The 199,406-nt window shown below is 42.4% G+C and carries 197 protein-coding genes and 2 tRNA genes (1 of these 199 only partly in view); 96 read left to right on the top strand and 103 right to left on the bottom strand.

The annotated features are described in order from the left end of the window. The 4 genes in view from HKI82_RS11210 to HKI82_RS11225 are tightly spaced (at most 8 nt apart) and all read left to right on the top strand, a layout consistent with a single transcriptional unit that may run on beyond the window. Positions 1 to 322: the final stretch of an extracellular solute-binding protein gene (locus HKI82_RS11210; protein WP_171138051.1), read on the top strand. The gene continues 1,496 nt to the left of window position 1, outside the view; the window shows 322 of its 1,818 coding nt (coding positions 1,497–1,818); the start codon falls outside the window, past its left edge; it ends in the stop codon at positions 320 to 322. An 8-nt stretch (positions 323 to 330) separates the two neighbouring features. Next, on the top strand, positions 331 to 1,419 hold the full coding sequence (locus HKI82_RS11215; RefSeq protein WP_102941320.1) for a microcin C ABC transporter permease YejB: 1,089 nt from the start codon (positions 331 to 333) through the stop codon (positions 1,417 to 1,419). Between the two features lie 2 nt (positions 1,420 to 1,421). Continuing rightward, on the top strand, positions 1,422 to 2,483 hold the full coding sequence (locus tag HKI82_RS11220; protein WP_171138052.1) for an ABC transporter permease: 1,062 nt from the start codon (positions 1,422 to 1,424) through the stop codon (positions 2,481 to 2,483). Further along, positions 2,484 to 4,094 (top strand): ABC transporter ATP-binding protein, encoded by a 1,611-nt coding sequence (locus HKI82_RS11225; protein ID WP_171138053.1) that lies wholly within the window; start codon positions 2,484 to 2,486, stop codon positions 4,092 to 4,094. A 7-nt stretch (positions 4,095 to 4,101) separates the two neighbouring features. Here HKI82_RS11225 and HKI82_RS11230 read toward each other — a convergent pair whose 3' ends face one another. Further along, complete coding sequence (locus HKI82_RS11230) at positions 4,102 to 4,677, bottom strand: TetR/AcrR family transcriptional regulator (RefSeq protein WP_171138054.1); 576 nt, start codon at positions 4,675 to 4,677, stop codon at positions 4,102 to 4,104. Between the two features lie 107 nt (positions 4,678 to 4,784). Between HKI82_RS11230 and HKI82_RS11235 the strand changes: the two genes are divergently transcribed. The 6 genes from HKI82_RS11235 (at position 4,785) to HKI82_RS11260 (ending at position 13,577) form a co-directional block, all read left to right on the top strand. After that, a complete protein-coding gene (locus HKI82_RS11235; protein ID WP_102941324.1) occupies positions 4,785 to 5,396 on the top strand; it encodes a glutathione S-transferase family protein in 612 nt (203 codons plus the stop codon). Between the two features lie 339 nt (positions 5,397 to 5,735). After that, complete coding sequence (locus HKI82_RS11240) at positions 5,736 to 9,416, top strand: ATP-binding protein (protein ID WP_171138055.1); 3,681 nt, start codon at positions 5,736 to 5,738, stop codon at positions 9,414 to 9,416. After that, complete coding sequence (locus tag HKI82_RS11245) at positions 9,406 to 10,563, top strand: EAL domain-containing response regulator (RefSeq protein WP_102941326.1); 1,158 nt, start codon at positions 9,406 to 9,408, stop codon at positions 10,561 to 10,563. Before HKI82_RS11240 ends, HKI82_RS11245 begins: the two co-directional genes overlap by 11 nt. 14 nt (positions 10,564 to 10,577) lie before the next feature. Next, complete coding sequence (locus tag HKI82_RS11250; RefSeq protein WP_102941327.1) at positions 10,578 to 11,186, top strand: response regulator transcription factor; 609 nt, start codon at positions 10,578 to 10,580, stop codon at positions 11,184 to 11,186. A 22-nt stretch (positions 11,187 to 11,208) separates the two neighbouring features. Then, positions 11,209 to 12,552, top strand: coding sequence for a GGDEF domain-containing protein (locus HKI82_RS11255; protein ID WP_240956707.1), 1,344 nt, complete (start codon positions 11,209 to 11,211; stop codon positions 12,550 to 12,552). Positions 12,553 to 12,677: 125 nt separating this feature from the next. After that, complete coding sequence (locus HKI82_RS11260) at positions 12,678 to 13,577, top strand: LysR family transcriptional regulator (protein WP_102941328.1); 900 nt, start codon at positions 12,678 to 12,680, stop codon at positions 13,575 to 13,577. Here HKI82_RS11260 and HKI82_RS11265 read toward each other — a convergent pair. Next, entirely contained in the window at positions 13,574 to 14,167 is a 594-nt protein-coding gene (locus HKI82_RS11265) for a response regulator transcription factor (RefSeq protein ID WP_171138056.1), read from the bottom strand. The two genes, HKI82_RS11260 and HKI82_RS11265, sit on opposite strands and share 4 nt — an antisense overlap. A 121-nt stretch (positions 14,168 to 14,288) precedes the next feature. Beyond that, complete coding sequence (locus HKI82_RS11270) at positions 14,289 to 15,083, bottom strand: substrate-binding periplasmic protein (protein WP_171138057.1); 795 nt, start codon at positions 15,081 to 15,083, stop codon at positions 14,289 to 14,291. 113 nt (positions 15,084 to 15,196) lie between these two features. Here HKI82_RS11270 and HKI82_RS11275 point away from each other — a divergent pair, with 113 nt between their 5' ends. Continuing rightward, positions 15,197 to 15,706, top strand: coding sequence for an RNA-binding S4 domain-containing protein (locus HKI82_RS11275; protein ID WP_171138058.1), 510 nt, complete (start codon positions 15,197 to 15,199; stop codon positions 15,704 to 15,706). Between the two features lie 53 nt (positions 15,707 to 15,759). On the opposite strand, the gene HKI82_RS11280 is transcribed toward HKI82_RS11275, so the two are convergent. Continuing rightward, on the bottom strand, positions 15,760 to 15,948 hold the full coding sequence (locus HKI82_RS11280) for a hypothetical protein (protein ID WP_102941332.1): 189 nt from the start codon (positions 15,946 to 15,948) through the stop codon (positions 15,760 to 15,762). A gap of 272 nt (positions 15,949 to 16,220) precedes the next feature. On the opposite strand from HKI82_RS11280, the gene HKI82_RS11285 reads away from it, so the two are divergent. Continuing rightward, entirely contained in the window at positions 16,221 to 16,760 is a 540-nt protein-coding gene (locus tag HKI82_RS11285) for a DUF3332 domain-containing protein (RefSeq protein WP_171138059.1), read from the top strand. Positions 16,761 to 16,964: 204 nt separating this feature from the next. Continuing rightward, positions 16,965 to 17,038, top strand: a tRNA-Gly gene (locus HKI82_RS11290). Positions 17,039 to 17,173: 135 nt separating this feature from the next. Here HKI82_RS11290 and panF read toward each other — a convergent pair. Continuing rightward, positions 17,174 to 18,646 (bottom strand): sodium/pantothenate symporter, encoded by a 1,473-nt coding sequence (gene panF, locus HKI82_RS11295; RefSeq protein WP_171138060.1) that lies wholly within the window; start codon positions 18,644 to 18,646, stop codon positions 17,174 to 17,176. After that, on the bottom strand, positions 18,639 to 18,932 hold the full coding sequence (locus HKI82_RS11300; RefSeq protein ID WP_102941363.1) for a YhdT family protein: 294 nt from the start codon (positions 18,930 to 18,932) through the stop codon (positions 18,639 to 18,641). The genes panF and HKI82_RS11300 overlap by 8 nt, the downstream gene beginning before the upstream one ends. Before the next feature lie 566 nt (positions 18,933 to 19,498). Here HKI82_RS11300 and HKI82_RS11305 point away from each other — a divergent pair. The 11 genes from HKI82_RS11305 (at position 19,499) to HKI82_RS11355 (ending at position 34,158) form a co-directional block, all read left to right on the top strand. Then, on the top strand, positions 19,499 to 20,575 hold the full coding sequence (locus HKI82_RS11305; RefSeq protein WP_171138061.1) for an ABC transporter ATP-binding protein: 1,077 nt from the start codon (positions 19,499 to 19,501) through the stop codon (positions 20,573 to 20,575). A gap of 61 nt (positions 20,576 to 20,636) precedes the next feature. Next, on the top strand, positions 20,637 to 21,722 hold the full coding sequence (locus tag HKI82_RS11310) for an AraC family transcriptional regulator (RefSeq protein ID WP_171138062.1): 1,086 nt from the start codon (positions 20,637 to 20,639) through the stop codon (positions 21,720 to 21,722). Between the two features lie 244 nt (positions 21,723 to 21,966). Further along, entirely contained in the window at positions 21,967 to 23,025 is a 1,059-nt protein-coding gene (locus HKI82_RS11315; protein WP_102941366.1) for an ABC transporter ATP-binding protein, read from the top strand. 9 nt (positions 23,026 to 23,034) lie between these two features. Then, positions 23,035 to 24,276 (top strand): ABC transporter substrate-binding protein, encoded by a 1,242-nt coding sequence (locus tag HKI82_RS11320; protein WP_042483261.1) that lies wholly within the window; start codon positions 23,035 to 23,037, stop codon positions 24,274 to 24,276. Positions 24,277 to 24,341: 65 nt separating this feature from the next. Further along, positions 24,342 to 25,316: a carbohydrate ABC transporter permease gene (locus tag HKI82_RS11325; protein ID WP_102941368.1), complete on the top strand. Its 975-nt coding sequence runs from the start codon at positions 24,342 to 24,344 to the stop codon at positions 25,314 to 25,316. After that, the gene (locus HKI82_RS11330; RefSeq protein WP_042483264.1) at positions 25,316 to 26,146 is read left to right on the top strand and encodes a carbohydrate ABC transporter permease; all 831 of its coding nucleotides are present in this window, start codon (positions 25,316 to 25,318) and stop codon (positions 26,144 to 26,146) included. The genes HKI82_RS11325 and HKI82_RS11330 overlap by 1 nt, the downstream gene beginning before the upstream one ends. An 86-nt stretch (positions 26,147 to 26,232) precedes the next feature. Next, on the top strand, positions 26,233 to 27,309 hold the full coding sequence (locus tag HKI82_RS11335) for an endo-1,4-beta-xylanase (protein WP_171138063.1): 1,077 nt from the start codon (positions 26,233 to 26,235) through the stop codon (positions 27,307 to 27,309). Between the two features lie 88 nt (positions 27,310 to 27,397). Then, entirely contained in the window at positions 27,398 to 29,614 is a 2,217-nt protein-coding gene (locus HKI82_RS11340) for a glycoside hydrolase family 3 N-terminal domain-containing protein (protein WP_171138064.1), read from the top strand. 353 nt (positions 29,615 to 29,967) lie between these two features. Then, positions 29,968 to 32,325 (top strand): glycoside hydrolase family 3 N-terminal domain-containing protein, encoded by a 2,358-nt coding sequence (locus HKI82_RS11345; RefSeq protein WP_171138065.1) that lies wholly within the window; start codon positions 29,968 to 29,970, stop codon positions 32,323 to 32,325. A gap of 237 nt (positions 32,326 to 32,562) precedes the next feature. Beyond that, complete coding sequence (locus tag HKI82_RS11350) at positions 32,563 to 33,606, top strand: LacI family DNA-binding transcriptional regulator (protein ID WP_102941447.1); 1,044 nt, start codon at positions 32,563 to 32,565, stop codon at positions 33,604 to 33,606. Positions 33,607 to 33,654: 48 nt separating this feature from the next. Next, positions 33,655 to 34,158, top strand: a complete 504-nt coding sequence (locus HKI82_RS11355) for a GNAT family N-acetyltransferase (protein WP_171138066.1) — start codon at positions 33,655 to 33,657, stop codon at positions 34,156 to 34,158. Positions 34,159 to 34,179: 21 nt separating this feature from the next. On the opposite strand, the gene HKI82_RS11360 is transcribed toward HKI82_RS11355, so the two are convergent. Beyond that, the gene (locus tag HKI82_RS11360; protein ID WP_171138067.1) at positions 34,180 to 35,091 is read right to left on the bottom strand and encodes a LysR family transcriptional regulator; all 912 of its coding nucleotides are present in this window, start codon (positions 35,089 to 35,091) and stop codon (positions 34,180 to 34,182) included. Positions 35,092 to 35,195: 104 nt separating this feature from the next. Here HKI82_RS11360 and HKI82_RS11365 point away from each other — a divergent pair, with 104 nt between their 5' ends. Beyond that, positions 35,196 to 35,990, top strand: coding sequence for a TSUP family transporter (locus HKI82_RS11365; protein WP_171138068.1), 795 nt, complete (start codon positions 35,196 to 35,198; stop codon positions 35,988 to 35,990). A gap of 52 nt (positions 35,991 to 36,042) precedes the next feature. Here the strand turns inward: HKI82_RS11365 and HKI82_RS11370 are convergent, their stop codons facing one another. After that, on the bottom strand, positions 36,043 to 37,236 hold the full coding sequence (locus HKI82_RS11370; RefSeq protein WP_042483281.1) for a XylR family transcriptional regulator: 1,194 nt from the start codon (positions 37,234 to 37,236) through the stop codon (positions 36,043 to 36,045). 190 nt (positions 37,237 to 37,426) lie between these two features. Between HKI82_RS11370 and xylB the strand changes: the two genes are divergently transcribed. After that, the gene (gene xylB, locus HKI82_RS11375; protein WP_171138069.1) at positions 37,427 to 38,878 is read left to right on the top strand and encodes a xylulokinase; all 1,452 of its coding nucleotides are present in this window, start codon (positions 37,427 to 37,429) and stop codon (positions 38,876 to 38,878) included. Between the two features lie 194 nt (positions 38,879 to 39,072). Here xylB and xylA read toward each other — a convergent pair whose 3' ends face one another. Then, positions 39,073 to 40,413, bottom strand: a complete 1,341-nt coding sequence (gene xylA / locus HKI82_RS11380; RefSeq protein ID WP_404820082.1) for a xylose isomerase — start codon at positions 40,411 to 40,413, stop codon at positions 39,073 to 39,075. Positions 40,414 to 40,788: 375 nt separating this feature from the next. Here xylA and xylF point away from each other — a divergent pair, with 375 nt between their 5' ends. The 3 genes from xylF to HKI82_RS11395 are packed head-to-tail and all read left to right on the top strand — an operon-like array spanning position 40,789 to position 44,534. Further along, positions 40,789 to 41,781 (top strand): D-xylose ABC transporter substrate-binding protein, encoded by a 993-nt coding sequence (xylF, locus tag HKI82_RS11385; RefSeq protein ID WP_102941377.1) that lies wholly within the window; start codon positions 40,789 to 40,791, stop codon positions 41,779 to 41,781. Positions 41,782 to 41,838: 57 nt separating this feature from the next. Continuing rightward, positions 41,839 to 43,362: a xylose ABC transporter ATP-binding protein gene (locus HKI82_RS11390; RefSeq protein WP_171138071.1), complete on the top strand. Its 1,524-nt coding sequence runs from the start codon at positions 41,839 to 41,841 to the stop codon at positions 43,360 to 43,362. Continuing rightward, complete coding sequence (locus HKI82_RS11395) at positions 43,362 to 44,534, top strand: sugar ABC transporter permease (RefSeq protein WP_102941379.1); 1,173 nt, start codon at positions 43,362 to 43,364, stop codon at positions 44,532 to 44,534. The genes HKI82_RS11390 and HKI82_RS11395 overlap by 1 nt, the downstream gene beginning before the upstream one ends. Positions 44,535 to 44,713: 179 nt before the next feature. Here HKI82_RS11395 and HKI82_RS11400 read toward each other — a convergent pair whose 3' ends face one another. Beyond that, complete coding sequence (locus HKI82_RS11400) at positions 44,714 to 45,085, bottom strand: winged helix-turn-helix transcriptional regulator (RefSeq protein ID WP_171138072.1); 372 nt, start codon at positions 45,083 to 45,085, stop codon at positions 44,714 to 44,716. A gap of 154 nt (positions 45,086 to 45,239) precedes the next feature. Here HKI82_RS11400 and HKI82_RS11405 point away from each other — a divergent pair, with 154 nt between their 5' ends. Then, complete coding sequence (locus HKI82_RS11405; RefSeq protein WP_171138073.1) at positions 45,240 to 46,073, top strand: SDR family oxidoreductase; 834 nt, start codon at positions 45,240 to 45,242, stop codon at positions 46,071 to 46,073. A 65-nt stretch (positions 46,074 to 46,138) separates the two neighbouring features. Here HKI82_RS11405 and HKI82_RS11410 read toward each other — a convergent pair whose 3' ends face one another. The 3 genes from HKI82_RS11410 to HKI82_RS11420 all read right to left on the bottom strand — a co-directional run bounded on the left by HKI82_RS11410 (position 46,139) and on the right by HKI82_RS11420 (position 49,063). Beyond that, entirely contained in the window at positions 46,139 to 46,675 is a 537-nt protein-coding gene (locus HKI82_RS11410) for a DUF3750 domain-containing protein (RefSeq protein ID WP_102941382.1), read from the bottom strand. A 100-nt stretch (positions 46,676 to 46,775) separates the two neighbouring features. Beyond that, positions 46,776 to 47,945 (bottom strand): iron-containing alcohol dehydrogenase, encoded by a 1,170-nt coding sequence (locus tag HKI82_RS11415; protein ID WP_102941383.1) that lies wholly within the window; start codon positions 47,943 to 47,945, stop codon positions 46,776 to 46,778. A 200-nt stretch (positions 47,946 to 48,145) separates the two neighbouring features. Beyond that, positions 48,146 to 49,063: an AraC family transcriptional regulator gene (locus tag HKI82_RS11420; protein WP_102941384.1), complete on the bottom strand. Its 918-nt coding sequence runs from the start codon at positions 49,061 to 49,063 to the stop codon at positions 48,146 to 48,148. A 368-nt stretch (positions 49,064 to 49,431) separates the two neighbouring features. On the opposite strand from HKI82_RS11420, the gene HKI82_RS11425 reads away from it, so the two are divergent. Further along, complete coding sequence (locus HKI82_RS11425; RefSeq protein WP_171138074.1) at positions 49,432 to 49,878, top strand: cupin domain-containing protein; 447 nt, start codon at positions 49,432 to 49,434, stop codon at positions 49,876 to 49,878. Positions 49,879 to 49,926: 48 nt separating this feature from the next. On the opposite strand, the gene HKI82_RS11430 is transcribed toward HKI82_RS11425, so the two are convergent. The 9 genes from HKI82_RS11430 to HKI82_RS11470 form a co-directional block, all read right to left on the bottom strand. Next, the gene (locus HKI82_RS11430) at positions 49,927 to 51,711 is read right to left on the bottom strand and encodes an ABC transporter ATP-binding protein (protein WP_240956708.1); all 1,785 of its coding nucleotides are present in this window, start codon (positions 51,709 to 51,711) and stop codon (positions 49,927 to 49,929) included. Beyond that, positions 51,708 to 53,447: an ABC transporter ATP-binding protein gene (locus tag HKI82_RS11435; RefSeq protein WP_171138075.1), complete on the bottom strand. Its 1,740-nt coding sequence runs from the start codon at positions 53,445 to 53,447 to the stop codon at positions 51,708 to 51,710. The genes HKI82_RS11430 and HKI82_RS11435 overlap by 4 nt, the downstream gene beginning before the upstream one ends. A 235-nt stretch (positions 53,448 to 53,682) precedes the next feature. After that, positions 53,683 to 54,123: a DUF411 domain-containing protein gene (locus HKI82_RS11440; RefSeq protein WP_171138076.1), complete on the bottom strand. Its 441-nt coding sequence runs from the start codon at positions 54,121 to 54,123 to the stop codon at positions 53,683 to 53,685. Between the two features lie 25 nt (positions 54,124 to 54,148). Beyond that, positions 54,149 to 54,709, bottom strand: a complete 561-nt coding sequence (locus HKI82_RS11445) for a c-type cytochrome (RefSeq protein ID WP_171138077.1) — start codon at positions 54,707 to 54,709, stop codon at positions 54,149 to 54,151. Positions 54,710 to 54,766: 57 nt separating this feature from the next. Continuing rightward, positions 54,767 to 55,345 (bottom strand): copper-resistant cuproprotein CopI, encoded by a 579-nt coding sequence (gene copI, locus HKI82_RS11450; protein ID WP_171138078.1) that lies wholly within the window; start codon positions 55,343 to 55,345, stop codon positions 54,767 to 54,769. 29 nt (positions 55,346 to 55,374) lie between these two features. After that, positions 55,375 to 58,494, bottom strand: a complete 3,120-nt coding sequence (locus HKI82_RS11455) for an efflux RND transporter permease subunit (RefSeq protein ID WP_171138079.1) — start codon at positions 58,492 to 58,494, stop codon at positions 55,375 to 55,377. Beyond that, a complete protein-coding gene (locus HKI82_RS11460) occupies positions 58,491 to 60,215 on the bottom strand; it encodes an efflux RND transporter periplasmic adaptor subunit (protein ID WP_171138080.1) in 1,725 nt (574 codons plus the stop codon). The genes HKI82_RS11455 and HKI82_RS11460 overlap by 4 nt, the downstream gene beginning before the upstream one ends. 15 nt (positions 60,216 to 60,230) lie before the next feature. Further along, entirely contained in the window at positions 60,231 to 61,613 is a 1,383-nt protein-coding gene (locus HKI82_RS11465; RefSeq protein WP_390632469.1) for a TolC family protein, read from the bottom strand. An 84-nt stretch (positions 61,614 to 61,697) separates the two neighbouring features. Continuing rightward, the gene (locus HKI82_RS11470) at positions 61,698 to 62,021 is read right to left on the bottom strand and encodes a hypothetical protein (protein ID WP_171138081.1); all 324 of its coding nucleotides are present in this window, start codon (positions 62,019 to 62,021) and stop codon (positions 61,698 to 61,700) included. Between the two features lie 257 nt (positions 62,022 to 62,278). On the opposite strand from HKI82_RS11470, the gene HKI82_RS11475 reads away from it, so the two are divergent. Next, positions 62,279 to 62,935, top strand: a complete 657-nt coding sequence (locus tag HKI82_RS11475) for a nitroreductase family protein (RefSeq protein WP_171138082.1) — start codon at positions 62,279 to 62,281, stop codon at positions 62,933 to 62,935. A 91-nt stretch (positions 62,936 to 63,026) separates the two neighbouring features. Here the strand turns inward: HKI82_RS11475 and HKI82_RS11480 are convergent, their stop codons facing one another. Then, the gene (locus HKI82_RS11480; RefSeq protein ID WP_171138083.1) at positions 63,027 to 63,923 is read right to left on the bottom strand and encodes a LysR substrate-binding domain-containing protein; all 897 of its coding nucleotides are present in this window, start codon (positions 63,921 to 63,923) and stop codon (positions 63,027 to 63,029) included. A 294-nt stretch (positions 63,924 to 64,217) separates the two neighbouring features. Then, on the bottom strand, positions 64,218 to 65,129 hold the full coding sequence (locus HKI82_RS11485; RefSeq protein ID WP_171138084.1) for a LysR substrate-binding domain-containing protein: 912 nt from the start codon (positions 65,127 to 65,129) through the stop codon (positions 64,218 to 64,220). Positions 65,130 to 65,220: 91 nt separating this feature from the next. Here HKI82_RS11485 and HKI82_RS11490 point away from each other — a divergent pair, with 91 nt between their 5' ends. The 4 genes from HKI82_RS11490 to HKI82_RS11505 all read left to right on the top strand — a co-directional run bounded on the left by HKI82_RS11490 (position 65,221) and on the right by HKI82_RS11505 (position 67,934). Beyond that, complete coding sequence (locus HKI82_RS11490; protein ID WP_240956709.1) at positions 65,221 to 66,144, top strand: DMT family transporter; 924 nt, start codon at positions 65,221 to 65,223, stop codon at positions 66,142 to 66,144. A gap of 146 nt (positions 66,145 to 66,290) precedes the next feature. Continuing rightward, on the top strand, positions 66,291 to 66,536 hold the full coding sequence (locus HKI82_RS11495; protein WP_102941394.1) for a Rho-binding antiterminator: 246 nt from the start codon (positions 66,291 to 66,293) through the stop codon (positions 66,534 to 66,536). A gap of 48 nt (positions 66,537 to 66,584) precedes the next feature. Continuing rightward, positions 66,585 to 67,364 carry a phosphotransferase enzyme family protein gene (locus tag HKI82_RS11500; protein ID WP_171138085.1) on the top strand — a complete coding sequence of 260 codons (780 nt, stop codon included), beginning with the start codon at positions 66,585 to 66,587 and terminating at the stop codon, positions 67,362 to 67,364. A gap of 27 nt (positions 67,365 to 67,391) precedes the next feature. Then, the gene (locus tag HKI82_RS11505) at positions 67,392 to 67,934 is read left to right on the top strand and encodes a ClbS/DfsB family four-helix bundle protein (protein WP_171138086.1); all 543 of its coding nucleotides are present in this window, start codon (positions 67,392 to 67,394) and stop codon (positions 67,932 to 67,934) included. Between the two features lie 140 nt (positions 67,935 to 68,074). Here the strand turns inward: HKI82_RS11505 and HKI82_RS11510 are convergent, their stop codons facing one another. After that, a complete protein-coding gene (locus tag HKI82_RS11510; RefSeq protein WP_102941397.1) occupies positions 68,075 to 68,311 on the bottom strand; it encodes an RNA recognition motif domain-containing protein in 237 nt (78 codons plus the stop codon). 242 nt (positions 68,312 to 68,553) lie between these two features. On the opposite strand from HKI82_RS11510, the gene HKI82_RS11515 reads away from it, so the two are divergent. The 5 genes from HKI82_RS11515 (at position 68,554) to HKI82_RS11535 (ending at position 72,615) form a co-directional block, all read left to right on the top strand. Further along, a complete protein-coding gene (locus HKI82_RS11515) occupies positions 68,554 to 69,240 on the top strand; it encodes a DUF4336 domain-containing protein (RefSeq protein WP_171138087.1) in 687 nt (228 codons plus the stop codon). Positions 69,241 to 69,369: 129 nt separating this feature from the next. Further along, positions 69,370 to 69,795, top strand: a complete 426-nt coding sequence (locus tag HKI82_RS11520) for an RNA-binding protein (RefSeq protein WP_042483367.1) — start codon at positions 69,370 to 69,372, stop codon at positions 69,793 to 69,795. A 137-nt stretch (positions 69,796 to 69,932) separates the two neighbouring features. After that, complete coding sequence (locus tag HKI82_RS11525; RefSeq protein ID WP_102941399.1) at positions 69,933 to 70,814, top strand: LysR family transcriptional regulator; 882 nt, start codon at positions 69,933 to 69,935, stop codon at positions 70,812 to 70,814. A 140-nt stretch (positions 70,815 to 70,954) separates the two neighbouring features. Further along, the gene (locus tag HKI82_RS11530; RefSeq protein WP_171138088.1) at positions 70,955 to 72,058 is read left to right on the top strand and encodes an alkene reductase; all 1,104 of its coding nucleotides are present in this window, start codon (positions 70,955 to 70,957) and stop codon (positions 72,056 to 72,058) included. 113 nt (positions 72,059 to 72,171) lie between these two features. Next, positions 72,172 to 72,615, top strand: coding sequence for a GNAT family N-acetyltransferase (locus HKI82_RS11535; RefSeq protein ID WP_102941401.1), 444 nt, complete (start codon positions 72,172 to 72,174; stop codon positions 72,613 to 72,615). Between the two features lie 62 nt (positions 72,616 to 72,677). Here HKI82_RS11535 and HKI82_RS11540 read toward each other — a convergent pair whose 3' ends face one another. After that, complete coding sequence (locus HKI82_RS11540) at positions 72,678 to 73,181, bottom strand: 2,4'-dihydroxyacetophenone dioxygenase family protein (RefSeq protein ID WP_171138089.1); 504 nt, start codon at positions 73,179 to 73,181, stop codon at positions 72,678 to 72,680. A gap of 27 nt (positions 73,182 to 73,208) precedes the next feature. Beyond that, positions 73,209 to 73,970, bottom strand: a complete 762-nt coding sequence (locus tag HKI82_RS11545) for an SDR family NAD(P)-dependent oxidoreductase (protein WP_102941403.1) — start codon at positions 73,968 to 73,970, stop codon at positions 73,209 to 73,211. A 130-nt stretch (positions 73,971 to 74,100) separates the two neighbouring features. Here HKI82_RS11545 and HKI82_RS11550 point away from each other — a divergent pair, with 130 nt between their 5' ends. Continuing rightward, positions 74,101 to 75,105 carry an AraC family transcriptional regulator gene (locus tag HKI82_RS11550; RefSeq protein ID WP_171138090.1) on the top strand — a complete coding sequence of 335 codons (1,005 nt, stop codon included), beginning with the start codon at positions 74,101 to 74,103 and terminating at the stop codon, positions 75,103 to 75,105. A 42-nt stretch (positions 75,106 to 75,147) separates the two neighbouring features. Here HKI82_RS11550 and mqo read toward each other — a convergent pair whose 3' ends face one another. After that, positions 75,148 to 76,752, bottom strand: coding sequence for a malate dehydrogenase (quinone) (gene mqo, locus HKI82_RS11555; protein WP_171138091.1), 1,605 nt, complete (start codon positions 76,750 to 76,752; stop codon positions 75,148 to 75,150). 586 nt (positions 76,753 to 77,338) lie between these two features. Between mqo and HKI82_RS11560 the strand changes: the two genes are divergently transcribed. After that, positions 77,339 to 77,716, top strand: a complete 378-nt coding sequence (locus tag HKI82_RS11560; RefSeq protein ID WP_102941406.1) for a VOC family protein — start codon at positions 77,339 to 77,341, stop codon at positions 77,714 to 77,716. A 62-nt stretch (positions 77,717 to 77,778) separates the two neighbouring features. Here HKI82_RS11560 and HKI82_RS11565 read toward each other — a convergent pair whose 3' ends face one another. From HKI82_RS11565 to HKI82_RS11590, 6 genes are all read right to left on the bottom strand, one after another. After that, positions 77,779 to 78,270 carry a peptide-methionine (S)-S-oxide reductase gene (locus HKI82_RS11565; RefSeq protein WP_171138092.1) on the bottom strand — a complete coding sequence of 164 codons (492 nt, stop codon included), beginning with the start codon at positions 78,268 to 78,270 and terminating at the stop codon, positions 77,779 to 77,781. A gap of 11 nt (positions 78,271 to 78,281) precedes the next feature. Beyond that, on the bottom strand, positions 78,282 to 78,902 hold the full coding sequence (locus HKI82_RS11570) for a TorD/DmsD family molecular chaperone (protein WP_171138093.1): 621 nt from the start codon (positions 78,900 to 78,902) through the stop codon (positions 78,282 to 78,284). Positions 78,903 to 79,210: 308 nt separating this feature from the next. Beyond that, complete coding sequence (locus HKI82_RS11575; protein ID WP_171138094.1) at positions 79,211 to 79,549, bottom strand: DUF3316 domain-containing protein; 339 nt, start codon at positions 79,547 to 79,549, stop codon at positions 79,211 to 79,213. Between the two features lie 50 nt (positions 79,550 to 79,599). Beyond that, on the bottom strand, positions 79,600 to 79,938 hold the full coding sequence (locus tag HKI82_RS11580) for a DUF3316 domain-containing protein (protein ID WP_171138095.1): 339 nt from the start codon (positions 79,936 to 79,938) through the stop codon (positions 79,600 to 79,602). 319 nt (positions 79,939 to 80,257) lie between these two features. Beyond that, positions 80,258 to 81,181 carry a LysR family transcriptional regulator gene (locus tag HKI82_RS11585; RefSeq protein WP_042490351.1) on the bottom strand — a complete coding sequence of 308 codons (924 nt, stop codon included), beginning with the start codon at positions 81,179 to 81,181 and terminating at the stop codon, positions 80,258 to 80,260. Positions 81,182 to 81,286: 105 nt separating this feature from the next. Next, positions 81,287 to 82,330 (bottom strand): alkene reductase, encoded by a 1,044-nt coding sequence (locus tag HKI82_RS11590; protein ID WP_171138096.1) that lies wholly within the window; start codon positions 82,328 to 82,330, stop codon positions 81,287 to 81,289. Between the two features lie 161 nt (positions 82,331 to 82,491). Between HKI82_RS11590 and HKI82_RS11595 the strand changes: the two genes are divergently transcribed. Continuing rightward, positions 82,492 to 83,073 (top strand): TetR/AcrR family transcriptional regulator, encoded by a 582-nt coding sequence (locus tag HKI82_RS11595; RefSeq protein ID WP_171138097.1) that lies wholly within the window; start codon positions 82,492 to 82,494, stop codon positions 83,071 to 83,073. Positions 83,074 to 83,278: 205 nt separating this feature from the next. After that, positions 83,279 to 83,875: a sugar O-acetyltransferase gene (locus tag HKI82_RS11600; protein WP_102941412.1), complete on the top strand. Its 597-nt coding sequence runs from the start codon at positions 83,279 to 83,281 to the stop codon at positions 83,873 to 83,875. Positions 83,876 to 83,970: 95 nt separating this feature from the next. Here the strand turns inward: HKI82_RS11600 and HKI82_RS11605 are convergent, their stop codons facing one another. Beyond that, the gene (locus HKI82_RS11605) at positions 83,971 to 84,618 is read right to left on the bottom strand and encodes a hypothetical protein (RefSeq protein WP_102941413.1); all 648 of its coding nucleotides are present in this window, start codon (positions 84,616 to 84,618) and stop codon (positions 83,971 to 83,973) included. A gap of 100 nt (positions 84,619 to 84,718) precedes the next feature. On the opposite strand from HKI82_RS11605, the gene HKI82_RS11610 reads away from it, so the two are divergent. After that, positions 84,719 to 85,873 carry a hypothetical protein gene (locus HKI82_RS11610; RefSeq protein WP_102941414.1) on the top strand — a complete coding sequence of 385 codons (1,155 nt, stop codon included), beginning with the start codon at positions 84,719 to 84,721 and terminating at the stop codon, positions 85,871 to 85,873. A gap of 108 nt (positions 85,874 to 85,981) precedes the next feature. Here HKI82_RS11610 and HKI82_RS11615 read toward each other — a convergent pair whose 3' ends face one another. Then, complete coding sequence (locus tag HKI82_RS11615; protein ID WP_171138099.1) at positions 85,982 to 86,896, bottom strand: pseudouridine-5'-phosphate glycosidase; 915 nt, start codon at positions 86,894 to 86,896, stop codon at positions 85,982 to 85,984. Further along, a complete protein-coding gene (locus HKI82_RS11620; RefSeq protein ID WP_240956710.1) occupies positions 86,886 to 88,001 on the bottom strand; it encodes a PfkB family carbohydrate kinase in 1,116 nt (371 codons plus the stop codon). The genes HKI82_RS11615 and HKI82_RS11620 overlap by 11 nt, the downstream gene beginning before the upstream one ends. Positions 88,002 to 88,225: 224 nt before the next feature. Between HKI82_RS11620 and HKI82_RS11625 the strand changes: the two genes are divergently transcribed. After that, positions 88,226 to 88,633 carry a ribosome recycling factor family protein gene (locus HKI82_RS11625; protein WP_261881180.1) on the top strand — a complete coding sequence of 136 codons (408 nt, stop codon included), beginning with the start codon at positions 88,226 to 88,228 and terminating at the stop codon, positions 88,631 to 88,633. A 42-nt stretch (positions 88,634 to 88,675) separates the two neighbouring features. Here HKI82_RS11625 and HKI82_RS11630 read toward each other — a convergent pair whose 3' ends face one another. Further along, complete coding sequence (locus HKI82_RS11630; protein ID WP_171138100.1) at positions 88,676 to 89,482, bottom strand: Cof-type HAD-IIB family hydrolase; 807 nt, start codon at positions 89,480 to 89,482, stop codon at positions 88,676 to 88,678. Between the two features lie 166 nt (positions 89,483 to 89,648). After that, positions 89,649 to 90,494, bottom strand: a complete 846-nt coding sequence (locus HKI82_RS11635) for a CPBP family intramembrane glutamic endopeptidase (protein ID WP_171138101.1) — start codon at positions 90,492 to 90,494, stop codon at positions 89,649 to 89,651. Positions 90,495 to 90,772: 278 nt separating this feature from the next. Here HKI82_RS11635 and mtgA point away from each other — a divergent pair, with 278 nt between their 5' ends. The 3 genes from mtgA (at position 90,773) to HKI82_RS11650 (ending at position 94,776) form a co-directional block, all read left to right on the top strand. Next, the gene (mtgA, locus tag HKI82_RS11640) at positions 90,773 to 91,450 is read left to right on the top strand and encodes a monofunctional biosynthetic peptidoglycan transglycosylase (protein WP_171138173.1); all 678 of its coding nucleotides are present in this window, start codon (positions 90,773 to 90,775) and stop codon (positions 91,448 to 91,450) included. 159 nt (positions 91,451 to 91,609) lie between these two features. Further along, positions 91,610 to 92,911, top strand: a complete 1,302-nt coding sequence (locus HKI82_RS11645) for a methyl-accepting chemotaxis protein (RefSeq protein WP_171138102.1) — start codon at positions 91,610 to 91,612, stop codon at positions 92,909 to 92,911. Between the two features lie 356 nt (positions 92,912 to 93,267). After that, the gene (locus HKI82_RS11650) at positions 93,268 to 94,776 is read left to right on the top strand and encodes a PTS transporter subunit EIIC (protein WP_171138103.1); all 1,509 of its coding nucleotides are present in this window, start codon (positions 93,268 to 93,270) and stop codon (positions 94,774 to 94,776) included. A 47-nt stretch (positions 94,777 to 94,823) separates the two neighbouring features. Here HKI82_RS11650 and malI read toward each other — a convergent pair whose 3' ends face one another. Together malI and pdxR are read right to left on the bottom strand one after the other, a co-directional pair. Further along, on the bottom strand, positions 94,824 to 95,855 hold the full coding sequence (gene malI / locus HKI82_RS11655) for a Mal regulon transcriptional regulator MalI (RefSeq protein WP_171138104.1): 1,032 nt from the start codon (positions 95,853 to 95,855) through the stop codon (positions 94,824 to 94,826). 54 nt (positions 95,856 to 95,909) lie between these two features. Beyond that, the gene (gene pdxR, locus HKI82_RS11660; protein ID WP_171138105.1) at positions 95,910 to 97,346 is read right to left on the bottom strand and encodes a MocR-like pyridoxine biosynthesis transcription factor PdxR; all 1,437 of its coding nucleotides are present in this window, start codon (positions 97,344 to 97,346) and stop codon (positions 95,910 to 95,912) included. Between the two features lie 95 nt (positions 97,347 to 97,441). On the opposite strand from pdxR, the gene HKI82_RS11665 reads away from it, so the two are divergent. After that, positions 97,442 to 98,101 carry a pyridoxamine 5'-phosphate oxidase family protein gene (locus HKI82_RS11665; protein WP_102941421.1) on the top strand — a complete coding sequence of 220 codons (660 nt, stop codon included), beginning with the start codon at positions 97,442 to 97,444 and terminating at the stop codon, positions 98,099 to 98,101. A 55-nt stretch (positions 98,102 to 98,156) separates the two neighbouring features. Here HKI82_RS11665 and HKI82_RS11670 read toward each other — a convergent pair whose 3' ends face one another. Both HKI82_RS11670 and HKI82_RS11675 read right to left on the bottom strand, forming a co-directional pair. Then, entirely contained in the window at positions 98,157 to 99,356 is a 1,200-nt protein-coding gene (locus tag HKI82_RS11670) for a type III PLP-dependent enzyme (protein ID WP_171138106.1), read from the bottom strand. A gap of 307 nt (positions 99,357 to 99,663) precedes the next feature. Next, positions 99,664 to 99,981: a DMT family transporter gene (locus HKI82_RS11675; protein WP_171138107.1), complete on the bottom strand. Its 318-nt coding sequence runs from the start codon at positions 99,979 to 99,981 to the stop codon at positions 99,664 to 99,666. 94 nt (positions 99,982 to 100,075) lie between these two features. Between HKI82_RS11675 and HKI82_RS11680 the strand changes: the two genes are divergently transcribed. The 5 genes from HKI82_RS11680 to HKI82_RS11700 all read left to right on the top strand — a co-directional run bounded on the left by HKI82_RS11680 (position 100,076) and on the right by HKI82_RS11700 (position 103,759). Further along, positions 100,076 to 100,954 (top strand): LysR family transcriptional regulator, encoded by an 879-nt coding sequence (locus HKI82_RS11680; RefSeq protein ID WP_261881179.1) that lies wholly within the window; start codon positions 100,076 to 100,078, stop codon positions 100,952 to 100,954. 174 nt (positions 100,955 to 101,128) lie between these two features. Beyond that, the gene (locus HKI82_RS11685) at positions 101,129 to 101,551 is read left to right on the top strand and encodes a DoxX family protein (RefSeq protein WP_102941424.1); all 423 of its coding nucleotides are present in this window, start codon (positions 101,129 to 101,131) and stop codon (positions 101,549 to 101,551) included. A gap of 271 nt (positions 101,552 to 101,822) precedes the next feature. Beyond that, entirely contained in the window at positions 101,823 to 102,386 is a 564-nt protein-coding gene (locus HKI82_RS11690; protein ID WP_102941425.1) for a sigma-70 family RNA polymerase sigma factor, read from the top strand. 135 nt (positions 102,387 to 102,521) lie between these two features. Further along, positions 102,522 to 103,517, top strand: a complete 996-nt coding sequence (locus HKI82_RS11695; protein WP_171138109.1) for a permease — start codon at positions 102,522 to 102,524, stop codon at positions 103,515 to 103,517. Between the two features lie 11 nt (positions 103,518 to 103,528). Continuing rightward, positions 103,529 to 103,759, top strand: coding sequence for a thioredoxin family protein (locus HKI82_RS11700; protein WP_102941427.1), 231 nt, complete (start codon positions 103,529 to 103,531; stop codon positions 103,757 to 103,759). Between the two features lie 72 nt (positions 103,760 to 103,831). Here HKI82_RS11700 and HKI82_RS11705 read toward each other — a convergent pair whose 3' ends face one another. Beyond that, a complete protein-coding gene (locus HKI82_RS11705) occupies positions 103,832 to 105,292 on the bottom strand; it encodes a sensor domain-containing diguanylate cyclase (protein WP_171138110.1) in 1,461 nt (486 codons plus the stop codon). 263 nt (positions 105,293 to 105,555) lie between these two features. Between HKI82_RS11705 and HKI82_RS11710 the strand changes: the two genes are divergently transcribed. Beyond that, complete coding sequence (locus HKI82_RS11710; protein ID WP_171138174.1) at positions 105,556 to 106,515, top strand: Solitary outer membrane autotransporter beta-barrel domain; 960 nt, start codon at positions 105,556 to 105,558, stop codon at positions 106,513 to 106,515. On the opposite strand, the gene HKI82_RS11715 is transcribed toward HKI82_RS11710, so the two are convergent. Beyond that, the gene (locus HKI82_RS11715; protein ID WP_171138111.1) at positions 106,506 to 107,747 is read right to left on the bottom strand and encodes a GGDEF domain-containing protein; all 1,242 of its coding nucleotides are present in this window, start codon (positions 107,745 to 107,747) and stop codon (positions 106,506 to 106,508) included. The two genes, HKI82_RS11710 and HKI82_RS11715, sit on opposite strands and share 10 nt — an antisense overlap. A 227-nt stretch (positions 107,748 to 107,974) precedes the next feature. Between HKI82_RS11715 and HKI82_RS11720 the strand changes: the two genes are divergently transcribed. The 13 genes from HKI82_RS11720 (at position 107,975) to HKI82_RS11780 (ending at position 119,905) form a co-directional block, all read left to right on the top strand. Then, positions 107,975 to 108,352, top strand: coding sequence for a late competence development ComFB family protein (locus tag HKI82_RS11720; protein WP_102941430.1), 378 nt, complete (start codon positions 107,975 to 107,977; stop codon positions 108,350 to 108,352). A gap of 9 nt (positions 108,353 to 108,361) precedes the next feature. Then, positions 108,362 to 108,637, top strand: a complete 276-nt coding sequence (locus HKI82_RS11725) for an HlyU family transcriptional regulator (RefSeq protein WP_102941431.1) — start codon at positions 108,362 to 108,364, stop codon at positions 108,635 to 108,637. A gap of 280 nt (positions 108,638 to 108,917) precedes the next feature. Next, on the top strand, positions 108,918 to 110,465 hold the full coding sequence (locus HKI82_RS11730) for a Re/Si-specific NAD(P)(+) transhydrogenase subunit alpha (protein WP_171138112.1): 1,548 nt from the start codon (positions 108,918 to 108,920) through the stop codon (positions 110,463 to 110,465). 11 nt (positions 110,466 to 110,476) lie between these two features. Next, positions 110,477 to 111,853, top strand: coding sequence for a Re/Si-specific NAD(P)(+) transhydrogenase subunit beta (gene pntB / locus HKI82_RS11735; protein WP_171138113.1), 1,377 nt, complete (start codon positions 110,477 to 110,479; stop codon positions 111,851 to 111,853). 242 nt (positions 111,854 to 112,095) lie between these two features. Next, a complete protein-coding gene (gene vxrA / locus HKI82_RS11740) occupies positions 112,096 to 113,550 on the top strand; it encodes a sensor histidine kinase VxrA (RefSeq protein WP_171138114.1) in 1,455 nt (484 codons plus the stop codon). Beyond that, positions 113,525 to 114,184, top strand: a complete 660-nt coding sequence (gene vxrB / locus HKI82_RS11745; protein WP_102941435.1) for a response regulator transcription factor VxrB — start codon at positions 113,525 to 113,527, stop codon at positions 114,182 to 114,184. Before vxrA ends, vxrB begins: the two co-directional genes overlap by 26 nt. A 3-nt stretch (positions 114,185 to 114,187) precedes the next feature. Continuing rightward, entirely contained in the window at positions 114,188 to 115,066 is an 879-nt protein-coding gene (locus tag HKI82_RS11750; protein ID WP_171138115.1) for a DUF2861 family protein, read from the top strand. A gap of 59 nt (positions 115,067 to 115,125) precedes the next feature. Then, positions 115,126 to 116,310: a conjugal transfer protein TraF gene (locus HKI82_RS11755; RefSeq protein WP_171138116.1), complete on the top strand. Its 1,185-nt coding sequence runs from the start codon at positions 115,126 to 115,128 to the stop codon at positions 116,308 to 116,310. Positions 116,311 to 116,352: 42 nt separating this feature from the next. Then, a complete protein-coding gene (locus HKI82_RS11760) occupies positions 116,353 to 116,508 on the top strand; it encodes a YoaH family protein (protein ID WP_112404773.1) in 156 nt (51 codons plus the stop codon). 749 nt (positions 116,509 to 117,257) lie between these two features. Further along, positions 117,258 to 117,554 (top strand): single-stranded DNA-binding protein, encoded by a 297-nt coding sequence (locus tag HKI82_RS11765; RefSeq protein WP_171138175.1) that lies wholly within the window; start codon positions 117,258 to 117,260, stop codon positions 117,552 to 117,554. Positions 117,555 to 117,693: 139 nt separating this feature from the next. Next, positions 117,694 to 118,062 carry a DUF3653 domain-containing protein gene (locus HKI82_RS11770; RefSeq protein ID WP_171138117.1) on the top strand — a complete coding sequence of 123 codons (369 nt, stop codon included), beginning with the start codon at positions 117,694 to 117,696 and terminating at the stop codon, positions 118,060 to 118,062. 301 nt (positions 118,063 to 118,363) lie between these two features. Beyond that, entirely contained in the window at positions 118,364 to 119,377 is a 1,014-nt protein-coding gene (locus tag HKI82_RS11775; RefSeq protein WP_206361884.1) for a hypothetical protein, read from the top strand. A 135-nt stretch (positions 119,378 to 119,512) separates the two neighbouring features. After that, a complete protein-coding gene (locus tag HKI82_RS11780; protein WP_171138118.1) occupies positions 119,513 to 119,905 on the top strand; it encodes a cell envelope integrity TolA family protein in 393 nt (130 codons plus the stop codon). A gap of 429 nt (positions 119,906 to 120,334) precedes the next feature. On the opposite strand, the gene HKI82_RS11785 is transcribed toward HKI82_RS11780, so the two are convergent. The 8 genes from HKI82_RS11785 to HKI82_RS11820 all read right to left on the bottom strand — a co-directional run bounded on the left by HKI82_RS11785 (position 120,335) and on the right by HKI82_RS11820 (position 126,025). Then, a complete protein-coding gene (locus HKI82_RS11785; RefSeq protein WP_171138119.1) occupies positions 120,335 to 121,711 on the bottom strand; it encodes a zonular occludens toxin domain-containing protein in 1,377 nt (458 codons plus the stop codon). Positions 121,712 to 121,715: 4 nt separating this feature from the next. Then, positions 121,716 to 122,057, bottom strand: a complete 342-nt coding sequence (locus HKI82_RS11790) for a DUF2523 family protein (RefSeq protein ID WP_171138120.1) — start codon at positions 122,055 to 122,057, stop codon at positions 121,716 to 121,718. Between the two features lie 13 nt (positions 122,058 to 122,070). After that, positions 122,071 to 123,558 carry a hypothetical protein gene (locus HKI82_RS11795; RefSeq protein ID WP_171138121.1) on the bottom strand — a complete coding sequence of 496 codons (1,488 nt, stop codon included), beginning with the start codon at positions 123,556 to 123,558 and terminating at the stop codon, positions 122,071 to 122,073. A gap of 133 nt (positions 123,559 to 123,691) precedes the next feature. Next, on the bottom strand, positions 123,692 to 123,910 hold the full coding sequence (locus HKI82_RS11800) for a hypothetical protein (protein ID WP_171138122.1): 219 nt from the start codon (positions 123,908 to 123,910) through the stop codon (positions 123,692 to 123,694). Between the two features lie 27 nt (positions 123,911 to 123,937). Further along, a complete protein-coding gene (locus HKI82_RS11805; RefSeq protein ID WP_102966811.1) occupies positions 123,938 to 124,162 on the bottom strand; it encodes a hypothetical protein in 225 nt (74 codons plus the stop codon). Positions 124,163 to 124,166: 4 nt separating this feature from the next. Beyond that, positions 124,167 to 124,541 (bottom strand): DUF1293 family protein, encoded by a 375-nt coding sequence (locus HKI82_RS11810; RefSeq protein WP_171138123.1) that lies wholly within the window; start codon positions 124,539 to 124,541, stop codon positions 124,167 to 124,169. A gap of 6 nt (positions 124,542 to 124,547) precedes the next feature. Further along, entirely contained in the window at positions 124,548 to 125,831 is a 1,284-nt protein-coding gene (locus HKI82_RS11815) for a replication initiation factor domain-containing protein (RefSeq protein WP_171138124.1), read from the bottom strand. After that, entirely contained in the window at positions 125,828 to 126,025 is a 198-nt protein-coding gene (locus HKI82_RS11820; protein ID WP_112404878.1) for a hypothetical protein, read from the bottom strand. Before HKI82_RS11820 ends, HKI82_RS11815 begins: the two co-directional genes overlap by 4 nt. Positions 126,026 to 126,213: 188 nt before the next feature. On the opposite strand from HKI82_RS11820, the gene HKI82_RS11825 reads away from it, so the two are divergent. Beyond that, on the top strand, positions 126,214 to 126,570 hold the full coding sequence (locus tag HKI82_RS11825) for a DUF3693 domain-containing protein (RefSeq protein ID WP_171138125.1): 357 nt from the start codon (positions 126,214 to 126,216) through the stop codon (positions 126,568 to 126,570). Positions 126,571 to 126,804: 234 nt separating this feature from the next. On the opposite strand, the gene HKI82_RS11830 is transcribed toward HKI82_RS11825, so the two are convergent. Then, positions 126,805 to 127,698: a LysR family transcriptional regulator gene (locus tag HKI82_RS11830; protein ID WP_171138126.1), complete on the bottom strand. Its 894-nt coding sequence runs from the start codon at positions 127,696 to 127,698 to the stop codon at positions 126,805 to 126,807. 113 nt (positions 127,699 to 127,811) lie between these two features. On the opposite strand from HKI82_RS11830, the gene HKI82_RS11835 reads away from it, so the two are divergent. Then, entirely contained in the window at positions 127,812 to 128,435 is a 624-nt protein-coding gene (locus tag HKI82_RS11835; protein ID WP_171138127.1) for a DsbA family protein, read from the top strand. Positions 128,436 to 128,511: 76 nt separating this feature from the next. On the opposite strand, the gene yciH is transcribed toward HKI82_RS11835, so the two are convergent. Together yciH and HKI82_RS11845 are read right to left on the bottom strand one after the other, a co-directional pair. Further along, a complete protein-coding gene (yciH, locus tag HKI82_RS11840; protein WP_171138128.1) occupies positions 128,512 to 128,823 on the bottom strand; it encodes a stress response translation initiation inhibitor YciH in 312 nt (103 codons plus the stop codon). Position 128,824: 1 nt separating this feature from the next. After that, complete coding sequence (locus HKI82_RS11845) at positions 128,825 to 129,199, bottom strand: DUF3319 domain-containing protein (RefSeq protein WP_102942544.1); 375 nt, start codon at positions 129,197 to 129,199, stop codon at positions 128,825 to 128,827. Positions 129,200 to 129,300: 101 nt separating this feature from the next. On the opposite strand from HKI82_RS11845, the gene HKI82_RS11850 reads away from it, so the two are divergent. Then, entirely contained in the window at positions 129,301 to 130,260 is a 960-nt protein-coding gene (locus HKI82_RS11850) for a tyrosine-type recombinase/integrase (RefSeq protein WP_171138129.1), read from the top strand. Here HKI82_RS11850 and HKI82_RS11855 read toward each other — a convergent pair. Beyond that, positions 130,244 to 131,248 (bottom strand): D-alanine--D-alanine ligase, encoded by a 1,005-nt coding sequence (locus HKI82_RS11855; RefSeq protein WP_171138130.1) that lies wholly within the window; start codon positions 131,246 to 131,248, stop codon positions 130,244 to 130,246. The two genes, HKI82_RS11850 and HKI82_RS11855, sit on opposite strands and share 17 nt — an antisense overlap. A gap of 149 nt (positions 131,249 to 131,397) precedes the next feature. Next, the gene (locus HKI82_RS11860; RefSeq protein WP_102969078.1) at positions 131,398 to 131,973 is read right to left on the bottom strand and encodes an SPOR domain-containing protein; all 576 of its coding nucleotides are present in this window, start codon (positions 131,971 to 131,973) and stop codon (positions 131,398 to 131,400) included. 216 nt (positions 131,974 to 132,189) lie between these two features. On the opposite strand from HKI82_RS11860, the gene HKI82_RS11865 reads away from it, so the two are divergent. Continuing rightward, a complete protein-coding gene (locus HKI82_RS11865) occupies positions 132,190 to 134,874 on the top strand; it encodes a bifunctional acetate--CoA ligase family protein/GNAT family N-acetyltransferase (RefSeq protein ID WP_171138131.1) in 2,685 nt (894 codons plus the stop codon). A gap of 53 nt (positions 134,875 to 134,927) precedes the next feature. Here the strand turns inward: HKI82_RS11865 and HKI82_RS11870 are convergent, their stop codons facing one another. The 5 genes from HKI82_RS11870 to HKI82_RS11890 form a co-directional block, all read right to left on the bottom strand. Continuing rightward, a complete protein-coding gene (locus HKI82_RS11870) occupies positions 134,928 to 135,815 on the bottom strand; it encodes a LysR family transcriptional regulator (RefSeq protein ID WP_102942549.1) in 888 nt (295 codons plus the stop codon). Between the two features lie 515 nt (positions 135,816 to 136,330). After that, the gene (locus tag HKI82_RS11875) at positions 136,331 to 136,582 is read right to left on the bottom strand and encodes a hypothetical protein (RefSeq protein WP_171138132.1); all 252 of its coding nucleotides are present in this window, start codon (positions 136,580 to 136,582) and stop codon (positions 136,331 to 136,333) included. An 8-nt stretch (positions 136,583 to 136,590) separates the two neighbouring features. Beyond that, a complete protein-coding gene (locus HKI82_RS11880; RefSeq protein ID WP_102942551.1) occupies positions 136,591 to 138,297 on the bottom strand; it encodes an SgrR family transcriptional regulator in 1,707 nt (568 codons plus the stop codon). Positions 138,298 to 138,378: 81 nt separating this feature from the next. Further along, positions 138,379 to 138,612: a DUF3389 domain-containing protein gene (locus HKI82_RS11885; protein ID WP_171138133.1), complete on the bottom strand. Its 234-nt coding sequence runs from the start codon at positions 138,610 to 138,612 to the stop codon at positions 138,379 to 138,381. Continuing rightward, positions 138,613 to 139,065, bottom strand: a complete 453-nt coding sequence (locus tag HKI82_RS11890) for a hotdog fold thioesterase (protein WP_171138134.1) — start codon at positions 139,063 to 139,065, stop codon at positions 138,613 to 138,615. Between the two features lie 116 nt (positions 139,066 to 139,181). Between HKI82_RS11890 and HKI82_RS11895 the strand changes: the two genes are divergently transcribed. Then, positions 139,182 to 139,973 (top strand): M48 family metallopeptidase, encoded by a 792-nt coding sequence (locus tag HKI82_RS11895; RefSeq protein WP_171138135.1) that lies wholly within the window; start codon positions 139,182 to 139,184, stop codon positions 139,971 to 139,973. A 56-nt stretch (positions 139,974 to 140,029) separates the two neighbouring features. Here HKI82_RS11895 and HKI82_RS11900 read toward each other — a convergent pair whose 3' ends face one another. Then, the gene (locus HKI82_RS11900; RefSeq protein WP_171138136.1) at positions 140,030 to 141,112 is read right to left on the bottom strand and encodes a metalloprotease; all 1,083 of its coding nucleotides are present in this window, start codon (positions 141,110 to 141,112) and stop codon (positions 140,030 to 140,032) included. Positions 141,113 to 141,282: 170 nt separating this feature from the next. On the opposite strand from HKI82_RS11900, the gene HKI82_RS11905 reads away from it, so the two are divergent. Continuing rightward, complete coding sequence (locus HKI82_RS11905) at positions 141,283 to 141,849, top strand: PhnA domain-containing protein (protein ID WP_171138137.1); 567 nt, start codon at positions 141,283 to 141,285, stop codon at positions 141,847 to 141,849. A gap of 128 nt (positions 141,850 to 141,977) precedes the next feature. Here HKI82_RS11905 and HKI82_RS11910 read toward each other — a convergent pair whose 3' ends face one another. Further along, a complete protein-coding gene (locus HKI82_RS11910) occupies positions 141,978 to 142,169 on the bottom strand; it encodes a hypothetical protein (protein ID WP_171138138.1) in 192 nt (63 codons plus the stop codon). An 833-nt stretch (positions 142,170 to 143,002) separates the two neighbouring features. After that, complete coding sequence (locus HKI82_RS11915) at positions 143,003 to 144,748, bottom strand: bifunctional metallophosphatase/5'-nucleotidase (RefSeq protein WP_171138139.1); 1,746 nt, start codon at positions 144,746 to 144,748, stop codon at positions 143,003 to 143,005. Between the two features lie 249 nt (positions 144,749 to 144,997). On the opposite strand from HKI82_RS11915, the gene HKI82_RS11920 reads away from it, so the two are divergent. Further along, positions 144,998 to 146,629: an ATP-dependent endonuclease gene (locus tag HKI82_RS11920; protein ID WP_102942559.1), complete on the top strand. Its 1,632-nt coding sequence runs from the start codon at positions 144,998 to 145,000 to the stop codon at positions 146,627 to 146,629. 130 nt (positions 146,630 to 146,759) lie between these two features. On the opposite strand, the gene HKI82_RS11925 is transcribed toward HKI82_RS11920, so the two are convergent. Together HKI82_RS11925 and HKI82_RS11930 are read right to left on the bottom strand one after the other, a co-directional pair. Beyond that, complete coding sequence (locus HKI82_RS11925; RefSeq protein WP_171138140.1) at positions 146,760 to 147,254, bottom strand: DUF1097 domain-containing protein; 495 nt, start codon at positions 147,252 to 147,254, stop codon at positions 146,760 to 146,762. A 234-nt stretch (positions 147,255 to 147,488) separates the two neighbouring features. Further along, positions 147,489 to 148,394 (bottom strand): LysR substrate-binding domain-containing protein, encoded by a 906-nt coding sequence (locus HKI82_RS11930; protein ID WP_102942560.1) that lies wholly within the window; start codon positions 148,392 to 148,394, stop codon positions 147,489 to 147,491. Between the two features lie 218 nt (positions 148,395 to 148,612). Between HKI82_RS11930 and focA the strand changes: the two genes are divergently transcribed. Beyond that, positions 148,613 to 150,064, top strand: a complete 1,452-nt coding sequence (gene focA / locus HKI82_RS11935; RefSeq protein WP_102942561.1) for a formate transporter FocA — start codon at positions 148,613 to 148,615, stop codon at positions 150,062 to 150,064. A gap of 84 nt (positions 150,065 to 150,148) precedes the next feature. Here the strand turns inward: focA and HKI82_RS11940 are convergent, their stop codons facing one another. From HKI82_RS11940 to HKI82_RS11950, 3 genes are all read right to left on the bottom strand, one after another. Further along, positions 150,149 to 150,718, bottom strand: a complete 570-nt coding sequence (locus HKI82_RS11940; RefSeq protein ID WP_171138141.1) for a YceI family protein — start codon at positions 150,716 to 150,718, stop codon at positions 150,149 to 150,151. Beyond that, the gene (locus HKI82_RS11945; protein WP_171138142.1) at positions 150,718 to 151,254 is read right to left on the bottom strand and encodes a cytochrome b; all 537 of its coding nucleotides are present in this window, start codon (positions 151,252 to 151,254) and stop codon (positions 150,718 to 150,720) included. Before HKI82_RS11945 ends, HKI82_RS11940 begins: the two co-directional genes overlap by 1 nt. A 172-nt stretch (positions 151,255 to 151,426) precedes the next feature. Next, a complete protein-coding gene (locus HKI82_RS11950) occupies positions 151,427 to 151,675 on the bottom strand; it encodes a DUF2164 domain-containing protein (RefSeq protein WP_102942564.1) in 249 nt (82 codons plus the stop codon). A gap of 201 nt (positions 151,676 to 151,876) precedes the next feature. On the opposite strand from HKI82_RS11950, the gene HKI82_RS11955 reads away from it, so the two are divergent. The 3 genes from HKI82_RS11955 to HKI82_RS11965 all read left to right on the top strand — a co-directional run bounded on the left by HKI82_RS11955 (position 151,877) and on the right by HKI82_RS11965 (position 154,549). Then, positions 151,877 to 152,512 (top strand): hypothetical protein, encoded by a 636-nt coding sequence (locus HKI82_RS11955; RefSeq protein WP_102942565.1) that lies wholly within the window; start codon positions 151,877 to 151,879, stop codon positions 152,510 to 152,512. A gap of 107 nt (positions 152,513 to 152,619) precedes the next feature. Continuing rightward, positions 152,620 to 153,408, top strand: a complete 789-nt coding sequence (locus HKI82_RS11960; protein ID WP_171138143.1) for a lipase family protein — start codon at positions 152,620 to 152,622, stop codon at positions 153,406 to 153,408. 304 nt (positions 153,409 to 153,712) lie between these two features. Further along, complete coding sequence (locus tag HKI82_RS11965; protein ID WP_240956711.1) at positions 153,713 to 154,549, top strand: EAL domain-containing protein; 837 nt, start codon at positions 153,713 to 153,715, stop codon at positions 154,547 to 154,549. Positions 154,550 to 154,580: 31 nt separating this feature from the next. On the opposite strand, the gene HKI82_RS11970 is transcribed toward HKI82_RS11965, so the two are convergent. From HKI82_RS11970 to HKI82_RS11990, 5 genes are all read right to left on the bottom strand, one after another. After that, positions 154,581 to 155,159 carry a DJ-1/PfpI family protein gene (locus tag HKI82_RS11970; protein WP_171138144.1) on the bottom strand — a complete coding sequence of 193 codons (579 nt, stop codon included), beginning with the start codon at positions 155,157 to 155,159 and terminating at the stop codon, positions 154,581 to 154,583. A 28-nt stretch (positions 155,160 to 155,187) separates the two neighbouring features. Next, complete coding sequence (locus HKI82_RS11975) at positions 155,188 to 155,655, bottom strand: OsmC family protein (protein WP_102942568.1); 468 nt, start codon at positions 155,653 to 155,655, stop codon at positions 155,188 to 155,190. A gap of 104 nt (positions 155,656 to 155,759) precedes the next feature. After that, positions 155,760 to 156,161, bottom strand: a complete 402-nt coding sequence (locus HKI82_RS11980) for a MazG nucleotide pyrophosphohydrolase domain-containing protein (RefSeq protein WP_240956712.1) — start codon at positions 156,159 to 156,161, stop codon at positions 155,760 to 155,762. A 69-nt stretch (positions 156,162 to 156,230) separates the two neighbouring features. After that, a complete protein-coding gene (locus HKI82_RS11985) occupies positions 156,231 to 156,611 on the bottom strand; it encodes a SpoIIAA family protein (RefSeq protein ID WP_171138145.1) in 381 nt (126 codons plus the stop codon). Positions 156,612 to 156,846: 235 nt separating this feature from the next. After that, entirely contained in the window at positions 156,847 to 157,509 is a 663-nt protein-coding gene (locus HKI82_RS11990) for an SH3 domain-containing protein (RefSeq protein ID WP_171138146.1), read from the bottom strand. Between the two features lie 138 nt (positions 157,510 to 157,647). Here HKI82_RS11990 and HKI82_RS11995 point away from each other — a divergent pair, with 138 nt between their 5' ends. The 3 genes from HKI82_RS11995 (at position 157,648) to HKI82_RS12005 (ending at position 160,445) form a co-directional block, all read left to right on the top strand. Further along, on the top strand, positions 157,648 to 158,217 hold the full coding sequence (locus HKI82_RS11995; RefSeq protein WP_171138147.1) for a hypothetical protein: 570 nt from the start codon (positions 157,648 to 157,650) through the stop codon (positions 158,215 to 158,217). 240 nt (positions 158,218 to 158,457) lie between these two features. Next, complete coding sequence (glgC, locus tag HKI82_RS12000; protein ID WP_258004335.1) at positions 158,458 to 159,711, top strand: glucose-1-phosphate adenylyltransferase; 1,254 nt, start codon at positions 158,458 to 158,460, stop codon at positions 159,709 to 159,711. Positions 159,712 to 159,989: 278 nt separating this feature from the next. Next, on the top strand, positions 159,990 to 160,445 hold the full coding sequence (locus HKI82_RS12005) for a methylglyoxal synthase (protein ID WP_102942573.1): 456 nt from the start codon (positions 159,990 to 159,992) through the stop codon (positions 160,443 to 160,445). Positions 160,446 to 160,525: 80 nt separating this feature from the next. Here HKI82_RS12005 and pncA read toward each other — a convergent pair whose 3' ends face one another. Together pncA and helD are read right to left on the bottom strand one after the other, a co-directional pair. Beyond that, positions 160,526 to 161,143, bottom strand: a complete 618-nt coding sequence (gene pncA, locus HKI82_RS12010) for a bifunctional nicotinamidase/pyrazinamidase (protein WP_171138148.1) — start codon at positions 161,141 to 161,143, stop codon at positions 160,526 to 160,528. A gap of 11 nt (positions 161,144 to 161,154) precedes the next feature. Beyond that, entirely contained in the window at positions 161,155 to 163,218 is a 2,064-nt protein-coding gene (gene helD, locus HKI82_RS12015) for a DNA helicase IV (protein WP_171138178.1), read from the bottom strand. 186 nt (positions 163,219 to 163,404) lie between these two features. On the opposite strand from helD, the gene yccS reads away from it, so the two are divergent. From yccS to HKI82_RS12030, 3 genes are all read left to right on the top strand, one after another. Then, the gene (gene yccS, locus HKI82_RS12020) at positions 163,405 to 165,579 is read left to right on the top strand and encodes a YccS family putative transporter (protein ID WP_171138149.1); all 2,175 of its coding nucleotides are present in this window, start codon (positions 163,405 to 163,407) and stop codon (positions 165,577 to 165,579) included. Between the two features lie 203 nt (positions 165,580 to 165,782). Beyond that, a complete protein-coding gene (locus HKI82_RS12025; protein WP_167828610.1) occupies positions 165,783 to 165,944 on the top strand; it encodes a hypothetical protein in 162 nt (53 codons plus the stop codon). Between the two features lie 74 nt (positions 165,945 to 166,018). Further along, entirely contained in the window at positions 166,019 to 166,306 is a 288-nt protein-coding gene (locus HKI82_RS12030; protein ID WP_171138150.1) for a hypothetical protein, read from the top strand. 14 nt (positions 166,307 to 166,320) lie between these two features. Here the strand turns inward: HKI82_RS12030 and modC are convergent, their stop codons facing one another. From modC to HKI82_RS12050, 4 genes are read right to left on the bottom strand one after another with little or no spacing between them, the layout of a single operon-like run. Next, positions 166,321 to 167,433, bottom strand: coding sequence for a molybdenum ABC transporter ATP-binding protein ModC (gene modC, locus HKI82_RS12035; RefSeq protein ID WP_171138151.1), 1,113 nt, complete (start codon positions 167,431 to 167,433; stop codon positions 166,321 to 166,323). Further along, the gene (gene modB, locus HKI82_RS12040) at positions 167,430 to 168,122 is read right to left on the bottom strand and encodes a molybdate ABC transporter permease subunit (protein ID WP_171138179.1); all 693 of its coding nucleotides are present in this window, start codon (positions 168,120 to 168,122) and stop codon (positions 167,430 to 167,432) included. Before modB ends, modC begins: the two co-directional genes overlap by 4 nt. Positions 168,123 to 168,126: 4 nt before the next feature. Further along, positions 168,127 to 168,900: a molybdate ABC transporter substrate-binding protein gene (modA, locus tag HKI82_RS12045; protein WP_171138152.1), complete on the bottom strand. Its 774-nt coding sequence runs from the start codon at positions 168,898 to 168,900 to the stop codon at positions 168,127 to 168,129. A 1-nt stretch (position 168,901) separates the two neighbouring features. Further along, on the bottom strand, positions 168,902 to 170,383 hold the full coding sequence (locus HKI82_RS12050) for a cobyric acid synthase (RefSeq protein ID WP_171138153.1): 1,482 nt from the start codon (positions 170,381 to 170,383) through the stop codon (positions 168,902 to 168,904). A gap of 221 nt (positions 170,384 to 170,604) precedes the next feature. On the opposite strand from HKI82_RS12050, the gene HKI82_RS12055 reads away from it, so the two are divergent. Together HKI82_RS12055 and HKI82_RS12060 are read left to right on the top strand one after the other, a co-directional pair. Further along, positions 170,605 to 171,129: a hypothetical protein gene (locus HKI82_RS12055; RefSeq protein ID WP_171138154.1), complete on the top strand. Its 525-nt coding sequence runs from the start codon at positions 170,605 to 170,607 to the stop codon at positions 171,127 to 171,129. 136 nt (positions 171,130 to 171,265) lie between these two features. Continuing rightward, positions 171,266 to 171,934 (top strand): PilZ domain-containing protein, encoded by a 669-nt coding sequence (locus HKI82_RS12060; RefSeq protein ID WP_171138155.1) that lies wholly within the window; start codon positions 171,266 to 171,268, stop codon positions 171,932 to 171,934. Between the two features lie 33 nt (positions 171,935 to 171,967). Here HKI82_RS12060 and luxQ read toward each other — a convergent pair whose 3' ends face one another. From luxQ to HKI82_RS12090, 6 genes are all read right to left on the bottom strand, one after another. Continuing rightward, complete coding sequence (luxQ, locus tag HKI82_RS12065; protein ID WP_315972714.1) at positions 171,968 to 174,517, bottom strand: quorum-sensing autoinducer 2 sensor kinase/phosphatase LuxQ; 2,550 nt, start codon at positions 174,515 to 174,517, stop codon at positions 171,968 to 171,970. Positions 174,518 to 174,534: 17 nt separating this feature from the next. After that, a complete protein-coding gene (locus HKI82_RS12070; RefSeq protein ID WP_171138156.1) occupies positions 174,535 to 175,623 on the bottom strand; it encodes an autoinducer 2-binding periplasmic protein LuxP in 1,089 nt (362 codons plus the stop codon). A gap of 296 nt (positions 175,624 to 175,919) precedes the next feature. Then, positions 175,920 to 177,071, bottom strand: a complete 1,152-nt coding sequence (locus HKI82_RS12075) for a conjugal transfer protein TraF (RefSeq protein WP_102942583.1) — start codon at positions 177,069 to 177,071, stop codon at positions 175,920 to 175,922. 149 nt (positions 177,072 to 177,220) lie between these two features. Further along, a complete protein-coding gene (locus HKI82_RS12080; RefSeq protein ID WP_171138157.1) occupies positions 177,221 to 177,520 on the bottom strand; it encodes a GIY-YIG nuclease family protein in 300 nt (99 codons plus the stop codon). Further along, positions 177,520 to 178,170 carry a YceH family protein gene (locus tag HKI82_RS12085; RefSeq protein WP_102942585.1) on the bottom strand — a complete coding sequence of 217 codons (651 nt, stop codon included), beginning with the start codon at positions 178,168 to 178,170 and terminating at the stop codon, positions 177,520 to 177,522. The genes HKI82_RS12080 and HKI82_RS12085 overlap by 1 nt, the downstream gene beginning before the upstream one ends. A 46-nt stretch (positions 178,171 to 178,216) precedes the next feature. Beyond that, positions 178,217 to 178,414, bottom strand: coding sequence for a hypothetical protein (locus HKI82_RS12090; RefSeq protein WP_146027686.1), 198 nt, complete (start codon positions 178,412 to 178,414; stop codon positions 178,217 to 178,219). Between the two features lie 188 nt (positions 178,415 to 178,602). Here HKI82_RS12090 and HKI82_RS12095 point away from each other — a divergent pair, with 188 nt between their 5' ends. The 4 genes from HKI82_RS12095 (at position 178,603) to HKI82_RS12110 (ending at position 180,839) form a co-directional block, all read left to right on the top strand. Beyond that, positions 178,603 to 178,920 (top strand): DUF496 family protein, encoded by a 318-nt coding sequence (locus tag HKI82_RS12095; RefSeq protein ID WP_042487222.1) that lies wholly within the window; start codon positions 178,603 to 178,605, stop codon positions 178,918 to 178,920. Positions 178,921 to 179,171: 251 nt separating this feature from the next. Beyond that, positions 179,172 to 179,699: a DUF4823 domain-containing protein gene (locus HKI82_RS12100; protein WP_102942632.1), complete on the top strand. Its 528-nt coding sequence runs from the start codon at positions 179,172 to 179,174 to the stop codon at positions 179,697 to 179,699. Between the two features lie 116 nt (positions 179,700 to 179,815). Continuing rightward, positions 179,816 to 180,232, top strand: coding sequence for a VOC family protein (locus tag HKI82_RS12105; protein WP_171138158.1), 417 nt, complete (start codon positions 179,816 to 179,818; stop codon positions 180,230 to 180,232). A gap of 346 nt (positions 180,233 to 180,578) precedes the next feature. Next, a complete protein-coding gene (locus HKI82_RS12110) occupies positions 180,579 to 180,839 on the top strand; it encodes a YgjV family protein (protein WP_102942588.1) in 261 nt (86 codons plus the stop codon). Between the two features lie 108 nt (positions 180,840 to 180,947). Here the strand turns inward: HKI82_RS12110 and HKI82_RS12115 are convergent, their stop codons facing one another. From HKI82_RS12115 to HKI82_RS12170, 12 genes are all read right to left on the bottom strand, one after another. Then, entirely contained in the window at positions 180,948 to 182,456 is a 1,509-nt protein-coding gene (locus HKI82_RS12115; protein ID WP_102942589.1) for a DUF4832 domain-containing protein, read from the bottom strand. Between the two features lie 18 nt (positions 182,457 to 182,474). Further along, positions 182,475 to 182,879 carry a hypothetical protein gene (locus tag HKI82_RS12120; protein ID WP_102942590.1) on the bottom strand — a complete coding sequence of 135 codons (405 nt, stop codon included), beginning with the start codon at positions 182,877 to 182,879 and terminating at the stop codon, positions 182,475 to 182,477. Positions 182,880 to 182,903: 24 nt separating this feature from the next. Then, positions 182,904 to 184,007: a glycosyltransferase family 4 protein gene (locus HKI82_RS12125; protein WP_171138159.1), complete on the bottom strand. Its 1,104-nt coding sequence runs from the start codon at positions 184,005 to 184,007 to the stop codon at positions 182,904 to 182,906. A 1-nt stretch (position 184,008) separates the two neighbouring features. Then, positions 184,009 to 185,220: a glycosyltransferase family 4 protein gene (locus HKI82_RS12130; protein WP_171138160.1), complete on the bottom strand. Its 1,212-nt coding sequence runs from the start codon at positions 185,218 to 185,220 to the stop codon at positions 184,009 to 184,011. Continuing rightward, complete coding sequence (locus HKI82_RS12135) at positions 185,217 to 186,215, bottom strand: glycosyltransferase family 2 protein (protein WP_171138181.1); 999 nt, start codon at positions 186,213 to 186,215, stop codon at positions 185,217 to 185,219. The genes HKI82_RS12130 and HKI82_RS12135 overlap by 4 nt, the downstream gene beginning before the upstream one ends. Then, entirely contained in the window at positions 186,208 to 187,599 is a 1,392-nt protein-coding gene (locus HKI82_RS12140) for a capsular biosynthesis protein (RefSeq protein WP_171138161.1), read from the bottom strand. Before HKI82_RS12140 ends, HKI82_RS12135 begins: the two co-directional genes overlap by 8 nt. Beyond that, the gene (locus tag HKI82_RS12145) at positions 187,596 to 188,822 is read right to left on the bottom strand and encodes a lipopolysaccharide biosynthesis protein (RefSeq protein WP_171138162.1); all 1,227 of its coding nucleotides are present in this window, start codon (positions 188,820 to 188,822) and stop codon (positions 187,596 to 187,598) included. The genes HKI82_RS12140 and HKI82_RS12145 overlap by 4 nt, the downstream gene beginning before the upstream one ends. A 4-nt stretch (positions 188,823 to 188,826) precedes the next feature. Next, positions 188,827 to 190,995 carry a GumC family protein gene (locus tag HKI82_RS12150; protein ID WP_171138163.1) on the bottom strand — a complete coding sequence of 723 codons (2,169 nt, stop codon included), beginning with the start codon at positions 190,993 to 190,995 and terminating at the stop codon, positions 188,827 to 188,829. 1 nt (position 190,996) lies between these two features. Continuing rightward, positions 190,997 to 191,596, bottom strand: a complete 600-nt coding sequence (locus HKI82_RS12155) for a polysaccharide biosynthesis/export family protein (protein WP_102942596.1) — start codon at positions 191,594 to 191,596, stop codon at positions 190,997 to 190,999. After that, positions 191,597 to 192,895, bottom strand: coding sequence for an outer membrane beta-barrel protein (locus HKI82_RS12160; RefSeq protein WP_146027687.1), 1,299 nt, complete (start codon positions 192,893 to 192,895; stop codon positions 191,597 to 191,599). Next, a complete protein-coding gene (locus HKI82_RS12165) occupies positions 192,879 to 194,294 on the bottom strand; it encodes an undecaprenyl-phosphate glucose phosphotransferase (RefSeq protein ID WP_102942597.1) in 1,416 nt (471 codons plus the stop codon). The genes HKI82_RS12160 and HKI82_RS12165 overlap by 17 nt, the downstream gene beginning before the upstream one ends. A 450-nt stretch (positions 194,295 to 194,744) precedes the next feature. Beyond that, on the bottom strand, positions 194,745 to 195,830 hold the full coding sequence (locus HKI82_RS12170) for a ketoacyl-ACP synthase III (protein WP_102942598.1): 1,086 nt from the start codon (positions 195,828 to 195,830) through the stop codon (positions 194,745 to 194,747). 213 nt (positions 195,831 to 196,043) lie between these two features. Between HKI82_RS12170 and trxC the strand changes: the two genes are divergently transcribed. Both trxC and HKI82_RS12180 read left to right on the top strand, forming a co-directional pair. Continuing rightward, positions 196,044 to 196,478: a thioredoxin TrxC gene (gene trxC, locus HKI82_RS12175; RefSeq protein ID WP_102942599.1), complete on the top strand. Its 435-nt coding sequence runs from the start codon at positions 196,044 to 196,046 to the stop codon at positions 196,476 to 196,478. Between the two features lie 193 nt (positions 196,479 to 196,671). Further along, a complete protein-coding gene (locus tag HKI82_RS12180) occupies positions 196,672 to 197,832 on the top strand; it encodes an MFS transporter (RefSeq protein WP_171138164.1) in 1,161 nt (386 codons plus the stop codon). Between the two features lie 53 nt (positions 197,833 to 197,885). On the opposite strand, the gene HKI82_RS12185 is transcribed toward HKI82_RS12180, so the two are convergent. Next, positions 197,886 to 198,278: a nitrous oxide-stimulated promoter family protein gene (locus tag HKI82_RS12185; protein ID WP_240956713.1), complete on the bottom strand. Its 393-nt coding sequence runs from the start codon at positions 198,276 to 198,278 to the stop codon at positions 197,886 to 197,888. Positions 198,279 to 198,399: 121 nt separating this feature from the next. Here HKI82_RS12185 and HKI82_RS12190 point away from each other — a divergent pair, with 121 nt between their 5' ends. Beyond that, positions 198,400 to 198,573, top strand: a complete 174-nt coding sequence (locus tag HKI82_RS12190) for a DUF2986 domain-containing protein (RefSeq protein WP_102942602.1) — start codon at positions 198,400 to 198,402, stop codon at positions 198,571 to 198,573. Here the strand turns inward: HKI82_RS12190 and HKI82_RS12195 are convergent. Both HKI82_RS12195 and HKI82_RS12200 read right to left on the bottom strand, forming a co-directional pair. Next, on the bottom strand, positions 198,562 to 199,038 hold the full coding sequence (locus HKI82_RS12195) for a LabA-like NYN domain-containing protein (protein WP_171138166.1): 477 nt from the start codon (positions 199,036 to 199,038) through the stop codon (positions 198,562 to 198,564). The genes HKI82_RS12190 and HKI82_RS12195 overlap by 12 nt on opposite strands. A gap of 214 nt (positions 199,039 to 199,252) precedes the next feature. Beyond that, a tRNA-Cys gene (locus tag HKI82_RS12200) sits at positions 199,253 to 199,326 on the bottom strand. Positions 199,327 to 199,406: the final 80 nt, after the last annotated feature.

Here is a 199,406-nt window from a genome sequence, read left to right on the forward strand (position 1 = left end):
CCTGATGATTGTATGGAACTCAAACTACATAGATTCAACCTACAACACTGCTGGCGTGATGGATCCGGTTATTGACGATTTGACGCTGCAGATTTCTAAAAATCAGGAACAACCGAAAAAGCTGTTAAGTTTAGGCCGTGCGCTTGACCGAATTTTGCAGTGGAACTTCTACATCATTCCTCAGTGGCATTCGAGTCTTTATCGTGTAGCGATGTGGGATAAGTTTGAGCGACCAAGTGTGATGCCAAAATACGATTTAGGTTTAGATACTTGGTGGATCTCGAAAGAGAAAGCCGAAAAACTGCCTGAAAAACGTCGATAAGAGGTTATATGGCTGCCTATATTTTTCGTCGTTTGTTGCTGGTTATTCCTACGTTGTGGGCAATCATCACGATCAACTTTTTTATCATCCAAATTGCACCGGGAGGTCCTGTAGAGCAAGCTATCGCTCAGTTAGAAGGGCAAACATCCGGTGTCATGGAGCGCTTTTCTGGTGGTGGTCAGGAAGTGGATTTGTCGAGTGCAGACAACAGCAATGGCGGCGGATACAAAGGCTCTCGCGGTTTGGATCCAGAAGTGGTGGAAGCCATAAAGCGTCAGTTTGGGTTTGATAAGCCTTTACATGTGCGTTATTTCGATATGCTGAAAAACTACGTCACGTTTAACTTCGGTGAGAGTCTGTTCCGTGGCGGTAACGTGATTGATTTGATTGTCGACCGTCTGCCTGTCTCCATCTCTCTGGGATTATGGAGCACCTTAATCATCTACCTGATTTCCATCCCGTTAGGAATTATGAAGGCGATACATCATGGTTCCCGCTTTGATATTTGGTCTAGCGCGCTAGTGATTGTTGGCTACGCCATTCCCGGATTTTTGTTCGCTATCATTCTGATCATCTTGTTCGCCAGTGGTAACTACTTTAGTTGGTTCCCTTTGCGCGGTTTGGTTTCGGATAACTTCGACAGTCTTACTTGGTATCAACAGGTTATCGACTATTTCTGGCATCTCGCGTTGCCAACGTGCGCTATGGTGATTGGTGGATTCGCTACATTGAGCATGTTAACCAAGAACTCGTTTCTGGATGAGATCAACAAACAGTATGTCGTAACCGCTCGTGCAAAAGGGCTGGATGAGGGCAGTATTCTCTATAAGCATGTGTTCCGTAACGCTATGCTGATCATCATTGCAGGATTTCCTAGCGCTTTTATCAGTATTTTCTTTACGGGCTCTATGTTGATTGAAGTGATGTTTTCTCTGGAAGGGATTGGCTTATTGGGGTTTGAATCTACCATTCAAAGGGATTATCCGGTGGTCTTTAGTTCACTTTATATCATGACTCTGCTTGGGCTGTTGCTCGGTATTATTTCGGATTTAACTTATACATGGGTTGATCCGCGCATTGATTTTGAGGCGCGCTGATCGTGTTAGTAAAAAATAGGGCGCTACGAAAAAACGCAACTGCAAATCCGCTAACCAGAGCGCGTTGGCAGAGATTTAAAGCCAATCGCCGTGGTTTTTTGTCACTGTGGCTGTTTTCACTTTTGTTTATTGTCAGCCTATTTGCGGAAGTGATTGCGAACGACAAGCCACTGTTTATTTCTTACGATAATCAGTGGTTCTTCCCTGTGTCTAATGCTTATGCTGAGACACGTTTCGGCGGCGAGTTTGAAACTGAAGCGGATTATACCGACCCGTATGTTATCGAGTTGATTGAAGAAAAAGGCTATATCATTTGGCCTGTCATCCGCTTTAGTTACGACACGATCAACTTCAACAATCAAGGTTCGGTGCCATCTGCACCTGATGCAGTGAACTGGTTAGGCACGGATGACAAAGGACGAGACGTACTTGCTCGCATCATTTATGGATTTCGTATTTCCGTTTTGTTTGGATTTGTATTAACGGTTGTCTCTTCGTTCGTTGGAGTGATTGTTGGTGCAACTCAAGGATATTACGGCGGCTGGCTAGATTTGCTAGGGCAGCGCTTTATTGAAGTGTGGTCTGGTTTGCCAACGCTGTTTTTGCTCATCATTTTATCCAGCTTTGTGGAACCGAATTTTTGGTGGTTACTGGGGATCATGGTGCTGTTTAGCTGGATGAGTTTGGTTGGTGTTGTTCGTGCAGAATTTTTGCGTTGCAGAAATTTTGATTATGTTCGCGCGGCGCAAGCTATGGGAGTAAGTGACTCGCGTATTATGCTGCGTCATATGTTGCCAAACGCTATGGTGGCTTCACTGACTATGATGCCGTTTATTCTTTCTGGCTCAGTAACGACATTAACTTCTTTAGATTTCTTAGGTTTTGGCCTTCCAGCGGGTTCACCTTCTCTCGGTGAGTTACTAGCGCAGGGCAAAGCGAACTTACAAGCTCCGTGGCTCGGTATTTCTGCGTTTGTCGTGCTTTCTATGATGCTAACTCTACTTGTTTTTATTGGCGAAGCTGTGCGAGACGCCTTTGATCCAAATATGCAAAGGAGAGGATAGATGAGCGAACATTCGATAAAAATCGAAAGCCTGCTTAAAATCGAAAACCTCTCTGTGGGTTTCGGTCGTGGTGACGTTATCGAGAAAGTCACGGAACAAGTTTCTTTCTCCATCAACAAAGGCGAAACACTGGCGCTGGTGGGAGAGAGTGGCTCTGGGAAATCGGTCACTGCCAATGCAATATTAAAGTTGTTACCGAAGGGCTCTGCTCACTATCTTGAGGGTAATATCCAGTTTTCAGGCTTAGATACGCTTAGCTGTTCTGAACGACAACTGAGAGGCATTCGTGGTGGGCGCATTGGTATGATATTCCAAGAGCCTATGGTCTCGTTGAATCCTCTGCATAAGATTGGCAAGCAGTTGGTGGAAACACTGGCCATTCATCGTGGCGTCAGGCAGAAAAAAGCCGAAGAGCAGGCAATTGGCTGGTTAGCGAAAGTCGGTATTCGTCATCCCGAACAAAAGATCAATGCTTACCCTCACGAGCTTTCAGGTGGAGAGCGGCAAAGAGTAATGATAGCGATGGCGCTGATTAACGAGCCCGAGTTATTAATTGCCGATGAGCCAACCACTGCACTTGATGTCTCTGTACAGGCGCAGATTCTCGACTTGCTGAAAGCGTTACAACAAGAGCTGGGAATGGCAATGCTGTTCATTACTCATGACTTAAGTATTGTCAGACGGATTGCTGATCGTGTTGCGGTTATGCAGCACGGCAAGCTGGTGGAAATCGAAGCGTGTAAAACGCTTTTCTCCGCACCAAAACATCCATATACCAAGTTGCTAATCGAATCCGATCCGCGCGGTGTACCTGTTAACGTCGACATAAACAGTCCAAGTTTACTGGCCACTGAGCAGTTGAAAGTGTGGTTCCCGATTAGAGGCGGGCTATTAAGAAAAACCATTGCGCATATCAAAGCGGTCACTGATATGAAGTTTGATCTGAAAAAGGGACATTCGATTGGTTTAGTGGGCGAAAGTGGTTCGGGGAAATCAACCACAGGGATGGCGATATTAAAACTGGTGGATTCCGAAGGTTCTATTCGCTACCAAGGAAACGAGCTGCAGGGGCTAGACAGAAAAAGCATGCTGCCTTACCGCAGTCGAATGCAGGTGGTTTTCCAAGACCCCTTTTCGGCGTTAAACCCTCGTATGTCAGTCGCTCAAGTCATTGGCGAAGGTTTGCGAGTGCATTTTGAACATGACGAGCAAACCATTGATCAACTCATTTGTGAAGTAATGAAAGAGGTCGATCTCGACCCTGAAACTCGCCATCGCTATCCAAACGAGTTTTCCGGTGGGCAGCGGCAGCGCATTGCTATTGCGAGGGCACTAGTGTTAAAGCCTGAGTTTATATTGCTTGATGAGCCGACTTCTTCGTTAGATCGGACAGTACAAGCTCAGGTGTTGGATTTGCTCAAATCCCTTCAAGAGAAGTATGGCTTAACTTATTTGTTTATCAGTCACGACCTCAACGTAGTGAAGTCTCTGTGTCATTACACTATTGTGATGAAGCAAGGTGAAATCGTAGAGCAGGGTGAAACTCAGGCTTTATTTAGTAAGCCTTCACATCCGTATACTCAGGAGCTGGTGAACCTGTCTATTTTTTGATTCTTGGTCAGGCTTTGATCAACATAAGCAAAGTGGTCAAAGCCATCTCTAAATCCTCATTACGCTTGGCTTTTCCGAGCACTCGCATGCCTTGCATCTGTGTTAGGACAAGCTGAGCCAAGCCTCGTGGTTCATGAGATACGCGCAGCTTACTCTGGCGTTGAGCGTTGCTAATCGCTCTCGAAAATATCTCTATCAAATGGTCAAACAGAAAATGGCCTTTCTGTAATACGGTGTCATCGGTTCCTGCATGTTCCACAAGGGCGTTTTGCATAAAACAGCCACGGTTGTTCAGCCTTTGCATTTGCGCAAATTGCTTAAGAAATTGTTCCAGTTCTTCAAGCGAAGCGTCCTGGTTTTCCAATGACGACAGCGTAGGGATGGAAACGCTTGATAGGTATTTCTCTAACGCTTCGTAATACAAATTTTGCTTATCACCGAAAGAGTTATAAAGACTAAAACGGTTGATTTGTAATGAATCAATCAGGTCAGAGATCGCAGTATTGGCATAGCCTTTCTGCCAGAATAGCTCCATCGCTTGAACAAGCTTTTCGTCTCTATCAAAGTTACTTTTTCTCGCCATATCGCTGGTCTCATCTGCAATAATTAATTCTTGACTGATCGTTTAGAAAACGAATAAAGTCTAACCTAAACGATCGGTTAGTTAAAGCCAAAATACAAGGAACAACAATGAAACTATACGAATTTGCCCCGACTCCAAGTTGTCGCCGAGTTTCCATTTTCCTCAAAGAGCTAGGTGTTGATGTTGAACGAGTTCAAGTCAATGTGCGTGAAGGTGAGAACCTAGCGGATGATTTCAAGCAAAAAAGCGTAAACGGCAAAGTTCCAATGCTGGAGCTAGATTGCGGTGTCACTATTTGTGAAAGTGTTGCCATTTGTCGCTACTTCCATGAAGCAACACCAAACAGAAAAAATCTTTTCGGTGAAACACACCTAGAAACAGCTCAAGTTGAAATGTGGAACCGTGTGGTGGAATTCCAAGGCTTATACGCTGGTTTCCAAGCATTCCGAAATATCTCAGGTGTCTATAAAGATCGCGAAACGTGCGTAGAAGAGTGGGGTATTGAAAGTAAACGTCGCGTTGAAAGCTTCCTTCCTCAATTGGAACAACAGCTAACCGATAAGCCATTCATTGTTACTGAAGCACTCACTATTGCTGATATTACCGGTTTTATATTTGTAGGATTCGCAGAAAAAGCCCTACAAATTGACGTTTTAAATCAGTACCCAAATATTGCCCGTTGGTTTAACGAATTATCTCAACGTCCAGCTTTTCAATAAGTTGCATAAGTAGTAAATATTTGCCTCCTTTTGATTTTTATTTTAACTGAATGAAACTGAGTAATATTTGTTCGGAATAATTAAAAGGGGGCTTAGACCGAAGTAACGCTTTATTCCTACCTTGTTGTAATCACGTATAAGAATATTTACTCCTTCTACCCCTAAATTACGTCCTAAACTGGCGGATTATATCTGATAATAATGTCGGATAGCGCTTACAAAATACAACAATAACTATATTATTCAATGTTTTATAATATAACTAGATTTGTTTGCTATTTGACTTTCATCCCATATTTTTTATTCTTACATCCTATTTTTGATATGTATGAGTAAATTGTGAACCGTTTATTCCTATTATTTTTTGCTGCTATTAGTTTGGTTTTTAATACCTACGCAATGTCAGCGCCAAGTGACAGATCGAACACAATGCCGAGTGATATTAAAGTGGCATTGCTTTCGCGTACGCTGGATAATAGCGCATATCATGATCCTACTTATGACATTGAGACTGATTATGTCGATAGCCTAGCTAAGAGTCTTGATGTCAATGTTGAATATATTATTTATCCGACAGTTGCCGCGCTGCATCAAGCTATCGATAACAAACAAGCAGACTTAGCCGTTGGGCTTTCTGATACGAGTGACTCAAATTTTATTTATAGTCAGACGCTATATCAGAGCTCGATTGCTATTTGGTATCGAAACAAAAACCTGATGCATGTTTCACCCAATTCAATGAAATGGGCGTGTGTCAAAGGTTCGATTTATTGCAAAAAGCTTGCTTTACGTGGTCTGCCAAATATTTATGAAGCGGATAGTTTTTCTGACGCTGTCAATCAGGTGAATACGGGACGTGCAGACGCGGTTCTAGACAGTTATGTCTCACTGTTGGCGTGTGTGAACTCATCTACTCAAACGATTGGTCGTATAGAAATTCCTGACTGGTTTGATACAGAGAGCATTCGTATTTCAGGTCATAAGAACAGCCAGTTGTTGCTGCAAAACATTAATTTGGTGTTGAGCCAAGACGCAAAACTATCGGGAATCCATTCAGATAATATCTACCATCAAATAGATGTTGCGCGAAATGCGGTATCGAATGAAGGCAACCCAACGATTCGTTATACAGTTTGGGATGACTCATATCCTTTGTTTTACAGAGATACCAGTGGCGAAGTTGCAGGGTTTCTTCCCGATTTACTGAAGTTAATTGAAACTCGGACTTCGATTCTATTCCAATATGTTCCTCTAAAAGACGGGGAAACTCCTTTAGGTCTGTTAGAGAAGAACGCGATTGATTTCGTACCTGCGGTGGTCATGGATTCTCACGATTTGGATTGGACAGCAGTATCAAAACCTCTTGCATCAGTAAGATATTTTGCCGTGAGTTATAAGGGTGTTGAGCACAGCAATAAAGCAAAAGAGGGTGTTCTTTTTGCTGATACTGGACCTTACCAAAGTATTAAAAACCGAATGTTCGGCGAAAACTCAATTACTTACGTAAGCATCAAGCAGCTCTTGGAAGATTTGAGAAACGGCAAACTCCGTCAGGCTTATGTCCGTGAGGATATCCTTGATTATCTGGTTGCAAATGATGATGACGACAGACTGGTTATTAAACGCAATTCTTATAAAGAGATTGATGTTGCGATCACTGTGAGAGAAGACGACCGTCAAATCAGTGATCTTATTGATGGTGTTGCATCGACGATTAACCCAAAAGAAATCCACCGCCTGCAAAATGGCTATACCCAATTCAATGTTGTGTATGGCTATGACAAATATTTCGTCATTGTTGGCCTTTCGATACTCGCCAGCATTATTGCTTTGCTCGTGTTCATTCTTTATTTGTGGAAGAAAAACTTTCAGTTAAAGGTGTCTCTAAACGAAAAAGAAGCGCAAAGAACCCAAAATGACCTGCGTTTCCTGCAAAACATTATTAACGGTTTACCTAACCAGATCTTTATTCACGATGCTAACCACAACCTGCTGTTAAGTAACTGTATTGGCGTGAAAAATGGAAAATGCAAAAGTTGTAGCCTTGCTCAGAAAAATCATTTACAGCACAAGGTGATTGAAAACGAGGAAGAACTGTCACGTGTGTTAGAAGTGGGTGAAACCATTCAACGTGATCTAGACGTTCAAACTTGTAGTGCGGGTTTACAGACAATTGACTATTTCAGAACACGCATCAGTGGCCCAAGTAGCAATGAAGAGTTTGTGTTAACGGTTGTGCATGATGTTTCTGCTCAGAAAGAGCAAGAACGTGCATTGCGTGCAGCAAACGAAACCGCTCAGCAAGCGGTAGAAGCACGAGAGCGTTTCTTGGCAAGTATGAGTCATGAACTTCGCACGCCAATTGCAGGTATGGCTGGCTTGTTAGAAATGTTGAAAATTCGCACGGATGATGAAGACACACTGATGATGATCAATAACATCATTACTTCGACGCGCCATCTGCATCTGTTAGTGAACGACATTCTGGATTTCTCAAAGCTTGAAGCACAGCAGCTTGAGCTTGATCTCGGTGAATGCCACTTGTTGCGTGAAGCGGGTGAACTACTGCGTGTTCATTGTGCGTCTGCTCAGAAAAAAGAGTTGCAGTTCGAAGTGAACTGGCAACCGACACCCGTGAAAGTGGTCAAGATTGATGCTTTACGTTTCAGTCAAATCATCAATAACTTGCTCTCGAATGCTATCAAGTTTACTGACGCCGGTAAGATCACGGTTGATATCGCCTTGGATGAAAAGCAAGTCTACGTAGCGGTTACGGATACCGGCGTTGGTATGAGCAAAGATGTTATCAAAGGTGTATTTAATCCGTTCTTCCAAGCTGATAGCACGATAGCACGTCGATTTGGTGGTACAGGATTAGGCCTAGCTATCGTTCATAACCTGATTACGGTTATGGGCGGAAAAATCAAGGTTGATAGCGAACTTAACCTAGGTACGACGGTGTCGTTCACCATCCCTCACGAGTTGCTTCGGACGTATGAAAGTTCTCATAAGGTCGTGTGCGCCACATACCACGGTACCGATCCTTTAATCGAAAGTTGGATAAATATCTGGACAAGTAATAGCAATAGCAACTGTTCGCTAAACAGCATTGATATTTATGACGAAGATAACTTTGACGACAGCAGATGCGAATACCAACACAACATCGTTATTAAGAAAAACCTCGATGTATTCAGAAGCCGAAATGGTCGTTGCGTATATGTTAACTCAACACCTTTCTTCCCTGATTTGTTATTCGATGCAGTAGTAGGTAATGAAAAAATGACCGTCTCTGATGAAGAAGATATGCGCGCTCCGTTGAACGGTAAAGTGCTAGTGGCAGAAGATAACCCAATTAACCAGTTGGTGTTTAAACAACAGTTATCTGAGCTTGGTGTTGATGTGGATATTGTCGACAACGGTTTGATTGCACTGGAGCTGTTGCAAGCTAAGCCGACGGAGTATGACCTCCTGATCACGGATTGTCACATGCCTGTGATGGATGGTTATGAGTTGGTGAATCGTGTACGCATGCAACCGGAACTTAGTCATATCACTTTAATTGGCTGTACTGCGGAAGATTCGCGAGTCGCCAATGAGAAAGCTCTGGATTCTGGCTTCGATACAATGCTGTACAAGCCTTATGGCATTAACCGTATGTACAAGTTGCTGGCTCAGTACCTTTCTTCAGCAGAGAGCGCCGATGAGATCTGGTTAGAGAAATATGACGCTACTGATGCTCAATTACTGTCACAGGTTTATGCGGAAACCATGGAAAAAGATTTGGCTTTACTTATAGAGAGCAAGGGAGACCACAAGTTAATTAAGGAAATTGTTCACCGTATTAAAGGTGGTTCTGGAACGGTTGGTGAAACCAAGGTTCAACAAAGTGCAATGGATATAGAAAATGGAATGCTGAACTCTGAAGGCAACATCGACCAATTATTCGAGCACTTGGTCAGTGATATCACTACCAGTATTGAACAAACGAAAGCGTGGATAAACAAACATGTCGTATAGCATTCAGCGCGTGCTCATCGTTGACGATGATCCGATTCAGTGTATTACGCTGAAAATTCAGTTGCAGACCTTTGGCATTGACGAAGTTCGTGTTGCACAAAGTAGTAAACACGGTTTGGTCATTTGTGAAAATCAAGAATTTGACCTTGTGTTTTGTGACTTGTCTATGCCGGAAGAAGATGGCTTAACGTTTCTCAATTCGCTGAAAAAGCAGAATTACCAAGGGAAACTATGTCTATTGAGTGGTCATGACAAAAGCATCATTGCGTTGGCTGAAATGATGTGCAGCCAACTTGGTTTGGGGGTGATTTCGTCACAGAGCAAACCTATCTCAAACGCAGACTTAGCGTCTGTATTGAACTCGGTTTCGCAGTCGACCCCTTGCCCTAAGGTGAGTGACAACGTGATCGAGTTCTTGCGTTCAGATCTGGATACTGCTTTTGACTCAAACAGGTTGGTTAACTTTTATCAGCCACAATGTCGTTTTACTAACGATACCCAAAGCGGAAATGAAGTTCTGATTCGCTGGGATCATCCAGAATACGGCTATCTAAGCCCAAACGCTTTTTTACCGATTATCGATAAAGAACAATGGCATGTACGTTTATTTTTCTACGTATTGGAGCAGGCATTGGAAGACCACCGAAATGGCAAGTTATCAGGGTCTATTTCAGTCAATGCGGCTTTAGCCAATTTCGGTGATTCAAATTTTGCTTTTCAAGTGCTTGAGTGTTGTGAGCGTTATGACTTTGCACCTCAAAACCTGATTGTCGAAATGACAGAAATGGAAGTGTACAAACACAATCCAACCATGTTTGAAAATTTTGCTCGCTTGCGTCTAAACGATGTAGAGCTGGCTATTGACGATTTTGGCGCTGGTTATTCTTCGCTGATTAAGCTCGCGGATTTGCCTTTCACCGAAATAAAAATCGACAGGGCGCTTATTACGTCTTGTCATTGCGATAAAAGGAAAAACGCGATTCTTTCTCTGGTGGTTTCAATGGCGAAGCAACTGGGCATGCGTCTTGTCGCTGAGGGAGTCGAAGACAATGAAACTTGGGCGCATCTAAAAAGTATGGGGATAGACCTTTGCCAAGGGTATTTCACTGGCAGACCCCAACCGATCGAATATAAATTAATGGCTTAACGAGGCTAACTCTAATGATTCAAACAAATAATTCTTTAACTTGTCTTGTTGTCGACGATCACCCACTAGTATGTGCTGCAATCAAACAACTTTTAAACAAAGGCGGTCTATTCGAAACTATCATCGTTGAACAAGATCCAATTAAAGCGCAAAAGCTGATTCAAAAAGAAAAAATCGAATTTATTATCCTAGACGTAAACCTAGTGAAGTCGGACGGTTTTGAACTGCTTCGTCGTATCAAGTCTCATGGCTTTAATGGTAAATCATTGTTTATTTCTGCAAATGACAGCCGTTTGTACTCTGAGACCGCACACAAACTTGGTGCAGACGGCTATGTTTGTAAGTCTGAAGACCTAAATATTTTAAACGATGCGGTAGAGTGCATTTTAAATGGCTATAGTTTTTTCAAGATGATAAGAGACAGCGGTTCAAATGATGTTCAACTGTCAAAACAAGAACTTGTTGTATTTACTTACTTGGTTGACGGTAAATGTAATAAAGAGATCGCAAGCATTCTTTCACTCAGTCCCAAAACAATCAGTACGTACAAATCTCGTATTCTTGAGAAGTACAATGTGAAATCGATTGTTGAACTCATGAGTATTAATAAGAACATTATCTAATTCGAAATTGAAAAATATGACGATGAAAACGAGAAAAAATATCAAAGAAATCGTGCTGACCAGCTTTATGGTCAGCTTGATCCTTTATGTGATATCTATGGTTTTTTACGTTGATTCGCATATCAATGAACGTGAATTGGAGTTCGAAAAATTTTCTAAAACAATGGCGCAGTACAACCAAGTACTCTTTTTTTCCAGCAAGATTCTTGAGAGTGAAGTGAGTAAGTACGACGCTATTGAAGAGGGAAATAAAGAATTATTGGAATATCAAGACAGCGGTTTCTATTACTACAACGATATCAGTGAGTTGACCAATATTGATATCGCCATAGAAAACGAATTTCATCAGCTTATTAAAGAGATGCCGACTATCCTGCCGGATCAGGACGTGATGTATTACCGCTCGTACACCAGCTCGTTGACAGCCGTTGATAAGAAAGATGCCAATATCGAGATTGAGCAATGTTTAGGTCGTCGAAACTGTTCTCTAGAAGCTTCACAAAGAAGGCTTTCTGATCGCATCTTAATTTCAGATCCATACAAAAATGAAACCGGTGAGGTATTTATCACTGTTTCTAGCCCAATCTATTTTCAGAACATTATTGTTGGTGATGTAAATATCGATATGTTTATGTCGCGTTTCGACGGTGCTTCTGATGTACATGTTGAGAAAAAAGTGATCAATGGCGTGACTTTCTACGAGCTTATCTATGGTAAGAGCTCAATGGATGGAAAGTTTTCTTACAACATTGATTTTGTTGCTGACAACTCAACGGTATACGTTTATAAAGTTCCCGTTTTATCAATTGTTTACAGTACGATTGTTTTCTTTTTCGTTATTTGGATCGCGTGTGGGTTTATTCTGTTCAGATTTAAAGAGTTAGACCTGAATAAAATCAAACTCAGCGAAGCAGAAAGTAATATTGTGCAAGACCAGATGACTGGTCTGTTAAACCGCAACGCACTTGAAAGTGATGATTTCAAAAGTGTCATAAAAGAGAAGGGAGCAAGTATTCTTGCTATTGATGGCAACAAACTCAAAACGATCAACGATACTTATGGTCACCATGTTGGTGATGAAGCGATTAAACAAATTGCTGAGGCTATGAAAGAGGTATTTCGTGATACGGACTACCTAATTCGATCTGGTGGAGATGAGTTTCTTGTGCTACTTCCAGGCTGTAAGAAAGACAATGCGACAAGATTGGCTGAGCGTCTAAAAGAGTGTGTTAGCCAAAGCACGTTTTCTAATTATTCCTTAAGCATTGGTGTATCTGTAGGTGTTGCGGAAGTGATGGAAAACGAGACGATAGAATCGGCTGTTCGTCGAGCTGACGAAAAACTGTATAAAGATAAACAAGCGTAATTCTGCTCGTCGATGGATTCGCTAATCGTCTCTAACAGTGATAGATTGTCTGCAAAAGAAAGTGATATAGCAAACAGGCATTGAGATACTGTTTTGCAAATGTGTGGTAGAGAATCGGATTCGTGATGCCAAATAATTTAGATTACAACTTACTGCAAACATTTGTTTTATTGTACAAACACAGAAATTTAAAGTTGGTTGGCCGCGCTCTTGGGGTAACTGAAAGTGCCGTGAGCAAGCATTTATCCAAACTGCGTCAGCAACTCGATGATCCTCTTTTTGTTCGTGATAGTCAGGGACTTGAACCCACCGCTTTTACTGAAGAGGTGGTCCCAAATATTATCGATGGAATAAACACTATTCAGTCGGCACTTGCTAAAAATACCATAGACTGTGCCAATTATGACGGTGATATTACTATTGCAATCATTCCAGTTATGCACATTCAGTTTGGCGCAAAGTTGCTGATGGAATTGAAAGCGACATTCCCTTTAGCCTCCATATCTTTACTGACTTATGACAACCATACCACTCAAGACATTGCCAATGGTAATGTTGATTTGGGCGTTAACTACTTTAACCCTACATTAAACAAATCAATGTATCAGGGGCGTCTAAAAACTCTAAGACATGGCATCATTCTGCCCTCCCGAATGGCCGACTTGAGCGATGACGAAATATTAGACTTGCCTTTTATTGGTATGGCCGCTCGCGGTCGACATGATATTAAAATTCTACTGCAAGAGATTACTTCGTTGGCTGGCCATGATCTAAATGTTTATGCCTATGTTGATAATCTAATTTGTATGCTGGATACCATTGATGAAATTGGCGGGTTTTCGATGAGTCAGTTGTTCGATGTGACGGATGATAGATTCTGCTTCCGTGTTCTTCCGGAGATATACCAAAAGATCGATAATTATTCGTTGGTTGCGGTGATGAAGGCGAGTAACAAAAGCAATCCTTTGCACATTTTGCTTTCAGATATTATTAAAAAGAAAGTCGAGCAGTTTTCCGTTCCTTAAGCTGACTCTTTCAGTTGAACAAGCTCAATAATTGAATCCACATTACATTTGTTCAAAATACGACTCTTGTACGTACTGACGGTTTTTGTACTGATTGATAGCAGTTCAGAAATGCGCTTGTTGGTAAAACCTTTGACAAGGTAGTTATATACAATCGTTTCGCGCTTTGATAAAGCAGAAAACTCGTTGTCGCTGTTGTGTTTGAAGACGTTGTAGCCTCGTATAACACTAGAAATCGCATCTTGAATGATCTCTGTACTTTCTGTTTTTAGAACGTATCCGTTAGCGCCCATTTTCTTAGCAGCATTGGTATACATACTGTGTTCATTGCTCGATACAAACAGTATTTTGCCAGCGAATTGTTTTGCTCTCATACGGCGTAGGAAATCTAAACCATCAAAACCTGCCAACTGAATATCCAAAACGATTAAGCTAATATCATGTTGTCTCAACGCTGATGCTGCAGTAAAAGCATCACTGGCTAACAGCACTTTATCGAATCCATTGTTCGTTTGAAGCATTTGTTGGATTGTTTGCTGTACCATTGGGAAACTATCGATAATCAGTGCAGTTTTTGTATTGGTTGTCATGTTGTGTAACCTCGGTTAATTCGTTAAGTGTTAACTTTTGGAACTACTATAGGTTTTTTCTTACAGAAGGTGTGGAAAAAGGATGTTTCCAAGTAGGAAAGTATGAGATTTTTAGGGGGAATTATTCTCCGGTGTAATATTGAACAATTTTCTCTATCTCTCCAGCGTTTTGAAGCTCAATAAGAGCGGCATCAAACTCTCTGACAAACTTCTCTTTGTATGAATATCTCTCTTCATGCACGTTGGTATAAGCCATATATCCTGATTCAGTATTGATATGGACAGCAAGACTAAAGGTAAGAGGTTTTGCCAATACTTCTTCGTCAAGTAAGCGTCTTGTTTCCCAAAGAATAGAAATACGGTCATTTACATAGCAATCAATTCTGCGGCTACGGAGTTTGATGAGATTAAGCTGGTTTCCTTTGGCTTCTGAGATAAAGAGTTTCCCGTCATCTGAAGCTTGCCAAAAATCGGCTCCGCCGATATTGAACCCTGAGTTTATACCAATCGTTAAACCGTAAAAGTCTTCGGGCCAAATGGTTCTGCTGCTTTGGTTGATGACTTCATTGCTACAAAATGCCACCACATCTTCATTGAGCATGGGGTGAGAATAGGGGGAAATAAAACTACGACTTTCTGGATGGAAGTAGGGGGGCATTAGAGCAAAACTGCGTCCTGATTCAATAAGCTTCAGTCCTCGCTTCCAAGGCACAGGGCGAATTGTGATATCGAAATCTTCTAGCTTCTCATCTATAGCATGAACGATGTCAGGGTAAATACCCACAGCTTCACCATCTTCAGCATAGGTGTATGGTGGATAGGACTCATCTGTCAGGATTTCAACACTGATTGTTTCCCCATAACACCAAGGCATATATGTTAATCCACTTAACATGGCTACCCAAACTTTGCGCATTCGTCGACATCCTTTTTTATACGCTTGCCTTTAGTTTAGTTTTATAAATGAGTTTCGGTTTATAAAAAAAGCGTAAAACGCTAAACTGCAGAAAAATTTTATGGGTATGTGAAATGAACGAATTTGAGTCCGATTTGCAAGTTGAAGATGAAATCGAGATAGAGGCTATTGGCGTAGAAGTCGATAAGCAACCCATTGAACTTTATAAGGTTCTAAAAATTGCTGACGCTGTCAGTGGTGGTGGTGAAGCGAAGTACGCAATTACAGAAGGTTATGTAGCGGTTAATGGTGAAGTTGAAGTTCGCAAGCGCCGAAAGTTGTATGACGGTGATTTGATTGAATTTAACCAAGAATTTTACTTGGTGATTTGTGATGCCCCTGTAACAGAAGATGTGGTTGAAGAAGTAAAAGCAAAACCGACAAAGCCACAAGCTGATAAAGCAAAGAATAATAAACAGGAAAAGAAAAAACCTGCGCCAGCGAAGGCCAATAACAAGGCTAACAGCAAGGCGAATAAGAAATCTGATTCAAATGCGAAATCCAAGCTGAAGGCAAAACCAGTAGAAGTAGCGCCTGAGAAAGAAGAAAGAATTGGTGGTAGGGGTTCTATCAAGTTTTTTTAAAACGTATTGAATTTTTACATAATGATATGGGGGAGCATAAGCTCCCCCATTTTTTAACTCCAATCGTCATCTAGAAAAGCTCTGCCTTCCAAGGCGTAGGGATCTTCATCGAAAGGGTGTTCGGCTTTTCCACGCAATCTTTCCAACTGCGCTTCAAGCATATTGACCGTTTCGTAGTCTCCTTCTGAGCAAGCAATGTATATTTGTTGCTCAAGTGCATCAATGCTTTCACGAATGTTCATTTTGCACCTCCTGTATGACGGTGAATAACACGAGACCGTTTCTCACCACAATTGTAGACCACATATTATGATTTCGTAGCATGTTGAGCATCTACAAGTATTTAGGTGGTTTATTATTAGAATCAAAACGATAAAATATGCTGTTGGGTATTTGAAAATTTAAAATAAATTCATTGGGTTATGTAAGGTTTTTGTCAATATTGCCTAGGATATTTCCTAATACGCAAATGATTGACTACACTTAGTTTTTATCCAACTCAGTGGTGATCTTGATGAAAAGTAAAGTAATTAAAGTAGCAGTAGTAACAGCATTAGGTGTGAGTTCTTTAACTGGCTGTATGGGCCAAATGGCAACCACAGGTTTGGTTGGCAAATTCAACTTAGAAGTTGTGGATAACCGTTACGCTCGTGAAGGTATGTTCTTACTTCTATCGCCTGTTTATGCAATCGCTTCATTTGCTGACTTATTTATTTTTAACGCGGTAGAATTCTGGACAGGTACAAACCCATTATCAGGTAAATCACCTGCGGTGGTTGATACTCCAGCAGATGCTATGTTGAAAGTGAATGACAAACTAGACTCTTCAATGACAGAAGTTCCTCTTTCGAACAATGTGGATGTTAAGTCAGCTACAATGCAACAAATCGATGAGAACACCATGCAAATGGATATTTCTTATCTAGACGGTTCTCACAAAATTTTACGTGGTGAGAAAGGGGAAGACAGCGTAGCGTTTTACTTGAACGACGAATACATCACAACCGTTTCTAATGAAGAACTGGTTAACTATGTTCAGACTTCAAAAATCTAAATTTTAACAGTTTACCGATTTCTAATTAAAGCCTCCCAATGGGAGGCTTTTTTACGCTAAATGAACTTTGAAAAAACATGGGTAGCTGCAAATCTAACCGCTTTAACTTCAATTGCTTACTTACTATGCAAATAAACGGTTTTTTATAAAAAAACGGTTTCATTTTTTCTAACCTGTGGCATAGTAGCAACGTCCTTTCGATGCGCGCGTATCGTATAATGGTAATACCTTAGCCTTCCAAGCTAAAGCTGCGAGTTCGATTCTCGCTACGCGCTCCAAATCTTTATTCTCAGATTAATCACTCCAACGATTTCGTAAAACTGCGCTTTATTGCGTGCTTTGCCGTTTCAATTTTTCATCTCGCCTATGCTTTAAAACAACTATGCTTTTAAAGAATCATGCTTTCAAATAAATTAGCTCTGTTCATTGATTGGCATTGATGAATGATTTACGTCTTTTCGAGGTTTAACTAAGCTGCCAATGATAAATGCACACAGTCCTGTAATCATTGTAGGGACGATGGGATGAACGCCTGCCATATCCGGCTTGATCATAATTAGACTAATGTAAACTCCAAGCCCAATAACCATTGAAGATAACGCGCCAAATGCAGAAGCTTTCGACCAATATAGTCCGAATACCAAAGGCCACAAAAACACGGCTTGTAAACCTCCAAGTGCAACTAGATTTAGCCAGATAATCATGTCAGGCGGATTTGTTGCTGCGACAAAAACTAAGCTGGCGAAGATGCCTGTAGTCCAAAGGGAAATTCTACTTAACTTACGGTCGGCGTTAATTTCGTTAACGATTTGAGGATTGATGTAGTTGATATAGAGATCCTTAAGCAGCGTTGACGAAGCCTGTATCAACTGTGAATCAATGGTCGACATAATGGCTGCCATTGGGCCTGCAAGGAAAACGCCAGCAAGCATCGGTGGAAGAACGGTCATCATTAGTGTTGGCATAATTTGATCAGGGCTGGCGACCTCAGGTACTAGTGCTCGTCCCAAAGCGCCGGTCAGGTGAGTGCCAAACATCAATAGTCCAATCATAACTGTGCTAATCACCATCCCCTTGTGTAATGAGGTACTGTCTTTGTAAGACATGCATCGCACGGCTGCTTGAGGCAGACCGATAACACCAAAACAGACGAGAATCCAAAAGCTCAAAATAAATGGCTGACTAATGAAATGATCTGGCCCATATGGAGAAACCAGTGCCGGATCGATAGCATGAAGCTTTGTGACCAGACTTTCGAGACTTCCGCCGGCGTGAATCACTCCAACCAGAAGAATGACAGTGCCAATAACCATCATTACTCCTTGAATGGTGTCAGTCATAACCACGGCTCGGAAACCGCCGATAGTGGTGTATATTCCGACTGTACACGCAAATATCAGCAACCCATTCTGATAACTAATCCCTAAAACGGTTTGTAGAAGTCTAGCGCCGCCAACAAATTGCACTACCATAGTCCCGAAGAAAGCTAGAAGCAGAGCCAGTGAAGAGAAAATCACTACTTTACGGCTCTTGTATCGGGCATAAAGCATGTCATTTATTGTAAGTGCGTTATGGCGTCTCGCTTCTATTGCGAATTTCTTTCCTAGTACACCTAAAGTAAGCCAAGTTGCGGGTAATTGAATCATTGCCAGCAAAACCCAACCAAGGCCCATTTTATATGCAGCTCCAGGCCCGCCAATAAAACTGCTAGCACTGGCATAGGTTGCCGCAAGGGTCATAGCGAGCACAAATCCCCCCATGCTTCGGCTGCCAACAAAGTATTCTGTTAGAAAATTTCCAGCTTTTTGATAACGCTGAGTCAGGAAAGCCAATGCGAAAACGGCGATCAGATAAATGAACAAAGGGATAATAAGTTGACTATTCATGTTGGTCATCGCCATAGCTGTTGAGGTCAACATTCTTATAAAGATATTTAACCATTAGTGCACAGAGCGCGGTGAATATGAGTGGCCCAAGAACGCAGGACAACAGAAACCATAACGGCATGCCCCAGTAAAGTTGGGGTAGTTGTTGTTCACCTTGTGGAGCTGAAAAAATGTAGGCGCTGCAGTACCACCAGACGAAATAACCGAAAGCGAGAAGTATTGCCCATAAGGCTTCTCGTTTGGCTTGGCGATCTAAAGCTGAATGTCTTTGCTTCTCTGATTTCATAACTCACAGTTTAGCCAATCTATTGTTGTAGGCTATCTACTCTAAAAACGATTTTGCAGAAGAGTATTGGCTAGGAAAGGCAATGTAAACCCATTTGATCCATTTAAGTGAGTCTACAGCTCTCACGAAGAATGTTTGTGCAAAGATAGTTACACATCAGTGTGTCTGAGCCTTGCTGGTACTCATTCGTCATGAATCGGTAGCTTTGAAATGAGTATTCTAAATTTTCGCGCTTATTTTTTACGACTTATACCCTTACAGCATTAAGTGCTGATTTAAAAAAAACATTCTTTAGTTACTAAAGTAGACAGATGAAATGACTGCGTAGAATAGCGGTTTTATTATTCATTTAGGTTTAATTCGTTCTTTTTATATTTAAATAGCTTGGGATAACTGGGTGTTCTTGGTCATCTATCAAATCGATATATCAACGAGTTGACTTTTTATGCGTGATCCAAGGCTCAATCGTGAAATATAAAAACTCAATTAAGAAAAAAGGTAATTGGCGAAAAAATTTAACATGGCAAGAATGATTGTTAATGTTAGAAATCATATTGGGATTAAGAATGTCTTCAGTAACCTTTAAGAATGTGAACAAGGTTTATTCTGGCGATACGCATATCGTTAAGGATATTAACTTGGAAATTGCGAGCGGTGAATTTGTTGTGTTTTTAGGCCCTTCGGGCTGCGGAAAATCGACCACTCTACGTATGCTATCTGGTCTGGAGGATATCAGCTCCGGCGAGATTCTCATTGATGATATCGTGGTCAATGACCTTAATCCAAAAGAACGCAATATTGCGATGGTATTCCAGAGCTACGCTCTTTACCCACACATGACCGTTGCTGAAAACATCGGCTTCTCTTTAAAAATGGAAGGCAAAAAGAAGGCTGAGATTGAGAAAGAGGTCAATCGCGTTGCTGAAATGCTCCAGCTTACTCCGTTGCTAAAGCGTAAACCGAGAGCGCTTTCTGGTGGTCAGCGCCAGCGAGTGGCTATGGGGCGAGCTATGGTTCGTACGCCTAAAGTGTTCTTGTTTGATGAACCGTTATCAAACTTGGATGCTAAATTACGAAATTCAATGCGTCGAGAAATCAAAAGCTTGCATAACAAGTATTCAAAAACAACTGTGTATGTTACCCATGATCAAGTTGAAGCAATGACACTTGCAGACCGAGTGGTTATTCTACGCGATGGTGAAATTGAGCAGGTTGGCACACCTTACGAGGTTTACCACAAACCCGCGAGTCAATTCGTCGCGAGTTTTATTGGAACTCCTACGATGAACATGATGGAAGGTAAGTTGCAACGTGATTCGAATAGCTGGCATGTTGTATTGGGTGATCAAAAAGTCGATTTGGGTAAGTCTTTCGACGACGCTATGGATGGAGAAAACGTAACGTTGGGCATTCGTCCAACGGATATTCATGCCAACCAAAGTGAAGGCAGTATCGCTCTGAATGTTTCTGTAGTGAACAGTGAATTACTTGGTAGTACACAACAAATTAATGCAGCAATGGCACAGCAGAAATTAATTGCAGAAGTTGAAGCGGATTTTGATTTGGATGGAAAGACGTCAATGAACTTATTTTTTGATCCAAACCGATGCCATGTCTTTAACCAATCAGGTCATATTATCTAAGTGAAAAAGTTGCCTAAGGTTTAAAATCTTTGGCAACTTTACTTTTATTCAAGAGGTACGTATGGAGTTATTACTACTTATCGATACCATGATTCACTACGATCGAGAGCTATTGAAAGGAGTAAAGTCTAAGCTCGATGAATTAAATATGAATATCAATATTCATATAGATGCAATAGAAAATGGGACCTATTTGTTATCGAGAAAATGGCACTACGTGATTGCTGATTTTGATAAGCGTGGCTGTGAGGAGTTTATTTCTCAATTGTCAGGTAAGAAGCTCATTTTCTCTAATGCTGAAGTGACCAACCCGCCAGACGGAATATTGTGTATTTACAATGACAACCAGTATGTTGCGGATATCGCATTAGGTCACTTTATCAATGATGGAATTCGCAATGTTTCTGTCTATTCTGATTTAAGCGATTATTACCAGCCATGGGCTATGGAGAGAAAAAATAGCTTCTCATCACTCGCTTTAAAGCTAGGGTGTTGTTATTACTCTAATGCCCTCGAAGCCATTACAACCTCAGAGAATAGAGTTGGTGTATTTTGCACCACAGATCGTTCGGCCAGAAAATTTATACGTTACTGTATAGAAAATAATATTCCAGTGCCGGATAAAGTATCAATTATTGGAACGGATTATGATGAATTAGAGCGAGATATTTCGCCAATTCCAATCAGTTCGATAGATCTAAATCCTAAGCAATTAGGCAGAGAGTGTATTGAACTTCTGCTAAATCCCCGCCCTTTATGTAAACGGTTAATCTACAAAGCCAAGCAGCTTTATGTCGACAGTTCTGCTAAGTCAGCGATTGAGTCGGATAGTGTGGTCAATAACGCTTTGGTCTATATTCATAAGCATTACAGTCGCAATATACGTGTTATGCAAATATCTGATTATTGTAAGGTTTCTAGAAAAACGTTAGACAACAAATTCCTTGAGCTGAAAGGTGAGACGGTCCATCAGTACCTATCAAATCTACGCTTAAATAAGTCAAAACAGCTACTCAAGGAGACCTCTCTGTCGGTAGACAGTATAGCGAGGCAATGTGGCTACTTAGGACAAAATTACCTTAATCAACTTTACCGAAAAAGCTTTGGCTATACACCGCTAGAGTATCGAAAAAGCTCATCGAATTAAGGGTCAATAAAATTCAAAAAAACCAAGTATTATTACTTGGTTTTTTTATGTGATACACGCCATAAATAACTGATGATTTTTAAGAAAAAACCATGAAACAGTTTCGTAGAATAACTTAACTGAAGACATTAATCACAAATAGAAAATATCGTAATTACAAACTCAAATATTGGTAATTGTGACTATTGGTGACCTGAATAATATGTTGTTAAGAAAATTATTAATTACATATTTTGGTGGGGACATGGCATCAGTTCAATTTCGCAACTTGATTAAGAACTATGGTGATACAGAGGTTGTTAAAGGTATCAATCTTAATATTCAACATGGTGAGTTTATTGTCTTATTGGGACCATCAGGCTGTGGCAAGTCAACAACGCTGCGCATGTTGGCTGGCCTAGAGGATATAACAGACGGCGAGATCTGCATTGAAAATGAAGTCGTCAATGAACTTCACCCGATTGAGCGCAATATCGCAATGGTATTCCAGAGTTATGCCCTTTACCCACATATGACAGTGGAAGAGAACATGGCTTTCGCGCTCGAAAACTTGGGTTTCGATAAAGTAAAACGTAAGCGCATGGTTGAAGAAATCGCAGAGGTTTTGGAGCTTACACCGCTGTTGTCTCGCAAACCTAAAGAACTTTCAGGCGGTCAACGTCAACGTGTTGCGATGGGGCGAGCCATGGTTCGCAGCCCAGACGTATTCTTATTTGATGAACCACTCTCTAACCTAGACGCAAAGCTTCGTGGTCAGATGCGTTCAGAGATCAAACTGCTGCACGAACGTACAAAAACCACTGTGGTCTATGTCACTCATGACCAAATTGAAGCCATGACTCTAGCGGACCGTATTGCGATTCTCAACAACGGTGTTATTGAACAGATCGGTTCGCCAAAAGAAATCTATAACCATCCAAATAGTAAATTTGTTGCCAAGTTCATCGGTACTCCTGAGATGAACATATTGGAAAACCTCGGAGATGCGGTTAAGCCATTTATTTTCCAATCAACGATCGATCGTGTAGGTGACGTTAAACCTTTATCTGTCGGTATCCGTGCTCAAGATTTCCATCTGACTCCACTAAACATTGAGGCTGAAAACCTTGCTTCTATTAGCGTTCAACTGAGACAGGTTGAGTTAATGGGAGCGGTGAAGCACATCGAATGTTCATTTGGCAATAAGAGGATCATTGCGGAAGTCCCTTACACCGACGACAAGATTCACGACAAATTTGAACTCTATTTCGATAAAAACAAGGTTCATGTGTTTGATAAAAACGACAAGGTCATAATCCAATAAGGAAAAATCATGAAAAAGAACATCATTGCTTCTGCTATCGCAGCTTCCGTGTTTTCGGTGTCAGTGTTTGCTGCACCTACTGAGATTACGGTTGCTTCATTCCCCAATTTCAACCAAGTGGCAGAAATTGCGGTGCCAATGTTTGAGAAAAAATACCCGGATATCAAGGTCAAGGTTGTTACGCTCGCGTATGCCGACCATCACAATGCGATGACAACGGCACTTGCAACAGGCGCGAACCTTCCAGATGTTATGGGTATCGAATACAGCTATGTGGGTCAGTTTATTGAGAGCGGCGGTCTGGATGATATGTCGCCTTATGGTGCCGGTGCATTTACCGATAAATTGGTACCTTACTCTGTTGCGCAAGCAACCAATTCTGACGGTGTTCTTTCTGCAATTCCTGCAGACATCGGTCCGGGTGCAACCTTTTATCGTAAAGACATTTTAGATGCGGCTGGTGTTACAGAAGAAGAGCTATTAAAAGATTGGGACTCGTTTATCAAGGCGGGTATTAAGATCAAAGAGAAAACGGGTAACTACCTGATCGCTAATGCGGTAGATATTAAAGACATTGTTATTCGTTCAAACCTTAAAGAAGGCGAAGGCATCTACTTCGATAAAGACCAAAACATCCTCGTTAACTCTGAACGTTTTAAAGAAGCGTTTCGTTTAGCTAAGAAGGCGCGTGATGCGGGAATCGACGCGAAAGTGGCTGCTTGGTCAAACGAATGGACGGAAAGTCTACGTCGCGGCACGGTTTCGGTTCAAATGATGGGGGCTTGGTTAGGTGGTCACCTACAAGGCTGGATTGCTCCAGATGCGACAGGATTATGGCGTACTTCTCAACTTCCAGACGGTGCTATGGCGAGCTGGGGTGGTTCATTCTACGCCATTCCTAAAAAAGCAGAGCACAAAGCAGAAGCCTGGAAGTTCATCGAATTTATGGCAACGGACAAAGAAATTCAGCTAGCGGGCTTTAAAGAAATCAATGCGTTCCCAGTGCTTATTTCGACTCATAACGACGACTTCTTCAATCAAGAAATCGCATACTTAGGTGGTCAGAAAGCTCGTCTGAACTGGCGTGAAACAACTAAGCACATCCCAGCATTGACCGTTGACCGCTACGACGAAGTTGCTCGTCAGGTGGTGAATGATGCTCTAGAAAAAGTGCTAGAGAAAGATGCAAACATTGACCAAGTGCTGGCCGATGCAGAGAAACAAATTAAACGTCGTGCTCGTCGTCGTTAATTAATCGTTAGTACCGGGGTCACATCGGTGGCCCCTTGTCATTTAGCAATTTTGGAAATAGTCCTATGACAACAATGACACGTCCCCTTAATGCCGCCAGACGCAAAAACTTCTGGCTAAGAAAAGGAAATAAGATCGCTCCTTATCTTTATGTCAGCCCTTTCTTTATCATTTTCGGAGCATTCGGTTTATTCCCACTTCTGTTCTCTTTATACCTGTCCTTCCATTACTGGGAGCCTGCTGCAGGATTGGCATCAATGGAATGGGTCGGAGTAGAGAATTATGTTTTCGCACTTGAAGATGAATGGTTCCAATCGTCCATTTACAACACCTTTATTATTGCACTGAAATCCGGTATTCCTCAGCATGCAGTAGCACTGCCGCTCGCATACTTTATTCATACTAGCTTTACTCGTATGAGAAATACGGTGATTGGTATTTACTTCGTTCCGTACATTACTTCTACCGTTGCGATCTCACTTGTGTTCACTACGTTGTTCTCTCGTGATTACGGCATGATTAACCAGGTTCTTACCTCTCTTGGAAATTTCACTATTGCGGACATTAAAGTTCTGGCATGGCTCTTCCCAACTGAGAATGTTGACTGGTCTCGTCCTGCGTATACTAAAGACATGATCTCGTTTGTTGTTTTCTGGCGCTTTGTTGGCTGGAACACGGTGCTTTACCTTTCTGCGTTACAAACGATCCCGAAAGATCTTTATGAAGCGGCAACTATCGATGGTGCAAACCGTTACCAGCAGTTCTGGCACATCACACTTCCAATGCTGAAACCAATGGCATTCTTCGCAGTGACGCTCACCATCATTGGTAACCTTCAACTGTTTGAAGAACCGTTCATTATTACAGGCGGTACTGGTGGTATAGAGCAAGCGGGTAAAACTGCGGCGATGCACATGTATATAACGGCATTCGTTGAAAGTGACTTTGGTACTGCATCCGCTATCTCTTGGATTCTATTTATGATCATCGCGTGTTTAACATGGTTGAATAGCAAACTATTAGGTGGGAGAAACGACTAATGAAATCAATGGGAAAGGATAAGCTGATCGCTTATATCACCGTGTTTATCGGTGCGATTATCATGCTAGCACCGTTTTACTTTATGTTTATTTTCTCGTCGCATTCCAACACCGGCATTCTATCTGTGCCGCCACCGATTACCTTTGGTGATTACTTGGTGACGAACTTCAACACGCTGTTAGATTTTCTGCCTTACTTTTGGCACAACCTAGCGCTGAGCTTGTTCATTGCCATCGTGGTTACGGCGCTGAACTTGCTGTTTTGTTCTCTTGCTGGCTACGCGTTCTCAATGTTTGAGTTTCGTTTCAAGAATGCGTTGTTTGTAATGATCATGGGTACCATGCTTATTCCACCGTTTCTGGGCATGATTCCGACAGCAATGGTTATGTCGCAACTAGGCTGGATGAACGATCCTAAAGCGCTGATTGTTCCTGCCGCTTGTGGAGCGATGGGTATCTTTATGATGCGTCAGTTTATTTCGAGCTCAATTCCGAAAGAGCTTGTTGAAGCAGCGCGCATGGATGGATGCCGTGAGTTCAAAATCTACTACCGCATTATCGTGCCATTAATTCTGCCAGCATTTGGCACTTTAGGTCTGATTACCTTCATCGGTACTTGGAACAACTTTATGGGACCACTGGTTGTTATGAACGATATGAAAATGTTCACCGTTCCTTTAGCACTTCGTGCGTTACAAGGTACCGGTCAGGTGCCATGGGGGGCGGTGTCAATTGGCGCAAGTATCGCTGTTCTACCATTGCTGTTCCTATTTGTTATTGCCTCGCGTCGTTTAATCGACGGATTAACTTCTGGCGCGGTTAAGGGCTAATTTCCAAGAGCTGCTTGTATCATGATCGACCCCCGATTTGAGCAGCTCTCTTTTTATTCCACTTGATACTTCTCAAGGAAAATAGAATGAAAAAAACTATTACAACCTTGTTTGTTGCCACTTGCTCGTTCATTCCACCAATCGCTGTTCAAGCCTCTGAACTCCCTGCTATTAGTCTTAAATCACTAGCAAAACAGTCGAACATTTATGTTGGTGCAGCATTAGAAACGCGTCACCTTAAAGAGCCTGAATTTGCAAAAACATTTTCCAGTCAGTTTAACCAGCTCACTCCAGAAAATGAGATGAAATGGGTGAACATTCATCCACAGCGAGATCGTTTTGATTTTAGTAAAGGCGATGAATTGGTGGCATTTGCTCAGCAGCACAACATGCAGGTGAAAGGTCATACGCTGGTTTGGCACATTCAAAATCCTGACTGGCTAACGCAAAAAGAATGGACCGCTCCAGAGCTGGAAAAAGTACTTGAGGAACACATCAAAACAGTGGTTGGTCACTATAAAGGAAAAGTGAAGTACTGGGATGTGGTGAACGAGAGCTTTAATGAAAATGGGTCATATCGCGAAACCCTTTGGTACAAGGTGCTTGGTGAGCGTTATCTGGAACTTGCATTCAAGTTTGCCCATGAAGCGGACCCAGAGGCGATTCTGTTTTATAACGACTACAACAACGAAGGGATGGGAGCCAAGTCGAATGCCATATACCGTAAAGTCAAAGGCATGGTGGAAGAGGGCGTACCCATTCACGGTGTTGGTTTCCAACTGCATTTGATGGGCGAACATGCGCTTAGTGAACAAGATCTTGCGCGCAACATTAATCGTCTAAAACATCTCGGTCTTAAGATTCACTTCACTGAAATCGATGTTCGTATCCGTGACAATGCTAGTCATTTCTCCCTTGATGCACAGGCGCGTATATTCGGTCGTTTGATGGATTTTGCTATTTATTATCCGGAGATTGATATGTACACCACTTGGGGTGTAACCGATAAGTACAGCTGGGTGCCAGGTTGGTTTACTGGTTATGGCCGTGCATTGATGTTTGATGAGAACTATCAAGCGAAAAATGCATTCAAGGCCGTTTATAGCTCGTTGCTTTCTGCCTCCAAAGGTGAATTTTCTTATCAACCACCAATCAGTCAGTAAGTGGATTAAACCAGCCCGATCATTTGTTGGCGAAGCCAAAGAGCCACTGCGCAAGGGTTGGCTCTTTCAAAACAGAGAAAAAATAATAATGACAGAAACCTACATGAACAAAAACGCGACGGTTGCCGAACGCGTATCTGACCTATTGAGCCGTATGACCATTGAAGAGAAAATCGGCCAGTTGACTCAACTTCCAGCGAATGTGGAAGGCAACACCGATAAACTGGAAGAGTGGCATATAGGCAGTTACCTTCATTGTACCGGTGATGCTGCAATGCGTTTGCAAGAGCGTGCAGCGAAAACCCGCCTTGGCATCCCACTTATTTTTGGTATTGATGCTATTCACGGTCACTGTTTCGATAACGATGCGACCGTTTTCCCCACTCAGCTTTCCGCTTCGTCAAGCTGGGATCGTGAACTGATGAGAGAAATGGCAAAAGTGGCCGCTAAAGAGGTTCGTGCAACGGGTATTCACTGGACGTTTTCACCTGTGCTTTGTATTGGGCGAGATGCGCGCTGGGGTCGTGTTAATGAAACCTATGGTGAAGATGCATGGTTGATCGGCGAGATGTCGGCAGAGACGGTTAAAGGGTACCAAGGGGAGAATTTCGCCAGCCCAGATTCTATTCTCGCGTGTGCCAAACACTATGTCGCTTATGGCGAAACAACGGGTGGCCGAGACTCCTATGAAGCTGATGTGTCTCGTCGCAAGCTTAAATCGACTTTCCTTCCACCATTTCGCAAAGCGGTTCAAAAGTCAAAAGTCGCTTCTCTTATGACGGGTTATCACTCCAACGACGGTTTGCCGTGTACCACTGACAAATGGTTGCTGACGGATGTTGCGAAAACGGATTGGGGATTAGACGGCTTTATTGTTACTGACTGGGATAACGTCAAATCGCTGCACACTAAGCAGAAAGTGAGCCCGACAATTGAGGATGCGTGTTATCGCGCTTTGGTCGCGGGTAACGATATGATGATGTCGACAGCAGAGTTCTATGAAGCGGCGGTTAAGCTGGTTAAAGACGGGCAAGTGGACATTGAAGTTGTTAACAACGCCGTTGCTCGTATTCTGACGAAAAAGTTTGAGTTAGGCCTGTTCGATGAGATGCGATTCTATTCGCCAGATCGCCAAGAAATATTCGGCAATCCGCAGAACTTAGAACTGGCTATGGAAGCAAGCCTCAAGAGCATTGTGATGCTCAAAAATGATGGCATTTTGCCGTTGAAACCAACCAAAGATTTGACCGTGCTGGTAACCGGGCCCAATGCCGATGATGTTATTGCGCAGCTAGGTGACTGGTCATTTGGTTCAATGCAGGCCGGTGCTACAAATGATAGTTTTCACCGTGAGCAGGCAGTGACGACGTTACAGGCGTTCCAAGCTGCGTCAAAGCAATATGGTTTCAAGGTTGAATACGTGAAAGGGGCGGACTGTATTGACAGTGAATTTGAACAGGTCGAAGAGTTAGCCCGCGCATTGACTCAGGCCGATGTGGTCATTGCTTGTGTAGGGGATACGTTAGCGCAAAATGGTGAGTTCCATGACAGAGCGAATCTGGACCTAACTGGCAAACAGCAAGCCATGCTAGAGCAGATCAAAGCTTCGGGCGTACCATTGATTGTTAACTTAGTTGCCTCTAAGCCGATGACAATTCCTTGGGTTGCAGAGAATGCGAATGCCCTGTTGTGTGGATTTAACTCAGGCACTAAGGGGGGAGAGGCGGTAAAACGAGTCATACTCGGTGAGCATAATCCATCGGGCAAACTGACCATTTCCTTCCCGTATCATGTGGGGCAATTACCTGTTTTCTACAACAAGTATGAGGGGTGGCATGCACAGAACTCACATACTACTGGTCATAAAGAGCGCTATATCGATATGCCAGAACATCCGTTGTTTAGTTTTGGTGAAGGTAAGTCATACAGCCAGTTTGAATACAGTAATGTTTATTTAAAACAGGTAGTAATAGAACCGAATACCGATATTGAAGTGTCTCTTACCGTAACAAATAAGTCGGTTATTGATGGTACTGAAATTGTACAAGTTTACTTTAATGATCATTTCTCTTCTGTCACCACGCCAATTAAACAGCTGTGTGGTTTTGAACGCGTTGATATTCCGGCAGGGCAAAGTGTTGATGTGACTATTAAGGTTAATTTCTCTGATTTAGCACTGGTGAATTCAGAACTTGAAGAAGTCGTTGAAGCGGGCACGTTTAGTTTAATGGTCGGTGCTTCGTCAAAAGATAAAGATCTGATTACTTTAGAATTTGAAGTCACACAAACTACCAAGGTTCACTGAGCGAGCAAGGCTTACAGAGCTTTCGTTGCTTAAGCAAAAGCGGTTGAGTGTTCAGCCGCTTTTTCTATTTTTTAATTCCTTCCTTTAGTTTCTTAGCTTTCTATATCACGTTATTTCGTCAAATCACTATTACGAATATTTATATTGTATTTATTAAAAATGGTTAATTTGACCACATTAAAAAAACAGAAAAGCTTTATTTAACTATTACTCTGATAAAAATAAAGACACGACAATATATTTGGTAATCGGTCTCCATTATTTGGTAATTGAGTTCCTCATGGAAGAAATAGGCAATATTTTGGTAGATATTAATCCTATCAAAGTCATCAGCACATCGGTTAGGAAAATATATGAACTACAAGAATCCATCTCTTTCGATAGCAGAACGTGTGAGCGACCTGCTTTCACATATGACGGTTGAAGAAAAACTGGCTCAAATGGGCGCGCAATGGTTGATACTTGATCCGACTGGCGAACATAAAGAGCGTGAGCTTGAAATGACCAGTGAAAACGTTGAGCGCACCGTCAAAGAGAAGCTCAAATATGGCCTCGGTCAGATTTCTCGTCCACTTGGAACGCATACAGTTGACGCGGTCAATGGCGTAAAAGCACTAAACCAGCTGCAAAAATATTTAGTTGAAGAGACGCGACTTGGCATTCCAGCAATGGCACATGAGGAGTGTTTGGTCGGTCTGATGGCGAAAGGCGGAACGCTTTATCCTTCGTCGTTAAACTATGGTCATACTTGGAACCCTGAGCTGATTGAAGAAGCGGCAATGGACATTGGCCGACAAGCGCGAATGATTGGCACCAAACAGGGGCTGGCACCAGTATTGGATGTTTCTCGTGATGTCCGTTGGGGACGTACAGAGGAAACATTGGGTGAAGATCCTTACCTTGTTGGCATCATGGCCACACATTATGTGAAGGGATTACAAGGTGAAAAACGTGATTTGTTGGCGACACTTAAACACTTTGTTGGGCATTCAGCAAGCGAAGGCGCACGTAACCATGCGCCGGTAAATCTAGGTTTTAAAGAGCTCAATGATACATTCTTACTGCCGTTTGAAATGGCTGTAAAACTGGCGAATGCTGGCTCTGTCATGCCTGCTTACCATGACATTGACGGTGAACCTTGCCACGCTTCGCATTTTTTACTTACTGAGATTTTGCGTGAGAAATGGGGCTTTGATGGGTTGATTGTCGCGGATTACGGCGGCATTGATTTGTTAAGCTCGCACCATTCAATTGCTGAAGACCGTGCGGGAGCAGCAGCGCTTTCCTTTAATGCAGGATTAGATGTTGAGTTGCCCGATGACGCATGCTCAACGAAACTGACAGAAGCACTGCAACGCGGTCTTATTTCAATGGAAAAGATTGATGAAATTGTTGCTCGTATTTTAAGTAAAAAGTTTGAAATGAGGTTATTTGAGAACCCTTATACTGACGTTCCTCAAGCTTCTCTGCACAATGAAAAGAGTCAGGAGATTGCTTACAAAGTCGCGAGTGAATCAATTGTTCTGCTTAAGAATCAAGATCAAACCCTACCACTGAAAACGGATAAAAAAGTGGCGTTAATTGGCGCTACCGCAGACGATCAGCTTGCACTACTCGGTGGTTATAGTTTCCCTGTGCACCTGATTCTGAGTCAGGAAGACAGCACGGACAAAGTGTCGAAGACGCTTTTGGAAGCCTTTCAACAACGCTTTGATTCGGTTATGTACGCCAAAGGGTGTGACATTCTGACCGAGCGACACGCCAATGCTCCGGTTTTCCCTGGGGACGTTGATATGGCAATCGGTCAGGCTGCAGAGTCGCCTATCAGTAAAGATCTTAGTCAGATTGAAGCGGCGGTTGCGACTGCCGCTGAGAGTGATGTCGCTGTAGTTTGTGTTGGTGACTTGGCCGGTTTATTCCAGACAGGTACGGTGGGTGAAGGTTCAGATTGCGACAGCTTAGCGTTGCCGGGTGTGCAGCAGCAAATGCTTGATGCGGTCTTGGATACAGGTAAACCCGTAGTGGTATTAGTGACCGGCGGGCGACCATACAATCTAGGTCGCGCTGAAGATGAAGCGGCGGCAATTGTGTTGGGTTGGGCTCCGGGGCAGGCGGGTGCAGATGCTATTGCTGATACCTTCACCGGCAAAAACAACCCAAGCGGAAAACTGACGATTTCGATTCCTAAAAACGTGGGTGCGGTACCGTATTTCTACAATCACAAGCTTAAGAGTGCAGGTACGCCAATTGCCTATCACTTTGGTTCGAGCTTCAATTTCGGTCACGGCTTGAGCTATAGCGAATTTGCATACTCAGGGTTTAACGTGGCTTCAGATAAGCTCGGTTTCGAAGACACCGTTGAGCTATCAGTGACGCTAACCAATACAGGCGGTGTTGATGGGGCTGAGGTCGTACAGCTTTATACTCGTGATGTGGTATCGAGTGTTGTTCGTCCGGTTAAGGAGTTGAAAGGCTTTAAGAAAGTATTCCTTAAAGCAGGAGAGAGCAAAACCGTTACCTTCAAACTGCCTGTTGATATGCTCAATCTTACTGATCGTCATCATCAACGTGTTGTTGAAGGCGGTGAGTTTGATCTGATGATCGGCTCTTCATCGTCTCAGATACATTTCCGTCAGAGAATTCACGTTGTTGGCGACGTTAAGGTTCTGCCTGAAGCATGGCGTATGGTATGTGAGGTTACGGCTGAATAATCACATTAGCAATGCAAAGCCGGCCAGAGGTCGGCTCTATTCTCCTAGAGTTGTATGTTGGGGTAGTCATGACTTAACCAATCTGCGTAAGCCAGCTCGGTTACCAGTCTTATTCTGACTGCTTCACTTTACCACTCAAAATACAAATCCAAACGCATTGCTAAATGGATATCAGTAGTCTGTGTTTTTACGCAGCGCATGTAATCAAAGACTTATATGGATATATGAACTATGGACATGATAACGAGTAAAAAGCCTGCCTCCATCTATGACGTTGCAAAGTTGGCGGGGGTTTCTCCAAGCACAGTTTCAAGATACTTGAATCGTTCTACTTATGTATCAGATGAGAAAAGTTACAGTATCGAGAAAGCGATACAGAAGAGTGGTTACAAGGTCACATATAAAACCAAAGGCCCAATTAAGGGACGTTCGATGACCATTGGTGTTCTGCTACAAAATGCCGACAGCCCTTTTATGATAGGCATTCTGAAGGATTTAGAAGCCTGTCTGAGCAGCAGAGGTTACTCATTGGTGATTGCAACCGGCCACTGGAAACGTCGACTAGAAAAACACGCGCTTGACTACTTTTTCAAAAGTCATGTCGATGGAGTGATTATTGTTTCAGGTGATCTCTCTGATGAAGAGCTTATCGAGTATTCGTTACACACTCCGATAGTTGCGGTTGGATACAATAAGATTAAAGCCAACAACATACTGACTATCGAGTTTGACAATGTGCTTGGCGGATATTTAGCGACTCTGCACCTATTACAGCAGGGGCATGTCAATATTGCGCATATTAAAGGATTGTGCACTCAACCAGACGGGCAAAGACGTTATGAAGGCTATCGAAGAGCATTGAAAGATAGGGGAATACCCGTCAACTCTCGCTTGATAAAACAAGGTGATTTTAGTTCAGAGCAAGGCTATCAGAAAACCATTGAGCTACTCGATTCTAAAGTCTACTTTTCAGCCATTTTTGCTGCTAACGATCAAACTGCTTATGGAGCCATTAAAGCGCTGCACGACAGAGGTTTAAAGGTTCCTGAAGATGTTTCTGTCATCGGCTTTGACGACCTACAAACGTCCAGTTACTTTACGCCAGCACTCACAACACTGCGTCAGCCTATTGAAGAATTGGGTAGTGTTTGTGCTGAAGCCATATTTAAGATGCTTAGTGGTGAAGAACACCAAGTGCGAGTACCACCAATCGATCTGATTGTTCGCGAATCGACATCATCTATTTTTGATGTTTACAAAAATATAAATCACAATCGCTGATGCAGTTCAAACCAATACTTTTGTAAGTGCAGTCAATAAGGCGAATAAATGAAGATCGTATGTGAAACAGCTAGGCTGGTGATTAGACATTTTGAACTAAGAGATGCGGAATTCATTGTTCGCCTGCTTAATGAGGAAGCATTTATTCGCTGTATTGGCGACAAAAAAGTCAGAACGAAAAAAGATGCAATCGACTACTTATCCAATGGTCCGATGTTGAGCTACAAGGTCAATGGTTTTGGCTTGAATATGGTTGAGTTGAAAGACACGCATACCCCGATTGGTATGTGTGGCATCTTGAAAAGGCCAGAGCTCGATTCTCCAGATCTCGGCTATGCGTTTTTGTCACAATATCACTCAAATGGTTATGCCAGAGAGGCAGCGAGTGCAGTGATGAAAGCAGAGTTGCCAGCAAACAAGATCGAAAAGGTCTATGCAGTGACCTTCCTAGACAACGATACTTCAAACCGATTGCTAAAAGACGTTGGGTTTCAATTAACAGGAACCAGGATGCTCTACGGTTTAGAAAACAATTTGTATGAACACCGCTAACGGCATGCTTGTTATCAATTACTATCTTGTCGATAAACGCTCAGGTAGCCGTTGTTTTACGTGGTCTAAAAACGCGGTTACCTTTTGTGAACGATGAAATTGTTCGGAAGAAAGAAGAGCGACAATGTCTGCTTCTTGCAGTTGATAGTCAGCAAGTACGCGAACCAATTTCCCGCTTTTAAGCTCTTCTTGTACATCCCACTCAGAACGCTGAATGATACCCTGACCATCAATACACCAATCCTTGGTCACACGGCTGACATTGCTTGAAAGAACAGGAACCACTCTTACGCTGGTTTCACATTTGGTTGTGGTATGGGTCAGTCGCCACATGGTCGCATCTTCATCATTTTCTCGTAACGCGATGCAGCGATGCTGCTCTAAGTCTTTTGGTTGCTCAAGTACTGGCGCAGATTCTAGATAGGCCGGCGAGGCTAACAGTAATCGACGGTTTTTAGACAGCACAATTCTTTTTAACGCAGAGTCCTGAAGGTGTCCTATGTAGAACATGATGTCTGGGCTGTTGTGTGCAGACCACTTTGGAATATCCGACAGATTCAGTTCAATACGCAGAGAAGGGTATAGCTGTTGAAATTCTGCTGCTAAAGGGCCGATGTGTTTTTCCCCAAATCCGAGGGATGATACGAGTTTTAAATCACCTGAAATGGCGAGTTTCTTCTCTGAAAGATCTTGGGTTAAGTGTTCAAGATCTTGTAACAGCGCTTGTCCTTTACTGGCAAGCACTTCGCCTTCGGTCGTCAATGAGGTGATTCGAGCATTTCTGTCTATCAACTTAACGCCAAGCTTTCGTTCTATATTTTGCAGCCGCTGTGAAACGCTGGGAGGAGTAACATTCAGTTTTCGCGCGGCGGCAGCCAATGAACGACTGCCTGCTACAGTGATAAAAAATTCAATATCTTGTGACGATAGCATTAAGTTCAACCTTAATGATTAAGTAAGTTGTAGTTAATTTAACTACATATAGCCGAGTGGTACAAATAGTCACGCACACAAATTTATGACTAGGTGATGGAGATATGGACAACGTGTTTCAATTCAGTACGGCGGACTGGGTTTATGTATTTTTATTTTTAATCTCAATTATTGCGGGCGTTGTTGATGCTATTGCTGGTGGTGGAGGGCTGATTACTGTGCCAAGTCTGCTGCTGGTTGGATTACCACCGATGACGGTATTGGGTACAAATCGACTGCAAGCGGTAATCGGCGAACTGACTACTTCTGTGATGTTTATGAGAAACAAACAGTTTCCAGTTCAAGGTATTGTATTAGGTTTGATTTTTACGTCGATAGGCGCAGTGATTGGAACCCTTGCTGTTGGAGTCATCGACAAACAAGTGTTGGAAAAACTACTGCCTGTCCTGATGGTTGCGATCACCTTGTATTCGATCTTTGCCAAGAAACTCAAAGCAACGGAAGCAACGGAACCTGTGCTATCAAATACGCATTTTATGGTGGTATGTGGTTTGCTGATTGGTTTTTATAACGGTTTCTTTGGACCGGGTACGGGTTCGTTCTGGATGTTAGCGTTCATCAGTCTGCTTGGGTACACCATTAAGCAAGCAACGATGGCGACAAAGCCTTTGAACCTAATTGGTAACGTTATTTCTTTAATTCTGTTTATCTGGTTAGGCAGTGTTGATTATCAACTTGGCTTCATTATGGCTGGCGGGCAAATCATAGGGTCAGTTATTGGCAGCAAATGCGTCATTTCGTATGGTAATCGTCTTGTGAGACCTGTGTTTATCTCGGTTACTCTCATCATGACCAGCAAGCTTCTCTATGAAAACTTCTCTTCAACTTGGTTTGTTTAAGCGTGGAAAAGGCAAGGCGAAGATGGTTTAGACCATCTTCGCTGTTTAACCGTTAATCTTCATTCGAAGCGTTGTTGCGATAGTCTTTTGGTGTTTGGTCGAGGTTTTTCTTAAACACGGTATACATGTACTGCAACGATGGGTAGCCACATAACTCTGCGATTTCACTAATCGGTAAAGAGGTTGTTTTGAGCAGATTACAGGCGCGTTTTAACTTGGAATTGTGTATCTCTTCATGGATAGAGTGCCCACACTCTTCCTTAAATCTCGATTCCAAGTTCGATCTGGATATGCCTACAGCCGCGAGTACCTGATCGACTTTAATGCCTTTACAAGCATTGTGCCTGATGTAATGCATAGCTTGAATGACATAAGAATCTTTCAATGCGTGGAAATCGGTACTTTGTCTCTCAAATACTTTGGTCGGTGGAACAAGTATGCGAGGGATTTTAGCTGGCGAAGAAGTCGCTTCACCGGAATGTTCGGTGAGTTGTTTGTGAAGGATTTTAGCTGCGCGGAAACCCATTTCCTTGCATCCTTGTCCGACTGAGCTCAGTGAAACCCGAGTCAGGTAACTTGCCAGTTCCTCGTTATCGATGCCGATAACGGAGATCTTGTCCGGCACCATAATATTGAGATGTTCACATACCTGAAGGATATGGCGCGCTCGTGAGTCTGTCACCGCAATGATACCAGTAGGCGTTGGCAGCATTTGAATCCAGTCGGCAAGACGGTTCATGTCGTATTGCCACGTGTCAGAAGAAGTCTGATTGCCTCGGAAGATGGAGCCTTTGTAGCCTTCCTTTGCAAGAATGTCTTTAAACGCGGTTTCTCTTTCGTGCCCCCATCTTTTCCAAGAATGGGAAGGAATACCGTAGAAGGCGAAATTCTCTAAACCTTTTTGTTTGAGATGTTGAAAGGCAAGTTCAACCAGAGCGTAGTTGTCAGTCGCCACATAAGGGACGTTGGGGTAGTCTTCTTCTTTGGTATACGAGCCGCCAACAGCGACTATCGGCACGTTGATATCTTTCAGGCTTTCAACCACTTTAGGGTTGTCAAAATCAGCAATAATGCCGTCACCTTTCCAATATTTTAAATTGTCCAGATGAGTGGTGAAATCTTCTTCCAAAAATATATCCCAAGCACATTGAGATGCTTGTAAATATTCACCTATACCTTCTATAACTTGGCGATCATATACTTTATTGGCATTAAATAGCAGGGTGATACGAAAATGTTTGTTCATATTATATTTATTTAGTTTTTACCCAGAATACTAACACTTGAAATCATTTAGCTCACGTGATCTATAACACAATAAGCAAATTGAAGAATGGAGGTACAAAAAAACATAATTGTTCGCACTACTAATCCGGATGAATATTTAAAATGGGTCAAATTATTTATTAAATCCAAATTTTGGAAGGAGTTTAACCATGTATATGGGGATCGATTTAGGTACGTCCGGAGTAAAAATAATTCTGCTGGACGAAAATGACAAAATCGTTGCATCAAAAACTAAGTCCCTAACGGTCTCAAGGCCGCATGAACTCTGGTCGGAGCAAAATCCAGAAGACTGGTGGACGGCAACAGAAAGCATTATTGGCGAGTTAAAAGATGAGTTTGCACTTTCTCAGGTTCGCGCTATAGGGTTATCAGGACAGATGCATGGCGCGACACTGCTTGACCAGAATGGCAAGGTGTTAAGACCCGCGATATTGTGGAATGACGGCCGATGTTTTGAGGAATGTATTGAGTTAGAACAGCTTGTTCCAAACAGTCGCGAAATTACCGGCAACCTGATGATGCCTGGATTTACTGCACCTAAACTGAAATGGATACAAAAACATGAACCAGACGTTTTCAGCAAGGTTGAGAAAGTTCTACTGCCTAAAGATTATCTAAGATTCAAACTGTCCGGCGATTACGCTTCTGATATGTCTGATTCCGCTGGAACCATGTGGTTGGATGTTGATAAGCGTGACTGGAGTGACGAGCTGCTTAAAGCGACAGGCTTAGGCAGAGAGCAGATGCCTAAACTCTTTGAGGGCACAGAGGTTACCGGACAACTGAAGAAAGAACTGGCTGAGTTATGGGGAATGTCGTGTGTACCTATTGTTGCCGGTGCAGGAGACAACGCTGCAGGAGCGGTAGGTGTTGGCATCACAGAACCGGGGCAGGCAATGTTATCTCTTGGTACTTCAGGTGTTTATTTTGCGGTGAGTGACGGTTTCATCGCGAATCCAGAATCTGCATTGCATAGCTTCTGTCATGCATTACCAAAAACTTGGCATACCATGTCTGTGATCCTTAGTGCGGCTTCTTGTCTGGATTGGGTTGCCAATCTTACAGGGCAAGCAGACGTAGGCTCCATGTTGAAAGACGTTGAACAGCAGGCTGATCCAAAATCAAAAGTGATCTTCTTACCTTACCTTTCCGGTGAGAGAACGCCTCATAACGATCCTAACGCCAAAGGCGTGTTTTTTGGTATGACCCATTCAACAACAAAAGCCGATTTAGCGTTAGCGGTATTAGAAGGCGTGAGCTTCGCTTTGGCTGATGGTCTAGATGCACAGCATTCAGTGAGCTCTGAGCCGAATGAAATTTCCTTGATTGGTGGCGGAGCAAAAAGCGGCTACTGGCGACAAATACTTGCTGATATCTCTGGTATGAAGCTGGTTTATCGCTCAGGTGGTGAGGTTGGCCCAGCATTAGGAGCAGCAAGGTTGGCAAGGTTGGGCACTGAAGTCGGCGTAACGGTACAAGATGTTTGCCCTGTGCCTGAATTAGTACAAACTCACTTGCCTGATGAAAGCAAAAAAGAGTTGTATCAGGCCAAGAGAAAGGTATTCCAAGCGCTTTATACCCAAGTGAAAGATTTATTTTGATCGTTAAGTAAACAAGTTAAACAATCAAGTGTTGCTTATTCATAAGCAACACTTTTTATATGTAAGCAACTGAGTTTATAAAAACACAAATTGTAAAAATCCAAAATAATAAGCATTGATTGACATATGCTGAAGGCAAAATAAAAAAGCCAACCTCAGATTATAAGGTTGGCTTTTGCAGAACTTAGAAATAATTATTTATAAATAAAACCATTCACAATATTTTCTAGCAATTCTTGTTTACCAGATTCTTTAACTGGGGAAATGTTATTGTCCACAGCGTATTTAGCCACTGCTTCTAAAGACATATCGCCTGCAAGGATCTTCTTACCTAGCTCTTCGTTCCAGCCTGCGTAACGTTGAGAAATAGATTTAGACAGTACGTCGTTCTCAATCATGTCTGCAGCGCGTTTTAGTGAAAGTGCCATGGTATCCATACCACCAATATGGCCGTGGAAAAGATCTTCAGCGTCGATAGATGGACGGCGTAGACGAGCATCGAAGTTAAAGCCACCTGTAGTGAAACCGCCAGCTTTCAAGATTTCGTACATGATAAGCGTGTTTTCTTCAACGCTGTTAGGGAACTGGTCTGTATCCCAACCTAGTTGCGCGTCGCCGCGGTTAGCATCGATAGAACCAAATAGACCTAATGAAGTCGCAGTTGCTACTTCGTGGTGGAAGCTATGTCCAGCAAGAGTGGCGTGGTTTGCTTCAATGTTCACTTTGATTTCGTTTTCAAGACCAAACTGTTTTAGGAAACCGTAAACAGTCGCAGTGTCATAGTCATATTGATGCTTAGTTGGTTCTTGAGGTTTTGGCTCAATCAAAATTGCGCCTTTGAATCCAATTTTATGTTTGTGCTCAACAACCATCTGCATTAAACGACCAAGTTGTTTGCGCTCTTGACGTAAATCGGTATTCAGTAGTGTTTCATAACCTTCACGACCGCCCCACAATACGTAGTTTTGACCACCTAAGCGTTGTGTCGCGTTCATTGCGTTGAAGACTTGTGTTGCAGCATAAGCAAACACCTTAGGATCTGGGTTGCTACCTGCACCTGCCATGTAGCGTGGGTGAGAGAATGCGTTCGCAGTACCCCAAAGTAGCTGCATTCCGGTTTCATTTTGTTTTTGCTCTAGTACATCAACCATTTGTGCGAAGTTATTGATGTACTCTTTTAGGTTGTTACCTTCTGGCGCAACGTCCACATCATGGAAACAGTAGTAAGGAACGCCTAATTTTGTGAAGAAATCGAATGCATGGTCAGCTTTAACCTTAGCCATTTCCATGTCATTTGCGCCGTTTGCCCAAGGACGGTCAAAAGTACCTGCGCCAAATACGTCACTGCCTGGCCAGCAGAAGTTGTGCCAGTAACATGCTGCGAAACGCAAATGATCTTTCATGCTTTTACCTAAGATCATTTTATCTTCGTCATAGTGTTTAAATGCTAAAGGGTTTGTTGATTCGGTCCCTTCATATTTAATTTTGTTTATATTCTTAAAAAATTCAGTCATCGTCGAGGCTCCGTTAATCATTTGACTTAAATGCAGATTCAATATTTTATGAATTAAAGTTATTCGGCAATTATGTTTTTTTGTTTTCAATATTACCTATTTTATTAATGAGACTTTGGTCAAAAATAACCAGTTTTTTTAGATTTTGATGATTGAACTTGTCATTAAACTATTGTTTTTAAATGGTTTCATAAAGATTCATGATTCGGGGTTATGTGGTGATTTAAATCATATATTTCAATGTTGATCACATTTGAAATAAAAAACAAAAAAACATAAGAGGCAAATAAGATGAGAGAAAAGACATTTGAAACTTATTCTACATAGAATTCTGTTGTTCACTTTTAATCGTGAATAAACCCTACAAATAAATAGTGCAATACAAAGGAAAGTATAATGAAAAAGCTATTAATTCTTGTATGCTCCGCTCTTGTTTGTCTAAGTTCCCCTGTTTTTGCTAAGTCATTAAAAATAGGCATGGTTATCGATGATTTACGACTAGAACGCTGGCAGAAAGACCGAGATATTTTCGTCGATAAGGCTGAAGAACTGGGCGCCAAAGTATATGTTCAGTCAGCAAACGGGAATGAGCAAACTCAGATTTCTCAAATCGAAAATATGATCTCGCGTGGTGTGGATGTTCTGGTCATTATTCCAACCAATGGCGGAGTGTTATCGAACGTAATTAGTGATGCAAAACGCGATGGTATTAAAGTATTAGCGTATGACCGCCTAATTAGCGATGCAGATATTGATTTCTACTTGTCATTTGACAATGAAAGAGTAGGCGAAATGCAAGCGCAAGCGATGCTGGATGCGAAACCTAAAGGTAATTATTTCCTAATGGGTGGTGCTCCTACAGACAATAACGCGAAACTATTCCGTAAAGGTCAAATGAATATTCTTCAGCCTAAAATTGATTCAGGCGATATTAAAGTTGTCGGTGATCAATGGGTTAACTACTGGCTAGCAGAAAACGCTTTGAAAATTATGGAAAACGCTTTAACTGCAAATAACAACAAGATTGATGTTGTTGTTGCTTCAAATGATGCAACAGCTGGTGGCGCAATCCAAGCTCTAGAAGCACAAGGTTTAGCGGGAAAAGTTTCTATTTCAGGTCAAGATGCTGACCTAGCTGCTTTACGTCGAATCGTTGATGGCACTCAAACTATGACGATTTACAAACCGATTAATACACTTGCCAGCCGCGCTGCTGAAATCGCAGTGGAACTTGCGGATGGCAAGACTCCTGCACAAAACTCTTCTCTCAGCAACGGTATGAAAGATGTACCGGCTTGGTTGTTAGATCCTGTAGCTGTTACTTCGAAAAACATTAAAACAACTGTTGTTCGAGATGGATTCCACGCTGAAAGTGAAATTTATCAATAATAGTAATAAAAGCGTTAAGAGATTCTCTTAACGCTATTTTTATTGGGAGTGACAACTATGTCTTCTTTATTAGAAATGCGAAATATCGTTAAGTGCTTTGGCCCAGTAAGAGCGCTTGACGGTATTAGTATTAGTCTTAATAAAGGTGAAGTTTTATCCTTGTGCGGTGAGAATGGTTCGGGTAAATCGACCTTAATGAAAGTCTTATGCGGTATCTATCCTCATGGCGATTATGAAGGCGAAATTATATATAACGGAAAAGTGATTGAACCCAAAAACATATCTGATACGGAAAGTATTGGCATCGCAATTATTCACCAAGAACTCACCTTAGTTAAAGAGCTGAGCATTTTAGAAAATTTATTTCTTGGCTCAGAAATTTGCACGCGCGGAATATTAAATCACGAGTTAATGCATTACGAGGCAAAACTATTATTAGAAAAGGTTAATTTGCCTGTATCACCGGAAACAAAAGTTGGGGATTTGGGGGTAGGTCAACAGCAGTTGGTAGAGATTGCCAAGGCGATGTCCAAGAATGCCAAGTTATTAGTGCTTGATGAGCCAACAGCGCCATTAACCGAATCGGAAACAGAAATTTTACTTAATCTTGTAAAAGAACTCAGAGAGTCTGGTGTGAGTTGTATCTATATCTCTCACAAGCTTGGTGAAGTGAAAGAGATCTCTGACCATATCTGTATCATCCGCGATGGGGTGCATATCGGTACTAAACAAACAAGCGATATGACAACTGACGACATCATAACCATGATGGTTGGCAGGGAAATGAAGCAACTGTTTCCAAGAGAAGAGCACGACATTGGTGACGTTGTACTTGAAGTCAAAAATGTGAACGCTTGGGACAAATCAAATTCCGCTATTCCAAAAGTAAAAAATGCGAGTTTCCAATTACGTAAAGGTGAAATCCTCGGTATTTCAGGGCTGGTGGGTGCAGGTCGCACTGAGTTAATGGAGTGCTTGTACGGCAGTTATCTTGGAAGAAACGAAGGCCAATATTTCCTGCATGGAAAGAAAATAGAGATAAACAGCAGTAAGGATGCCTTGGATTTTGGTATCGCGATGGTGCCTGAAGATCGCAAGAGAAATGGCATAGTGCCGATTATGTCTGTTGGGCAAAACATGTCTCTGTCTGCCCTCGATTCATTATCAAAATACGGTGTGTTAAATGACACGCTCGAAGCAAACATTATCAAAGAAAACATCAAACAGCTTACCGTCAAAACGCCTAATGCTGAGCTAGCAATTAAGAATCTCTCGGGTGGTAACCAGCAGAAAGCCATACTGGCAAGATTTCTAATGGTTAATCCAAGCATCTTAATTTTGGATGAGCCAACACGGGGTATTGATGTTGGAGCGAAATACGAAATTTATAAGCTGATGTTTAAATTAGTTAAACAAGGCATAAGCATCATCATGGTTTCCTCCGAATTACCTGAAGTGCTGGGCATTAGTGACCGTGTACTGGTAATGCACGAAGGTGCCATTAAAGGTGATTTGATTAACCAAGATCTGACTCAAGAAATCATTATGGATTGTGCATTATCAGAAGGAGTAACCGCGTGATGGAACAATCAACAGAATTAACTAAAGACTCCAACGCTAGCCTGCTAAGTCGATTAAAAGGCGGCAACTTTCAGATGCTGGTGATGGCATTAGCTATCGTATTTATCATGATCTTTTTCAGCATCATGACTGATTGGAGCTACTTAACGCCGCGAAACATTTCCAACCTGTTCAGACAAACTGCGATCACCGGAATACTGGCGATAGGCATGGTCTTTGTCATTATCAGTGGCGAAATTGACCTTTCGGTCGGTTCAATGATGGGCTTACTTGGTGGATTGGCTGCGATTCTCGATGTCTGGTTTGGTTTGCCACTGCCTGTGACCATTATTATTACACTTTGCTCAGGTTTAATTCTGGGCGCTTGGAATGGCTGGTGGGTGGCATACCGCAAAGTACCTTCTTTCATCGTAACCTTAGCCGGATATCTTGCTTTTAGGGGTATCTTAATCGGTATTACAAACGGTACGACAGTGGCACCGATTTCTGAAGTGATGGGCGTGATCGGTCAAAGCTATTTGCCAAACATGTTGAGTATTATTGCCGGCGTTTGCTGCTTATCGGTTTACTTTGGTTGGCAGAAAAAACGCAATGTTATGCGTAAGAAGTACGAATTGTCTGTGCCTTCAATGCAAGTATCTCTGGTCAAAAACACATTAATTGGTCTTGGTGTGCTTTCCGTTATCTTTATTCTTAATGAATACCGCGGCGTACCTACACCAGTGTTATTGCTGACTTTCTTTGTTCTTGTTGGTTCTTTCATTGCAACGAAATCGAGATTCGGTCGTCGCATTTACGCTATTGGTGGAAACATTGAAGCGAGCCGTTTATCTGGCATTAATGTTGAACGTACCAAACTGTTGGTTTACGCGATGAACGGTTTCTTAGTCGCAGTTGCTGGGTTGGTTTTGAGTTCTCGTTTAGGCGCAGGTTCACCTTCAGCAGGTAACATCGCTGAGTTAGATGCTATCGCAGCTTGTGTTATCGGCGGTACTAGTATGGCTGGTGGTGTGGGCACTGTGTTTGGTGCGGTTATCGGTGCGTTTATCATGGCTTCACTCGATAACGGTATGAGCATGATGGATGTTCCGACATTCTGGCAATACATTGTTAAAGGTGGTGTGTTGCTGCTCGCGGTCTGGATGGACAGCGCAATGAAGAAACAACGTTAAGATATTTTAATAATAAAAGCAGTCTCCCCCCCCCAATCAGGGACTGCTGCTCCTGACATGATTAACTTTTCCTAAGATATGGATCACCACTGTGTAACGCAGTGGTGTTTTTTAATTATCAGATCAACAGTGAACTCACGCTCAACATTCTTCTTACATGTTTTCCGCTGCTGGCTGATTTAGCTTTCTGCCAGTTTTGCATCATAGTTCTCTTGAGCGGTGATCACGGCATCCATGTTTTTCTCTGCCCAGTGGGCAAGTGCTGCGACAGCTTCGGTGAGTGTGCCGCCCAATGGGGTCAATGCATATTCAACCGTAACTGGAACCGTTGGGAAGACAGTTCTTGTGACTAATCCATCTCGCTCTAATTTCTTCAACGTTTGCGATAGCACCTTTTGCGATATGCCTTTGATATCTCTCTTTATGTGATTAAACCGAACTGGCTCATGGCTCAGTTTATCTAAGATGAGCATTGCCCATTTGTCCGCAATGCGGTCCAAAACTGCTCGCGTCGGGCAGCGGTTTTCATAAACGTCATACGCAAAATCCACGATTTATCCTCTATGCTCAAATCACAGGATGGTTACTTCAAAGTTACCTTGTTACCCAAAAGTGCCTTCTTCACAACTCGGTTTGAAGAGTATAGATTAATCAGCAAGTATCCTTCAACCACATAGTATCTTAAATATACTTAGGAGATTAGAAATGAGTAAAGTATTGGTCTTAGGCGCATCCGGTAATGTTGGTCGCCCTTTAGTAGACGCATTATTGGCAAAAGGTGAGCAAGTGAAAGCTGCGTCACGCAGTGGAAAATCGTTCGGAGCAGCAGAGGGTGTGGTGTTTGATTACACTGATCCTTCAACATTTGAGCCAGCCTTTGACGGTGTTGACCGCGCATACGTCATGCTTGCGGGCGGTTATGTGGAATCTAAAGCACTGTTAATTCCAGTCATCGAAGCTGCGGCAGCGCGCAATGTTAAAGTGGTTTTCCAAAGTGTGTTAGGCGTGGATGCTGATGATTCTATTCCATATCGTCAGGTTGAAATTGCATTAGAAAACTCAGGTGTTCCTTACGTTATTCTTCGTCCGAACTGGTTTTCAGCTAACTTCCATACGTACTGGAAAGCGGGTATTGACCAAGGTGTGATTGCCGTTCCAGCAGCAGAGGGCAAGTCGAGCTTTATTGATGTGCGTGATATCGCTGAAAGTGCAGCGGCCGTTTTGACCACAGATAAATTCGACAATCAAGCGTTCAATCTAACTGGGCCAGAAGCTTTCAGCTATGCAGAAGCAGCAGCTAAAATCAGTGCCGCGTTAGGTAAGCCTGTGCACTATCAAGCTATGGAAGATGGCGCGTTTTGCGACATGCTGAAAGGGGTTGGTGTACCAGCGGATTACGCAGAATTTTTGACTTCGATTTTCTATCCGGTTCGCGAAGGTTGGACTGCGGGCGTAAGCGAGGCGGTACAAGTGTTAACTGGTAAGCCAGCGCGTAGTTTAGACACCTATATCAAAGATCATTTGGCGGATCTTGCTTAATACTCTGCAATTAGAAGCCGTCGCCATCTATATTGTTGGCGACGGCTTTCTATTTTGGGGCTAGATTAGTCGGCGTAGCCAGAGCCGATTGCTCTGAATGGCATTTTCAATCCTAACTCTGGTACTTGATTACCAACCCAAGCCGGAAATGTATTGCTGTTTGGGCCTGGGAAAAGTGTGTATTCATTTGCCCAAGGATAGAGGGTTACGACGTGCTGAATTCTAGGGATGAGTAACTCTGCTTTTTCACCCTGAAGAGAAAGAATTTTCTCTGGGCGAGCTCCATACCAATAGCGATCTGGGGTGTCTGTTTTATATTCATTCAACGCTGGTTTCCGCCAGCCAACCACTTCATAAACCGTATATTTATTCGCGTTTTGAGGCTTTACTGCAAGCCATGAATGAACGGCAAACCAACCGCGCCAACTGTATGCGTCGGCCGCATAAAACTCAATTACAGCTTCACTGACTTCGTTGGGATTAGGGGCAATACCTGCTGGCTCTCGGCTAGCTGAACGCCAATCTTTATCGGTACAGCCAATAAGCGAAAGACCTGCTAGTAGGGAAGTGAAGAGGGCGAAACTTGTTCGTTTAAGTTTCATGTCATCCTCCTTGATTAACATTACTGTTTTAAATGAAGAAATCAGACTCGGGAAACCCCGTATCTGACCCTTTATTCTTTAACTTACAATCAGCAAAGTATTAGTAACACTCTTCCAGAATGTTAAGTACTTCTTCTGTTGTCAGTTTTTTGTAGCCATTACCTAGAATAACGGTAGATTCTGCGATTTTTGGCAGCATCTCTTTGGTTGCACCGAGTTCTTCAAGTGACGTTACGATGCCACACTCTTTTGTGAATGCTTCTAATGCATCAATACCTTCAAGTGCGATTTGCTCTTTGGTTTTGCCTTCTGCTGAAACACCCCAAACCTGAGTTGCGTAACGTACAAACTTATCCAAACCAAATTTGTAGATTAAGCGATAGTAAGGCAGAGAAACCGCCGCCAGACCCATACCATGTGCACAGTCAGTGTAAGCACCTAACTGGTGTTCAATCATATGAACTTGCCAGTCTTGAGTCTTAGAAAGACCTGTTACTGTATTGAGTGCCAAGGTTGCGTTCCACATGATGTTACTGCGAGCTTCGTAATCCTGAGGATTTTTAAGTGCAACACGTAGGTTATCGATAGAAGACTTCAGCAAGCTTTCGATGACGTAGTCGGTGGTGTTTGCACCTTGGTCAGAGAAGTACTGCTCCATTAGGTGCGACATTGTATCGAATACGCCACTCACCATTTGGTATTCAGAAACCGTGAAGGTGTACTCTGGGTTCAAAATAGAAAACTTAGGATATGCGATAGGTGGGAATACGCGACCCGCTTTGGTTTTGCTCTCTTCGTGCGTAATAACCGAACCACCATTCATTTCTGAACCAGTACCTACCATAGTCAGAATTGAAGCAACAGGAACGACTTCGTTAGAAACGTCTTGCCACTCAATCCAGTATTTTTGGAACGGGTCTTGGTCAGTACAGTATGCCGCGACTGAAATGCCTTTTGCACAGTCAACTACTGAGCCGCCACCTACTGCCAGAATCAGGTCAACCTTGTGTTCACGCACAAGCTCAACACCCTCCATCATTTTGCTGTAAGTTGGGTTTGGCATAACACCAGAAAGCTCAACAACTTTCTTACCTGCGGCATTCAGGCTTGCGATAACTTTGTCATACAAACCGTTTGATTTGATCGCATTACGACCATAAACCAGCATAACAGTGTCGCCGAACTTCGGCAGTTCGCTGTCTAATTTCGCCAGTGAGTCTTTACCAAAATGAATGGTTGTTGGGTTGTAGTAAGAGAAATCTAATTGCATTGTCACACCCTTCTTGAGAGTTACAGTTTGCGTGTCGGCAAAGCCTGGCGCGAACCGAGTTATACATCCACATTTCAAAAGCAGATGACGTTTAGTATAAGAGATATTCTATATACAGAACGGTTACCTATGAATGTCAGATCCTCTCTTTGTTTTGCCTATTCTTCCAAAAATGAGCTCCACAGAAGAAATTATTGGCGTTAAACCATATTGGCTTCGCGTAATGCTTTGATGTCTTTTGACGGAGGTGAGCCGAATAAGCGGCTGTACTCACGACTAAACTGCGAAGGGCTTTCATAGCCTACTTTAAAGGTCGTAGCCATAGCATCTAGATTCTCAGTTAACATCAAACGTCTTGCTTCGCTTAAGCGCAGCTTTTTCTGAAACTGAAGTGGGGTCATAGACGTCATAGAGCGGAAGTGGGTATAAAAAGCAGACTTGCTCATACCACTGTAAGCGGCAAGTTCGCCTACGCTAAGCGGCTTCACAAAGTTGTTTTTTAGCCATTCGATGGCTTTTGAAATCTGATGGCTATGACTACCGTCGGTAACGATCTGGTTTAGCCTCGAACCTTGCTCACTCATCAGAAGTCGATAAAAAATCTCACGTTTAATCACCGGAGCGAGAACTTTGATCGATTCAGGCTCATCCATTAAAGACAGCAAACGGACAAAAGCATCAAGCAGTGGTTGAGACAGTGTCCCGACAGCAATACCTTTTTGTGCTTCTTTGTTTTGGGTACCAGAATAGTCACTGTCGACAATCAGTTGGGAAATTTCCTGTAAATCCAATTCTAAGATTAGCCCTAGATACGGCTTCTCTTTGCTTGCTTCCATAATGTTGGCGGTGATAGGGAGATTAACCGACGAAATCAAAAAATGGTTGGCGTCGTAGATGAAGCTGTCTCCACCTAATAGAACCTGTTTTTTCCCCTGAGCAATCAGACAGATACTCGCATTATGAGTGTAACTGGTGGGTGGGGTTGGGGCTTCCCAGCGGCTTAACCTCAGCCCCGGAATACCTGTGTCATTACCAAACTGGTTACTCGTTCTTGTCCATTTTTCGATCAAGCTACCTAATTTTGAGTGAGTGTCAGAGACAGGTGTTGTACGACTCATGGTTTTTCCTTTTAGCCATTTGTGAACCGCTGTGGCTAGATTTGTGAACAAGTGAATAGTGTAAGAATATTAGGCAATATTTTAAAATCAAGTGGTAATTAACATAAGAAAGAGTATTGAAACTTTTTTGAAAATAAAGATATTTAAAATCATGTTATTAGGTTGTTTTTTCAAGTGTTAAATACTTAGGTTGTCGCGTTGTAAATAAAAGGTACTGAACTTATTTATGGATAATTAGGCAAGGAATTAAAATGAATAGGCTAACACTATTGTCAGAATAGAGCGTAGATTTTCGTCAGATCGATTCAAATGAATAAATCACTGAATCTGGATGAGCTTTAACAATGAATAAGTTGACGGAGAAGATTATGAGTAATGACGATATTAAAGAAATTCCTCAAGTACTGCAGGCTGGAGTATTCAATGGCAAAGGAATTTTTAATCTAGGCGAAGAAAACAAAGCATACGCAGAGTATTTTACTGGTACTAGTTACTTGGCGTTGCTCAATATCCCAGGTTTGTTAGTAGCCAATGTTACCTTTGAACCTGGATGTCGCAATTTTTGGCATGTTCATCATAAAGGTGGGCAAATTCTATTAGTTACTGGCGGTAGAGGTTGGTATCAAGAAGAGGGTAAGCCAGCGCGTGAACTCCATGCTGGAGATGTGGTTCACATAGCTCCGGACACTAAGCATTGGCATGGTGCAGCAAAAGACAGTTGGTTTTCGCATGTAGCAGTGGAAATACCCGCCGAAGGGTCTAGTAATGAATGGTTTGAGCAAGTATCTGAACAAGAATATAGCAAGCTAAACTAATAACTTCTGTTGAATGAAAAAGAGTGGCTAATTTGCCACTCTTTTCTCTTATCGTTCCGCTTCGGCAACCATTCGTTCTTGCTGCTGAAGTTGGTACATGGCTTTATAGCGCCCATGCTCCACTAGCATCAACTGATGATGATTACCTTGTTCGATAAGATGCCCCTTATCCAGCACCAAAATGCGGTCAGCGTGATGGATGGTAGACAGACGATGCGCAACAACGATCAGCGTGACCTTGCCTCTTAGCTCGTTTAACGCTCTCTGTACGATTTGTTCTGTTTCGCTGTCGATGTTGGCCGTTGCTTCATCGAGCAGCAAAATCTTAGGTGAACCGGCTAACGCGCGAGCAATGATCAGCTGTTGTCTTTGTCCGGTAGATAGTCTTAATCCGCCTTCACCTAACTGAGTTTGATAGCCGTCGGTCATCTGCATGATGACATCGTGCAAATGTGCCTGTTTGGCGGCCAGTTCAACGGCTTCTTGGCTCAAATTTCTACCCATATCGATGTTATCAAACACTGTTGTTGCCTGAACAAAAGGCTCTTGTGGGATAAAGCCAATCAACTGGCGCAGTGTTTTGGGTGCGTATTGGTTCAGTTCATGCCCGTCAATCTTGATTGAACCTGACTGCGACTGATAGAAGTTAAGCAGCAGGCTGAGTAAGGTTGATTTACCGCTGCCCGTATGGCCAACAATCGCGAAGAACTTTCCTGACTCTACGGTGGCATTGATATTGTGCAGCACCGCCTTGTCTGCTTGGTAACTGAACGACAGGTTTTCAATACTTAAATCACCTTGTTCAATGTGATTCCAGCGTACTTCTTTTTGTTCTGAAGAAGGCTCTTGCAGCAACTCATACACACGATCACCAGCGACGACTGCCTGCTGATAAAGGCTGAAACGCTGAGTGATCTCAACCAGAGGTTCAGTAAAGCGCCCTAAGTAACTTAAGTAAGCGTATAGAACACCGACTTCCGCTACGCCTTCTACGACTTGTAAGCCAAAGAACCACACCACACCAGCTAAGATCAGAATGCTTAACAAGTTAATCGCAGGGCGAAGCAACATTGAGCCGACAATCACCGCTTTTAAACGCGTATCGTAATACTGGCTGTTAATCTGTTCGAACTGCTGCTGTTTATTTTGCTGTTGGTTGGTGGCTTGAATCACCGTCATACCGCTGATCGACTCGTTCATGGTCGAGTTGATATCAGAGCGTAGCTGACGGCTTTGCGTCACCGCTTTAACACTGAATTTTTGGTAGAGGTAAATTAAGCTTACAACCGCAGGTATCAACGCCAGAGCCACCAGCATCAATTGCAAATCTAGTATTGCCATCGCGGTCAGGATACCAATCAGCAAAACCAAGTTGGCTAAGATATTCGATAAGAACTGCACATAGATATCTTTGATTGATTCGGTGTCATTGGTAATACGGCTCACCAACTGACCTGTACGAGAATAGTCAAAAAACGCCACAGGTAAGGTCAACACGTGTTTAAACAATCGCTTACGTATGTCTAATACCGCATTAAGCGCAATATCTAAAAAGCGTAGGGTTTGTTGATATTTTAAATAGGTACCCAATAACACAGAAATGATGAACAGAGCGATAACGCCAACCACAGGCCAAACAGGGTAGTGATTCTGCATCACGAATTCATCGATAAACACTTTGCTCAGCATAGGGCCAAGCACGTCAAAAGCGGTCGCGAGTACCACCAGTAACAAGGTTTTTATAAACAGTGCTTTTTCAGCGAATACATAGCTCATCAGGAGTTTGATTGAGCCTGAGCTGTTTTTCTCTTTCATTGTGTTTGCCTTGCTCATATCAGCTCTTCCTCCAAAGCCTGCTCCATTTGCTGATAAGCCGCCATGCGTGAATACCAACCATCTAGGCTAATAAGCTGATGATGTTTACCTCGTTCAATGATTTCGCCGTGTGAAAGCACAATATTCTCATCTGCGTGTTCAATGGCAGACAGGCGATGACTGACCACAACAACGGTTTGTTCTCTGCGTTGTTGAAGGTGCTTAATGATGAGTTTTTCAGTTTTAATATCCACGGCGGACAGGGCATCATCTAACACCAAAATCGGAGCTTGGCTGATTAAAGCTCGGGCAATCGAAATCCGTTGTCGCTGGCCACCGGAGAGTGTCACGCCTCGTTCTCCCACTAGGGTTTGATAACCATCGGGGAACTGAAGTATGTCATCGTGAATCGCCGCCAGTTTCGCCGCTTGATAGACATCTTCATCGGTTGCGTTTGGCATACCAATGCGAATGTTCTCCATGATGGTCATACTGAACAGAAAAGCATCCTGTGGGACGTAGGCATACAGACCGCGTAACTTCGCCAAAGGAATATCAGCTATCGAAACACCAGAAACAGAAATATCTCCTTGGGTAGATTCCCAATAACGCATTAACAGATGAAGCAGAGTCGATTTCCCTGAACCGGTTGCTCCCGTAATACCAAGCACGCGGTTTGGCTCAACACTGAGAGAGAGGTTTTTCAGTGTGCTTTGATTGGTATCTGGATAATCAAATGTCAGATCTTTTACTGCAAGAGCATAGCCCCCAGGCATTTGTGTTCCTTTATCTGCAACGGAATCCGGCAATTTCAATAATGATTCCAAGCGACCAATAGCCGCATTACCTCGTTGCAAGATGTTCATCAGCCAGCCGAATGCGTACATTGGCCAAATCAGTTCTGATAAACACAGAGTGAAACTGGTGAGCTGACCAACGGTCAATTTTTCTTGGCTGATCTGCCAGCCACCCACGATCAAAGCAATCAGCAGTGCAGATCCAAGGCTGAGCTGAATAATTGGGTCGAACAGGGCTTCTGAACGCTGTACATTGTATGTAGTGCGAGCGGATTGCTGGGCAATCTGTGCAAACTTGTCTGACTCAATTTCTTCACGCCCCATCGATTTAATCAAACGAATTCCGGACACCGATTGTTGGGTCTGTTCGTTCAGTGTGGAGAAGGAATCGAGCGTTTCCTTAAACTGGTGGTGAATACGATTCGACAGCTTGTAGAAACCATATCCCATAAACGGAAACGGAATAATTGCTAAGATCGCCAGTTGCCAGTCAATGAAAATGAACATCATGATCAGCACCAGAATGAAGGTCAGTAATCCGTCGAAACCAGACAAAATACCTTCGCCAGCCGCGACTTCGACGGCATCGATATCATTGGTTGCTCTCGCCATTAAATCGCCAGTCGAGTGGATGTTATAAAACGCCTGACCTTGGCGAAGAAGGCGGTGATAGAACTGTTCTCGAAGTATGTTTCCCAATTTATAGGAGGTGCCAAACAGCATTCTCCGCCATCCGTATCTCAGCAAGTAAACAAGAATACTCACGCCTAACAGTGCAAATAAATAGAATTCAGCCTGCGAGAAATCTTTGGTTTGTAAGAGTTTGTCTATGGCGTTACCAATAAGCCACGGCACCGCCATGTTGAGCATAGCGACGGCAAAAAGCATCGATAACGCTATAGCGTAAGTTAAACGATGCTGGTGGAAAAACCACTTTAGATGTTGATATAACTGCATTGCTGACGTTTCTTATATTTGTTGTGTTGTTTCATTGTTAGAGAGGAGAAATGAACACTTATCACTTTTGCTTGCAAAAGTTTAAATGTGATCACGAAGTAGACTCTACCAACCAGAGGTAAGTTTTGAAATCGAAATTTGGTTGAGTTTTCGTTGATGAAGAGAAAATTAAGAAAAAGGCTGGGTAAGAAACATACCCAGCCAGCAGAGTTGCGCGGTTAGTACTGTTGAACGATCAGTACTTTTTATACAGAGAAAGTTTGCCGTTTTTATCAAACGCAATCACATTGAAATCTTTATAAGGCTGATTAGGTGCAGCCATACCCGGTGAATGTTGTGGCATTCCCGGTGCGGCTAAACCTGAAATTTTCGCTGGACGCTCAGTAAGCAAACGCGCGATATCTGATTCAGGTACGTGGCCTTCAACCATGTAGCCGTCAATCACTGCCGTATGGCAAGACATCAACTGATTCGGCATACCAAATTGCTTTTTCACTGAACTCCAATCGTTTTGATGGTGTACGTTCACTTCGTAGCCTTTCTCTTCCATGATTGCTGCCCACTCTTTACAGCAGCCACAAGTAGGGGATTTGTAGAGCTCAATCGTCGGTTTTGCAAACACTGAAAAGCTGAATGTGAGTGCAGACATAGTAATCGCTTTCAATAGGGTCTTCATAATTCTTTCCTCTTGCGTGAAAGTTTCACTTCACATCAATGGTTAAGTGACTTTGATTGTAGTTTAGCGTGATAACCCCTTTACTTGGAGTCCAATCAATCGCTTTAGTCTCATACGGGTTAAGTTGAACGGTTTTCTCAGAAGTTAACTGAGGCAGGGATAGTTCAACAGGTTCAAATAGCTTGTTAAAAACAACCAACTGGGCAGGACTATCTGCGTCAATAGTAACGGTTGAATTGGTCGAGGTTTCTTCAATCGTCCATTCAACCAGAGTGATTTGCCCTAATGCTTCTAAGTATGCGGCCAGATTTAGTCTGTCATCGTTTGACAGTGTGCTGGCGAGAAGCTGCATGGTTGGTTCGTTAGCCAAGCTGTCGTTGATGTCATTCAGCGTTTTGCCACGAATGTTTCCACCAACATTGCCTGCGCCGTTGGCAAACTGACCGTGACAAGCAACGCAGCCGTAACCGCCAGCGGTTCTGAAAAGCTGCATACCCGTTTCCACATTAGGCGATGTTTCTGCTTGAGTCGTTAAGCTGACCAAAGAAAACAAGGCACCGACTATCAGGTTTTTTACACTTTTCATGGAATTGTTCATTTCTCCAATAGAGCCCCAACAGCTTACTGTCGGGGCTTCTTGCCATTACAGGCTGATACTCTTCATCATGCCAGCTTCAGCATGACCCGGAATGTTACAGGCAAACTCAACATTTTTGTCGCCGTGGAAGTGCCATGTGATTTGCTTCCCTTTGCCCGGTTCTACGGTTACTGCGTTGCCCATATCATGCATGTGTTGACCGTTCATGTTTTTCATCATTTCACGGTGTTCAATTTGCTCTGTCACTGAGCCGATGGTGAACTCATGATTGATTTTGCCTGTATTCATCACAACAAACTGCACGACATCATTCGGTTCAATTTTCACTTCTTTTTTGAAGGTGATTTTCATGTCGTCAGACAGCATTACGTGAACCACTTTGTCCGGTTTTGAACCCATGGCTGGCATACCAACATCAGACATCCCCTCCATGCTCATCATATTGCTATGATCCATCTTCATGTCTTTCATCATGGTGTTTGATGACATCTGACTGTGATCCATTTTGCTGTGATCCATCGAACTGTTCATAGAACCATGGTCATTTGAGTTTGAGTGGCTCATATTGGCAAAAGCGACAGAAGAGCTGATAGTTAATGCGATAGCTAGAGTAAGTTTTTTCATCTTGAGTTCCTTATTCATCAATTCGGTATTTATTTAGTTTCACGCTGTTTCCACAGCTTAAAGATTGCAGGTATTACCAGCAGGGTAAGTAGTAGGGCTGAAGCCATTCCGCCAATCATAGGGGCCGCGATGCGTTGCATGATTTGCGAACCCGTACCATGGCCATACATGATGGGTATTAAGCCAATGATTACGGTGATAACGGTCATCATCACCGGACGTACACGCAGCCCAGAACCTTCGCGAATGGCGTTATTCAGGTCATCTTTGCTGAGTGGAATATTTCGTTCTTCGGCTTTGAGCTTGGTGTAGTGCCATGCTTGGTTCAGGTAAACCAGCATGATGACGCCTATTTCAACCGCCACGCCTGAAAGGGCGATAAAGCCGACTCCCACAGCAATAGACATGTTGTAATTGAGTGAGTACATCAACCATAAGCCGCCAACCATAGCCAATGGCAGGGTTGCCATAATAATCAGTACTTCACCGACACGTCGGAAGCTGAAATAGAGCAGCAGGGTGATGATGGTCAATGTAATTGGAACGACGACACTTAAACGCTCTTTCGCACGCTCCATATACTCGTACTGACCAGACCATGCGAGTGAGTAACCTGCTGGCAACTTCAGTTCCTCTGCTACGCGTTTTTGCGCTTCAGATACATAAGAACCGAGATCTCTACCTTCGATATCAACAAACACCCAGCCGTTAGGACGCGCATTTTCTGTTTTGATCATCGGTGGACCATCTTCGTAGCGAATATCCGCCACATCCGCCAAGGCTATGCGAGCACCGTTTGGCGTCACCAATGGCAGGTTTTGCAGTTTCACTACCGAATCACGGTAGTCTTGCGGATAGCGAACGTTGATAGGGTAACGCTCCAATCCTTCGATGGTTTCACCGACATTCATGCCGCCAACAGCGGTGGAAACCACTTGTTGTACGTCTTTGATATTCAGTCCATAACGTGCCGCTGCTTTACGCTTGATATCAACAGTCACGTATCGGCCACCCGCAACGCGTTCAGCGTAAACCGATGCAGTACCTTCGACTTGGTTAAGAATTGGCTCCAACTGTGAACCGATACGTTCAATGGTGCTCAGGTCAGGACCAACGATTTTGATACCAATTGGCGTTTTAATACCAGTGGCTAACATATCGATTCGGGTTTTGATTGGCATTACCCAAGCGTTAGTTAAACCGGGGAATTGAATCAGGTTATCAAACTCTTTCCGCAGTGATTCTGTGGTGACACCTTCACGCCACTCTTCACGAGGTTTGAGCTGAATGACGGTTTCGATCATGGTGAGTGGAGCAGGGTCGGTTGCAGTATCTGCACGGCCGACTTTACCCCATACCGTTTTTACTTCAGGTACGGTTTTGATCAGTTTGTTGGTTTGTTGCAGTAACTCACGCGCTTTACCAATCGAAATACCCGGATAAGTGGTCGGCATGTACATCAAGTCGCCTTCATCCAATGGCGGGATGAATTCGCTGCCCAGTTTACTGGTTGGGTAATAGGCAGACGCCATTAGCGCAACGGCCAATACCAATACCGATTTCGGGAATTTTAAGCTTAGGTTAAGCAGCGGGCGGTAAAGACCTACCAGCGCTCGGTTAACTGGGTTTTTATGCTCAGGAAGGATCTTTCCGCGAATAAAATAACCCATTAATACTGGAACCAAGGTAATGGCTAAACCTGCTGAAGCCGCCATCGCGTATGTTTTAGTGAAGGCGAGAGGAGAGAACATTTTCCCTTCTTGGCCTTCAAGAGCGAACACAGGCACAAAGCTTAACGTAATGATAAGCAGCGAGAAGAACAGCGGTGGACCCACTTCCTGCGCGGCATCACCAATGACTTGCCAGCGATTTTTATCCGTCAGTGGGGTGCGTTCTATATGCTTGTGTACGTTTTCAATCATGACGATTGCGCCATCCACCATAGCGCCTATGGCGATGGCTATGCCGCCTAGAGACATGATGTTGGCGTTAATGCCTTGCCAGTGCATGACAATAAAAGCAGATAAGATGCCGACAGGCAGACTCAGAGCAATAACCAGAGACGAACGAATGTGGAACAGGAATAATGCACATACAATCGCTACCACGATGAACTCTTCCGCTAACTTCTTCCAAAGGTTCTCAACGGCTGCATTGATAAGCGTAGAGCGGTCATAAGTTGGTACAATTTCCACACCATCAGGCAGGCCGCGCTGAAGCTCTTCAAGTTTGGCTTTTACGTTGTCGATCACTTGACTCGCGTTCTCGCCAAAGCGCATCACAATCACGCCGCCAACCGCTTCACCTTCGCCATTAAGTTCAGAAATACCACGACGCATTTGTGGACCTAATGAAATGTCCGCAATATCGCCAAGCAGCAACGGTGTACCTTTGTTAGTCACTTTAAGCGGTAGAGACTGAATATCTTCAATATTGGTCAGATAGCCGGTGGTACGAACCATATGTTCGGCTTCTGCCACTTCTACAACCGAAGCGCCAGTCTCTTGGTTGCCGTTTTGAATCGCCATGTTGACTTGTTGAAGCGTCAAGTTGTAAGCGCGCAATTTAGCCGGATCAATCTGGATTTGATACTGCTTAACCATACCGCCTACGGTGGCCACTTCAGAGACGCCATCCACCGTTTGCAATTCGTATTTTAAGAACCAGTCTTGCAGGCTGCGTAGCTGAGCCAAATCATGTTGACCGGTTTTGTCTTGCAATACATAGCTGAATACCCAACCCACACCTGTCGCATCAGGTCCCAGTGTTGGTTTGGCATTGGCTGGTAGCTTAGGCGCAACTTGGCTCAAATACTCCAGCACTCGTGAACGAGCCCAGTACATGTCGGTTTTATCATTGAAAATGATATACACGTAAGAGTCACCAAAGAACGAGTAACCACGTACGGTTTCAGCCCCAGGTACCGCCAGCATTGCGGTTGTGAGCGGGTAAGTAACCTGATCTTCAACCACTTGCGGTGCTTGTCCAGGAAAGCTGGTTTTGATGATCACCTGTACATCAGAGAGATCGGGAATCGCATCTACAGGAGTGTTTTTTACACTAAATAAACCGCCTGCCATAAGCGCAACGGTTGCCAGAAGGACAATAAAGCGGTTTTTCAGAGACCAGCGAATAATGGCATTGATCATTGTTTGCCTCCGATTCGCTCAATACTCTTCAGGGTGAAGTCGTTGTTCTGTTTCTGTACTAGAAATCGAACACGGTCACCTTCCTCAAGACCGGAAAGCTTAATATCAGGATCGACAGTGAAGTTCATTTCGCCCGCTTCCCAGTTCCATTCTGAAACCGGTAAGTGTTGAAGCGTGATCATTCCGAAGTCTTGCATCAGCATTGTTATGTCGCCTTCCAGCCACACTTCACCTGCTACGACGCTGCCGTCTGATTTAATATCGATGACCTGATACTGACCATCCGGTGTTTTTTGCAGTTCAAACTCGACCACTTGTCCGGACTTCAACGCATCAATATCAACATTCTCGCCAGCATAGAAGTTCATGGTCATGCCCGGCCAATTCCATTCAGGTACTGGCTGGTGGTTAATCGTGAGAGTGCGAGACGAGGATAAAACATCGCTGATTTCGCCTTTCGCCCACACACTTTCCAAATCTACTTCAATACCATCGATACGAGCCAGATCTGCCGTTTGGCTCGATTCAGAATCAAGTAAGAAGTGCGCTGAGGTTACGACTTTGCTTTGCTCAGTAAGACCTTGCAATACTTCCACTTTGTCACCAGCCTCACGTCCGATTTGAACGCGTGCCGAGCGATACTTGCCGTCGCCTTCAGACAATACCACTCGAGTCATACCGCCTGAACGGATCACTGATGATTTAGGAATCGTCAGTACCGATTCTTCTGTGACTGGCTGCAGCGAAATATTGGCGAACATATTTGGCTTTAACTCGCCTTGTGGGTTAGGGAATTTTAGGCGCAGACGTAAAGTACGGGTTTGAGGATCTAAGATAGGGTAGACGTAGTCAATTTCGCCTTGCCATTCTTTGCCCGGTAAAGCATCTAGTGTCATCTTGGCAGTGCTGCCAGCTTTAACCCAGTGTGACTGGCGCTCGAAGACTTCCGCATCAACCCATACATTCTCAAGTGGACCTGCACTGATGACAGCCTGAGCGGGTGACAAATAACCGCCCTCACGAACATTGAGATTAGCGATGATACCGTCAGCCTTTGCTTTGATATCAATCGACTGAGACGCTTTGCCACGTTTGACGATAGATTGAATTTGTTGACGATCTACGCCTAGCGTAACCAGTCTTTCGGTCGCGCCTTTGACCAATCCTTCTCTGCCTGTTCTATAGGCATTAATCAGTTCTTCTTGAGCTTTGACCAACTCAGGAGAGTAGAGAGTAAACAACACATCGCCTTTGTTTACTTTATCGCCGATCGCGTTGACGTTCAGCTTTTCAACCCAGCCTGCTACGCGCACGTTGGTTTGCCATAACTGGCTTTCGTCGAAAGCCACATAACCCACGGTTTCAATACTTGGTGTAAGAGGTGTCATCTGCGCAGATGCCACTTTTACCCCTAAATTATTTTCAACGGCTGGGTCGATTTTAACGGTTCCTGGCGCTTGGTCTTGCGCCGCATCTTCTGCATAAACAGGGATCAAATCCATACCCATCGGTGATTTGCCCGGTTTGTCGCGTTTATAGTTTGGGTCCATAGGGGCAACCCAATACAGCGGCTCGTCATTGGATTTAGCTTGGCTTGATTGTTGTTCGTGCCCAGTATCCTCTGCTTGAGAAGTATGTGTTTGAGACAAGAGTGTTTGTGCACCAAAGCCCAGAGTTGCGCCGATAACAAGCGCGAGTGTTGTTACTTGAATTGTTTTCATTGTTGTTCTGCCTTGTTATTGCTGCTCTGAGGTTGTAGTAATTTCTGGTTTATCAACTTGATAGCTGTAGCTATTGAGTAATGCAGATAAGTTGTTATTAACCAGATTCAGGTCGGTGATGAGGCGCTGATACTCCAGCTTTAATGCAAGTTCATCACGAGTCGCTAAAATCACATCATTAAATTGAGCAGTGTTATTTTGGTAGCCTCTCTCAGTTGCTTTCACACGTGAATCCGCTTGCGGAAGCAAAGTCGATTCGAAGCGTTCGAGACGTTGAGTCAGGTTATTTTTGTCAACAAGCAGAGCGTTGACTTTGGCGTTCATTTGTTTCAGCAAGGTGTCTTTCTGAGACTGAGCTGCACCCACTTGGTATTGAGCCGCGGCTAAGTTCTTATCTTGCTTATTACCCGTGAAAAGAGGGATATCCATAGTGATATAGGCGCTGACTAAATCAGATGCCGGCTCACCACGCATATTGTTTGACTGACGATAGGCATACATCACTTCGACGCCGAACTGCGGAGCATAAGATTCGCGTGCAATATCGACTTGTGTACGACGAGCATCAATCGAAGAATCCACCATTCGCACAGCGGGGTTTTGATTGAGTTGTGAGTAGAAATTACTGTTGCTCGCGGTATTTTCAATATCTTGCAGTGCACGCCAGTCCAATTGATTGGAAGCTTCAAGCTGGTCTGTATTGATAAGCCAGTCTGAGCCTAACCATTCAGATAACTGGGCCTTCAAGCGTTGTTGCATCTGTTCATTCGCTTGGATCTTTTCATCCAGTTTAGCGACTTGCAGTTGTGCGTTGATTAGATCTTGAGCTTCGCTTTTACCAATGGAGTAATTGGTTTGAATGAAGCTTTCCAGCTCAGTTAGAAGCGAGCGGTTTTCAAGCAGAACTTTGTTTGCCACTTGCTGATAACCAAGTTCCAGCCATATCTGAGTAATGGCATTCGCGACTTCAAGCTCTCTTGCTGAGACTTTCACTTCCAGCCCGCCAGCTTGCTGACTTGCTTTTCTATTGTTGAGATCTGAGGTGTCGCCACGGTTGAATTGTTGCATAAGACCAACGGAAATATTGGTCATAGGGTCTTCATCAAACGCGAAGCTGTCTGTTGGTAATCCAGTGACACCAAATTTAAGTTTTGGGTCCATTTGGGTTGCACTGGCTTTACCGGTTTCGCGCATTGCCTGAGCTTCTGCATAGTACTGACGGCGTGTTCCGTCATTAGATAGTGCAGCTTCAATTAACTGCGATAGCGTTTTTTCGGACGTTGACGCTACACTGCGCGCGGTTTGCTCATTTACGAGCGGTTCACCAGCGTATAGAGGTGTAGTCGTCAATACCGCTGCGCTGATAGACAGCGCCAAAAGGCATTGTTGAATTTTCACGATTTATAAATCCATCACTGAGCGCATGACGCGCACGAGAATTCTTCCGCATGAATCTACGGAACCTAAATATGATTGATGGATTTAAGCGCTGGGCGGCCGCTCTAGACTTCTTGGGGTATGGACAACATCACCGGATTTTGGCGATGTGAACAGAGCTAATGAGGTTTCTGCTGTTATCAAAACATCTGGAACAAGCAAAATAGCTGCGGCTGTGGTGCAAGTGGTGTCACAACAGTTATGAATGATGTCCTTCGACATTTCACATTGGCTGCCTATGGAGTCTTGCTCCATCTGCATTTTGTGATGCGCAGACATTTGCTGTGTTTGGCAAGGAGGCGAATAGGTTTTCATATCATGCGACATAGGGCTGGTCATCATTCCTGCACTTGAAGCAAAGCCGGACATAAGCAAGGCTGCTAATGCCAGGATTGTAATCCAAGTTGTTGAAATGATGTTTAAGCGCATGGCAAACCGAATCTGGAAATTTGGCTAGAATATAAAGCTTTACCCTAGGGTAATGTCAACAATTTAAGTACAATTAAACGCTTAAATTAAAGAAGCCATACCAATTATTAGATAAGTCGATATTATAGAGCCCATTCCAAGGTCGGTGATTGTAACGATGCAAACCGTACTTTTACTCGTTGTTAAGGAGAGCAGTAATGTCTCATCAAATTATCAAAGATTTAAGCAAGCGCTATACAACTAAAAAATACGATGAAGAGAAACGCATTTCTCAAGAAGATATGGCTGTGATCAAAGAAGCAATTCGTTTGTCAGCATCATCAATTAACTCTCAGCCATGGAAGTTTATTGTTCTTGAAAGTGATGAAGCGAAGCAGCGCTTCTACAATACCTTTGCCAATAAACACCAGTTCAACCAACCACATGCAAAAACAGCATCACACACGATTCTGCTTGCGCATGATCCAACGTTCACTAAAGAAAAATACGCTAAACGTCTGGATGCAGAAGTTGCCGCAGGCCGTTTATCTCCAGAAAAATTTGATGCACGTATGGGCGCTTATGCATTCGCCGAGCTAAATACTGATGAAACGGGTAGCAACGGCAACTGGACTAAAGCTCAGGTTTACATTGCGTTGGGTAACTTGCTGCACACATTGGCTCGTCTAGGCATTGACTCTACGCCGATGGAAGGTGTTGATGCGGATCTTATTGGTGAAGAGTTCAAACAAGAACTTGAAGGCCATGAGTGTGAAGTTGCGTTGGCGATCGGTTATCACAAAGAAGATGAAGATTATAACCACGCTCTGCCAAAATCGCGTCTAGCGCTAGAAGAAGTCGTCACTACTTTGTAATTTCGACCTCTGTATTTTTCCTGTCAGTGGCGAAACTTTAAATGGTTCACCACTGACAAATTACTTTCTTCCCTCTATTGACCGTTCAACTTCATGTTTTACTCGCCAGTTCTTTATTCAGCCATGCTTTAAATGCACCGATCCTTAATGCTCTCGAAGAGGATGGATCGCTTATCAATGAATAACGAATCCCCGGTTTTAAGCCAATATTAAACGGTTTTACTAACAGTCCGCGTTCTACGAAATCTGCTGAAATGCTTTCAGTCGCAAGGCAAGCGCCGTGACCTGCGACAACCGCGTTGATGGCCATATCAAAAGTGCTTACTTCCATCCATTGGAGACTTTCTCTTTTGGCCTTAACTTGCGCCGTGGCAAACCAGTGATCCCAACTGAATGATGCTGAGTGGAAATCTATTAGCCAGCATTTTAGCAGTTGTTTGGGGCTTTCAAATTTCATTGATTGCGCGAGTTCGGGTGAGCAGTAAGGGTAAATAGATTCTTCAAACAGAGGTTCTTGTTCCAATCCCAGATGCTGAACACTCTCTTCGCCTTGCCAGATAAGTACATCTGTTTCGGTATGGCGAATATCAATATCTTTCATGTTTTGCACACGAATGGGAATGTGCGGATATTCCATTGTGAACTTCCATAACCTCGGCATCAGCCAACGCGTAGAAAAGGAGCGAGGTGCACTGACATTGAGCAGCCCTTCGAGTGGCTCATTCTGAATCCGATTCAATCCGGTAATGATCTGTTTAAATCCATCATCAATATGCTTATGCAGTATTTGTCCTTTGTCTGTGAGGTGCATTTCTCGACCACGTCGAATAAACAATTTGCACTTTAGTTGCTCTTCCAGTTGACGCAGTTTCTGGCTAATTGCAGCTTGCGAAACGAACTGTTCTTCAGCCGCTTTACTGTAACTTTTCAGTCTAGCCGCTGATTCGAAATAACGAAGCGAAGAGAGATGACGTAGTCGTTTGTCCATAACCTGTACTTATAGTTCCTGTAAAAAAGCGTTGTTCGTAACGAGACTCTATTGCTCAGATAATATTCCTATCTCGAATGGACGCAAGGTCAAATTATGCAACTAATAGCGAAACTAAAAAGTGAAATAATAGATGCAACCTATATATTTAGTTGGTTTACAAAGAAAGAAGCAAAACGAAACAAAGATGCGAGCGCATTAAGCGAACATCTCAAAAAGGACATTGGTCTGTCGAATGAGGTGAAAGAGTCGGATCACTATTCGAAGTTTTTATAAGGTGAGCTAATGTCGTTTTTACTGCTCATTTGGCGTTTCGCTAAACTCTTTTTGTAACCAAGATTTCAGAGTGACGACATTTTCGTTACGGAGCTTTTCTGGTCTACATACGAAGAAAAATTCTTGATGCGGGTTATTCACTGGTGTGCCGATTTCGACCAACATTCCGTGTTTAATATCATCACGAACAAACAAGCGATGAGTGACCAAGACACCCAGCTTACGAATCGCGGCTTGCACCGCATGTATGGAAGCGATGAAGTTAAGGTTCTTGTTTTGCTTAGGCACGGGTAGTGAGTTTCCGTCGCACCAAACACTCCAGTCATGCTTTCTGCGCAGGTTTTCTGCATAAATGGCAGGATAGCGTTTTAGAAGATCAGCTGCTGTGGGATGCGTATCGAATGATTCCAGTAATTCAGGGCTGCATACCAATAGGAGTTCATCGTCCCCGAGCTTTTCACAATAATAATCTTGCCACTCGTCAGTTTTGCCATGAAGGATCGCGACATCTACACCTTCTTGGTTTAAGTCAAATGAACCAATTAAGTTGGAAAGTCGAATATCGACGTTGGGTGCATATTGTTGGAAGTTATCGACTCGTGGTACCCACCAGTGCATAGCCAATGAGTTGATCATATTCACCGTAATTCGGTTTGACTGAGGTTGTTGAGTGACCGATTCCGTCGCGGTGATAATTGCTTTTAATGCAGGAGCTATATCGTTGTAGTACCTCTGACCTATGGCATTGAGCAGAACCTGCCTGCCAACACGCTGAAACAGTGGTTGACCAATTAATGATTCAAGGCTTTTAACAGCTTGGCTGATTGCTGAATGGCTTACGCTAAGTAAGCCCGCAGCTTCAGTCATGCTGCCTGTCTCTGCTACAGCGACAAATGCGTAAAGAGATTTGAGTGGTGGTCGTCTATTCATATGTAAGTTTATCTAACAGGTTTGTTTAAATATATTCGTTTTTATCTCTGTTGTCATTGCTCTACTATGAGCGCGTCAATAGGGGGAGATTATGTTGTTAAAAAATCACGCTGTTCCTTATATGCTCATTTCAACATTCAGTATGTCGTTAACTGGGCTTGTATTAAAAAAACTTACCGAAATGATGGGCATCGAGCTCCTGACATTTCTACGATTCTTCATGCCTGCATTACTGCTTTTTGCCATAGTGGGGGTGTCCAAACTACCTTTACCACCACGTTCGGTATTAAAACCAATTATTATCCGTGGGCTTTGTATCGCCGCTTGCCAACTGTGTTTTATTGCATCGCTAAACACGTTAACACTTGTTGAAAGTTCGGTGCTATTTGGCACAGGTCCTTTGTTTATTGCCGTTTTAGAAAAGCTGATTTTTAAAGTAAAAATTAAGACTGAAACCAAGTTTGGCCTAGTTGCCACTTTCGCAGGTGTTTTAATGTTAGCTGGGGATGTGTCTGGAATTCAGTTTCGACCAGAATTGCTCATTGGTTTGGGCGCTGGCTTGTTCAACGCAGGATCGCAAGTAAGTTTATTTCGCGCCAGTAAACGTGAGGTTAAAGCTTCAGTGCTCAATAGCTGGACATTTCTCATCGCAGCGGTAAGCGTTCTTCCTTTGGCGTTTATCTTTGGGTTATCTGATCTTGATACTCAGATACTGCTGGAGCCTCAAAATAATGCATTTGTATGGGTATGTTTATTGGGTCTTTCAGTAACCGTCGTGGGTAATCAAATCTTACGTTCGAAAGCTTACAAACTGGTGGAGAGTAGCTCTCAACTTGCGCCACTTATTTTTACCAATTTATTGTTTACGATGATGTGGCAGGTTCTGTTTTTTGATGAAAGTTTTTCTAAACATCAGATAGTAGGGATTACGCTCATAATATTTGCCGCATTGATGAACACATTTGCAGTCAAACTGTTTAAGTACTTCTCTCATATCAAAGCGTCTCATGTTTAGAGGGAGGTTAAGCTGCCGTTGTCTCTCTTGAGGCATTATCAATGGCGTTAAATTTCATTGAGTTAACACTATAAGAATGAAGTATTTGCTCATTATGTATGGTGTTACTATGCTAGCTTATCCGGTGTCACTAATAGGGTGCATTTATGATTAGCTGTGGTAACTACGACTACATAGAGATAGTCTGTTTGTTCAAGTATCCGGTTGAAATTACTTTAAAATCAGGAGAAGTTGTTTCTGGCAAAGCGCTGGATACAGCGAAAAACAGTCTCGGTGAAGAATGTATAAAATTGCTCACTCAAGACAGTGATCTATTAGTGGTATTAGATTCAATCGCTAAGATGAAAGTCACAATGGATAATCCTCATTTCCAAGAAGTGGCATTTGATTGAACTGCACTTCCAACAGGGAATAGTTGCCATTTCGATGAAGGAGATACCGTGCAAGACGCGCAAGAACTGACAGGCGGACGAGAGTCAATATATCGAGTGGGTGATAGTGTTTATCGCCCACTTCAGCCTTGGAGTTCAACAATTCATAATCTACTGAATCATTTACGATCAGCAGGTTTAAGTGAGTCGCCTAAGTTTATTGGTATTGATGGTGACCAAGAGATGTTGAGCTTTGTAGCCGGTGACACTTACAACTATCCATTAACCAATGCTATTGCGAGCACGGAAGCTCTGATATCAGCCGCTAAGCTCCTGCGAAAAATTCACGATGCTTCAGTTGTAGTTGCGCAGCAGGAGAATATATCGAGCTTTACTTGGATGTTGCCCCCTCAGGAACCCTACGAGGTCATATGTCATGGTGACTTCGCCCCCTATAATGTCGCGCTAACGGGCAATTTAGTAACAGGCGTTTTTGATTTCGACACAGCACACCCAGCGCCCAGAGTGTGGGATCTCGCCTATTCGCTCTATTGCTGGGCGCCTTTTAAGACCAGCAGTGACGACAAACTCGGCACGCTAGAAGAGCAAATATCAAGGGCAAAGTTGTTCTGCGACAGCTATGGAACGTCCGATGATCAGAAAAAACAAATTCCCGATTTCATGATTAAACGGCTAAACGCCCTTGTTAACTTTATGCGTCAGGAAGCAAACAAAGGTAATCAACAGTTTTGTGAGAATATTGATCAAGGCCACCTTAAATCCTATCTACGAGACATAGAATATATCGAATCCAATAAACCTAAGATTCTTTCAAGGCTGTGTAACTAATAGGTTGCCTCAGTAGATGGCTAACATATGGCAAGAGCAAAAACAAAAGAAGAACTCATCTCTCAAGCAGAACAAAACTTTTCTAAGCTTTGGAGTTACATCGACTCGATGACTGAGCTGGCGTTGAATACTGAATTTAATTTTTCCGGTGACCTGAACAAGAAAGAGCAGCACTGGGAGCGAGATCGTAACCTGAAAGACGTATTGATCCATCTTTATGAGTGGCATCAGCTATTAATAAAGTGGATTGATTCTAACAAGCTTGGCCAAAAAGCAGATTTTCTACCTGAACCCTACAACTGGAAAACGTACGGCGAAATGAATGTAGAGTTTTGGAAGAAACACCAAACCACTGAGCTATCTGATGCAAGAAAGCTGGTTACCACAAGCCATCAAGCTGCTATTGAACGAGTATTAGGTTTTTCTGATCAGGAGCTATTTACTAAGCAGTTTTTTAATTGGACTGGATCTACAACCCTTGGAAGTTATTGTGTTTCAGCAATGCCAAGTCATTACGATTGGGCTTTGAAAAAACTACGGGCTCATGTTAAGAAACTTTCTCAGCAATAAACAATTCTGTTAGCAAATTAATAGCGTTTAGTTTGCTGCTGTTAGTGTTTCCTGTAGGGAGTACGATGCATTTGAAACATCAGATAACACAGTTTCTGGGCAATAAAAAACCAGCGTTTCGGCTGGCTTGATAATTCGTTTTATTGAGCCGTTTTGACTCGAATCTTACTTTTAGCAACGCTGGTAAGATTAAGGGCAGCAATCGCAGCTTTAGCTTCTGAAACATCTGGCATTTCGACGAAAGCAAAGCCTTTAGAGATACCCGTTTCTTGATCTAAAACGAGAGTGCATTCAGCAACCTTTCCGTGTTCTGAGAATAGTTTACGAATGTCTTGTTCTGTCGTTGTACGAGCAAGGTTGCGTACTAATAGTTTCATAGTTGTCCGTTAATATGGAAGTGACAGCATGGATTGTCTCAATAAAGACTGTTGTCACCAAGCGATAGTTTAGCTTTATCTTAAAATAGTTTATGGTAAAGCAACTAAATGCATAATATTCTGCTGTTTTGAAGCTTTCGACACCAATAGTGATGTCTGGTGTTATGGATAAAAATACAACCACCGTGTTTAGCTATCTAGCTTGATCCTCATTTGCGGTGCCTTTGTGTTATTGGAGGAACATGGAAAAGTTAGCTAATGAAATTTGGATATTTAACGGTGAACCTGTTCAATTCTTCGGTCTGCCTTATTCCACTCGTATGACCGTGGTTCGTTTGTTCAACGGTGATCTCTGGGTGCACAGCCCTATCAAACTGTCTGAATCAATCAAAGATCAAATAGAAGCACTTGGCTGCGTGAAGTACTTAATAGCGCCTAATCATCTCCACCACTTGTTCTTGCCTGAATGGATTTCGGCGTATCCAGAGGTTGAAGTGTTTGGAACCGATGAAGTAATTAAAAAGCGCAGTGATATTACTTTTGATGGTTCTTTGAATAGCCAGCAAAGCTGGGCTTGGGAAGATGACATAGAACAAGAGTTGTTTTCGGGTTCTCCCTTGATGGAAGAGTGTGTGTTTTTCCACAAATCCTCAGGGACTTTAATCGTAACTGATTTGGTAGAAAATTTTTCAGGGCATAGCTTTAACTATTGGCAAAGATTGGCAGCAAAGGGTGCTGGAATCCTTGCTCCTAACGGCAAAACACCGCTGGATTGGCGTTTAAGTTTTATGTTCGGCAAACAAGAAGCAAGTACACATCTTGATAGGTTATTGAGTTGGGACACCAAGGCTTTAGTTATGGCACATGGTGAAATTGTCACAGAAAATACCGATGAGTTTTTAGCTAGGTCTTTTAAGTGGCTGATATAGAGAAGTGAGAAGCTACCTGCGAACACCTGTTGTAAAGGTATAGTCTCGCATTTTGTTACGCTATTTTAGTTCAATGGCTTTTTAGCTTGGTTTAGTATCGAAGCGTCAATTATTCCTCAGAGGCTAAAAATGAAAAAATCGGTAATGACATTGACTTTAACTCTTGCTCTGGTTGGTTGTGATGACGCGAGTAAGGTTATCGACCAAGCTCAAGAGGTCGCAAATAAAGCCGTGGATACTTTGCAACTGCAAGCTCAGTCAATCGATCTCAACAGTCTGAATCTTGAGGTTTTCGGAGATGCTGCCCAAAGAGCTAAAGAGTTTACTCAATCAATCGATACGCTTATGAATACTGAGTTGGGCGATCAGGAGGCAATCCGCAACGTGACCGAGCAGATTTCCAACTCATATTATTGCTTGGTTGAAGTTTCCTCGCAGGAGACGGCGGAGAATCTACTGGATAAGATTGTCTCTTCAGTAAAGAACGACCAAATGCTAGCCATCATCGAAAAAGGTGTTGGTAAAGCCAATTCAGTTAAAGAGTGTGTGATTTAACCACTTACCGTTTGCGTACAAATATCAACGAAACCCAATATATTGCACTTTGTTGAGTGAGGTGTTGGGTTTCGTTTTCATTTCAAAATGACTATCATCAGTTTAATTTTGTCAAATTTGCAATAAACGGATATTCGATGCGCACTCGTTCAGATGATTTAGAGATCTTAGTTAATGTGGTCGACAGTGGCAGTTTTTCACTTGCCGCCGAAACCATGGGTGTACAGGTGGCTAAAGTCTCGCGAGCAGTGAGCCGTGTTGAGAAGCAACTCGGAATCACAATCCTTAATCGAACGACAAGACGCTTAGAGTTGACGGAAGAAGGCAGACGCTTTGTTGATTCTGTGCGCTCTGGTCTGCAATATCTTCAGCAAGCGGAAGAAGATCTATCCAGCGGTGGTGAACTTCCCAAAGGCAAGCTTCGTGTAGATGCTGCCAGCCCGTTTATGCTCAATCAATTAGTGCCACTGATACGGGAATTCAAACAAGCTTACCCTGACATTGAATTGGAACTTACCTCAAACGAAGGCTATGTCGATCTTCTTGAAAAGCGTACAGATGTGGCAATTCGCATTGGCAAGTTGGCGGATTCAACCTTGCATTCCAGCTTTCTTGGCAAGAGCCGTTTATTCGTTGTTGCTTCTCCAGAGTACTTGTCGAGAAAAGGCTTACCGAATACGCCCGATGATCTTTCTCAGCATGAGATTGTCGGTTTTACCAGACCAAAAAGTTTAAATGTCTGGCCTGTAGAAGGCGTAGATCATATTGAACCAACCATTGCCTGCAGCAGTGGTGAGACGGTACGCCAGTTGGTTCTTGCCGGTAATGGTATCAGTTGTTTGTCAGGATATATGGTTAGACAAGACATTGCCGAAGGCCGATTAATTGTACTTTTAGATGAATACAGTAAAGAGTCTTCAGATCGTGAGTTGATCAATGCGGTGTACTATAGATCATCTCAAGTGGCTCGACGAATATCGGCATTTATCGACTTTATCAAACCTCGATTCACTCTTTAAAACCAGCTAAACCTGTTCGTACGGACAAGTATTTTTGTTATTTCTGCAAAAATGTTTTGTCCGTTCGTTGATTAATCAGCTCCTAGTTCACTGTTAGAATCTTCCCCATACAAGTATTCACTTATCCAACCGAGGAACTTATGACTGACGCATTGTTTCAACCGATTCAAGTAGGTCGTTTTCAATTAGCGAACCGTATTGTTATGCCTCCGATGACTCGTTCACGAGCAAGTCAGCCAAACGATGTGGCCAACGATTTAATGGCAAAGTACTACGCACAACGCGCTAGTGCTGGGTTGATTGTGAGTGAAGGTACCCAAATCGCGCCAAACGCAAAAGGGTACGCATGGACTCCGGGTATCTACAGTGATGAACAAGTGGCCGGTTGGAAGAAGGTAACGGATGCAGTGCATGCGAAAGGCGGTATTATTTTCGCTCAGCTTTGGCATGTGGGGCGTGTCACTCACCCAGACAACATTAACGGTGAGCAACCAATTTCTTCTTCTGCTATTAAAGCTGAAGGTGTGAAAGTGTTTGTTGATAACGGCACTGATGAGCCCGGGTTCGTTGATACGGCAATGCCTCGTGAAATGACTAAAGATGATATCGATCTTGTGATTAAGCAGTTCCACCAAGCAGCAAAGAATGCGCAGTTGGCAGGCTTTGATGGCATTGAACTTCATGCGGCGAATGGCTATTTGGTCAATCAATTTATTGACTCTGAGTCAAACAATCGTACCGATATGTACGGTGGTAGCCTTGAAAATCGTCTGCGTTTTCTTGATGAAGTGGTAGCAACATTATGTGATGCCATTGGTTCTGACCGCGTCGGTGTTCGTCTTGCTCCGTTAACAACTCTAAATGGTACGGTTGACGCGAACCCTGAAGAAACCTATGTGGCAGCAGCGAAAGTTCTCAAAAAACACGGCATCGCATACTTACATATTGCAGAAGCTGATTGGGACGACGCACCGTTAATGCCAGTAGCGTTTAAACAGGCGTTACGCGAAGCCTTTACTGGCACTTTGATCTACGCTGGTAAATACAATGTTGAGAAAGCGCTTTTGGCTTTAGATTCTGGTTTAGCAGATATGGTTGCGTTCGGTCGCCCTTATGTATCAAATCCAGATCTGCCTGAGCGTATTAAAAATGGTCAGCCTTGGGCCGCTCACGATCCCAATACTCTGTTTGGCGGTGCAGAAAAAGGATTAACGGATTATCCTAATTTTGCCGAACAAAGATAAGTTGAAACGAAAATAAAACCTCTTGATTGAGGTTTTATTTTGTCTGAGATTTGTTGCCAAGATGCATGAATACTGCCATGTTGATGTTTATTCGACAGTAACAAGGGACGTTAATGAAATTTGAAATCACGACTGCACGTTCTGAGCATGCCAACCAGATAGCAAAGTTAACGCAAGAACTTGGCTATACAGCAAATACGAAAGACACAGAAACTTGGTTAACGCATTTGAGTCGTTCACCTATGCATTGTGTTTATATCGCAGTCGTCGATAACCAAGTATGCGCTTGGCTGGTGGTTGAGAAACGAATGTTTCTAGAGTCTGGTACTAAAGCTGAAATCACAGGTTTGGTCGTAGGTAAACAATATCGATGCCTTGGTATTGCGCAAGCGTTGGTGAGAGCTGCGCAAGAGTGGGCTATTGAGCAGGGTTTAGAGACAATGGTGGTGAGATCCAATATTGAAAGAGAGGAATCGCATCTGTTCTATCCCAAAGTGGGATTTGAAAGAAGTAAGACAACCCATGTCTACACTAAGTCTTTGAAAGACAATGAATAACAAAAAGCACCGACTGTAAAAGCTGGTGCTTTATAAGTGAATCATGTTGTTAGCTTACAGATCTATTGGTCACTTAACTGAGCAATTGCACCCGGTTTGATGCAACGTGCTTTGATACCTTGCGATTTTGCAGCCGCAATAAGTACCTGCTCAATCCAGCCAGCATCCATGATGTTCATGAAATTGCCTTCTTGGTCGAAGTTGATGTTCGCTCCTGAGATCACCATAAATCCGTCAGCACCACCTGAGTCTTTAGGGCAGTGGAAAGTATGGATAGAACCGCCTGGTTCGTACAGGTAGCTACCTGCGGTTTGAACTTGATCTGGATATTCCATGTAGTGCCAAGCACCACTTAACGTATAGAAATGCACGACGCCAGTGTGGAAGTGTTTTGGTAGCGTGATGCCCGGTGCAAACTTCGCACGGATAACCCAAGTACCGTTTTCAGGATCTAGAAACAGTGGGTATACGTCTACGCCCGGTAATGCATCTTTGACTATAGATTCTTCATTGGTATTAAGTGTTAGCAGAAAATCTTGATGTTGAATCACTTCTGGTAATGACATTGTTCTCTTCCTTGTTGTTGTTATTTCTTAACCCAAAAGAGGGTATTTGAAGTTTTCGAAACCATCGGAAGCACTAACAGTGCAACCATTAATACAGTTGGCTTGATCGCTGACTAAGAATGAAACCACGTTGGCGATTTCTTCAGGCTGAGTGAATGTTTGACGCATCTGTTCTTTGCTAATGTGTTCCCAAAGACCAAATGCTTCGTATTGACGGAGCATAGGTGTATCTACACGTCCGGGTGCAATGGCAACCACACGGATACCAAGAGGTGCAAGTTCAAGTGCCGCGCATTTGGTCATCATATCAACGGCCGCTTTACTGACGTTATAGGTGAACGTCATCTCCGATGCCATCTGTGCATAGACTGAGGAAGTGTTAAGAATGACACCTCTCGTACCTTGCGACTTAAACTGATGTGCTGCCGCCAAAATTCCGTAATACACGCCATTTTGGTTAACTTTTGTAACTGGATCGAAATCATGGATAGGGTCGTGCTCTAGCAATGGTTTCGCCATACCGATACCAGCATTGTTAATCATGATGTCTAAGCTACCGAAATGTGTTGCAGCAGCTTTAACTGCTGCTTCGACTTGTCCGTAATCAGAAACATCAGCCGAGAAAGTGTGCAGTTGTTCTTCATCAAAACCTTGGTAGATTTCCAGAGATTTTTCCGATAGATCTACAGCAAGGACTTTAACACCTTGCTCAAGTAACTGATTAATAATCGCTTTACCAATACCACCGGCAGCACCTGTAACGACAGCAACTTTATTGAAAAGCTCCATGGTATGTCTCCTGTTAATAAAATGTTAATTTGAGCGTAATCTACATCATGAAATTGTCGTTAACTTGATTTTTTGCGAAGGTTTTTTGATATATTGCATTCACAAATGATTAACATTGCTGGATTGGAATATGTATATCGTTAGAAGCGGAGCCGCAGACAAGTTTGACAGCTTGGTTCATGAGTTAAACCAAAACCCAATAGATATATTGAACGGTGTAGGTTTGTCGGCGACTCAGTTCCGTGATCCCGATACCTACATTGCTTACTCGCGGTTAGCCGATCTCATGGAGATGGCGGCGTTACAATGTAACCAATCTCTGTTTGGAGTGATGTTGGGGCAAAGACAAAGCTTACAGAGTCTGGGTGATCTACCAATGTTGCTATCTAGGGCTAAAACCGTCGGCGATGTATTTTCACAAGTTAACGACTACCTCTATTTGCACTCGTCAGGTGTGTCTTTAGATTTAAAAGAAACAAATGGCTGGGTTCAGGTATCACTGAATATTGATGTCGATAATGAAATAGGCAAAGAACAGCTCATACAACTGAGTGTGGTCCAGCTGGCCAAATTTGTTGCAAGCATTCTCAATACCGATGTGGATCGCATTACACTTCACTTAACCCAATCGGAAGTACCGGATTACTCGCTACGAGCGAATTCAGGACTACCGCACATTCTCTTTGATGAGTCATTCAATGGGATACTGCTACGACCAAGTCAGTTGAGTTCGAAGGTTTACCAAGATCCTGAACTGCTTGAGCGACATTTTGAAAAACATTTGCAGTACTTAAACAAGCGTTATCCCAATAATTTGTATGACCAAGCCTCTGATCTCATTACTCGCTTGTTAGCCACAGGTGAGTGCAGTGTAGAAAGGGTCGCCAAAGCGTTGGATTTACACCCGAGAGTTTTGCAGTCTCGTTTGAAAAGTTATGGCTCAAGCTATCGTGAAATATTGCAAAAAGTAAGGCAGCGACTGGCGGAAAAATCGCTGGCTGACCACGCACAAAGCATTACCGACATTGCTCTTCAGCTAGGATATGCCGAGGCTTCTGTGTTCAGTCGTCATTTTCGAGATTGGACAGGGTTGTCGCCGACTCAATGGCGCAATCAATGTGATAAACAAAGCTAACGCATAGCCTCTAAGGTTAGCTTTGTTGATTTCCAGAGGCGCTTAAGCTGTGGTTGCGAAAGCCGGCTGTTCAGATTCTTCGACCTCTTCTTTTATTAAGCGCACTTCAACAAGATCTTGAGTCAGTTTGAGAACTTTACTGGTGTTCAGCAGGATCTCTTGATTGAGTTCAGGGTGCTCATTCAAAGTAACGCCATAAGAAGGAATCATCTGTTTGATCTTTTGTTGCCACTCTTCAGTTGCCATTTGCTCTGCAAAGCAACGTTGCAGTAACTCAAGCATCACCGCCGCAGACACGGATGCACCAGGAGAAGCTCCTAGCAGTGCGGTTAAGCTTCCGTCTGCTGCATGAACCAGTTCAGAACCAAGATGCAATTCGCCGCTTTTACCCGCCACTTTTTTGATGATTTGTACGCGTTGTCCAGCTTGCCACAACGACCAATCTTCAGTTTTCGCGGTAGGGAAGAACTCTCTCAGAGCTTTCATTCGATCTTCGTTGCTTTGCAGCAGTTCACCAACAAGGTATTTGATCAAATCAAAGCTCTTTAAACCGACTTGAGTCATTGGAATCAAGTTTGATGGTGTTACCGAACCAAACAAGTCAAGCAGCGAGCCTTGTTTTAAAAACTTACTGGAGAAGCTAGCGAAAGGCCCGAAAAGTACAACTTCTTTACCATCGATGAAACGAGTGTCCATGTGTGGAACAGACATAGGCGGCGCACCTACAGCTGCTTTTCCGTAAACTTTTGCACGGTGCAGTTTTACGATTTCAGGGTTTTCAGTTACAAGGAACTGACCGCCCACAGGGAAACCACCATACTGGCGGGATTCAGGGATACCAGATTTTTGCAGTAGAGTCAGTGAAGCACCACCAGCGCCAATAAAAACATACTTAGTGTGTACGGTACGAACACTGTTGTTGTTTAAATTTTTGACGGTGATTTTCCAAGTACCGTCAGACTGACGGTGCAACTTTTTTACTTCATGTTTTGTGTTCAACGTGAAGTTTTCGTTCTGGTTTAAGATGTCGACCATGTGGTGAGTAAGCGCACCAAAATTCACATCGGTACCAAATCGAGAACGTGTTGCTGCAATAGGCTGGGTTTCGTCACGGTCTTGAATGAGCAATGGCGCCCATGACTTAATTTGTTCTCTGTCTTCTGAGTAAGCCATGCCATCGAACAGAGGTGAGCTGCGCAGTGTTTGATAACGCTTGCGAAGGAAATCAACGTTGTTCTCACCAGTAACAAAACTCATATGGGGAACGCTGTTAATAAAGGTACTTGGTTCTCGGATTAAACCTTGTTCAACCAAATAGGCCCAGAATTGACGGGATAGTTGAAATTGTTCGTAGATTTCTAACGCTTTACCCATAGTCACTTCGCCATCGGAAGTTTGTGGGGTGTAGTTTGATTCAGCTAAAGAGGAATGGCCGGTTCCGGCATTGTTCCATCCGTTGGAGCTTTCTTCTGCGACCTTATCAAGTCGCTCAAACATATTGATAGTCCAATTAGGTTCTAATTGTTGGATGAAAGTACCGAGCGTTGCGCTCATAATACCACCACCGATTAAAACCACATCGACCGGTTTCTCTGCAGCATTAGAACTAAGCTGGCTGAATCCTTTTTGACCAGTTACGTTACTCATTTTGGGGCTAAATCTCTCTAAATCGCAAACATTACAAGTGTTTAACTATCATTAGTTTTCTACAGCCACCGACATTTTATGCTCGATATTTTAGTTGTATTTTAGCTTTGAGCATTGTCTGTAGAAAAACTCCCGTTTTTGGTTGTTTTCGTAGTAAGTAAACAACCAAAACAGGGTTGAATGTTACACAATTTTAAAATTATTTTTAACAACAATTTAATCTAAGCTAGAAATATTTACGGAGAAACCAAGTAATACACAGGTAATCTTAAGGGTTAATGTGATTAAAATCTGTTCTGTTCGGTTTGTTTACATACAATTTGTGTAACAAAAACAACCTAACAATGATGTAATAATCCAACAAAATGAAAAGTTGTAATTGTGATGAAGTTTGAACTCTTGAGATGTTGACAACGATTGAGAATGAAAGAGGTTGGCGGTGAACAATTACACAAACTTTACAAAACAGCGTCGGTTAATGGCTAAGTTGATAGTTAATCAAATTATGCGTTGCTGGCGTGCTAGATATGATGTAACTATATGCATAGCAACAAGTCTGTTCTTATTGGATCACTAAGGAAGGAAAATGTTTAGTCATATTATGGTCGGCTCCGACGATATTGAAAAATCAAAAGCGTTTTATGACGCGATTCTAAGTGTTTTGGGTTATCCGCAAGGCGTTATTGATGCAAAAGGTCGCTGCTTATACATCAACTCAAATGGCGTGCTCGGTTTGACTAAGCCTATTAACGGCGAAGCGGCTACACATGGGAACGGTATGACGATCGGCTTTAAAGTTGATAGCCCTGAATTGGTAGATGCGTGGCATGCAGCGGGTATCGAGAATGGTGGTGTTACCTGTGAAGATCCACCGGGAGTGCGCGCTAGTGCTGAGAGAAAGCTTTATCTGGCTTACCTTCGCGATCCATTCGGCAATAAACTTTGTGCCGCGCACTATTTATAATGTATCAGTAAAAAATATTGCTAAAAGAAATGGCTCGTGCAGTTCATCTAACGAGCCATTTATTATTGGCTTTTTGCATTGCGGTATTTATGCAGAAGATCCCAAGGTATATGGCATAAGTAGTGATCTTCTTGGACGCGAGTTAAGCGATGTTGATGTTCATCATCACTAGGGACAAAGTTGGTCAAAGGTAACACTTCAACCACAATCTTTGCTGCGTCAGCTCGTGAGGCAATATAGCGTTTCGCGGCTTCTAGATGCGCTTGATCTTCGCTGTATACACCTGTACGGTACTTCAAACCTACGTCGTGACCTTGTTGATTAACACTGTAAGGGTCGATTATCTCGAAAAGGTGCTCAACCAACTGCTCGACTGAGACGATCGCTTCATCAAATTGGACGCGAACGCATTCCGCGTAGCCATCATATTCAGTTTGGGTTGAATGAGTGGTTCCATTGGCGCGACCCGCTAGGGTATTAATGACGCCAGGAACATACTTAATGAACTCCTGAACACCCCAAAGGCAGCCGCCTGCTAAATAGATTTGTTGCATAGTAAAGTTAACTAAGCCTTAACTGGATGAAAGTAGTTATTCTTAATTTGTACTTGAGCGGAGTAGCTTGTACAAAGCAGCTCGAGAAGTCGCTTTACTTGATCTGCTAACTCACAATAAACGCTGCCAGATGCAGATTTTTTCAGGTTGAAAAAGTAGTAGCCTGACCATGTAACAAGGTAGTCACCCAGCATCTCTTTTACATGTTGTTCTTGTTCATCTTCAATCAACATACCCAATATGATCAGCATCAGACCGATATGGTCTTCTGGATCGGTTACATCTTCACGAAGACCCAAACCGCAGTGCTCAATGAACTCACAATATTTTTTATGTGAATGACCAAATAAGATCGACTCTTTATCAAGATACATCGATGACCAAGGTGGAGCTGGCATATCATCTTGGATTGTGAACAATCGGTCGTGTTCATCTTGAAGCGCACTTTGTTTGGTAAACTTAAAGCTGTTTAAAACCTGATTCACTTCTTTGATTGGGGTTTCTACTTCGTCTTCCTCAAAGTAGGTTCCAAAAGGGAATTGGTTAAAATCTCTGGGAGGGTAATAAAAAAGCGCACCAAAAAGCTTACAAACAATAGCTAATTCAGGTCGAGAGAGATTTTGTAGTTCCACGGCATTACCTTTATAAATTCCTTTTACTGTTAATAGGCTACGACTTATTTAACAGCGCTAAACTTCGCTGAATATAGCACCATATAGCGTATTATTGCGACACGTTTCATTTTAATGTGACATTAATTGGTACTAAGGTTTATTTTTTAATTAGTTTGTTTTGCTTGAAAAAGTGAAAGTAACATCAAGGGAGTAGCGGGAAGGAAGCGGTCTTAAATGAGTGAGTAATAAAGATGAAATTAGTGAAAAGAAAGTAAGCCAAAGAAAGTAAGCCGTGGGATATCCATATCCCCGTGGCTTTGAAGCAATTAGTTTGATTCATTTGCGTTGAATTGATAATCCACATCAACGATAGCACGGTATTGAATGTCGCCTTTGCTGCTTGCAAACTCTTCTACAGTCACTTCAGATTGACCAACATTGATGTTCTTAACCAATGTGTATGATTGCACTGGAAGATTAAAGCGAAGTTGAGATTGGTCCATCGCTTTAACTGACTCTGAAAGGTCGAAACCTGCATTGTATGCTTCAGCTTTAGAGCTGTATGCGTCAGTTTTAAACGTTGCGTTGTCACTAACAGTGGTAGTTGATGCAAACGCTGATGAAGCAAGTAGTAGACCTGATGCAAGAATAATTGTGTTTTTCATGATAAGTACCTTTTGAATTCTGGGTTTTATAAATGGTTTAACTGTGTTGATTAACGTGATTCTTTCGCGTCGAAGTGGTAATCCACATCTACGATAGCGCGGTACTGAACTTCACCACGTACTTGAGCGAATTCTTCAACTTTCACTTTTGTGTTATCGATACTGATGTTGTTTACATTTTGGTAAGCGTTAACTGGTAGTTGGATGCGCAGTTCATTTTGGCTCATGTCTGATAAGTTTTGAGCAACACTCAAACCTGCATCTAAAGCTTCTGCTTTAGTAGCAAAACTTGAAGTAGTTACCGTTGTATCGTTGTGAAGCGTTACGTTAGATGCAAAAGCTGATGTTGATAAAAGTAGGCCTGCTGCTACGGTCATTAGTTTGTTCATAATATTCACCTTTGAAGAATAGACTTTATTGTTTCTTACGGAATGTCAGACTTATCTGTCATTCGATGGGTGCATTATGAGTAAGTTTTTAAGTGTGATGAAGATCACTTTTGGCATTTTACTATGGACAAAACGGCACCAATGAAGGGGTTGAAATTTCGAACGATGATCTACTCGTCAAAATAATTTTTTCTGAAGTCGAAAATTAAAAAATTGCCTAATGGCGTGAGAGAAATAGTTGTGGTGAAAAAAGGGCGCAGATAACCCCTTACTTATTGATTTTTAGTAAGTATTATTTGAAAAATGAAGAGGCAATAGGTTAATCGTTGAGGTAGGATTCCCAAACTGGTGGGGTTCCTATGGTGTCTTGAACGGTTTCGATGAAAAGTTTGACCAGTGGCGGTGGATTGCGATGTGAGTAGAGAGCGTAAAGGCCACCAGTGAATGAGACTTGAAAATCAGGTAACAGCTTGATTAACCCTAAATCATCAATATTTTTGGTTAACATCATCTGTCCAACAATGACATAGCCTAATCCTTCTTGAGCGGCATCCATTAACAGCTCAACTTCATTCACGCGGTAACGCCCTTGGGCATTAAGAGTGAACGATTCGTCTTCAGTTTCAGAGAAAAGTTTTACCTTGTCTAACGTAAAAGAACGGTTTGAATAAATAACTGAAGGCAGTGCTGCCAGTTGCTCTGGATTCTCTGGATATCCATGTTCTTCGATGAAGTCTTTCGACGCTAAGATTGCCATTTTATGGTCGGCAAGTTTCTTCGCTACAAGGTTGGAATCATCAGGAATACCAATACGAAATGCGATATCGAATCGGTCGCTAATAAGGTCAACTTTTCTATCATCCAGAATGACTTCGATGCTGACCTGCGAGTACTTTTTCAGGAATTTTATAACCGCTTTTTTAAGATACGTTCGGCCAAATAGTTGCGTGCTGGAGAGTCTTAAAACGCCTCTCGGCTCTTCATTAAAAGTATTCGCAAGATGATGAGTTTCGTCGAGGGTATCTCGGATTTTTTGCGCCTGCTTTACGATTTCAAGACCAGCGGTGGTAAAGGATAATGAGCGAGTGGAGCGGTTCAAAAGCCGTAGACCTAAAGAGTCTTCTAGCTTTTTGATTTGTTTAGAAAGAACGGAACGATCAATCCCTCGGAGTTCTGCGGCTTTAGCAAATGAACCTTGTTGATGCACTTCCAAAAGCATGACGAGTCGGGTAGCTAGATCCATTGCACAATATTCCTGATAGTGGGTTCAGAGTTCTCAATTTCTTTGTATCTTAAAGATAGATTAACGGCCCTTGTCGGGCCGTTAAATATTCAAAGTATTAGAACCTTACACTAAGGTTTCTAACATTGCAGCATCGTATTCAACAAGTTCTTTATTTTGTTGTACACGGCTTACGTAGTCTGGGTTTGCGATGAATGGACGACCAATTGCCAACAGGTCAAATTTGTTCGCTTTGATTGCTTCTGCACCTTTTTCTGCATTGTATCCGCCAACCGCCATTAGGGTCTTAGAGTACGCTTTGCGCATGTATTCAGATACTTTACCGCCTAGGAAATCAAATTCCATGCTGTCGTCAAACATGCCTTCGTGGAGGTAAGCTAAATCGCGTTTTTCAACTTCTTTAAGGAAGTAGTCGAACACCTGACGATCGCGAGCATCTGTAGCCATATGAGCATAACCAGCAGGTGACACTCGTAGACCGGTTAGTTCTGCGTCGATACGTGCAATTACAGCATCAATAACAGAAAGCGGGAAGCGAGACATGTTTTCCGCTGTCTGACCATATTCGTCTGTTCTACGGTTTGTGTCGTAGTGTAGGAATTGGTCAATTAAGTAACCGTTAGCACCGTGAATTTCAACACCATCAAAACCTGCTTCAATCGCGTTTTGAGCAGCTTGTGCATAGTCTTCAACAAGTTGTGCGATTTCTTCGCTCGTTGCTTCTTTAGGAACGGTATAAACCAGTTCACGCATACGAGGAACGGTTCCATCGAACGCTACTGCAGAAGGTGCTAACACATATTCACCACCCCAAAAGTGAGGGTGAGCCACACGGCCGGTATGCCACAGCTGAGCGAAGATCTTGCCGCCGTTTGCGTGTACTGCGTCTGTTACTTTTTTCCAACCAGCAATTTGTGCTTCGGTGTAGAGTCCCGGAGTGTTTGGATAGCCTTGACCGTCAGGACGAATAATTGTCGCTTCTGAAATGATCAAACCAGCATCAGCACGTTTTGCGTAGTACTCGACCATTGCATCTGTCGGAACTAGGTTTGCGTCTGCCATACAACGAGTCAGTGGAGCCATTGCGATGCGGTTTTTAAGTGTAATTTTGTCGTTGAGCTTATAGCTTTCAAATAATGTTGCTGTCATTTTGCTGTTCCTTTTATGCCCTACATGGACTTTATGTGCACATGCTAACCTTTTCTTGAATGAACATTCAAGTTATTTTTTGAATGATCGTTCAAGTAACTTGTGAAAGGGTATTCAAACCAGTACACTTAGGGGGTCTTAAAGCTGAAGAGCAAAGTGTAATGAGAAGTGCAGAATTTGACCGAGAGTATGTTTTACGCTCAGCGATGAATGAGTTCATCGCCAAAGGTTATAACAAAACCAGTATGCAGGATTTGAAACGAGCAACGGGCTTACATCCGGGGTCAATCTACTGTGCTTTCGAAAACAAACGCGGTTTGTTGCTTGCGTCTCTTAATCATTATGCTGAAACCAAATCCAAGTCGTTTGAAGAGTTCTTCGTTGATAATGATTCCATCCTGCACGGCTTTGAAAAGTATCTGAATGACATTATTGAGTTTAAAGAGTGCCACGAAAACAAAGGCTGCTTGCTTCAGAAGTCGCTGAGTGAACTTGAGCAGCAAGATGAAGAAGTAGAAGCGATTATCTGCGGCATGCTGAATCAATGGAAAGTTAACATCAGAGCAAAAATTGAGATAGCTAAGACTCACGGTGAGCTGCCATCGGATACAGATTGCGAGTTGCTTGGTGATTTTCTGGTTATGAATATCTATGGTTTAAGATCTTTTGCTACCACCAAGCCGTCAAAAGAATGTTTAGAGAAGTTAGTGAAGAAAATCGTACAGAGCTTAAAAAACAGCTAAGAGTAGGGAATACAGTTTTTGTCCAAAACAATAAACAGCTATCACTTTGAATAAAGGCGATAGCTGCTCTATATAGCTTCCAGTCGTTGTTATTCAATAAAAAGAAGACGTGCGTTATGTCGTCGATGAGAGATAGTTCTGATTAATCATCTAATCAATTTAGTAACTTACGTGTTTTGATTTCTTTTTGAAGCAAAGGTCTCTTATGGACAATTCCCATATAATGCATAGCCAGAAGGTTTACTTCTGTGATGACGAAGAGCTCGCTAAGGCTCAAATGCAGTGCCTCGAAGTACTTTACGATTATAATCAGACTCGACCAAGTGAAGTTGAAAAACGCAAAGCAATCATGGAGAAGTTGTTTGCCGAAGTTGGTGAAGGCTGCTACATCGAACCTCCTTTGCGTACGAACTGGGGTATTAATACTCATTTGGGTAAAAATGTATATGCCAACTTCAATCTAACGCTGGTGGACGATACCCATATCTATATTGGTGACTATGTGATGATTGGTCCAAACGTCACTATTGCGACGGCTGGCCACCCGATTGATCCAGAAATGCGCAGAAGAGTTGCACAGTTCAATATTCCAGTGACGATTGGTGACAATGTCTGGATTGGTGCGAACTCTGTTGTATTACCGGGTATCACTATTGGTGAAAACAGTGTGATTGGTGCGGGCAGTGTCGTCACAAAAGATATTCCTGCCAACGTTGTCGCGGTGGGTAACCCTTGTAAAGTGTTACGAGAAATTGGCGAACGCGATAAAGAATTCTATTTCAAAGATAAAAAATTCGAATAGTCGATTTTTGAGTTTGAAAGCTATTGTTAAAGCCGCTGCTGATCAGCGGCTTTTTCTTTGAAATATGTTTTTGTAAGCGTATTTATTCACTGAGTTCATTTGATTCGCGACATTTTGAAGCCACGATAATTGAATTCTTCAAACTGAAGTTTTTGGCCGTTGTTTACAAATAAGAACTCCATCTCACGGTTTTTGTTTTTAACTACGATTCGATGAAGTATTCCTTTGTCCGTTTGAGTGGTGGAATAAGAGTCGACTTCAACGTCTTTGACCTTCTCTTTAAGCACATATTGATATGACTTCTTGAGCACTCCGTGTGCTAAATCAAGCGTTACCTGATTGAGTAGTGGAACAAATGGATACGCATTTTTATCCAACTCAGAAACTTTAGTCTTACTGTCTTGTTCGGTGATTTCAAGTGAACTGAAGTTGTAGGTATATGCCTCTCTATCCGAGCCTATACGTTCAGAGTAATTGGATGAAAGAGGGATGATTTGACCGTCAAGTTCTTGATATGAACCCAGTTCAATCACATTGGCTTTGATAAATAAAAAAGCACCATAAGCACGCGACTTGTAAAAACAGGTGCTATCTTTACAAGTAGATGACATAACAACCTGACCTAAGTTAACAGGTCCAATATCAACAGAAAATTCGCCATTAACCCCCTCAATAGCTTGCGCGCGGCTAGTGAGAGTAACAAGGGAAAGCAGTAATAAAATAGATAAATGTTTAGTTATCATAAGACCCACATTTAAAGGCTGGCTAAGCTACAACCATATTTATAAATCTATACGAATTAATGAAATTGTCCTAACTGATACAAAAAAATAATAAGGACTTATGTTGCATATAAATATTTGTAAACGTACAGGTATTAGGCATCAAAATTCAGAGATTGTTCAGGTTTTTTGGGGAAGAAAAATTTGTAAAGCAATAGCTCAAAACGCTTATGTTGCAATACTTACAGCTCTGCCATTTTGTGCGCTAGCAATACCTACTGGAGCCGTTCCAGATACCACTGATTTCGAGCGTTCGAACTCAGACTTGCGTTATTCAGTACCGCTTACTGAAGTAGAGTTCTCGTGGGTTGATGAAACTAACGAGTTCTTGTCTGAGTTGGTACTGGACTTTAGTGAGTTTATCGATCATGGCTTAGCGAAGGAAGAGGATGAAGAGCCTTTCCCGAATAAAAGCTATATCAAGATCATTTCGGCTGGAAAGTACTCATATCGTGGTGATTTAGACACTGACGAGAGTATTGCAATTCGTATCGATTTACCCCATACCGAACACAACTGGAAAATTATTTTTGAAACCGACCCCGATGATTACGACGATTTAGAGAGTAAGCAACGAGGGCTAATTACATCCAGTCCTGATTCTAAAGGCGCGTTTGGTGGTATTCGACTTCAAGACGAGCAAATCAGTCACTGGAAAACCAGTTTCGATATTGGCATCAAGATAAGACTGCCGCTAGATCCATTTGCCCGTACGGAAATTTACAGAGTAGCCAAGTTATCAGAGTCTTGGTCAACCCAGGTAAGTCAGGAATTCTTCTATTTCAATTCAAAAGGGCTTGGTTCGCTCAGTGCTCTGAATTTCTACTGGGATGTGGATGAAGCTGCCGGACAGATATTTAAAGTCGGTTCTAGTGCACAATATCTCTATGACGACGACAAGTGGGAAGTGCTTCATCAAGCACAATACTTTGATCGTCTTAACGACAGGCACTTAATGCAGTACTCAATGGGTATTAGTATATTGCCGTACGATGAAGATGAAGTAAGTAACATGTGGTTATCAGCATCTTGGATACATAAGTTGTACAAAAACTGGCTGTTTTTAACCGTCACTCCTCAACTAGAAATCCCTCGAGAGTATGATTACAAGCTTAACCCCGGAATTTTCATTGAGTTTGAAGCGTTCTTTTCTAAGAATCGAAAAGCTGATCGTTTAAACCGTTATATTCCTGAGCCGACAACCAATCCGGACTAGCTCTTGAAAGACGATCAATTAGATGATCATTTTTGAAGTGACAAAAAATAATGACTGACGGTAGCCAAAAAGATAATGCCCACCATATAGGAGGGCATTGATTCATGCTTAAGCGCAATAGGCTTTAGCAATTGCAGATGCTAGTCTCGCGTTGTTAAGCACAAGCTGGATATTGCTGTTTAAGCTGTCTCCACCAGTAAGTTCACAAACACGAGCGAGTAGGAAAGGTGTTGAAGCTTTACCGTGAATGCCTTGTTCATCAGCTTCGTGCAGAGCTTGTTCAATAGCACTATCAATCACATCTTTTGGCATAGCAAATTCAGTAGGAATTGGATTGGTAATGACGGCACCGCCTTTTAAACCCAGCTTCTGCTTGGCTTTTAATACAGAAGCAATATCGCTCGCTGAATCTAGACGGTAGTCAACCTTGAAGTCACTTGATTGCGTATAAAACGCAGGTAAACTTTCAGTTTGATATCCAATCACAGGTACGCCATGAGTTTCTAAGTACTCTAGGGTCAGACCAAGATCGAGTATCGATTTCGCGCCAGCGCAAACCACGGCTACATTGGTTTGAGCAAGTTCTTGAAGATCTGCTGAAACATCAAAGGTGATTTCTGCGCCACGATGCACGCCACCGATACCGCCAGTAGCAAATACACGAACGCCAACCATATCCGCTAAGATCATAGTCGCTGCTACCGTTGTTGCTCCGTGTTTTCCTGCTGCAACAATAAATGGGATATCTCGACGGCTTACCTTAGCCACGCTTTGACCCGCTTTGCCCAGCAGTTCAATTTCTTCCGGAGTTAAGCCTACTTTGAGGCGACCGTTGATGATTGCGATTGTCGCTGGTGTTGCACCTGATTCACGAACGGTGTTTGAAACCTTTAATGCAGTTTCTACGTTTTGTGGGTACGGCATACCATGAGAAATGATGGTTGATTCTAGGGCAACCACAGGCTGATTATTGTCTAATGCAGCGCGTACTTCAGGGTGGATATCAAGAAAATCATTCAGCATGGTTCATCTCCATTAAACGTTGGACTGCGCGGTCTGACATGCGCGGGTTGATAGTGTCATAAGATTGCGTTGCAAGTTCAGCGCAACTAAAAGCAAATTCGATACTCTTTTTCCAAGACCACATCTCTAAAGTGGCGTGTGCTAGCCCAGCCATTAATGCATCGCCAGCACCTGTAACGTTAGTTACGCTGGTAGTTCTTGGTTTGAGTCGTACGCTCTCTTTTTGGTTGCTAGCAAAGATGCCTTTTGAACCAAGGCTTAGAACCACTTCTGTTACACCAAGATGATGTAGCGCATCGCAAATTCTAGGGTAGTCATCTTCAGAGCTCGCTTTGATACCGGAAAGAAGCTCGGCCTCAATAAGATTGGGTTTTAATAAATCGATTTGAGATAAATAGGGTTTAAGTTTTAACGCTTTGTTTGCAGAAACAGGATCGACATAGATGCGTGTGTTGTCGATACAGTTAAACAGGTACGAGAGCGCGTCTTCACTCAGGTTTGCATCTATTACAACTAAATCACTGTGTGAGATAAGAGACTTATGCTTGGTCATTTGTTCAGCATTGAGTTGCTCCAATACTTTCATGTCATTCAGTGCGATTTGCATTTCACCTTCATTGTCATGAATAGAGAGATAGGTCGCCGTTCTACCTTGTTGGCAGCGTAGAAGGTGGCTAACACCAACCCCTGCATCTATGCAGGCTGAGACTAACTGCTCTCCCCACTGGTCGTTGCCGATGCTACTGATCAGTTCGACTTTGCTACCAAGTCGAGCTAAGTTGTCCGCTATGTTACGAGCAACGCCTCCTGGGCTGTAATGAAGTGTGCCCGGATTCGAATCACCATTGAGCAAAGGTACAGAAGCCTTGCCACAAAGATCCATATTGGCACCACCGATAACAATCGCTGTTTTTTGCGAGGCGAGAATATAACCTTTACCTTTAATTAGTCCTTTATTGGTTAAGTTCATGATGTGTCCGGCAATCGCACTGCGACTGATCATCAATTGATCTGCCAGTTCCTGTTGTTGAATCATTGGGTTCTCGCGCAATATGGCGAGTATCTGCTGCTCTCTAGGTGTCACAAACATGTGTCCGTTTATCAAACATGTGTCCATATTATCGACTTGTTGCTATTTGTGTTGTGGAATACGGGCGCGTTTCATAAATAGAACAACATTTCACCAATTGCAGTATAATGTGTGACCAAGAAGACTTTGTTGGGTCGATATACACAAGCAAAGTGCTAGTAATCAGAGAAAGTAAACAAAGTTGTGTTTGGAGATGAGTGACGTGATAATTGGCGCAATGTGTTTTAAAGGTGTTGGTTGTGGTTTTGAAAACCTTGAGTGCTGAGCGCGAAAAAATAACGGTCTTTTTTCCTTCTTTAGTTCGACGTATCGGCGGCGAAAAAGCGAAAGAGTTAAAAGCAATTGCATCTGAGCACAAATGTGAGCTTAAAAGGATTCGACGTTCAAGGAACTGGCAGATATCAGGTTTTTTCGAGCAACTATCTGAATACACCCAACAGCTTAAAGTCGCTGGCATAGTTACAGATACGCCATTCATCGTTGAAAAAATCAGTGAGGCTCTGAAACCTTATGAGAAAGCTTTTCTTCCTGAACGGTTAGCCGCTCTGATTTCGAAAAATGAAAATATTACTCTGGCAGAATTGATGGACAAAACGGGCTGTACTATTGCACAAGCCCGTTTAGCACGAGACGAAAATGAGCTTTAAGACGGTACGGCTCTCTTCTTTTCGATTATTTGCTAGTGATCGTTAGTCGAGTTCTTTTAATAATTCTTTTAGTACTACTAGGACGCCACTGTCGTCGTTGCTCGGTGCGCTGAAGCGAGCAAAAGATTTAACCTCATCATGGGCGTTTTCTACCGCATAAGAGTGGTAGCTGGCTTGTAGCATTTCCACATCATTAAAGTAGTCACCGAAGCTCATGGTTTCTTGGGAAGTAAAGCCAAGTTGATTTTGCAGATAAGTAATGGCGTCGCCCTTAGAGGCGGCAGGGTTCATTACATCTAGCCAGATTTTTGCACTGACCACGACTTTTTGAGTATCACCGAAAGCAGGGTTAATCACAGGGAAAATATGCTTTTCTGAACCTTCAAAGTGACAAATTGCAACTTTCAAGAAATCGTCTTCGATAGTCGTTAAATCTTCAACGATTTCACAACGGTGGTAGTATTTCTGCACTTCCTCTCGAGCACGTTGATCTTCCGTTTCTATGTAGGCGGAACGTTTACCACAAAGAACAATGTGTGCGCCGTCAATCGAACGCGCAGCTGCAATCAAATCATTAATCACCGCTGAGTCTAAAGGCAGACTGTACAGCTCTTGGCCTTTATGCATCACCAAGGTGCCGTTTTCAGCAATAAACATGATCTGGTCTTTCACATCTGAAAAGGTATCCAGCAAGCTGTAGTACTGTCGGCCTGAAGCCGCAGCAAATATGATGTTTTTCTCAACGAGTTTTGGGTGAAGTGTAAAAAATTCAGGGTCAAGCTGTCCGCGGCCGTTGAGAAGTGTTCCGTCCATATCGGTTGCAATAAATTTGATGTTACGTTGTGACATATATTGAATTCTCTTGTTTGAATGCGTTTGGCTACGGAAACTAAGACGTTAATCCTGTTAAGACTGCGTACGATACAACGTATCGAAACAAATGATAAGCGCCGAATAAACCAGTTACTTAAATTCAGCCTGAACTCGTTGAATGCATTGTTACTACAAACGCCACTCAATGTGCCAATGCAGGATAAGTAAAGAAAACAAGATGAGCAAAGTTAAATGCAAAGTGGGCAAGTACTGAGCACCAAAGTCGTCCGGTGAAATGGAATATCAGTCCATATCCTAAACCTGCAAACGTCGCGAACAGCGCAAGTAACATCCCACCACCAATATGAGCCAACCCAAACAACACGCTGGCAGTAACCAAGCCGATCCACCAAGCGTAGCGACGAGAAAGAGACTGTTGAATCAAACCACGAAATAACGCTTCTTCCGCGACACAGGTAATCATCAAGTTATTAAGTGCAAAAAGAAACAACCAGTCAGGCAGGCTAAGTTCTATTTTTAAGGCTCCGGTTAAAGAGGCTAAGGGAAGCAAACTTACGAGCAAAACTATCGCCAGCAAGACACCTTTGAAATGAAGTTTCTGTTTAATTCCCACAAGCTGCGGATAAGCTAACAGCAGGGCAAAAAACGCTATCGGTTTGTCCAAATTTAAGTACATCGTAAATGGCAGACTTTGCGGACCCGCATAGACATGATCCAAAACCAGCAAATTGTTAAAACCGGGTAGGCGATGCAAGAATAGAAGGCCACAAGTCAGGATAACAACTGTCCAACAAAGGTTGATAAGCAGCTTATTACGCTTATGTGCCACTAAAGTAGGAATGTAATGGGCAACCAAAAGTAAAACGGTGGAAATAGCTATTGCCAACGGTTCTACACGCCCAAAGATAAGCGCGCATACTAATGCTACCGCCAATAAAGCAAAGGTAATGAGTTTATGGCGAGTGAACCCGCTGAAGATTGCTGCAATCAGAGGTAACCATATCCAGATGGCAGGGGATAAGATCATTAAACATTCCTTATTTATCAGCGAGCTTTGCCGTTGCAAGGCGAGGATAGCACTAAATCAGGGGCTGTTGCTGCTCAATAGTAAACATTCAAAAAACAAATGAGTGATGAAATTTACATGCGCTGAACATTGTGTTTGGTGATCTCGTGTAACCTAGCGCGCGAGATTGGACCTCAATATAGCTTAACCAATTACAGTGTTAGGAAAAATAAGGATCGTGAATTACTTAGCATTGCAGTTCTATATAAGGTACAGATTTGAAAGGTATTGCCCGAAAATTGAAGAGACGAGTTGGAAGATTATTGGTCACGTTGATCACTGTGGCTTTCTGTCTGCCTTTGGTGCTGGTTGTTATCTTGAAGTTTGTGAACCCGCCGACTTGGGGCTGGCAGGTATCCCGCACCTTGTTTCCTCCTAAGGGATACCCAGAGCAGACTCAGCATCAATGGGTATCGATAGACTCCACATCTCCCTCATTGCCTTTAGCGATTATGGCTTCGGAAGACCAGAGATTTCCTTATCATTGGGGCGTCGATGTTTCGGCATTACTGTCTGTGATCAGTAGCAGTGGAGACCAAGGACCAAAAAGAGGTGCGAGTACCATTACCCAGCAGACAGCAAAAAATATCTTTCTGTTCCCAAGTCATACTTATCTGCGCAAAGCCTACGAACTTTATATCGCGTTGCTGATCGAGTTGGTCTGGGGCAAAGAACGAATCATGGAAATGTATTTGAACGTTGTTGAGTTTGGTCCAGGTATTTATGGCGTTCAGGCGGCAAGTGAGCATTATTTTGGTGTTTCTGCACATCAGTTAACGCCTTATCAAGCCGCACAATTGGCGGTTGTACTGCCAAATCCCTACAAAATACAGCCAATACCCATGACTCCTTATGTGCAGGAGCGAGTTCATTGGGTACTAAAGCAGATGAGAAATTTAGGTTCACTGGCTTTATAAAATAGGCAACTAATTACTCTAGGTTGATACCGTTTTCTGACTTAAGCTCAAATTCGGTTTCACCAACGGCTCGTAAGTCACGAAAAAGATTGAATTAACGTTGATACTCGCATAACTATAGGCTAAACATAACGATGTGTTGTTTAACAGGAGTGAACAATGTTTGTCTCAAGCAATTATCACAAAAAGATTGTTGCAGATTTAAAGGATCAATCCGCTTCAACGAGCGCTTTTAGAGATTCCCTCAAGAAAACGGTTCCCTATATCGAATTTACCCCTACAGGGAACGTTTTATATGCCAACGATCTTTTACTGAATTCATTCGGCTATCAACTGGAAGAGGTTCTCAACAAACATCATAGCGTGCTGTGTTTCCCAGAAGATGTGGAAAAGCTAGAATACAAAGAGTTATGGCAGTCTTTGGCGAAAGGTGAGCCTACCAATGGAACATTTATCCGCAAAGATAAAGCAGGTAATGCGGTATGGCTAGAAGCTACCTATTTTCCGATTATCAAAAATGGAAAAGTGGAATCTGTCGCTAAAGTTGCTTCTGATGTGACGACCGAGCAAGCTGAACTAGAAAGAAACCAAGCCTTGTTGAAGGCGTTGGATAAGTCTCTGGCTGTGATTGATTTTTCACCGGACGGCATTGTACTGGGAGCGAACAAAAACTTTCTTAATTGCCTTGGATATTCATTGAATGAGGTTGTGGGCAAACACCACCGACAGTTCTGTGATGAAGAGTTCTATCGAGAAAATCCTAATTTCTGGAAAGATCTCACCACAGGTAATATCAAAAGTGGCCTTTTTAAACGCATTGATAAGCATGGGCGAACCATCTGGCTTGAAGCCACTTATAACCCTATTTATAACCATGCCAATCAGGTCGTTAAAATCATTAAGCTGGCGAGTGATATTACTGGGCGAGTCGAAAAGGCGATGAAGGTGAAAGAGGCCGCATTAATTGCATGTAAAACTGCTCATGAAACCGTCAATATTTCACAAAAGGGTAAGGAGAGAGTTGAGATTCTACTTTCTAACTCAGAAGATATTAATGGTTCTGTTCAAGGGGTAGGCGCGTTAATTGCGCAACTTAATGAACAAGCACAGAGTGTAAATGCGATCATTTCAACCATTACGGCCATTGCCGAGCAAACCAATTTACTCGCTCTTAATGCTGCTATAGAGGCGGCTAGAGCTGGCGATCAAGGGAGAGGTTTTGCTGTCGTCGCTGATGAAGTTCGCAAGTTAGCCGCCCGAACATCTCAATCAACAGCTGAAATTGCAGAGGTGATTACAAAGAACACCACGATTACTCAAAGCATCGATACACACATTCAAGCTGCGCTGGAGAAAACCAACTACGGTGAAACTCAGGCTATCGAGATCAAAGCGGTTATCGACGAAATTGTAATGGAAGCAAATCTGGTTTCTGAATCAGTGAAAGGATTGTCATTGTAGGCAGAACGGAAGCACTTGTCCCTAATAAATAAGAGATGGTGACTCCATCTCTTTTTTATATCTGGAGTGGATCGCGATAAAAGCAGAGTTTCAACGGTGTATTTATTGTCCGTTGCGAATGGTATAAAACGGGGAATGAAACGCTTAGTTCGACTGATATGGGCATATTCGAAACTACCTTCGATAAACTTTTGTATATAACCAATTAAGTTAGTAAAACGTTTTATCTATAACTATTGTTTGCGAGGTAAAACGTTTTACTTGAATTGATTACTTTGTAAATCAGACTGTTAGAGAGTCATATTGTAGATGAAACATGGTGTTTCCCTTGGTGGTTACTATTTTAAGGAATGAATATGACGAAATATTTGCGGGCTTTGGCATCCCCTCTATCTCAGCTATCGCTCATAGGGCGTGCGCTGATGTTGCCTATCTCCTTACTCCCAGCCGCAGGCTTATTACTTGCGTTTGGTGACAAATTTGGCATGCCATTAATGATGCATGCTGGTGGTGTGGTATTTGACAACTTGCCGTTACTTTTTGCGATTGGTTCTGCGGTAGGTTTGGCTTCAGAATCCGGGATTGCTGCTCTATCAGCAGCCGTTTCAATACTCATTATCAATTCAACAATTAGCTCCTTACTTGGCATTACACCAGAAATGGCAAGTGCAGGTGGTAAATACGCATTAGTGCTTGGTATTCCATCGCTACAAATGGGCGTTTTTGGCGGCCTGATTTCCGGTATCTTAGCGGCATACTGCTATAAGCGTTATCACGACATTCGATTGCCTGAATTTTTAGGCTTCTTTTCCGGCAAACGATTTGTAGCCATTTCATGTGCGTTTTACTCTTTTCTATTAGGTTTAGTTTTACCCTACGTTTGGCAATACGTTCAGAATGGTATCGATGCTTTATCCACCGTGGTAAATGGCGACAACCAAATGGTATCAACCTTTATCTTCGGACTGACAGAAAGGGCACTGATTCCATTGGGTTTACACCATGTATGGTATCCATCATTCTGGTTCACTTTTGGTGAGTATGTGACACCAACAGGCGCTGTCATTAATGGCGACCAAACTATTTGGTTTAAGATGCTGACAGATGGTGTGAAATCATTCAGCTCTGATACGTACAACGATGCTGGCAAGTTTATGCAAGGGGAATTCCCTCTGATGCTTTTTGCATTACCTGCCGCATGTTTGGCGATGTATCACGAGGCACACACGAAGAACAAAAAAATAGCAGCGGGTATTTTGTTTTCGGCAGCGTTGACCTGTTTCATTACCGGAATTACTGAGCCTGTTGAGTTTACCTTTATATTCGTTGCGCCAATTTTGTATGTGTTTAATGCCGTAATGGCGGGTTTGTCATACATGACTATGTATGCGCTTGATGCACATATTGCCAAGTCATTCTCGGCTGGGCTGATAGACTATATTTCTTTTGGCATCATGCCTTCACTAAATGGTTTTGAAACGAATTGGGTCAAAGTAATCTTCATTGGTATCCCTATGGCGTTGATCTATTACGGAGTCTTCAGAGTAGTGATCCGTAAGCTAGATGTAAAAACGCCGGGTAGAACGGATGTTTCTAACAATCTGGATGAAATTACCGATGAAGAACTCACGACACAAATTTTGTTAGCCATTGGCGGAATGGATAATATTGCAAGCTCAACTGCGTGTATTACGCGCCTACGGTTGCAAGTGAAAGATAAGGATAAAGTGAATCGAGATGCGTTGAGCGACTTGGGTGCGAAAGGCGTGGTTTATGTTGGTGATACTGGTATTCAAATCATATTTGGTGCACGAGCACAGTTCCTTTCTGACCAAATAGAGTCACTGCAACAGCAAATGGTATAGTGACGCGGTAACATAATGCGAAGCGATGGGGTATCCCATCGCTTTTTCTATGCTGAGTTACGATGAATGAACTTAGCTGGCAGTAGCATGCTTTTATGATCGGAATCAGAAGGGTTACGAATACTGTCTAGCAAACGCAGTGCCGCAGATTCCCCAACAGAATAAGGATCTGTGTAGACACAAGTCAAAGAAGGGTGATTGAGCATAAGCTGTTCAGAATCATCGAAGCTGATTAAGGCTACACGCTCATCAATAAACAGTTCTTTTCCTATCTCTCGACCACTTTTGCGAACACCGTTAATACAGCTTAGAGCGCTGGAAGCATCGTGACAGAGTATTGCTGTAATTTGAGTTTGCTCTGTAAGTAGCATATTCACGGCTTGAACCAGATCTTCGGAGATGAAATCTCCGTCTAAAATCCATTCCTGTTTCGAAGGTAATCCATATTGGCTTAGCGTATAACGGTAGCTAGCGATGCGTTCATCTCTGCATGGAGACCCAGTTGTTCCGCCAACATAAGCGATACGCCTATGTCCCTGACGAATCAGGTGCTCCGTAGCCAATTTTGCGCTGTGTGTATTGTCTGGAGTGATGTAATCAATATCGCTATCGAGTTTTGCTGAAGATAGGCAAACTAACGGTATTTGAAAGCTTTCTGGTTTTCGAAGTGATAGCAGATGCTGATCATCGATAGGAGACATGATGATCCCTTCGACCCCTTGTTGATATAGGGTGAGAAGCTTTTGATCGTAGACCTCTGCGTTTTGTCCGCATTGTGTCAGATAAAGCATGTATCCATTTTGTTCAAGAACGTCGCTAATTCCTGCCACCATACGATAAGTCGAAAAGTCATTTTTGTTGTTGACCATCAAACCAATCGTTTTGGTCGATTGAGTACGTAAGTTTGCTGCAGTCTGATTTCGAACAAACCCCAACTCATCAATGGCTTTTTGAACACGAGCGATTGTCTGGGCTGAAATTCGACCTTTCTGACTTAATACAAGTGACACAGTAGTAACCGAAACATTGGCGTGTTGAGCAACGTCTGTAATGGTTATCTTTTTATTGCTTTGCGACATAAAAGGTCCAAATCCATGTGGGTAAATGCAGTGTAACAAAAAGGTTCCTATGGGTCACAGTTGGCTATCTAAGTTGTAAAACAGATCGGCAATCTGTTTGATTTTCTTGTCGATGTCGTCTGCTGAAATATTACCAAATCCGAGCACTGCACCTTGCCAGTTGCGCAGTTTGAAATCTGGATGCTCGTAGTAACTTAATGGCCTTATGATAATCCCTTTTTCGAATGCTTTTTGTGACAATGTCACCTCATTAACATCTTTTAGCCACTTAAGCGTAACGTGAAGGCCCGCGGCTTGGCTGATAACCTCAGCATCATCACCAAAATGCTCGTTTATGGAGAGAATCATCTGATGATGTTTTTCTTTATAAAGTCTACGCATCTTTCTGATATGGCGCAGAAAATCTCCTGAACTTATGAAATCAGCAAGGGCAGCTTGGATGTGTGTAGGGGAGTCTCCGGTCAATGCATCTTTTATCGCTAAGCATTTCTCGACCAAAGCGGAAGGAACGATGAGATAGCCCATTCTCAAACTGTTGAACATAGTTTTACTCAACGACCCGATATAGATAACTCGCGAATCGTGGCCGATTTCAGACGATAGACCTTGTAGACTGGTGTAAGGACGATGTGCGAACTGAAACTCACTGTCATAGTCGTCTTCAATAATCCAGTGATTCCCCTGAGTTGCCCATTCAATCAGCTTTAAACGTTGCTCCGTATTTAACGTTGTGCCCATTGGGTATTGGTTGCTTGGAGTAATGTATAAAGCGCGGGCTTTACTGTTGATAATGCTCTCCAAGTCAAAACCTACATACTCTTCAACATGAACAGGCTCAAACCGGTAGTTTAAAAGCTCAATGATTTTACGCATTTTGGAATAGCCCGGTTGTTCCATCAATACTGAATCATGGCTCTCCATTACTGCCATCAGCGCTATCATTAACGCTTGTTGTGCGCCCGACGTAATAATGATTTGGCTGGCATCGCAATGTACAGAGCGACTGGTAGCAAGATAATCTCTCAAGGCCATTCTAAGAGCACTATCACCTTGGATACCATTGTTGCCAAGTAAGTATTGGCGGGTGGAGTGCAACTGAACATACTTGTGCCACTTGGCAATAGGGAACTGATGCAGATCGGGAACACCCGGAGCAAAAGCGCTGTTAATAGAAGGTATGCTTTTGTTGGTCTCGGTTGATTTGACGATGCCTGCACATGGCAAGTAGTGATCAGGCAGTTCAACCGTCACGTAGAAGCCAGAACCGGAGCGTGCTTCAATGTAACCTTCAGCAGCGAGCTGTTCATAGGCCGCAGTAACAGTATTTCTGCTGAGTTGAAGTTCTTCGGCAAGCTTACGTGTTGAAGGAAGCTTGCCTCCTTTATGCCAAAGCTGTTTAACGATTTTTTCGCGTATAGCGTGGAACAGGCTTTCCTGTTTCGATGATTTGTCGTTTTGCAGTACTAAATCACCGGAGTCGATGGGTTGCAAAGTGGATCTGTCCTTAATCCAAAACTGGTTCTTCTTAAGGTACCAGTGTGTTGCTACATTGCAACCATGAAGTCAGATTTAGATAGGGATAGACGATGCTTTCAAATACACCGAGAACGCAGATTAAAAAAGCAGTACACAAAGCTCAGTTTGATTTGGAGAGTCTTCACCAAATTATTGATGAAAGCCTAATCGCACATATTGCGATTAATAATGAACAGGGACCGGTGGTCATTCCGATGTTAGCTTGGCGCGTGGACGACCATGTCTACATCCATGGTGCCAATAACAGCCGCTTGCTACGTTCACTAAAAAACGGGGTGCAAACCTGTTTAACTTTTACCTTGTTTGACGGATGGATACTGGCTCGGTCTGCTTTTCATCACAGCGCTCATTATCGCTCTGCTGTTGTCTTTGGTCATTTTACAGTCGTAGATGACAACAGAGAAAAAGATCGTTTGCTGAATCATTTTGTAGAACACATTGCACCTGGGCGTACGCAAGAAGTGCGTTTGAGCAACGAGAGAGAACTCAGTGCAACCATGTTACTGCGCATTCCGCTCAGCGAAGCATCGGTTAAAGTCAGCAAAGGTGTGGTTAATGACGATAAAGAGGATTTGGATCTGCCTGTATGGGCTGGTTATTTGCCTTATCGAACCGTTGTTGGGCCACTAAAAGCGGTTGATGAGTTAAGTGATGTTGTAGAAACACCGGATTACAGCGCAGCTTACGGACATCGCTGGCACAATGCTTAAACAACGCTAAAACGAAAAAGCTCCCTTTAAGGGAGCTTTCGGAATTCATTTTAAGCTAGCCAATCATACGTTGGCTGCTTTCATCACACTCATTAATCACAATAGTTTGAGCACGTTTGAAGAAGTTAAAATCTGTTGCAGTTGCACTTGTGTATGCGCCCATCACGCGACCGATAATCAAATCGCCATTTTCCAGTTTAGGTAGCATGATATTTTCTGCAATCACATCAATACTGTCACAGGTTGGGCCTGACAAGACGCTAGGTACAAACTCACCATCTTGTTTTAACGTCACGATAGGGTATTCAGAGTGATCAAATATCAAACCACTGAAAGAACCGTATACACCATCGTCCAGGTAATACCAAATCTGGCCCTCACGTTCTGCTTGTCCCATTACTGATGCAACGCTGGTTACTGCAGGAGCAACAATGAAACGACCAGGTTCCGCAATCACTTGTACTGTTTCTGGTAACTCGTTTAACGCTTCGTTAATCGGCTTGCAGAATTGGTCGATAGGCATCACCTGTTTTGTGTAAGTAACAGGGAAACCGCCACCAATGTCGAGTGCGCTTAACGCTGGCAGACCGCGTTCAAATACTTGATCCATCACTTGTTTACAGCTGCGAATTGCATCTACATATTTTTGTGGATTAGTCGTTTGAGAACCGACATGGAATGACAGCCCTTTAATGTGAATGTTCCATTCTTTTGCGGTTTCAATGATTACTAATGCCTGCTCAGCAGAACAACCAAACTTTTTAGATAAATCAGCAAAAGCTTCAGTGTTACGGAAGCTCAGGCGAACAAGCAGTTCAACTTGATCTTTATACGGTTTGAACTTTTCTAACTCATTAAGGTTATCTACCACAAACACATTGCAACCGTAGGCCAGTGCATCGCGAATATCGCGGTCACGCTTGATTGGGTGTGTGTGGATTGTGCGCTCAGCTGGTACACCTTGTTGCTGAACAAGTTCAACTTCACCAGTAGTGGCTAAATCGAAACATGCACCTTCTTCCAAAAGTGTTTTTACAACATTTGGATGAGGAAGTGGCTTGAGAGCAAAGTGCAGTGCGACATTTGGTAATGCATTGCTTAGCGCACGATATTGAGAGCGAATAATATCGCAATCAAGAATCAGTAAAGGAGCACCAAACTGTGCAACAGAGGTTTCGATTAAGTCGATATTTTCTGCAGACAAAGCTTGGGAAGAAAAAGATTGAAAATCCAATACAGAAGCTGAATTAGCCATAGCAATTCTCCAATATAACAAGGCACTTTTCATGGTCTTGGATGATGAAAAGTGGAGCGTCAATAAAAGCGCGTTCGCGCCGTCAAAGTCACTCTTGGATAGTTGCTCTATCGCCTTGCCACAAAACTGCTGTGATGTACTCGGATTGGCTATCATCAAGAAGCAGGGCGATAATAAGGTCATACTTTTTCTCACGCAATAAAAAATATCCCAATAAAACCAAAAATTTTTTATCGATAAGATAATTAAAAATGATGCATTATTATTCACTGTTCTATTTCCTCATCCTTAAGGAAATAGGCTTTTGTTAATGGCCAACTTTAAGCAAAACAACCCCTGATAGAATCAAGAACACACCAAAATAGCGAACCAGTGAAGAAGCATCCCCATAGACAAATACTCCTACGAGGAAGGTGCCAGCTGCACCGATACCTGTCCAAACCGCGTAGGCAGTGCCCATAGGTATTGTCTTTTGCGCAAAAAATAGCAGTGTTCCACTGATTGCCATAAAGCTGATGGCCATAATAATCCCCAGCCATTTGTATTGTCCGCTTTGCGCAAGTTTCAGGCCTACGGGCCAACCGATTTCTGTTATCCCAGCCAAAACCAAATACAACCAACTCATAAACAATACACCTTCAATTTAACAAACATGATTTGCGGCTAATGGTATCTGAATCTATGATGGATAAAAGTTAATACCTATCGAATAAATTCATATGTTGAGTCTTGAGCAAATTAAAATGATGGTACTCGCAGCGGAACTTGGTTCGTTTTCTGCCTGTGCGCGCAAAATGGGGAAAGTGCAGTCAGCGGTAAGTCACGGCATTAGTACTTTAGAAATAGATTTAGGGGTTGAGCTTTTTGATCGTTCCTCGCGCAATCCCAAATTAACCGTTGCCGGTGAACGCTTGATTCGAAGCGCAAGAAATTTGCTTGCACAAGCGGATGAGTTTCAAAAAATCGCTCAATCAATAGAGAAAAAAGAAGAAGGTGCATTAACCATAGCGATTGATGATGGCGTGACGAATAAGAAACTGGCTGAATTGTTTAAACGCTTGGATGATAAGTTTCCTTCAACTCAGATCGATGTTTTAACCATGGCATCTACAGATATTTGTCAGGAAATTGCGTCTAACAATGTCGATCTAGGCGTGATGTTTACTGAACTAGATATGACAAAAGAAGTAGATTTCTGTTATGTCGGTAGTGTGGATTACATCGCAGTCTGCCATCCACTTTATCCGCTTTCGGAAATAGAAGTGAAGCTGCCTTCTGATTTATCTTCCTATCGGCAGATCGCTGTGCGAGGAAAGCTGAAACAGGAGTCTCACAACTTAACCAGTATAAGTCCCAAAGTTTGGTGGAGTTCAAGTCACTACAATGTGTTGGAGTTGGTGAAACAACAAGTTGGTTGGGCTTACTTACCCCTCTTTTTGGTTGAAGAGTTACTGGTATCAGGGGAACTTCGTAAAGTGAGCATCGCTTTTGACCACAAAGCCTGGAATGTGCCAGTAGATTTAGTTTTCAGTAAGGGGACAGAGAAAGGCCCTGTATTCAAATGGTTATTTGATGAGCTTAAGTTGATATTCAATTAATCAATATATGTGATATGTGACGGTTTACTCATACAGTACACGTGAAAATAAGTGCTTGATTTAGGTCAATGTATTTATTCAGAAAAATTGATGAAGATGATTAATACTTTTAGGTGATACTGTGCGCTATAGGCTTCTATAGTAGAGATTATTAGACCTAAAAGGATGGTTGTCATGATCGAAATCTTAAATCAATTAGATAAGCAGTTAGCAAAACCGGATATAGGTAAACTGGTATTACGTGTCAGTTTCGCATTTATGTTTTTATTACACGGAATCCATAAAATACATGGAGGGACCGAGTTCATACAAGGTATGCTTGTAAAGAATGGCCTACCAGCATTTGTTGCTTATGGGGTTTATTTGGGCGAAGTTGTTGCACCAATTCTGATTATCGCAGGCCTTTTCACTCGCCTGTCCTCAATCGTCATAATAGGTACGTGTTTAATGGTTATTTACCTAATGCACATGGACAACTTTTTTACGCTAAACAAGGTCGGCGCTTGGGCAGTTGAAGGTGTAGCTGTTTATCTGTTTGCTGCTATTGCTACCTTATTCTTGGGCTCGGGTAAGTACGCTTTAAGACCTGACGCATAACAACTAAGACTAAGCCGGATGCAAGTTAGCTTCCGGTTATTTTTAGTATTTTTAATGCACTATAACTTGATTTTGATTTACTAACTTTTAGATGGTTAAACGAACATTTCACATCCTCAAACCACGCAACTCAAGTGTTCAACTTAAACACCACAAGCTAATTACCAGAGAATGCGCAAGATCCCAAAAAAGGGCTGAAATAGGTCCTATGATTTAGATACTGAATGCGTAACTCTGGCCGTCACAGAAAGCTTTGGAGCACGTTTGAACTATGAACTCAACTCAACATTCACCAGTTCCTTGTCTATTAGATACTTGGGCGACAAACGAAACTGCTCTGTATAGATGGCTAACCCAGCATTGTTCCTGTCAAGATTTAGCGTATGACTTGTTGCAAGAAACCTTTCTTCGAGCTTTGCAAAGAGAGCGAGCATTTTGTGATATTGAAAATCAAAAAGCTTGGTTGTTCACGGTTGCGAAAAACTTACTAATTGATGAATGGCGAAAATCGGGGCGGCTAGAACCTATTTCAGAGAATAGCGATCTATACACGTTGGATTTTAGAGCAGAGCGTGAGCCAATTGACAGTCTTGCTCAATGTCTTCCTAAAGCTCTGGCATGTTTGAGTGAAGAAGACCGTTCTGTTATCGAGTTTTGTGATTTACAAGGACACAGTCAGCAAGAATTTGCGAAACTCCACCATTTAACTTTAACGGCAGTAAAATCTCGTATTCAGAGAGCGCGACCAAAACTTCGCGCACAACTAAAAGTAAACTGCCACATTACCTTCGATGAACATCATAAAGTCTGTTGCTTCACACCTAAACGCTCTTAGCTTTCTGAGTAAGCCTTAATTTCATTATTTTCATATCTACAGGCAGATTTATTGCGTCTTTTCAGCGCTGACTTCGTCTTAATAAACGAGCGAGAGCCGTTGGCTTTTTAATGTTTAACGTAAGGAGAGTGCGAGATGTTCTGGGTTTTTACGTCATTAGCTGATTGGTTTACTTACCAACTATTGGAATTAGACGCCGAGACTCGGTTAGGCCAAGCGGTCCATTTTTTTGTTGAAGACACCAGTAAGATCCTCGTTTTATTGGCAGTAATGATTTATTTGATAGCTCTTTTTCGCGCCTCTCTCAATGTGGAGAAAGTGAGAGACTATCTCTCTGGTAAAAAACGCGTTGTTGGCTACTTTATGGGGAGTGTTTTTGGGGCTATTACTCCATTTTGTTCATGTTCAAGTATTCCGGTATTTCTTGGTTTTACGACAGCAGGCATACCACTAGGTATCACCATGGCTTTTCTTATTACTTCTCCCTTAGTGAACGAAATAGCAGTATTACTCCTCATCAGCCTCTTGGGGTGGAAGTTTACTCTTCTGTATGTATTAGCCGGTATGGTTATTGGCATGTTCAGTGGTTGGTTACTTGATTTGCTAGGTGCTGAACGTTGGCTTCAACCTTTTGCAGCTAAAGCGATGAAGAATGCGCCTAATGTTGCTTCTGGAGTCGTTAATCAAAGCGAAACCAGCCCGATGACATTCAAACAGCGTAATGAATTTGCGAAGAGCGAAACACACGAAATTTTCAGTCGAGTGTGGAAGTGGGTTTTGATAGGTGTTGGTGTTGGTGCTGCGTTACATGGTTACGTACCAGACGGCTGGATTGAAAGCCATTTAGGGAGCAGGCAGTGGTGGTCTGTTCCTGCTTCTGTACTTATTGGTATACCTCTCTACTCAAATGCGACAGGTGTTATTCCAATTATGGAAAGCCTGCTACGTAACGGGTTGCCCGTAGGCACAACGCTAGCGTTTTGTATGAGTACGGTCGCTGCAAGCATTCCTGAGTTTGTGATGTTGAAACAGGTTATGCAGTGGCGTTTGCTAGGGATACTTTTTGCTTTATTACTTAGCGCATTCACGATTATCGGGTGGATGTTTAATTTAATTAGTTGGGAAATTTGAAGAGGTTGTATATGAAAGTGTTCAAAGTGCTTGGTTCTGGCTGCGCAAACTGCATCAACACAGCAAAACTGATTGAGAACGTGGCAGAAGCGGCAGGGGTTGAAGTGAAGGTAGAAAAAGTCACGGATATGGAAACCATTATGAACTACGGTGTTATGTCAACACCGGCGGTTGTCTTGAATGAGCAAGTCATTCATGCAGGAGGGGTTCCCTCTGAAGAGAAAGTTAAGCTTTGGATTTAAGCAGAGACTGATAGTGCGACTCAATATGCTACAGTGTCACAAAATGAGTCGCACCATTTTTATAAATCTAACTCATTGTAAAATAGGCTTTACTTGGTTTTTACCGCATTTTTTAGCCTCTAACAGGAAGTTATCGGCACGCTCAAAAGCAGAAACAAAAGTATCGTTTGGGGTAATTTCTACGACACCAAAGCTGCATGTGATGGTTATTTCTAAAGAGGGTATATTCAAACACTCAATACTGCTTCGGATACGCTCTGCGGCTTGAACTGCATGGGGAAGATCGTCACTTGGCAATAGCAGCATAAACTCATCACCACCAAATCGCCCAATCAGATCGGCAGGTCGAATCTCTTTCCTTACATGCTCCGAAATTGTGGTTAGTACTTTGTCTCCAATTGTGTGACCAAAGGTATCGTTGATTTGTTTGAAGCCATCAATATCAAATAGAGCCAAAGACAGTGGTTGGTTAATCCGACGACAGCGGCTAATTTCATTCTTCACATTTTTAATAAAATATTGCCTTGTCTGAGCGCCAGTCAGTACATCTCTCTCGGCAAGAATTCGCAGGTTTCGGTTATCAAGCAGTATGTGGGGAACCCACAAACCAAAATAGGTGTTTGCAGCAAGCAGGGATATCGTAAATTGATAAACCATCGCGTGATTTCCTAACTGTAACCACGAGACTAAGATAGCGGTCGTTGTACTCAGGATTCCCAAACTTAGAAAGGCGCGACCAGCACTTTCTGTAAATACAATCCACATCTGAGCTATGCCTAAAAAGAAGACACAAAACACTACGCTGGATGCAGGATAGATAGACACTAAAACACTAATGAGAGCCAGTACAACAATCGCTATGGCCTGCTTATACAGATAGTTCGATAATGATGACTGCTCATAAACAGACTTAAAATTTTCAACCAGCCAATGGCTTTCTTTGGGGTAATATTTTGACAATATAGCAACTGTGATGGGCGCTATAACCACGACCCCAACTAAATCGCCTACCCACCAAGGGCCCCAAAGTGACATGATTTCACTAGGTAAAATGATGCCTGTAATAGCCAGAACATTCGATCCACCAATCGCCGCAATTAGCGATGAGGTTGCTGCAATGATGAGAAACATCAAAATTAAGTAGGGGATTCGGAATTGTTTTCCTGTGCGGCTAAGCTTTCGTAAAATGGTGGCACCAAGCCAATAAGAAACACAATGTGAAGTAGCAAAGAGCAGTCCGGTCAGTAATAAAGTGGAACTGCTTTGATGGCCTTGATAGATGCTGTCTTCCCAGAATGTGGTTGTTATCGAAGCAAATAGAACGATTGGAATGGCGCGCCATCCGAAAATAAGAAATACAGCGTATGTGACTCCAGAGGGTGGAAACCATATACTCGCGTGCGGTGCATATTCCATAAGTGCTGCCGCTCGCCACAGTAATATCCAAGCTACTGTAATGAGTACAGGTTTAGATATCGTATTAAACCACTTGTTTCCAAACCTTGAATGTCTTTCTGGGCAAGATCCTTCCATCCCTTTACGTCCTTTATATTTGCTTTTAGTTTTTTTGGGAAAGCACTCTATTGTTCTAAAATTTAACGAATTTATTTAATTATTGAGTTGTACCATTCCAAGATTAGCTTTAGGTTTCAAATATCGCCACTTTTACTGACACTTAAGACAGTAAATGATATTTATACTGCTAAATTATTACTATAGATGCATACTTCCAGTAAAGTTTAGTTTGATTTCCAATCACAAAGGATCGGTAATAAGTGTTTGTTAAAAGAACCACACTGTTTTCACTTTGTTCTCTTGCCTTTGCCTGCAATGTTCATGCAAAAGGGTTTGATGTAATTGAAAATTTTTTAGAGCAGAGTTTTGCCTATACAGTGGTACTGAGTGACAGCGATGTTTTCACCGTTGGGATTAAAGATTTCAATCCAAACGAGCTCTTCAATACTGACAATCCAGAGTTGGGGACTGAAGATTCAGTTGCCAATCGCAAGAAATATGGAATATCGACGTTACCAATGTCTTTTCGCCTCAATGACGAAGAAGAGCAAAACAAACATGAACTCTTTTTCCGTATGTCAGGTCTAGCGACAGATGAAAATGTTAGATGGGGCAACGAAACAGTCTTAGACGATTTCCGGCAAGTCATCTTAGACGTCTATACCGCTTATCGATACGAATACAAGTTAGACGAACACTGGACAATTACCCCTGGAATAGGTACGCACTTAATGCGTTATGAGAACACTATGGACTACAACAGTGCCACAGGTAAATCATACGCACCTTTTTTGGATGGGCTGTTATTCAACACCACCGCGTGGGCCAACATCTACGAACCCCATTTAAAGCTCAGCTACAAGAAAAATGAAGATTGGGGAAAATGGCAAGTTTCCTCTGCCGGACACTATTTTTATGGCTATGGATGGGGTGAAGCTAACCAAGGTGAAATCGGCAATAGTGAAGGATGGTATATCGTTAACAGTGCTACGCTCGTATACGACATAGAGCAAATAGGGCGTTCTATTCAATCGGTTTATAGCACCATCCGAAGAGTCGATGTAGGCAGCGATGTATCAGAGCCTCTTGGTACTACTTTTTATTATGAAGCAACGGTCGGGTGGTTAATGACGCCACCATTTGAAATCAGCTTTGTTGACAATATAGGTTTAGGATTAACATTCAACTACGGAAGCGCTTTTAAAGGCGGGAGCTTGGTGTTGTTCTTCAATCAAGAATAAGAAGCTATTTTGATTCTGTTTCTGCCGGCTTTTTTGGCTTGATAAAGTGCTTCATCTGCTCGTTTAATTGCTTCTTTTGCTCGTTTTTCTAAAGAGCTGTCACATACACCAACACTGATCGTAATATTCACGGATTGGCTGCGATTATCTGAACGCTTAGTCGCACCATATTTATCATCTTTCGGGCGACTATCTGAATCACGAATCACTAGGTCATACTGTTCAATATCTTGCCTGATTTGCTCTAGATATTCCTTAGCTTGCTCAGCTGTTTTCCCTTTGAACAGAATCGTAAACTCCTCACCACCGTAACGATAAATCTTCGCCTTTCCTTTAACTAGGCGAATGCGACTGGCAACAAGTTTCAATACATCATCACCGGTATCATGGCCATAGGAATCATTGAATGATTTGAAATGGTCAATATCAACCATAGCGATGGCGAATTTACGCCCCGGACTTCTTAAATCGATTTCGAGTGCGTGTCGTCCTGGGAGCTGCGTCAATTGATCGTTAAACGCCATCTCGTGGCTGGCTGAGATTAAGTAGAGCATCATCAGAGCGCCAGACAACGAAAACATCGTGCTGGAAACAAACTGAAGTTGAAAAAATATAAAAGTGGTTGAAGACATCAAAATGGCGGTATAGATGAACACATCCATAATTCGGTTCTTAGTCAAAACAAAGATACCAGTGATACCAACCATTGCGAGCAAGTAGAGTACCAGTATAAATGGAAGCTTTGATATTTCAGGAACAGAAAACAAGAAGGTATCTTTAAGGCTGCCGTATCCACCAGAGACATAGTAATCAACCGTTACATACGCCCAAAGCCCGAAGCATGCCAATAGTATTAAGTAGACAAAAAATGCGCGGCTAAGCAAATCGCCATTCTTAAATGCATAACTCAATAAACAGGCGACAGGTAATACAAAACTGAGTATTGAGAGTTCAAGCAGGGTAGAGCCTGTATAGAGCGGTGACTGCAATCGGTACTGAATTACCCAATAGCTAATCAGCATGGTACAAGCAACCATTGCCATTCGGCTTTGTTTGAAAATAAATGCAATGGCAATAGAACTGAGAAATAAAGCGTAAGGCAAGCCACCCGCTAAACCACTATTGGCGCGGGTAAGAACAATAACGTTGTTCATTCCATACCAAATAGCTGCCAAGAGCATCAACGGGAATGTAAAACGAAACCAAGGCGACGTAACTAAACTCGACGACATGCTTATAAACTAGCCAACAGAATAACTACTAATTGTGTTTATGATTAATAAACTAAGAATAACTTTATTTAATGAATTTCCAAGCTTTTTGCTAAACTTTAGTTATAAAAGCGCGCGCTTGAGCAAAGATTGTTCAAGTAGGCTCGATCTTCGTTTGATTAAAGATCATTGATGCAATAACTTTGTTTGAACGTATCACATCGACACATCGGTATAGGAGAACTCGTATGCAACTGAATGTTGAAGTGCACAATTATATGGAAACACTCGTTGGACAAGTGATAGCACAAGACAAGTATGCTACGACATATAATCACGACCAATTAGCAGATCTCGCGTGCTTGGCTCTAAGCCAACTTCGTCCAATCTATATTCGATTTGATATTGATTTTCTCTCTGCTTTACCTGAAGAGCGTTTGGTCATTTTAAAAGAGCACGCACAAACAGCGGTTGAGGCGGCAGAAAGTATGATCATTGATGACAGACGTAAGGATCGTGATACCGATATACCTATTGTTATGTCTCAAACGCAATTTGATGAAGATGCCGAGTTAGAGTGGTATGAAAAGCCCATTCTCGGTCATAAGCAGCACAACTTATCTTAAGGAGTTATCGTGGGATTTTTTTCTCGTTTTTTCGGTAGTAAATCAGAAGCAAAAGAAGCATCGGTTGAACCCGTAGAGTACAAAGAGTTTTTGATTTACCAAGAGGTCATTCCTGAAGGTGGCCAGTATAGAATTGCAGGCAGAATAACAAAAGAAGAAGACGGCGAACTTAAAACTCACCGTTTCATTCGATCTGATGTACTGTCGAACAAAGCTGACGCAGAAGAACTCATGCTAAAGAAAGCACAAATGTTCATAGATCAAATGTCTGGTCGGATCTTTTAGTTACCCATCAAGTCGTTGACAGAAATCATAAATTTTAGAGCTACAAGTGTATAGTCTTGTAGCTCTTTATTTATTTTGACACTGCGAAATTTCAATACTTGCCTATACTGGTTTGAGCTCTTACTTCAAATAAACGCTTTGTATTTTCAGCAAAATTGGCAAACAGTCGCAACTTAACGTTATAACCAACAAAACTAAAATATTGTTATAAATATCTTGAGTTTGAATTAGGCGTTAGATAAAAAAGATTATTCACAGTGCCAATAGTCAAGGAATCGCTATGCAGATTGGTGTACCAAAAGAAATACTCGCGGGCGAAACGCGGGTCGCTGCTTCTCCTTCATCGGTTCAGCAGCTTATTAAACTAGGATTTGAGGTTTCAGTTGAATCTCATGCCGGTGATCTAGCCAGTTTCGATAACGCATCTTACGAACAGGCTGGAGCCAAAATCGTTTCAAAAGATGAAGTGTGGAACTCGGATCTCATTCTGAAAGTTAATGCACCGCTATCTAATGATGAATCTGATGAAATTGCGCTTATTAAAGAAGGCGCAACATTAGTTAGCTTTATCTGGCCAGCGCAGAATCCAGAGTTAATGGAAAAACTATCCACAAAAAGCATTAACGTGCTGGCAATGGACTCTGTACCTCGTATCTCTCGTGCTCAGTCATTAGATGCTTTGTCTTCAATGGCTAACATTGCGGGTTATCGTGCTGTTGTTGAAGCGGCGCATGAGTTTGGTCGCTTCTTCACTGGACAAATTACTGCTGCAGGTAAAGTACCACCAGCTAAAGTCTTTGTTGCTGGCGCAGGCGTTGCAGGCTTAGCTGCTATCGGTGCCGCTGGTAGTCTAGGTGCGATTGTTCGAGCATTTGACGTACGCCCTGAAGTAAAAGAGCAAGTTCAGTCAATGGGTGCAGAATTCTTGGAAGTTGATTACCAAGAAAATTCAGGCTCAGGTGACGGCTATGCTAAAGAGATGTCTGACGAGTTTAATAAAAAAGCAGCAGAACTTTATGCAGAGCAAGCTAAAGATGTAGATATCATTATCACTACTGCGCTTATTCCAGGACGACCAGCGCCTAAATTAGTCACCAAAGAGATGGTTGACTCAATGAAAGCGGGTAGCGTTATTGTCGATTTAGCAGCAGCGAATGGCGGTAACTGTGAATACACAGTGAAAGACCAAGTGATTACAACTCCGAATGGAGTAAAAGTCATCGGTTATACCGATATGGTTGGCAGACTACCAACTCAATCTTCGCAACTTTACGCAACCAACTTAGTGAATCTACTAAAACTACTATGTAAAGAGAAAGACGGCAATATCAACATCGATTTCGAAGATGTGGTACTGCGTGGCGTTACTGTGGTGAAAGAAGGTGAGATCACTTGGCCAGCGCCACCAATTCAGGTTTCAGCGCAGCCACAAGCTAAAGCACAGAAAGTTGATCCTAAAGCAGCGAAAGTAGAAGAACCAACCTCTCCAGCGAAGAAAATTATTGGCTTGGCCGTTGGTGTTGGTGCGTTTGCATGGGTTGCTAGTGTTGCTCCTGCTGCGTTCTTAGGTCACTTCACTGTATTTGTACTTGCATGTGTTGTGGGCTACTACGTCGTGTGGAACGTAACTCACTCTCTACACACGCCGCTAATGTCAGTAACCAACGCAATTTCAGGCATTATCGTTGTGGGTGCATTGCTACAAATCGGACAAGGTAATGGCTTTGTAAGCTTCTTGGCATTTATCGCTGTTCTTATAGCAAGCATAAACATATTTGGTGGCTTTACCGTTACCAAACGTATGCTTGAAATGTTCCGTAAAGACTAAAGGAGTAAGCAATGTCTGCAGGATTGGTACAAGCAGCTTATATTGTTGCTGCTTTATTCTTCATTATGAGTTTAGCCGGATTGTCGAAACAACAATCGGCTAGAGCAGGTAACTACTACGGTATTACGGGTATGGCGATCGCACTGATTGCGACTATTTTTAGCCCTAATGCTGAAGGATTTACTTGGGTCATCATCGCAATGGTGATTGGTGGTGGTATCGGTATCCATTTCGCTAAGAAAGTTGAAATGACAGAGATGCCAGAGCTAGTGGCAATTCTTCATAGCTTCGTTGGTATGGCGGCCGTGTTGGTTGGCTACAACAGCTTTTTAGATGCTCCAGAAGTGGCGACTCATGCTGAACACGTCATCCATATGGTTGAAGTTTTCGTCGGTGTGTTCATTGGTGCCGTAACATTTACCGGTTCTATCGTCGCGTTTGGTAAGCTTCGCGGGATCATTAAATCTTCTCCGTTAAACTTGCCACACAAACATAAGCTGAACTTAGCTGCAATTGTTGTCTCAACACTGCTAATGATTCATTTCATTAACGTTGACGGCAGCATGTTTGCAATGATTGTGATGACACTAATTGCTTTCGCTTTTGGTTACCACTTGGTTGCATCTATCGGTGGCGCTGACATGCCAGTAGTCGTTTCTATGCTGAACTCATATTCTGGCTGGGCAGCGGCGGCAGCTGGTTTCATGTTAGCAAACGATCTATTGATTGTTACGGGCGCATTGGTAGGTTCTTCGGGTGCAATCCTTTCATACATTATGTGTAAAGCGATGAACCGCTCATTCATCAGTGTTATCGCGGGTGGCTTTGGTCAAGAAGTCGTAATCAGTGAAGACGAAGAGCAAGGTGAACACCGCGAAACAAATGCGGAAGATGTTGCTGATATGCTTAAAAACTCTAAGTCTGTCATCATCACTCCTGGATACGGTATGGCGGTAGCGCAAGCTCAATACCCTGTTTATGAGATTACTGAGAAACTAAGAGCATTAGGTGTCACTGTGCGTTTTGGTATTCACCCAGTTGCGGGTCGTCTACCTGGTCACATGAACGTATTGTTGGCTGAAGCTAAAGTACCTTACGATATCGTTCTTGAAATGGATGAGATCAACGATGACTTCTCTGACACAGATACAGTGTTAGTTATCGGTGCAAACGATACTGTTAACCCAGCTGCTCTTGAAGATCCGAACAGCCCAATCGCAGGAATGCCTGTGCTTGAAGTTTGGAAGGCTCAAAACGTTATCGTGTTTAAACGTTCAATGAATACCGGCTATGCTGGTGTTCAGAACCCATTGTTCTTTAAAGATAATACGCAAATGTTGTTCGGCGATGCAAAACAAAGCTGTAATGATATTTTGAGCCACATCTAATGGGCTGACCGTTATTGAAACGACAAAGAGCAACTTATGTTGCTCTTTTTTTTGCTTGGAGTATGACGCACTCTCAAACTAACGAGGTACAAAAGTACAGTTCAGCAAAATCTGACATTTCACATATTGCAATCAATAAAACCGTAAATAAGTATTATTGACATCGATATAACATGCTGGATGTTAATTTTGAGCATAATACGTTATAGTTTTTTAAACTTATGATTTAACGAATAATCAAATTGATAAAAGCGATTAAATTAACATTTGCCCTAATTGTGACGACTTTTTCGGCTACTACATTTGCAGATTCGCTCCCTGAGCGTATTGATCTGTTTGTGTCGCTATTTGATTATGATTCCGCCGTCGATTTTTACGATATCAGAGGAATACAAACCGACTACCCAACTCGTTTACTTACTCCTGAAAGCATGCTCCCTCAAACAGCGCAATATCCAATAAAAGATATTCAAATGTTGTATAAGCTTGCATTGAACTGTGCTGGGAACCTTCCGCTAAATCCGTTGGTAACAGAACCACTCGTTTTTACCAGAGCCACATGTAAGGGCACTCAGTTGTCTTCACGTTGGTTTGCTCGTAGTGGACTGATTCACCCGGGAGGCGGCACATATGCTGAACGTTATGTAAAAAAGTATCCTGAAAAGCTCAATGAGCTAGAGCAATATATGCATATTCAGGAACGAGCAAAAGCGGAACCTAATACTTTATTAGGTCGTCTACAAGCGATGGATGAAGAGTCCATAACCGCATTGATCTCTGGAGCGATGATGTTCGCAGAAGGGGATGAGCTTTGGCTTAGAAAAGGCGACGAGTATTACATTTTCGATAAAGATACGTGGGATGCGAACTCAACTCAGGCGGGATTAACATACAGTATTGCTTCTCTCGACAATACTTGTTTTGTTCAACGAGGAAATATTTGCTGGAATGTTGAAGATCATTCCGATCTTTTACGTAAGAGTATGATCGGACTTGTTATTGCCAACATTTTTTTGGTGATCGGCTGGTCTATTTATCGTTGGAACAGTAAACGACAAGAAATGAAAAGTCGTATGTTGGTACTACAGATATTGACGCATGAACTAAGAACGCCGATAGCGAGTCTGTCTCTTACTGTTGAAGGTTTTAGACGAGAGTTTGAACGCTTACCTGATTCCTTATACGATGAGTTTCGTCGGTTGTGTGAAGACTCTCGACGTTTAAGACAGTTAGCAGAAGCAAGCAAAGATTACTTGCAATCAGATAATAAGCCGCTAGCAACGGATTGGGTGCCATCTGTGCAAGAATGGTTGCAGTATAAAGTGGAAGAAGAGTTTAACAATGATATTGAACTCGTTATTAATGCTGATATTGCAGCAAAATTGAATGTATATTGGCTAGGCACATGCATAGACAATTTAATACGCAATGCCGTGAAGTACGGTGTTGCACCAGTGACGTTAGAAGTAATAACAAAATCTGACTCAGTGACGATTAAAGTCACAGATCAAGGGACACTAACAAACAAGGATTGGCGTCACCTACGTAAGCCATTTGTAAGTAAGAGTGGCTTAGGACTTGGCTTAACTATAGTAGAATCGATGGTCGATAGAATGGGCGGCAGAATGACCCTTATTGGCCCACCAACTACTTTTATATTGGAGATACCCTGTGAAACAGACGTTGCTTCTTGTTGAAGATGACAAAAACCTAGCTGATGGTCTTTTAGTGAGCTTAGAGCAAGCAGGATATGACTGTTTACATGCAGAAACAATCGCAGATGTTAAGCAGCATTGGGAAAAAGCGGACTTAGTGATTCTAGATCGTCAACTTCCTGATGGTGATTCTGTTCAACATTTGCCAGATTGGAAAAAGTTAAAAGATGTACCAGTCATCTTATTAACTGCGTTAGTAACAGTAAAAGATAAAGTAGCTGGCCTAGATGCAGGTGCTAATGATTATCTGACTAAACCTTTTGCTGAAGCAGAATTATTCGCACGTATTCGCGCTCAGCTACGTTCTCCTGAATCAGATGGTCAAGATGACACTAAAGTAGTGTTACCAGAATTAACAATAGACAAAGCAACTCGTGACGTGTTTTATAAAGGCGAATCTGTAACGCTTACACGTACTGAATTTGATTTACTTCTATTCTTAGCGAGTAACTTAGGTCGTGTATTTACGCGTGATGAACTGTTAGATCACGTTTGGGGTTACAACCATTTCCCAACCACGCGAACAGTAGATACGCACGTTCTTCAGCTACGCCAAAAATTGCCAGGTCTTGAGATCGAAACATTACGCGGCGTAGGGTATAAGATGAAAGCGTAATCAATGCGAAAAATAGCATTTATCGTTGGCACGCTATGTTGCGTGCCATTAACTGCAAATAGTGTAGAGTGGTTTGAAAGCAATTCACCGCTGACACAGGCTCATCAGCGTCTTCTGAATAACGACCTCGAAAATATGTTCGTTTCACTTGTAGAAGTGTGGCAACTCGAACATAACAAAAACATCAAAAATCACCTTAATGATTTATTGCTTCAAGCCTTAACGGTAGATTGCGGCAAAGGGCTAGATGCCAACCCTTTACCTAGCTGGATCTCTTCAATCAATATTAGACGACTCGATATAAGAAGCCCGGGTAGAGATGCCTACCAAGTATTGGTTGACACAAAAAGTCCTAAAGAACTCAAATCCATTGAACTCACACAATGGGTGGATAAGCCGTTGTCTAGTGATACAACGTTCAGTAAGATTAACCGTGACAACGTCACCCAAGGCTCGACGTCATTTATCAAGCGTTATAACTTAAACAATAAGCCAGATATGGGCTTATATCGTTTGGACATTTCAACGTCAGAAAACGAGTCATGGAGTACTTGGGTTATATTTACAGAGAGCAGAGCAAAACAGACCGTTCGTTGGGCTTCCAAAGATCAATGGACCGTAGATAAGAACGCTTTACTTAATCGTTTTTGTCCATTGCCTAAGCTAGACATTAATGTCTATGACTACATTGATGGAAAATATAAAGAAGTGTGGTCAAAAGAGTACGAGTCCGACTATCCGACAACTCTAGAAACAACAGATCTTGCGCCCGATAGATACATTCTAGCAGTATCAATGACACACCTTCGTTGGCAGGGGCCGATTTCTATTGAGCAATCTCAGGTTATCAGTAAGACATATGATATTTCCGTAGAGGAATAACTAAAGTTAGTCCACAATATGCCGTTATAAACGAAAAGGAACTAACGCTTTATATCGTCATGAATAATAAAATTAAACTTCTCACACTTTCTATTATGCTAAGCGCTCCTACGGCGTTTGCAGCTAACTATGCAATCGAAGCTCGCGGTGACGCAATGGGTGGTGTTGGTGTCGTATCCGGAAACTTTCTTACTGGCCCATTTTATAACCCTGCATTAGTTGCTATTTATCGCCGTAATGACGATGTTGGTATGATCCTCCCTAGTATTGGTTTTTCTTACAATGACCAAGATGGAATGGTCGATGATTTAGACACCATTTCTGATCTTATTGATAAAGCAAATAGCGGTGACTACAGTAATGTCGATAAGCTAGGAACAACTTTAGATCATATCAACGGCAGCATTCTTAATGCCGAGCTAGGTGGTGTGGTTGCATTTGCTATTCCAAACCAATTCATAGCTGCCAACTTATACGGTAAAGCATACTCAGAAACATTCTCTAACCCGAAAATAGCGAGCGCGAGTTCTTGTGACCCGTCACTTACAACTGAGCAGTGTACAGTTGACCGAGCGCAACGCAGTACTGTAAACGCAGTATCAGTAGCAGTTACAGAAGTAGGGATCTCATTAGCCAAATACCAAACCTTTCTTGGCCAACATATAGCGTTTGGCGTAACTCCAAAGTTACAACGTATCTACACCTATGTTTATGAAGCAAGCATGTCAAATTACGATTTGGCAGATGTTGCAGACAACGGCAATGGTGAAACTATGTTTAACCTTGATGCCGGAGCACTTTGGTTTTATGGACCATTTCGAGTAGGTATAGCTGCAAGTGACATGGTTAGTCGTGACGTACAAACACTGACCATACCATCTGCAGTGTCAGGTAACCCTTCCATTAGCTATCAATACGAAATGCGCCCTCAATATACAGTGGGTGCAGGTATCGTTGCTGATTACTTTACGCTGAGTGTTGATTACGATCTCAATGAAAAAGAACGCTATGTAGATTTTAATGACAACACGCAGATGATTCGGGTTGGTGGTGAAATAGATATCCTTCGACAACTAAAGCTTAGAGCTGGTTATTACAAGAATCTTGCTTACGACAATAGCGAGGGGACAATAACTGCTGGTGTTGGTATTTCACCGTTAAACTTGTTCCAGCTAGATTTAGCGGCGAGCTACACCAATGAAAACGCTATGGGAGCATACATTAACTTCCTTGCGAGTTACTGATCAACTCACTATAGTAGGGCTCCTATATTAGGAGCCTTTTTTATGTTTGATGATTTTCCACCTTTAACGCATGCAGAACAGCAAAAAGCCGTCGAGAAGATACAGAGCTTAATGTCTGAAGGCATGAGCACAGCACAGGCAATTAAAGTAGTTGCCGACGAAATTCGAAAAGCTAAGCAGCAAGAGCAACAAAACTGAAACTGAGAGGGCACGTAAGTGCCTTTTTTATTGCCTCCAATTTCTCTTCAAACAATCACCCACACGATTCTATCAATTACTGCGCTAGGTATTGCAGCCCTCCAATTACCGTTATCTTTAACAACTCAAAAACACACTGAACACTCAATAATTCATGGAAAATATAAGATAACCATTATTTATCATGTAGATATGGCAGAATTATTCACTATTACCCCTGTGTCCATATTGCGTTTTGTAATTTAATTACAAATAACTTTCAGTTGGGGTTTTGCGCTAGTGTATTATTCTGCTTGGTTACAGTGTGATTACTTACTTATCTCTCAAGCCTTATATAGAGCTAAAAAGTTAATTTGAAAATTGGGATACGTTGAATTGTGTCTAGATAGAGCGAGTAAGCAGATAGGAGGATATTAGGCTTATGGTGACATCGCGAGCTTAGAGTAATTCACTAGCTCTTAGGGAATACATTTTTTGAGTGACAATGTCACTTGTTTTTTATATAGAGAGTCAAAGATGGTTATTACTTAGCCTGAACACACAGGTTGCCACTTTTGCTAAAATATCTTCCGTCTAGATAAAGTTAATGAATATAGAAATGGTGACAAACCTTACCACAGAGATCTTGGCTAAAATCTAAATGCACTAACTAAACCCATAAGAGAACTCCGCTCTAGTGATTGCGCCATAGATGTGCAAAATTTGTGGACGTTGGAGTCATAACTCATATAAACAAGACTGATGAATAAATCTTCCAAGAAAACGTTCGAGTAGAAACACGTAGCATCCCAAGTAAAGACGACAAACCAGGTCGCACGATCTACGAACAAATCGCGTACGCACATCTAGGCGGTAAGTTCCCAATAGAAATGAAGCTGACACTTGAGAAAGACCAAGAGCCGTGCGCAGCTGGAACATACACGCCGCACAGTTCAAGTTATGTGGTAAACAACTTTGGTGGCTTAGAGTTAAAACGCTTTGGTATGATAATCGAACCACTAGAAGACAAGCCAATCGACATTGGTTTAAAGAAAACAATGGCATAGAACGCTCTAAAACAATTCATTAATGACTACGCATTATGTCGTCTTATGGTAAACGTTTTACGTTAGTAATCAGTAATTTAGGATTAAATTGATAACGTAATTCTGGTTTACATTTCCACCTTTTACAAGGTGGAAAATCATGAAGTACAACAAAATGCACAAAAATCTATTCTTCAGAGAAATGGTATGCGGTTTAACAGTTGAGGACACAGCTAAGCTGTGTTTCAAAACTGTGAGACAGGTCAAATTATGGGATAGTGGAAAGAATGACATCCCCCCTGAATGCAAAAGATTAATGCGAATGGTTAAGGGTAGAGATCTACATTTTAAACCTGATTGGCAAGGGTTTATGATGAGGGGAGATTATCTTGTGTTACCAAATGGTCAATTCGTCACTCCACAAAGATTACTTACTGCAATTAGTGTACTTGAGATAGGCTCAGAACTAGAAATCAAGACTACTGCTAAGTTAATTAAGTACGCCCGCATGCTTTCGAAAATCATTTAATAATTAAACAACTTCAAAAATACGAGACATATAGTATCAAAGTAGTTTAGCCAGCTAGTGTTCGAACGAAAGCAAGAGCTCTGACTGGCTCACAAAATTGTGCAACTTCTGCTTATACATAAGTAAAAGCGATGTACTAAACAATTCACTCTGAATTTTGTGCTTTTGATCTAATTTTAAATGAAATTGCATGATAAATACTTAGTTGCTGATTCTTTTAAGAAAAATCAGTTGAGTAATAATCAATGTAAAAAGATACTGTCCACTTCTATCAAATTTTAATAAGAAGAATCGGAGTTAGTTGGAAGTGAGTGAAATAATAGAAGTCGTTGAGAGCCATTCTGGAAATACGAACGTTTCAACATTTGATGATGCGCAATTGGATTTGTATTTTAAAATTCACCAAAAAGTAAACCAAAAGAGTGAAGAAATATCAAAATCATATAAAAATAACATTCTTGTTGAGTTTAGTGATATTGAAGAACTTCACGAAAAAATTATTCAAACGATTCAATCAGCAAACCCTCATAGAGGATCAATCATTATGCAGATGATGGTTAGTCATCATGAAGGTGAAGCTGAGAGGTTTAAAACATTTGAAGACTTTAAAAATCATAACGTAACCAGCCCAAATCCAACAACTGAGCTAGGTCTGATATACAAATTTTCAATACAAGACTCTAAATCTAGAGAAGTTGAAAACTATAAAGTTGTTGCAAATGTTAAATCTAGGGTTGGTGAACTATATCAAATAGAACAGGAAGCACCTTCTTTTATATCCGCAGCAATTGTGTCGAGTATGGTGACGACTACCGCCAGAATTATGGTTGAATATAGTGACTATGTTAAGGCTCGTCACTTCATTGCTATGTTCGATGAATGGATAAAAGGTTGCGATGAATCCAAAGAGATAAAATTCATATCTAAACTGAAGAGTGTTTCGCACCTGATTTCAAGATTTGGTCATCTTATTATAATTTCTCTATTAGGCTTGTTTGTTTCGCAATCAATTGATACGGGCAGCTTAGGGAGTGATGAACTAATCAAATTTATTGTGCTATATGGCTCAGTATTCGTCGTTATTAGCTCATTAGCTGAGTTATGTTTTAGAAAACTTGAGCATGCTATCGATAGCTACTTAGCACTGTCGTACCTCAAGATTAATAAGGGTGACAACAAGCTTATTAAGTCTTTTAAAGATAGAAATAAAAGATCGATTCGATGGTCATTAATGGGTATTGCAGGCGGCTTCTGTATGGGTGTTGCTTCTAGTGCAGCATATGATTTTATAAAGTTTGTTATAAACACAAACTAACATTTTTTATTTCAGATACGGCAGTTTAGCTTCTCTGTCATAGATGTGATAACTAAGTCGAACATTTAGTACATTCGTACATAACGCTCGACATTATAGGTACGAATCGACCGTTAAAGTTCTTGGGGTATTTTAGTGCAAACTATAAATAAAATTGTTCTTACACTTTATCTGGTAGCAACTTGCTCATTCGCTTCCAGTAAGGAGGAGCAAAAGGCTGCATTAAGCGAGCTTTTTAACGGTCCAAATGATTCCGAGGAACAAACAGTTACAGCTAAATATGGCTCTGAATTCGTGAGTTTGGTAAGTGAACGAGTTGGGGACTTAACAGACTACAAAGGTTTAGACTGTCGCGCTGAAGTATCGCTATTCTCAAATGGTAGCGTAGAAAAGGTGACGTTAAGTAATCAAAACATACTGTGCAGAAAGGTCTTTAACACTGTTTGGGATATTGGTTCTTTTTCGCTTCCCAACAATATTACAGAATCAAATAAACTAAGAAAGTTTAGATTATATATATCCCCGTAACTAAAACTTTTAATACGCTGTAACCTTATAGTTATGTGGAAAGTACCCCCGTAGTACATACTCGGGGGTTTGCTCCGTTCCTCCGCCTCCTCAGTCCTCGTCGTTGTGCGTCCCGTCGCCAAAACCCCAAAACAAAACCCATTAAAGAAAGATGAAAACCTCTTTCGACACTCAAGAGGTTTAACGCTGGTAAGACATCGAGAAAATGCTTTAGGCTCTTGCGCTTGTTGAAGCTCTTATTCAGGCTTGGCAGGGGGAAGGTGTTTTTTTCTGACCGAACCAACGCAGAATACTAACCGCGCCAGTTAAGTGTCGTGGAAATGTTGGACTTTGCCGAGTGGCTTGGTGTCACCGTTCGCAGGCTTGCTCACTGCATCCCCCCAAGGGGGGATAGTTGTCAGGTATGTCATTTGAAATGACATACCAAGATTAGAAGATAGACCCCAGTTTGATGTCTGCTTGTTCGGTGGTGTTTTGTGGTATGTCTTTCTCTTTGGGCTTACAAAAGACATTCAACTGAACGGCCTCCTTAGTCAGCCGCAACAGGCAATCATCGAAATGAACATAAGTAATGTTGTTCGCCCTTAAGAACGTATCATCAAACCTGTACGTTCCTTCAGGCGTGTTGGCCTCCAACGTCACCATAAAACGAAAACCTTTGTCACCGTTTTGCGTCACATGCCCCGTATAGTAGAGGTTCTGAATCTCATACAATCCAAGCATCTGGCGAATCAGTTCAAGCCTGTTTGATGCAAGAGAAACTGAATCACCGGCACGAGTGTTAGACGTACCGCTATTCCCACCAATAGATACATTGCCACCACTTTGAGCACCGCCTTTAGCCACCCCAGTGGACGAGCCAGAAACTTGAGACTCATTGACAGACGAGGACGGTTGCGCATCCTCCGAAGAAGCACCAAAAACCAGACCGGATAAACCATAAACAAAGTACCCCATGCACCCTATACCAATAACAAACGTCGCTAAGAACTTCGGGTTCTTATACAACACATTCACCGCACCGGAATCTTTCGCTGTACCTGTCGCCGTAGACTTGTAAAGCAAGAACGCCTCAAGCGGGATTTTTACACTTAGAACGTTTGGATCTTTTCCTTTTGGGATAACAGGCGTTGCCGTATTTTTAGGGTGTTTGTATATGTACGGCTTACGACGCGCCCAGAACATGCCGTCATTGCCTTTGTGAAAAAAGCATTGTTCAGCACAGGCGCGGATTGCGGTATCAATCTGACCCCAATCAGGCGACAGTAGCTCGATATCCCAGTTGTATTTGCGGTGACGCATGAATCCTTCATTGAACGAAAACGGGTAGATAATCCGTCCTTGTGCGTCGTATTCCGCTTGCCCTCGGTCGTCCACTTCCGACGCATCGAGTTGAGTCATATCAACGGGCAGGTATCGAGAGTGAAAGAACGCTTCGTAGTCTTTGGGCAGGTTCGGCAGAAAATCCGAAAGAGGGCGACCGGACACCTTTTCCATACGAAAGCCGATGTTCTTTGAAAAGATGTCCTGACATTCATCAATCACAATCAGTGCGCCCAGTGGACACCACGAGAAAAAGTGTTGCCATAGGTCAATGCCGTTCTTGTCTCGACTGAATATCCGAATCAATCGAGCCGTAGAAGGAAAGGTGATATCCAGACGTTTCTCGATTTCCTCAAGTGGTTGCATCCCTTCAATGTTGGTCACGACCACACGGCCAGCTTTAAGGGCAGGGAGTATCACAAAATGACATACATAGGATGATTTGTAAGAGCCGTTCGCCCCCGTTCTTATCGTAATCGCCATGTCATTACCTCAGCATCTTCATCACAAAGCCAGTGGATAGAAAGTTGAAGTAAACGCCAATCGCGTGAGGTACACCAAACGCATAAGCGTAATATCTCAACTCATCAGGTAAGGCGTTAAACGCACTGGCAACCACCGAATTAAACCCGATTTCCTTGAGTAACAATTGCGCGGTGGTGTAATAGACTTGCATCGTCCAGATAAGCCAAGTCAGTTTGGCTTTGATGTACCAAACGTTAATGTAGGCCATGAGTTGTTGGAAGTAGCTTGGGATGAACTCGAAGAACTCGACAACGGTCTGACCCACATCACCAAGCGCATTCAAAATGTCTAACAGAAATTGCATACAAACCTCCGTGTTATTTCACTAAGAAACGAATGCCAAACAGCACCGCAAGGAACACAAGAACGGCAGCGATTAGACCGGAATTTCCCAAAAGAGCAGGGAACACACCAGAGCCGAATGAATATTCATTACCCCGAATGTGAAACTTCCAACGGTGTTCAACGTACTCGCCACGGTTCAGTTCGGACGAATCAAAAGAAAACAGACCTTGCATCGCTTTCATTTGTTCTGAGTATTCTTTTTGTAAGGCTTCAATTTCCGTTTTCATTTCGGTCAGCGTATCTTCGCCATACAGGCCAGTTCCCTTAAAATCGATTTTTCCCTCAGAGCCACGAGTCGAAAGACCATCACCGTTCAATGTGCCAACGATTGAATCAATCCCATCACCAATACCTTGTAGCTCGGTATTCATACCCTCGAAGCCGTCACCCAATGCAGTGGACAAACCATCAACCGTTCCTGATAGGGTGCCGATGTCGTCAGACAGTCCAGAGACATCACCGGACAGAGACGAAATTGCAGACATCACCTCCGTATTGTCACCAGAGCCGCCCTCCATGTTATCGAAGGCGTTTTGTAATGCGGTTAATTGGTCAGAGAGGGAATTTATTGCCAGATTGTTTTCTTTGATTGCTTTATTGGTCGGACTGTATTCGGAGGCCATTGTGTTCAAAACGTTTTCTTGAGCCGAGCTGACTTGTCGGGACAAACTTCCCAGCGTTGCTTGAACTGAAGTATTCACATTACTGGCTTGTGAAACGATTTGGTTCATGATTGCAGGAAAGTAATAATTACTCATACCGTTAAGAGACTTAAGCACTTGATTGGTTTCAGTGCCCGTGACGTGACCATTTTCAATCAACGTTTCGAGACTGGAGACACCATCAATGATTTGGTCTGTGCTTTCTTGCAATAGGGTATTTTGTTGGCTCAGTTTTTCATTCATTGATTCAGCAAATACTTTCGTAAAATAATCATGCTGATCCAACGAAGCACTAAGAGCAGAAAAATGTGTGTTCGTTGAGGAATATAGACGTTCAATGATTCCATTCGTTTGACTGACTTTAGAGGTCAACGCAGGCATCTTCATGTCGTACTCACAGGTCACTTTTAACGCGCCTGTTTCGTTGCTGTAATAGTTGTTATAACAAACCGTTTGCATCTTTTCGGGTTCTTCAGGTTCGGGAACATCAATAAAATCTCCACCTGGCCACATCATATTACCTTGTTCACCTTCTGATTCTGTGCAGACATCACCCGTAGAGACAAAATCGCCAACGCATTCGCCAGATTCCGCAAAGCATAAGTTGACCGTTGCCTTGTATTTGCAATTACCAGCCGTTCCAAGGCAGAGATAAGGCGCAGAACCATAAATAGAACCGTTCCAAGTTTGATGCCCACTTTCTATACCCACCGGACAATCGTACGCATACACAGCCGAAGAAAGACAGACAGTAAGAACGAACAGGAGAACTAAAAAGGTGTTAATCGCACTACGCATCGTCATTCCTTTAAACAAAAAACGCCCCCATCAGGAGGCGTTAATACCAGTGTAAAAGCCGTATATAAACGCTCCACCGTTCGCCAAGGCGAGAAATATAGTGGTGACGTTAGAAACAACCTCGAACATCGTCTTAACGCATAGCGCCGATAATGGCACGAAGGCCGAAACCGATAGCCGCCAAGCCGATGAGACCGACAACAACAATGCTGTAGTTGCTTTGACCAGATGAAACCGCATTACCTAGCGCTTCACTGACATCAACAGCGTGAGCCATACCAGAAGCCGCAACCGTTGATACAGCTACACCGATTTTTGCAGAGTGTTTTTTAAGAATGTTCATGTATTTCATAAGGATTACTCCATTAATTAACAATAATCAGCCTCGACCGAGACCCTTCACTATACGACCCAAGATGTGACCGCCCACGAGTGACAACAACAAGTAACCTGTCACGGAGGTGTACAACTGTGAGTCAATATTCAAGTTGCCATCCAAACCCGTTTGGAGTTCTTCAAGCTCAGTAGCAGAGAGCAGTGCGTAGTCACAACTAGAGTTAGAAGTGACAATGTAACCGTTAAGAAGCGCTACGCACTGGCTCATACAATTACGCTCCGACCTTTGGATTCATTGACGCTTCAAAGTGTTTTTTGATTTCAGGGTCAACAGGAATCAGCTTGGTGACAATAGAACCGGACAATGGGTCGTCCATGTTCAGACTGATTTCGACCTCATACTCACGACGAGGAACAAGTGCGCCAGTTCGTTCGAGTTCGAGTGCGTAATTAAGATCAATCGTCAGTGGTGTGTCGTATTTCGACACCTCACCGGATTCGCCAATGGTGCGACGTTTCATCTTGATTTTGTCGTTAGCAATATCGAGAGGACGAAGCGGACGCGAGATATTGAGTTGAGCAAATTCACCGCGAAATTCATTCCAGAAAATCGACACACCTAATACAAAGACCGAGTTCTTAGCCATAGTTAATTACTCCAAAGCGTTGATAAGTTTTTGATGCATTGAAGGATAGGGCAGATAAACGTCGTCCTTGACCAACGTTGAAACGACCTTTTGACTATCGCCTTGATACAAATCCAACAAGCTGTTTATTAAACGTCCGTATTGTCTCTTCGCCCAAAATGCCGAGGCTAAGACGTCACACGAAGCGCGCTTAATGCGTTTTGATTGAGTTTTCACAGGAGTGATATCTTCCGATATCAACGAGGCGGCATAGGCATTCAAGCCAACGAAAGCCCCAACGGGATTAAGCAAAATATCGATATCCCATTTTTTCAATTCGACTTCCGAGCGATACCAAGAGAAGTTGTCCGCTTGGATGTTCTGCTCAAGTTTTTTGTTGTAAATGCGCCAGTACACTAAGGACTGACGCGAGCCGATGTTGCGTTCTTCACGGGTAAAGACCTTGCGACCATCGACGATTTGATATTCATCGACAATTTTGATGATGGGCGCAAAGCCGCGAGAGCGTTTAAAAGCACCCAAAGTGGCCGCACGTTCAGCCGCTTCACAAGTGTGTAAATCGTCGTAACAGTCAAAAGCCAAATCGATGCGAGTCAGTTGTTTACAGCACAGAATATTACCGAGCCAGTGATGCAAGAAATGACAAGAACGCTGTGCAAATAAGTGTTTGCAGCCATGCGCAGGGATTTGAAAATGCACCGTGTCACGGTTGCCTCCGATACCGACTTGACCGCAGTAGTCATCACCATTGGCCGAGGTTAAAACGAACGAATCTTGATAGAACTGGAAGCCGTAACCCCTTGGTGCACCATAATTGAACCCGAGCACGTATTGAATGAAGCGTCGAACGCATTCCAGCAGGTAATCCGAATACACCTCGCGGAAATAATGGTTGTAAGCCTCGATATCACTGAACGATTGAGCCTTATGAGTAGAGAAAACAGGTTCAACCGGAAAATGGATACCCGAATAAGGCGACTCTTTTTTGCAGTGACGAAAATCGGCTAACTTGACCGTAAAACAGAGATAATCAATGGTCACTGGCGACTGTTCGTAGTCCTCAATGAAGGTGTATTCCTCAACGGTATGGCTGACGAACTCAGACACCACAGGGTTATTTTTGGTACGGAACAGGTAATTTTTTGGCGTTTTGTGTACGTACGATTTGCGCTTGAACACATCAACATCGTCCATACAAAGCTGGTTAATCACACCAGAGCCACACTCAGGACAACAACACGTCAGCACTGATTCGTAGTTAGTTCCACAATCCATACACGCGCGTTTCATGGTTGAATCCCCATAATTTCGAGACGTTCATCAAGCGTGGTGTTCGTGATGTCGATTAACTTGTAATAGATACCGTTAGAATTGAGGTAAGAGATCAAACCGTTATACGAGCTGAAAAAATCCCAATCGCCAAACATGTACACAGATACAGAATGGTCTGGCATGAGGTCATAAAAGATTTTTTCAGCTGGCATAATCAACCACCTTGAACAGTCGAAGTTGAGGCGACCACAACAAGCGAAGCTTCAAGGGCTAACGCCCGAAGTGGTCTAATACGATAATTTCCGTATAGTAAATACGAGAAATCCCGTAGTGTAAATACGATAAAAACCGGACTGTTCGGCTACAATGAAGGTAGAAAACCATTTATGAGGGACAGCTAATGTACACAAATCAGCTCATTGATGCGTACAAATCGCACATGAAGTTTGTGCAATATAAGCAGGTTGCGCACGAATTGGGTATAAGTGTCCAAATGTTGACAGATATCCGCAAAGGTCGTGCGTATCTCAAGGAAAACCTTGCGTTTTTTATTGCCGAGCAAATTGGCGAAGACAAAGAACGTGTTTTGATAGGTTTAGCGGCTGATAAAGCAAAAACGCACGAAGAACAAATCCTATGGCACAGCATCGGAAAAAAGTTTAACGGACGAGGATTAACAACGATTTCAATGAGTTGCGGTGCGATTGCCGCTACATTAGAACCCATTAGAGACTACGTATTATGTATGTTATGTTAAATATGTAGGGTTTCTAGATGCGAGCAACATACCTAAATTGAACGAATAACTGCTCTATTCCTTGTACGTTTTACATAATTGGCATTTACCATAAAATACCTAATAACTACATTTATCATCTGAGATTAAAAATGTAGTTATTAGGCTGTGAACCTTTCTATAACTGATGAGATTTCATTAGTGTCCACCGGTTTAGGCAACATTACTGGCTTTTAGCATCATCGATTGTTTGGGCTACCATCGATGCTTTGAAAAGTATTCAGATATAAAATCGATATAAGCTCGTACTGCTCGAGACAGATATTTCCTAGAAGAATACAGAGCATAAATCTTAAGTTTGCTTGGTTGCCAATCAGGTAAAACACGGACTAGTGAACCAGACTCTATCTCTGACGACACAAGATACGTGGGTTGTAGTGTAACCCCCATTCCACTCTTTGCAGCATGCAATAATACAGTTGCTTCATTTGCTGATAAGCAAGGCTTTATTTCAATGGACTCATGCTGCTTACCATAGTTCAAATGCCATACATGTTGTTCAAAGTGTTTATATCCAAGACATTTGTGATTCAGTAAATCTCGGGGGTTCACTATCTTCGCATGTTCAGCTATATACTGTGGCGACGCGACTAAAACAGAATGGCAATCAGCAATTGGTTTACCAACTAACGAAGGATCTGGATTTGAAGAGATTCTTATCGCTAAGTCTATCTGCTGCTCGACCAGATCCGTGACTGTGTCTTCGACATTAATTTCTACTATTACATCAGGATAATGGTCCATAAATAGCTTTGTCGCTGGAATTAACTGAGAAAACCCAAAAGACATACTGGTTGATACTTTTATTCTGCCTTTTAGAGAATCTGATGAACCAGAGTGACTAATATCTGCGAGTTCTTCGCCGGCAAGAAGCCAACTTTCTACCTGCTTTAAGCAGTTTTCACCAGCCGATGTTAAAGTTACTTTTCTCGTTGTGCGATGTAATAACCTAACATTCAACCACTCTTCCATCGACTCTATATAACGGGTAACCATAGGCCGAGACATGCTCAGCCTGTCGGCAGTTACAGTGAAACTTCCGGACTGGGCGACATCGATAAACACTCTTGCGGCTTTCAATCTATCCATTTGATTAGAACGTTTTATGAAACACTGATGTATATAATTGGATATTTTTCTGAACTTATCAATTTAATATATTAGTTAGCATATTAATGAACGTATCTGAGCGGAGTTACAACATGACTAATATTCACTATTTCTATGACCCGATGTGCGGCTGGTGTTATGGAGCTACATCCTTAGTTCAAGCAATAGAAGAAAACCCTTCAATGAAATTGATTTATCACCCTGGAGGAATGATTGAGAAAAGCAGTCTTTCTAGACAATTCAAACAACACATAATGACTGCAGATCCAAGAATTGCCGCTTTGACTGGCGTTGAGTTTGGTGAAAGCTACATTGCGCGCTTACGGGATAATGAAGAATTTATTGTTGATTCTTACTTACCTACTAAGGCTATTCTGGTTGCAGAATCTCTTGGTGTAAGTTGCTTTAACGCATTAAAGGCGATTCAACACGCTCATTATGTCCAAGGGTTGGAAGTTTATAAACTAGAAGAACTACAAAACATATTGAGTCAGTTCAATATTGATATGTCTGTGTGGCTTGAATTGATGAACTCAGACTCGAGCAATACGTTACTTGAAGAGAATATTGTTCATAGTCACTCATTAATGCAGACGTTAGCTGTGTCGGGATATCCCACCATAATTGCGGAGCATGAAGGTTCTCTTGTTAAGTTGCCACATGAGCAGTATTACGGGAACTTAAGCGGATGGAAAAATTTATTGGAAAAAGTCTAAGCAGTCTGATTTGATGAAATCTAGTAAAGAATTATAACCATGAAGTTTTCTTTACTAGATTTAAAGAGGCAAAAAATTAACTACCGGCAAGTTTTACTTTCATACCTTTTTTCTCGAGATGTGCTTTGATTTTATCGCGCATATCACCTTGAATTTCTATTTCACCATCTTTGACAGCACCGCCACATCCACATACTTTCTTAAGCTCTGCTGCTAATAATTTTAGAGGTGCATCATCTAGATCCAGCCCCTTAACAATGCTTACACCTTTACCTTTCCGACCTTTAGTTTCACGGTGAATTCGAACAATTCCATCGCCTTTAGGTCTTTCAACTTTTTCAGGTTCCTGTTTAATACGACCAGTCTCGGTCGAATATACTAGAATCATACTACTTTCTCTGTTGAGCTGCTGCTCGTTGTCTTGCTAATAAGTGTGCTTCGATATGTTTTTGTAACGCTAATTTTGAGCCTTTAATTAAACGTCCATTAAAAAAGCAGTACCAGCCGTTAGCTTCACCAGTATCGTTCTTTAATGTAAATCCATTGAAGTTCTCTTCTTTTGAGCCCAGCACTTCTCTTGCCTTGCCTACAGACTCAAATTCGCTAGGGTCAATCAATGATGCTGTATCACACCACCAGTCGATGCTTTTTTTAACTGCGGCTAAATTACCAGACAATACGTGATTCTTGATTCGAACCTGCCATATATCTGTGGATTGTTTAGCTGTTTGAAGTGTGAAACCTCGATAACTTGCATTAGCCATACTTTAATCTGCTCATATTAATGTATTAACTAAATAATAATTGTATATGCATGGTTATCAAGTATATTATTTAGCAAAATGATAAGTTATAGTGCCTCAGAATGAGAAAAAAGCTAACTTACGTCACAGATCAAAACATTCTAAAACATAAGGTTACTGAGTTTAATAAGACGGTAAGTCTAGAGCAAATGGATGACTTAACACAACACTCTTATGCACATAACTCTCTATTAGCCCTTAAAAATGACTGGAATCTGTTTGTTAGCTTCTGCCAAAGTAAGTCTGTTTCGGCACTTCCCGCTTCAGTGACAGCTACTCGCTTGTTCCTCGAATCTGAAGCCAAGACACGTAAATATAGCTCCATTAGACGCTACAGTGTCACTATTAGCCTTATTCATCGATTGTTGTCTCTTAAAGACCCTACAAATAATCCCAAAGTAAGACAATCACTTATATCTCTTCGTCTCAATAAAAAGGGAGATGAAGAACAAGCAATGAGCTTTACCAGTGTTCACTTACAAACGCTATATTCAAAATACTCCACGAGCAAAGCAGTAAAAGAAATTCGAGACTTGGCAATTTATCATGTGATGTTTGAATGTGCTTTGAAGCGTTCTGAACTAAAAAATCTTACATTCAATCAGATCAACACCAATGGTGAATATTTGGTTCTATCGTTTGGGGAATCTCGATACCAACTTTCACTGAACGCAACAAATTGTTTGAGTAAATGGCTACCATTAGTCACGCGTGATTGTCATTATGTTTTTCGTTCGATTGATAAACACGGTAATGTTGCAAACAATATTCTCAATGACTCGTCAATATTTCGAATTCTAAGAAATGCTGGCACTTTGCTAGGTAAACCTGAACTTAAATTTTCTGGTCAATCGGCAAGAGTCGGTGCTGTTCAGGAATTGTCTGAACAAGGCTATAAAATCAAAGAAATTCAGGAGTTTGGAAGATGGCTTAGTCCAGCTATGCCATACCAATATGTAGGTAACAAAGGCACAGCTGAACAAGAGAAGCTTAAATTTTTCTCATTTAAGCCTTGGGAGTAATAGAACTCTTTACACACTGGGCCAAAAAGTCGGAAAACTTATGTCCGTTGTGCTCAAGCATTTTAGGGAACATTGAAATTGGAGTCATTCCTGGGAAGGTGTTGACTTCATTTAAGTACACATCCCCTTCCGAAGTAAGGAAAAAGTCGATGCGTGAAAGGTGTCTTAGCTTCATATGCTTAAACACTTTTACCGCACTTTGATAGATCACCTGGCGCTGTTCATCTGTTAGTTTTTTTGCTTCAACTTCTGTTGTCGAATGACTATCTGCGCTGTATTTTTCTTCATACGTGTAGAACGCATCCTCTGGCGCGATGATCTCACCAGGTTTAGAAATGTGCAATTCACCATTAATTTCGTAGGCTGCCACTTCAAGTTCACGCGGTTTGACGGCTTTTTCTACCAGAACCTGCTCTGAATAACCGAATGCTGCATCTACGGCCGCTGCGACATCATCAATATTTGTGACCTTGTAACAGCCAACAGATGAGCCTTGACGTGCAGCTTTGATAAACACTTTACCCCATTTATTGAACGCTTTTTTTGCGAGCTCATAGGACTCTTGAGTGTTCTCAGTTAAGAATAGATAAGGTGTATTTGGAATGCCTAATGCGTCATACCATAGCTTAGAAGTGATTTTGTTGAAGCTATTGCTGCTGGCTTCAGGAGCACAACCCAGATAAGGGATTCCTGCCAATTCTAGCATTGACTGAATATCACCAGTCTCGCCCGGATATCCATGAATACATGGAACGACAAAATCCACTTTCTTCACAAAGCTGTCGCTATTTAGTGTCGCGGTATTGGTATCTAAATAAACGAGCTCGTTGTTTTCTGCGAACCAACCATCTTGATTCATTTCGACACGAATGACTTCGAATTCTGGAGTTAATGCTAATTGCTGCTGCAGATAATTAGCAGAAACAAGAGATACAGCATGCTCTGAAGATCCGCCGCCGCATAAAAGAAGGATTGTTGTCTTTGTCATTGATATATCCGTGACATCTTTGAGTAAATTGCTCGTCTATCATAGTAAATTCAAGTGGAACTTACACCGTTATTAGCAATTGTTTGTTTTAACTGCTTAGATAACAGTCAAAAGGGGCAAATATGCCCCTTCTGTTCAATAACCTATGCTTAATTTAATTTGTTAAGCGTCGGAAATTCTGAGTTCTTGATAGAGTCGATACTTTTCGCAAACGGCTTCAAAGATTGGAAGTCTGCAGGCAGCTCAGAGATGGCCTTTACTGCTTCTTGACGCGTTGCATAATCACCAAACAGAATCGTGTACCACTTAGTACCATTAACTACTTTGTAGTTTTCCCAAATTGGCTGGCCATCTTTTGGCAACTTGCTGGCAAACTGGTCAACTTTGTTTTGGCTACCCACAGCAACAACTTGAATCGTATATCCATAGCGAGGATTCATCGCAACTTGTTTAGCCGTAGGTGGAGTAATAGAAACCGTAGCGGTTTTAGGACTCATCTTAACGACTTTTTTCTCCACTGGCTGTGGAGCCGTTTGAATAACCTGAGGTTCTACGTTTGACTCTGTGATACCTGTCGCCATGCCTGAATCAGAGACAACAGGCTGTTGAACTGTAGCGACATTGTAATCTTCGCGGTGACTTTCTGAGGTGACATCGGTGGTGTATGAACCTGATGAACACGCAGCTAAAATTGCTGACAAGCCTACTATTGAAATTTTTTTCATGGAATTATTAACGCTCTGATTGTAATTAATTAAATCATGCCGATAGAGGCGCTTAGAATCAAGCTTAGGCCACTAATATATAACGGTAACGTGTGATTTAGAACACAAAGTAGCCTTTGAACTGTGATGTAATGATCACAGTGATACTAAATACGCAAACAGATATACCATTAATTGGTTAGGATATAAGCACAGTCAATATATGGCGAGATTATCATGAACAATTTAAGTCAGTTGCTTAAACCTCAATCAGTCGCTGTAATTGGTGCTTCTATTCGCCCTTTTCGCTCCGGCAACATCGTTATGAAGAACCTCCTTCAGGGCGGATTTGACGGAGCCATCATGCCAGTTACGCCCTACTATCCTTCGGTGTGTGGTGTTCTGGCTTACAAAACTATTGCTTCACTTCCCTTGGTCCCAGACATCGCCATTCTATGCACTCATGCCAGCCGGAATGTGACCATAATTAAGCAACTAGCTGACCTTGGCGTTGCCAATGTCATTGTGTTGTCGTCCGATATGTACACTTTGGATACTCAAGGTTTTGAAATACAAGCTCAATGTAATGAAATAGCAAAGCAGTCGGGTATGCGAATCTTAGGACCCAATAGCCTAGGTTTAATTTTACCTTGGGCAAACTTCAACGGTTCTTTTTCACCTGTCACAGCAACTAAGGGCAATATCGCTTTTATTTCTCAATCCGCAGCTGTCTGTACAACGATCCTTGACTGGGCTAACGACAAACAAATTGGCTTCTCTGCATTTGTATCTTTGGGGAATGCAACAGATATAGATTTCGCAGATTTACTCGATTGCCTGAGTACTGATAAACATACAGACGCAATTTTGTTGTACGTCGATACGATAAGAGACGCCAGACGGTTTATGTCTGCCGCTCGTGCAGCATCACGTAATAGAAGAATACTAGTTTTAAAAGGCGGGCGAACGAAAGCCGGCAAGAAAGCAGCACAAATGCACACCGGTGGAGATGATACGCTCGATATCATCTATGACTCAGCAATTCGCCGTACAGGTATGCTGAGAGTAAATAATACTCATGAACTATTTGCCGCAGTAGAGACCTTAACCCACTCAGTACCATTACGCGGCGAAAGACTTGCTATTATCACCAACGGTGGTGGCCCAGCAATCATGGCAACTGATACATTGTTAGATCACGGTGGGCGTTTAGCAGAACTAGAAGATTCTGTTTACGAAGCATTGAACCAGTGCCTGCCACAAAGCTGGTCACACGGAAACCCTATCGATATCGTTGGCGACGCAGATCATAACCGCTATATCAATGCGTTAAAAGCGGTGTTGGATAGTGATAACGCAGATGCCATTTTGATCATGCACAGTCCTTCAGCCATTGCACAGTCAGAACAAACCGCACAAGCAATCATAGACCTTATTAAATCTCATCCAAGAGCAAGACGATTTAATATTCTCACTAATTGGTCTGGTGAACTCACGGCAAGACCTGCAAGGCAATTATTTAACCAAGCTGGCATTCCAACATACAGAACGCCTGAAAGCGCTGTTGTGGCCTTCATGCACTTGGTCGAATACCGAAGAAACCAAAAACAGCTGATGGAAACACCGACCACTTCTGAAGCTGTACACGTATCCGAGATTAACGCGGCCAAATTGTGGATTGATGAGCATCTAGAGAACAACGATAAGCTACATCTAGATACTCATCAAATCGGTAACTTTCTGAAATGTTTCAACTTCAATCTACTGCCAACTTGGATCGCAAGTGATGCAAGTGAAGCTGTCCATATTGCAGAAACGATCGGCTATCCCGTAGCAGTGAAATTAAGATCTCCGGATATCGCACATAAATCAGATGTTCAAGGCGTGATGCTGAATTTAAGAACATCACACGAAGTCTCCAGTGCAGCTGAGGCCATATTTGACCGAGCGCAGCTTCACTATCCTTCAGCCAATATCCATGGCCTACTCGTTCAGGGGATGGCGAAACTTGCTGGCGGTGAAGAATTAAGAATCAAAGTTAAACACGATAGTACTTTTGGCCCTGTCATTTTGCTTGGTCAGGGTGGCTCAGAATGGAACGAAGCTACAGATGCTGCGGCAGCACTTCCTCCACTAAACATGACACTTGCACGTTACCTTATCGTGCGTGCTATTCGCAGTGGCAAGATTCGTCTGCAAAAGCTTCCTGTGCCGATTGATATTAACGGGCTTTCTGAGTTCCTTGTGCGTATCTCTCAGATGGTAGTTGAATGCCCTCAAGTACACGAACTGGATATTCATCCTGTACTGGTAAACGGTGACCAATTCACCATACTTGACGCCGACTTAACTTTGAAAAAATTTAAAGGTGATGCACAAAGCCGACTCGCTATACGTCCTTACCCCACAGAACTGGTTGAGGAATGCATGGCTAAAGATGGAGAGCTCATCACCGTGAGGCCGATTCTTCCCGAAGACGAACCGCATCACGCGGAGTTCATCAAAAAAGTCAGCAAAGAAGACTTATATAAACGATTCTTCTCCGATGTTGGCGAGTTCAACCACGAAGCTTTAGCCAATTTAACTCAGATTGATTACGACAGAGAGATGGCTTTTGTCGCCGTAACCAAAGACGGTACCAAGGAAGAAATTATTGGTGTATCAAGAGCGTTGATTAACCCTGAAAATACCGATGCAGAATTTGCAATACTCATTCGCACTGATGTTAAAGGAAAAGGCCTTGGTAAGATATTGATGACTAAGATCATCGATTACTGTAAGTCTAAAGGCACTAAACAAATGTCTGGCATGACAATGCCAACCAATAGAGGAATGTTAACTTTGGCGCAAAGATTAGGCTTTGAAGTTGATGTGCACTTTGAAGATGGTACGGCTGATATGGTGTTGCCTCTCAACCCTTAACCGTAATAAAACGGGCAATAGGATCGTTATGATCTTATTGCCCAGTTTCGATCTTAAACGAGCTTCCAATTCTTCTTAAGATACTGAATACACCAAGATTTTGCTTCGCCAATCTTGTTTCTTCGCCAAGCCATAATCAGTTCCATATCCCAAGCCTGAGTACCACTGATAATTTTAAGCTTCCCTTCTTTAATCAAAGGTTCAGCGACATGTTTTGGTAAAGAACCAATACCGAGCCCCTCCACCAGCGCCTGACATTTAGCATTAAAATTTGTCACCGTTAAGCGAGGTTGCTTCTGAAGAATATTCACACTCATTGCCGGCTGATCTCTAGCCGTATCGGCAATAGCAATTACGCGATACTTTTGTCTAGCTTCTTCATTAAACTCACCACTGCGTTTGTGAACATAGTGATTAGTTGCCGCGACCCAGACCATCGACATAGTGCCCAATGTTTCGGATTTAACGTCTTGAGGTAACGTATCTACTTTTGGACAAACGAGTAAATCAGAGCGATCGGTTGCTAGAGACTCCCAGCAACCAGCAAGAATTTCTTCTTGTAACCTGATGCGAGTCTTACTCACATTGCCTAACTCTTCCACCATAGGGAAAAAGCAAGCCACAGGAATAATGCCATCGAAAGCGACGGTAATATCGAGCTCCCAACCGTTGGCCAATAAAGTGGCATCATTAACCAATTTTTCAGTTGCGGATAGAATTGCCCTGCCACGTTCTAACAGCAACTTACCAGCTTCAGTGAAGTTAGCTTTATGCCCTGAACGGTCAAAAATCATGATATCTAGGTCTTGCTCGAGCTTTTGAATCTGATAACTCAAAGAACTAGGCGCTCTATTCAGTTCATTGGCAGCAGATGCGAAGCTACCTCTTCTATCAATTGCATCGAGAATATGCAGTGCTTCAAGAGTAATCGGGCTGTGCAAAACGATATCCTTATTCTAAAAGTAACACTCTAAGTCAATTCGCAGATAAGTTTGCAAATCTCTTATAGATTACATAAATGAATGACAGTTCGATATTAGCGATATTTGCTAATAAATTATACTTAAGAAGTTGTTTTACTGAGGCTAAAACGAATGAAGCCAGCAAAAGCTGACTTCATGATAGTGATTTATTGCATTCAAAAAGGTATAGAAAAATGAAGTAAATGCGATAAATTATTTGTTTTCTGCCATCTCTTTTTTCACCATGACTAAAGCCGCGACGATAAAAGTGATGATAAGCGCTAATTCCATGACAACTCCAAGAAATTGAATATGATTTGGCCTAATAAATTTTACGGCGCAATTCTAACACTTATATGAACTTAAGCTACCCTTAAGAACAAAAATTAACGATTTTATCGACCTTGATCAATTTCCGTACATTTCTGTTAAAAAATTTAATTTTTCATTCGCTTTATTAACCTTTTTAGCAACATAAAAATTATGAAAAAGGATTACTTTGTCGTGACTTTCCCACGAATAATTTTGTAGGCGGGAGCACCTCTTATCATGCATTCCCGAGCAAATTCACTGGCACAATTTGGGCATTTACACGCTTCTGTTACGTAGTTTTGTACAATACGCTCTTTGAAGCATTTTACTAGTGCTCCTTTGCCACCTTTCTTGTATTTAAATAGTTGGGTGCGGCATTTACTGCAATAAATATCAACGCTTTTTTCTGGTTGTTTTTTGTTAGGTTTTGCCATTTCGAACCCTATTCGGCAAAGCCAGACTCAAATTCAGGCTTAACCCATACCTGACTAAAATCAAACCAGCCTAAAGCGTTACATTTAGCATTCTGTAACGAACCACACTGGTCTTTGCTAACCCCCAACCAACAGTGAAACATCGGAATAACCTGTCGTGATTCGACAAGAGACTTACCGATTTCTTTGCCCGGAAAGCTAGATCGTGATTCAGCACGCCATTGATCGATCAAAGCAGACCATCGGCGGAAATCATCTGGCCGACTCAAGTGTTCAATATCAGAGTCATTGAGAAGCCATCCGGCTAAAGCATCATCTCTATGGCTAGCAATCCCCATCGGCTTAATCCAAATATCTACTTCGCTAGCATTTTCAACCGTGAGCTCATATTTGATGAAATCAACGCCGATTCCGTCTTCTTTGAGAAGTTGTTCGATGGCTTTAGCAATCATAGGAAAGGTTGGGTGCTGTGCATGATAAGCAACAGTAAGTCGTTTAGGTTCACTTGGTGTGACACTGTGACTTATAGGCACTTGATGATACCAGCCGGGTTTCAGACCGTGCGCAGGTAATACTCCTAACTCGACAATGTTTTGTTCAGGCATCAACTTAAACAAATTCATTGCGCTAAGCTTGTGGCACAAGTATTCAGCCCACGTTTCATCTGCAGCGATACCGTGGCGACGGTTAAGCAGTAAATAGGTGCATCCTGGGTCCAAATCCACATCTTCAGTGGATGAGCCTCTTTTGTTCTTAACAGGATTAGAAAGGCTGGGAAATACCATTGAAGAATGCGTTTCATCAATCACCCATACCTCAACGCGATCGAGCAAGGGACGAAAGCCGAAATAGTTGTCAAAAGCTTGCAGAACAAGTCGTTTATCATCATTCAACACCACTTTGTACGGACCGGTACCAATCGGCAGCAAATCAAAGGATTCACCACGTTCCGATTCGGGTATTAGCACCTTTGCACAACATTCAGCTAACAGTAAAGGCAACCGAGTATCTGGTTTCTGTAACCAGATATCGACAATGCAGTCTGCTGGCGATTCAACTTTATCAATGTGGGAAAACAGATTAACGAAACGAAGATTCCATAAACTTCCTACAACCATCTCTGTCGTCAACAGATTCCCGTTGTGGAAACGAACACCGGGACGCAAGTAGAACCGCCAATGCTGAGGTGTAATAGATTGCCATGCATGAGCCAAATCAGGTTGCAACTGCTCTTCTTCGTCGAAGCGAGTCAAGCCACTGTATATTTGACGAGCGATATGTTGTTCTGAACGGCGCATCGGCTTTAGCGGATTCAGCATCGAAAGCGGACGATAGTAAGGAAGACGAACAACCTGTAGCCCCTCTTGGTGTTGGACACCAAGATAGCTTTGAATAACTTGAGTTAACTTGCTGGCATCATGGTCAAGCACAGAGAAAGCTTGACCTATCTTTCCTTCATCAAGGTATCTGCGAGCCAGATTTTCACTAACATCAGCCCTACTGCGCTTGAAGATGAGCTTGGATAGCTTTCCTCGCCCTGCCGCTGGGTGCCATTCGATCCAGCCTTCTTCTTCCATTTTATTAAGTACAATTCGCGCATTTCGGCGTGTACAAAACAAAATATCAACGACATCTTCTAGCTGAGCATCAGCATCTTGACCATTGAAGTGCTCAAACAACGTTTCGAACTGAACTCTTAAGCGGGGGCTGCTCATAAAGAGGAAATCTCACATAACTCAAACTTGTAGTGAGTTTCCCTATTTTCATTTATTGATGCAAGTGAGTTGATAATAATTTTAGTGAATAGAACAACCTAAACATTCTGCCAGTTGTTCCAACTGTGTTTGATTATCCAGTTTCATTGACCATTTAGCTTCACTGCAATTCACCACGATGACATTTGCGCCATTGCCCATCAGTTGAACCGCATCCGCGTTCGCTTGCAAAGTGACTCGATGCTCTCCCTCTAGACGAATAACAATTTCGTGCTGAGTGGCGATAATTTTGCCGTATTTAAATTCAATAACCATCTATTCCTCTGTACGCAATTGCTGGCGTTCATTGCGCTTTTTCTTTACCGCAATAGTCAGGCGGCTTGTACAAACTAAACGTTCGCGCTCATCGGTAATATTGATTTGCCAGACTTGGGTTGAAACACCAATATGCACTGGATGAGCAGTGCCGATAACCTGCCCTGAACGCATAGAACGAATATGGTTTGCGTTGATGTCTAAACCGACGCAGTAACTCTCGTCATCCACTGCGAAGTTTGCAGCAACTGAACCTAAAGTTTCAGCTAAGACGACGGATGCGCCACCATGCAACATGCCTAAAGGTTGATGAGTAAAATGACAAACGGGCATGGTTGCGGTAACCGTATTCTCAGTAAAAGCGGTATACACAATGTTGAGATGTTCCATTAGCGTATTTTTGTTGCTTGCATTGAGGATCTCTAAGCTTATTGGTTTCTTCCATATTTCCATCGTAACGCCCTGAATCGATTTAAAGATTTAGTATTGTAGTGGTAAAGATTTAGTATTGTAGTGGTAAAGATTTGGATTGATACTATAACCCTATTATTTATGACTGGGAACGAACGATGAATAAGATAATAAAAGCTTCCTTGCTCTTTACCTCGCTCGGTTTAGCCGCTTGTAGCTCGTCTCCTACTGGACGAAATCAATTGATCCTTTTTTCTGATCAAGATATGAGCAGTTTGGGAGCAAAGTCATTCGAACAAATGAAAACCGATACACCTATAAGCAAAGATGCTAAAACCAATGCTTATGTACAGTGTGTGGCGAATACCATAACCGCTTATGTGCCGAAACAACCAAACTTTTCTCAATGGGAAGTGGTGGTTTTTGACAGTGACCAAGTGAATGCTTTTGCTCTACCTGGGGGCAAAATAGGTGTCTACACAGGGTTATTGAAAGTAGCGGTTAATCAGGATCAGTTGGCTACAGTTATAGGTCATGAAGTTGCCCATGTCCTCGCCGACCATAGCAACGAGCGTCTGTCACAATCACAGCTCGCTAATGCGGGACTGCAGATTACCGATATTGCACTTGGTGCTTCTGAGTACTCTCAATACCGTGGATTAACTATGGCTGCGCTTGGTGTTGGGGTTCAATATGGCGTTTTACTTCCTTATGGAAGAACGCAAGAATCTGAAGCCGATGTGGTTGGTTTAGAACTGATGTCTAAAGCTGGTTTTGATCCGAAACAGAGTATTGATTTGTGGAAAAACATGGCAAAAGCTTCAGGTGGAAGCTCCCCTCCTGAATTGCTGTCTACTCACCCATCACACAGCACTCGAATTCAAGAGTTGGCGAATAAAATCCAAACCTTACCCGCAAGCAGCGCTAAGCGTCCAAATTGCCAAATATAGAAAAGGGAGCAGATGCTCCCTTTCTGATATAAGTTCTAAAACCATTTCCCCAAGCTTTATGTTCCAAGTATCAATAGTGGCAAGCTGAGCAAGGTATCACCAGTAGAGGCAAAGCCCACAATAATACTGATTAAGCCTATCAATAATCCTATATACCAAACTGAGGAAACCATCTGTCCATATCTATTTAAAGGTAATAGATGGCTGTGATGCCTGTGTTTCCACTCGAAAACTAAATCCAGTGAACCCATGATAAGCAGGAATCCAAGCAGGGTCAGTCCCAATGCATAGCTAAGCGCGATACCGCCAATAATGGCTACGATACAAATCAGCATCCCCACTCGGCTATTCATCGAAAAGCTGATGCTCTTTAATACGTGCCCGCCATCTAAGGGTAGTATAGGCAAAAGATTAAACAGGTTTAAGAACGCGTTAAACACCGCAAGGGCAGCCCATAGCTGACTTCCTGTTATCCAATAGATGACTATCAAAATCAGCGACAGTATGAAACCAAAACAAGGCCCCATAATCGAGATAACCACATCTTGCCAACGCGTGTTTATCTTTTCGTCACTCAGTGCAAGTCCACCCAAAAACGGAACTAAATAAATCCCTTTTGTACGCATACCGAAATACTTCATTGCCTTTACATGCCCATATTCATGGAACACTAAGCAAAGGATTAAAGCTAAAGCAAACTGATAAGAGAACAACCACGAGTATGCAGCAAGGCTTGCTGAAGCAAGCACAACTTTAATCAGCTTGGCACTTTTCAGAGCTTTCATACCAAGCGATACGATCCCAATCAGACTAAAACGTTTTTCAGCAGGTGGAGGCGTGAATGGAACCTGGCGTTCGATGTCCTTTTCCGTTCGGGCGTTCTCTTCAACAAGTTGATCATCGACCAATACTCGATAGGTAAGGCTAAAAGGTTGCCATGTTAAGTCCACTTCAAGCCGACATTCAATGACCTGTTCTCCGCTTTGTAGCTTGAAGTTGTGATTGATTATGCTCGAATCATCAACTTGGGCTTCCCGTTGTGAGACCAAGGTATTGTTCCAATACAATTGCTGCCATCCAGCCATAGAGCCTTCAAGACGAAGCGGGTGACCGAGTAATTCCGTGCTTAATAGTTCCACAAATCTGTTCTACTCTTAGTTTAACTTGGAGCGCGATTATGCCATTTGTAAGATAAACGTAAAACTATAGGTTATATGTCTCTGATATTTGTAGATTGAATCAATAACCCTTTAAATCCTGTGCATAAAGTGGATAATACGCCCTCACGAAATTTATAAAGGTGGGTAATATGTCTACTGAAGCAACTTTGCTTGAACGCTGCGAATCTAAATGTGAGCTATGCTCTGCTGAAACTTCTTTAACTCCGTTTGTGGTTGCACCACATACACAAGTTACCGTAGATCACTCTGTGATGCTTTGCGAAACTTGTAAGAGTCAAATCGAAGATCCAGAAACAGCAGATGCAAATCACTGGCGTTGTCTGAATGACAGTATGTGGAGCCAAGTTCCACCTGTACAAGTGCTAGCATGGCGTCAGCTAAAGCGTCTTACCGCGACTGAAGGCTGGGCACAAGATCTTCTAGACATGATGTACATGGAAGAAGAAATCGCAAACTGGGCTGCAATCGGCATGGACGATGACGCAGAAAAACCACGCGATGTAAACGGCGTAGAGCTTAAGAAAGGTGACGACGTAACAATCATTAAAGACCTACCTATTAAAGGTTCATCTCAAGTGATTAAGCAAGGTACAGTGGTACGTGGTATTAGCTTAGCTGACGATCCTAAACTGATTTCAGGTAAAGCGAATGGCCAGTCAATGTACATTATTGCTGAGTACTGCCGTAAAAAATAATGCCTGATGTTGCTTGTGAAATCGCTGATATTTACGCAGCCATTTCACAAGCCACGCATTGCAGATGTTGAGAGCAAAAAAGCCGAAGACTCTAAGAGTTTTCGGCTTTTTAATTCGTACGCATTTGATTAACGCTGCAGACCAATATCACGTTGGATATGGTTAGACAAATCAGCACTGTAGTAATGAGCTGCTGGTTTGTTGTCTACAAACAAAATATCAATCAGATGAGCAATCAATCCTTTGAAGTTAACCGCATAGGTTTTTTTATCCTTAGAGGTGGTCGTTGTTACACTACCCATATACATTGCTTGTGCCATGATAGCCTCTCTTAATAAATCCGGTAACTTTCTGTATTTGCAGCAATGATAGGTAATAATTTGCGGGTTAAAAAATGACAAAATTTGGAATTTCAGATTAGATATTCTAATGAAACAACCTGTTTACATAGCTAAAAATATCAAATCAAATTACGCGACTAAAAAACCACCAGCTCAACACATGTGTGCATAATTATTCTTAAAACAACTGCGATTTAAAGTTTTTATACAGTTTGTTAACAAATAAAATATTTAATATTTTGCCAACTCTATCCCAGAACTTCACTACGTAGTACACACTGTAAGACATCCCCTATTCCGCTGATTTTACGTGAATTAGCTCATTTTCATCTTATGTCATCTGTTTTATTTCTGAACGCATACGCCACAGTCATTGTTACTTGGAGAACAAGCAGCGAAAAATATGTCGGAAATTCGTACGAGGTACCGACCAACATTTACACACCAGCAAAAAGCATAATGAAAGAGTGTGCTTGATTGGGTTAGATAAATTTATCGATCATGCCCAGAAAAATAAAGAGTAATGAATGAAGCCAGGTAATGCGAAAATTTCATTCCTTACTGCTTTTAGCGTCCAGTTTGAGGATCAAAAAAGGAGCCTGTAATAGCTCCTTCTTTTTTTATTGCCTTTAACAACGAGGCAAAATTTAAAATCCAGCAATGGGTAATAAGTATACTAACGCGGACCACGCACCTATCCAACCAACCACAACTGCTGTATCAAGCCAGTCTTGAAACCACATGTTTCCCCCTTTCCTTCTCGTATCTTGAGAAATAAAGACTGAAACTTAATCAGCAAGCATTATGCCATGTTATTCGTTATGGCTATGTAACTGCTCTACTGGTCGGTTGTTTAGTAACTCTGGCTGAGCAGACAGTAAGCTAATAAAGGCGTCAGCCATAGAAACATTACTGACGTAACCCTCACCTTTCATTGCGATTATTGCATCATAGCCTTCTTTACCTTTCATCGTATAAGCAGATGAAGTTCCGCAATAAACTGTCTCATTTTCAACAGGTTGCCATTGGTCATCAATACAGATCTTTAAGTCTTTGATGCGTTCACCAAAAGGTTTATCTGCGTGATAACGATAGCTTAAGTTGTGTGTATAGGGGTAACTTCCCGAGCCAGTGCCATCAACACCGTTGTTTATTGCGTTATTAATTGCGCCTTCAAGTGTGAGTGCAATTGTTTTTCCTTTCACAGAATAAACACCAATCGGCACGGCAAACGGCAATAACTTTCCTGCTATATCGGCAACCGAGAGTTTGCCCGGTTGGATGGAGGTTCTTACACCTCCAGCGTTGTGAATAGCAAACTGCACTTGATGTCCACGCTCACGCATAGCATGTACAAATGACTGCGCGACTAAGGGCGCGAGTTCACTTGGGCCATTTTCATCGGGCACACGTACATGTCTCAACGAGTTATGAGCTTCCGCGATCATCTGAGTCTGAAGCTCTCTGACTCTAGGTATATATTTGTTGATCAAAATGCCCTGTACATCAGGATCTTTTTTACAAACCACCACATTTGGATGATTGTTTACGTATTCGCAAGCTTCTAGGTGCGCACCATCGCTTCCCGCTTCACTCATACTTGCATCAATGAACAGACGACGCCCTAGCAGCAGCTCATTGCGACCTTCGAAACTAATGACATTACCTTGATCATCAAAATCAATTTGGCAATGTCCCAGCGCTAACGCATACAAACCAGATTGAACAACATATGTGTTGTTAATGCGTTGGCCATACTCTTCTTGAGTTTCTAACCCTAAAGCGCTGAAATCGCCCTGTAGTACATGGCTGTGACCACCAACGATGACGCTAATACCATTCACTTGTCGTGCAAGTTCTTTGTCTGCGTCATATCCCAGGTGGCTCAACAGGATAATTTTGTTGATACCCGCCTTATGTATTTGTTCGACCGTATTCTTTGCTGTTTCTAATGCATTCAAAAACGGCGTATCGCTATCAGGGTTTGCGATATCAACCATTTTGTCTAATGAAAGACCGAAGATAGCGATGTCGCTACCATTTACATTTTTGGTTATCCAATTGGCACAACCCAATGTTGGATTAAACGATTTTACCGATTCGTTATCTGATAAGCGATGTTGCTTGTTTGGACGCTCATTGGAAAGATCCCAGTTTCCGCACAGCAGAGGAAAGTTGGTACGCTTGGCAAAGATAGCGACCGGTTCATTCCCCATATCAAGTTCATGGTTACCTAATGCCATTGCGTCTAAGCCAATTGCGTTCAGCATGTCCGCGTTCGCCTTTCCTTTAAATAAGGAAAAGTACAAAGTACCTTGAAAGCAGTCTCCTGCATGCAAAAAGATAAAACCCTTTTCCATACGGCGTGCATCTTCGCGTAATTGCTGGACTCGTGTTGCAATACGAGCAAATCCACCAGCACTAACGAAAGGCGTGAGTGTCTTACCATTGATATCTAAAGTTAACTGTAATGACGTAGGTTCAAAATAAGAATGGGTATCGTTGATATGTGCCAGAGTGATTGACGTTACTTTTTTCGTGTCTTTTCTATTTTTCATATTGTGTGTTCTCTTTACTTTCACTCTAATCCTAGCGCACAGATCATGACAGATTCGTGATAGTAATGAAACGATAATGCAAAGAAAGTTAGGAAGTTTGACATCAGTTACATCGCTTGATTTATCGACACTTAAACAGGTTATAAGGTTTATGTGAGGTAACCGTCTGCTTATATTGCAGTTTTACATTATGCTTAAATAAAAATCATAAATAGCCTCTTTTGTATCCGAGGCATGAGGAGTTGGCCGATGCTATTAGAACGTATCGAAATTTCTGGTTTTCGAGGTATTCGTCGCTTATCTCTTTCATTTGATGAACTAACGACCTTGATTGGTGAAAACACATGGGGTAAATCATCTTTACTCGATGCGCTTTCCGTCATGTTACCCGCGTCTTCTGAGCTTTATCAGTTCGAATTACAAGACTTTCATGTCGACTACTCAGTCTCCCATCCACAAACTCAAAATTTGCAAATCGTACTGAGCTTTGTCACTACAGATAAAAACGAATACCGTGCGGGTCGATACAGAAAGTTAAAGCCTATATGGTGCGAAGGCGAAGATGGGATGCATCGCATTATCTATCGCGTTAGCGCATCTCGAGTTAAATACGATATTACTACGACTTACACTTTTCTCGATTTGAAAGGCAATCCCATTGCTGTCCACCATAGCGATAAACTGGCTCGTGAATTGATGAGCTTGCATCCGGTAATTCGTCTGCGCGACTCGCGTCGTTTTATAAGACCATTTGGCAAAAACAACAATGCAAATGAGCGGGTAGAAAAACGTATTGATAATACCTGCCGTCGCCTAATGGCAATTCCCGGTCATGTAAACAAAGGCGAAATGCGAAGCAGCCTAAATGCGATGAACGCTCTGGTTGATCACTACTTTTCCTTTAAAAGTCAGAGCCGAAAGAACCCTCGCTTAGAGCGAGACAGTTTGGTCTATTCAACACCGACCAACGGAAAAAGCTTAAAGCAAATTGTCGGTGAAACCAAAGACAGACAAACAAGGCTGTTGTTCTTAGGGCTTCTAAACGCTTACTTGCAAGCAAAAGGACCACAAGATATTCGTCGCTGTGCAAGGCCTATATTGATCGTCGAAGATCCAGAAGGTCGTTTGCACCCTACTCATCTGGCTCGGGCATGGAGCTTACTTGAACTGTTGCCGATGCAGAAAATATTAACCACCAATAGTGGTGAGTTATTAGGTTCTGTTCCTATGCATTCCATTCGCCGACTGGTGCGTAAATCCGATAAAACCATTGCTACGTCAATGCCGATCAAAGGATTCGGTCAAGATGAACTCAGACGCATTGGATTCCACATCCGTTTCCATCGTACTGGAGCTCTATTTGCTCGCTGCTGGTTATTAGTTGAAGGTGAAACGGAAGTTTGGTTGTTCAGCGAACTGGCAAGGCAATGCGGTTACAACTTAGCGGCTGAGGGGGTGCAGATCATCGAATTCGCACAATCGGGGCTAAAATCTTTGATTAAAGTGGCAAAATCATTTGGCATTGATTGGCATGTTGTCACTGATGGTGATTCAGCAGGAAAAAAATACTCTGCAACAGTAATCAATATGCTAGGGCATGACCAACAAAGGCACCGCTTAACTGAATTACCGGACAAAGACATCGAACATTTTCTTTACTCACACGGCTTTGAGTTTTTCTTTAAAGACATGGTGAAGATCCCACATGACCAACCTATCCCTGCGAAAAAAGTGGTCACAAGAGTGCTCAAGAAGCACGCTAAACCGGATCTGGCATTAGCAATTGTTTCTCATTGTGAAGCTGGTGGCGTGGAATGTATCCCAGTGCTTCTTCGCTGGACATTAAAACGCGTAATCACCATGGCCAATGGTAATACCTGACGTTCTATTTCTTGGCACTCCTGAACATCAGCAAAAAAGGCATACTGTGAGGTATGCCTTTTTTGCTATTAATAAATTATTCAAATGACAATTGAAGATAAATATAAGAAATATTGATATTAAATATCACTTATTGAGCTTGTTCATTTATCACTGATTGCTGAAGGGATTTCTCTGCTGATGCACGCTTGTGTAGCCATAAGCCACTTGCTTTCATTGAAAAACCAAACGCACCACCCAGCAATAATGATGGGATCACTATTTGCCATTCACCATTTGCTGCAAACGTGGCACAACAGCCAATAAATGTTCCAGGGATATAACTAAGCCACTGTTTTTTCGCTTGAATACACATCAAGAATGACACGATGCCAGTCAATACGTACCCCATAATTTCGATAGACATATACTGAGAGCCACTAATAATGACCATCGCCCAGAATACACCTGTTAGGTTCGTCGCATAACTTTCCAGTAAGCCGCGAACACCGTCTTTAGGTGCAGCGAAGTAACTCGTGCAGCCTAGAAATCCAGTCCAAGAGAGTAAACCGAATGAAACTGCTACCCATCCCCATATGCCAGAAAGGATACCTGTAGTGATTGCGATTGCTAGAAGTGTGCTCATCATACCCTCTAAGAAGCGGTTTTTGCGTGTTAACCGCATCAGTGAATTGAGCATAGATGTTAAAGGTAGTTGCACTACCTTAAAGTGATTTAAATCACATTTAAAATGTATATTATAATAATGTTACACATATTTAGTGACGCAAACGATAAATCAACACAAACAGTTATAAACATTCTAATAGCTGATAGCATCGCGTTTCAGAGATAAGGCATGGCCTAAAAATTGAGTCTTTTATAGGTAAAGCGATCGCCCTTTCATCATTCTAAAGCCTTCGCGCATTATGCATTCTGCTAAAGGGTTTTCAGCCATGTCTGCTCGCCAAATAAAGGAAAGTGTTCTCTCCATATTTAGCTCAGGCACATTCAACGCAACCAGTTTTCCCATTTCAATGTATCGTTCTACATCCAAATAAGGCAGACAGGTAAGATAAGGACCATTAGCAACGAGGCTACGAAGAACTGGTACGTGTTCATACTCTCGCCACACATCCAGATCTTCTACCAAATGGTGAATAGAACTATCAAAAGTTTTTCTAGTGCCTGAACCTCTTTCTCGCAGCACCCATTTAGCTTGTTCTAGTTGAGCAAGACTTACCGTGGCGCGCTTTGCAAAAGGATGATGCGAAGAGGCAATGACGGTTAAGTGATCCCTACACCACTCTTCCTGATGAATGCGGTTATCATCACTGCGTCCTTCGATGATGCCTAAATCAAATTTGTAGTCCAGTACGCCTTCAATAACGGCTTGAGTGCTTTTTACACTCAGATCGATTCGGATCTCAGGAAAGTCGTTATCAATAATACTGATGAGATCTGGTACCAAATGTTCTGCGGGTGTTTGACTGGCTCCGATAGAAATCTCACCGCTGACTAATTGCTGATCGTAAAAGCCCATTTCAATCTGCTGAGCATCTTGCAACAAACGTTTAGCCTTAGGGCGAAGCCACATCCCCCAGTGTGTTAAAGCCATCTGTTTGCCTTGACGTTCAAAGAGCGGGCGACCAAGCATTTTCTCCAGCTGTGCTAATGACATACTTGTTGCAGACTGAGTTAAAGCCAGTTTTTCTGCAGCAACACTGACACTGCCAGTGTCGGCAACAGCATCAAATACAGCCAACTGTTTCAGTGAATATCTCATCGCACTCTTTCTCCTTTTACCAAGTCCGCTGCTCTTCTATGAGCATACGGTTGCATTCTACCGACTAAACACAGCATATCAACATAATTGATAGGGGCTTTTAATATTATCAATTTTACTTAGTGAAAGTCAGAACGCTAACCTAGTTACGAATCAGCACATAAGGTGTTGTTTTCTAATAAGGAGTATCACGATGGATATCTATTGGGAGACCAGATATGGCAGTCACTGAGTCTTACAATCAACATTATTTTTCGCCGAAAGAGATGATGGCGGAAGCTGAGAAATTTGCATTAAGCAAAGCTCAAAAATCAAGCGGGATGACAATAAGCCTCGCCATTATGGCGGGAGCCTTTATTGGGCTGGCATTCTTGTTTTACATCACTGTAACCACAGGTAATGCAAACGCTGAATGGGGACTTAACCGCTTTGTCGGCGGCTTAGCATTCAGTATGGGTTTAATACTGATTGTTATCTGCGGTGGAGAACTGTTTACCAGCTCTGTGTTATCTAGCATCTCTTGGGCTAACAGACAAATTAGTTTCAGCAAAATGCTTGCTGTTTGGGGGAAGGTTTACATTGGGAATTTTATAGGAGCAATGTTTTTACTTCTATTGGTTTCGGCAGCTGGTCTGTATCAACTTGACCATGGTCAATGGGGTTTGAACGCCCTAAACATTGCCCAACACAAACTTCACCACACAACCCTACAAGCTTTTTCTCTTGGTGTTTTGTGTAACCTACTTGTTTGCCTAGCGATATGGTTAACCTTCAGTTCGGCAAATGCAATGACCAAAGCCGCGATGACCATTATGCCTGTCGCCATGTTTGTATCGAGTGGCTTTGAGCACTGTGTCGCGAACATGTTCATGGTCCCACTAGGCATAGTCATACAAAACTTTGCTCCCGATTCATTTTGGCAACAAGTCGGTGTCAGTTCCGCTGCGTATGCCGATCTCAACATACTGCATTTTGTAACGGCTAACTTAATCCCCGTTACTCTGGGCAACATCGTTGGCGGCGCAGTTTTAGTGGGTTTAGCAAACTGGTCTATTTATAGCCGACCAAAACTCATTTCAGCTCAACTTTCATCAATTACACAAACAACACCTATTTCATCAGTTAAGGAAACAGCCATGAAAACTACAGTTACTATGAAAGACATTATGGATCCAAATCCCCTAGTTATCAGTGCCGATATGCCTGTTCAAGCAGCTATCGATAAACTGCTAGATCATCAAGTAAACGTAGCGGCTGTGGTCAATATGGATAACCGTTTAGTGGGTATTTTCTCTGCTCATGATGTGATGGTTGAACTTTGGTGCCAGAATTACATTCCAGCCAAAGATCAAAAAGTCGTAGACCTAATGTCGCGTGATGTTATCGCCATTGATGCCAACGACAAACTGGTAGATGTTGCAGAGTTTCTTTGCATCGACAGAGAGCAGCTTTATCCAACAACAAGCATGGGTATTGCGACACGTCTAACGACTTTGTCAGTTGAAGAAAGAGCTAAGAGCATGAAGGTACAAAAGCCACATCAACTACCCGTACTCGATAATGGACATTTTGTGGGAATGGTTAATCGTCACCACGTGTTACAAGCTCTTCGTCCAATATATGGTGAACGCCTAACGGTTGTAGAAGAAAAGCAGCTAGAACGAGCTTAACAGCAAATAACATAACAAACACATCAGTTGGCAACATAAAAAAAGCCCCTGCTAGCAGGGGCTCTCTTCAATCAGATACGCGTATTACTTTTGAACACCTTCGATATGAAGTTCCATATCTACATAGCTTGCAGGGCCCATCACAGCGATATCAAAGTCTTTTAGCTCAAGGCGTGTAGAACCTTCGAAGCCGGCACGTTCGCCGCCCCATGGGTCTTGACCAGCACCAATGAACTGAGCGTCAATTGTAATGCTCTTAGTGTGACCGTGTAACGTCAAATCACCAATAACATCCATCTTGCCGTCACCTTTGTCGACAACTTTAGTGCTCTTAAATGTTGCAGTGCTAAATTTAGCCGCATCAATGAAATCTGCACTACGGATATGCTTGTCACGCTCTGCGTGGTTTGAATCCAAGCTTGTAGTATCAACATTCACCTCAACAGAAGATGCGTTAATGTTTTTTGGGTCAAAAGAGAATTCACCATCAAACTTATTAAAGCGTCCTTTGATGAAGCTATAACCTAGGTGGCTCACTTTGAAACTGATAGAAGCATGAGCTCCCTTTGAATCAATCACATAATCCGCTGCGCTTGCACCAAAAGATGCAATCATGCTTGCAGCTAATCCAACTGCCAATAACGTTTTCTTCATTACGATACTCCTATCATTTTGCGTAGCGTATTATCTTTACTAATAAAGTGGTGTTTAAATGCTGCAAGTGCATGTAGCACAGCAACGACTATTAAGGCCCAAGCTGCATAGAGATGTACTAAACCTGCTAAGTCAGCCTGCCCCTCAAAAAGAGCGCCCGCTCCCGGTACGGTAAACCAATTAAAAACGTCAATACCGCGACCATCTTCGGTTGAAATTAAGTATCCAGATACAAACAGCACCAACAGATCAAAATAGATAAATAAATGGGCAACTTTAGCGATCAATTTTTCTAGTGGTGAACCTTCCACCTTTGGTGACACCGTCACACACTTCCAAACTACACGAAATAGTGTGAGTCCTGCTAGCAGCAATCCAACAGATTTATGCCAGTGAGGTGCCGTTCTATACCAAGTACTGTAATAAGAAAGATCCGTCATCCAAAGACCGACGGCAAACATTCCAATAATCACCACCGCAGAAATCCAGTGGATAAATCGCGTCACCGCGTTGTAGTGTGTAACTTCGGAACTCATACCTACTTTCTCTCATTACTATTGTTGATACCATCATCCAATAAAACGGTAGCACTGGATACATAGCGTTAACAGAGTATTTACCAATATTTACCTTGCCGCTAGCCATACAGATTGAAGAACTTGTTCAAAAAAATTGAATAATTAAATAACACAGAATAACTGGAAGCATTTAAAATTCGCTATCTTTTTCAATCTGATAGAGCTCATCAGCGATATCAAGCATCTTTCTTTCAACGACAGATTGAGCATCTGACAAGCCTTTATTGTAATAAACTGGACCGATCTTATTTGTAACAAACTCTAACAAGAACCAAGCATCAAACTGCTCAAGTTCAATATTCAATTCATCCGCACAGTATTTTTGTAGAGCTTCGGTGAGGCCCTCTTTCTGTTGTTGAGTAAATTCAATATCACTCATTTTTGTCTCCCGAAATGAAATTAGGCGCTTATTATACCCAACTAGGATCATGATTATCACCGCAACACCGCTGTTGTTGAAAAGTAGGCTATCAGAGAAAGATAAATTTCAAAATTTGGTGATGTAAAACCATCATTTATCACTAGTGACAAAATGTAACTGTGATAATCTAGCTGAGCTTAAATTATGGAGAATAAGTAATTGTTACTGGATCTAGTCACACAAAGCGTCAATGAATTTCAAACTGACTGCTTGAGATTGTGTGAAAAGCACTATCCTACTATTCACAACAAAGGAATGAGTGAGCACCATTTAGGTTTGGCTTTCGCTCGTCGTTTGTCGCGTACATTAACGGAATATGGTCACGCCTGCGATTATGATTCGATTGAATCCACTCACCATACTGATATGCCTCACCACTTCCGTGTAACCTGTGAGATGGGAACGGTTTGGATACTCACTCATCATTTGGTCAGTGCTGGTAAGACATGCCGAGACAAGTTAATGAGGGACATTTCGCAGTGGAAGCAAGAATATGCTTATGCGATTCAACCCAACGATCTTCTTATTCTCCTAACGGACCATTGGATTAGCAAAAGCCAGAAAAGTCGCGAGCTGCTTCACTGGTGGACTGGACAGTTACCTGACGAAATTGATGAATACAGTGCACAAGGCATAACACTTTACGAGAGCGATTCACTTTTAACTCAAGCGTTAGAAGCTCGATATCAAATCAGCCCTTGCTACATTAAGTTTGGACATCCTTTAAAACACTCCAAAAATCAGCAACTCGTAAGAAAATACATCCAACTATACGCCGTACTGCAATGGGGATAGTGCTTCCCCATTTGTCTTAAACCTAACCTATCAATATTTCTCCCGCTGTCACTTTTTCTACATATTTCTGACTCATAGTAAATCAAAACCTAACCGTTAAGTTTATTGTGAAAAGCCTAAAGCGCTATCAGTACGAAAGATATGCAGTGCTATGCAATCTCGCTTATCCAAGAATATTTAAACAGACCAACTACGGATTTGACCCAAACGGCCAACGTATTGTCTACAACCGTTTTGGCAAAGTCATGATGAGGGTGCTTTGGAGTAGGAAAAGTGAAGAAGTCATCGTCGTCATCAAAGGATCACACTCGCTTTGGGATTGGCTGTTGAATTTGGGAATGTGGCAAGTTACACCTAAGACACTTTGCACCAATTACCCCATTCACGCAGGCTACTCATACTTGATATTGCAAGAGAGTCGACCTGGCTATAATACTGATAAGCTCGGCGCTTCCGTTTACGAACGATTATTAAGCTATATTGTGCCTCTGATCGAGCTAGGAAAAAAAGTTACCTTTACTGGCCATTCATCAGGCGGAGCCATAGGTACAGTTCTGGCAGACTTAGTTGAGAAGAAATATCCAAAATCAATAAAAAGAGTAGTGACATTTGGTCAACCCGCCATTGGCGGTTATCAATTTAAAAAACAATATTCTCTTTCACACAAAACATACCGTGTATGTTGCGACCTAGATATCGTCACATTTTTACCACCCTTGCCATTTTACTATTGGCACGTAGGGAAATTATTGTGGCTACACAACGAAAGAGTTTATGAAAATACACCGACGTTAATAAGATTAGGGAAAAGTATTGTGTCGTGGGCTATAAGACCATTTTCATATCATTTAATGAGTCGATATATTCGCAATAAAGATTTTTTTGACGATCGTTAAAAATATTAAATAAACTCTGGCTATTTTTAGGATCATTTTAAGTTTCCAATAAATTTGGGATCATAAAGAAAGCTTCAGAATATAGCTCTTAAATACGTCAATATTGAAGATAATCTAATGCAAAGTTCTTGCTGGGACAACACACCAAAGAGATTCGACTCTCGCTTAGCCATGTGCCAGCAAAGATGATCGTTTATAGGATCTTTATTTAGATCTTTCGCTATTTATGATCGCAATATTAAAGATTGACAGAATATGAATATCGTCAATACTATGACGTGAATCAAAACAATTTGACGCATGGATGCGTAGATTAAATATTATTTTTTGGGATATAGCGGATTCTATGATTCTTATTAATAAACACCAGTACGATAAATACATTCGTTTCGATAACACGGGACAATATGTAGCTCATTATAAAAACATGACGCTACGGAGTGTATTTCAACCGATATTTTCCAGAGAGAAAAGAATCGTTGGTGTTGAAGCCTTGGTTAGAATATATACAAATGGTCACAGACAAATTCGCCCTGACTTATTTTTTTATTCGGATCAATATAATCAAGTTGATCAAATTAACGTCGAATTATTGAGCAGATCGATTCACGTAAGAAATTTTGCAAACTCCCCTTTCAAAAATATCAGGCTATTTCTAAATCTATTACCTTCTGTTGGCCAGTATCTTGTGCAAAATGAAAGCTTCTCCTGCCGGTTATCAAATCGTATTAATGATCTCAATCTCCGACGCCCACAAATAGTTATGGAAATTGTTGAACAGCACTCAGACGACAATGAACTGCTAAGAGAAGCGACTCAAACTTTATCCAATTATGGTTTTCACATTGCTGTCGATGACTACGGCTCACAAGCTTCTAACTCTGAAAGAGTTGATCTTATTTCTCCCGATATCATCAAATTTGATCGCACTCTTCTGAAGAAATATATGATCGGTGATACGTCACCACTACTTGATGCTATTAAAGTCGCTCAGAATGCCAACGCGAAAACAGTAGTGGAAGGAATTGAAACAGAACAGCAGTTTGAAGCGATGAAAGCCCTGAATCTCAATATGTATCAGGGTTATTTCCTTGGCACCCCAGAACGTGTGATGCCAAGAGTACAACTAGCGTGTGGCTAAACGCAGTGTTATTCAGCGCAGCCACTACTGCCTAAGCGGTTTTCTGCCAGTCATAGTCCATTTGTCGCGCCGTCTTCACTGCTAAGTCCGTAGACGCGAGTTCCGACACCAAGAACAAACTCATATCAATACCTGCGGAAATACCAGCAGATGCAACCAAGTTGCCTTGCTTTACCCAACGTACATTTTCCTGCACATCCAGCTCTGGAAATTCACGCCTTAGATCAGCGATATCCTCCCAATGCGTGGTTACTGAATGATCAACCGTCACACCCGCTTTTGCCAATAAAAATGCACCTGTACAGACAGAAGCAACGATTTTTGACTCTGCTGCATACTGCTTAATCCAGTTGATAACATTTGGTTTTCTCAGCTCTTCAGTGTGAACACCACCAACGACGATAAGAAGATCTATATTTGGAACCGTCTCAAAAGAAAAATGAGGCTTTACCTCGAAGCCTCCACGAGCTTTCACCAAATTCGACTTTTCTGCAAACAAAAACACATTCCAATCGTTGTTCGCTAATCTTTTAGCCGTGCTAAACACCTCAAACGGTCCGGAAAAATCCAACACTTCGGCATCATCATAAATGTATATCCCTATGTTCATTCTCATTCCTTAGTAAACAATCTATTCCTTAATAAACAATCTGCGTGACGACTTCAGTTTTCACAGAGTTAGCAATAAAGCAGTTGTCGTGCGCCTGATGGTGCATTTTTTCTAGCACTTCGCGGCTGGGGATGTTGTCACCTACAAAAGTGACTTTTGGACGCAGAATCACTTTTGTCATAGATTCTTTGTTGTGTTCATTAAGCTCAAGCACACCTTCAGCATCATCAACATACTCATCAATGACGTAACGTTTTTTAGCGGCGATAGAAAGGAAAACTAGCATATGGCAGCTCGACAAAGCAGCTACAAAGGCCTCTTCTGGATCAACATTCGCTTCCACCGAATAAGGTAAAGGAACAACACTCGGCGAAGGAGACGCAGGGACGGAGACACCACCATCAAACTCCCACATGTGTGCACGGCTATATTTATTGTCGCTAAACACTTCGCCATCCCTACGAAACCATGAAACTTTAGCAGAATGCTTCGACATAAATACTCCCTTTTATCGATAAATAGTAAAACTAGAGGTCGGTAGAAGACCTCAAACATAGTTTTTAGATTCAATTATTTACTCAAATTACTACAAGGCGGGACTCAGCTTTTCATTTCCCAATTTCGCTGCTCTTCAGTTAAAGAGGCCTTTTGTCTGGCTTTAATGTCGCTCCATGAAATGCCATTCTCTAACCCGTTAACTCTCTGCTCGAACTTAATACACGCTCTCTCAAGAACACTTTCTAATTGAATTTCAGTCTCAGATTCTAATGCGAGGAGAAGGTTTAGGTAGTCCCAAAGCAAATCCCCCAGCTCTTGCTCTAAATAGCAGCGACGATTAAGGGGGATTTCTTCCAATACTTCATCAAGTTCCGTACGCATCTCGTTTAAATATGTCTGAGATCCGTTGAACCAATCACTGGTGGTATCAATGACACTTTTACGCCTTGCAATACTCAGCAACTGTTCAAAGTACATAGACGTCATCGGCGTTAGTTTATCCATCATTTCCCTATTGATTGTGATTGAGGATCCTTCCTCAACTTGGTTTCTGACTAAACTAATTCTTGTTGATTAGTTTTTCAGCCACGTTACCGCATCGCTATAATTTTCGAAATATTTAATTTCACCAGAAACAAACCAGTTACCAATTTTTGCCGAGACTTCCTGCCAATCTCGATTGCCATATAAGGCGATCTTGTCGAAATCAGAGCCATGTTTTAATCCAAGCTTAAAATCATCCCAAGCAGCTCTTAACTCCCACCCTTTGAGTTCTGTGGCGTCAAAAAGTACTTTTACTTTGGGTTGGTTCACTTTGATCAACGCAGCATCAATCATTGGTGAGATAACCTGATAATCGTCATGAGTTAAACGACCAACAGCCTTGATCGAAACAATAAACTCATTACCAATTCTGTCTAACCCTATCGATAAACCATGTCTTTCAATACTCATAAGTCCTCCTAAACATTTAATCTAGGAATAAGCGTTAAATATCACTAAGCAATATTCAACACATCGTCATTCATCAGATTAGTTAACAATCGAAGGAATGAGTTGAGCGTTAATCACTTTTTAAACAAACAATTGTTTTACATCAATTGAGATTAACGCTCAGGCAAGATACTCGATGCGGCAAATTGATTGCCGACATCAAGATGGGAAAGGTTGATAATACTTACTTAACAACTCAATAGAACACTTCGCCAGTGCGAACATCTAGATAAATCTTGTCTGCTAACTTAAGTCCGCCGCAGTAAATGAAATACACATCGCGATCAGCATATTTGGTCGACTTTACCCATCCGCCAAGCTCTTCAAAATCAACCGGTGAGCAGCTTCCATCGTTGAGTAGTTTATCTGTTGTGGTTAAGAACATGTCTTCGAACTGTAGAAGATCATCGGAAGCAGCAATGTAGCCCTGAATTGTCTTCTTCCGCTCTTCTACAGTAATCACTGGTGCTTGTTCTACAAGTCCATCCAAAGGAATCCACTCTGCGATTTCAGGTCCACCCTGTTCATAAACAAAGTATGCTGAAACACGACCCCAGCCGTTTTTCTTTTCCAGTAGGCGAACTTTCTCACCTTTGTAGAGATAACGTTGAACAAAGGCATCTAAACTTGCTGCTTCTCGAATCCCAAGTTTCTCAACGTCGACATAGAATTCCATATTCTCTGGCTTTAAATCAGCAATACTTTGAGGTTTCTCTTCCTCTTTCTCATCTGCTTTGTCTTCAACGGCAGCAGCTTGGTTAGCCAGATCTTGTTGAGGTTTGTAGTAAAACAGGTAGTAACCTGCACCGGCGCCAGCAACTCCCAGAAGCAAAAATACAACCATCAGCAATTTTTTCATTTGTATACGCCATACCTTATGGTTTGAGCCTAGAGGATTCTCAATACTTTCTTTTCTTTAACTACAATAATACTAGTCATGATGATTATTTAACCACCGCTAGGATTACCACTCTAGTGAATACATTAGCATTCGACAATGAAACTATCTAAAACGCACTTAAACTCTATAACGACCATTTTCTTGATAACTTTATCTTGGCTTACCCAAGCGAGCCAGTGTAATGAGCAAGAATGGAACAAAGCGCTTGTTTCTCAACAAGCGTTAGATCGTAAGTACAATACGTTAGCGTCGAAATACAACATGTGGTTGCCCAGTTTCCAACAATCTATTTTTCTTCATCTAGAATTCTCAAACGAAGAGCTCACTTATCTCTGGGGTAAAAACGCAAATCATTTTCGAGACAAGATCGATAGACAGATCCAAGTCGCATTGGAATCACGACAGATGATCAGTTCACTAACCCCGTACTTAGATGAGATCAATGAAGATGTAACTGAGCAGATTTCGCTGTGGAACAGAATCGGCCGAGACTGTGAAATAGATAGGTTGATAACAAATGAAGTAGCGGCTCAGCACTATGTGCAGTCGGACAAACACTTAATACAGGAGTTAAATAACTTTGAGCAGCAACTCGATACGATGAGGAGTTACTACGATAGAGAAGTTTTAACTTTGCAAAATATCGCCGCTCCAATTCATCCATAATCCACGTCATATATAAGATTTACATTGTAAACTCTGTACGCTATTTAAGCCTCTCTCCTGTCAATTTTTAGCACAATTAGAGTACATTTTAAAAAGTCATCATTTGCACTATTTTAAGGCTAAGCCAACAAGCATATTGCATCATTTTTGTGCATTAGGGTTTTCTCATATTAATAACCTAAGAAATGACAGGGTATTCAACTTTGGCTCGAAACTTGTACTACTCTCTAAAAAGTGAAAATGAATTGCACATATTTAGGGAGAAATAAGATGCAAGACACCTTAGCGGTAATACTAGCCGGCGGTATGGGTTCACGTTTATCCCCCCTCACTGACGATCGAGCCAAACCCGCAGTACCTTTTGGCGGCAAGTATCGAATTATTGATTTTACCTTAACCAATTGCCTACATTCCGGATTGCGCCGAATACTCGTACTGACGCAATACAAGTCCCATTCCCTACAGAAACACCTGCGTGATGGCTGGTCTGTTTTTAATCCTGAACTGGGTGAATTCATTACCGTTGTCCCTCCACAAATGCGCAAAGGTGGAAAATGGTATGAAGGCACGGCGGATGCTTTGTTCCATAACATGTGGTTACTTTCGCGCAGCGACGCTAAGCATGTCGTCGTGCTTTCTGGCGATCATATTTATCGGATGGATTATGCCGCCATGCTTGAGGAACATAAGGCTAAGGGCGCTAAACTGACCATTGCTTGCATGGAAGTACCACGCGAACAAGCATCTGCCTTTGGTGTCATGGGCGTTGATGACGAGAACCGCATCACTTCGTTTGTTGAAAAACCTAATGATCCACCGTCCATGCCAAACAGCCCTAATTCTAGCCTTGTCTCTATGGGGATCTACATTTTCTCTATGGATGTGTTACAACAAGCACTGCATGAAGACTCCGAAGTAGAAGCTTCTACGCACGACTTTGGTAAGGACATTATACCTAAGCTCATCGAAGGCCGTAGCGTCTATGCGTATGAGTTTTGTAATGAGAAAGGACGTGTTGATCGAGATTGCTATTGGAGAGACGTGGGTACAATAGATTCTTTTTATGAGGCTAATATGGATCTTCTAGAGCCTGTACCTCCAATGAACCTTTATCAAAAGAACTGGGCGATTAGAACTTATGAGCCACAACTTCCACCAGCGAGAACCGTCTCTTCGGCAACAGGCAATGAGGGCATTTTCATCAATTCCATCATTTCTAACGGAGTGATCAACTCAGGTGGTTCAGTTCACCACTCAATTATTTCGGGAAGTGTGGTGATCAATGACAGCGCTACTGTTGTCGATAGTATTTTATTTGATGATGTGGAAGTTGGTGAAGGATGTCAGCTTGTAAACTGCATTATTGATAAGCACGTAAAAATCCCGCCCAATACACAGATAGGTTTAAACCCTACAGAAGATGCAAAACACTTCAAAATTTCAGAGAAAGGCATCGTTGTTGTCCCTGAGAGTTATAAGTTTAGTAAAAGTTAACTATTGAACATCTCTACAAAACTAGCTGGGTACTACGCTCCCTATCTGGCTAGTTTTCACTTAACCCTCATGATTATCCCTTTCAATATACTGCCGTCTTAAAGCATTTAATGGTGAAACCCATGAAATCAGAGATTGTCACAATTTCACCGTTTAAAACCTGTATCATGCTTTTAAGGAACGAATTGACGAAATAACAACATTTTCAATAAAAGGGATTGAATAACCACGGGTATTTCGTTATTTAAGTAACAAATCCAATTGTTGGGAACAAGTAAATGAAGATAACAACCCGCACAATGGCTGCGTCAAAACACGTAGCTCTCGTTGCACATGACAACTGTAAACCAGAACTTCTACGCTGGGTAAAAGAGAACAAAGAAAAGCTACAGGGTCACTTCTTGTACGCGACCGGTACCACTGGCAACATGTTGAACAGAGAAACTGGCCTACCAATCAAAAGTCTTATTAGTGGCCCAATGGGCGGTGACCAACAGTTAGGTGCACTGATTTCCGAAGGTAAGATTGATGTACTGATTTTCTTCTGGGATCCACTTAATGCTGTTCCACATGACCCTGATGTAAAAGCACTGCTGCGTATTGCTGGTGTCTGGAACATTCCTGTTGCGACGAACCGAGCAACAGCTAAATTCTTATTTAGCTCGGAATTTATGGATAAAGAAGTGAGTATCGAAATCCCTGATTACCAAGCTTACTTAGCAGAACGTCTGTAGCCGAATATGAAAAATCCCCTTCTCAGGGGATTTTTTCTTGATAACAAACAATGAACTAGATAACAAACAGCGCAAAGTGGCTAACCCGTGATGTCTTCCGATTGAATGAGCTTGCACCCTACCTGCTTCATTTGCTTCCAAGCACTTTCCACATCGCCTTGCACCATTTCTACGCCTCTGCAAGCATCTTGGACAACTGTAGTTTTAAATCCAAGAGAAACCGCATCTAAAGCCGTAAACTTCACACAGTAATCCGTCGCGAGCCCAACGATCGCTAACTCTTTAATTCCTTTTGAATGTAAATAGTCTGCCAATCCCGTCGCTTGAAGCCTTTGGTTGTCAAAGAATCCACTGTAGCTATCAATTTTTGGGTTGGTCCCTTTGTAAATGACCTTTGTAATTGCCTCTACATTGAGGCCAGAAATAAACTCTGCGCCTTCGCTGTCCTGAACACAGTGATCTGGCCACATGATTTGCGGTATTCCATCCAACACGATCACTTCCCCAACGTTTTGTTGATTGGAAGAAGCAAAGCTTGAATGTCCGGCTGGATGCCAGTCTTTAGTTGCCACTATGTGTTTGAAATGAGGAATTAGCCGATTAATTACTGGGACGATTTGGTCTCCATCTACAACAGGTAAAGCGCCTGATGGGGAAAAATCATTTTGTACATCCACTAATAACAATGCTTGGGTCATATGAAATCCTTTTAACTTTTCTTAGTCACTGGATAATCGCCATTCAACAACTCCTGCACAAACACTGAACCACTTCCGGTATAAGTGATCCATACTTTTTCACGTGCTCGAGTCATTGCTACATAAAATAATCGTCTTTCTTCTGCGAACGCAAAGTCGTCATTTGAGGCTGTCAAAGCGCCATCAAGATGCAATGCTTTCACTTTTGCAGGGAACTGCCCTTCATCCACACAAAGAATAATCACATAATCTGCTTCTTTACCTTTACTGGCATGGCAGGTCATAAATTCTAACTTAAGTGATAAGAAACGGTTCTGCCAATCTCGCAACAGTTCTGGTTTGTGGTAATGATTACGTCCAAGTAAAAGCACCGTTTTTACCCCAGACGCTTTGCGGTTTAAGCCATCCAGAATTTTCTCAACGCTGGTGCTAGGCGATAGCACTACCGCTTTGCTACTTTGTGTCTTCACGCTGTTGAGTGTCTTTTCACGTTGCTGTGGGTTTTGCTGAACAAAACGATTCGCCACTTCACCCAACTTATCGTTAAAACGATAGGTTGTGTCTAGATGGTGCACTGTTGAATATGGCATGCGTGCTTCGAAATCGGTGGTGAGATCGACATCGGATCCCGCGAATTGGTATATCGACTGCCAATCGTCTCCAACCGCAAATAGATTACATTGATTCGGATTCTGTTCACACAGAGCCTGAATCAGACCCAAACGTTGTGGCGAGATATCCTGATACTCATCGATCATAATGAACTTCCAAGGAGCGGCAAACTTCCTCTTTGTCACGTAGTCGGTGGCTCGACTGATCATGATGTTGAAATCAATGTGGTTGTTTTCTTTTAGCATCTCTTGCCAAGCTTGGTAGCACGGCCAACATAACGAGAGTTCACTGTTGAGGCGCGGATAATCAGGATGCTCAACCAAACGCTCTTGAACCGATTTTTTCGATATGCCTAGTAATGCCAGTTGATCCAACTGCTTTTCAAGCCAAGCAATCAATTTAGGGTTTTCAACATGGCTACCGAGTTCATCATCACCAGCCAGGTAAGCAATTGGCCACTGTGATAAATGCTTTTGCCAACGTTTAAAGTTTGTCGGTGTCATCCAATGGCGCTTAAGCCAGTCAATACACCACGCCCTCTTGAGTTTTTCATCTAAGGCAATTGGCGAGATAACAGCATTACCACCGTCAACCTTATTTAGAATACTTAAGCCAAGTTGATGGAATGTGTTTACCTGGATCTTCTCTGCCGCTAGACCGATTTTATTCTTTAGTCTCTGCTCCATTTCACCGGCAGCATCACGGCCAAAAGCAACCAACAAGATATCTTCGGCTTGGGCTAAATGGCTTTGTAAAAGATAGGCGACTCTTGCTGTCAGCACACTTGTTTTACCTGAACCTGCACCAGCCAAGACGAGGTTGTGATCATCATTAAGTAACACGGCGTGCTGCTGAGAAATGTTCAGTGGTGAAGACTCAACCTGATTGAACAAAACTTCCCAGTTCAATCTTTCATTTTCAATCCAACGACTATTTCTTTCTAAAAGTTGGTCAGAAGTATTGAGTATCCAAGGAGATAAGCTGGCAATGTGATCGGGTAGACGCTTATGCGCTTCTTCTAATGACATACCCATGGAGGTCAAATCGTCGTAAACGCGATTAACCCAGCTATCCACTAGCGAATGCGGTAAGAATGAAGGTAATCGAACAAGGCGCGTTAGCTCTTGCTGCCATTGAGGTAGATACTGACTCAACTGAGCACATTGTTGATTGTGCCAGTTTTGATAGACAGCGACAGCTTTATGGGCAAACTGGCGGCAGTCAGGCCATGGTAAACCCTGAACTAACCAAGTTCTCTGCTTACCGTGCTCTTCATGTGCGAAGAACTGAAGTGATCCCCAAATGGCACCGCGCTGAATTTTTACTCTGCCATTCCACACGTTAAAAGGAATATGCTCTTCACTCATTAACGATGAGAGAATGACACATTCATCACCAAGCTCAACTTGATTATATTCACTAGAAATAAAAAACTGTGCAGTCTTATTTGCTCTCAGCTGCATTGATATTTGCTCTTTGAATTCGTTGCCAACCATCATACCCTAACCACTTAGCGTGAAGCTAAAATAATGTCAATAATGTTTGATGTTTACTTTGTGCTCGCATGAGATTATTTATGTAATTTGATCAAAAAGTTATCAACACAGTCTGATACACTCAATTTTTATTTTTAACAGTGATGGGCCATCGTGTATTTGTTAAAACGACTTCGTGTTCTATGGGCTAATAAAACCATCAACTACAGTGTGCTGATTTTCATTGCACTACTCGGTGTTGTCGTTCCAACTTGGTATTACAGTCTAAACACTTGGGTGACACCTCTGATACTGGGCGTTATCGCTGCGGCACTTGCCGAGCGAGACGACAGCTTTACAGGTCGATTAAAGGCCATCACCCTGACATTTTTCTGTTTTGCTCTTGCTGCCTTCTCAATCGAAATCTTGTTTAAAACGCCGATACTTTTCGCTATCGGACTGTTTACGTCGACTTTTGGCTTCATCATGCTCGGTGCTATCGGTAGTCGTTACGCAAGTATTGCCTTCGGTTCACTACTTATCGCTATCTACACCATGTTGGGCGCGCATCAGAGCACCAATATATGGTTTCAACCGTTACTGTTATTGACAGGCTGTGCTTGGTATTACTTCCTTTCGATGATCTGGCATGTTCTCTGGCCCCTTCAACCGGTGCAACAAAGCCTTGCCAACGTGTTTGTTCAGCTCGGTCAGTACCTCGATGCTAAAGCGGAACTGTTCCACCCTGTATCCGGTTTATCGCCTCAGCCACATCGTATTACCGAAGCCAACTTAAACTCAGCCACGGTTAATGCGCTCAATCAGTGTAAAGCGGTGTTTCTTACTCGTTCAAAAAGAGGCCATGTTGACAGCGCCAGCGACCGTTTTCTCAATATCTATTTTCTGGCACAAGATATTCATGAGAGAGTGAGTTCAACCCACTATCGTTATCAGGAACTTTCAGGGCAGTTCGAGCGCTCAGATGTGCTATTCAGGCTCAAACACTTACTGCAGAAACAAGCTCAAGCTTGCCATCAAGTTGCGCATTCTATTCAGTTGGGTTTGCCTTATATCCATGATAGCGAATCAATCATCGCGCTTGATGAACTTCAGCTATCGATTAATCATCTGCAACAACAAGAGAACAAAGATTGGAAAGTGTCACTTGCTCAGCTTGGATATCTGTTCAATAACTTGGCGACGGTAGAAAAACAGTTATGTAACGTGAGCAATCCTGACACGACAAAACCTGAAGATGGCATCTTACAAGATACTGAAGCACATACATTAAAAACGGCTTGGTTAAGAATTAAGTCTAATCTGACGACTGATTCATTACTGTTCCGACATGCCGTTCGAATGTCTCTCGCGTTAACCGCTGGGTATGGGATCATTCAAGGCTTAGGAATAGAGCGCGGTTACTGGATTCTGTTAACGACTTTATTCGTCTGCCAACCCAACTTTGCCTCAACACGTCAAAAACTGAAAGCTAGGATCATTGGCACAATTGCAGGTCTGTTGATCGGCGTACCGCTATTAACTTTATTTCCATCGCTTGAAAGCCAGCTGGTGTTTATCGTCTTCTCTGGCGTGATGTTTTTCGCCTTCCGTATTAACAATTATGGTTATGCGACCGGATTTATTACCGTACTCGTACTGTTCTGCTTTAACCAACTTGGCGAAGGCTATGCCGTGGTATTCCCTCGCCTTGCGGATACGTTAACCGGTTGTGCGCTGGCAGTGTTTGCCGTTTACTTTATTCTTCCAGACTGGCAGTCAAAGCGTTTGCACAAAGTAATGGCCGATGCCATAGACGCAAACAAACAGTATTTAGATCAGATCATCGGTCAATATCGAATTGGTAAGAAGGATAACCTCAGTTACCGAATTGCAAGACGTCAGGCTCATAACCAGGACGCAGCTTTAGCCGTTGCAGTAAGTAATATGCTTGCAGAACCGGGTAAATACAGAGCCGCTACAGATGAGAGTTTTCGTTTCCTCACTCTTAACCATGCCCTGCTGAGCTACACCTCTGCACTAGGTGCTCACCGAACTCGAATTGATGATGAAACGGTTCACCAATTAGTCTTGGAGTCTCATCGTGTGATTCACCAGCATTTAGATGCGCTCTATCAGCAGTTGTACAATCACTGTACTGAATCTGACGCAACCAATATTGATGATTCAGGGTTAAAAGAACGTCTAAGTGAATGGCGTGAAGAAGATAGCAGTTCTGCTCGCTTAGTGCTTCAACAACTCCATTTGATCTACCGAATGCTACCTGAGCTGCATTCACTGGCAGCTAAATTCGCTGTACGAGTCCCTCCTAGCAAGCAACCGTCCTTATAGAACCACTGTTGGTGCCATTAAGAAAAATGGTACCAACATGCGTTTTTTACATTAACAGGCGTATAACCTGACACTTTTCGGACATAAGCATTAGCACGAAAACTAACATAAATATCAGTGTTATCTTACACAGCAAGGTTTAGGTGCTCATGAACCACAAGGTCATGTCGAGACGTGAAAATAGGCTATTACAGGACATTAGAATGAACAGCGTTCAATTTGATAATTTCAAATCACAGTTACAACAGTTGACACCTCAACAGCTGCGAGCTCTGCAAGGTGAAATTTCTCATTCTCTTGAAGGGGAAAGATCAGAACTGGTGACTTCTGAAGAGTTAGAACTTATCTCTAAGTTGTTTTCTTAACTGTGGTTGTACGCCATTAACTTGCATAATAAATGAACAAGGCATAAGCTTTTATCACTAAGAAGGATTAGCGTATGTCAATTTCGTCTCTACAGTCTGGTTACCCTATTGTTCAACAGTCATACAAAATGGCTGACGAAGCAGCAAGAGATATACAAAAGTCCAATTCATTCAAGAATGACTTTTCAAATGGTGACGCGTTGAAATTCAATGCTGTCGAACACAAAAAAGACCACCATTCACAAAGCGATATTGAACCAATGATGAAGCTTAACCAAGCGGCTCAATACAATCGCGTCGGTGCCAATGTGATTCAACGTGAACAAGATATGATCGGCAGTCTGCTCGATATCCATATCTAGTCATCTCACCTACTTTAAAGATTCGCTATCGCAATATCTCTTTGTGAAACACTCACGCCTTTGATCTGTGCGAAAACCTGCATACCTTCCTCTAACTTTAGATCGTCCAACGCCCACTTAGTGATAGTTGCCCGTAGATAGCAACCTTGATTCAAGTCCAGTTTTACCGAGACACTCTTCTTGTTATCACCGTAATGCTGATACTCAATGCCAGCGATGCGGGCAGGTAAGATATTTCGAATCGACGATTTTTCATTTTTATCCAGAGCAATTGAAACGTCATTTGCTCTAATTTGCAGACGAACAGTAGATCCTAGTTCGGCGTCAACCTGTTGAACCCAAAATGTTAAACCTTCAACAAATTGTAATTGAGTCAAACCATATTCCAGATTGTGCTGGTTAACTGTCGCGGAAAATAAGGTACTTTGCTCACTAAAAGATTGCCAAGGGCGCATCACTTTTGACGACCAAACGTCTTCTATTTTGCCATCAGATACAACCTTGCCTTGATCAATCACAATAAGGTGATCCGCGAGTCTTAGAATTTCGCTTAAGCTGTGCGACACATAGAAAATAGGAATTTTCACCTTCTTAGATAGCGTTTCTAAGAAAGGCATAACTTCTCGTTTACGAGGCAAATCTAATGAGGCTAATGGTTCATCCATGAGTAATAAATCTGGTTTCGACAGCAATGCTCTGCCTATCGCAACACGCTGTTTCTCACCACCAGAAAGCCCTTTGGGATAACGAGACAGCAAAGGTTTTAGAGCTAGCAACTCAACGATGGAATTGAAATAGTCATGGTCTTTATCTCTAACACCATAATTTAAATTCCCCTGAACCGTGTAATGAGGAAAAAGTCTTGGTTCTTGAAACACATAACCGAGATTACGTTTTTCAACCGCAATATTAGTATCCTGCTCACTATCAAATAAGGTTCGTCCATTAACGACTATCTTACCCGCATCAGGAGTTAACAAACCGCTTACAGCATTTACTATCGAAGTTTTTCCAGCTCCAGAACGTCCGAATATTGCGGTTATACCGTGGCTTGGCGCAATGAAATCCACGTTCATTTCCACGTTTTCCAGATGCTTCTGGAAAGTCACCTTAACGCCTTGGCTCATTGGCTCACTCCTAGACGACGTCTAACTCGTCGACTAACCCATTCCGAAGTCAATAGCGATAACAGCGCAATGACGATTGAAATAACACATAAACGCGCAGCGGCCATCTCTTCTCCCGGAGTTTCAAGGAAAGTAAACATAGCCAATGGAATGGTTTGAGTCTCTGCGGGGATATTTGAAACAAAACTGATTGTGGCGCCAAACTCTCCTAAACTTCTCGCAAAGGCAAGCATGACTCCGGTTATTACACCTGGCAGTGTTAAAGGTAGCGTAATAGTAAAGAAAACTTTTATCGGTGAAGCGCCAAGCGTCTTTGCCGCTTGCTCAAGTTTAATATCAATACTTTCTACGCTTAAACGAATCGCTCGCACCATCAAAGGAAGTGACACAACCACACAAGCCAAAACAGCACCACGCCAACTAAAGCTAAAAGAAACGCCAAACCAGTCATAGAGCCAACTGCCAATAACCCCTCTCCTGCCCATCGAAATCAACAACAAATACCCGATCACCACAGGTGGAAGCACTAAAGGCAAATGAATTAGGCTATCCAACACGCTCTTACCAACAAACTCTTTACGCGCGAGTACCCAGCCAAGTATTACCCCGACAGGTAGCAGCCACACAACAGCGTATGCGGCTACTTTTAAACTTAATCGCAGTGCGGTTAACTCATAATCACTAAGCAAATAGTCACTGAGCAAATTTCTCGTTTCCCATGTCTGTACGGAATCCGTATCTATTTAATATGGTTTTGGCTTCATCAGAGTGTATAAAATCTACCAGTTCTTTACTGCTTAACTTGTCGTTAAGTTGCACCAGTGGATAGTGTATTGCACCGTGTAACGTCGGCTCAAATGACTGTACTACTTCTACTGTGTCAGTAAGTAAAGCATCTGTTTTATAGACAATGCCTAATACCGATTCTCCACGCTCAACCAATGCTAACGCGCTACGAACGTTATTGGTCTGAGCCAATTTGGATTTAACATCACTCCAGACACCTAAGTGAGTGAGAGCCTCTTTGGCGTAAATGCCAACAGGTACAGAATCTGTATTCCCTACTGCGATTCGAGAACCCTCGAGTGCTCTATTCCACTCTTCTTTTTGATCCAGTTTGAAAGACTGCATCGGTGAACTCGCAGGCTTAATCAACACCAATTGGTTACCGGCAATCAGTGAGACCTTATCGGCCTCTGCCAGTTTCTTATCAACTAGGTAAGTTACCCATTTTTCATTCGCCGAAAGGAAAACATCCGCAGGAGCGCCGCTTTCGATCTGGCGGGCTAATGAGGAAGAACCACCGAATACCGTTACGACATGACTGTCATGTTGTTGATTGTATGCTTCAACTAGATCACCAACCGCGTTGGTCATTGAAGATGCAGCATAGATTGTAACGGTTTCTTTGGCTAAAACTGAATGACTAGAAAGGAGTAATCCTAGGCATAATATGATCTGCTTCATTTTATTTAACCTTGAGTGAGTCGTCCCATAAGGAATCCCAATTCATATGCTCTTCTATTGCGTCGGCAATTCTATTGATTGCCAACTCTTTAGTCGCCACATGATCATATGCTTGTAGTTCTTCTGCTCCAGCCCAACGACAAATTAGACTCGCTGTCTCAAACTCATCAAACACACCATGCAGATAAGTACCAAGGATCTGACCACAAGGGCTCACGAGTCCATCGGTACTGCCATTATCAAGAGTGATTAGAGAGGTTGATTGCGCATCCTTGGCAAACTCGGATACCCCAACATGAATTTCATAACCAGATACACGGGCACTTTCATTGTTGAGATGGAGCGTACCTTTGACATTTGTTAACTGCTTTTGCAACGTTAACGTGGTTTCCATATCCAACAAACCAAGGCCTTTGGAGCTACCCGCTTTGCCTTCCACGCCATCTGGATCATGTATCCAGTGACCAAGCATCTGATAACCACCACATATTCCGAAGACCTTGCCGCCAAGACGAATATGACGCTGTATGTCTTTATCCCAACCTTGCGAGCGTAAATATTCCATATCAGCACGTGTTGATTTGCTGCCGGGCAAAATGATCAAGTCAGCATGTTGAAGTTTTTCACCTTTGCCGACATAGCGCAGGTCAATATCGGGATTTAACCGCAACGCATCAAAGTCGGTATGGTTGCTAATACGGGTAAAAACTGGAACAACCACTTTAAGCTTGGTTTGCTCTGACTTAACTTGATTTGCAGTAATAGCGTCTTCCGCTTCCAAATCAAAACCGTGCAAATAAGGCAGTACGCCAAGTACAGGCTTGCCTGTTTTTTCTTCTAGCCAATCCAGCCCTGACTGTAAAAGAGCAATATCGCCTCTGAAACGGTTAATAACAAAGCCTTTAACTCTGGCTTGCTCGGACTCAGATAATAGAGCTAACGTCCCGTAAAGATGAGCAAAAACACCGCCTCTATCAATATCGGCAATGATAATCACGGGTACATCTGCCGCCTCGGCAAAACCCATGTTGGCAATATCGTTCTCTCTTAGATTCACTTCCGCTGGGCTGCCTGCACCCTCTATCACAACATACTCATACTGCCGTTGCAGCTTACCAAATGAATCTAGAACCGCCTCCATCGCAACTTTTTTATAGTCGTGATAGCTTTGCGCTTCCATATTAGAGAGTGCCCTACCTTGCAAAATAACTTGCGCACCCGTATCCGAGTTAGGTTTAAGTAAGACAGGATTCATGTGAACTGAAGCTTCAATGCCACAAGCGAGAGCCTGAACAGCCTGTGCCCGGCCGATTTCACCACCATCTGCAGTCACTGCGCTGTTCAAGGCCATGTTCTGCGGTTTAAATGGCGCTACTTTGCAGCCTCGTCTTGCCAACACTCGGCATAAACCTGCCACTAAAACACTTTTGCCAGCATCAGAAGTGGTACCTTGAACCATTAAAGCTTGAGTCTTTGTTTTCATCGTATTTCTTATACTAAATTTTTAAACATACTATACCCAAATTTGAACTAATGTCCTGAATATCAACGCGAATGATTCAAAAATAGACCAGATAAACAGCAAACAAACCTTACATTCATCAAATTTTTTAATCACCTTATATTAGTTGAGATACAATGGCCTGTAATTTGCTAATAAATAATGTATCTTTACATTTTAATTCACTCAGGACGAATACACTTATGTTAAAAAAGGCAGGTCTCTTAAGCTTAATTGGTTTTGCTTTCGCAGCACCAAACACCGCTATGGCGAACAACTTTAGCTACAATTTTCTTGAAGTTAGAACTGCTATTAGCCCTGAGTCGTTTGGCGGTGAGTTTAGTACCAATTTTACAGACAACTCCCACTTTATTCTTCGCGCAGATACTCGCTTTGATAAGGATTGGGATATGGCTGGTGGTATTGGTTTCAATGGCCCTATTAACCAATTCATGGATGTATACGGACAAATGCTGCTGCATCATGTCAATTACACCAAAGAAGAAGGTGATGATTCCGAATTTATCTACGAGTTGAATGTTGGTGGCCGAGTATGGTTGACTAACCAACTTGAAGTTCACGCTAAGATTGGTCGTGCCGATGAAAGCGGTGTGTTTATTGGTGGTGTCCGTTTCCATTCAACAGACCAATTATCTCTAAGTGCTGAAGCAAGAAATGCTGGAATCTGGGGACCTCAAATCGCGATGGGCGTGCGCTTCAATTACTAGTTGGGCGCTGATCTCTTTCTCAAAATGATGTCGTCATATTTAATTCAGATTCGACTAAAATTCGAAGAGTTTTGTAATATACTCAACCTTATACCGTACTCAATAATAAAAACGACACGGCAGGGCTGTAATAGATATGTCGACATCAAGTTCCAATAACATCTCCGAACTCGAAAAATACCTTCAGAATGGTATGAAACTGTCAGTCAGTTTTCAATTCGGCCCAAACGACAATTACGATTTCACCACAACCCTCGTCGGACATAAGTCTCAACAGTATTTGATCCTCGATCTTCCAATCAAAGCCATAGAATTACTGGTCATGCGTAAACTTTCTAATGTGCAAACGGTGGTGAGAGGAATCTGTAACAAAGACTACGGGCACATTGTTGCGTTTAAAACGTCAACGTATCAGTCGATTAGAAGACCGTTTAATCTCCTGTTTTTGCGCCCGCCAAAACACTTCGCGACAAAGACTATCCGCGAACATGAGCGTTACGCAATCTCACTGCCAGCCAGTATTAACACAATAAACAGTGAAGTATCAGGCGTCATGGCGGATTTATCCGTTTCCGGCTGCGGTATTTTTGTGGCTGGAGAAAACGAATTACAAACTGGCAGTAAAGTGGATATCCACTGCGAATTGATTACTTCTCTACCGGAAAATCTTGGCTGCCACATAGTGAAAATCAGTAAAGAGCCAAAGGGACACTTGATAGGCATTAAGTTCGATGAAACTATCAATATGTCCGACGAAATGAGAAAAGAAGTACTGGAGCATGCCTTCAGTGCTGGTTCAATTTAGAGCAATGTCTAGTTAAAAGTCGCTGCTATTCCGCTAACAATAGGTTTGTTTGTAATGAACTAAAGCCTGATACAGACTCTCTTCTCGGATCGGTTTAACAATCACGTATTCCGCTCCAGCAGCCATGAATGCCTGTTGAGTAGACTCCATACCATCGGCAGTACAAGCGAAGACAGGTGTGCTCAGTTGCATCTCTTTCTTGAGGACTTTCGTTGCATCAACACCGTCAAGGAAAGGCAACTGATTATCCATAAATATGATGTCGTATTGCTGAGTTTTCGCTTTCTCTATTGCCTGCAAGCCATCTTTTACCCAATCCACATCCATCCCGTATTTTTCACAGAATGCACGTGCAATAAACGCGTTGGTATGATTGTCCTCAACCAGCAGTGCTTTCAATGGCTTATCAAACAGAGCAAAACGTTTGGTCTCTTCTTGCTTCTCATCTGAGATACCTTGTTGAGAAACGACTTCTATCGGCAAAGTTACCGAAAACTCTGTACCTTGACCAAATTCAGATTTAACTTGAATTGAACCGCCAAGCATTTCAACAAGACTATGAACAATAGCTAGACCTAATCCACTGCCACCATATTCCCGAGTCGTTGTCGGTTCTGCCTGCATAAACGGCTCAAAAATAATCTTTAAATCAGACTCTCTAATACCTATACCCGTATCTTTCACTGTCACGTATAACTGGTCTTGATTACCGTATTGCAGAGAGATACGAACATGAATCGAACCTTCACTGGTAAACTTAAGCGCGTTATTGATGATGTTGTAGAGGATCTGATTTAAACGAACTTGGTTGCTGTTAACCACCACACCTTCAGTTATGTCAGTTTCAATTTCAAACGCCAAGTTCTTCTCTTGGCACATTGGCTTGTAAATTTGCTCAATGGCAGAAACCACATTAATTAGCGGAAACTCTGAAGGTGCGATACGGAACTGGCCTTGTTCGATCTTAGAAAAATCAAGGATATCGTTAAGTACTGCAAGTAAATGTTCTCCACTGCTGCACAGTACATTGAGCTGTTCTATTTGTTCTGGGCTTGATACTGAACGTTTCAATAATTGTGAAACACCTAAAATTCCGTTTAGTGGCGTCCGCAACTCATGGCTCATCTTGGCTAAAAAGTCCGCTCGAACTCTTGCAGATTCTTCTGCTTCTTTGCGCGCTAATCGACTTTGTTTCTCTGCTTCTGCGAAACTTGTTACGTCTTGCCCTTGAGTGATAATCGACTCAATCTTATTTTCGATCACTATCGGTGAAATACTCCAACGGAAGACTTTTTTATCGATTTCCGTCATCACTTCTTTTGACAATTCGCCAGTTGCCGCGGATTGAATGTCCGGCAAAAGTTGCTTTTCTAATGCTCTGAACGATCTCTTACTTTCACCTTTAGCCCCAATAAACTCCTTCTGTGCGGCTGGGTTCATACGAATAATGTACCCCTCCGTCGACCACAGGATAATTGGTGATAGAGAGAAATTAAATAGATCTTCAAACTGCTTTTCTTGCTCAGCTAAACGCTGGAAGGTGTTCTCAAGCGTGCGCCCAAAATGATCAAACTCATATATCGCTGACCCCGGAAAGAAATACTCTTTGCCCTGCACCGCCACTTTGTGGGTGTAGGACATCAACTGATCGATTTCGTGTTTAATTCGCTTATGTAACCACCAGCGAGTGACAATGGTTACGCCTAACAACGCGATTAGCGCAAATACAATCCAGAAGTAATAACTGTCTCTTAGTTTCAATGCATTCTGGTTACTTTGAACTGAAAATACCGCCAGATAGGTAGGCACGCCTTCAAGTTCCAACATGGTTTTGCTGACAATATTTTTTTCGTCCAGAGCTTCACCAGCAACGCTATGGATAATATCTTGTTCATCGTAAAGATCGTTGCCATTCAGTGTTGAAGACAAAATATCTTCATCCACTGCAAGCACCAGATTTTGCGCATTGCTGTTGTCTTTTATCGTTTCAATCAATGCGTAGTTGCCATTGAGGACAATAGAGACATAGAGAAAGCCAAGCACTTCACCCGTTGCAGGGTCAACAATTGAAGACCTTCTCACTAGTAGATAAGTAGGACCAAGTAGCGAGGGGCTCTTAATAAGATGCCAGTTACTGCTGATTGATACTCTGCGAACTATTTTGCCAAGCTCTTTAGTTTCTATGCCATAAAACTGAGAGTTACCATCATCCCAAAGCATTTCTTTCTGATTGGTAATAAAGCGAATGTCAGGGGTGTTAGAAAGCTCAAGCTGGTCAACGGTAAGAAAGTACTGATCCAACTCCTCTTCTTTACCACTGTGAATAGCCTGAACCAGCGTCGCGTTCTTTGCACTACTGTCTTGATGAATTTGTAGCGTAGCAAGACGAAAATCAAACAAACTTTGAATTAAGCTCGAAGTCTGCTTAGAGGTTCTCATCACTTCTTGTGCAATAAGACGACTACTAATTTGATAGCTCTGGAACAACACCATTATGATTAAAGTACCAAGCGCAACAACAATTGCATGGCTTATAAACGATGCAATATTTTTCTTCTGCTTAATCGGTTTGATACTTTTCACCACAGCTTATCTGCCTACTAATTATCTGAATATCGGAAAGCGCGTTGTTTGAGTTTTTCTATCGTCTCTTTAGAGTCTTCTTTAGTGACGACAGCGAGATCGCCTGAATAAACCAGCGGTACAGGTTTGTTTTCAATGTCCCATTTAATGGCTTCCGCCATTGCAATGCCCGTATCATCATTCATTCGCATCACAGTAACATTCAAATCACCTTTCACGATAGCGTCCAACTCAGCAGAACCGCCACCCCATCCATTAATTTCGATGTCCTGACGATTTAATTCCTTCAACGCTTTCGCTGCACCTAATGCAACGTCGGTTGAACACGCATAGATGAACTTAATATCAGGGTCTTTTTCGATGATCTTTAATGTCGACTCGTAACCGCTCTGTTCAGTCGTTTTAGTGTAAAAAGAGGAAGAAAGTTTGTAGCTGTTATTCTCTTCCATCATTTGAATGAAGCTACTCCCACGAGCGTCACTGATATAGCCCTCAGAAAAATAAAGCACAGAATACTTACTACCATCCGGTATAGTTTGTTTGTAGTAATCTGCAATTTGATTTGCACCTAACTCATGATCGAAACCTACATACATCAAGGGTTGTCGTTCTTCCCAGCCTTGTACTGGTGTTGTGATGTTTTGCAGAATGAGTTTGGTATCTGAGGAGTTCAACACGTGTTCAATGAATTTTCTATGCCGTGTTGTGTCTAGGGTAAAAATTAAGTAGCCAGTATTATTTTTTATCGCTTCCATCAGAGACAAGCTTTGTTGTCTCATATCCACGTTTGGCCTAGTAAAAACTTGGTTTAATTGATACTTGATACCCAACTCTTCCATTCGCTTTTCAAAAGCTTTGATATTGCGAACCCAATAATCTGAAATCTGCTGGCCGGGATAAACAACCGAAATAGTGACCGGTTTGTCTTGAACGACTGAGATTGGAACAGGTTTGTTGCGCACTGTTTCGGCAAGCAAAAGGGTTCGATCTTTCTCAGTTGGGTTGATAGTTAAAAACTCTTTATAGTGCCAATAACCATCTAGAACTTGAGCCGACAATGTAGGTGTGGCACTAAAAATAAGTGAAAGCAATAAGGCTCTTTTCATTCTATTCGTATTCATTTTGTAGGCTGTTAATTGATAGTTCACCCAGTAAGCCCTTAAGTTTGACCTTAATATCAGTGCATCATGAAGACATAAAATACCTACACTGAATGCTAAGAAGTTGAAAGGATACAACTTGAAACTGCAGCTATTCAAATGAATATTTTCAATAACATAGCTGCTCTAGGCTTAGCGGGTATACAAGGATTATTATGCATATATTGCCGAATTGATAGTACAGGCACCTAAATTTTCCGATAGGTGCCTGTGTTCGATTAAGTATTGTTCAGCTTTAAGGGTTAGAAAGTGAAAGCTAAGTTGGTTGATACCCCAAACTGACCATCACCGGCGTAATTACCTGCCAAGTCAAAGCTGACTAGATCTCCTGGGCTAATCCCGATACCAAAGGTAACTGCATCGTCTAATGTATCTTCAATATCAATCTCATAGCCTGCTCTCAACTGAGCCCATCCCCATGCATTACCTTCAACACCAAACCGAACATACTGAGTATTGTCTTTATACCCTGAGAATCTTTCCTGCTTGGTTAAATCAATATCTACAGAGGCAGTAAACAGCTCAGTTACGTAACCACCGGAAACCGTAACCTGAGTATCCAACTTATAGGTGTTAACTCCATCATAGGTTTTAAGCTCTTGTGAAAAGAGATCTTTAACAGCAACACCCGCTCTATAGTTATCGAGCATCCATACTGCCCCTAAGTCTAAGTTGAACGCATTGTCTTTCACTTCGCTCTTGTCATAATCATCTAAGTCAAAGCTTTCTACAGTAACAACTTGTTTGTATGTGCGCAGTTGTTGGAATTTAGGCGTAACACCAAACGCAAATCCTTGCCCTTGGATTGCTACAGTTTTCGCAAACGACAGACCGTACTCTGTGTAGCCAAAAGCCAATAAATCCACACTTGAATTTTCGTAACGGTTTCTGGCATCTGCTTCCGCATTCCCCGTCGACGCTGCAATATCTGTCCTGACCAATACCTCTGCATATCCGCGAGCGATAAAGTTCATTGAAACGGTTTCAAGAGGCACAGCGACGGCCAAGCCCGCGCCAGCGGAAACACCCAAAGGTTTGTCGTCAGAGAGTTGATCAAGGTAGTTATTTATCTGATTGATGTTTTCTTGCGTTGGTGTACCTGCAGCTTCAAAAGCTTTAATGCTGTCTTGCAAATCGTCAATCGTTGTTAATGACTCATCTGGGTCACGAGCCGTTGCTCCGATTGCGGGCAATAGGATACCGAAGGTATCACTGTCTCGATATAACGCCCCTAATGCTGGGTTGTAAAAAGGAGCGAGAAGGTAGTCGGCAGTTGTCACACCAGTATTACCCATACCGTTACCACGTGCATCAGCAACCGTATTTGCAGCATTAACTGAGGTTGCAACCAATCCACACACTGCTATAGAAAGTACTTTCTTCGAATTATTCATTTTCACATCAACCTTTTGTATTTGTCCCTTTTCAAGATTAATACACAAAATCAATATTTACAGGAAACCGTACGATCGTTATCTCAGAAAACAGATATTGTTGAGAAAGATTTAGGAGGGAAAAGTGAAACACTCCGAAGGGAAATCACTTAGCAGGGAACGTATACGCTTAGTAATGAAGGTTGTTGAATGAGTTTTTCTTTTTGGATCTTAGACAGGCGTTTGATTCGATACTCCAGTCGAAGAGCATCACCTTTCTTGTCACCAACATTATGTGACCAAACCAACTCTAAAGGCATCTTCCCTTTTAACGCTTTTGCGCCTGTGCCTGAACAGTGTTGAGCAAAACGACGTTCAACATCTGTAGTAATACCGCAGTAGAGGGAATTTTGTGGTGTGCGTACAAAGTACACCCACCACGATTTTTCTTTGTTGCTTAGCGTTGCCATTAAAGAAGCTTTTCGACCATGGCTCTGAGCTCAGCAACTTCTTGTCGTAGCTCTGCAACTTCAGCCTCAAGCATTTCCATTTTGTTGCTTGAGAAACTGCTTGCAGAAGACGACTCAACCGCTAAGGCCTCCAAGTCAACTTCTCCAGAAAAAAGATGTTGATAACGCGATTCACGTTTACCCGGTTCACGAGGCAGTTTCACCACCAATGGGCCTGATTCACGTGCAGCTAAACGTTCTAATACTGCTTCTGTCTCTTTGACATCGTTAAAAGAACATAAACGATTGGTTCTTGTTCTTAGCTCACCTGGAGTTTGAGGGCCACGTAACAATAGGCAGCAAACAATTCCCAGTTCTTGTGCGTTAAGTTTTAAATCACCAAATTCGGTATTACAAAATCTATGCTGAAACTTGCTCGCGCGGCTGTTAAACCCACTTTCATCACTTACTAAACGACGTGAGATGAGTTCAGACACTGCATCTTGAACTTCTGCATCGCTCAGCGACAGAACTGGCTCACGATTGCTTTTTTGGTTAACAGCGGCAGTCAAACTATTTAAGGTCAGCGGGTAATAATCTGGAGTTGTGACTTCCTTTTCAATCAAACAGCCAATGACTCGCGCTTCTAAAGGACTCAATTCTATATTCATTTTTTTATTTCCTTCTGTGGAGAAATGACCGCAACTAAAGAACAGTTTAGTGTTCGAGAGTCATTGCAAACTTCAATATATTGCCGTTCTCGTCCATGATAACGATTTTTGCTCGATTCAACTCAATATCAATATGTTCCATGATTTTACGCTCGCGAAGATAGGCTTTTCGGAGTTTAACGTTGTGTTGATCTTCAACTGGTGCGGTATCGACTTTGGAGACAACAATTTCAGAGGACAGCATGATCATTTCGGTACTTAATGTTTAACTGGGCACATGATATAGCGCTTGCCGAGTGAAGTACAATCAAGCCCGACGCTAACTGGCGAATAAATGGACAAGTTGTTGTAAGGTTTGATCTTAAGTCTGTTATGAGTTGCAACGATGTGCTTTAATCACTGTTAGTTGCATTGAGATAGGAAAAGGGACCTATGAACAGCGTATTTGAAATCGTGAGCTTAGCTCGTCGCAAAAACAAACTGAAACGTGAACTTCTTGATAACGAAAAAAAAGTTCGTGATAACCGCAAACGTGTAGACTTGCTTGAAAACTTGGTTGATTACATCAAACCAGAAATGACTCAAGAAGAGATCATGACTATCGTTAAGAACATGAAAGCAGACTACGAAGATCGTGTTGATGACCACATCATCAAAAGCGCAGAAATTTCAAAAGAGCGCCGCGACATCAGCCGTCGTATCCGCGAGCTAACAGAGCAAGATAAGCAAGCGCACCAACCTAAAAAATAAGGTTGAACCCAATTAATGAAACCCGTCATTTGACGGGTTTTTTATTGCCAATAACAACAGCTTCTGTTCGCCAAAATCCCTAAAGCCAATAACTACCGATATCGATAAGCTAGGTTGTTCACCATTCTTACTATGAGTACTTAAACGAGTACGCAGAACGCTACTAAAGTTCGAAACGTTTTAGCTATATACTAAACATCGTGTTGTTTAAAGGTGACATAAACTCAAAATGGAATTTGATGGTGATCTATATGATATTTAAGAAAGCTTCCTTACTCGTTATATCAACTACTTTAATACTTGGCTGTGCTGACACTCACTCTATAAAGAATACTAGTTCCTATTCAAACGTGAAGTTTGAATCTCAGAGTTCAGTTTATATTGCGATGTCTAAAAACGGCGAATATGGCGAACATTACTACGGCAATTCGGGGAAAATGGTTAGCCAGATTATTCAAAGTGCCTTGTCAGTTAAACTTAACAATATTGAGTTGGCTTCACAGCCCGAAAATTACAAAGTCGCTTTAGAAAATGCTGCTTCAAAAAAAATTGATTATCTGGTTTACCCTACAATCCTTCACTGGGAAGACAGAGCTACTGAGTGGTCGGGAAAACCAGATAAAGTCCAAGTTAAGATTTCGGTCGTAGACGTAAAGAGCAATTCAGAACTGAAATCCGGCGTCATCGACGGCAAAAGTGGAATCTGGACATTTGGTGGAGATCACCCACAAGACTTACTTCCAGAGCCAACTCAACAGTTTTTTCAAGACCTACTATAAAGCACTTTTCTAACTCTATTTCTGAACCGTTTATTGTGAATAAGCGGTTCACTTCCTCCAAGCCACTGATTACAGGCAGATAGATGATTTTATTACTTTAATTAAGGCCCTTACCCATGAAACAAAACATCGTACATATTGCATTAGTCGTCAGAGATTATGACGAAGCGATTGATTTCTATGTGAACAAACTGAAGTTTGAACTTATTGATGATACCTACCAGCCAGAGCAGGATAAGCGTTGGGTGGTGGTTGCTCCACCAAACTCACATGGCGTTAGCTTGTTGTTGGCGAAAGCTTCAAAGCCTGAACAACATGACTTTATCGGCAATCAGGCTGGTGGCCGAGTGTTTCTCTTTTTAAATACTGATGATTTCTGGAGAGATTACGAACATATGAAATCAATTGGTATTAAGTTCATCAGAGAACCTCAACAACAAGACTATGGAACTGTCGCTGTATTTGAAGATCTCTATGGGAACTTGTGGGATCTTCTACAGCTTAATTCTGACCATCCTATTGCTAAGCGATAAGCACTATTTGCTGCCAAAAATGGTTTTGATTCGATAAGCCAGCACACATTAGATCACTTAGCTGCTTAGTTGCTTAGTTGCTTAGTTGCTTAGTTGCTTAGCTTCTATGGTGAATGATTCATTCGTTTGCTGAATTAGTTTCATTTGATTACCACGTAAAACGTTTGCGTAATCGCTAACCTTCTATTTCCTAAATATTGAGGCTTTCATCACACTTTGACTATTGGTATATTAGCGCCAGTTAATCAACTTAGACCATTCGAGGCATGGAGCTCCCTCATTTATCTCAAGACGAGAAGATTGGTACCGGTGATACCAAGTCCGGCAAATAAAGAGGGTCTATATTATGGATATGCAAACAATTGAAATCATGGGTTACGCAGCGTCAATCATGGTTGCTATTTCTCTAACTATGAAAGACATCGTAAAGCTTCGTATTCTGAACTTTATCGGTTGTACGCTATTCTCAGCTTACGGTCTTATGATCGATGCGCTGCCAGTTGTAGCAACAAACACTTTCATCGCGGTTGTGAACGTATACTTCCTAGTGAAGATGTACCAAGAGAAGAAAGCTGCTGAAGCAGAAGCTGTTCAAAACCCAGCTTAAGTCATTATTGCTTAAAAACTGATTAAAAAGGAAAGCCCAAGTGTAAATCACTTGGGCTTTTTCATATGGTTATGCAATAACGCTCGAAGTAACGCTACGTTGTCACTCTTAAAAAATCGTCAAATCTGAAAAGCGATACCAACCAGAATCTTGCTTGCCAACGTTAGCGAAATTTAAGCGTGCATCACCATGGCTATCAACCAGAGCAAGCTCAAGATAGTAATGCCCAGCTGCAAGTGTACTTGGTAGCGTAAGGCTACTGTGCGTTTCGTGTTCTCCCGGTAACCATGAACGAACATCGTAACTAGAAGTACCAAAGAAAGCGGTATTACCATTGGCATCTATTAATCTGTAAGCCAAATAACGATGTTGATAAGGTGGAGCGACACCTTCGTTGACAAACAATGCGTTCACGTTCAACACACCACCCGCTTTGAGTTCAACTTGGTGATTGAGTTTCTCAAAACGAATTCGGTAGCCAATCTTAAGCAGTGCGTCATCAAGTAGCCCACGATATTGAGTCGGGATGGGCTTTGATTTCAAATTCAGCGTCGACGCGTGATGCGCAATTGCCCATTCCAAACTGGCTTTCACTTCTTCATAGCTATAGCCTTGAGTTGATTCCCAACCTTGCATTGTTCCACAGGTTTCAAGACTGATAGGTCCACGTTGCCAACTAGTATCAAAGTTCGGGTCGTCATATTGAGCTTGCTGAATACGATATGGGTAATCATCTCTCATGTGGCTCCAAGTTGTTGAGAAATGGTGCCAGTCTCCCCAACAATCCGCTCGCCATCCCGCTCCTTTTTCAGTCGCGTAAGCTAAGCTGTTACCGCCGCTGATTAACATCACTTTTGGTGTTTTAGGGAATGCTTCAAAATGCAGATCAACCCACTTGTTCAGGTCAGCATCGCTGTATTTCTGATGTAATGGCTCTAAACCGGAAAAGTTACTGTTGTGCCATTCGCCCCAAGAGCCGACCATGCCAATATCAATATGGCTTAAGTTTGAGTTGCCATCGTAACGCTTACCGAACGCGTTCAGCAGTTTTTCACCGTAGTAAAGGTACAAGCTGTCATCCAGATTTGGAACGAAGGTTTTATTATCTTCAGTCCAATAACCGCTAATGCCTTTGTCAATTAGCCATTGTGGTACTTTGCTGCCACTTTCCGGTTCTTCCGCTGTCATAAAGCGAATCGCTACCATTTTAGGTGGCGTTTCATGGCGGTTTTCACTGAGAATTTTATCCAGCTTATCAAAGGCATACCTACCTTCTTCAGGCTCTAATTCATTCCAGTAGAATCGGTAGTAATCAATGCCAGCATCCGGATATTCGCTAGAGCTTAATGTCGAACCCCAATTATCGTGAAAGGTTTCAACGCCCATCCCTGGGTTAGTAACAGGGCCAGTAAGCGCAGTAGGATAGACGGTAATAAATCTTTGATTGTTCAGATCATCCAGTTCGCTTTCGCCACCGCCAGTATTACTCTCGGTTTCAGAACCTTGATCGTGCTTATTATTTGGCGGACGGTTATCTGGCTTTTTTGCCAGTCCAGAACTAAGAGGCAACATTGTCAGCATTGCCAATACAACAGCTTTGTAAGGCCGTATTTTCATAAAAACCTCGGGGTTAATTTACAATGATAATCCTTTAAACCAATCCCAAATTCCGAATGAAAATCCCTTAAAAATATCAATACCAAGTGCTGACTTGATTAAGTACAGAGCCAGCATTGCCAAAAGGCTGATCGATACCACTCCTATTAGGATTAATAGCGTAAGAACAAAGTGAACCAACTTTGAACGCTCGCGCACTTGTTTTCGATGATCTCTGCCACACAGAAATACAAAATAGAAACGTTTACCGAACCAAGGCACGGTTTCTCTGATATCAATAGAGTGTCTTGCGACCAACCCCATCGATTTCACTGCATGTTCTATGGCACGCTTTTGCTCGTCATTTAACGTCTCAGCAATATCACTATCTAAAGTGTGATAGAACTGCTTAATAACTTTGTCTGATCGGTTGTTAGACGACACTTGTTTAATACCCGTTAGTTACTTTCAACTCAGCGCTTTTTTATAAACTTCAACAGTTTGAGCGGCTATTTTCTCCCAGTCATACTTTTCCAAGTAAGTGGCATAATCCACTTCAACCTGTTCTGGAAAATTCGCTAGTTTACTTGCCAATGAATTCACATCACCAACCGGAAAATAACTTTGCTCATTTAACCCAACTTCAGTATTTGCAGGTATATCGCTGACAATCGCTGGAAGTGAGAACGACATGGCTTCTAAAAGTGCAATGGGTAAACCTTCATGATAAGAAGGCATAACAAACACTTTTGCTTGAGAGAAGAGCACTTTCAGTTCATCCCCTTTAACAAAACCTGTTAACTTCACACCCTTCGTATTACGCGCTTTCGCTTTCAACTCTGAGCTATATACCGTTTCGTGGTCGGTATCACCAATCAAAACTAATGGCAGAGATAGTTCTGATTTTGCATAAGCATCAATCAGATCATGAAAGCCCTTTTCTTCAACAAATCGACCAACCGCCACAAGATAACCTTTAGCGGACAACTCATGATTGGCTAAATATTTATCAATAACGGCACTATCTAGCGGCTGCGCTTTAAGCACGCCGTTATAGATTAAATTGGCATCAAAGCGCTGGTACTTATCTTTGATAATAGTATTGATCACATCGGATATCACAATCACTTCGCTTGCCCACTTTGAAGCGAATCTTTCACCCAATTGCAGAATTTTCTTAGCAAAACCTCCCCACTTCTGACGGTCATAGTCTGGACCATGGTGAGTAAATACGACTTTCTTTCCGAGCAGACGCAGCAGCGGTACCACCAAACCCGGACCAATGGCATGTACGTGTACGACATCCGAACCATCAGTTAAGGTCGAAAATGCGGCTAGAGTTGAGTGGACAATTGCTTCGAGTGATTTCTTCTTTGGCGCCCAAATAGCTTTGGTTCTCACACCTTGGTATTCAGAATGCTGATAAGGAACGTAAGGGGAACGCGCAATCACACACACTTCCGCACCTGTTTGTCGCACTATTTCCGGATACAAGTGCTGGCAATGGGTTTCAACGCCACCAAGCACATCAGGAATTCCTCGTGTACCTAACACAGTGATCTTCATAGTCATGTTATTTCTCACTCAGTAATTCTTGGTACAAATGCATAAGCGTATTTTCATGGCGAGCCAAAGAGTACTTGTTCTCTAAGCGATGGCGAGCACGATTTCCGAACTCAACAACCAGCTCTGGGTGCTGAACGAAATCATCCATTACTTGTGCTAAAGAATCAGGATTCCCAGATTCAAACAAACGCCCTTCTACCCCTTCTCTTACTTGTTCCGGAATGCCACCAATATTCGCACCGATGATCGGCTTACCATAGGCCATGGCTTCAATAACCGACATAGAACAGTTTTCATAACATTCAGAAGGAACAATGACTGCGCTGCACTCTTTGATCAACGTGTGCAGAGTATCGCCGCTTTGGAAACCGAGAAAATCGATATTGTCGTAATTAGCGACCAACTCATTATATAAAGGCCCGTCGCCAACCACTTTTAATGGCATCTCCTGCTTAGAACGTTGATAAGCTTCAGCCAAGGTCGCTACGCCTTTTTCAACACTTAATCGTCCCAAATAGAGGATGTATCGCCCGTCTTTGACACCATTTCGCTCAACATGCTCATCAATGCCATTCACAACCACTTCAATACGATTATGGGGTAATTTTTGGCGAATAATGTTGGCGAGAAACTCACTAGGCGAAACGATCACATCCACAGCTTGGTAGTTCTTAGCCAATGATTGATAAGTAGCCTCAAGCGATAATAACGCACTCTTAAACAGCGAACCTTCCTGACAACGATACTTAAACGCGTTCCATACCGAACCTTTCAAACAAGCTTCGCAGGTATGTCCATCTCGGTACATGGTGTAACTAGGGCATGCTATTTTTGTGTCATGAGCTGTCAGCACCGTTTTGCAGCCTAATGACTTGGCGACTTTAATGATCGATGGCGTCAGCTGATGATAGATATTGTGAAAGTGAACGATTGCAGGGCGCTCTTTGGTAATTAAGGCTGTTAACTTCTCACAAGCTTCACTGTTATGAATAAAATTGATCGCCGTTTTCACGCTGCCTAACAAGCTCTTCTTGCCGTCATGGTAATCAACATTAGAGACAAAATAGTCACTAAAAGCCGACTCAATGTTTTTCTCATGCTGCATTGAGAAATCTATAATCGTTGCCCCTGAACGCGCTAACATCTCGCGCTCCTGAAAAAATACAGTTTCGGCTCCGCCTTTCATAAAGAAGAACTTGTTTACTAGAAGAATTTTCATTGCTGTTCTCCCTTAATCAGTCGGTTATCCGGCGCTTGATTGGGATCTTTCAAACGACAACTCAACCCTCGAATAAGCCCTGCAGAAAACACACTCAAATTCACCACACTTTGTAGAGCATCTCTAAATGATCGGTTCTTAATTGCTTTCAACGCAAAAAAAGCCACCAGCGGCAGGAGCGCAATCGAGATAATTTTTATATGGAAAGTCAGAATGGATATCGCCACTAAGAACAAATAAAGGGTAAAGACCGCCTCGTTCTTAACTACGAGCAGCGCGTCTTTAAAGTGCGGCTTTCCCCACGCACTTTTTAACAGTTCACCAGAAGCAAACAAATAGCCACTTCTCCAGCGATACTTCATTAGTTCGATGGAAGACATATCATAAGAAGTGTGGGAGAAGTATGGAACGGCCAGTCGATGCAGCTTGTAACCCGCATGCTTTAATCGCATACCCAGTTCTGCTTCTTCATACGCATGAAGATTACGATTGGTTAAATAACCGATTTTTTCGATAGCAGAACGTCGATACAAGCCGCCCCCTCCAAGATGAGAGGTATCGCCTACAGGATAGATCTTGTGAATACGCTGCTTGCGGGACTTGAACTCGTAGCTTTGTGCATCATCCATTTCCACCATACCGGCTACGCCAGCGTAATCGCGGTGAGTATCTAAATAAGCAATCCCCTGCTCGATAAAGCCGGGCGCCAGTTCCATATCCCCATCCATGAGAAGAAGAAACTCGCCTTGTGCATGAAGATAGCCTAGCTGATGCCCTACACCACAACAGCGTTCATCACCATTAACCAATGTGGCAACCTTGGCTCCATGTTCCAAAGCTATCGCTTGAGTATCGTCTGATGACAGGCTGTCAGCGACGATAATCTCATGAGAGTAGTTGGATAAATTGTCGCGAATGCTGGTAATAGTTTTCGCGATCCCAGCCTGTTCATTATACGTTTTGATAATGACACTGATTTTAATATCTTCACCCATAGGAAGGCTCACTTATTGTTAATACTGACTTGCGAATAACTAACGCGGCACCTAATGAAAAATAGAACAGAAACTGCAACATAGGCACGATCATCAAAGTTTGACTGTAAGGGAGACTCAAAAGACCAGCGATACCAAAGGCAATAAACGCAGGTTGGAAAGAAAGCAAACGCACGTCTTCCTGCGTAACTCGGTCACTCGGAATAAGCGGTTTTGGCATTACAATTCGTAGGGTATAACCTATGACGCCAAAGAACAGTAAGGTTCCAAGCAAACCCATTTCCCAAAGCAACATGCTCAATGATGTTGAATCCAAAAACACATTAAAAATGACGTTCAAAAATCCTGGGGCAACAGTACTTCCTCGGTTAGTGGCATTAAGACCATAACCAAACAGCTGACTTGGTAATCCCCACAAGTCGCTGTTTTTTGCCCAGAAAAACATTGTTGTCATCCTGCCGAGTTCGCCCGTTTCTTCCAGTATGTAGTTCGGGTCGAACGCGTAAGACAAAGAGTCGATAAAGATGTCCAAAGCACCTTTATCTGAACTACCCGCAAAAGCGGAGGAATAAGATGCAGCCAATATCATGATGGCAAGAGAAATAAGGCCAAATATACCGCCAATGATCATCAATGCTGTTTTAAGGTCGAGTCGTTTCATTCCCGCCAGATAGCTTGGAGAAAACCAGACGAACGCCAGCAAGAACGGTGAAATCAGAATAACGAATTTCACCTCGCCCAAAATACACAAGATAAATGCCGCAATGATGTGCAGACCGGTGTTTAACTTCGTCGCCAGACCATGTTTATATTCAGAAAGCTTAAGCAGCATGATCAGTAAACAGAACAACCCCATTGCGGCAGTGTTCCCGCCTTTCATTGGGTCTCCACCAAATGTGCCTACGACCGCATCCCATTTTTCATACTCGCCACGGAAGGCAACGCGTTTGGGAACAATAATCAGGATCTGGTATAAAATGACGGGGAACTGAATATAGAACACCCAATAAAGCGCTTTGGTAATCCGATAAATCTGTGACTCGCGCACAAAGCCCAGTAACAGACAAAACATAATCAGCGATATTGCTAACTCGTTTTTCATACCGACAATCGTTACTTTGATGCCGCTTTGCAATACCGTCGATACGGTTGCCAACGCAAACAAACTCACGAACAACACCAATAAAACTCGTTCTTTGTTGTCCAGATAAAAGGCACTGTAACGAGTTTGCATTGGTAACAGCAGTACCATTAAACAGGTCATCAAAAACGGCAGCCAAAGAACCGCGCCAATCCCCGTGAAATACTGCACGACTCCACAAAATATCAGTGTGGTTAATGTAACAACTTGGAGGTAAAGCCCGCTGTTTAAACTAAGGTTCACTTTGCCTCCACTCCTTCTCGCATAGAACGAGCCCGTTGATTCACTTTCAAATAAATGAATCCATAACGAACAGCAGAAAGTACCGCATAAGTGGTCACTGAATACGCGTAGTCGTTGTAGAAATAAGGCAGGATGACAAACGCCATAACAACGACCGCCAACTGCTCAAGTTGAATACGCAGGAAATACTTGGGAGATCCAAACACCAGTTCAATAACCGTCAACGGGCAAATAGCCAATGCAGGGAACAGATACGGCAGCATATAACGTGAAGTTGGAATCGATTCTACCCATTCGTGAGTGATCCAGTTTTTGGCCGCTGCGAATTCCATCACGATCGGATAGAAGATAAAGACGCCAGCTGTAGCGATTAAACCAAGGACGAAAAGAAGTTTGCGTACCTTTATGAATTCTGGGTAATTGAAACGCTGATTGCGAAAATCTAACGACCATTTAGAGAAGATAGAATTACGTACCGCATTCCCGACAATCACGACTGGCGATAAACAGAATCGGCTGACAATCGCAAAATAGCCTGCCGTTACCGCAGAAAACCAATAGTTGATGAGAACTGTCGGCAAATTACTGTTTGCCATAGCCAACACTTCAGCACTACCGATACTGACAATGTGTTGTTTATTACGCTTAAAGAATTCTCTGTTGGATGACCAGCCCCACTGATTCCATGCCATGCGTCGAAATGGCATCGAGTAAAGTAACCATAGAAAAACGATAACAATCAGCGCAATAGCCCAGCTCCAGTAAAGCAACTCCGCAGTTGGAGTCATCAACACACACACTAAAACTAAGCCTGAAGCAAGCAAACGTTGAAACGCTAACAGCTTCATTTTTTCATCACGCAATAGCAGGTTTTCAGAGATCAAAATCCAAGCATGAGCAAGAGTCAGCAGATAGTAGAGTGCAAATGGTTTATTGAATAACCAAACAATAACTGCGGTAAACGGAATGGCTAATACCACGGTCTGAATAAGGCAAAACACGATGTTTTGCGCCAGATGTTCATCTTGCTGTTTTGGGATCAAAAGCTGCGAAGCAAAAGTACATATCTGTGCACCAATCAGCACAATACTGTACACCATGGCATAAATACCGACTTCGTTCATGCCATAACGGTTTGATACGAACCAGATGGATGATGCCCCTATCACTTGGGTGAGCATCGAAGAGCTGGCAATCGTCGAGATACTTTTGATCAGCCCCATGCGATCAATCCTCAGCTAACAACGCTGAAAAACTGCCTTGAGCAATAAACTGCTTACTTTCTTCACTTTGTAAGTTATCCGCTTGCACTCGGTTCAGTACCGCGCCAATAGTGTTGATATCAGGTTGGTTCAACTTATCGATATCTTGACGAATAACTGGAACAGAGCGACAAGCCGCTTGCATCACCACAACGACTCCATCTAATGTTTTAGCGGCTAACTGGGTATCTTTGTTGTCCGTCAAGCTTGGCAGATTCACAACGATTCGTTCGTAAAGCTCAGGCAGCTCTTGCATCATGTGCAAAAATTGCTCGCTAGAGAAATACACCAAAGGTGACTGTTCAAGAACTCCACGCGGCAAGAAATCGAGCTTTTCGTTGAGTGAGATAAACAATGACTTGTGATTGTCATTTGCGCCAGCCCATTGAGCTGCACCTTTAGCTTCTGAGGCTCCGCTCATCGCCTCGTCCGCTTGTGGAAGAAATTCAGGCAACATTGATAAGCCTGTTTCACTGCGAAAATCGAGATCCAACAAAAGCGTCTTATGGTTGCGGCTTAAACTGTCAGCCAGCAATTGCGAAACTAGCGTCGCCCCTTCTTTTTCCGTACTGGAGACAACACCTATGCAATAAGCTGACGGTGATGCTAGCTGAATCGCGGTTTTAATGCCGTGAAATGATTCCATCGCATAAGGATTACTGCGAATCAGATTAACGAGTTCGCTTCTGTCCTCTGATTGCCCCATTTCCGGTAAATCAGCTAACGGTTTCAAACCTAATTTTTTCAAGACCTGTGTCAGGTTGTAGATCTTTTGATCCATTGCAGCGCGAATAATCACGTACAAGGTGGATAGTGCGAATGACATAATGAACACCATTGCCAACAGCAACAATTTGTTCGGTTTTGCTGGTTTTTTGGCAACTGCGGCTGGGTCGTATAAAACAGCATCCGGTTCGCGATAAGTAGAAGACAGCTCTTGCTCTTTGCTACGCAAGAACATCTCTTTATAGAGGTCTTCTGTTTTTTGCAAATCAGTCTGCATACTTTCGTAAATATCACGTTTCGCCACTAATAATTTGAAGCCATTTTTCTGCTCATTCAACAGCGCTTTATAGCGATTCTCTTTTGCCAGCTGGGCTTGATACTCTTTGTACAAGCCTAATTTCAACTCGACCAAAAGACGGCGGAATTGAAGCTCTATCGCTCTGATCTGCGCTTCTGCTTCTAGGATCTTGTTATGTTTTGGCCCGTAGCGATTCTGCAGATCAAACAGCGTTCGCTTGGCCTGAATCATTGCGATACGCAAATCCTGCAACTGAGGATGGCTGGAAATTTCGGGAATCGCTGCAAGATCTTCCAGCGGGGCATCTAAGTTCTGCACCACCAGCTCATAGTGAGATTGAGCAAGCATTCGACGTTCAGTAGCGTTGGCTAAACGCTCCGTCATAATGCTGAGTTGTTGAGTTTCAAAACCATCAATGCCTTTAAAGGTAATCAAGCCTTCTTTGTTAAGAAACTGCTCCATTTCCTTTTTCTTACTTGCCACTTGCTTGCGCAGTTCTTCCATCTGCTGCTCATTCCACTGTTGAGCAGCTAAGGTTTTCTCTACTTTTTTGTCGATGGTGTAATCAATAAATGCTTGGGCAACACCATCGGCGATTCGTGCGGCTTCTTGCGCGTCTTCCGCTTCAAAGGAAACATGCACCAGTTGCGTTAAGCGCACTTCTGAAAAAGAGAGGTGTTTACGAATGTATTTAACCGTCGCCTTCATTAAATCAGCTTCGGTCATTGGTAATTCTCGAATGCTATCGTCGACTGTCACGCCACCGTTGTATCGAGGATCCTCATTGAGTTTGAGATCTTTGATGGCCTTTTCCAGTACAACACGGGATTGCATCAGATTAAGTTGTGTAACGTAGTATGGCGATCGAGTGGAATCGTATCCGTCCACATTTTCAATTGGCGTAGCGTTGTCTTCCTGTGCTTTGATTAATACCGTTGCGGTGGAAACATACTTCGAACTCATACCAGAAATCAGCGGAAAGCAAGCTCCCGTTACCACAACAGTAAAGAGCAGAATCTTCCACCAGTGTTTCTTTAATGCTTTTATAAATGGTGCAAAATCGATGCTGCTTTCCATCTTTTGACCATTTTCAATCATGCCTACTGCCATACTAGAAAAAACTCTGCTCTACGATTACGGTATCGCCAGGCTGCACAGGATGAGTGAGCTCAACGTCTTCAATTACTTCATTTGTCGCACCCGAACGAATACTGATATCGTCTCGGTCTGCACGGTCAGTAAAACCGCCAGCAATCGCAATCGCCTGTTCTACTGTTAATCTTGGTTGGAACTCATAACCGTTGGGTGACGTCACCTCACCAAAAATATAAAACAGACGGAAAGATTCCATATTGATGGTAACCATCGGGTTCAACAGATAGTCACCACGTAAACGTTCTTCTATCTCAGTTTCAATGGCACTTGGAGTACGACCAGCGATGACTACCTCACCAATATAAGGAAAGTTAACCACGCCAGACTTACTGACTTTAAACTTCATAGACATATCCGGCTCACCGTAAACGATGATTTCAATTCTGTCGCCGGTACCCAAAAAGTAATCATCCAAGTTTTCATGCACTTGAGGATTCGCTTGTTGCGAAGATGCCTGCTGTTCATTTGCTGCACCCAAAACTTGCTGCACTGCTTCCTCAGCCATTAGAGGCAAAGACAAAACCAAAGTAAGAAGAAATACCAACCATTTACGCATCTATATTTGCACCTTTAACTGCAACTCGACATACGATTGGTCATAACCTAATCGTCTGATAATCGAATACTGATCAAATTCACCGATGTTGAGTACATCTATATCTTCATTTGAGCTGAACTTTTTCCACTGGTAGTTCATTTCGAAACGAATAGACGGTCTGAAATCATAACCAATCGCGAACTTCGCCGTTTTGGTCTTGTCGTATCGGTTGTTGTCTTCAACACGATAATCTTCCGTCTCATATTCATAGCTTATGGTGGTAGAAAAACGATCTACCCACCAAAAATGTTGCCAAGAAATGCCGTAGATCCCATCTAGGATGTAACCACCTTCTTGCCTTGGGTCTTTAACACGTTGAGAAGTGTGCAGAGACCAAATATCTTGTTTTAGTGGCTTCCACTCCAACGCAATATTCCAGTTGGCGCCCGTGAAACTTTCTGAACGGTCATTTTCGGGAAACGCTTTGTACAAAGCGGCAATATCCGCTTCTATGGTCGTTTTACCGCTTCTGACACTTTTAATACCAAACAACAGATAATATTCGTTACTGTCCTTGCGCTTATTGGCTTGATAGTGACGACGGTTAGTGATCAAACTGTAGCGGAATCGACTGTCGTCACTGTACTGGTCAAATAACTCAATTAGCCCTGTAGTTTCTTGCCACTCTTGCTCTAATACATATTGGTAAAAGTCATTATCCTTGAGTTGAATATGGTCTTTGTCATCATAATTAAAAGACTTGGTCTGTAGCATCACATCCAGTTTTCCGCGCCCCTTTGGCGCGCCATAGCTATAACGAAGGCTGGTATTGAATTGTGAATAGTCCAAACCATAATCACCAAAGCCATATTGTTCCATCTGAGACTTATTGAATCCTTCCGTTAGGCCTAACCCTCTCTTCTCTTTTCCATAACCCTGTTGGATATTCCACTTTAGCCCGTGTCTTAGTCCGTAGCGCCAGTATCCATCGAACATCATGAAGTGACTGTCGGAATCATCCTCATGAGAATCTTGATAGCGGTTGTAGTCGCCCTTATACATTAGGAGGTACTGATCCTCTCCTCTTTGTCCGATAGCTTTCAACTCAGGCGAAACAGTCAAATAGTCAGACTCTATTTTGTCTTCATCATCGGCTTGAAACGTGACGTTGTCATCAACGCCATAAGCAGTACCGACCCGCCCCTGAAAATCGATACCTGCGATTCCGATATGCGATTTGGGTTTCAAATCAGCATATGCAGAAGCGCTAATCAATAACGTGCCAACACACAGTAATAAGCTAGTATGCTGTTTCACTCACAAAGCCTTTGAAAATGGTCAAAAAGATAATTTTAATATCAAGCCACAACGTCCAGTTCTGCATGTATTGGATGTCGTATTGAATACGTTTTTCCATCTTATCGACTGTTTCGGTTTCACCACGATAGCCGTTTATTTGCGCCCAGCCAGTAATACCTGGCTTAATTTTGTGTCGAATCATGTAGTTATCGACTATCTTTCTGTACTCTTCGTTGTGGGCAACGGCATGCGGCCTCGGGCCAACAATCGACATCGAACCTTGGAGCACATTAATGAACTGAGGTAACTCATCTAATGACGTTCTGCGAATAAAGGCACCGAACTTTGTTACGCGAGGGTCGTTTTTGGTTGCCTGAGTAACAACATCGCTGTTTTCCATTACTCTCATGGAACGGAACTTCCACACTTTGATTTTCTTGCCTCCCAACCCATAACGATCTTGTTTAAAGAGTACAGGGCCTGGAGAACTCATTTTTACACCGATCGCCACAGCAAGAAGAACGGGAGAGATCATCAGGGTAATCATTGAACCGATAATAATGTCTTCGATGCGCTTGATTGCAGCACCCACTCCATCAAAGGGGGAACCAAAGACACTAAAAGTCTGCACACCATTTACAGACTTAACTTTTGAAATGCTGATGTTGTAGGTGTACAGATCAGGAACAAGATAGGTGTCTACGGTACTGTCAGACAATTGCTCTAAATAGTGACGAATACGATCTTTGGCTACCATAGGTAAAGCAACATACACTTCATCTATCTCACCTTTGCGAGCTTTTTCCAGAAGCGCTTCAACTTTGCCTTTGTATGGAATTTTGGTCAGATAACCGAATCGCTGCTCGCCTCGGTCGTCATAATAAGCGAGTTCAATGTCATTCAGGTGGTAGTCATTAAGTAGCGAGCGTGAAATAGCAATACCAGCCGGAGTCATACCTATGATCGCTATACGCTGTTTCTGATCCATTTTCTGGCGGTAGGCTCGTACAGTAATAATAGGCAAAGCCCTAACAGCCACTAGCACTAGAAATGCTAATAAATACCAAGAAGCAAAGACCGTAGGGTTCAGGTTTGTGATGGACACTCCATCCACATTCTTAAAAAAGTACTTCACTAACTCCATTGCTAAAACAGAAATAGAGAGTGTTGCTAGCAAACGAAAAAACGAAGCTCTAATGCGACGCAAAGTGCGATAGCTGTAGAGTTTGCAGTACTCTCCAACTAGAAGAAAAATAACAGAGAAAATAAATGCAGCCAGTATGTCTATTGCCGTTTCATGATCACCAAGCGATTCAATAACACTCGTTAACATTAGATTGATAAGAAGGAAATCAACCATCTTTAAGAGCGTCGCATAGCCGTCATCTGCAAGTTTTAATACTTTTCTCGGTGTCATACCCCAACCGCCTTTAACGTCACAAATTTATTGTCCTATGTCAGGCACGACGATGGCGCCATTTTTTGTTTTGAAGATTGTTGCTAACTTCTGTGTCAATTTAAGTAGTTCTATAAGAAGAATAGTTAAACATGACTAAATTGCTGTTTTTATTGCCTCTATTTATCAAAAAAATCAAATTATAACCATCACTTATTCATCTAAAACCTTTAATGTAAGCGTTACACACGTTACATTGCCATGAGTTGCATATCAATATGGGTGTATTTTTCTTTTTATTCAATTGCTTACATAGATTATCCCTATTTAAGGCCCACATTGCTACGCCGACACTGGTAGGATTCTTCTTAAATTTGAAACAAATGTGCGATAAAAGAATGATGATTTATTTTTGAGACAAAAAAAGGAGCTCGATGAGCTCCTATTCAGATTTGATTGTTGGCTGAGGATTTATACGACTTTGCTTTTGCAATGCTCTATAGCGTCATGCAGTAGCTCTAGTGCCGATTTATCACACTCAGGTAAAGCTGCGTCACTTGTGTTGACAGGAGTAACACGTTGACCCCATCGGATATGACCTGCGCCCCAAGTCAGTCCTGCACCAAATGCTGCAACAAGAATATTATCGTTTGCATTTACCTTACCTTGCTCTAACGCTTCACAAAGTGCAATAGGAACTGTCGCCGCAGAAGTGTTGCCATACTTATGAATATTGACGAATGCTTTGTCTTGGCTGATACCAGACACATCACATAAAGTTTGGATGATTCGAATATTCGCCTGATGAGGGATCACAACATCAACATCTTCATTGGTTAATCCACTTCTTTGTAGTACTTGCTGAGAAGCTGCACCCATACCACGCACTGCGCGTTTAAAGATGTCTTTACCAATAAAGTTAAAGTCCCAGTGGCCATTGTCAGCGGCGAAACGATCCATTGCTGTACCAAACTTAGGCACAGCTAAGATGTCTCGACCTTCAGCATCACAGCCGATTTGCGCATCTTGTAAACCGAGAGGTTCTTCAGTGCGGCTTAATATCGCTGCACCAGCACCATCGCCAAATAAAACAGCAGTATCACGCTTAGTCCAATCTAGGTAGAAAGAAAGGCGTTCAGCACCAATCACCAAAGCATGCTTGTAGTTACCAGCTTGAATCAAACGCGTTGCGGTTTCTAAACCGTAAAGGAAGCCAGTACAAGCAGCATTCATATCAAACGCAGCCGCGCCTTTGTTCCCCAAATTCAGTTGAACTTTCGATGCAATATTTGGAATCAAGGTATCTGGAGAGCAGGTAGCAACAATAATCAAATCAAGATCGCTGGCTTCTAATCCTGCACAAGCCAGAGCCTGCTTAGCGGCAACAGTAGCTAAATCAGATGTGTTAACGTGGCTAATACGACGATTTTCGATGCCGGTGCGAGTGCGGATCCACTCATCATTGGTGTCTAAAAAAGTACTCAGATCTTCGTTTGTCAGGGTTGCTGGAGGCAAACATTTACCCCAACCTGTAATTTCAGCGTAAAACTTGGTCATACTCGTTCCAAATCTATAATTGTTATGCCAATACCCGCGGTGAATTAACCCGTAGCTATGATTAATTCCGTACCGATATTGTCTATTGTATTTATATCAATTGCCCCAACATTAGGCATAAAGGCGGATTATACGCTCATTTACCATATAGCGCTATTTACCATAAAAAGCTGTAAAGACCATAAATACAAATCACGATTTGAGAGGAAAACTATGTCTACCTTCAATACACGCTGCCCTTCTTGCCATGGTTTAAACCGTGTTCCCAATGAGCGAGTATCAGAGAGCCCGAATTGCGGCAAATGCCAGACACCTTTACTGGATGGTTCACCAATTGAAGGAACCGAAGCTAACTTTGACGCTATTTTGCAAAGCGCTCAGCCAGTTGTTGTCGATTTTTGGGCACCTTGGTGTAACCCATGTGTGGGTTTCGCGCCCGTTTTTTCAGATGTAGCAAATGAAAGAAGTGGTTCAGTACGTTTTGTAAAAATAGACACTGAAAGTCAGCAAAACTTAGCTGCTAAGTTCCAGATTCGTAGCATTCCAACCATTATGGTGTTCAAGAACGGACAAAGAGTTGATGTCATCAATGGCGCACTTCCTAAATCTCAGTTTAATCAATGGCTGAACCAAGCCTTAACAAAATAAGTCCTGTAAAAATTCTCTAGTTAAGTTGGCTAAATCTAGGATAATATGCCGACTTAACTTACTATTTTGTAGATTAGACATTTAATAAAAGTTATTAATCGTAAAGATCACAATTTTTAGTTTTACCTTTCCCATTCTAAGTCTCATATTCGCCGCAAATTCTCTCTTCCCCTATAACTTTGAGGCGACGTCGTTGGACAACTTGTTGGTATCAACTTCTTCTCAACGCATTTCTGTTCCCGTAATTGCGTTAACTTTCTATGCAGTAGCATCAGGCTATTTGATGAGTCTGATCCCACTAATGCTGCCTCATTATCAGTTAGAAAACAGTTTAGCGAGCTGGTTAGCGAGTGTGTTTTACGCTGGATTGTTAATCGGTGCGATGATCGTTGATCCTGTGGTAAACCGCCTTGGTCACAAGAATGCTTTCATTGCTTTTTTGATGATTCTGTTGGTCTCGATCGTTACTTTGCCTTTAATTGCCAACTCAACTGTATGGTTGGTTTCACGCTTTATCGCGGGTATCGCAGTGGCAGGTATTTTCGTTGTCGTCGAATCTTGGTTACTGCATGGGGATGAATCCGGCAGAGCCAAGCGACTTGGGATCTATATGGCAGCGTTATATGGCGGCTCAGCAGTTGGTCAGCTAGGCATTAGCTACATAGGTATTAATGGGTCAGTTCCATTTTTGACCATTTCAGCGCTACTACTACTTGCATCTGTTGTACTGATTTTTGGTAAATCAACACAACCTGCTTCACAACAAGCAATAAGCCTGTCTTTGCGTCAAATGACCAAACTAAACCATGCTGCCATTATGGGCTGCATCGTATCAGGGTTAACTCTAGGTGCCATTTACGGTTTGATGCCTGTTGAACTGGATAATAGAGGGTTGGATCATTCCAACATGGGTGCATTGCTTGCCCTAGTTATTCTGGGCGGAATGGCGATTCAACCAAGTGTTCCTTGGCTTTCGAAGTATTTAGGTCGAACTCTATTGATGGCTTTGTTCTGCTTAATCGGCTCTGGTGCAGTTATGCTGCCATTCTTCGATTCCAGCTTAACAATGCTTGCTATCAGTTTGTTTGTATTGGGCATGGCGACATTTGCACTTTATCCAATCGCCATCAATTTGGGATGCGATAAGCTCGATGCCAATTACATCGTTTCAGCAACACAAGTCATGCTGTTCAGCTATAGCGTAGGTTCTGTGCTTGGCCCTGTCATTGCAGACTGGTTTCTACAGAATGGTCAAGGTTTGCTGGGGTATCTTTTTGTGATTCAAATGGCGACTTGTTTATACATGCTAATTGCGAGTATCAAAACTAAACGTCAGTGGGTTGCAGGTGAATAGTTCATTTGAACTCATCCCCTCTACAACCATAACTATCTGAATTTAAATAGATACTACTGATTGGACGCTTTGAGTCGTTGATGACGATTTGAAGCGTCTTTTTCTATTTTGACGGGCGGTTCTTTTCTCTCATGTAACAAATGGCGAATCGCAAGAATAGGATGTGGCAATAACATTCTTGGGCCAGAGTATCGCATCACCAATCTCATACTTTCTTTCGGCTCTGGCTTATAACAGTGGATTGGGCATCGATTACAAGTCGGCTTATTCTGACCGTAAGGACATCGGTCTAAACGTATTTCAGCGTAATCAAGCAGTGCCTGACATTTATCACACAATCCCTTTTGACTGAGGTGGTGTTTTTGACAGTAGATCGCAACCATCGCAGCAACCGTCTTATACTCTGTTTGTAATGAACCGGTTAGAATTGAACTGGCTTTTGTCATCATCACACCCTATTGAAAGCACTCTATCGGCAGACAGCTTGGTTAATTTCTTACTGGCTATTGAGCTTAATCTGCAAAACCATTAAGCTCCCCACCCTCATGTTCCTCAGATGTGAAAATCATGAACCGCAAAAAGAAAATAAACCAAATTTTAAAAAAGAAAATTAAGCAGCAAAATTCAAAGCTGCATAAGAGCAACAAGCCTCGCTACATTTCAAAAGCTGAACGCGCGAAATTAGAGGCAGAAGAAGCTCAACAAGTTATAGAAGAAGGCGAGACTCAATCACCAGAGTAACAGCTCGTCATCAATAGCAATGTATCTGTCGGCGGCTTCAACTAAGCTGTTCGCGGTTAAACCGGGTACACCATAAACTTCTACTTGCTTGCCGAATCTTTGTTGAATGCGTTTGGCGAGCAAGTCAAAATCGCCATCACCAGAAACCAGTACAACCACATCAACTTCTTCAGCCAACTCAATGGCATCAAGCGTAATCCCCACATCCCAATCGCCTTTCGCACTGCCATCACGACGTTGAATAAATGGCTTTAGCATCACTTCGAAACCAATACCACGCAGTATATGGTGAAACTGACGTTGACCGGTATCTTTGCTGGCGATAGCGTAAGCATTGGCTTTCACTACCATGCGACCGTGAGTCACTTTTTGCCAAAACTGATTGTAGTTAAAGTTAAGTTGATAACGCTCTTTGCAGGTGTAGTAGACATTCTGCACATCTACGAGAATGGCGATTTTTTCCATATTGATGTTGGTACCTTTATAGAATGTACTTTTTGATCGCGAAATGAGAGCCAAAGGGTGGCCTAGAAACAAACGAAACCATACCACAGGCTAAAGCTGAAAGTTACACGATTATTGTTTATTGAGAATCTGTCACGACATTGCGAAGACGTTTATATAAATGACTAAGGGAAGAAAAGTCTTAAGAGATAGCGGAGAGATAACTAGGAGAAAGTGGAGGCGCGTACCGGAATCGAACCGATGTACACGGATTTGCAATCCGGTGCATAACCACTCTGCTAACGCGCCTTTTTGGAATTTGATGGTGCCCCGGGCCGGACTTGAACCGGCACGACTCGAAAGTCGAGGGATTTTAAATCCCTTGTGTC

Origin of the sequence: Vibrio plantisponsor, assembly GCF_013041605.1 — a bacterium.
In the GTDB taxonomy this organism is placed as follows: Bacteria; Pseudomonadota; Gammaproteobacteria; order Enterobacterales; family Vibrionaceae; genus Vibrio; species Vibrio plantisponsor.

Bases quoted from the DNA above. Each gene is read 5' to 3' on its own strand.
- HKI82_RS11215 (WP_102941320.1), top strand. From the start codon at position 331: ATGGCTGCCTATATTTTTCGTCGTTTGTTGCTGGTTATTCCTACGTTG.
- HKI82_RS11225 (WP_171138053.1), top strand. From the start codon at position 2,484: ATGAGCGAACATTCGATAAAAATCGAAAGCCTGCTTAAAATCGAAAAC.
- HKI82_RS11230 (WP_171138054.1), bottom strand. From the start codon at position 4,677: ATGGCGAGAAAAAGTAACTTTGATAGAGACGAAAAGCTTGTTCAAGCG.
- HKI82_RS11235 (WP_102941324.1), top strand. From the start codon at position 4,785: ATGAAACTATACGAATTTGCCCCGACTCCAAGTTGTCGCCGAGTTTCC.
- HKI82_RS11245 (WP_102941326.1), top strand. From the start codon at position 9,406: ATGTCGTATAGCATTCAGCGCGTGCTCATCGTTGACGATGATCCGATT.
- HKI82_RS11250 (WP_102941327.1), top strand. From the start codon at position 10,578: ATGATTCAAACAAATAATTCTTTAACTTGTCTTGTTGTCGACGATCAC.
- HKI82_RS11255 (WP_240956707.1), top strand. From the start codon at position 11,209: ATGAAAACGAGAAAAAATATCAAAGAAATCGTGCTGACCAGCTTTATG.
- HKI82_RS11260 (WP_102941328.1), top strand. From the start codon at position 12,678: ATGCCAAATAATTTAGATTACAACTTACTGCAAACATTTGTTTTATTG.
- HKI82_RS11265 (WP_171138056.1), bottom strand. From the start codon at position 14,167: ATGACAACCAATACAAAAACTGCACTGATTATCGATAGTTTCCCAATG.
- HKI82_RS11270 (WP_171138057.1), bottom strand. From the start codon at position 15,083: ATGCGCAAAGTTTGGGTAGCCATGTTAAGTGGATTAACATATATGCCT.
- HKI82_RS11275 (WP_171138058.1), top strand. From the start codon at position 15,197: ATGAACGAATTTGAGTCCGATTTGCAAGTTGAAGATGAAATCGAGATA.
- HKI82_RS11280 (WP_102941332.1), bottom strand. From the start codon at position 15,948: ATGAACATTCGTGAAAGCATTGATGCACTTGAGCAACAAATATACATT.
- HKI82_RS11285 (WP_171138059.1), top strand. From the start codon at position 16,221: ATGAAAAGTAAAGTAATTAAAGTAGCAGTAGTAACAGCATTAGGTGTG.
- panF (WP_171138060.1), bottom strand. From the start codon at position 18,646: ATGAATAGTCAACTTATTATCCCTTTGTTCATTTATCTGATCGCCGTT.
- HKI82_RS11300 (WP_102941363.1), bottom strand. From the start codon at position 18,932: ATGAAATCAGAGAAGCAAAGACATTCAGCTTTAGATCGCCAAGCCAAA.
- HKI82_RS11305 (WP_171138061.1), top strand. From the start codon at position 19,499: ATGTCTTCAGTAACCTTTAAGAATGTGAACAAGGTTTATTCTGGCGAT.
- HKI82_RS11310 (WP_171138062.1), top strand. From the start codon at position 20,637: ATGGAGTTATTACTACTTATCGATACCATGATTCACTACGATCGAGAG.
- HKI82_RS11315 (WP_102941366.1), top strand. From the start codon at position 21,967: ATGGCATCAGTTCAATTTCGCAACTTGATTAAGAACTATGGTGATACA.
- HKI82_RS11320 (WP_042483261.1), top strand. From the start codon at position 23,035: ATGAAAAAGAACATCATTGCTTCTGCTATCGCAGCTTCCGTGTTTTCG.
- HKI82_RS11325 (WP_102941368.1), top strand. From the start codon at position 24,342: ATGACAACAATGACACGTCCCCTTAATGCCGCCAGACGCAAAAACTTC.
- HKI82_RS11330 (WP_042483264.1), top strand. From the start codon at position 25,316: ATGAAATCAATGGGAAAGGATAAGCTGATCGCTTATATCACCGTGTTT.
- HKI82_RS11335 (WP_171138063.1), top strand. From the start codon at position 26,233: ATGAAAAAAACTATTACAACCTTGTTTGTTGCCACTTGCTCGTTCATT.
- HKI82_RS11340 (WP_171138064.1), top strand. From the start codon at position 27,398: ATGACAGAAACCTACATGAACAAAAACGCGACGGTTGCCGAACGCGTA.
- HKI82_RS11345 (WP_171138065.1), top strand. From the start codon at position 29,968: ATGAACTACAAGAATCCATCTCTTTCGATAGCAGAACGTGTGAGCGAC.
- HKI82_RS11350 (WP_102941447.1), top strand. From the start codon at position 32,563: ATGATAACGAGTAAAAAGCCTGCCTCCATCTATGACGTTGCAAAGTTG.
- HKI82_RS11355 (WP_171138066.1), top strand. From the start codon at position 33,655: ATGAAGATCGTATGTGAAACAGCTAGGCTGGTGATTAGACATTTTGAA.
- HKI82_RS11360 (WP_171138067.1), bottom strand. From the start codon at position 35,091: ATGCTATCGTCACAAGATATTGAATTTTTTATCACTGTAGCAGGCAGT.
- HKI82_RS11365 (WP_171138068.1), top strand. From the start codon at position 35,196: ATGGACAACGTGTTTCAATTCAGTACGGCGGACTGGGTTTATGTATTT.
- HKI82_RS11370 (WP_042483281.1), bottom strand. From the start codon at position 37,236: ATGAACAAACATTTTCGTATCACCCTGCTATTTAATGCCAATAAAGTA.
- xylB (WP_171138069.1), top strand. From the start codon at position 37,427: ATGTATATGGGGATCGATTTAGGTACGTCCGGAGTAAAAATAATTCTG.
- xylA (WP_404820082.1), bottom strand. From the start codon at position 40,413: ATGATTAACGGAGCCTCGACGATGACTGAATTTTTTAAGAATATAAAC.
- xylF (WP_102941377.1), top strand. From the start codon at position 40,789: ATGAAAAAGCTATTAATTCTTGTATGCTCCGCTCTTGTTTGTCTAAGT.
- HKI82_RS11390 (WP_171138071.1), top strand. From the start codon at position 41,839: ATGTCTTCTTTATTAGAAATGCGAAATATCGTTAAGTGCTTTGGCCCA.
- HKI82_RS11395 (WP_102941379.1), top strand. From the start codon at position 43,362: ATGGAACAATCAACAGAATTAACTAAAGACTCCAACGCTAGCCTGCTA.
- HKI82_RS11405 (WP_171138073.1), top strand. From the start codon at position 45,240: ATGAGTAAAGTATTGGTCTTAGGCGCATCCGGTAATGTTGGTCGCCCT.
- HKI82_RS11410 (WP_102941382.1), bottom strand. From the start codon at position 46,675: ATGAAACTTAAACGAACAAGTTTCGCCCTCTTCACTTCCCTACTAGCA.
- HKI82_RS11415 (WP_102941383.1), bottom strand. From the start codon at position 47,945: ATGCAATTAGATTTCTCTTACTACAACCCAACAACCATTCATTTTGGT.
- HKI82_RS11420 (WP_102941384.1), bottom strand. From the start codon at position 49,063: ATGAGTCGTACAACACCTGTCTCTGACACTCACTCAAAATTAGGTAGC.
- HKI82_RS11425 (WP_171138074.1), top strand. From the start codon at position 49,432: ATGAGTAATGACGATATTAAAGAAATTCCTCAAGTACTGCAGGCTGGA.
- HKI82_RS11430 (WP_240956708.1), bottom strand. From the start codon at position 51,711: ATGAGCAAGGCAAACACAATGAAAGAGAAAAACAGCTCAGGCTCAATC.
- HKI82_RS11435 (WP_171138075.1), bottom strand. From the start codon at position 53,447: ATGCAGTTATATCAACATCTAAAGTGGTTTTTCCACCAGCATCGTTTA.
- HKI82_RS11440 (WP_171138076.1), bottom strand. From the start codon at position 54,123: ATGAAGACCCTATTGAAAGCGATTACTATGTCTGCACTCACATTCAGC.
- HKI82_RS11445 (WP_171138077.1), bottom strand. From the start codon at position 54,709: ATGAAAAGTGTAAAAAACCTGATAGTCGGTGCCTTGTTTTCTTTGGTC.
- copI (WP_171138078.1), bottom strand. From the start codon at position 55,345: ATGAAAAAACTTACTCTAGCTATCGCATTAACTATCAGCTCTTCTGTC.
- HKI82_RS11455 (WP_171138079.1), bottom strand. From the start codon at position 58,494: ATGATCAATGCCATTATTCGCTGGTCTCTGAAAAACCGCTTTATTGTC.
- HKI82_RS11460 (WP_171138080.1), bottom strand. From the start codon at position 60,215: ATGAAAACAATTCAAGTAACAACACTCGCGCTTGTTATCGGCGCAACT.
- HKI82_RS11470 (WP_171138081.1), bottom strand. From the start codon at position 62,021: ATGTCCGGCTTTGCTTCAAGTGCAGGAATGATGACCAGCCCTATGTCG.
- HKI82_RS11475 (WP_171138082.1), top strand. From the start codon at position 62,279: ATGTCTCATCAAATTATCAAAGATTTAAGCAAGCGCTATACAACTAAA.
- HKI82_RS11480 (WP_171138083.1), bottom strand. From the start codon at position 63,923: ATGGACAAACGACTACGTCATCTCTCTTCGCTTCGTTATTTCGAATCA.
- HKI82_RS11485 (WP_171138084.1), bottom strand. From the start codon at position 65,129: ATGAATAGACGACCACCACTCAAATCTCTTTACGCATTTGTCGCTGTA.
- HKI82_RS11490 (WP_240956709.1), top strand. From the start codon at position 65,221: ATGTTGTTAAAAAATCACGCTGTTCCTTATATGCTCATTTCAACATTC.
- HKI82_RS11495 (WP_102941394.1), top strand. From the start codon at position 66,291: ATGATTAGCTGTGGTAACTACGACTACATAGAGATAGTCTGTTTGTTC.
- HKI82_RS11505 (WP_171138086.1), top strand. From the start codon at position 67,392: ATGGCAAGAGCAAAAACAAAAGAAGAACTCATCTCTCAAGCAGAACAA.
- HKI82_RS11510 (WP_102941397.1), bottom strand. From the start codon at position 68,311: ATGAAACTATTAGTACGCAACCTTGCTCGTACAACGACAGAACAAGAC.
- HKI82_RS11515 (WP_171138087.1), top strand. From the start codon at position 68,554: ATGGAAAAGTTAGCTAATGAAATTTGGATATTTAACGGTGAACCTGTT.
- HKI82_RS11520 (WP_042483367.1), top strand. From the start codon at position 69,370: ATGAAAAAATCGGTAATGACATTGACTTTAACTCTTGCTCTGGTTGGT.
- HKI82_RS11525 (WP_102941399.1), top strand. From the start codon at position 69,933: ATGCGCACTCGTTCAGATGATTTAGAGATCTTAGTTAATGTGGTCGAC.
- HKI82_RS11530 (WP_171138088.1), top strand. From the start codon at position 70,955: ATGACTGACGCATTGTTTCAACCGATTCAAGTAGGTCGTTTTCAATTA.
- HKI82_RS11535 (WP_102941401.1), top strand. From the start codon at position 72,172: ATGAAATTTGAAATCACGACTGCACGTTCTGAGCATGCCAACCAGATA.
- HKI82_RS11540 (WP_171138089.1), bottom strand. From the start codon at position 73,181: ATGTCATTACCAGAAGTGATTCAACATCAAGATTTTCTGCTAACACTT.
- HKI82_RS11545 (WP_102941403.1), bottom strand. From the start codon at position 73,970: ATGGAGCTTTTCAATAAAGTTGCTGTCGTTACAGGTGCTGCCGGTGGT.
- HKI82_RS11550 (WP_171138090.1), top strand. From the start codon at position 74,101: ATGTATATCGTTAGAAGCGGAGCCGCAGACAAGTTTGACAGCTTGGTT.
- mqo (WP_171138091.1), bottom strand. From the start codon at position 76,752: ATGAGTAACGTAACTGGTCAAAAAGGATTCAGCCAGCTTAGTTCTAAT.
- HKI82_RS11560 (WP_102941406.1), top strand. From the start codon at position 77,339: ATGTTTAGTCATATTATGGTCGGCTCCGACGATATTGAAAAATCAAAA.
- HKI82_RS11565 (WP_171138092.1), bottom strand. From the start codon at position 78,270: ATGCAACAAATCTATTTAGCAGGCGGCTGCCTTTGGGGTGTTCAGGAG.
- HKI82_RS11575 (WP_171138094.1), bottom strand. From the start codon at position 79,549: ATGAAAAACACAATTATTCTTGCATCAGGTCTACTACTTGCTTCATCA.
- HKI82_RS11580 (WP_171138095.1), bottom strand. From the start codon at position 79,938: ATGAACAAACTAATGACCGTAGCAGCAGGCCTACTTTTATCAACATCA.
- HKI82_RS11585 (WP_042490351.1), bottom strand. From the start codon at position 81,181: ATGGATCTAGCTACCCGACTCGTCATGCTTTTGGAAGTGCATCAACAA.
- HKI82_RS11590 (WP_171138096.1), bottom strand. From the start codon at position 82,330: ATGACAGCAACATTATTTGAAAGCTATAAGCTCAACGACAAAATTACA.
- HKI82_RS11595 (WP_171138097.1), top strand. From the start codon at position 82,492: ATGAGAAGTGCAGAATTTGACCGAGAGTATGTTTTACGCTCAGCGATG.
- HKI82_RS11600 (WP_102941412.1), top strand. From the start codon at position 83,279: ATGGACAATTCCCATATAATGCATAGCCAGAAGGTTTACTTCTGTGAT.
- HKI82_RS11605 (WP_102941413.1), bottom strand. From the start codon at position 84,618: ATGATAACTAAACATTTATCTATTTTATTACTGCTTTCCCTTGTTACT.
- HKI82_RS11610 (WP_102941414.1), top strand. From the start codon at position 84,719: ATGTTGCATATAAATATTTGTAAACGTACAGGTATTAGGCATCAAAAT.
- HKI82_RS11615 (WP_171138099.1), bottom strand. From the start codon at position 86,896: ATGCTGAATGATTTTCTTGATATCCACCCTGAAGTACGCGCTGCATTA.
- HKI82_RS11630 (WP_171138100.1), bottom strand. From the start codon at position 89,482: ATGTCACAACGTAACATCAAATTTATTGCAACCGATATGGACGGAACA.
- HKI82_RS11635 (WP_171138101.1), bottom strand. From the start codon at position 90,494: ATGATCTTATCCCCTGCCATCTGGATATGGTTACCTCTGATTGCAGCA.
- HKI82_RS11645 (WP_171138102.1), top strand. From the start codon at position 91,610: ATGTTTGTCTCAAGCAATTATCACAAAAAGATTGTTGCAGATTTAAAG.
- HKI82_RS11650 (WP_171138103.1), top strand. From the start codon at position 93,268: ATGACGAAATATTTGCGGGCTTTGGCATCCCCTCTATCTCAGCTATCG.
- malI (WP_171138104.1), bottom strand. From the start codon at position 95,855: ATGTCGCAAAGCAATAAAAAGATAACCATTACAGACGTTGCTCAACAC.
- HKI82_RS11665 (WP_102941421.1), top strand. From the start codon at position 97,442: ATGCTTTCAAATACACCGAGAACGCAGATTAAAAAAGCAGTACACAAA.
- HKI82_RS11670 (WP_171138106.1), bottom strand. From the start codon at position 99,356: ATGGCTAATTCAGCTTCTGTATTGGATTTTCAATCTTTTTCTTCCCAA.
- HKI82_RS11675 (WP_171138107.1), bottom strand. From the start codon at position 99,981: ATGAGTTGGTTGTATTTGGTTTTGGCTGGGATAACAGAAATCGGTTGG.
- HKI82_RS11680 (WP_261881179.1), top strand. From the start codon at position 100,076: ATGTTGAGTCTTGAGCAAATTAAAATGATGGTACTCGCAGCGGAACTT.
- HKI82_RS11685 (WP_102941424.1), top strand. From the start codon at position 101,129: ATGATCGAAATCTTAAATCAATTAGATAAGCAGTTAGCAAAACCGGAT.
- HKI82_RS11690 (WP_102941425.1), top strand. From the start codon at position 101,823: ATGAACTCAACTCAACATTCACCAGTTCCTTGTCTATTAGATACTTGG.
- HKI82_RS11695 (WP_171138109.1), top strand. From the start codon at position 102,522: ATGTTCTGGGTTTTTACGTCATTAGCTGATTGGTTTACTTACCAACTA.
- HKI82_RS11700 (WP_102941427.1), top strand. From the start codon at position 103,529: ATGAAAGTGTTCAAAGTGCTTGGTTCTGGCTGCGCAAACTGCATCAAC.
- HKI82_RS11705 (WP_171138110.1), bottom strand. From the start codon at position 105,292: ATGGAAGGATCTTGCCCAGAAAGACATTCAAGGTTTGGAAACAAGTGG.
- HKI82_RS11715 (WP_171138111.1), bottom strand. From the start codon at position 107,747: ATGTCGTCGAGTTTAGTTACGTCGCCTTGGTTTCGTTTTACATTCCCG.
- HKI82_RS11720 (WP_102941430.1), top strand. From the start codon at position 107,975: ATGCAACTGAATGTTGAAGTGCACAATTATATGGAAACACTCGTTGGA.
- HKI82_RS11730 (WP_171138112.1), top strand. From the start codon at position 108,918: ATGCAGATTGGTGTACCAAAAGAAATACTCGCGGGCGAAACGCGGGTC.
- pntB (WP_171138113.1), top strand. From the start codon at position 110,477: ATGTCTGCAGGATTGGTACAAGCAGCTTATATTGTTGCTGCTTTATTC.
- HKI82_RS11750 (WP_171138115.1), top strand. From the start codon at position 114,188: ATGCGAAAAATAGCATTTATCGTTGGCACGCTATGTTGCGTGCCATTA.
- HKI82_RS11755 (WP_171138116.1), top strand. From the start codon at position 115,126: ATGAATAATAAAATTAAACTTCTCACACTTTCTATTATGCTAAGCGCT.
- HKI82_RS11760 (WP_112404773.1), top strand. From the start codon at position 116,353: ATGTTTGATGATTTTCCACCTTTAACGCATGCAGAACAGCAAAAAGCC.
- HKI82_RS11770 (WP_171138117.1), top strand. From the start codon at position 117,694: ATGAAGTACAACAAAATGCACAAAAATCTATTCTTCAGAGAAATGGTA.
- HKI82_RS11785 (WP_171138119.1), bottom strand. From the start codon at position 121,711: ATGGCGATTACGATAAGAACGGGGGCGAACGGCTCTTACAAATCATCC.
- HKI82_RS11790 (WP_171138120.1), bottom strand. From the start codon at position 122,057: ATGCAATTTCTGTTAGACATTTTGAATGCGCTTGGTGATGTGGGTCAG.
- HKI82_RS11795 (WP_171138121.1), bottom strand. From the start codon at position 123,558: ATGCGTAGTGCGATTAACACCTTTTTAGTTCTCCTGTTCGTTCTTACT.
- HKI82_RS11800 (WP_171138122.1), bottom strand. From the start codon at position 123,910: ATGAAATACATGAACATTCTTAAAAAACACTCTGCAAAAATCGGTGTA.
- HKI82_RS11805 (WP_102966811.1), bottom strand. From the start codon at position 124,162: ATGAGCCAGTGCGTAGCGCTTCTTAACGGTTACATTGTCACTTCTAAC.
- HKI82_RS11810 (WP_171138123.1), bottom strand. From the start codon at position 124,541: ATGGCTAAGAACTCGGTCTTTGTATTAGGTGTGTCGATTTTCTGGAAT.
- HKI82_RS11815 (WP_171138124.1), bottom strand. From the start codon at position 125,831: ATGAAACGCGCGTGTATGGATTGTGGAACTAACTACGAATCAGTGCTG.
- HKI82_RS11820 (WP_112404878.1), bottom strand. From the start codon at position 126,025: ATGCCAGCTGAAAAAATCTTTTATGACCTCATGCCAGACCATTCTGTA.
- HKI82_RS11825 (WP_171138125.1), top strand. From the start codon at position 126,214: ATGTACACAAATCAGCTCATTGATGCGTACAAATCGCACATGAAGTTT.
- HKI82_RS11830 (WP_171138126.1), bottom strand. From the start codon at position 127,698: ATGGATAGATTGAAAGCCGCAAGAGTGTTTATCGATGTCGCCCAGTCC.
- HKI82_RS11835 (WP_171138127.1), top strand. From the start codon at position 127,812: ATGACTAATATTCACTATTTCTATGACCCGATGTGCGGCTGGTGTTAT.
- yciH (WP_171138128.1), bottom strand. From the start codon at position 128,823: ATGATTCTAGTATATTCGACCGAGACTGGTCGTATTAAACAGGAACCT.
- HKI82_RS11845 (WP_102942544.1), bottom strand. From the start codon at position 129,199: ATGGCTAATGCAAGTTATCGAGGTTTCACACTTCAAACAGCTAAACAA.
- HKI82_RS11850 (WP_171138129.1), top strand. From the start codon at position 129,301: ATGAGAAAAAAGCTAACTTACGTCACAGATCAAAACATTCTAAAACAT.
- HKI82_RS11855 (WP_171138130.1), bottom strand. From the start codon at position 131,248: ATGACAAAGACAACAATCCTTCTTTTATGCGGCGGCGGATCTTCAGAG.
- HKI82_RS11860 (WP_102969078.1), bottom strand. From the start codon at position 131,973: ATGAAAAAAATTTCAATAGTAGGCTTGTCAGCAATTTTAGCTGCGTGT.
- HKI82_RS11865 (WP_171138131.1), top strand. From the start codon at position 132,190: ATGAACAATTTAAGTCAGTTGCTTAAACCTCAATCAGTCGCTGTAATT.
- HKI82_RS11875 (WP_171138132.1), bottom strand. From the start codon at position 136,582: ATGGCAAAACCTAACAAAAAACAACCAGAAAAAAGCGTTGATATTTAT.
- HKI82_RS11880 (WP_102942551.1), bottom strand. From the start codon at position 138,297: ATGAGCAGCCCCCGCTTAAGAGTTCAGTTCGAAACGTTGTTTGAGCAC.
- HKI82_RS11885 (WP_171138133.1), bottom strand. From the start codon at position 138,612: ATGGTTATTGAATTTAAATACGGCAAAATTATCGCCACTCAGCACGAA.
- HKI82_RS11890 (WP_171138134.1), bottom strand. From the start codon at position 139,065: ATGGAAATATGGAAGAAACCAATAAGCTTAGAGATCCTCAATGCAAGC.
- HKI82_RS11895 (WP_171138135.1), top strand. From the start codon at position 139,182: ATGAATAAGATAATAAAAGCTTCCTTGCTCTTTACCTCGCTCGGTTTA.
- HKI82_RS11905 (WP_171138137.1), top strand. From the start codon at position 141,283: ATGTCTACTGAAGCAACTTTGCTTGAACGCTGCGAATCTAAATGTGAG.
- HKI82_RS11910 (WP_171138138.1), bottom strand. From the start codon at position 142,169: ATGGCACAAGCAATGTATATGGGTAGTGTAACAACGACCACCTCTAAG.
- HKI82_RS11915 (WP_171138139.1), bottom strand. From the start codon at position 144,748: ATGAAAAATAGAAAAGACACGAAAAAAGTAACGTCAATCACTCTGGCA.
- HKI82_RS11920 (WP_102942559.1), top strand. From the start codon at position 144,998: ATGCTATTAGAACGTATCGAAATTTCTGGTTTTCGAGGTATTCGTCGC.
- HKI82_RS11925 (WP_171138140.1), bottom strand. From the start codon at position 147,254: ATGAGCACACTTCTAGCAATCGCAATCACTACAGGTATCCTTTCTGGC.
- HKI82_RS11930 (WP_102942560.1), bottom strand. From the start codon at position 148,394: ATGAGATATTCACTGAAACAGTTGGCTGTATTTGATGCTGTTGCCGAC.
- focA (WP_102942561.1), top strand. From the start codon at position 148,613: ATGGCAGTCACTGAGTCTTACAATCAACATTATTTTTCGCCGAAAGAG.
- HKI82_RS11940 (WP_171138141.1), bottom strand. From the start codon at position 150,718: ATGAAGAAAACGTTATTGGCAGTTGGATTAGCTGCAAGCATGATTGCA.
- HKI82_RS11945 (WP_171138142.1), bottom strand. From the start codon at position 151,254: ATGAGTTCCGAAGTTACACACTACAACGCGGTGACGCGATTTATCCAC.
- HKI82_RS11950 (WP_102942564.1), bottom strand. From the start codon at position 151,675: ATGAGTGATATTGAATTTACTCAACAACAGAAAGAGGGCCTCACCGAA.
- HKI82_RS11965 (WP_240956711.1), top strand. From the start codon at position 153,713: ATGCGTAGATTAAATATTATTTTTTGGGATATAGCGGATTCTATGATT.
- HKI82_RS11970 (WP_171138144.1), bottom strand. From the start codon at position 155,159: ATGAACATAGGGATATACATTTATGATGATGCCGAAGTGTTGGATTTT.
- HKI82_RS11975 (WP_102942568.1), bottom strand. From the start codon at position 155,655: ATGTCGAAGCATTCTGCTAAAGTTTCATGGTTTCGTAGGGATGGCGAA.
- HKI82_RS11980 (WP_240956712.1), bottom strand. From the start codon at position 156,161: ATGGATAAACTAACGCCGATGACGTCTATGTACTTTGAACAGTTGCTG.
- HKI82_RS11985 (WP_171138145.1), bottom strand. From the start codon at position 156,611: ATGAGTATTGAAAGACATGGTTTATCGATAGGGTTAGACAGAATTGGT.
- HKI82_RS11990 (WP_171138146.1), bottom strand. From the start codon at position 157,509: ATGAAAAAATTGCTGATGGTTGTATTTTTGCTTCTGGGAGTTGCTGGC.
- HKI82_RS11995 (WP_171138147.1), top strand. From the start codon at position 157,648: ATGAAACTATCTAAAACGCACTTAAACTCTATAACGACCATTTTCTTG.
- glgC (WP_258004335.1), top strand. From the start codon at position 158,458: ATGAATTGCACATATTTAGGGAGAAATAAGATGCAAGACACCTTAGCG.
- HKI82_RS12005 (WP_102942573.1), top strand. From the start codon at position 159,990: ATGAAGATAACAACCCGCACAATGGCTGCGTCAAAACACGTAGCTCTC.
- pncA (WP_171138148.1), bottom strand. From the start codon at position 161,143: ATGACCCAAGCATTGTTATTAGTGGATGTACAAAATGATTTTTCCCCA.
- helD (WP_171138178.1), bottom strand. From the start codon at position 163,218: ATGCAGCTGAGAGCAAATAAGACTGCACAGTTTTTTATTTCTAGTGAA.
- HKI82_RS12025 (WP_167828610.1), top strand. From the start codon at position 165,783: ATGAACAGCGTTCAATTTGATAATTTCAAATCACAGTTACAACAGTTG.
- HKI82_RS12030 (WP_171138150.1), top strand. From the start codon at position 166,019: ATGTCAATTTCGTCTCTACAGTCTGGTTACCCTATTGTTCAACAGTCA.
- modC (WP_171138151.1), bottom strand. From the start codon at position 167,433: ATGAGCCAAGGCGTTAAGGTGACTTTCCAGAAGCATCTGGAAAACGTG.
- modA (WP_171138152.1), bottom strand. From the start codon at position 168,900: ATGAAGCAGATCATATTATGCCTAGGATTACTCCTTTCTAGTCATTCA.
- HKI82_RS12050 (WP_171138153.1), bottom strand. From the start codon at position 170,383: ATGAAAACAAAGACTCAAGCTTTAATGGTTCAAGGTACCACTTCTGAT.
- HKI82_RS12055 (WP_171138154.1), top strand. From the start codon at position 170,605: ATGTTAAAAAAGGCAGGTCTCTTAAGCTTAATTGGTTTTGCTTTCGCA.
- HKI82_RS12060 (WP_171138155.1), top strand. From the start codon at position 171,266: ATGTCGACATCAAGTTCCAATAACATCTCCGAACTCGAAAAATACCTT.
- HKI82_RS12070 (WP_171138156.1), bottom strand. From the start codon at position 175,623: ATGAAAAGAGCCTTATTGCTTTCACTTATTTTTAGTGCCACACCTACA.
- HKI82_RS12075 (WP_102942583.1), bottom strand. From the start codon at position 177,071: ATGAATAATTCGAAGAAAGTACTTTCTATAGCAGTGTGTGGATTGGTT.
- HKI82_RS12080 (WP_171138157.1), bottom strand. From the start codon at position 177,520: ATGGCAACGCTAAGCAACAAAGAAAAATCGTGGTGGGTGTACTTTGTA.
- HKI82_RS12085 (WP_102942585.1), bottom strand. From the start codon at position 178,170: ATGAATATAGAATTGAGTCCTTTAGAAGCGCGAGTCATTGGCTGTTTG.
- HKI82_RS12090 (WP_146027686.1), bottom strand. From the start codon at position 178,414: ATGCTGTCCTCTGAAATTGTTGTCTCCAAAGTCGATACCGCACCAGTT.
- HKI82_RS12095 (WP_042487222.1), top strand. From the start codon at position 178,603: ATGAACAGCGTATTTGAAATCGTGAGCTTAGCTCGTCGCAAAAACAAA.
- HKI82_RS12100 (WP_102942632.1), top strand. From the start codon at position 179,172: ATGATATTTAAGAAAGCTTCCTTACTCGTTATATCAACTACTTTAATA.
- HKI82_RS12105 (WP_171138158.1), top strand. From the start codon at position 179,816: ATGAAACAAAACATCGTACATATTGCATTAGTCGTCAGAGATTATGAC.
- HKI82_RS12110 (WP_102942588.1), top strand. From the start codon at position 180,579: ATGGATATGCAAACAATTGAAATCATGGGTTACGCAGCGTCAATCATG.
- HKI82_RS12115 (WP_102942589.1), bottom strand. From the start codon at position 182,456: ATGAAAATACGGCCTTACAAAGCTGTTGTATTGGCAATGCTGACAATG.
- HKI82_RS12125 (WP_171138159.1), bottom strand. From the start codon at position 184,007: ATGACTATGAAGATCACTGTGTTAGGTACACGAGGAATTCCTGATGTG.
- HKI82_RS12130 (WP_171138160.1), bottom strand. From the start codon at position 185,220: ATGAAAATTCTTCTAGTAAACAAGTTCTTCTTTATGAAAGGCGGAGCC.
- HKI82_RS12135 (WP_171138181.1), bottom strand. From the start codon at position 186,215: ATGGGTGAAGATATTAAAATCAGTGTCATTATCAAAACGTATAATGAA.
- HKI82_RS12145 (WP_171138162.1), bottom strand. From the start codon at position 188,822: ATGGGGCTGATCAAAAGTATCTCGACGATTGCCAGCTCTTCGATGCTC.
- HKI82_RS12150 (WP_171138163.1), bottom strand. From the start codon at position 190,995: ATGGCAGTAGGCATGATTGAAAATGGTCAAAAGATGGAAAGCAGCATC.
- HKI82_RS12155 (WP_102942596.1), bottom strand. From the start codon at position 191,596: ATGCGTAAATGGTTGGTATTTCTTCTTACTTTGGTTTTGTCTTTGCCT.
- HKI82_RS12165 (WP_102942597.1), bottom strand. From the start codon at position 194,294: ATGACACCGAGAAAAGTATTAAAACTTGCAGATGACGGCTATGCGACG.
- HKI82_RS12170 (WP_102942598.1), bottom strand. From the start codon at position 195,830: ATGACCAAGTTTTACGCTGAAATTACAGGTTGGGGTAAATGTTTGCCT.
- trxC (WP_102942599.1), top strand. From the start codon at position 196,044: ATGTCTACCTTCAATACACGCTGCCCTTCTTGCCATGGTTTAAACCGT.
- HKI82_RS12185 (WP_240956713.1), bottom strand. From the start codon at position 198,278: ATGACAAAAGCCAGTTCAATTCTAACCGGTTCATTACAAACAGAGTAT.
- HKI82_RS12190 (WP_102942602.1), top strand. From the start codon at position 198,400: ATGAACCGCAAAAAGAAAATAAACCAAATTTTAAAAAAGAAAATTAAG.
- HKI82_RS12195 (WP_171138166.1), bottom strand. From the start codon at position 199,038: ATGGAAAAAATCGCCATTCTCGTAGATGTGCAGAATGTCTACTACACC.